This window comes from Pseudomonas sp. LAMO17WK12:I10 (assembly GCF_900215185.1).
GTDB lineage: Bacteria > Pseudomonadota > Gammaproteobacteria > Pseudomonadales > Pseudomonadaceae > Aquipseudomonas > Aquipseudomonas chlororaphis.
Genome location: NZ_OBDX01000002.1, coordinates 113,250 through 340,625, shown reverse-complemented (window position 1 = coordinate 340,625; position 227,376 = coordinate 113,250). Strand labels below are relative to the sequence as shown.

The following is a 227,376-nucleotide window of genomic DNA, read 5'->3' as shown; positions in this document are numbered from 1 at the left end:
CCATCGGCCTGCGGGTGCCAAGCCATCCGATCGCCCTGGCGCTGCTGGCCGAACTCGGCGAGCCGCTGATGAGTGTCAGCCTGATCATGCCCGGCGAAACCGAGCCGATGAACGATCCTTATGAAATGCGCCAACTGCTCGAGCATCAGGTCGACCTGATCATCGACGGCGGTTTTGGCGGCATCATGGCCTCCACCGTGATCAACCTGGCCGATGGCGAGCCGGAAGTGATCCGTATCGGCTGCGGCGACCCGGCTCCCTTCATGGTCGAGGCCTGAATGTCCGCAGTGGAACACGTCGACGACCAGGCCGGAGCGCAGCAGGAGCTGCCCTTTGCGATGGTCTACGGCCAGGCGGTCATGGAAATGCCGCAGGACCTGTACATCCCGCCGGACGCCCTGGAAGTCTTTCTCGAAGCCTTCGAAGGCCCGCTCGACCTGCTGCTGTATCTGATCCGCAAACAGAACATCGACATCCTCGACATCCCGGTGGCGGAAATCACCCGCCAGTACATGGGCTATGTCGAATTGATGCAGTCGGTGCGCCTGGAGCTGGCCGCCGAATACCTGGTGATGGCGGCCATGCTGGCCGAGATCAAGTCGCGCATGTTGTTGCCGCGCTCGGCCGAGGTGGAAGAGGAGGAGGAAGACCCGCGCGCCGAACTGATCCGTCGCCTGCAGGAGTACGAGCGCTTCAAGGCCGCCGCCGAAGGCATCGATGGCCTGAGCCGGGTCGGCCGCGACGTCATAGTGCCCAAGCTCGACGCCCCGGAAGCCCGGGCGCGCAAGCTGTTGCCGGATGTCGCCCTGGAAGAGGTGCTGATGTCCATGGCCGAGGTGCTGCGCCGTGGCGACATGTTCGAAAGCCATCAGGTCAGCCGCGAGGCGCTGTCCACCCGCGAGCGCATGAGCGAGGTGCTGGAGCGGCTCAAGGGCGGTGGTTTTGTGCCCTTTGTCGAGCTGTTCACCGCAGAAGAAGGACGCCTGGGGGTGGTGGTGACCTTCATGGCGATCCTCGAACTGGTCAAGGAATCCCTGGTCGAGCTGGTACAGAATGAGCCCTTCACGGCTATCCATGTGCGGGCGCGAGCCGAATAACGAGCTGAAACAATGAATCTGAATGAACCCCGCGAGCTGGCGTCGCTGCTTGAAGCCTTTCTGTTGGCCTCGGGAAAACCGCAATCCATGGAGCGCCTGTTCGAACTTTTCGAGGAAGGCGAGCGTCCGGACCCCGCGGTCTTCAAGAAGGCCCTGACCATTCTGGGCAAGTCCTGCGAGGGGCGGGCCTTCGAACTCAAGGAAGTGGCCTCCGGTTATCGCCTGCAGGTGCGGGAAAAATTCGCGCCCTGGGTCGGCCGGCTGTGGGAAGAACGGCCCCAGCGCTACTCCCGGGCGATGCTGGAGACCCTGGCGCTGATCGCCTACCGCCAGCCGATCACCCGGGGCGAGATCGAGGACGTGCGGGGCGTGGCGGTCAACAGCCAGATCGTCAAGACCTTGCTGGAGCGCGAGTGGATTCGAGTGGTCGGCTACCGTGACGTGCCGGGCAAGCCGGCGATGTTCGCCACCACCAAGGCGTTTCTCGATCACTTCAACCTGAAGAACCTCGACGACCTGCCGCCGCTGGCCGAGCTGCGCGAGATCGAGACCGAGCCGGTCCTCGACTTCGACGACGTGCCGGTGCCCGCTAGCCTGCAAGCCCTGGCCGACGCCAGCGCCGAACCGGAAGAGCCGAAGGAAGAGACCAGTTTCCACACCTTGCTGCTGGAGCTGGACTCGATGGAGGAGGGGATCAAGACCGACTTCGACGATCTGCATCGCGATGGCGCGGTCGAGCCGTCCGGGGACGATGTGATTGCCGGCGCCGAGGTGGATGCCGAGATCAGCGCCGAAGCGCACACTCGTATCGAAGCCGAAGCCGAAGCCGAAGCCGAAGCCGAAGCCGAAGCCGAAGCGCCGGCCGAATACGAGGCCGAGCTCGAAGCGGATGTCGACGATGAACAGGAGCGCGAGGTCGACGACGATGTGCTCGGCGTCGCCGAAGCCCGCGCCAAGCTGCTGGCCGCCGTGGCAGCGCTGGAACCGCCGGCTCCGGAGTTGAGCGACGAAGAGGCCGAAGCCCTGGCGCTGGCCGAGGCCATCGAGAACGAAAGACGCCTGCTCGAAGACGATTGAGACGCCTCGTCGCCTGCGCTGCCACCGGCCAGCGGAAAAACCGGCAGGCCACCATTTATCGGCTAGTCTCTGATGCGCAATCGGCGCCATGAGCGTATGATTCGCGACCCTTTGGCGATCCCTTCGCCACAAGACCTGTTTTTACTACCGTTCAGGCCGCTCAAGCCTGAATCGACACACCGGGAGGTGCCCAGATGAGTGAAGATCAGCAAGACCACCAGGAAATCGGCCCAGCAGGCGAAAAACTGCAGAAAGTCCTCGCCCGTATCGGCGTCGGCTCGCGCCGTGACGTGGAATCCTGGATCAGCCAGGGCCGGATCAAGGTCAATGGCAAAGAGGCCACCCTTGGCCTGCGCGTCGACCTGCACGACGCCATCTCCATCGATGGCAAGGTGATCAAGCGCGAAGAGGCGTCCGAATCGGTCCGCCGCGTGATCATGTACAACAAGCCCGATGGCGAAATCTGCACCCGTGACGACCCGGAAGGCCGTCCGACCGTGTTCGACAAGCTGCCGCGTCCACGGGAAGGCCGCTGGATCAATATCGGTCGCCTCGACATCAACACCACCGGCCTGCTGATGTTCACCACCGACGGTGAGCTGGCCAACCGCCTGATGCACCCGTCCTATGAAATGGACCGTGAGTACGCGGTACGTGTGCGTGGCGAAGTCGACGACGAGATGATCGAGCGCCTGAAAGCCGGCGTGATGCTCGAAGACGGCCCGGCCAAGTTCACCGACATCCAGCAGGCGCCCGGTGGTGAAGGTTTCAACCATTGGTACCACTGCGTGGTGATGGAAGGCCGCAACCGTGAAGTGCGTCGCCTGTGGGAATCCCAGGGCCTGGTGGTCAGCCGCCTGAAGCGCGTGCGTTTCGGTCCGGTGTTCCTCAACTCCGACCTGCCGATGGGCCGCTGGCGCGAAATGAGCCAGTACGAAGTGGACGTCCTCAGTGCCGAGGTTGGCCTGACGCCGGTGGCGATGCCGCAGCTCAACGCCAAGAGCAAGGACAAGCTGGAACGCATGCAGCGCAAATCCTCGCGCCCGGTGGGCAAGAGCGAGCGCGTGCGGACCCTGCGTCCGGCCCATGGCGCGCCTGCCGCCGGTGCCCCGCGCCCGTCGCGCGAGCCGCAGATCGAAGGCGAGCGTCCGGGCCGCAAGCCCGCGCCACGCCAGGATGGCGAGCGCGCTCCACGGGCGCCGCGTCCGGCTGCCGGTCGGGGTGAGTCGGGCCGCGGTACGCCAGTGGCGGATCGTCCGAGCGACACCAAGCGCCCGGCCAAGCCAGCGCCGAAGTCCAAGCGTCCGGGCATTGTCCTGGTCGACAAGGACGCACCGTCGGGCAAGCGCCGTGGCGCTCCGGCCGGTTCCGGCCAGCGTCCGGGTTTCGGTCGCCGCAAGCCTGAGTGAGGCAGCCTGAGCCGCAAGCTGTAAGCAACAAGAAAAAACGCCAACCTCAGGGTTGGCGTTTTTTTTGCCTTTATCTCTATGTAGCCGCAGGCTCAGAACACAAACCTGCCATCGAACACCGGCTGGTCGTCCAGCGCCAGCACCCCGCTGGCAAAGATCAGGTCCAGGTGATGGCTGCCCTTGGCCCCGCCGCCCAGCCCCAGGTGCAGGCCGCAATGGCGCTCCTCGAAACCCGAATTGCGCGCGTAGAGGTCTTTCACCCCTTCGTTGGTGCCGATGCCCAGCTCCTCGATGCGCCGGTTGGACGGGTTGGCATCCAGGTATTTGTTGAAGTCCTCCGCCAGCCCCGGCACGTCGGTGGCGATGCGGCTGATGGTGGAATTCTCGATCCACAGTTCCAGTGGCGATTGCAGCACGCCGTACTTGCGCGCGAAGGGGATGGTGCCGAGGAAGGTGCCGACGAATTTCACCCGGCCATTGATGGCCTCGCTGTGGCTGGCGATTTCTCCGGGCGCCAGGTCGTAGTTGCCCACGCCGTTGATATTGGTCCACTTCTTGATGCTGTCCAGCGGCGCTTCGAAGTACGAGCCGTGGTCGTCGCGAAAGCTCAGGGTGGTGGCCTCGGACATGTGGCGGATCAGGGTCGCGTTGAGCTCGGCGATGCGTTGCGGCTCGACGCTGAAGGTGTCGTAGAAGTAGTCGCCGTAGTCCTTGAACAGCAGCGACTTCTTCCAGTTCTCGGCCATCACGCCCTGCAGCGCCTGGATAAACTCCGGGCCTTGCGGGCGGGGCGGCGAGAGGGTGGAGGAGTCGTAGAAGAAGATATACAGATCGCAGTCGGCGATGGCTTGGGCCAGCGCCGAGGTGGGTTCGAGGTCGAGACGCAGGGCTGTGAAACTGAAGGGCTCACCAGCCTGCTCGATGATGGCGGCGCTGGTGGCGGTGTATTCGGCGGTGTGGCCGATCAGGACCCTGGCGTTCTGGCGCTCGGCCAGGGCCGGGTGGTGTTCGAGGTAGTAAAGGAAATGCCGGATGGCAGCGGTGTTGTCCATGGATCCTCCCTGACAGACAGCGGATGGAGGCAGGGGCGACCGCCGGGCCGCTCCTGCCTGAAGGCCCTTTTTACAAAGGCCACATCGCCGTGCCGAACGGTACTACCGCGTCGGCCTGCATCATTTCCACCGCGGCCTCGTGGGTCGCTGCTTCAAACCAATCGTCCAGTTGCAGTTCAGTGTCCAAGTCTTTTTCCAGTGCTTGCATCGTGAATCTCCTAGATGACTTTTTCGGATAAAAGCAGTTTCGGATAAAAGCAGTCGATGAGACGGCTCGGGCGTTCTACGGGGAGTGCTTGAAAGCCCCAACTGCTCAATATGGCCGCTCGGCTTGCCGGGGTGTGGTCCGGCAAGTGGCTGGAAACCTAGTCCAGGGTTTTTTGAAATGCAAAAAAATAATTGAATTATTTTTAATGAACTTTTTGTTCTGTTTTTGCGCTGGGAAATTATCAAGAAAAAACAAAAAGCTGAGCGAGCAGACAGATAAAAAAGCGCTGGCCGTCAATTTGCAGTCGCCGATGTCACTGATCTGAGGTGGAAAAAATACGTTCCGCCTTGTAAAGAAATACTTACGAAAAGTCCGCTATCGATTCATCGAATCGACCCTTGTTCGGCGCTGTAAGAAAAACCTTCCGTTGTTGCCTCGATACAGCTCGCCGCCGGGCTCCAAGCCGCTTGTTCCGCGGCCTCAAGGCAGGTGTGATGCAGCCCATGCCTGTGTGCAGGTGCATAACAAGAAGGAGGCGCAATGAACGCCGTGGCTCACCTCAACCTATTCCCTCCGAAGGGCGATTGCTGTCGTACCTTCGTCGACGACCCCGACGGGTCTGTCCCGAACCTTGCCGCCGATGCCGAGCATCGAGCAGGCCCCGTGCGATTCCGGCACCCGACGCGCTGATAAGCCGCGTCTGGCGGCAGGGAGTCAGGGGTGTACAATGCGCGGCGTTTTAACTGTGACTCAACTGCGTATCCGCGCATTTTGCGCCCCAACGACTGGTTTCGACGCGTGACGAGCCCTGGCTCGAATGCTCGAGACACGCTCCCAAGGCCAATAATCTCAAGGCTATCCGCCTTGTTCACTCCGCCGCGTCACAAGCGTGGTGGGTTCGATTTCGTCACAGATAAAAACAAACAGGTGACGCATGACCGTTAAACAAACGCTGAACTCCTGGTGCCTGCGCTGGGGTTTGATCCGCGCTGCTTAAGCCTGCTGTCGGCTGCAACGTCTATCGAACATCATCAAACCTTGCGTGAGACCCTTTTCATGAGTGGACAAAACTCGCATTCAGGCGAGCTGAAGCGCGGCCTGAAAAATCGCCATATTCAACTGATCGCCCTGGGCGGCGCGATCGGTACCGGATTGTTCCTGGGCTCCGCCGGCGTGCTCAAGTCGGCCGGGCCGTCGATGATCCTCGGCTATGCCATCTGCGGTTTCATCGCCTTCATGATCATGCGCCAGCTCGGCGAGATGATCGTCGAAGAGCCGGTAGCCGGTTCCTTCAGCCATTTCGCGCACAAGTACTGGGGCGGTTTCGCCGGTTTCCTGTCGGGCTGGAACTGCTGGATTCTGTACATCCTGGTGGGTATGTCGGAGCTGACCGCGGTCGGCAAGTACGTGCACTACTGGTGGCCGGACGTGCCGACCTGGGCTTCGGCCGCGGCGTTCTTCGTGCTGATCAACCTGATCAACCTGGCCAACGTCAAAGTCTTCGGTGAAGCCGAGTTCTGGTTCGCGATCATCAAGGTGGTGGCCATCGTCGGCATGATCGCCCTGGGCAGCTACCTGCTGGTCAGCGGTCACGGCGGCCCGCAGGCTTCGGTGAGCAACCTGTGGGAACACGGCGGGTTCTTCCCCAATGGCGTCAGCGGCCTGGTGATGGCCATGGCGATCATCATGTTCTCCTTCGGCGGCCTGGAGATGCTCGGGTTTACCGCGGCCGAGGCCGACAAGCCGAAGACCGTGATTCCCAAGGCCATCAACCAGGTGATCTACCGCATCCTGATTTTCTACATCGGTGCCCTGGTCGTGCTGTTGTCCCTGACCCCATGGAACAGCCTGCTGGAGACCCTGAATGCCTCCGGCGATGCCTACAGCGGCAGCCCGTTCGTCCAGGTGTTCTCGATGCTGGGCAGCGATACCGCGGCGCATATCCTCAACTTCGTGGTCCTGACCGCGGCCTTGTCGGTGTACAACAGCGGCACCTACTGCAACAGCCGCATGCTGCTGGGCATGGCCGAACAGGGCGACGCGCCGAAAGTCCTGGCGAAGATCGACAAGCGCGGCGTGCCGGTGATGTCGATCCTGGCCTCGGCGGTGGTGACCTTCGTCGCCGTGGTGCTCAACTACCTGATCCCACAGCACGCCCTGGAGCTGCTGATGTCGCTGGTGGTCGCGACCCTGGTGATCAACTGGGCGATGATCAGTTACTCGCACTTCAAGTTCCGCCAGCACATGAACCGCACGAAACAATCGCCGCTGTTCAAGGCGCTGTGGTATCCCTACGGCAACTACGTCTGCCTGGCGTTCGTGGTGTTCATCCTCGGTATCATGCTGATGATTCCGGGCATCCAGATCTCGGTGTACGCGATTCCGGTGTGGGTCGCCTTCATGTGGGTCTGCTACGGCATCAAGAACAAGCGCAGCGCGCAGCACAGCCTGCAGGCGGCCAACGCTTCGCTGAAGTGAGGCTCGCGCAGTAACGGAAAACCCGGCTTCGGCCGGGTTTTTTGTGGGCGCTGCAAATCCGCAGGCGCGGTATCCTGAACGCCCTGAAAGCGGATGTCTTTTCCATGCTGGTGATTTCCAACAACGTGCATCTGCCGGATGCCGAGATCGAGTTGACCGCCATTCGCGCGCAAGGCGCGGGTGGGCAGAACGTCAACAAGGTTTCCAGCGCGGTGCACCTGCGCTTCGACATTCCGGCCTCGTCGCTGCCGCCGTTCTACAAGGAGCGGCTGCTGGCGCTGCGCGACAGTCGCATCACCAGCGACGGGGTGATCGTCATCAAGGCCCAGCAATACCGCACCCAGGAACAGAACCGCGCCGATGCCCTGGAGCGTCTGGTGGAGCTGATCCTCGGCGCCATCAAGGTGGAGAAGAAGCGCCGGCCGACCAAGCCGACCCTGGGTTCGAAGACCCGGCGCCTGGAGTCCAAGAGCAAGCGCGGCAACATCAAGGCCGGCCGCGGCAAGGTCGACTACTAACGCTCGCCGCGCTCCTCGCGATACTTCGGTGCCTGGCGGTACAGGTAGAGGCTCAGCAGCAAACCGCTGCAGGCGGCGAGGGCGGCGAACAGGAAGATCGAGGCAAAGCCGAAACCGGCGGCGATCGCCCCGGCCAGCGGTCCGGTGATCCCCAGCGACAGGTCGATGAACAGCGAATAGGCACCCACCGCCGCGCCACGGCTGGAGGCGGGAACCAGGTTGACCGCTTCCACCCCCAGCGCCGGGAACACCAGGGAGAAGCCGAAGCCGCTCAGCGCCGTGCCGGCCAGGGCCCAATGGGCATCCGGCGCCAGCCACAACAGCAGCAGGCCGAGGGTTTCCACCGACAGGCAGGCGATCGCCACGCGAAAGCCGCCGAGGCGGTTGATCAGGTTGCCGAACAGCAGGCGCGCGCCGATAAAGCTGGCGCCGAACAGGCTCAGGCACAGCACCGCGTTGGACCAGTTCTGGGTGGCGTAATACAGGGTGATGAAGGTGGCGATGGTGCCAAAGCCGATCGAGCCCAGGGCCAGGCCGCAGCCGTGGGGGAATACCCGGCCCAGGACATGGATAAATGGCAGGCGCTCACCGGCGACGATCGGCGCCGCCCGTTTCGGCCAGGCCAGCGCCAGGCCGAGGAGCGCCAGGAGGATGATGCTCACGCCCATGCTCCACAGTCCCAGGCGATCCACCAGCAGCACCCCCAGCGGCGCGCCGACGGCCAGCGCGCCATAGCTGGCGATGCCGTTCCAGGAAATCACCTTGGCGGTGTTCTGTGCGCCGACGCGGCCGATGCCCCAGCCGATGGAGCCCGAGCCCACCAGGCTCTCGGCGCTGCCCAGCACTAGGCGCCCGACCAGCAGGCTGGCCAGGCTCAGCACCGGCAGGCTGTGCAGCCATGCCGACAACAGCATGAACACACCGCTCAGGCCGCAGCCGGCCAGGCCGTACATCACCGCGCGCTTGCTGCCGAGGTTGTCGATGATCTTCCCGGCATAGGGGCGGCTGAGCAGGGTGGCCAGGTATTGCACGCTGATCACCAGCCCGGCGATCACCGCGCCGAAGCCCAGCTCGCTGTGCACGTAGCCCGGCAGCACGGCCAGGGGGATGCCAATGTTCAGGTAGCCGATAAAGGTGAAAAGGACGATGGAGACGACTTGCAGCGTGACCGCCAAGGGGCGCTGGGTATCTGGCATGGGAAAGGTCCACGGGCGCGGCAGAGATAGATAGGCTGCTTATGATACCGAGGCTTGAAACGATTCAGGTGGAGAAATCGATGTTCTGGCGCAAGTTTTTGCGCGTCGCGGGGTCAGGCTTGGGCTGGGGCCAGCAATTGCGTGGTGACCAGGGCGGCCAGGGCGTTTTCCTGGGTGCCGAAGCGCGCCAGCAGGGCGGCCTGTTTTTCCGGCGTCAGGCGGTTCCAGATCTCGATCATCTTTTCGGCGGTGCCGATCAAAACACTGGCTTGGGTTTCGCTGAAGGCGTCGGTCATGGAGGCGGTTCTCGAAAGCGGGTTTCAGGCGGTGTGGAAAGCGCATCAAAGAGCGCTTTCCACACGGTCTGGGTGTTGCGGTCAGTCTTCGCTGTCGGCCTTGTGACCGGGTGCGGCTTCTTTCGGCTCGGGCTGTTGGGCGCCGGCTTGTTGCGGGGTTGTCTGCTCAGTTTCGTGCAGGCTTGGGAAGGGGAGATTAGGAATCTCGTGCATGTTCGTTGCTCCTCGCAAGGTCTGTTTTTTAAATCGCTGGGTAGATCCGCGCTTTTAAAAAGCCTGGGCAGGATACAGCACCGGAAATGACAAAAAGATTTTTATCACGGCTTTTAGGATGAAAGGAGTTTCATCGGGCGGGGGATCGTTGAAGAGCATCGCGAGCAAGCTCGCTCCTACAAAAGCACCTGCTTGTAAGAGCGAGCTTGCTCGCGATCAGGGTGTCACTTGCAGACTGCGGCGATGGCTTCGGCCAACAGGTCCAGGCGGGTGGCGTCGATGCCAGCGACGTTGGCCCGCCCGGAGCTGACCATGTACACGCTGTGCTGATCGCGCAGTTTGCCGACCTGTTCCGGCGTCAGGCCGGTGTAGGAGAACATCCCGCGTTGCACGCCAATGTGGGCGAAGCGCTCGGCCAGGCCGAAGGGTTGCAGCGCCTCCACCAGGCCTGAACGCAACTGCGCGATGCGCAGGCGCATGGCTTCCACTTCGTCGGCCCAGAGGCTTTTCAGCTCCGGGTCGCCGAGGATGGTGGCGACCACCGCGGCGCCGTGATCCGGTGGGGTGGACCACAGGTTGCGGGCGATGTGGGCCAGTTGGCTGCGTACGTCCAGCAGCTTTTCCGCGTCCCGGGTGCAGACGATCAGCGCGCCGGTGCGGTCGCGGTACAGGCCGAAGTTCTTCGAGCAGGAACTGGTGATCAGCAGCTCGGGCAGTTCGGCCGCGAACAGCCGTACCGCCCAGGCATCCTGCTCCAGGCCGTCGCCGAAGCCCTGGTAGGCGAAGTCGATCAGCGGCAGCAGGTGGCGGCTGCGCACCACGTCCAGCACCCGATGCCAGTCATCGTGGCTCAGGTCGAAACCGGTGGGGTTGTGGCAGCAAGCGTGCAACAGCACCACGTCGCCCTTGGGCACCTGGTTCAGGGTCGCCAGCATGGCCTCGACGTCGAGGCGGTTGTCGCTGCCGACGTAAGGGTAGTGGCTGACCGGGATGCCGGCGGCGGCAAAGATGGTTTCGTGTATCGGCCAGGTCGGGTTGCTCAACCACACGCCACGGCCCGGCAGGCAGTGGGCGATGAAGTCGGCGCTCAGGCGCAGCGCGCCGGTGCCGCCTGGGGTCTGGGTGGCGCCGGCGCGGCGTTCGGCGATCAGCTGCGAATCGGCGCCCAGCACCAGTTCATTGATCACCTTGCCAAAGGCCGCGTCGCCGTGGCCGCCGATGTAGATCTTGGTGGTCTGCCGGTCGACCAGGCGCTGCTCGGCCAGCTTGACCGACCGGGGGATCGGCGTCAGGCCCTGGGAATCCTTGTAGACACCGACGCCGAGGTCGAACTTGCGTGGGTTGCAGTCCGACGCATAGGCCTCCATCAGGCCAAGAATCGGGTCGCCGGGTACTCGGCCTATGGCGTCGAAATGCATTACTTGCGTCCTTCTGCGGTCTTGGCCACTTCGTCGGTGCGGGCGGCCATGATGAAGTCGTTGCGGTGCAGGCCCTTGATGGAGTGGCTCCACCAGGTCACGGTGACCTTGCCCCATTCGGTGAGCAGGCCAGGATGATGACCTTCTGCCTCGGAAATTTCACCTATTGCGTTGGTAAAGGCCAGGGCGAACTTGAAGTTTTTGAACAGGAAGACTTTTTCCAGTTGCATGACGCCATCGCGCACTTCGATGTTCCAGTCGGGGATCTGCTTGATCAGTACCGGCAGTTCTTCGTCGCTGACTTGTGGAGCATCGGCGCGGCAGGCTTCGCAATGGGCTTGGTTGAGAGCGGTCATGGTGGGTTCCTGAAGTCGGTTCTTGTTGGAAATTACGGGTTTTATGAGCGCCGCGCGAGGGCAGGGTGCTCAGGCCGCCTTGGGTTTGGGCGGAAACTTGGGTGCGTGCAGGCCCATCTGCATGCCCTGGTGCACCAGGGCCATGATGTCTTCATGGGCCAGGTCGAACAGGCGCTTGAGGTTGGGCAGCACAAAGTAGATGGGTTGCAGGATATCGATGCGGTACGGGGTGCGCATCGCTTCCAGCGGGTCGAAGGCCTGGTGCTCGGGCACGTCCGACAGGCAGTAGACGGTTTCCTTCGGCGAGGAGAGGATGCCGCCGCCGTAGATGCGCTGGCCTTGCGGGGTGTCCAGCAGGCCGAATTCGATGGTCATCCAGTACAGGCGCGCCAGGTACACCCGTTCTTCCTTGGTGGCCTGCAGGCCGAGCTTGCCGTAGGTATGGGTGAATTCGGCGAACCAGGGGTTGGTCAGCAGCGGGCAGTGGCCAAAGATCTCGTGGAAGATGTCCGGCTCTTGCAGGTAGTCCAGTTCTTCGCGGGTACGAATAAAGGTCGCGACCGGAAACTGTTTGCTGGCGAGCAATTCGAAGAAGGTCTGGAAGGGGATCAGCGCTGGCACCCGGGCTACCTGCCAGCCGGTGGTTGCGCTCAGCACCTTGTTGATTTCGCCCAGCTGCGGGATGCGGTCGTGGGGCAGGCCGAGTTTCTCGATGCCGTCCAGGTATTCCTGGCACGCGCGACCCTCGATCACTTTCAGCTGACGGGTGATCAGGGTGTTCCACACCGCGTGTTCTTCATCGGGGTAGTGGATAAAACCTTGCGCGTCGGGCTCGCGGGCCACGTACTGCGTCTGCTTCATGCTGCTCTCCTGTCAGGGGCTGCTTCTTGTTATCAGTTGACGCTAGAGATAACCCAAGGTTGCAGCCCATGCAGCAGGTTGACGTGAACGTAATGGGCGGATCAGGGCTGATTTCGTAAAGTTTTCGTTACGAAAGCATCGCGGGACCGCTAATACTGAGAATAGTCGATTTGAAAAGGCCGGCGACTGTCACATAATCTTGACGATTATCTGCGTCACACCGCAGAAAGTTCCTGTCGGACGGTGCCAAAAACGCCGCTTTCTGGCATTCACGCCCTCCATTACCTGTCTCGGGCCTTCCTTCTATGCGTATCAAAGTCCACTGCCAGAATCGCATCGGCATCCTGCGCGACATTCTCAACCTGCTGGTGGAATACGGCATCAACGTGGCCCGGGGGGAGGTGGGCGGCGAACATGGCAATGCCATCTACCTGCATTGCCCGAACCTGATCAATCTGCAGTTCCAGGCATTGCGACCGAAGTTCGAGTCGATCGCCGGGGTGTTCGGGGTCAAGCGCGTTGGGCTGATGCCCAGCGAGCGGCGGCACATGGAACTCAATGCCTTGCTCGGGGCCCTGGAGTTTCCGGTGTTGTCCATCGACATGGGCGGCTCCATCGTCGCCGCCAACCGCGCGGCGGCGCAGCTGTTGGGCGTGCGGGTGGACGAGGTGCCGGGGATTCCGCTGTCGCGCTATGCCGAGGATTTCGACCTGCCGGAACTGGTGCGGGCCAACAAGTCGCGGATCAACGGCCTGCGGGTCAAGGTCAAGGGTGACGTGTTTCTGGCGGACATCGCACCGCTGCAATCGGAGCACGACGACAGCGAGGCCATGGCCGGCGCGGTGCTGACGCTGCACCGCGCGGACCGGGTCGGCGAGCGCATCTACAACGTGCGCAAGCAGGAACTGCGCGGCTTCGACAGCATCTTCCAGAGTTCGAAAGTCATGGCCGCGGTGGTCCGCGAAGCGCGGCGCATGGCACCGTTGGACGCGCCGCTGCTGATCGAGGGCGAGACCGGCACCGGCAAGGAACTGCTGGCGCGTGCCTGCCACCTGGCCAGCCCGCGCGGGCAATCTCCGCTGATGGCGCTCAACTGCGCCGGCCTGCCGGAATCCATGGCCGAGACTGAGCTGTTCGGCTACGGGCCGGGGGCCTTCGAAGGCGCGCGGGCCGAAGGCAAGCTCGGGCTGCTGGAACTGACCGCCGGCGGCACGCTGTTTCTCGATGGGGTGGGGGAGATGAGCCCGCGCTTGCAGGTCAAGCTCCTGCGCTTTCTGCAGGACGGCTGCTTCCGTCGGGTTGGCAGCGACGAAGAGGTGTACCTGGACGTGCGGGTGATCTGTGCGACCCAGGTCGACCTGTCCGAGCTGTGCGCCCGCGGCGAGTTCCGCCAGGACCTGTATCACCGCCTCAACGTCCTGTCGTTGCACATCCCGCCGCTGCGCGAGTGCCTCGACGGCCTGACACCGCTGGTGGAGCACTTCCTCGACCAGGCCAGCCGGCAGATCGGCTGCGCCTTGCCCAGGCTGGCGCCGGCGGCCATGGAGCGCCTCAGTCATTACCACTGGCCGGGCAACGTGCGGCAGCTGGAAAACGTGCTGTTCCAGGCGGTGTCCCTGTGCGACGGCGGCACGGTCAAGGCCGAGCACATTCGCCTGCCGGACTATGGCGTGCGCCAACCCCTTGGTGACTTCTCCCTGGAAGGCGGGCTCGACGACATCGTCGGGCGCTTCGAAAAGGCGGTGCTCGAACGCCTGTATTCCGAGCACCCCAGCAGCCGTCAGCTCGGCAAGCGCCTGGGCGTGTCGCACACCACCATCGCCAACAAACTGCGCGAATACGAAGTCGGCAAGAACGCCGACGAAAGCTGAATCCTGTAGCCGCTGCCGCAGGCTGCGATCGGCTGCGTAGCAGGCGCCAGACCTTAAGTCTGCGATCGGGTCGAGGTCATGCGTTGCCAGTCTTGCGAGTCCTGCGGCCTCGATCGCAGCCTGCGGCAGCGGCTACAGGAGCAGTGGCGAGGCTCAGGAGTGCCCTGGAGGCCGAGGCTTGCCGTAAGCGGCATATCTGCGCCGGTTTTTCGTCTTTGACACAATCCCCCGATTCCCTTCGAACGCCCTCAAGCTCCCGGATTTCCTGCCTTCGACCGCCTGCAAAACAAGTTGGTGCGCTTATTGCTTATGGCTCAGCAGTACAGCGGTGGACGGCAAACGTCCGACATGCAGAGGAAAGACTGTGGACAAGTACCTTTATGTGGCCATGACCGGTGCCAGCCAGAATGCGCTGGCGCAAAAGGCGCATGCCAACAACCTGGCGAACATCTCCACCAACGGTTTCCAGCGCGACCTGGAGCAGGCGCGTTCGATGCCGGTGTTTGGTGACAGCTTTCCGGCGCGGGCCTTTGCCATGTCCGAACGGCCGGCTACCGATTTCACCCCGGGCTCGCTGGTGGAAACCGGTCGCGACCTCGACGTGGCGGTCAGCGGCAATGGCTGGATCGCCGTGCAGACCCCGGAGGGCGGTGAAAGCTACGTGCGCACCGGCAGCCTGAACATCGACGCCCTGGGCGTGCTGCGCGCCGGCAACGGCATGCCGGTGATCGGCAACGGCGGCCCGATCGCCGTGCCGCCGGAGCAGCAGGTGGAAGTCGGCCAGGACGGCACCATCAGCATCCGCGCCATGGGTGAAGGCCCACGGGTGATGGCCGAGGTCGACCGCATCAAGCTGGTCAACCCGGACCTGAAGAACATGACCAAGGGTCTGGACGGTTCGATCCATACCAAGGACGGCAAGCCGGCAGCGGCTGACGCCAATGTGCAACTGGTCTCGGGATTCCTCGAGTCGAGCAACGTCAATGCGGTCGAGGAAATGACCTCGGTGCTGGCGCTCTCCAAGCAGTTCGAACTGCACATCAAGATGATGAACACCGCCAAAGAAGACGACCAGGCCATGGCTCGGGTCTTGCAGATCAGCTAATTACCAGTACGTCGCGCCGTAAAACAGGCGCACGAGGAGAATCGAATGCTTCCGGCTCTGTGGGTTGCCAAAACAGGTCTGTCCGCCCAGGACACTAACCTGACCACCATTTCCAACAACCTGGCGAACGTTTCGACCACGGGTTTCAAACGTGATCGCGCCGAGTTCCAGGACCTGCTGTATCAGATCAAGCGTCAGCCTGGCGCCCAGTCGACCCAGGACAGCGAGCTGCCGTCGGGCCTGCAATTGGGTACAGGTGTGCGCATCGTCGGCACCCAGAAGAACTTCACCGCCGGCAGCCTGCAGACCACCGAGCAGCCGCTGGACATGGCCATCAACGGCCGCGGTTTCTTCCAGGTCCTGCAACCGGACGGCACCACGTCCTATACCCGTGACGGCACCTTCCACCTGGATTCCAACGGCCAGATCGTCACCGCCAACGGCTTCGCGCTGGAGCCGGCGATCGTCGTGCCGAACGACGCCCAGACCTTCACCGTGGGCCAGGACGGCACCGTCTCGATCACCACCGCCGGCAACCCGGCCTCGCAAGTGATCGGCAACCTGCAGACCGCCGACTTCATCAACCCGGCCGGCCTGCAAGCGACGGGCAACAACCTGTTCCTGGAAACCGCCGCCAGCGGCGCGCCGCAAGTCGGTACCCCGGGCCTCAACGGCTTTGGCACCACCCTGCAGAACACCCTGGAGACCTCCAACGTCAGCACCGTTGAGGAGATGGTCAACATGATCACCACCCAGCGCGCCTACGAGATGAACTCCAAGGTGATCTCCACCGCCGACCAGATGCTCTCGTTCGTCACGCAGAATCTGTAATCAAGTCCTAGGGGCGGCCCTGGGGCCGCCAGCAACACCATGAGGTAGGGTCATGAATCGCTTTGTATCTGTTCTCGCATTGAGTGGGTTCGTTGTGCTCGGAGGCTGCGTGGCCCCGACGCCGAAGCCCAATGACCCGTATTACGCTCCGGTGTTGCCACGTACTCCGTTGCCGGCTGCGGCCAACAACGGCTCGATCTACCAGGCCGGCTTCGAGCAGAACCTGTACAGCGATCGCAAGGCGTTCCGCGTGGGCGACATCATCACCATCACCCTCAACGAGCGGACCCAGGCGAGCAAGAACGCCAACTCGCAGGTCGACAAAAACAGCAAGACTGGCATCGGCCTGACCTCGTTTTTCGGTGGCGGCCTGAGCACCAATAACCCGGTGGGCGGCGGCGACTTGAGCCTGGACGTCGGCTACAGCGGCGACCGGGCCACCAAGGGCGACAGCAAGTCCGGCCAGAGCAACAGCCTGACCGGTTCGATCACCGTGACGGTGGCCGACGTACTGCCCAACGGCATCATCGCCGTGCGCGGCGAGAAGTGGCTGACCCTCAACACCGGCGACGAGCTGGTGCGGATTGCCGGCCTGGTGCGCGCCGACGATATCGCCACCGACAACACGGTGTCCTCGACCCGCGTCGCCGACGCCCGCATCACCTATTCGGGCACCGGTGCCTTTGCCGATGCGAGCCAGCCGGGCTGGTTCGACCGTTTCTTCCTCAGCCCGCTGTTCCCTTTCTAGGTGGCTACGTTGAATTTCAAACGCCTCATGCTGGCCGCGCTGTTGCTTTCGGCGGCCTGCCACGCTCAAGCCGAACGGCTGAAGGACATCGCCAGCATTTCCGGCGTGCGTTCCAACCAGTTGATCGGCTACGGCCTGGTGGTCGGGCTTAACGGCACCGGCGACCAGACGACCCAGACACCCTTCACCCTGCAGACCTTCAACAACATGCTGTCGCAGTTCGGCATCAAGGTGCCGCCGGGTTCCGGCAACGTGCAGTTGAAGAACGTCGCGGCGGTATCGGTGAGCGCCGATCTGCCGGCGTTCGCCAAGCCGGGGCAGCAGGTGGATATCACCGTGTCCTCCATCGGCAACTCCAAGAGCCTGCGCGGCGGCACCTTGCTGCTGACGCCACTCAAGGGGATCGACGGCAACGTCTACGCCATCGCCCAGGGCAACCTGGTGGTGGGCGGTTTCGACGCCGAGGGTCGTGACGGTTCGAAGATCACGGTCAACGTTCCGTCGGCCGGTCGCATCCCGGGCGGTGCCTCGGTGGAGCGCGCGGTACCGAGCGGTTTCAACCAGGGCAACAGCCTGACCCTGAACCTCAACCGTTCCGACTTCACCACCGCCAAGCGCATCGTCGACAAGATCAACGACATGCTCGGCCCGGGCGTGGCCCAGGCCATCGACGGCGGTTCTATCCGCGTTACCGCGCCACTCGATCCGAGCCAGCGCGTTGACTATCTGTCGATCCTCGAGAACCTGGAAATCGATCCGGGGCAGGCGGTGGCCAAGGTCATCATCAACTCGCGTACCGGCACCATCGTCATCGGCCAGAACGTCAAGGTCTCGCCAGCCGCCGTGACCCACGGCAGCCTCACCGTGACCATCACCGAAGACCCGATCGTCAGCCAGCCGGGCCCGCTGTCCAACGGCCAGACCGCGGTCGTGCCACGCTCGCGGGTCAACGCCGAGCAGGAAGCCAAGCCGATGTTCAAGTTCGGCCCGGGCACCACCCTCGACGAGATCGTGCGTGCGGTGAACCAGGTCGGCGCGGCACCGGGCGACCTGATGGCGATCCTCGAAGCCTTGAAACAGGCCGGCGCGCTGCAAGCCGACCTGATCGTGATTTGAGGTAGGGGCCATGGATATTCGCAAGAGCGGCCTGGTCAGCAGCGGCGATTCGGGTTCCTACTCGGACCTCAACCGGCTTAACCAGCTCAAGGTCGGCGACAAGAACAGCGACGCCAACATGCGCAAGGTGGCGCAGGAGTTCGAGTCGCTGTTCCTCAACGAAATGCTCAAGTCCATGCGTTCGGCCACCGAAGCGCTGGGCAAGGACAACCCGCTCAACACCCCGGCGGCCAAGCAATATCAGGAAATGTACGACCAGCAACTGGCGGTTTCCATGTCCCGCGAGGGTGGCGGCATCGGCCTGGCCGATGTGCTGATGCGCCAGATGTCGAAGAACAAATCCACTAATCCTGCCGCGGCGGCGACCTTGCCTGGCGCCCAGGCTGAAAAGGTCGCGACGCCAACCGCCATCGCTGCCGGCACCACCGCTTTGGGCGGGCCGTTGTCGCGGGTCAATGGCCAGCGTCCGTTGTGGGCGTCTCGTGCGCTGGAACCGCAGCGCGCCGCCGACAGCGGTACCCATAACGATATGGCGCTGCTCAACCAGCGGCGTATTTCCCTGCCGAGCAAGCTGACCGATCGCCTGCTGGCGGGCATCGTGCCGTCGGCCGACAGCGCCGCCGTCAACAGGACGGCCTTGCCGGAACGCACCACGGCCGCTACTGACGCGCTGGTCAAGAACAGCTCGCGCAGCTTTGCCGCGGTGCCCCACGGACGCATGCAGATCTACGGTCGCGCCGTGGCCCAGCCACCGTTGGCGCCGGCGAAGAAAGCCTTCAGCTCGGCGGACGAATTCGTCGCCACCATGCTGCCGATGGCGCAGCAGGCCGCCGACCGCATCGGTGTCGATCCGCGCTACCTGGTGGCCCAGGCCGCGCTGGAAACCGGCTGGGGCAAATCGGTGATGCGCCAGCAGGACGGCAGCAGCAGCCACAACCTGTTCGGCATCAAGGCCGGCAGCAGTTGGAAGGGCGACCAGGCGCGGGCGATCACCAGCGAATTCAGAAATGGCCAGATGGTCAAGGAGACGGCCGAGTTCCGTTCCTATGCCTCGTATCAGGACAGCTTCCACGACCTGGTGACCTTGTTGCAGAGCAATAATCGCTATCAAGAAGTGCTGAAGTCGGCCGATAACCCAGAACAGTTTGTACGCGAGTTGCAAAAGGCCGGGTATGCAACCGACCCGGACTACGCAAGCAAGATTTCGCAGATTGCCAAGCAGATGAAGAGCTACGAGAACTACGCTGCGGCGGGCGCTTCCACGAATTTATAAGGTCTGAATCATGAGTTTGCTCAATATCGGGATGTCGGGGCTGTCAGCCAGCCAAACGTCGTTGATGACCACGGGTAACAACATCGCCAACGCCGATACCGCCGGTTATTCGCGCCAGCAGACCGTGCAGGGCAGCAAGGCTTCGAACCAGTACGGCAATGTCTTCATCGGCAGCGGTACCACCCTGGCCGACGTGCGCCGGGTGTACAACAGCTACCTGGACGCCCAGCTGCAGACCACCACCTCGCTGAACAGCGATGCCGCCGCTTACCTGGGGCAGATCACCCCGGTGGACAAGTTGCTGTCGGACAGCGGCACCGGCATCACCGGCGCGCTGACCAAATTCTTTGCCTCGATGCAGAACGTCAACGCCAAGCCGGCCGACGATGCTTCGCGCCAATTGCTGCTCAGCGATGCGCAAGCCCTGAGCAACCGCTTCAACTCGGTTTCCAGCCAGTTGAACGAGCAGAACGCCAACATCAACGGCAACCTGAGCAGCATGGCTGACCAGGTCAACAAGCTGGCGGCCACTGTCGCCCAGCTGAACCAGAAGATTTCCGAAGTCTCCAGCGGCGGCGGCATGCCCAACGACCTGCTCGACGCGCGCAACGAGACGCTGCGCCAGCTGTCGACCTTCGTCAAAGTGGATGTCTCGGAGCGCGGCTCGAGCGTCGACCTGTACCTGGGCAGCGGCCAGCCGCTGGTCGTGGGCAACACCTCCAGCAAGCTGGAAGTGGTTGCCGGCAAGACCGACCCGACCCGTTCCTCGCTGCAGCTCAATCGCGGTTCGAGCACTATCGATGTGACCTCGGTGGTCACCGGTGGCGAGATCGGCGGCCTGCTGCGCTATCGCAACGAGGTGCTGGACCCGGCGATGAACGAACTGGGGCGCGTGGCCCTGGTGATCGCCGACCAGGTCAACAGCCAGCTCGGACAAGGCATCGACAAGAACGGCGAGTTCGGCGCGGCGCTGTTCAACAACATCAACAGTGCGGCCCTGATCAGCCAGCGCAGCATTGCCAACGGCAACAACAGCGCAGGCTCGGGCAACCTCGACGTGACTATCAAGGACACCGGCAAGCTGACCATCAGCGACTACCAGGTGACCTTCACCAGTGCTACCGACTACACGGTCAAGCGCTCCGACGGCACCAGCCTGGGCGCGTTCAGCACCACCACCACGCCGCCACCGGTGATCGACGGTTTTACCCTGAGCCTCAACGGCGGGGCGATGAGCGCCGGCGACAGTTTCAAGATCACCCCGACCCGTAACGCGGCGACCACGATCAAGACCGAGCTGACCGACGCCAAGCGCCTGGCCATCGCCGCGCCGCTGAATGCCGAGGTACTGCCGGGGGCCACCGGTTCGCTGAGCATTCCGGGTCTGCCGACAGTCAAGCCGGCGCTGGACATCTACAACTCGGCCGCCAATGCCGAGATGCAGACCGCGATCAAGAACTCGGTGCCGGTCAAGCTGGTCTTCGACGCCCCCGCGGGCGGTAGCCAGGGCTACAAGTACTACGATGCCAAGGGCACGTTGATGGGCACCGGTTCGATCGTCCCGGGGCAGAACAACACCCTGAACCTGCAGATCAAGATGGTCGATGCCAGCGGCAACCCGATCACCGACGGCGGCACACCGCCGGTACAGAAAACCTTCACCGTGGAAATGAGCGTCGCCGGTTCGCCGAAGGAAGGCGAAGGGCTGAACGTCAAGTTCAACGGCGCCGGTTCCACCGACAACCGCAACGGCACCGCCCTGGCGGGCCTGCAGAGCAAGCAGACCGTCGATACCGGTTCGGCCAGCAAGGGCATCACCCTGGTCGACGCCTACGGCAAGCTGGTGGAGAACGTCGGTGCCAAGGCCAGCCAGGGCAAGCTCGACAGCGCGGCCACCGAGACGATCCTGGCCAACGCCAAGGGCGCGCGGGATTCGTTGTCCGGGGTCGACCTGGATCAAGAGACCGGCAACCTGGTCAAGTACCAGCAGTACTACACCGCGTCCTCGCAGATCATCAAGGCGGCGCAGGAAACCTTCGCCACCCTGATCAACAGCCTTTAAGGAGTCGTAGTCCATGCGTATTTCCACCGCCCAGTTTTACGAGTCCTCGGCTGCCAACTACCAGAAGAACTTCGCCAATGCGGTCAAGAGCAGCGAAGAGGCCAGCAGCCTGGTTCGCGTCAACACCGCGGCCGATGATCCGGTAGGCGCCTCGCGCCTGCTGCAACTGGGCCAGCAGGCTTCGCTGTTGAGCCAGTACTCGGCCAACACCACCTCGATCAAGGCGTCCCTGGGCCAGGCCGAATCGGTCCTGACCAGCATCACCAACGTTCTGGCGCGTGCCCAGGAACTGGCGACCGGCGCGGGCAGCGCCGGTTACACCGACGCCGACCGCAAGGCCAACGCCGCCGAGCTGGCGCAGATCGAAGAGCAGCTGTTGAGCCTGATGAATACCCAGGATGAAAACGGCAAGTACATCTTTGCCGGTTCCCAGGGCGACACCGTACCGTTCACCCGCAACTCCGACGGCACCTACAGCTACAACGGCGACCAGACCACGCTGAACCTGCCGGTGGGCGACACCATGTCCATGGCCACCAATACCACCGGCTGGGCCGCCTTCCAGCAAGCCATCAACACCAGCCGCAGCCAGGTCAGCATGACCGCCCCGGCGGTGGATGATGGCCGGGTGACGCTGTCCAACGGCCAGGTGTCTTCGAATCCGAAGTACAACAGCGAGTTCCGCAGCGGCGAGCCGTATACCATCAGCTTCCTCAGCAGCACTCAGTTCAAGATCACCGACAGCGCCGGCAACGACGTGACGTCCGAGGCCAGCCAGAATGGCTCCTTCAGCTCCAGCAAGGGCGCCGAGGCACAGACCGTCAGTTTCCGTGGCGTCGATCTGCGCCTGAGCATCAACCTGAAACCCGGCGATGCCACCCCCCCGAACACGGAGATCGCCGGCCACAGCTTCACCCTGGCGGCCAAGCCTGACTCCTTCAACGTCTCGCGCAGCCCGGGCAACCCGTCGACCGCGGTGGTGACCGGTGCCAGCGTCAGCAACAGCAACGCCTACAACGCCAGCTTCCCGAGCGGCGGTGCGATCCTCAAGTTCACCAGCGCCACCGACTACGAGCTGTATGCGTCGCCGTTGACCGCCGACAGCAAGCCGGTCTCCACCGGCACCATGGCCGGCTCCACTGCCACGGCGTCTGGCGTGGGCTTCACCTTCAGCGGTACGCCGGCGGCGGGCGACCAGTATGTGGTGGCGGTCAACAACCACCAGACCCAGAACGTCCTCGACACCATCAGCCAGCTGCGTTCGGTGCTGGATACACCGACCAACGGTGATCCGATCGCCATCCAGAAACTCAACGCAGGGTTGCAGGCGGGGATGGCCAACCTGGCCAGCGGTGCCAACCAGGTGGCGAGCGCGGTCAGCGATATCGGTGGTCGTGGGTCGGCGCTGGATATCCAGAACGAGACCAACCTGAGCCTGAGCGCCGCCAACACCCAGACCCAGTCGGCAATCCGCGATTCCGACCCGGCCGAGGTGATGACCCGCCTGACCCTGCAACAGACCATGCTGCAAGCCTCGCAGCTGGCCTTCAGCAAGATTTCCCAGCTGGGCCTGTTCAACAAGGTCTGAGCCTGAGCCCGGTCGCGCTCCTGTGAGCGCGGCCGCACCGCCGAGCCGCCAACCGTCTTCATTAAGCGGTTCCGCGGCCCGCCTGACCAGGCCGGGCCCGCCGCTCGAGAGTTTCCCGTCGTGAATCAACGTCCGCTAGTCAGCATCGTCATCCCTGCCTTCAATCCGCGCTTCTTCAGCCAGGCGTTCGAGAGTGCGCTGGCCCAGACCTGGGAGCGGATCGAAATCGTCATCTGCGACGACTCGGCTGGCGATGAGATCCGTGAGGCGGTCGAGGCCATCGCCGAGCCGCCCCATCCGGTGCGTTATCTGCGCAACCCGCAGTGCCTGGGCATGCAGAAAAACCTGCTGCGCTGTGTCGAAGAGGCGCGGGGCGAACTGATCAAGATCCTCTGCGACGATGACCGTCTGTTCGCTCCCTGCATTGCCATGCAGGCGCAGGTGTTGGCCGATCACCCCGAGATCAATCTGGTCTGCGGTTTGCGGGTGTTGAGCGACGCTGGCAATTTCATTCTGCCGCCGCGGGTCGAGAATGCCCGGCTGTCGCCGAACGACGCGATGCTTAAGGGCGACGACATGCTGGCGATCCTCGAGAGCACGCCGCGTCACTTCCTCGGTAATTTCAGCTCGACCCTGATGCGCCGTGTCGACGTGCTGGAGCTGTTGCCAGCCCTGACGCAAGAGGGCGCGGGTTTCCTCGCGCTGTTGGATCTGGCGCTGTTCGTGTGCCTGATGCGGCGTGGCAACCTGGCGCTGCTCAATACCGTGCTGAGCACCGAGCGCCTGTACCCGGAGCGCCTGAGCAAGCAGCCGCACGTGCAGCGCGTGGCGAAACTTGAATGGGACTGGCTGGCGCAGATGCTCGCTGCGCGCAGCGGCGAGTCGGCCCCGGCCGAGGGCTGGGTACGCTATGTGGACCTGGAGAACATGGCGCAGCCCGGCTGGCAGTGGGACGAGCTGTGCGTGACCCGGGTACTGGGCAACCGCAGTACGGTGGTCAATGGCCGGGTCGGCGGCGAGAGTGAAAGTTACGCCGAGTTCTACAAGGAGTGGCTGGCGATCCGGCGTTTTACCGACACCGAGAAACGCCACCTGCCACAGCGCATCGCCAGCTGGCCGACACGGCCGCAGATCGTGCCCGTCGTGATCGACGTGGACGCCGATAGCGTGGCCCTGGAGTCGACCCTGCAGAGCCTGGCGCGGCAGCTGTATGCGCCGCAGGCGATCCTGGTCCTGTCCGATGCCGAGTGCGCGGAGCACGAACGCGTGCTGCAACTGCCGCTGGAGGCGCAGTGGCCACAGCAGCTCAATGCGCTGGTGCCGCAGCTGGAAGGTTGCCACTGGTTTTACTTGCTGCGCGCGGGTGACACCTTGAAGGAGTCGGCGCTGCTGATCCTTGCCGAACGCATTGCCGCGAGCCCGGGCGCGCTGTGCGTCTACAGCGACGAAGGCGCGCTGGTCAAAGGCGAGTCCAGCGACCCGGTGTTCAAGCCTGATTTCAACCTAGACCTGATGCGCGGTTACCCCTACGTCGGCCGGACGCTGGCATTCGAGCGCCAGCGCTTTCTGACCCTGGGCGGTTTCGACCCGGCCTTTGGCGAGCTGGCTCCTCATGACCTGCTGTGGCGCCTGGTGGAAGAGGCGGGGCCGCAGACCATCGAACATATTGCAGAAATCCAGGTCGAGAGTCCGTTCAATTTCGCCGACTGGCTGTCGCTGCCCGCAGTGATCGAGGGCAACGCCGGCCTGGTCGGCGCGCATCTGGACAGAATCGGCGTCGAGCACCGCATCCGCCACGACGAATTGCCGCTGCTCAACCACATCGACTACCTGTTCCCGCAGCGGCCGCTGGTGTCGATCATCATCCAGGCTGGCGATTCACTGGCGGCTTTGCAGCGCTGCACCGAAAGCCTGATCGAAAAGACCGCCTACAGCCATTACGAGATCCTGATCGTCGACAGCGGCAGCCGCGACCCGGCCATGGCCGCGTGGCTGGAGGCCATGGCGCAGCTCGGTGCCGACATGTTGCGGGTGTTGCCGTTCGCCGGCCGCGGCACTGCGGCGGCGGTCCGTAATTACGCGGCGCAACAGGCGCGCGGCGAATACCTGCTGTTGCTCGATGCCAATGCCTTGATCTGCTCCGGCGACTGGCTGGACGAACTGCTCAACCACGCCCGGCGCCCGGAGGTGGGGGTGGTGGGCGCGCGAATACTCGGGCCGGACGGCTCGATCGTGCACGCCGGGTTGATCCTCGGCCTGGCTGGAGCCGCCAGTTCGCCGTTCCATGGCGAGGCCGCCAGCGCCCGCGGTTACATGCAGCGCTTGCAAGTGCCGCAGAGCTGGAGCGCGGTCAGCGGCGACTGCCTGCTGGTGCGCAAGGAGGTATTCGACAGTGTCGGCGGGCTGGATGAGGTCAACTATTCCCAGGGCCTGAGTGATGTCGACCTGTGCCTGCGGATCAATCGCGACGGTTACCTGGTGGTCTGGACGCCTCATGCCAGCCTGGTGTTGATGCCGGCCGAGACGGCGCCAGCGGAGCCCGAAGCGCTGGAGGCGCAGGAAGACACGTTCTACCGCAACTGGATGCCTCAGGTCGCCCGTGACCCGGCCTACAACCCGGCCCTGAGCCTGGGTTATTCCAGCTTCAGCCTGGAAGTGGGGTTGCGCGATAACTGGAATCCGTTCTCGACCCGGGCCTTGCCGCTGGTGCTCGGCTTGCCGGTGAACAACATGGCGGTGGGTCATTACCGGGTGATCGCGCCGCTGACGGCGCTGGAGGAAGAGGGACGGCTGATCGGTCGAGTGGCCCATGAGTCCCCGGCGAACGTGGAAATCGAGCGCTTGTCCCCCGATTCGATCATCTTGCAGTGCCGCTACAGCGACGGCGCGGTGAGCGATATCCAGCGCATGAAAAAGTACTCCAGTGCCCTGCGGGTCTTCGAGCTGGACGACTACGTGGTCAGTGCGCCGAAGAAAAACAGCCACGCGCGCAACATACCGCTCAACACCGAAGCCCTGCTGCGCCAGGGCATCGCCCTGTGCGACCGGGTGGTGGTCACCACGCAGCCGCTGGCCGATGCGCTGTCGGGCATGCACAGCGACATCCGGATCGTGCCGAACATGCTGCCGGTCGACCCCTGGGGCAGCCTGACCAGCCGCCGTGGTACCTCAAGCAAGCCGCGGGTGGGCTGGGGAGGGGGGACCAGTCACACCGGCGACCTGGAAGTCATCGCCGAGGTGGTGCGCGAACTGGCCAATGAAGTCGAATGGGTGTTCTTCGGCATGTGCCCGGACGAACTGCGGCCGTATGTCCACGAGTTCCACGCCTTGATCAGCCTGCAGGCTTACCCGTACAGGCTGGCCAGCCTCAATCTCGACCTGGCCCTGGCGCCGCTGGAGTTCCACATCTTCAACGACTGCAAGAGCAACCTGCGGCTCCTGGAATACGGTGCTTGCGGTTATCCGGTGATCTGCACCGACACCGCGGCCTATCGCGGCTACCTGCCGTGTACCAAGGTCGTCAGCAACAGCACCCGGGAATGGATCGAAGCGATCCGCATGCACCTGGCCGATCCCGCTGCCAGCTACCGCATGGGCGATGCGCTGCGCGAGCACGTGCTGCGCGATTACATGTTGCGGGGCAATAACCTGAATCTGTGGATGAAGGGCTGGTTGCCGGACTGACAGGGGCGGGGAAGCGCAGGGGGGAGGCGCCGGGCATATTGTGCTTGGCGTTGTGGGGTGGCCCGTTCATGCCCCTGCGTACGGCCCTCGCTTCGGTGTCCATCACTTCGACCTCTTTTCGATGCGTCCGGCTTCGCCGTCCGGCGCTGCGCGCGATCCCCTTGAAGAACATCGGTAAGCGTCTGTGCAATACATGAAACTGGCCTTAACTGGGTTGAAAGCGCAATCGCAACGTCGGGTTGCTGGAAGCGATCCCTTAAGCGCACATGGACGTGAGCGTGGCGAGCAGTGAAGCCGACTTCTGAGCGATGACGGTAAGACAGGTGTGCCCATGTCAGCCGCGAACGTGTCCGTTGTTCTAAAAGCCTCGGGGGACTGAACATGCCATGTTCGTCGTGACTGCTGTCATCGCATAGGCGGTTCTTGAGGGTCAATAACCTGGGACGACCTTGAGTCCAACCTTTATGCGGCAGTGTCACCTGATTACTCGGTAAGCTAGGCCTATAGCTTGCTGAAAAGCCTCTCGTAACCACACCTGATGATTAATATGCTCGACTGGGATAGCCTCCGTTTTTTCTTTGCCTTTATTCATGAGGGCTCCTTAGCCGCTGCGGCACGTTCGCTGGGGGTGGAGCACGCGACTGTGGTTCGCCGAATAGCTGCCCTCGAAGCCTCTTTGAACATGAAGCTTGTAGATCGTAGGGGCCGTGTTTACCAGCTGACCGAGGATGGTGTGAGGGTAGGTGAATATGCAGCGCAGATGGAGTCTGCGTCACTTGCACTCAGGCGATTCGCTGACGGGGAAGAAAGTTGCATTGAGGGTGAGGTAATCTTGTCCGCACCTCCTGCGTACCTCGGAACTTTGATAGCTCGGCGGCTCGGAGTATTGCGCGAGCGGTATCCCCGGTTACAGCTCAGGCTCGTTGGAGCTAAGTCCGCCGCTTCGTTGGCAAGGAAAGAAACCGATATTGCCATTACCTTCAGCAGACCGGAAGAACAGAGCGTCGTCGCAAAAAGCCTCGGCTCCTTGCGTTTTTACCCTCATGCTAGCAAGGACTACATCAATCAACGTGAACCTGAACAGTTCGAGTTCATAGGCTACGACCGTAGCATGGACGATTCGATACAGCAGCGATGGCTCCTGGATCGGCTGGGTGGACGGCCGCTCTCCGTCACCAGCAATGACCTGCGCATCCAGGCATTAGCTGCCGTAGGTAATGCTGGCATCGTTTTCCTGCCGGATTTTTTAGGCATGGAGTATGGGTTGACGAGGGTTATCGTTGATGTGGATCACACACCGCTGGAACTGCCCATCTGGCTCGCGTTTCATGAAGATCTCCGCAGCTCTCTAAAAATCCGAGCAGTCTTGGATTTCCTTATGGAGGGGCTAACGCTGGCGCGGGAGCCGTGAATTTTTTCACATCCCGTTTGTGGTTTTAGCGAATAGGCCGTCACCCTGGCATATCTCTACCCTAGTCAGAATTTGAATTTCTGGCTGAAGATAGAGGCTATTCACCAATGAGCAGTACCCACCCCAAACAAAGCTCAATGGCTGTGTACCGCACAGCGTGGATCGTGACCGCGATCTTTATACTGTCGAATGCTGCTACGCCGCTCTACAGCTCTTGGCAGCAATCCCTCGGCTTCACATCCGGGGTGCTGACCGTGATATTTGCCTGCTACATCATCGGCCTCCTTCTTACTCTCACCGTCGCGGGGCAGTTGTCCGACCACTACGGGCGCAAAGCACTCCTCCTGCCCTGTGTGGGGCTTGCTATCGTCGCAGCGATTCTTTTCGACCAGGCCAGCAGCGTTGGCGTCTTGATGCTCGCACGCTTTCTCACAGGCGTTTCGGTTGGCCTCGTTGTATCTGGGGGGATGGCGAATGTTGTTGAGCACGCTCAGCCGCATCGTAAGCACTTTGCTTCTCTAATGGCGTCTGTCGCAATGGTGGCCGGAGCAGGCACCGGGCCGTTATTGGCGGGGGTCGTGGCGCAATATTTTCCAAACCCGATCCACACAGTCTTCCGAATTGAGATTGTGATTTTGTGCGTGGCGCTCGTGGCGCTGTTTAATCAGAAGAACCTGAAGCTTGGGGTCGGTTCGTTTAAACCGCGCTTGCCCACCGTTGCTAAGCAAAGTTTCGGCATCGTGCTGTTAGGGATAGCGTTCTTCGGCCCTGGAATCACATCGACTTCATTCATCCTGTCGCTCGGCCCCAAGCTGATAGCCACATTTCTGGGCGTGAACAGCCCCCTTGTAACAGGTTGTATGGCCTTTTCAATGTTCCTCGTGGCCGTAGCCGTACAGTTCGCGGCCAAGAAATTCAGCAGCCGTACCGTATTTTCGCTAAGCGGGATCGCTACTATTTCATCAATGGTCTTCGTATGGATCGCGCTAGAAACCGGCTCCGCACCATGGCTGATCACTTCTGCGCTACTGGCAGGCGCCGGTCAAGGCTTGGGCCAGTTAGGTGGACTGACCCTTATTGCTGACAATGTGCCAGCGCAACGCAGAGCCGAAGCCAACGCCGTATTCAACATGGGGGGATATGTGCCCGCCGGTGCGATTCCGGTGTTAACTGGTTACTTGATCGACTTCTGGGGGTTGAGCATTGGAATCAGTTCACTTGCGCTCAGTATCGCAAGTCTTGCTTCTTTGGCGCTTATGCAGCTTTGGAGGCGCGTCCCGAATCAAAGTCAAGCTCGTACAGATGGCAAGGCTTAAATAGCCCACTTATGTGGCAACAGATCGATAATCTGACTAGCGCGCTGCGTCGGCAAACGAGTCAGAACGTCCTTCAGATACGCGTACGGATCGTGCCCGTTCATGCGCGCTGACTGGATCAAACTCATGATTGCTGCCGCCCTTTTTCCGCTGCGTAGCGACCCCGCAAACAACCAGTTCGAGCGTCCAAATGCCCACGGCCGTATCTGGTTCTCGACCTGGTTGTTGTCGATGGGCACAGCCCCATTATCGAGGTAGCGCGTCAGCGCTACCCAGCGTTTAAGGCTGTAATCCAGGGATTTGGCAGTTGCCGATCCGTTAGGCGCCAGATCTCGCTGGGCCAATATCCAGTCATGCAGCGTTTTGATTATCGGTGCTGCCTTTTCTTGTTCGCCAGCGATCCTCATCACTCATGTCTCGCGCTTGGCGTTCAACTTCGTACAGGCCGCCAATTGAGTACAGTGTCTGTTCGGCCAACTGGTTTTTATTCGCCACGCGCAGATCAAAAAACTTGCGGCGGGCATCTTGGCGCCCTCGAGGGCGTCCTCGACATTGTCCTCGAGGGTGTCTCGATCAGGTCTTCGTAACGTGGGTACAGCGCCCCCAGGCTGGTGCGCATGCGCATTTTGGCGGCGGCAATCGCCCCGCGCTGGCACCCGACCATTGGGTCTGGCGCTTGGTGTTGACGTAATCGACGATGGTCTGCCGTTGTTCGGGGCTGGTTTCATCGCTCGGTTTGGCAAAGCGCGGATCGGCCTTGGCGGCGCCAAGCAACGAGTCGCCGGTGACGGTGTACAGCGTCTCGATGTAAGAGCCAAATACGTACTTCTTCTGGTTGCTTTTGGCCTCGCTCCAGTCGCTGATCCAACTGGCGGTTTTTTTGGCGCTGCAGTACTGCAATTCGTGCTTCCGAGGCCATTTATCATGGGTTTTGAGCTGGCGCGTTTCCTGCAAGCCCCCCTCGATATCGCCATAAAACGAGCGTTTCCGCTGAAAGGAAGGCGCCGCCAACGGCACAAGGTTTTATCCAGAAGGCCTGCAAGAAGCTCGCTGCAGCTTGGCAGGGCCCTGTGAGGAACAAGAGGGGAGACGATGAAGGCAGTTATTTTGGCGGGTGGCCTGGGCACGCGCATCAGCGAAGAGTCCCATCTCAAGCCCAAGCCGATGATCGAGATTGGCGGCAAGCCAATTCTCTGGCACATCATGAAGCAGTACTCCGCCCACGGTATTCACGACTTCGTGATCTGCCTGGGCTACAAGGGGTACGCGATCAAGGACTTCTTCGCCAACTACTTCCTGCACACCTCCGACGTCACCTTCGACATGCGGGAAAACCGCATGGACGTTCACCAGAACTACAGCGAGCCCTGGCGCGTGACCCTGATCGACACCGGTGAGGAAACCATGACCGGCGGCCGTCTGCGCCGGGCCGGGCGCTACCTGGAGAACGAAGAAGCCTTCTGCTTTACCTACGGCGACGGCGTTTCCGACCTGAATATCGGCGCCCTGGTGGACTTCCACCTGGCCCATGGCAAGCACGCGACCGTCACGGCGGTGCAGCCGCCCGGTCGTTACGGCGCCCTGGAGCGCGACGGCGACAGCGTCCTGGGCTTTACCGAAAAGCCTCGCGGTGACGGTGGCTGGATCAATGGCGGTTTCTTTGTCTTGTCGCCCAAGGTGTTGCCGCTGCTGACGGCCGACGACACGGTGTGGGAAGCCGGCCCGCTGGCCACCCTGGCCCGGCAAGGCCAGTTGCATGCCTTCCAGCACGACGGCTTCTGGCATCCGATGGACACCCTGCGTGACAAGAACCACCTGGAGCAACTCTGGCAGAGCGGGGAGGCCCCATGGAAGCAATGGGCCTGAGCGCGCAATTCTGGCGTGGCAAGCGGGTTTTGCTGACCGGCCACACCGGTTTCAAGGGCAGCTGGCTGACCCTGTGGCTGCACAGCCTGGGGGCCGAAGTCAGTGGCTTCTCCCTGGACCCTGCGACCGAGCCGAGCCTGTTCGAGCTGGCGCGGATCGCCGAGGGCATCAACGACCAGCGTGGCGACCTGCGCGATCTTGGCGCCTTGCTGGAGCTGATCGCCGAGACGCAGCCGGAAATCGTCCTGCACCTGGCGGCGCAGCCGCTGGTGCGCGAAGGCTATCGCGACCCGCTGGGTACTTACTCCAGCAACGTGATGGGCACCCTCAACCTGCTGGAAGCGATCCGTCAGGTCGGCGGCGTGCGCGCCTGCGTGCTGGTGACCACCGACAAGGTCTACGCCAACCAGGAATGGCTGTGGCCGTACCGTGAAAACGAAGCCCTGGGCGGGCATGACCCCTACAGCAGCAGCAAGGCGTGCTGCGAGTTGCTGGCGCAGTCCTATGCCGCTTCATTCTTCCCGGCCGAGCGTCATGCCGAGCATGGCCTGGCCCTGGCCACGGCGCGCGCCGGCAACGTGTTGGGCGGTGGCGACTTTGCTCCTGAACGGTTGATCCCCGATGTGCTCAAGGCCTGGTCGGCCGACGAGCCGGTAACCCTGCGCTATCCGCAGGCGGTGCGTCCATGGCAGCACGCCCTGGAGCCACTGGCCGGCTACCTGCAACTGGCCGCCGGCCTCTACGAACAAGGGCCGCGGTTCGCCGGGGCCTGGAACTTCGGGCCAAGCGAAGCGGACATGTGCAGCGTCGGTGAAGTGGTCGAGTTGCTGGCCGCGCGCTGGCCGGCCGCCCCCGGGCTGCGGATCGAGCCGAGCGAGCTGCACGAAGCCGGCCTGTTGCGCCTGGACAGCAGCCGCGCACGCCAGCTGCTGGCCTGGCAGCCGCGCTGGTCGCTGCAGCAATGCCTGGCGCAGACCCTGGACTGGCATCTGGCCTGGCAGCGTGGCGACGACATGCGCGCCGTCACCCTGGACCAGTTGAACCTCTATCGGGGGGCGCTGTGAGCGAATTCCTGCTGCACGCCTTGCCGCTGGACGGCCTGTTCAGTGTCCAGCACAAGCGCCATGAGGATCAGCGCGGGCAGTTCTCCCGCCTGTTCTGCGAAGGCAGCCTGAGCGCCTTCGGCCAGCCGTTCCATATCCGCCAGATCAACCATTCCTGCACCCGTTTACGCGGCAGCGTACGCGGCCTGCATTACCAGACCGCGGCGCGCCCGGAAGCCAAGCTGATCACCTGCCTGCGCGGCGAAGTCTGGGATGTGGCGGTGGACCTGCGCCAGGGCTCGCCGACCTTCCTGCAGTGGCACGCCGAGCACCTGCGCGCCGGCGACGGCTGCAGCCTGCTGCTGCCGGCCGGGTTCGCCCACGGTTTCCAGGCCCTGAGCGACGACGCCGAGTTGCTGTACCTGCACAGCGCCGATTACGCCCCTGAGCATGAGGCCGGGCTCTCGGTGCTCGACCCGCGCCTGACGATAAGCTGGCCGCTGCCTGTCAATAATCTGTCGGCCAGGGATGAGCGTCATCCCTGGCTCGATGCCGAGTTCGCTGGAGTGCGTTTATGAACTGCCGCGGTTGTGGCACCCCGCTGCGCCTGCCTCTGATCGACCTGGGCACCTCGCCGCCGTCCAACGCCTACCTGCGGGCCGAACAGCTCGAGCAGGCCGAGCAGTGGGTGCCGCTGAAAGTCCAGGTGTGCCAGGCCTGCTGGCTGGTGCAGACCGAGGACTACACCCGCGCCGATAGCCTGTTCGATGCCGACTACGCGTATTTCAGTTCCTTCTCCAGCACCTGGCTCAAGCATGCCGAGCGCTACGTGGCCGAGATGGTCGAGCGTTTCGCGTTGGGGGCCGACAGCCGGGTGGTGGAAGTCGCGGCCAACGATGGCTACTTGCTGCAATACGTGGCCAAGCGTGGCATCGCCTGCCTGGGGGTCGAGCCGACCCGCAGCACCGCGCAAGCCGCGCGGGAAAAAGGCCTGGAGATTCGTGAGCTGTTCTTCGGTCGCGACACCGCCGCGCAGTTGAAAAACCAAGGCTGGGCCGCCGACCTGATGGCCGCCAACAATGTGCTGGCCCATGTGCCGGACATCAACGATTTCCTTGGCGGTTTCGCGACGCTGCTCAAGCCGACCGGCGTGGCCACCTTCGAATTCCCGCAACTGCTGACGCTGATGGCCGGCGCGCAGTTCGACACGCTCTATCACGAACACTATTCCTATCTGTCGCTGACCGCGGTGCAGGCACTGTGCGAGCGCAACGGCCTGGAAGTCTTCGACGTCTGCCAGCTGCCGACCCATGGCGGTTCGCTGCGGGTTTTCGTCCAGCGCAAGGACGGCGAACGCCGCGCCGTGCAACCGGCGGTGCAGCAGCAGTTGCAAACCGAGTTCGACGCGGGCGTGAAGACCCCCGAGTACTACGCAACCCTGGCGCCGGCCGCCGAGCGGATCAAGCATGAGCTGCTGCGCTTCCTGCTCCAGGCCAAGGCCGAAGGCAAGTGCGTGGTGGGTTACGGCGCCGCGGCCAAGGGCAACACTTTGCTCAATTTCGCCGGGATCAAGCCGGACCTGCTGGCCTGGGTCGCCGACGCCAGCCCGCACAAGCAGGGCAAGTTCCTGCCCGGCAGCCGAATTCCGGTAGTCGCGCCCGAGCGTATCGACAGCGAGCGCCCGGACTATGTGCTGGTGCTGCCGTGGAACCTGCTGTCGGAAGTCAGCGAGCAACTGGCCCACGTTCGCCAATGGGGCGGGCGTTTCGTGATCGCCGTGCCCGAGTTGAAGCTGCTGTGAGTGGCCTGAAGGTACTGGTCACCGGGGCCAGCGGGTTTGTCGGCCGGCATCTGGTCGCCGCCTTGCTGGCCCGCGGCTGCCAGGTGCGGGCGCTGGCCCGTGACCCACAAAAGCTGGCCGCCATGCCCTGGGCTGGAGCGGTGGAGCGGGTGGCCGCGGACGTGCATGCCGCCGACACCGATATCGCCGCCCTGGTCGAGGGCGTCGATGCCCTGGCGCACCTGGCCTGGCCGGGGCTGCCGAATTACAAGGCGCTGTTCCACTTCGAGCACAACCTGATGGCCGACTACCGGTTCATCAAGGCCGCGGTCGAGGCGGGCGTGCCCCAGGTCATGATCACCGGCACCTGTTTCGAATACGGTATGCAGAGCGGTCCGCTCGACGAGCAGACGCCGGCGCAGCCGAGCAATCCCTATGGGTTGGCCAAGCACAGCCTGCGGCTGTTCCTGGAAAACCTGCAGCAGCAACTGCCGTTCACCCTGCAATGGGCGCGGCTGTTCTACCTGCATGGCGCCGGGCAGAACCCCAACAGCCTGCTGGCCGCCCTGGACCGGGCGATCGACGCCGGCGATGCGGTGTTCGACATGTCCGCCGGCGAACAGCTGCGCGATTACCTGGCCATCGAAGACGCCGCCGCCAGCCTGGCGGCGTTGCTGCAACGGCGGGAATTTTCTGGGGTGGTCAACTGTTCCAGCGGCCAGCCGATATCGGTTCGTGCGCTGGTCGAGCGACGGGTGCGCGAGCGTGGCTCGATGATCCGCCTGAATCTTGGGCATTACCCCTATCCCGCCCACGAACCCATGGCGTTCTGGGGGGCGAACCAGCGCCTGCAACAACTATTGGGAGCCGAACATGGGGCATGAGTTGTATCGGGTCATGGACCTGCCGGTGCTGCAGAATCGCACCTTCGCCGACGCGCAGAGCGCCAGGGCGTCGGCCTGTGCCGACATGGTGCTGGTGCAGGACGAGGAGAGCGGCCTGATCTTCAACCAGGCTTTCGACCCCGACAAGTTGAGCTACGACAGCGACTACCAGAACGAGCAGGCCCACTCGGCGCAGTTCCAGCGTCACCTGCTGGATGTCGAGGGCATCATCGCTCGGCATTTCAAGGGCCGCGAGCTGATCGAGGTCGGTTGCGGCAAGGGCTATTTCCTTGAGCTGCTGCGTGAGCGGGGCTACCGCATCACCGGCATCGACCCGGCCTACGAAGGCGATAACGCCGATGTGATCAAGGCGCCCTTTACCTCTGGCCTGGGCCTGTCGGCCGATGCCGTGGTGTTGCGCCATGTGCTGGAGCATATCGCCGACCCGCGGGCGTTCCTGGCACAGATGGCCGAGGCCAACCGGGGCGGGCAGATCTACATCGAAGTGCCGTGCTTCGACTGGATCGTCGAGCATCGCGCCTGGTTCGACGTGTTCTACGAGCACGTCAACTACTTCCGCCTGGACGACCTGCGCCGGATGTTCGGCAGCGTGCACGAAGCCGGCCACCTGTTCGGCGGCCAGTACCTGTACGTGGTGGCCGACCTCGGCACCTTGCGCGAGCCCGGCGAGACGCCGGTCGAGCGCCTGGAGATGCCGCTGGATTTCACCGCCAGCCTCGAGCGTGCCAAGCAGATCATCCAGGCCCAACCCGAGGCGGGCTCGGCGATCTGGGGCGCGTCTTCCAAGGGTGTGATCTATTCGCTGTTCCTGCAGCGCGCGGGCGTTTCGGTGGACCAGGTGGTGGATATCAATCCGGCCAAGCAGGGCCGTTACCTGCCCCTGAGCGGCGCCCGTGTGTCGTCCCCCGAAGAGGCCATGGCGACCTTGCCCGAGGGCGCCCAGCTGTTTGTGATGAATTCCAACTATCTCGACGAAATCAAGCGCATGACCGATGGGCGTTATGTCTATCACGCGGTCGACAGCGCTTGGTTCAAATGACGTTTATTGAGACCCGACCATGACCGACAACAGCATCATTCAAGCCTTCGAAGCCGAGTGTCAGGAGCAGATCCGCGCCCAGGGCGAAGACCAGAAACTCAAGGGCCTGGCGCGCGACTTCTTCAACGAGTCCGCCGGCCACAAGTACAGCTATCACTTCTCCTGGATGGGCCGCCCGATCATCCAGCTGCCCCAGGACATGATGGCCATGCAGGAGATCATCTGGCGGGTCAAGCCGGACCTGGTGATCGAATGCGGCATCGCCCACGGCGGCTCGATCATCTACTACGCCTCGCTGCTCGAACTGCAGGGCCACGGCGAAGTGCTGGGCATCGACCTGGATATCCGCGCGCATAACCGCGAAGCCATCGAAAGCCATCCGATGAGCAAGCGCATCCAGATGATCGAGGGCTCGAGCATCGATCCGGCGATTGCCGAGCAGGTGCGCGCGGCGGCCGCGGGCAAGAAAGTCATCCTGGTCCTGGACTCCAACCACACCCACGAGCACGTGCTCGAGGAGCTGCGTTTGTACGCGCCGCTGGTGTCGGTGGACAGCTACTGCGTGGTGATGGACACCGTGGTCGAGGACATGCCGGCGGACTTCTTCCCGGACCGCCCATGGGGCCCGGGCGACAACCCGAAAACCGCGGTCTGGGCCTATCTGGAAGAGAACCGCGACTTCGAGATCGACTACCAGATGCAGAACAAGCTGCTGATCACCGTGGCGCCGGATGGCTATCTGCGTCGCGTTCGTTGAATTCAATGGTTTGCAGGTAACAGCACTTTGCCGGTTGTGGGGAAACACTGATGCAGGTTCAAGACAAGGCTCAAAACACTAGCGCACCGTTGAGCGAGCGTTTCACGCTGGTGGTGATGTCCCACAATCGCAAGGCGTTCTTGCGCCGCACCTTGCAGTACTACAGCACCTACCCCTGCAAGATCCTGGTGCTGGACTCTTCGCAGCACGCCGACGAAAGCCTGGCCGGGCAGTTCCCCAAGGTCGACTACCGGCATCTGCCGCAGTACACCTACAAGGGCCTGCAGGACAAGCTCACCTACGGTGTCGGGCAGGTGACCACGCCGTACATGGTATTTGCCGCCGACGACGACTTCCTGCTGCATGGCGCGCTGACCGAGTCGGTGGAGTTTCTCGAAGCCAACCCCGACTACGGCCTGTGCCATGGCTACGGGATGATGTACCTGGCCCGCGCCGCCGAGGTGAACTACTACCGGCGCGATTGCCGGGTGATCGAGGACTACGCCTCGGAAGATGCCGGCGAGCGGGTCATGGCGTTCATGAGCCATTTCCTGCCGCCGTTCTACGCGGTGACCCGCACCGACCTGCTGCAACAGTGGTACAGCCTGCTGCCGCCGGGGACCAGTTTCGAATGGCAGGAAATCGGCCACACCTTCTTCCTGCTGGCCTCGGCCAAGGCGCGGATCCTGCCGATCCCGTTCGCCGTGCGCGAAGTCAACTACAACGCCTCGGAGCACAACACCGATGTGTTGACGGTGCTGACCTACGGCGACGCCAAGTCGGTGGCCCAGCGCGAGGCATTCGCCGGCTTCCTGGCGTCGTTGCCCACCGGCTTGAGCGGCCTGGACCCACAGCGGGCCAAACAGATTGCCCTGGACAGCTTCACGGCCATGGCCGAGTGCCTGCTCAGCGGGCGCTCGCTCAACGGCAAGATGATTTTTCGTTCGGCCTGGCTCGAGCCGGGGGCCGAGCCGGTGCGTTCGTTCGGCCCGGAACAGTTCGTCGAGATGCCGTTCTACAACAAGCCGATGTTCGACCTGTTGACCGAATTCGAATTCCTCATGCATGGGATGCCGGCCGGCCGCCTGCAACTGCAGGAGCTCGAAGGCGTGCTGCTCAAGCAGCGGGAGTTGATGCAGGTACAACCCAACGACACCGAGCGTACTCTGCGCAGCCGCCTGTGGGAGGCACTGTCGTGCAACCTGTTCAACCTTGAGGTGGTCCAGCGTCTGGCGGCCTCGCTGCAGGCTTGCGAGGGGCAGGACCCTCAGGAGCAGAGCGATGCCCGCAAATTGCAGGCCTGGGCCGAGCGCCTGGCGTCGCTGCCTTTTCAGGACAGCCCGGGGCTGCTGGAGAACATGCCTTCGGGGTGCCTGCTGAAGTGGCTGGAGGCGCGCAACCCCGAGGCGCAGCAGCTCAAGGCGATCAACGAGCACCTGGCCCGGCACAATGGTGGCCCGAGCTTCGGCATCCTGCTGCTCGACCTCGACGCGGACATGGTCAAGCTGCAGGCGACCTTCGACAGCCTGGTCAATGGCCATTGCCGGTCTTTCCAGGTGGTGGTCTTCACCACGGGCGACCTGCCGGCGACCACTACCGCCCAGGACACCGTGCATTTCGTCAAGGTCAGCACCAGCAACTATGTGGAGCGTATCAACCAGGTCGCGGCGCAATCCTCCCGTGACTGGTTGCTCCTGGCCCGTGCCGGCGAGCGTTTTACCGCCAGCGGCCTGCTGCGCGCCAGCCTGGAACTGCTCGGCGCGCAAGGGTGCCGCGCGGTGGCCATGGACGAAATCCACTACGGCGCCGATGGCGCGCTGAAGGATGTGTTCCGCCCGGGCGTCAACCTCGACCTGCTGCAAAGCGTGCCGGACCTGATGGCCGGCCACTGGCTGATTCGCCGGGATGTGCTGGCGGCTGCCGGTGGTTATTCGACGGCCTTTCCACAGGCCATGGAATACGACCTGCTGCTGCGCCTGATCGAAGACGGCGGGCTGGCCGGCCTGGCCCATCTGGCCGAGCCGCTGTTGATCGGCCAGGCCGCGGAGGTGGAGGAGAACACCCAACAAAGCCAGGCGTTGACCCGTCATCTGGGCAACCGTGGCTACCGGGCCCAGGTCAGCGCGGCGCAGCCTGGGGTCTACCAGATCAACTACGGCCATGCCGAGCGTCCGCTGGCCTCGATCATCCTGCGCAGCGAGGACAACCTGGAGCAGCTGCAGCGTTGCCTGGTCAGCGTGCTGCAACGCACGCGCTACCAGCGCTACGAAGTGGTCATCGCCGACAACCATAGCCAGTCCGAAGAGTTGGCCAACTGGCTCGCCAGCCTGGAACAGAAGGGCGATCGTATCCGCGTGCTGCGCAGCCCGCGGCGCCTGAGCGCCTCGGCGCTGTACAACGCGGCGAGCCAGGAGGCCCACGGCGAGTACCTGGTGCTGCTGGCGGCCGACGGCGAAGTGGTCAATGCCGACTGGATGGAGAGCCTGCTCAATCAGGCGCAGCGTCCGGAAGTGGGGATCGTCGGCGCGCGCCTGGTCGACGCCAAGGGCGCGACCACCTCGGCTGGCCTGGTTCTCGGGTTGAACGGGTATCTGGGGGCGGCGTTCGCCGGTGAGCCGAAAGGCGCCAGCGGTTACCTGAGCGGCTTGCTCGCCGAGCAGGACTATTCGGCGGTCTCCGGCGCCTGCCTGATGATTCGCAAGGACGTCTACAACGCCGTCGGTGGCCTGGACGAAGAACACTTCGCCGAGGCATTCGCTGATGTCGACCTGTGCCTGAAAGTGGCCGATGCCGGGCTGTTGACGGTCTGGACCCCGCAGGTGCAGATCCTCCATCCGGGCATCCTGGCGGACGATACCCAGGTCGCGGCGGCGCTGCGTGACAAATGGCAGGCGCGCTTCGAACACGATGCAACTTACAACCAGAACCTGAGCCGGACCGGCAAGGGCTTCACTCCTGGCGCTCCTGCCAGTGTCGACTGGGCGCAACTGCTCGCATAAGCCTGGCTGACAGGAAAAAGGACTCAAGACATGTTCAACGGCAAATCGATTTTCATTTCTGGCGGCACCGGCTCGTTCGGACGCAATTTCATCCGACGCCTGCTGGAGCAATACCAGCCCAAGCGGGTGGTGGTGTTCTCCCGCGATGAACTGAAACAGTACGAAATGCAGCAGACCTTCAATGCGCCCTGCATGCGTTATTTCCTCGGCGACGTGCGTGACGCCGAGCGTCTGCGCCAGGCCATGCGCGGGATCGACTATGTGGTGCACGCTGCGGCCCTGAAGCAGGTGCCGGCGGCGGAATACAACCCCACCGAGTGCATCCGCACCAACGTCAACGGCGCGGAAAACATCATCGCCGCGGCCATCGACAACGGCGTGAAGAAAGTCATCGCCCTGTCCACCGACAAGGCGGCGAGCCCGGTCAACCTGTACGGCGCGACCAAGCTGCTGTCGGACAAGCTGTTCGTCGCGGCGAACAATATCGCCGGCGACCAGCCGACCCGTTTTGCCGTGGTGCGCTACGGCAACGTGGCCGGCTCCCGGGGTTCGGTGGTGCCGTTTTTCAGCCAGCTGATTGCCGAAGGCGCCCGCGAGTTGCCGATCACCGACGCGCGCATGACCCGTTTCTGGATCACCCTGGATCACGGGGTGCAGTTCGTGCTCGACAGCTTCTCGCGCATGCATGGCGGAGAGGTCTTCGTGCCGAAGATTCCGTCGATCCGGATCGTCGACCTGGCGCGCGGCATGGCGCAAAACCTGCCGCACAAGCAGGTGGGCATTCGTCCGGGGGAAAAACTCCACGAGCTGATGGTGCCGCTGGATGACGCGCGCATGACCCTGGAGTTCACCGATCACTACACCATCCAGCCGTCGATCCGCTTTACCAACGTCAATGTCGACTTTGCCGTGGACGGCCTGGGCGAACAGGGGCGGCCGGTGGGCGAGGCGTTCGAATACCGCTCCGACACCAATCCGCATTTCCTCTCGGTGGGCCAGATCGCCGAGCTGCATGCCAGGTTGCCGGCATGATTCCCTACGGGCGCCAGAGTCTCGACCAGGCGGACATCGATGCGGTGGTCGCGGTGCTGCGGTCCGACTGGCTGACCCAGGGGCCGACCATCGAACGCTTCGAGCAGGCCATGGCCGCTCGCTGCGAGGCCGGCCATGGCGTGGCGGTGTGCAATGCCACGGCGGCCTTGCACATCGCCTGCCTGGCCGCCGGGCTGGGGCCGGGAGATCGGCTGTGGACCACGCCCAATACCTTCCTCGCCTCGGCCAACTGCGGACGTTATTGCGGCGCCGAGGTGGACTTCGTCGATATCGACCCGCACACCTGGAACATGGATGCCCGGGCGTTGGCGCACAAGCTGGAGGCCGCCGAGCGCACGGGCAGCCTGCCCAAGGTGGTGGTGGCGGTGGCGTTTTCCGGGCAAAGCTGCGACATGCGCACCATGGCGCAACTGGCGCAGCGTTATGGCTTCGTGCTGATCGAGGATGCCTCCCACGCGGTGGGCGCGTCCTATGCCGGGCGGCCGGTGGGCTGTGGCGAATTTGCGGCGATGACGGTGTTCAGCTTTCATCCGGTGAAGATCATCACCAGCGCCGAGGGCGGCATGGTCCTGACCAACAGCCCGCAACTGGCGGACCATCTGCGCCGCTTGCGCAGCCACGGCATGACCCGCGACCCGGCGCAGATGACCGAGCCCAGCCACGGCCCCTGGTACTACCAGCAGACCGAGCTGGGTTTCAATTACCGCATCACCGATCTGCAGGCAGCCCTGGGCTTGTCCCAGCTGGACAAGCTCGACGCTTTCATTGCCCGGCGCCGGCAACTGGCGGCCTGTTATGACCGCCTGCTGGCCGATCTGCCGCTGACCCTGCCGCAGGCTCAGGAGCAGGCGCAGTCGGCCTGGCATCTGTACGTGGTGCGCCTGCAGCCCGAGCGCATCCGCCGCACCCATCGCGAGGTGTTCGAGGCATTGCGCGAGGCCGGGGTCGGGGTCAATCTGCATTACATCCCGGTGCATCTGCAGCCGTATTACCGCGATCTGGGATTCGCCGCGGGGGATTTCCCCGAGGCCGAGCGCTACTACGGCGAAGCCATCAGCCTGCCGCTGTTTCCGGCGCTGGACGATGAGCAGCAGACGTATGTGGCCGAGCAATTGCGCCAGCTTATCCAGGAGCCCGCCCAGCCTTGAGTGCCATCGCGATCATTCCCGCCCGTGGCGGCAGCAAACGCATAGCGCGCAAGAACCTCAAGCCGTTCGACGGCGTGCCGATGATTGCCCGCTCGATTGCCACGGCGCTGCGCTGCGGGTTGTTCGATCAGGTGCTGGTCAGCACCGACGACCCGGAGATCGCCGAGCTGGCCAGGGCCAGCGGCGCCACGGTGCCATTCATGCGTCCGGCCGAGCTGGCGGACGATTTCACCGGCACCGGGCCGGTGATCGTGCATGCCTTGAATGCGTTGCGCGAGCGTGGCGAGACCTTCGATTACACCTGCTGCATTTACGCCACCGCGCCCTTGTTGCAACTGCGCTACCTGCGCCAGGGCTTGGCGGCGCTGGACGCTCAGCCTGAAAAATCCTTCGCCTTTTCCGTGTGTAGCTTCGCTTTTCCGGTGCAGCGCGCCCTGACCCTGGACGAGCAGGGCGCGTTGACTTCGCTTTATCCGGAGTTTCGCAACACACGCTCCCAGGACTTGCCGCCGGCCTATCAGGATGCCGGGCAGTTCTATTGGGGGCGCAGCGAGGCCTGGTTGCGCGGCGACCTGGTGTTTTCCCCGCTCAGCTTGCCGGTGATCCTGCCGCGCCATCTGGTCCAGGACATCGACACCGAGGAGGACTGGCTACGCGCGGAGTATCTGTACGCGGCGCTGAAAGCCGGTGGAGAGCTGGAGTGAGAGTGCTGATTCGGGCCGACGCCTCGCCGACCATTGGCAGCGGCCATATCGCCCGCTGCCTGACCCTGGCCAGGGCCTTGCGCGAGCAGGGCGCCACAGTGGCTTTCGCTTGCCGAAGCTTGCCCGGGCAGCCATTGGACCGCCTGGCCGGACTGGGTTTCCAGACGTTCGCCCTGCCGGCGAGTTATCCGGGTGAATGCGCGCAGGACATCGAGGCGCCCTTGCCCTGGCAGGCGGATATCGTCGCCTTGCGGGCAGCGTTGCAGGATCAGCCGCGATTCGATTGGGTGCTGGTCGATCACTATGGCCTCGACCGGCAGTGGCAGCAGGCGGCGCGGCAATGGGCGCCACGGATTGCCGCCATCGATGACCTGGCCAACCGACGGCACGAGGTCGACCTGTTGCTCGACCAGAACTTCAGCGGCACGCCCCAGGCCTATGCCGGCCTGATCGATGCCGAGTGCCGGGCGTTGCTGGGGCCGCACTTCGCCTTGCTGCGCGAGGAGTTCCGTTGTCCGCCGATCGCCATTCGTGAGCGAGCGAGTCGGGTGTTGGTGAATTTCGGCGGTTTCGATGCGGCCAGCCAGACCCACAAGGCGATGCTGGCCTTGAGTGCGTTCGACGACCTGCAGGTGGATTTTGTCGCCGGGGCCGGTAACCCGGCCTGGGCGCAGATGCAGGAACTGGCGGCTGGTCGTGGGCATTGGCGTTTGCACGCCTATGTCAGCGACTTTTCCCGCTTGATGGCCGAGGCCGACCTGTTTATCGGTGCCGGCGGCGGTACCAGCTGGGAGCGCGCCGCCTTGGGCCTGCCGACCCTGTGCATCAGCGTGGCCGGCAATCAAGAGGCCAATGCCCGGCTGCTGGCCGAGGCGGGCATGCATGTCTATCTAGGGGCCAGCGAGCAGGTGAGTATCGAACAGATCCGCCAGGCGGTCGCGGCGCTCGTTGGCGATTACCCGTTGCGCCAGAGCCTGGCGCAGCGCTCCCGGCAGCTGGTGGACGGGCAGGGTGCATCGCGGGTGGCGGCGGCCCTGTTCGAGATGACCGGCAATCCATTGCGCCGTGCCGGAGATGATCTGGGCACTGATGAATTTACGCGTGAATCGAAGGAAAACCCCAATGACTAGTTTCAAGATCGGCTCGCGCTCGATCGGCGCCGGCTCACCGCCATTCATCATTGCCGAGATGAGCGGCAACCATAACCAGTCGCTGGACGTTGCCCTGCAGATCGTCGAGGCCGCGGCCAAGGCCGGCGCCCATGCCCTGAAGTTGCAGACCTATACCGCCGACACCATGACCCTGGACCTGGAGCATGGCGAGTTCTTCATCAAGGATCCGGCCAGTCTCTGGGCCGGCTCTTCGCTGTATGCCCTGTATGAAAAGGCCCACACCCCCTGGCAGTGGCATGCGCCGATCTTCGCCCGCGCCAGGGAACTGGGGATGCTGGCGTTCTCCACGCCGTTCGATGAGAGCGCCGTGGACTTCCTCGAAAGCCTCGATGTGCCGGCCTACAAGATCGCCAGTTTCGAAAACACCGACCTGCCGCTGATCCGTCGGGTGGCGGCCACCGGCAAGCCGCTGATCATTTCCACCGGCATGGCCAGCATCGCCGAGCTGGACGAAAGCGTGCGCGCCGCCCGGGAGGCCGGCTGCAAGGATCTGGTGCTGCTCAAGTGCACCAGCACCTACCCGGCTTCGCCGGAAAACAGCAACATCCTGACCATTCCCCATCTGCGCGAGCTGTTCGGCTGCGAGGTCGGTTTGTCCGACCACTCCATGGGCGTCGGGGTTTCCGTGGCCGCCGTGACGCTGGGCGCCACTGTGGTGGAGAAACACTTCACCCTCGACCGCGCCGCCGGCGGGGTGGATGCGAGTTTTTCCCTGGAACCGGCGGAGCTGCATAGCCTGGTGGTGGAAACCGAACGTGCCTGGCAGGCCCTGGGCCAGGTGCGTTACGGCGCGACCGAGGCCGAGCGGCAGTCGGTGTTGTACCGCCGTTCCCTCTATGTCACCCGCGATATGGCGGCGGGGGAGGTGTTCAGCCGCGATAACGTCAGGGCCATTCGTCCGGGCCTGGGGCTGGCCCCCAAGCACATCGACGCGGTCCTCGGGCGTTGCGCGCGCCAGGCCCTCAAGCGCGGGACCGCACTGGATTGGGCATTTGTCGAATAGCCGTTTGTATGGCTGATTCGGCAAAATAGCGTGACCTGCGAGTCATAACGCGCATCTTCACTGTATTGTATTGACCGGGGAGATGGCGCCTGGCCGGTAAACGGCGCAGTGATAGCCTTTTATTCTTCCCGCTGTCGCCCGTCAGGGGCGCCAGGATGTCTGTTTGTCGGCAGCCCCGGTCCGGTGGTCGGGGTATTCAGCTGTTTATTATTGGGAAGCCGTAATGATTGGCATAAAGAGCATTGCGAGCTACGTGCCTGTAGCCGGCGTAGACAATTACGCACAAGGTGCAAAATTCGAAAAGGATGAAGAGTTCATCCTGGGCAAGATCGGTTCGGCCTTCCTGCCGCGCAAAGACGCCACGCAGGAAACCTCGGACCTGTGTGTCGAAGCAGTCAATGCGCTGTTCGCCAACAACCCGCAACTGTCGCGCGAGTCGATCGACGCGCTGATCGTCGTCACCCAGAACGGCGACGAAGAAGGCTTGCCGCACACCGCCGCCATCGTCCAGGACAAGCTGGGCCTGCCGACCCACGTCGCGGCCTTCGATATTTCCCTGGGCTGCTCCGGTTATGTCTATGGCATCTACGCGCTCAAGGGCTTCATGGAAGCCGCGGGCCTGAAGAACGGCCTGCTGGTCACCGCCGACCCTTACTCGAAGATCGTCGACCCGCAAGACCGCAACACCACCATGCTGTTCGGCGATGCGGCGACTGCTACCTGGATGGGCGAAGACGCTCCCTGGCAGCTGGGCAAGGCCAAATTCGGCACCGACGGTTCCGGCGCTCCGCACTTGAAAGTCACCGATGGCGTGTTTTTCATGAATGGCCGCCAGGTGTTCAACTTTGCCCTGCTGAAAGTCCCGGCGCATTTGAATGAGCTGCTGGATGAGTCCGGCCTGAAGGCGGAGCAGATCGATGCGTTCTGTATCCACCAGGGCAGTGCGGCGATCGTCGATGCCGTGGCGCGCCGTTTCGAAGGCGAGCCGGAGAAGTTCATCAAGGACATGGTCGAGACCGGTAACACCGTATCGTCGAGCATTCCGCTGCTGCTGGAAAAGCACGTGCTCGAGTCGAAGTGGCAACGTGTGGCCCTGAGTGGCTTCGGTGTAGGGCTGTCCTGGGGCTCGGCGATTATCTATCGCCCATGAGTTGATCCCGCGGCATCCAAAAATAGCGCCCAGGGTGTACCCTGAGCGCTATTTTTTTTGCATGAAGATAGGCGAGACAGCATGAGCGAAAGCTTCGAGGGCAATGCCCAGGCAATACAGGCTCGCTGGCCGCGACTGCTCGAGCGGTTGCTGGCGGAGGACAGTGCTGGGTTGCAGGCGGATCTGGTCGAAGGCCTGGGTTCGACCTTGAGTATTTCCGGCATTCAGCTCACCAGCCGCCACGATCGCACGGCGGAAGCACGAACCCAGGCGGCGAGCTTGCCAGCCGACAGCCCGGTGATCCATCTGTACGGCACCGGCTTGGGCGACTTGCAGCAGATACTGCTGGAAAACCCAGCGCTGCAACGCTTGCAGGTGCACATCCTGAACGGCGCGGTGTTTGCGCTGGTGCTGCAATTGCTCGATCAGCAGGCCTGGTTGAACGATCCTCGAGTGGAACTGAGTTATGCCGGCGATCTGACGGAAATCCAGCTGCCATTCTTCGCCTTGCCCTCCGAGCTGGTGCTGGCGGATGACTACAACGCCAAGATCCGCGATCGCCTGGTCAGTGAGGTGCATCTGGCCTTCAATAACCGCGACTTCGTGGCCGACTCCCCAGAGGTCGCCCAACGCCTGCAAGCGAGTGCCGAGCTGGTGGCCAGCGACAGTGACGTGGCGCAGCTGTTCGGTAGCCAGCCGGGGCGCGAGATTTTTGTGATTGCCACCGGGCCGAGCCTGGAGCGGCATTTCGAACGCTTGCGCGAGATTCGCGCCCAGGCCCGGCGGCCTCTGTTTATCTGTGTCGATACCGCCTACCGGCCGTTGCTCAAACAGGGGATCGAGCCGGATATCGTGATCAGCATCGATCACCGGATTTCCAGCTTGCACCTGCCGCCAGAAAAATCGGCAGCCATCACCCTGGTCTATCTGCCGATGGTCGATCCGCAGATTCTGGCGCTCTGGCAGGGACCGCGTTACGTGGGGTATTCCGCCAGCCCGATTTACACGCGGATGCGCGGGCAATTGCCCAAGGCGCAGCTGTATGTCGGCGGCAGCGTGATCCATCCCGCAGTGGACCTGGCGGTAAAAATGGGCGCCGAACAGGTCACCTTGTTCGGTGCCGACTTTGCCTTCCCGATGAACAAGACGCATGCCGGCTGGCTGGACGGTGAGCTGGGGCCGCAGCTGGGCGCGGCCCGGCACTGGGTGCTGGACGGGCATGGCCAGCGGGTCAGGACCCAACTCAATTTCCGCAGTTACCTGTGCGAGCTGGAGCGTTTTATCGCCGGTCATCCGCGGGTGCGCTTCTATAACAGCAGTCGGGACGGGGCGATGATTGCCGGGACGACCTACCATCCGGAGTTCAGCCAATGAGCGCGATCGAGGGGCTGATCGCCCGCTTGCAGCAATGCGCCGAGGACTTTCGCCTGGGGCACGATGTCGAGACGGCCGTGACCATGGTCCAGTTGATGGGGGCGATCCAGCCGCTGATCGAGACTGCGCCGCCAGAGCAGCGCCAGGATTGGGAGACTTTGCTTGGCCTGATGTTCGAATGTCAGCAAGGGCAAAACTGGCTGGCCCTGGCCGACTACCTGCAATACGAATGCGTTGAAGTGCTGCGTTCCCTCTCTGCTGGCTGAAACATTCCCTGCCTGCCCGGGCGATCTCCGCGCTCGGGTCTTCTCCGGCATTTTCCTGGCGCCATTTTTCCACGGTTGGAAAACGCCGAGCCCTTGATTTACGAGGGGTGGCACGCTGATGGCAAATTTTTTTGAAAATCCCCTAAAGCAACTTGCATTGCCGACGATAACTATTACGAAGGTTCTCTAGGCCATACCCGGCGGTTGCCAGGGCCGGAAGCCGCAGTACCCAACCAACGAGGAATTCGTCATGGCTTTAACAGTAAACACTAACGTCACATCGTTGAACGTTCAGAAGAACCTGAACCGCGCTTCCGACGCTCTGTCGACTTCGATGACTCGCCTGTCTTCCGGCCTGAAAATCAACAGTGCAAAAGACGACGCCGCCGGCCTGCAAATCGCTACCCGTATGACTTCGCAGATCCGCGGTCAGACCATGGCGATCAAAAACGCCAACGACGGTATCTCCATCGCTCAGACCGCTGAAGGCGCTCTGCAGGAATCCACCAACATCCTGCAACGTATGCGTGAACTGGCTGTTCAAGCACGAAACGACTCGAACGGCACCGCTGACCGTGTCGCACTGAACAAAGAATTCGCTTCGATGTCGGACGAGCTGACTCGTATCGCCCAGTCGACCAACCTGAACGGCAAGAACCTGATCGACGGTTCCGCTGGCACCATGACCTTCCAGGTCGGTTCCAACACTGGTGCTACCAACCAGATCACCATCGCCCTGGCCACCGGCTTCGACGCTACTACCCTGGCTGTCAACTCCGGCGCCATCGCCATTACCGGTAACAGCAGCGCCACCGCTGAAGCCAGCTCCAAGGCTTCGATCGATGCAATCGACAAGGCTCTGTCGACCATCAACGCCAGCCGTGCTGACCTGGGTGCTGCACAAAACCGTCTGACCAGCACCATCTCCAACCTGCAGAACATCAACGAAAACGCCAGTGCTGCACTGGGTCGCGTACAAGATACCGACTTCGCTGCTGAAACTGCGCAGATGACCAAGCAGCAAACTCTGCAACAAGCTTCCACCGCAGTTCTGGCCCAGGCCAACCAACTGCCGTCCGCTGTACTGAAACTGCTTCAGTAATAGCTGGCTAAGCTTTGGCGGGGGAGTGCGCTGGTCGTGCTCTCTCGCTTTTTACTTTAAGAGGTGATGGACATGGATATGAGCGTGAAGCTGAACTTGTCTTATCCAGCGGCCAAGCCGGCAGCATCTGTTGCTGACAAGCCTGTGGAGAAGCCTCAAGCGGACGTTGTGGCGCTGCCGACTGTCAAGGAAGAGAGTAAGGGCGGGCAAACCGAGCGGGACAAACTGAAAATGGCCATTCAGGAAATTGAAAAGTTTGTGCAATCGGTCAAGCGTAACCTGGAATTCTCGATCGACGAGCCTTCTGGCAAGGTCGTCGTCAAGGTCATTGCCAGTGACTCCGGTGAGGTGATCCGTCAGATCCCCAACGAAGAAGTCCTGAAGTTGGCCAATAGTTTGAATGATGCGAGCAGCCTGTTGTTCAGCGCTAAAGTCTGACAGCTGGCATGAAATTTGTTGCTATGTTCTTTTGGGCGTTGTAATGGTCAAAAGACCGGCGACACACTGAAGGGAGATCTCCATGGCAAGTCCAATTCTACCGGGTACCGGTCTAGGCTCCGGCCTCGATACCGGTGCTATCGTCAAAGCCTTGGTGAATGCTGATAAAGCACCCAAGCAAGGTCAGATCGACCGGGGAACTGCGAACAACACCGCAAGCATCTCCGGCATCGGCACCTTGAAGTCCTTGTTGTCGACCTTTCGGACCACCATTACCGAGCTCAGTAGCAAGACCAATCCGCAATTTCCCGGCTATGCCGCCACTACTTCCGAAAGCAAGTATGTAACGGCGGTCGCTGGCAATACCGCGGTCAATGGCAGCTATGTTGTCGATGTGCAGAATCTTGCGACTTCCTCGAAAGTCACCAGTGCTGCCTTTGCTGGCGGTACTACAAGTGCTATTCCGACTGGTACCTTGAAAATCAGTCAAAATGGCACTGACTACAACCTCGATATAAAAGCCGGTGCTACCTTGCAGTCGGTGCGTGACTCGATCAACGCCGACGCATCGCTCAAGAGCGCGGGTATCAGCGCGAACATCGTGACCGACTCCTTTGGATCGCGTCTGGTGGTGGGTTCGACCACGACCGGTGCGGGCTCCGATATTTCTCTTAGTGGTATTGCCGGTCTGGAAATCGATGGCAGCAATGTCGTTGGCGCTTCCGGCTCGCCAATGACCGCCACTTCTGCTGGTTCCATTGGTGCGCTGGCGGTGGATGCCAAGTTCACCGTCGATGGCATGGCGCTGACCAGCAAGAGCAACTCGGTGGACAAGGCGGTTTCCGGGATGACCTTCAACCTGGTCGCCAAGGGCACCTCGACCATTACCGTCGCGGCTAACACCGATGGCTTGAAGGCTTCGATCCAGAAGTTCGTTGACGCCTACAATGCGGTGGCCAACAGCGTTAGCGCGCTGACCAAGCCGTCTCTGGATGATGATGGCAAGCCGACCATTCCGGCCCAGTTGACGGGTGACTCGTTGCCGCGCTCGATCCTGGCGGCCATGCGTGCGCCGCTGTCTGAAGTGGGATCTGGCGACAAGCTGACCGTCCTGGCGCAGTTGGGGATTACCACCAACCAGAAGACCGGTGCCCTGGACTTCGACACCACCAAGTTCACCGCGGCGATGAACGACAAAAAGCTCGGTGGCGAGGTGCAGGCCCTGTTCACCGGCGAAAAGGGCCTGTTGGAGCGTATGGACAATGCCATCAAGCCTTTTGCCCAGACCGGCGGTGTTCTCGATCAGCGTACGACTGAGCTGAACAAGACCAAGGCCAAGCTGACCTTGGATCAGGAGGCCCTGGACCGCCGTATCGAAACCCTGACGGCAGTGCTGACCAAGAAGTACAACGACATGGATACCCTGGTGGGCAAGTTGAAAGCCACCGCCAGCAACATTACCTCGATGTTCGAGGCGTTGACTGCGCAACAGAAAGGCTGATTGATACCAGGCGCCAAAAGCCCGGCAACGTTTGTAGCGTTCCGGGCTTTTGGCTTTTGATCTAAAGTTTTTTGACGCCAGGTCGATACGCTGGTTATACGAACCCTTGAGTTTTGATGAGGTAGAACATGAATCCGATGTTAGCCCTTCGGCAATACCAGAAGATTGGTGCCCAGGCGCAGACTTCCGAGGCCAGCCCCCATCGTCTGGTGCAGATGCTGATGGAAGGCGGCCTGGATCGTATCGCCCAGGCCAAGGGGGCGATGGAGCGCAAGGATATTCCCAACAAGGGTGTGTTCATCAGCAAGGCCATCGGCATTATCGGCGGCTTGCGTGAAGGGCTCGATCTGGAAAATTCACCCGACACCCTGGGCGATCTGGATGGCTTGTACACCTACATGATGACGCGCCTCACCGAGGCGAACATCAAGACCGATCCAAAGATTCTCGACGAGGTCGCCGATCTGCTGCGCACCGTCAAGGAAGGCTGGGACGCCATCGCTGCGCCGGGTCCGCAGTTCTAAGGAGATCACCATGAGTCTTGTATTGCAGCGCATCGAAGAAACCCGTGAAGCACTGGTCGCCGCCCTGGCCGAGCGTAACTGGGAAGCGATCGGTCAGTTGGATCTGGCCTGCCGTTCCTGCATGGAAGACATCTTGAGTGAAGCTCCGGAAGATGAAGCCGCGTTGCGCGAGAATTTGCAGGAGCTGTTGGGGGTTTATCGGCAGCTTCTTGAAGTGACGACAGGGGAGCGTCAGGCGATAGTCGACGAGATGTCGCAGATCCATCAAGCACAGAACGCGGCAAAGGTTTACCATCTGTTCGGTTAATTAACCCCTAAGTTAATCCGAATCCAGTGCGCCATAAATTTGACTGTGCACGCTTTTTTGACTTAACTAGTGGCTGTTTTCAGATTTCAGACGTCTATCAGGCTCAAAATGCCTACAAGCGTCTAGCTTGCCCTGATTCCGGGCATTGAGTTGACTAGGGAAGTTGCTATTGCATGTGGCGTGAAACCAAAATTCTGCTGATTGATGACGATAGCGTCCGCCGCCGCGACCTGGCGGTGATTTTAAATTTTCTTGGCGAAGAAAATTTACCCTGCGGTAGCCATGACTGGCAGCAGGCTGTCGGCTCATTGTCATCCAGTCGTGAAGTAATCTGTGTCCTCATCGGGACTGTAAATGCTCCTGGTGCACTTTTGGGCCTGTTAAAGACACTCTCAACCTGGGATGAGTTCCTTCCAGTTTTGTTAATGGGCGATAATTCTTCCATTGACTTGCCGGAAGACCAGCGTCGTCGAGTGCTTTCCACCCTGGAAATGCCACCCAGCTACAGCAAGTTGCTCGATTCCCTGCACCGCGCCCAGGTCTATCGTGAGATGTACGATCAGGCCCGTGAGCGCGGTCGCCATCGCGAACCCAACCTCTTTCGCAGTCTGGTTGGCACCAGCCGGGCGATCCAGCATGTCCGGCAGATGATGCAGCAAGTGGCCGATACCGACGCCAGCGTGCTGATCCTCGGCGAGTCCGGGACTGGCAAGGAAGTGGTGGCGCGTAACCTGCACTATCACTCCAAGCGTCGCGAAGCGCCGTTTGTGCCCGTCAACTGTGGTGCGATTCCGGCCGAGTTGCTGGAGAGCGAATTGTTCGGCCATGAGAAGGGCGCCTTTACCGGGGCCATCACCAGCCGTGCCGGGCGTTTCGAGCTGGCCAACGGCGGTACCCTGTTCCTCGATGAAATCGGCGATATGCCGTTGCCGATGCAGGTCAAACTGTTGCGCGTGTTGCAGGAACGTACCTTCGAGCGCGTGGGCAGCAACAAGACCCAGAGTGTCGACGTGCGGATCATCGCCGCGACTCACAAGAACCTCGAGAGCATGATCGAGGTCGGCAGTTTCCGCGAAGACCTGTACTACCGCCTGAACGTGTTCCCGATCGAAATGGCGCCGCTGCGTGAGCGGGTGGAAGACATTCCGCTGCTGATGAACGAGCTGATCTCGCGCATGGAGCATGAGAAGCGCGGTTCGATCCGCTTCAACTCCGCGGCGATCATGTCGCTCTGCCGCCATGGCTGGCCGGGCAACGTCCGCGAGCTGGCTAACCTGGTGGAGCGCATGGCGATCATGCATCCCTACGGTGTGATCGGTGTGGTCGAGTTGCCGAAGAAATTCCGCTATGTCGACGACGAAGACGAGCAGTTGGTGGACAGTCTGCGCAGTGATCTGGAAGAGCGGGTGGCGATCAATGGCCATACGCCGGACTTCGCCGCCACCGCCATGCTGCCGCCGGAAGGCCTGGACCTGAAGGACTACCTCGGTGGTCTGGAGCAGGGCCTGATCCAGCAGGCGCTCGACGACGCCAATGGCATTGTCGCGCGGGCTGCGGAGCGCCTGCGTATCCGCCGCACCACGCTGGTGGAAAAAATGCGCAAGTACGGCATGAGCCGTCGCGAGGGTGATGAACAGGCGGATGATTGACGCCTGTTTTTTAACCTGTTGAAAACCGGGCAGTTTTTTTCCGGCACGGGTATTGCTAAGTCTCTCTCAACGTTCCGTTTAACTGACGGTCAGCCACGCGAGAGAGCACGATGCCCCAAGCCGCCCAGATGTCTCCTGTTCCTGAAAGCCAGGGGCAAACGTCGTCCGTAGAGCAGGCAAGCCGGCTTGGCCTTGAGCAGGCGTTCGCCTTGTTCAACCAGATGTCGAGCCAGCTTACCGACTCCTACAGCCTGCTTGAGGCTCGGGTGACCGAGCTCAAGGGCGAACTGGCCGTGGTCAGCGCCCAGCGCATGCAGGAGTTGGCGGAAAAAGAGCGTCTGGCCAACCGTCTGCAAAACCTCCTCGATCTGTTGCCTGGCGGCGTCATCGTCATCGACGCCCAGGGCATTGTCCGCGAAGCCAACCCTGCCGCCTGCGACCTGCTGGGCCTGCCTCTTGAGGGCGAGCTCTGGCGGCATGTCATCGCCCGTTGTTTTGCGCCACGGGAAGACGACGGCCATGAGATTTCGTTGAAGGATGGGCGGCGGCTGTCGATCTCCACCCGTTCACTGGATGCCGAACCGGGCCAATTGGTGCTGCTCAACGACCTGACTGAAACCCGTCACCTGCAAGATCAACTGGCCCGCCATGAGCGCCTGTCGTCCCTGGGGCGCATGGTGGCGTCCCTGGCGCATCAGATTCGTACGCCATTGTCCGCCGCGCTGCTGTATGCCAGTCACCTGACCGAGCAGGAACTGCCTGTCGCCACCCAGCAGCGCTTTGCCGGGCGGCTGAAGGAGCGCTTGCATGAGCTGGAGCATCAGGTCCGCGACATGCTGGTGTTTGCCCGGGGCGAGTTGCCGCTGACCGATCGCGTGACGCCCAAGGCGTTATTGCAGTCGCTGCAGGCGGCGGCCCTGACCCATGTGCAGGACGTGTCCGTGCGCTGGCAGTGCGACAGCCATACCGGCGAGTTGCTGTGCAGTCGCGACACGCTGGTGGGGGCGGTGCTCAACCTGATCGAGAACGCCATCCAGGCCAGTGCCGGCCAGGTGCGCCTGAAAGTTCATCTTTATACCCGTGGCAACAGCTTGCGGTTATGCGTCAGCGATAGCGGCAGCGGTATCGACGCCGCGGTACTGGCGCGTTTGGGTGAGCCGTTTTTCACCACCAAGACCACGGGAACCGGCCTGGGGCTGACAGTCGTCAAGGCGGTGGCGCGTGCCCACCAGGGAGAATTGCTGCTGCGCTCGCGTCCTGGGCGCGGTACATGTGCGCTGGTGGTTCTGCCACTGTTCTGCGGCGCTCAAGGAGTGGAGTGAAGGTAATGGCAATCAAGGTTCTACTGGTTGAAGACGATCGCGCCCTGCGCGAAGCCCTGGCGGATACGCTGCTGTTGGCCGGTCATGACTACAAGGCGGTCGGCAGTGCGGAGGAAGCGCTGCAGGCGGTGTCTGGCGAGTCGTTCAGCCTGGTGGTCAGCGACGTCAACATGCCAGGCATGGACGGTCATCAGTTGCTGGGCCTGCTGCGTGCGCGCCAGCCGCAATTGCCGGTATTGCTGATGACCGCCCATGGCGCGGTCGAGCGTGCGGTCGAGGCTATGCGTCAAGGCGCCGCCGACTACCTGGTCAAGCCCTTCGAGCCCAAGGCTCTGCTGGATCTGGTGGCGCGACATGCCCTGGGTTGCCTTGGGGCTGCCGAGGGCGAAGGGCCGGTGGCATTCGAGCCGGCCAGCGCTCAACTGCTCGAGCTGGCGGCGCGGGTCGCTCGCAGCGATTCCACCGTGTTGATCTCAGGCGAGTCCGGCACTGGCAAAGAGGTGTTGGCGCGTTACATTCACCAGCAGTCCCATCGCTCCAGTCAGCCCTTTATCGCTATCAACTGCGCGGCGATTCCGGACAACATGCTCGAAGCCACGCTGTTCGGTCACGAGAAGGGTGCCTTTACCGGCGCCATCGCCGCCCAGCCCGGCAAGTTCGAACAGGCCGATGGCGGCACCCTGCTGCTGGACGAGATTTCCGAAATGCCCCTGGCCCTGCAGGCCAAGCTGCTGCGGGTGCTGCAGGAGCGCGAAGTCGAGCGGGTCGGGGCGCGCAAGCCCATCGCCCTGGATATCCGGGTGGTGGCGACCACCAACCGCGACCTGGCCGGCGAAGTGGCCGCGGGGCGGTTCCGGGAAGACCTTTACTATCGGCTGTCGGTATTCCCGCTGGCGTGGCGCCCGCTGCGCGAGCGTACCGCCGATATCCTGCCGCTGGCCGAGCGCCTGCTGGCCAAGCACGTCAATAAAATGAAACACGCTGCCGCGCGGCTGTCGGCCGAAGCGCAGGCGTGCCTGCTCGGCTATCCATGGCCGGGCAACGTGCGCGAACTGGACAACGCCATCCAGCGCGCACTGATCCTGCAGCAGGGTGGCCTGATCCAGCCGGAAGATTTCTGCCTGGGTGGACCGCTGGCCTGTGCGCCGCTGCCGGTCATGGCACCCGCCGCGGCGACGACGGTGCGCGGTGCGCCGGTGGAGGCCGAGGTGCCGCCAGCCGAGTCGGCGGGGGCCTTGGGCGACGATCTGCGGCGTCGGGAGTTCCAGATGATCATCGACACCTTGCGCACCGAGCGCGGCCGACGCAAGGAGGCGGCCGAGCGCCTGGGTATCAGCCCGCGAACCTTGCGCTACAAGTTGGCGCAAATGCGCGATGCCGGAATGGATGTCGAGGCGTATCTGTTTGCAACATGAGTCGTTTAAGGCATGCAGCCATGCAGGCTTTTGTTCGGTGTCTGCGCGGAGCTGGCACCCTTGTTGCTAACACCTCACTAACCGCTGCGTGAGTGTCAAAAAATTGCGGGTCGTCGGAGAGAGTAGACCATGAGCCAAGGTATTGAATTTAATCGGTTGATGTTGGACATGCGAGCCATGCAAATGGACGCCATGGCCCAGCCAAAATCGGCCGCGGTGCCGCAGGTGAGCGGCAGCAGTTTTTCCGACATGCTTGGGCAGGCGGTGAACAAGGTCAACGACACTCAGCAGGCGTCCAGCCAGCTGGCCAGTGCCTTCGAGATCGGCAAGAGCGGTGTCGACCTGACCGACGTGATGATTTCCTCGCAGAAGGCCAGTGTGTCCTTCCAGGCGTTGACCCAGGTGCGCAACAAGCTGGTTCAGGCGTACCAAGACATCATGCAGATGCCGGTTTAAGGACGAGATTGAGTCATGGCAGAAGCAGTCGCCGATAACGTACCGGCCAAGGCCACTCCGACAGAAGGCAAGCCGCCGCTGTTCGGGTTGTCCTTTCTGGAAAACCTCTCCGAGATGACCATGTTGCGTCAGGTTGGCCTCATGGTCGGTCTGGCTGCCAGCGTGGCGATTGGTTTTGCCGTGGTGTTGTGGTCCCAGCAACCCGATTACCGTCCGTTGTACGGCAGCCTTGCCGGCATGGACGCCAAGCAGGTCATGGACACCCTGGCCTCCGCCGACATTCCCTACACCGTCGAGCCCAACTCCGGTGCCTTGCTGGTCAAGGCCGACGACCTGTCGCGTGCGCGCCTCAAGCTGGCGGCTGCCGGCGTGGCTCCGGGCGACGGCAATATCGGTTTCGAGATTCTCGATAAAGAGCAGGGCCTGGGCACCAGCCAGTTCATGGAGGCGACCCGTTACCGTCGCGGCCTGGAAGGCGAGCTGGCGCGGACCATTTCCAGCCTGAACAACGTCAAGGGCGCGCGCGTGCACCTGGCGATTCCGAAAAGCTCGGTGTTCGTGCGCGACGAGCGCAAGCCCAGCGCTTCGGTACTGGTCGAGCTGTATTCCGGTCGTTCGCTGGAGCCGGGCCAGGTGGTGGCCATCGTCAATCTGGTGGCGACCAGCGTTCCCGAATTGAGCAAGTCGCAGATCACCGTGGTCGACCAGAAGGGCAATCTGCTCTCCGACCAGGCGGAAAACTCCGAACTGACCATGGCCGGCAAGCAATTCGACTACAGCCGCCGCATGGAAAGCATGCTGACCCAGCGGGTGCACAACATCCTGCAGCCGATCCTCGGCAACGACCGCTACAAGGCTGAAGTGTCCGCCGATGTGGACTTCAGCGCCGTCGAGTCGACCTCCGAACAGTTCAACCCGGACCAGCCGGCCTTGCGCAGCGAGCAGTCGGTCAACGAACAACGCTCCAGCAGCCTGGGCCCGCAAGGCGTTCCTGGCGCCCTGAGCAACCAGCCGCCATCGCCGGCCAGCGCACCGCAGACCACCGGTGGCGCCACTGCTGCCGCCGGCATGGTGCAGCCAGGCCAACCGCTGCTGGACGCCAACGGCCAGCAGATCATGGACCCGGCCACCGGCCAGCCGATGCTGGCGCCGTACCCGAACGACAAGCGTCAACAATCCACCAAGAACTTCGAGCTGGATCGCTCCATCAGCCACACCAAACAACAGCAGGGTCGTCTGAACCGGCTGTCGGTGGCGGTGGTGGTGGACGATCAGGTCAAGGTCAATCCGGCCAACGGCGAAACCAGCCGTGCACCGTGGAGCGCCGACGAATTGGCGCGCTTCACCCGCCTGGTGCAGGACGCGGTGGGCTTCGACGCCAGCCGTGGCGACAGTGTCAGCGTGATCAACGTGCCGTTCTCGGCCGATCGCGGCGAGGTGATCGCCGACATTCCGTTCTACTCGCAGCCCTGGTTCTGGGACATCGTGAAGCAGGTCCTGGGTGTGCTGTTTATCCTGGTCCTGGTGTTCGGCGTGCTGCGCCCGGTGCTCAACAACATCACCGGTGGCGGCAAGGGCAAGCAACTGGCGGGGTTGGGCAGCGATGTCGAACTCGGCGGCATGGGCGGCCTGGATGGCGAGCTGGCCAACGATCGCGTCAGCCTCGGCGGCCCGCAAAGCATCCTGCTGCCTAGCCCGAGCGAAGGCTATGACGCACAGTTGAACGCAATCAAGAGTCTGGTGGCAGAAGACCCGGGTCGAGTGGCCCAGGTCGTGAAAGAGTGGATTAACGCAGATGAGTGATAACCGAGCCGCTACCGCCAAACTGACCCGGGTCGACAAGGCCGCGATCCTGCTGCTGTCCCTGGGTTCCACCGACGCCGCGCAGGTGCTGCGCCACATGGGCCCCAAAGAGGTCCAGCGCGTGGGCGTGGCCATGGCGCAGATGGGCAACGTGCATCGCGAGCAGGTCGAGCAGGTGATGAGCGAGTTCGTCGACATCGTCGGCGACCAGACCAGCCTGGGCGTGGGCTCCGACGACTATGTGCGCAAGATGCTCACCCAGGCCCTGGGCGAGGACAAGGCCAACGGCCTGATCGACCGCATCCTGCTGGGCGGCAACACCAGCGGCCTGGACAGCCTGAAGTGGATGGAACCGCGCGCCGTGGCGGACGTGATCCGTTACGAGCACCCGCAGATCCAGGCGATCGTGGTGGCCTACCTCGATCCAGACCAGGCGGGCGAAGTGCTTGGCAACTTCGACCACAAGGCGCGCCTGGACATCATCCTGCGGGTTTCCTCGCTCAATACCGTGCAGCCGGCCGCCCTGAAAGAACTCAACCAGATTCTCGAGAAGCAGTTCGCCGGCAACTCCAACGCCTCGCGTACCACCCTGGGTGGTATCAAGCGCGCCGCCGACATCATGAACTTCCTCGACAGCTCGATCGAAGGCCAGCTGATGGACTCGATCCGCGAAGTCGACGAAGACCTGTCCGGCCAGATCGAAGACCTCATGTTCGTGTTCAACAACCTGGCCGATGTCGACGACCGCGGCATCCAGGCGTTGCTGCGCGAAGTGTCTTCCGACGTGCTGGTCCTGGCCCTCAAGGGGTCGGACGAAGGCGTCAAGGAAAAGATCTTCAAGAACATGTCCAAGCGGGCTGCCGAACTGCTGCGCGACGACCTCGAGGCCAAGGGCCCGGTGCGCGTCAGCGATGTGGAAACCGCGCAGAAGGAAATCCTCACCATTGCCCGCCGTATGGCCGAAGCCGGAGAAATCGTTCTCGGCGGGAAGGGCGGCGAAGAAATGATCTAAGGTCGCGTTATGTCGTCCAGCAGTGATGAATCCCACAGCGACCTGATTCGCGCTCGGGACGTCGGTGGTTTCGACGTCTGGGCGCTGCCCAGTTTCGACCCCCATGTCCCCGAGCCCGAGCCGGAACCGGTGGAAGAGCCGCCGGCGCAGATCGAGGAAGTGCCGCTGGAAGAAGTCCAGCCACTGACCCTCGAAGAACTCGAGAGCATTCGCCAGGAAGCCTATAACGAAGGCTTCGCCACGGGCGAAAAGGAAGGTTTCCACAGCGCCACGCTGAAGGTCCGCCAGGAAGCCGAGGTGGCCCTGAGCGCCAAGCTGGAGGCGCTGGAAACGCTGATGGGCAATCTGTTCGAGCCCATCGCCGAGCAGGACACACAGATTGAAAAAGTCCTGGTCAACCTGGTGCAGCACATGACGCGCCAGGTGATCCAGCGCGAGCTGGCCATCGACTCCAGCCAGATCGAGCATGTCATGCGCGAAGCCCTCAAGTTGCTGCCGCTGGGCGTGGGCAATGTGCGCCTGTACATCAATCCGCAGGACTTCGCCCAGGTCAAAAGCCTGCGCGAGCGCCATGAGGAAAGCTGGCGCATCGTCGAGGACGAAGCCATGTTGCCGGGCGGCTGCCGGGTCGAGACCGAGCACAGCCGGATCGACGCGACCATGGAAACCCGGATCGCCAAGATCATGGACAAGCTGTCCGACCAGCTTCATGAGCAGGCTTTGCATCCCGCCGAACCGGATCTGAGCGTCGAGCTGGGGGCCGCCACCGGCAAGCCCGCCGCGGATGTCGACCCTGTCGACCCCGCGCAGGACCCCGCCGATGCGCCTTGACCGCACCAGCTTCGGCAAGCGCCTGAGCAGCTACGCCGAAGCCACCGAACTGCCGAACCAGCCGATTCTCGAAGGCCGCCTGCTGCGCATGGTCGGCCTGACCCTGGAGGCCGAAGGCCTGCGGGCGGCCATGGGCACGCGCTGCATGGTGATCAACGACGACAGCTATCACCCGGTGCAGGTCGAGGCCGAGGTGATGGGCTTCTCCGGCAGCAAGGTATTCCTGATGCCGGTCGGCAGCGTCGCCGGCATCGCGCCCGGCGCCCGGGTCGTGCCGCTGGCCGATACTGGCCGCCTGCCGATGGGCATGAGCATGCTCGGGCGGGTCCTCGACGGTGCTGGCCGTGCGCTGGACGGCAAGGGCGGGATGAAGGCCGAGGACTGGGTGCCGATGGACGGTCCGACCATCAACCCGCTCAAGCGCGACCCCATCAGCCGGCCGCTGGACGTGGGCATTCGCTGCATCAACGGATTATTGACGGTGGGCCGCGGCCAGCGTCTCGGCCTGTTCGCCGGTACCGGCGTGGGCAAGAGTGTGCTGCTGGGCATGATGACCCGCTTTACCGAGGCCGACATCATCGTGGTCGGGCTGATCGGTGAGCGCGGTCGTGAGGTCAAGGAGTTCATCGAGCATATCCTCGGTGAGGAGGGGCTCAAGCGCTCCGTGGTGGTGGCGTCGCCGGCGGACGATGCGCCGCTGATGCGCCTGCGCGCGGCCATGTACTGCACGCGTATCGCCGAATATTTTCGCGACAAGGGCAAGAACGTCCTGTTGCTGATGGATTCCCTGACCCGTTTCGCCCAGGCCCAGCGGGAAATCGCCCTGGCCATCGGCGAGCCGCCCGCGACCAAGGGCTATCCGCCGTCGGTCTTCGCCAAGCTGCCGAAGCTGGTGGAGCGCGCGGGCAACGCCGAGGCCGGTGGCGGCTCGATCACCGCGTTCTATACCGTGTTGTCCGAAGGCGACGACCAGCAGGACCCGATCGCCGACTCGGCCCGTGGTGTGCTCGACGGGCACATCGTGCTGTCGCGGCGCCTGGCGGAGGAGGGGCATTACCCGGCGATCGATATCGAGGCGTCCATCAGCCGGGTCATGCCGGCGGTGGTGACCCCGGATCACATGACTCGCGCCCAGTATTTCAAGCAGCTGTGGTCGCGTTACCAACAGGCGCGCGACCTGATCAGCGTCGGCGCTTACGTACCGGGCGGCGATCGCGAAACCGACGCCGCCATCTCGCTGCAGCCGTCGATGGTCGCTTACCTGCGCCAGGGGCTCAACGACAGCATCAGCCTGGGTGAAAGCGAAGCCCATCTGGAGATGGTGTTCGCTCCGGCGCCGGGCGGTTAATCCGTCATGGCCAACAGCCGTGCCGCGCGTCTGGCGCCGGTGGTCGACATGGCCGAAAGCGCCGAGCGCACTGCTGCCCAGCGCCTGGGGCATTTCCAGGGCCAGGTGCGCCTGGCGGAAAGCAAGCTGGGGGACCTGGAACGCTTTCGTGCCGAATACCAGCAACAGTGGATCGAGCGGGGCAGTGCCGGGGTTTCCGGCCAGTGGCTGATGAACTACCAGCACTTCCTCAATCAGCTGGAAACCGCCGTGGGCCAGCAGCGGCAAAGCCTGGCCTGGCACCAGAACAACCTCAACCGCGCCCGGGAAACCTGGCAGCAGGCCTATGCCCGGGTCGAGGGCTTGCGCAAGCTGGTGCAACGCTACATCGATGAAGCCCGCCAACTGGAAGACAAGCGCGAGCAGAAGCTGCTCGACGAGCTGTCCCAGCGCCTGCCGCGCCAGGATCCGTACTGAGCGCCACCCCATTCGTCGCCGCCAGGCGCTCGTCAGCGACGCTTCGGCGGTTCGGGTTGCCCAGGCTTGTACGGGGTGCTAAACCTTGTACAGATTGCCAATCACAAGGAAGCGAATCATGTCAGTCGTTACTGAAGTTTCACCGGACGGGCACAAACTGACGATTTCGATCAAGGGGCGTTTCGATTTCGGCCGTCATCAAGAGTTTCGCGAGTCCTACGAGCACCTCAACACAAGGCCCGATTCCATAGTGGTCGACCTGAAAGACGCCACCTACCTCGACAGTTCCGCCCTGGGCATGCTCCTGTTGCTGCGCGATCACGCCGGCGGCGACGATTCCGACGTGCGAGTGATCAACAGCAACTCGGACGTGCGCAAGATTCTCGCCATTTCCAATTTCGACAAGCTGTTCGACATCAGTTGATCGACATGCAGTCGAGTGAGGCACCTCTGTGCGTGCTGATCGCCGAGGACGGCACCAGCGACCGTATGTTGCTGTCGAGCATCGTCCGGCGCCAGGGGCACAAAGTGCTGACGGCGAGTAATGGCGCCGAGGCAGTGGAGCTGTTCATCCAGCAGCGCCCGCACCTGGTGTTGATGGACGCGATGATGCCGGTGATGGACGGTTTCGAGGCGGCCCGGCAGATCAAGCATCTGGCTGGCGAAGCGCTGGTGCCGATCATTTTCCTGACCTCGCTCACCCAGAGCGAGGCGTTGGCGCGCTGCCTGGAAGCCGGTGGCGACGATTTTCTGGCAAAACCCTACAGCCCGGTGATCCTGGCCGCCAAGATCAAGGCCATGGATCGCTTGCGGCGCCTGCAGGAAACCGTGCTGCAGCAGCGCGACCAGATCACCCAGCACCATGACTACCTGCTCAACGAGCAGCGGGTGGCCAAGGCGGTGTTCGACAAGGTGGCGCATTCCGGCTGCCTGAACGCGCCGAATATCCGCTACCTGCAGTCGCCGTATGCGCTGTTCAACGGCGATTTGCTGCTGGCTGCCTTTACCCCGACAGGCGACATGCATGTGCTGTTGGGGGATTTCACTGGCCACGGCTTGCCGGCGGCGGTGGGCGCGATGCCCCTGGCCGAGGTGTTTTACGGCATGACGGCCAAGGGGTACGGGCTGCCCGAAACCCTGCGCGAGATGAATGCCAAGCTCAAGCGCATCCTGCCGGTCGGCATGTTCTGTTGTGCGACGCTGCTGTGCCTGAGTTTCCAGCGGCGGGCGGTGGAGGTGTGGAACGGCGGCATGCCGGATGGCTACCTGCATCGCCTGGCAAGCGGGGAGCGGGTGCCGCTGGTGGCGCACCATCTGCCGCTGGGGGTACTGGGCGCCGAGGCATTCGACGACCGCACCGAAGTCTTTCCCATGGCCCTGGGCGACCGGGTTTTCCTGCTGTCCGATGGGGTGATCGACACCTGCGACGCCAACGAGCAGTTGTTCGGTGTCGAGCGCCTGCAGCGGGTGTTTGCCGCCAACCACGAGCCGGACCTGTTGTTCGAGGAGATCCAGCGGGCCCTGAGCGAGTTTGGCGGGGATGCGCGGGACGATGTGAGCATGGTCGAGGTCAGCCTGCTCGAGGCGCGGAAGCTGACGCCGCCGGCGTTGGTGTACTCCGACAGCGGTCAGTCCTGCCCGCTGGACTGGTCGGCGAGTTTCGAGTATCGCGCCGCGACCCTCAAACGTTTCAACCCTTTGCCTTACCTGTTGCAACTGCTGCTGGAAGTCCATGGCCTGCGGGCGCAGAGCGGGGCGCTCTACAGTGTGCTGGCCGAGTTGTATTCCAATGCCCTGGAGCATGGCGTATTGGGCCTGGACTCGAGCCTCAAGCGCGATGCCCAGGGGTTTTCCCGCTATTACCGGGAGCGCGCGGTACGCCTCGAAGCCTTGCAGGAGGGTTTTGTGCGGGTGCACCTGCAAGTGGAGCCTCAAGGGGCTGGCGGTCGTTTGCTGATCCGGGTCGAGGACAGTGGCAGCGGTTTCGATGTCGGGCGGGTGATGGCGCGGCCCATCGATGGCGACCGCCTTTCCGGGCGCGGCGTCAGCCTGATCCGTCAGCTCAGCCGGCGTGCCAGCTGGTCTGACGATGGTCGTAGTGCCTGCGTGGAGTTTTCTTGGGAGCCTCTGGCATAATTCGCCGATTCTTGATCAAGGAGTGAGCAAGTGTCTGAGATTCATCTGGATCACGAGGTGCTGAACGCATTGCAGGAAGTCATGGAGGATGAGTATCCGTTGTTGCTCGACACCTTCCTCTGTGACTCCGAAGAGCGTTTGCGCCAATTGCACAAAGTCGACGACCCCCGTCAACTTGTCGCCACTGCCCACAGCTTCAAGGGCAGCAGCAGCAATATGGGGGCGATTCGCCTGGCCGAGCTCTGTCATCAGTTGGAGCAACGTGCCCAGGGCTCGTCGTTGCGCGGTATCGAGCAGCTGGTCGGCGAGATCGATGGCGAATTCGCCATTGTCCGCCAGCTGTGCGAGCAGGAACGCCAGCGTTTTCACTGCTGAAAAACCGCTGCAATCCAGGCTTTTCCCCGCGAGCCAGCAAAGCTGGCTCGACCTTTGCAATCAAGTCTCCCAACTGTACCTACGATCCCAGTGCAGCGGAGACCGTTTTCATGCCCCTTACCCCGAACATGCTTCTTCAGGCCGCCTCCCAGGCCAAGACTCAAGCGGTTTCCGCCACCCCCCAGGCCAGCGCCGCCGAGCCCGGGGACAAAGGCGCAAGCTTTGCCCGGGTGTTCGCCAAGGAGGCACTCGGCAAGCCGGTAGCGGCTGCCGACGGCCCGATCAAGCCGGCTCGCGACAAGGGAGGCGAAGCCGCTGCCAAGGTGGATCCGGGCAAGGGCAAGGCTGCCGCCGCTGAGCCTGCGGTTGCCGATAGCGGCAAAACCTTGCCTGCCGACAAGGCTGTTGCCAGTGACGAAAAAGTCGCCGATGACCAGGCCGCGAGCAGCGATCAGCCGCTGGCCGAGAGCACGCCGGTCGACCCGACCCTCGATCCGGCGCTGATGCAGGCGACCCAGCCGGTGCCGTTGCCGGCGCCCGAGCCGGAAGTGGCGGCCGCGCCGGTTCCAGCACAGCCGCCAGTGCAGTCGCAAACGCAGCCGGTTATACCGGTGGTGGCCAGCACCGCGATGCCAGTGCCGGTCGATCCGGAATTCGACCCTGAAGCCGATCCGCTGGATGCGCTGCCGGTGGTACGCCTGGCCATGGAGCAGAGCGGCCATGTCTCGGCTTCCAGCCAGGCGCAGAGCAAGGCGGCGCCGACCGTGGTGGCCGATGATGGGCCGACTTCGGCGCAGACCTTCGCCAGCGGCATGGCCACTATGCTGGACCTGCAGGTGGACAAGGACAGCACCGAGCAGGGCGGCGAAAAGGCCTTCAGCGGCCTGCTCGATGACGGTCTCAAGGACCTCAAGAGCGCTGCCAGCGACACCCGCGTCGACGATTTCGCCAACCGCCTGGCGGCCCTGACCCAGGCGGCCACGCCCAAGACCGCCAATGCCGTCCCGGTGAACCAGCCGCTGGCCATGCATCAGAGCGGCTGGACCGAAGAAGTGGTCAACCGGGTCATGTACCTGTCCAGCGTCAATCTGAAATCGGCCGAGATCCAGTTGCAGCCGGCCGAGCTGGGGCGCCTGGACATTCGCGTGAACATGGTGCCGGACCAGCAGACCCAGGTGACCTTCATGAGTGCCCATGTCGGCGTGCGCGAGGCCCTCGAAGGGCAGATGCATCGCCTGCGCGACATGTTCCACCAGCAAGGCATGGGGCAGGTGGACGTCAACGTCTCCGACCAGTCGCGCAACTGGCAGGGTGGCCAGGAGCAGGCCCAGCAGGGGCAGCATCGCAGCAACGGAGCCAGCGCCAGCGGTGGGCGCCTGGATGGCGTGGATGAAGAGTTGCCGCCGAGCGTCGCCGAAGTCGCCGCCAACACCAGCACGGTCATCGGCACCAGCGCCGTCGACTATTACGCCTGACCCGCTTCGGGCGTCATTGAACAGAAGATCGCCAGCCGTGTGACTCCTCGGCTGGCGATCTTTTGCTTTGCGCTTCCCCTATCCCTTCAGTTCACCCCGATTCAGACAAATCTGGCATAACACTTGCTCTTGCCTTGCCGTGCGACTGTGAAAACCCGATTAGTGACGGATTATTGGCATGGCGAAGAGCGAAGCAGCAGAGAAAACCCCCGCCGGGAAAGGCAAACTCAAGCTTATCCTCTTGATTGTTCTGGCCTTGTTGTTGGCGATCGGTTTGTCCGTCGGGGCGACCTGGTACTTCATGCACAGCAGTGCCCAGAGCAAGCCTGCCGAGACGGCCGAGACCACCAGCAGCGTCAAGCCGGCGGCCATCTATGAGCCCATGGCGCCAGCCTTCGTGGCCAACTACACGCAGAACGGCCGCCAGCGCTACATGCAGGTGAGCATCACCCTGCTGGCGCGCAACCAGTCCGATCTGGACGCGCTGAAAGTGCATATGCCGGTGATCCGCAACAACCTGGTCATGCTCTTCTCCGGCCAGAGCTTCGACACCCTGGCGACTCCGGTCGGTCAGGAAATGCTGCGTCAGAAGGCCACCGCCAGCGTGCAGGAAGTGGCCCAGAAAGAGGTCGGCAAAGTGGTGGTCGAGCAGTTGCTCTTTACTAACTTCGTACTGCAGTAGGAACACGACATGGCCGTGCAGGACCTGCTGTCCCAGGATGAGATCGACGCGCTGCTGCATGGCGTCGATGACGGTCTGGTACAGACCGAACACGCCGCCGAGCCCGGCAGCGTCAAAAGCTACGACCTGACCAGCCAGGATCGCATCGTCCGCGGACGCATGCCGACCCTGGAGATGATCAACGAGCGTTTTGCCCGCTACACCCGTATCAGCATGTTCAACATGCTGCGCCGTTCGGCGGACGTGGCGGTGGGCGGCGTGCAGGTGATGAAGTTCGGCGAATACGTGCACTCGCTGTACGTGCCGACCAGCCTCAACCTGGTGAAGATCAAGCCGCTGCGCGGTACCGCGCTGTTCATCCTCGACGCCAAGCTGGTGTTCAAGCTGGTGGACAACTTCTTCGGCGGCGACGGTCGTCACGCCAAGATCGAAGGCCGTGAATTCACCCCGACCGAATTGCGCGTGGTGCGCATGGTGCTGGAGCAGGCTTTCGTCGACCTGAAGGAAGCCTGGCAGGCGATCATGGAAGTCAACTTCGAGTACATCAACTCCGAAGTGAACCCGGCCATGGCCAACATCGTCGGCCCGAGCGAAGCGATCGTGGTCTCGACCTTCCACATCGAGCTCGATGGCGGTGGTGGCGACCTGCACGTGACCATGCCGTACTCGATGATCGAGCCGGTGCGGGAAATGCTCGACGCCGGCTTCCAGTCGGACCTGGACGACCAGGACGAGCGCTGGAGCAAGGCCCTGCGCGAAGACGTGCTGGATGTGGATGTGCCTTTGAGCGCCACGGTGGCCCGCCGGCAGTTGCGCCTGCGCGACATCCTGCACATGCAGCCAGGGGATGTGATCCCGGTGGAGCTGCCTGAAGACATGATCATGCGCGCCAACGGCGTACCGGCGTTCAAGGTCAAGCTCGGTTCGCACAAGGGCAACCTGGCCCTGCAAGTGATCGAGCCGATCGAGCGCCGTTGAGCGGCGTTGTTATGAATTCGCTTTGTTAATGATTTTTTGCCCGCCGAGGACAACATGGCTGACGAACACGAAATGACTTCCGCAGAAGACCAGGCCCTGGCTGATGAGTGGGCGGCTGCCCTGCAGGAAACCGGCGACGCCGGGCAAGACGATATCGATGCCTTGCTGGCGGCCGATGCGGCCAGCGCGCCGGCGTCCAATCGCCTGCCGATGGAAGAGTTCGGCAGCGTGCCGAAGAACAACGAGCCGGTGACCCTCGACGGTCCGAACCTGGACGTGATCCTGGATATCCCGGTATCGATCTCCATGGAGGTCGGCAGTACCGACATCAACATCCGCAACCTGCTGCAGCTCAACCAGGGGTCGGTGATCGAGCTCGATCGCCTGGCCGGCGAGCCGCTGGACGTGCTGGTCAACGGCACGCTGATCGCCCATGGCGAAGTGGTGGTGGTCAACGAGAAGTTCGGCATCCGCCTGACCGACGTGATCAGCCCGAGCGAACGCATCAAGAAGCTGCGCTAAGTGAGAAAGGCACTCGCGCTGTTCCTGGCCTGGCCGCTCTGGGCCCTGGCCGCCGAGCCGGTGGCCGGTACCGCCGCACCAGCGGTTGGCAGCAGCGGCGTGGCCGGGCAGCTGACCCAGCTGGTGCTGGGCCTGCTGCTGGTGGTGGGGCTGATCTTCTTCCTCGCCTGGCTGTTGCGCCGGGTGCAGCAGGCCGGACCGGCCGGCAAGGGCCAGGTCATCGAGCTGATCGGTTCGCGGGCGCTTGGCCCGCGGGACCGGCTGGTGCTGGTGCAGGTCGGCAACGAACAGATTCTGCTCGGCCTGACGCCGGGCACCATCACTGCGTTGCATGTGCTCAAGGAGCCGGTGCAGGTGCCGAGCACCGAGCAGGCGACTCCGGAGTTTGCCCAGCGCCTGATGGAGCTGCTGGGCAAGGATCAGAAGGATAAGAAGTAATGCCGTTGCGCCTCCTCTTGATGTTGGCCCTGATGCTGGCGGCGCCGCTGGCGCTGGCGGCCGACCCGTTGTCGATCCCGGCGATCACCCTCGGCACCAATGCCGACGGCCAGCAGGAATACTCGGTCAGCCTGCAGATCCTGTTGATCATGACCGCGCTGAGCTTCATTCCGGCGTTCGTCATGCTGATGACCAGCTTTACCCGGATCATCATCGTGTTCTCGATCCTGCGTCAGGCCCTGGGCCTGCAGCAGACGCCGTCGAACCAGATCCTCACCGGCATGGCGCTGTTCCTGACGATGTTCATCATGGCCCCGGTGTTCGACCGGGTGAACCAGGATGCCTTGCAGCCATACCTGGCGGAGAAGCTCAGCGCCCAGGACGCGGTGGCCAAGGCCCAGGTGCCGATCAAGGATTTCATGCTGGCCCAGACCCGCAGCAGCGACCTGGAGCTGTTCATGCGCCTGTCCAAGCGCACTGATATCGCGACGCCGGACCAGGCGCCGCTGACGATCCTGGTGCCGGCCTTCGTCACCTCGGAGCTGAAGACCGCGTTCCAGATCGGTTTCATGATCTTCATTCCGTTCCTGATCATCGACCTGGTGGTCGCCAGTGTGCTGATGGCCATGGGCATGATGATGCTGTCGCCGCTGATCATTTCCCTGCCGTTCAAGATCATGCTGTTCGTGCTGGTGGATGGCTGGGCCCTGATCATCGGCACCCTGGCGGGCAGTTTCGGTGGTGTTTAGAACCTTGTTGGCGGGTGACGCGTTATGACGCCTGAAGTCGCGGTAGACCTGTTTCGCGAAGCGCTCTGGCTGACCACCATGATGGTCGCCATCCTGGTGATCCCCAGCCTGCTGGTGGGCCTGCTGGTGGCGATGTTCCAGGCCGCCACCCAGATCAACGAACAGACCCTGAGCTTCCTGCCGCGCCTGCTGGTGATGCTGGTGACGCTGATCGTCGCCGGTCCCTGGCTGGTGCAGACCTTCATGGAATACATCCTGCAGTTGTACGGCAGTATTCCGCAGTTGATCGGCTGAATCATGTCTCTGCTGGCACTTACCGATACGCAGATCAGCACCTGGGTCGCCAGCTTCATGCTGCCGCTGTTTCGTATCGGCGCCGTGCTGATGACCATGCCGGTCTTCGGCACGACCCTGGTGCCGACCCGTATCCGCCTGTATTTCACCCTGGCCATCACGGTCGTGGTGGTGCCGGGCCTGCCGCCCATGCCAGCGGTCAATGCACTGGACCTCGGCGGGCTATTGCTGATTGCCGAGCAGATCATCATCGGTGCCTTGTTCGGTTTCTCCCTGCAGTTGTTCTTCCAGGCTTTCGTGATCGCCGGGCAGATCATTTCGACGCAGATGGGCATGGGCTTCGCCTCCATGGTCGACCCCACCAACGGTGTTTCGGCGGCGGTGATCGGGCAGTTCCTGACCATGCTGGTGACCTTGCTGTTCCTCGGCATGAACGGGCATCTGGTGGTCTTCGAGGTGCTGACCGAGAGCTTCACCACCTTGCCGGTGGGCAGCGCGCTGCTGGTCAACCATTTCTGGGAAATCGCCGGCAAGCTGGGTTGGGTGCTGGGCGCCGCGCTGTTGCTGGTATTGCCGGCGATCACCGCGCTGCTGGTGGTGAACATCGCCTTTGGCGTGATGACCCGCGCGGCGCCGCAGTTGAACATTTTCTCCATCGGCTTTCCGCTGACCCTGGTGCTGGGCCTGGTGATTTTCTGGGTCAGCCTGGGCGACATTCTCAACCAGTACCAACCGCTGGCCGTCGAGGCCCTGCAGTTGCTGCGCAACCTGGCACAGGCGCGTTGAACCATGGCTGAGAGCGAGAGCGGTCAGGACAAGACAGAAGACCCCACGGAGAAACGCAAGAAGGACTCCCGGGAAAAGGGCGAGATTGCCCGCTCCAAAGAGCTCAATACCCTGGCGATCACCATGATCGGCGCCGCCGGCCTGCTGATCTACGGCGCGGGAGTGGCCCAGGACCTGCTGGAAATCATGCGCCTGAATTTCTCCCTGCCGCGCGAGGTGCTGCTCAGCCCCGGCGCTATGGGCCTGTACCTGCTGCATTCGGGAAAAATCGCGATTATCGCCGCGATGCCGATCCTGCTGCCCCTGGTGCTGGCGGCGCTGATCGGTCCTATCTCCTTGGGCGGCTGGCTGTTTTCCACCAAGAGCCTGGCGCCCAAGTTCAGCCGCATGAACCCGCTCAGCGGTATGAAGCGCATGGTGTCCCCGACCTCGCTGATCGAGTTGCTCAAGGCCTTCGCCAAGTTCGTGGTGATCCTGATCGTCGCCTTGTCGGTGCTGTCTTCGGATATCGACGACCTGCTGCGGATCGCCCATGAGCCGCTGGAGCAGGCGATTATCCACAGTGTGCAAGTGGTGGCCTGGAGCACCTTGTGGATGGCCTGCGGGCTGATCCTGATCGCCGCGGTGGACGTGCCGGTGCAGCTGTACCAGAGCTACAAGAAGCTGCTGATGACAAAGCAGGAAGTGCGTGACGAGCACAAGGACCAGGAAGGGCGTCCGGAGGTCAAGCAGCGGATTCGCCAGGTCCAGCGCGAGATGTCGCAGCGGCGGATGATGGCGGCGATTCCCGAGGCGGATGTGGTCATCACTAACCCGACCCACTACGCCGTGGCGCTCAAGTACGACGCCGAAAAGGGCGGGGCGCCGGTGTTGCTGGCCAAGGGCAGCGATTTCCTGGCGCTGAAGATCCGCGAGATCGCCGTGGCCAACGAGGTGTTGTTGCTGGAGTCGCCGGCGCTGGCGCGTTCGATCTACTACTCCACCGAACTGGAGCAGGAAATCCCCGCCGGGCTTTATCTGGCGGTGGCCCAGGTGCTGGCGTATGTCTATCAGATTCGCCAGCACCGGGCCGGCAAGGGCAAGCGCCCTGATCCGCTCAAGGACCTGCCGATTCCGCCGGATTTGCGTCGCGATTCCTGAGGTCGGCGTTGGCTGTGCCGACGTTATCGCGAGCAGGCTCGCTCCTGCAGAGTCCACGCCCGGCCTGTAGGCGAGCTTGCTCGCAATGGCGCGAAAGCGCCTTGTGTGACGACTGATGGCGCAACGCCATAAATCAGTTTGTGTTCCAGGCCAAAGTTGGAAGGCTTCTTGCAATACCCGCCCTGCGCCGCCTCCAGGCGTCAAAAGTTTGCTTCAAGGGAACGGGGAATACCGGTGGATCGCTCTCAGTTAATCAGTACGGCTCGCACTAACCTGGCCGACCTCAGTCGGGGGAACCTGGGGGTGCCGCTGTTGCTGCTGGTCATGCTGGCCATGATGATGCTGCCGGTGCCGCCGTTCCTGCTGGATGTGTTCTTCACCTTCAACATCGCCCTGTCGATCGTCGTGCTACTGGTCTGTGTGTATGCCCTGCGGCCGCTGGATTTTGCGGTATTCCCGACCATCCTGCTGGTGGCGACCCTGTTGCGCCTGGCACTGAACGTGGCCTCCACGCGGGTGGTGATGCTCCACGGCCAGGACGGTCACGCCGCCGCCGGTAAAGTGATCCAGGCCTTCGGCGAGGTGGTGATCGGCGGTAACTACGTGGTCGGTATCGTGGTGTTCGCGATCCTGATGATCATCAACTTCGTGGTGGTGACCAAGGGTGCCGGGCGGATTTCCGAGGTGAGCGCGCGTTTCACCCTCGATGCGATGCCGGGCAAGCAGATGGCCATCGACGCCGACCTCAACGCCGGCCTGATCGACCAGGCCCAGGCCAAGGCCCGCCGCTCGGAAGTGGCCCAGGAGGCCGAGTTCTACGGTTCCATGGACGGTGCCAGCAAGTTCGTCCGCGGTGACGCCATCGCCGGCCTGCTGATCCTGTTCATCAACCTGATCGGCGGCATGGCGGTCGGTATCTTCCAGCACCACATGTCCTTCGGCGATGCCGGCCGGGTCTACGCCTTGCTGACCATCGGTGACGGTTTGGTGGCGCAATTGCCATCGCTGCTGCTGTCCACCGCGGCCGCGATCATGGTGACCCGTGCTTCCGGTTCCGAAGACATGGGCAAACAGATCAACCGGCAGATGTTCGCCTCGCCCCGGGCCCTGGCTGTCGCCGCTGGCCTGATGGCGGTGATGGGCCTGGTGCCGGGCATGCCGCACTTTTCCTTCCTGAGCATGGCGGCCCTGGCGGCCGGCGGCGCGTACCTGTTCTGGAAGCGCCAGAACGTGGTCAAGGTCAAGGCGCTGGAAGAGGTCAAGCGCCAGCAGGAACTGCTGCCATCGCCGGCCCGCGCCCAGGAAACCAAGGAGCTGGGCTGGGACGATGTGACCCAGATCGACATGATCGGCCTGGAAGTCGGCTACCGCCTGATTCCCCTGGTGGACCGCAACCAGGGTGGGCAATTGCTGGCGCGGATCAAGGGCGTGCGCAAGAAGCTGTCCCAGGACCTGGGCTTCCTCATGCCCACCGTGCATATTCGCGACAACCTCGACCTGGCGCCCAGCGCTTACCGGCTGACGCTGATGGGGGTGATCCTGGCCGAGGCCGAGATTTACCCGGATCGCGAGCTGGCGATCAACCCGGGGCAGGTCTATGGCACGCTCAACGGCATCAACGCCAAAGATCCGGCCTTCGGCCTGGAGGCGGTGTGGATCGAGATCAGCCAGCGCGCCCAGGCGCAGTCGCTGGGCTACACCGTGGTCGACGCCAGCACCGTGGTCGCCACCCACCTCAACCAGATTCTGTACAAGCACTCCAGCGAGCTGATCGGCCACGAAGAAGTCCAGCAGCTCCTGCAATTGCTGGCCAAGGGCTCGCCGAAGCTGGCGGAAGAGCTGGTGCCGGGCGTGCTTTCGTTGTCCCAGCTGCTCAAGGTGCTGCAGGCGCTGCTGGCCGAACAGGTGCCGGTGCGCGATATCCGCAGCATTGCCGAGGCCATCGCGAACAATGCCGCCAAGAGTCAAGATACTGCCGCTTTGGTGGCCGCGGTGCGTGTCGGATTGTCGCGTGCCATCGTGCAAAGCATTGTAGGCACTGAGTCCGAGCTGCCTGTGATCACCTTGGAACCCAGGTTGGAACAGATTTTGCTCAATAGTCTGCAGAAGGCAGGACAAGGCTCGGAAGAGGGTGTCCTGTTGGAGCCAAGCATGGCTGAGAAGCTGCAGCGTTCGTTGATCGAAGCCGCGCAGCGCCAGGAAATGCAAGGTCAACCGGTGATTCTGCTGGTAGCCGGTCCGGTCCGCGCGATGCTCTCGCGGTTCGGGCGCCTGGCGGTCCCGGGCTTGCACGTGTTGGCGTACCAGGAAATCCCTGACAACAAGCAAGTGACCATCGTTGCGACAGTAGGGCCCAACGGCTGAGGTAGTGGGTTATGCAAGTTAAGCGTTTTTTCGCCGCCGATATGCGTCAGGCCATGAAGCTGGTTCGTGATGAGCTGGGCGCCGACGCCGCCATCATTGGCAATCGCCGCATCGCCGGCGGTGTCGAGCTGACGGCTGCCCTGGATTACAAGCTGTCGGCGCTGGCGCCACGGGTGCCGAACATGGAGCTCGAGGACGAACTGCGCAAGACTCAGTCGCGCATTGTCACCGCCCAGGCCGAACTGAGCCTGCGTGGCGACGGCGATGCCAGCACCAATCGCCAGCTGTTCGCCGGCCTGCCGCTGACCGCCGCCGAGCCGCTGATCGAACCTACGTTCAACGAGCCCCAGCGCCCGGCCCCGGTGGTCGCTGCGCCGGCTGTCGATCAGCGGGCACTGGACTCGATGCGTTTTGAACTCAACGGCCTGCGCGAGCTGCTGGAAGTCCAGCTCGGCTCCCTGGCCTGGAGCCAGCTGCAAGGCAGCCGGCCCGAACAGGCCAACCTGTGGCGGCGCCTGCAGCGTATCGGCTTGTCCGGTCCGCTGGCCCGCGACCTGCTGGCGCTGATCACTGAAATCGACGAACCCCGCCAGGCCTGGCGCATGCTCCTGGCCCACCTGGCGCGGATGATCGCGACCCCGGAAGTCGAGCCACTGGAGGAGGGCGGTGTGATCGCCATGGTCGGCCCCGCTGGCATGGGCAAGACCACCACCCTGGCCAAGCTGGCCGCCCGTTACGTACTCAAGTACGGCGCGCAGAACATCGCGCTGGTGAGCATGGACAGCTACCGCATCGGCGCCCAGGAGCAGCTCAAGACCCTGGGCCGGATCCTCAACGTCTCGGTGACCCATGTCGACCCGGGCCAGTCCCTGGCGCAAGCCCTCGATCCGCTGCTGCGCAAGCGCGTGGTGCTGATCGACACCGCCGGCCTACAAGCCAGCGACCCGGCCCTGCGTATGCAGCTGGAAAGCCTGGCCGGACGTGGCATCCGGGCAAAAAATTATCTGGTCTTGGCAACCACCAGCCAGAAACAGGTTCTAACCGCCGCATACCACAGCTACAAGCGTTGCGGGCTGGCCGGCTGCATCCTGACTAAACTGGATGAAACCGCCAGCCTTGGTGAAGTGTTGAGCCTGGCGATCAGTCACGAACTCCCCGTTGCCTATCTGACCGATGGCCCGCGGATTCCGGACGATCTGCACTTGCCGCGCCGTCACCAGCTGGTCAGTCGTGCGGTGAGCGTGCAGATGCAGGAAGAACCCAGCGAAGAAGCCATGGCTGACATGTTCGCTGACCTCTACCACAACCCGACCAAGCGGGTTGGCTGAGGGAATCATGAAAAGATTGCAATGTACCTACATCGATGGTCTGCCAGGCATTGTTCCGTTGGTGAACGCGCAGCCAGTTATGTGGCCCCGTCTAAGTAAGACAAGGTAAAGAAAGAACATGGGCAGCATGCATCCCGTACAGGTGATCGCGGTGACCGGCGGCAAAGGTGGCGTCGGCAAGACTAACGTGTCAGTGAACTTGTCCCTGGCCCTAGCGGAGCTCGGCCGGCGCGTCATGCTGCTGGACGCCGACCTGGGCCTGGCCAACGTCGACGTGCTATTGGGGCTGACCCCCAAACGGACCCTCGCCGACGTGATCGAAGGCCGCTGCGAGCTGCGCGATGTGCTGCTCCAGGGGCCGGGTGGAATCCGTATCGTGCCGGCGGCGTCCGGCACCCAGAGCATGGTTCATCTGAGCCCGGCGCAGCATGCCGGCCTGATCCAGGCCTTCAGCGACATCGGCGACAACCTCGATGTGCTGGTGATCGACACCGCCGCCGGCATCGGCGACTCGGTGGTCAGCTTCGTCCGCGCGGCCCAGGAAGTGTTGCTGGTGGTCTGCGACGAGCCGACCTCGATCACCGACGCCTACGCGCTGATCAAGCTGCTCAACCGCGACTACGGCATGAACCGCTTCCGCGTGCTCGCCAACATGGCGCAGAGCCCGCAGGAAGGGCGCAACCTGTTCGCCAAGTTGACCAAGGTCACGGATCGCTTCCTGGACGTGGCCCTACAATATGTCGGCGCCGTGCCTTACGACGAATGCGTGCGCAAGGCCGTGCAAAAGCAGCGTGCGGTCTATGAGGCGTTTCCGCGTTCGAAATGCGCGCTGGCGTTCAAGGCCATCGCGCAGAAGGTCGATACCTGGCCGTTGCCGGCCAACCCACGCGGACATCTGGAATTTTTCGTCGAGCGGCTCGTGCATCAGACAGCGGGACCGGTGCTATGAGCGCCAGCGGCTACAACCTTTACAAAAAGTCGGCACGTGACAGCCAGTACGAATTGATCGAGCGCTATGCGCCTCTGGTCAAGCGTATTGCCTATCACTTGCTGGCGCGCCTGCCGGCCAGTGTCCAGGTCGAAGACCTGATCCAGGCCGGGATGATCGGTCTGCTCGAAGTGTCGACCAAGTACGACGCGAGCAAGGGCGCGAGTTTCGAGACCTACGCGGGTATCCGTATCCGCGGTGCGATGCTCGATGAGGTCCGTAAAGGTGACTGGGCGCCGCGTTCGGTACATCGCAATACCCGGATGGTGAGCGATGCCATTCGCGCAATTGAAGCTAAAACCGGTCGTGACGCTAAAGATCATGAAGTTGCGGCCGAACTTCAATTGAGTCTCGACGATTATTACGGGATTTTGAACGACACCTTGGGCAGTCGCCTGTTCAGCTTCGACGACCTGTTGCAGGACGGCGAGCATGAAGGGCTGCATGAGGATGGCGCGAGTGCTCATCTCGAGCCGTCGCGCGACCTGGAGGACGAACGTTTCCAGGCTGCGCTGGCGGACGCGATTGCCAATTTGCCGGAGCGTGAGCGACTGGTCTTGGCGCTGTACTACGACGAAGAGCTGAACCTCAAGGAAATCGGTGAGGTCCTGGGGGTCAGCGAATCGCGGGTCAGCCAGTTACACAGCCAGTGCGCGGCCCGTTTGCGGGGGCGTTTGGGAGAGTGGCGAGCGCGCTGACAGGCAGTGTGGGGGACACTGCGGACGAGACTGGCACGACGTGGCCGGGCTTGCGGTGTGTATTCCATGCAGTCGTTGAGTGCTCTGCCTGATTGATTGAATGGCGCGTTCAGGTGCTGGACGCGTTTAAGACTGCTTGGAGGTCGAATTGGACAAGAACATGAAAATCCTCATCGTTGATGACTTCTCAACGATGCGGCGGATCATAAAAAACCTGTTGCGTGACCTGGGGTTCACCAACACGGTCGAGGCTGACGATGGCACCACCGCCATTCCGGTCCTCAACAGTGGGAGCATCGACTTTCTGGTAACGGACTGGAACATGCCCGGCATGACCGGTATCGATCTGCTGCGCCATGTGCGCGCCGATGAAAAACTCAAGCACCTGCCGGTACTCATGGTGACCGCTGAAGCCAAGCGCGAACAGATCATCGAAGCGGCCCAGGCCGGCGTAAACGGTTATGTGGTCAAGCCCTTCACGGCCCAGGCGTTGAAAGAGAAGATCGAGAAGATCTTCGAACGCATCGGTTGAGAGTGGAATCATTCCGCCACGGGGGAGCTATGGAGCACAACGAATCTTCATTGGGCGATTTCGAATCGACCCTGAAAAAACACGCACTCGAACTGGTCGACAGCCTTGAAAAAGGCAAGTTCGGCGAAGCCGTGCAACTGATCCATGAGCTCAACCAGACCCGTGACCGCGGCCTGTACCAGGAGGTCGGCAAGCTCACCCGCGAGCTGCATAGCGCCATCGTCAATTTCCAGATTGACCCGCATATGCCGCAAGCCGAGGAAGTTTCACAGATCACGGATGCCACCGAGCGCCTGTCCTATGTGGTCAGGCTGACCGAGGCCGCGGCCAACCGCACCATGGATCTGGTCGAGAGCGCCACCCCGCTGGTCAATGGCCTGAGCAGCGAAGCCCAGGCCCTGAGCGCCGATTGGGGGCGTTTCATGCGCCGCGAACTGGGCGCCGAGGAATTCCGCGACCTGGCCCGCCGGGTGGACGGTTTCCTGACCCGCAGCGAGCAAGAGACGCGCGCGGTATCGAGCAACCTCAACGACATTCTGCTGGCGCAGGACTACCAGGACCTGACCGGTCAGGTGATCAAGCGCGTGACCCAGTTGGTCACCGAAGTCGAGAGCAACCTGCTCAAACTGGTCCTGATGGCCAGCCAGGTCGATCGTTTTGCCGGCATCGAACATGACCGTGAATCGATCCTCGCTGAAAAAGATCCGCAAAAACATCTGGCCAAGGGTGAAGGTCCGCAGATTCATGCCGATAAACGTGAAGACGTTGTATCCGGTCAGGACGATGTCGACGATTTGCTTTCCAGCCTTGGATTTTAGGCTCAGACCTAGTAGGAGCACCCATTAATGAGCTTCGGCGCCGATGAAGAAATCCTTCAGGATTTTCTGGTTGAGGCCGGCGAGATTCTAGAGCAACTGTCCGAACAACTGGTCGAGCTGGAAAGCCGGCCGGACGATGCGGATCTGCTCAACGCAATTTTTCGCGGTTTTCACACTGTAAAAGGGGGCGCCGGCTTCCTCCAGCTCAACGAGCTGGTGGAGTGCTGCCACATCGCCGAGAACGTGTTCGACATCCTGCGCAAGGGTGAGCGCCGCGTCGACGCGGAACTGATGGACGTCGTGCTCGAGGCGCTGGACGCGGTGAACGGCATGTTCGGCCAGGTGCGCGAGCGTACCGAGATCACCGCCGCCACCCCGGAGCTGCTGGCTGCCCTGGCCCGCCTGGCCGAGCCTGCGGGGGCCGAGGAGGTCGCCGCGCCGGTGGCCGAGGTTGAGACAGTTGTTGAAGCCGTTGCCGAGCCGGTCGCCGAATCGACCGAAAGCGAGTCCGGCGATATTACCGACAGCGAGTTCGAGCAGCTGCTCGATTCGCTCAATGCCGTCAAGGCCGAGGCCGAAGCTCCGGCTGCTGTTGCCCCTGCGGCACCCGTTGCCGGCAGCGAAGCGGCCAGCGACGAAATCACCGATGCCGAGTTCGAGTCGCTGCTCGATCAATTGCATGGCAAGGGCCAGTTCGCACCGGATGCGGTGGCCCCTTCGGCCACGGCGCCGGCTGCGGAAAAAGCCGCGGCCAGCGACGAAATCACCGATGACGAATTCGAAGCCCTGCTGGACCAGCTGCATGGCAAAGGCAACTTTGCGGTCGATGCGCTGGACTCCGCGGTGGCGGCGGCGGTACCGCCGGCTGCGCCAAGCGCGGCCGCCGCCGGTAGCGACCTGATCACCGACCAGGAATTCGAATCCCTGCTCGACGAGCTGCATGGCAAGGGCAAGTTCTCTGAAGTGCCCGCTGCCGCGGCGACCGTGGGTAGCGCAACGGCCGTCACGGCTCCGGCGCCTGCCGCCGTCGCCAAGCCCGCGGTGAAGAAGCCTGAAGCCAAGGCCGAAATGCCAAAACCGGCTCCAGCCGCTGCTGCGGCGCCCGCTCGTGCTCCGGCTGCCGCCCCGGCGGAAAAACCGGTCAGCGAAGCCGAAACCACCGTGCGGGTCGATACCGCGCGGCTGGACGAAATCATGAACATGGTCGGCGAGCTGGTGCTGGTGCGTAACCGCTTGGTGCGCCTGGGGCTCAACAGCGGCGACGAAGCCATGTCCAAGGCCGTGTCGAACCTCGACGTGGTCACGGCCGACTTGCAGACCGCGGTGATGAAGACCCGGATGCAGCCGATCAAGAAGGTCTTCGGGCGCTTCCCGCGCCTGGTTCGCGACCTGGCCCGCCAGCTCAAGAAAGAGATCAACCTGGAGCTGGTCGGCGAAGAGACCGACCTCGACAAGAACCTCGTCGAGGCCCTGGCCGATCCGCTGGTGCACTTGGTGCGCAACGCCGTCGACCACGGTATCGAGTCGCCGCAAGAGCGCGAGGAGGCGGGCAAGTCCCGTGGCGGCAAGGTGGTGCTGGCGGCCGAGCAGGAAGGCGACCATATCCTGCTGTCGATCTCCGACGACGGCAAAGGCATGGACCCGAATGTCCTGCGCGCCATTGCGGTCAAACGTGGGGTGATGGACAAGGATGCCGCCGATCGCCTGAGCGACACCGAGTGCTACAACCTCATCTTCGCCCCGGGCTTCTCGACCAAGACCGAGATCTCCGACGTGTCCGGCCGGGGCGTGGGCATGGACGTGGTGAAGACCAAGATTTCCCAGCTCAACGGTTCGATCAACATCTACTCGACCAAGGGCCAGGGTTCGAAGATCGTCATCAAGGTGCCGTTGACCCTGGCGATCATGCCGACCCTGATGGTGATGCTGGGCAACCAGGCGTTCGCCTTCCCGCTGGTCAACGTCAACGAAATCTTCCACCTGGACCTGTCGCGCACCAACGTGGTCGACGGCCAGGAGGTGGTGATCGTCCGCGACAAGGCGCTGCCACTGTTCTACCTCAAGCGCTGGCTGGTCAGCTCCGCCGCTCACGAAGAGCAGCGCGAAGGCCATGTGGTGATCCTTTCGGTCGGCACCCAGCGGATCGGCTTCGTCGTCGATCAACTGGTCGGCCAGGAAGAAGTCGTCATCAAGCCATTGGGCAAGATGCTCCAGGGAACCCCGGGCATGTCGGGCGCCACCATTACCGGTGACGGCCGCATCGCACTGATTCTCGATGTTCCGAGCATGCTCAAGCGTTACGCCGCACGGCGTATTTGAATACCGGAGGGGCGGGGCCATTTGCCTTGCCCCGCCTAACGGAGTGTTTATGGCAGTCAAGGTCCTGGTGGTGGATGATTCGGGTTTTTTCCGCCGCCGCGTCTCGGAAATTCTTTCAGCGGATATCAATATCCAGGTCGTCGGTACCGCGACCAACGGCAAAGAGGCGATCGATCAGGCACTGGCACTCAAGCCGGACGTGATCACCATGGACTACGAGATGCCGATGATGGATGGCATCACGGCCGTGCGGCACATCATGCAGCGCTGCCCGACGCCGGTATTGATGTTCTCCTCGCTGACCCATGAAGGCGCCCGGGTAACCCTGGATGCGCTGGATGCCGGCGCGGTGGATTTCCTGCCGAAGAACTTCGAAGACATCTCGCGCAATCCCGAGAAGGTCAAGCAACTGCTGTGCGAGAAGGTCCATAGCATCTCGCGCAGTAACCGTCGTTTCAGCAGCTACAGTGCGCCGGCGCCACAACCGGCGGCGGCACCGAAGCCTGCGCCAACGAGCACCAGCAGCTTCGGCGGCACGGCCCCGGCGCGCCCGGCTCCGGCGCCGATTCCCGCCCGCACGCCGGCCGCTGGCGCGTCGTCGCCGGCGCCCAAGCGCAAGGCCTACAAACTGGTGGCCATCGGTACCTCTACCGGTGGTCCAGTGGCGCTGCAGCGGGTGCTGACCCAGTTGCCGGCCAACTTCCCGGCGCCGATCGTGCTGATCCAGCACATGCCGGCGGCCTTCACCAAGGCGTTCGCCGAGCGCCTGGACAAGCTTTGCCGGATCAGCGTCAAGGAAGCCGAGGATGGCGACATCCTGCGTCCGGGCCTGGCGCTGCTGGCACCGGGCGGCAAGCAGATGATGGTCGACGGCCGTGGCGCGGTGAAAATCCTCCCGGGCGACGAGCGCCTGAACTACAAGCCGTGCGTGGACATCACCTTCGGTTCGGCGGCCAAGTCCTACGGCGACAAAGTTCTGGCGGTGGTCCTCACCGGCATGGGCGCCGACGGCCGCGAAGGCGCGCGCCTGCTCAAGCAGGGCGGTAGCGCGGTCTGGGCCCAGGATGAGGCGAGCTGTGTGATCTACGGGATGCCGATGGCGATCGTCAAGGCGGAGCTGGCGGATGCGGTGTACGGCCTGGACGACATTGGCAAGCATCTGGTCGAGGCCTGTCTCTGATGGATGTTCTAAGCCTCATCGGGATCATCATGGCGTTCGTCGCCATCATCGGTGGCAACTACCTCGAAGGCGGTCATCTGTCGGCCCTGGCCAATGGTCCGGCGGCGCTGATCGTGCTGGGCGGGACCATCGGCGCGGCGTTGCTGCAATCGCCGCTGAGCGCCTTCAAGCGCGCCATGCAGATCCTCGGCTGGATCCTGTTTCCGCCGCGGGTCGACCTGCCGGGGGGCATCGATCGTGTCGTCAACTGGAGCCTGACCGCCCGCAAGGAAGGCCTGCTGGGCCTGGAAGGCGTGGCCGATGCCGAGCCCGACACCTATTCGCGCAAGGGCCTGCAGCTGCTGGTGGACGGTGCCGAGCCGGAGTCCATCCGCAGCATCCTGGAAGTGGATTTCTACACCCAGGAAAGCCGCGACATCGAAGCGGCAAAAGTCTTTGAAAGCATGGGCGGCTACGCGCCGACCATCGGCATCATCGGTGCGGTCATGGGCCTGATCCATGTGATGGGCAACCTGGCCGACCCTTCGCAACTGGGCAGCGGTATCGCCGTGGCCTTCGTCGCCACCATCTACGGCGTGGCCAGCGCCAACCTGGTGTTGCTGCCGATCGCCGCCAAGCTCAAGTCCATAGCCTTGCGCCAGTCGCGTTATCGCGAAATGTTGCTTGAAGGAATCCTGTCGATTGCCGAAGGTGAAAACCCTCGTTCCATTGAGTTGAAGCTGCAAGGCTTCATGGATTGATGGGGGTAATGGACTATGTCCCGTCGTCGCCGGCATGAAGAACACGTCAACCATGAGCGTTGGCTGGTGTCCTACGCGGACTTCATCACCTTGCTGTTCGCCTTTTTCGTGGTCATGTACTCGATCTCCTCGATCAACGAGGGCAAGTACAAGGTCATTTCCGAAGCGCTGATCGGCGTGTTCACCGATTCGGACCGCGCCCTCAAACCGATTCCCATCGGTGAGGAGCGGCCCCAGACCGTGACCCCGGCCAAGCCGCTGGTCAAGGACAGCGAGCAGACCGATGCCGGTATCGCCGGTGCCAGCGATCCGCTGAAAAGCATCGCCGACGATATCAGCGCGGCTTTTGGCGACCTGATCAGTTCCAACCAGATGACCGTGCGCGGCAACGAGCTGTGGGTCGAGATCGAACTCAACTCCAGCCTGTTGTTCGGCAGCGGCGATGCCATGCCCAGCGACCTGGCGTTCAACATCATCGACAAGGTGGCGGCGATCCTCAAACCTTTCGACAACCCGATTCACGTCGAAGGCTTTACCGACAACCAGCCGATCCAGACCGCGCAGTACCCGACCAACTGGGAGCTGTCGTCGGCCCGCTCGGCGAGCATCGTGCGGATGCTGGCGATGCAGGGGGTCAATCCGCAGCGCCTGGCGTCGGTCGGCTACGGCGAGTTCCAGCCGGTAGCCAATAACGCGACGGCCGATGGCCGTGCCCGCAACCGTCGGGTGGTGCTGGTGGTGTCGCGCAATCTCGACGTACGCCGCAGCCTGACGGGCACCGGCACCGCCCATGCGACACCGGATGCGGCATTGAAGCGTGCTGGCACACAAACTGCACCTACGTCAGTCAAGACGCCGGGACGCGAGAGTGCCGTCAATTCTCCGTCACCGGCTTTATAACTGGGTGCTATTTCTCGGCTGGCCCGTGCCTGCCGGGAGGAACAATCTGAATGAGAGTCTGGGCAGTTGCCAATCAAAAGGGTGGCGTCGGTAAGACCACCAGTTCCATCGCTTTAGCCGGGTTGCTGGCCGAGGCGGGCAAGCGCGTGGTCGTGGTCGATCTCGACCCCCACGGCTCCATGACCAGCTACTTCGGCTATGACCCCGACAGCCTGGAACACAGTAACTACGACCTGTTCCTGCACAAGGGCAGTGTCCCCGAGGGCTTGCCCGGGCAGTTGCTGCTGTCGACCAGCGACGAACGTATTTCCCTGCTGCCCTCGAGTACCGCGCTGGCTACCCTGGAGCGCCAGTCGCCGGGGCAGAGCGGCCTGGGCCTGGTGATCGCCAAGAGCCTGGCGCAGTTGTGGCAGGATTTCGACTATGCGGTGATCGACAGCCCGCCGTTGCTTGGCGTGCTGATGGTCAATGCCTTGGCGGCGAGCCAGCAACTGGTGATCCCGGTGCAGACCGAGCACCTGGCGGTCAAGGGCCTGGAGCGCATGGTCAATACCTTGGCGATGATCAACCGCTCGCGCAAACAGGCGCTGCCGTTCAGCATCGTGCCGACCCTGTTCGACCGCCGCACCCAGGCGTCCCTGGGCACCTTGCGGGTGCTGCGCGACAAGTTCCCGGATGAGATCTGGCAAGGCTACATCCCGGTCGACACGCGCCTGCGCGATGCCAGCCGGGCCGGGCTGACGCCTTCGCAGTTCGACGGCAAGAGCCGCGGCGTGCTGGCCTATCGCGCCTTGCTCAAGCACTTGCTGGCCCAGCAACTTGTCCCGCAGGTGGCCTGACGTGGCGGAGCATTCAAGTCTGCTGCCGGTCTGGCCGATAAACCCTACAGGTCATTGTGCTGGGTTTTATCCGTGGGCATCCTTATGAACCGTCCTGTCGACGTCACGTCCCGACCGCAGCTGGCGCTGCAGTCCTACCTGGACGCGTTGCTGCAGGACGCCACCGAAGAAGAGTTCGCGGTTCCCGAGGCGCTGCCGCAGGTTCAGGCAGCGGTAGAAGAGGTGGCGGTGTCGAGCGAGGTCCTGGATGAGTTCCAGGCCGCGGTGCTCGAAGAACAGGCTCGCGATGCCCAGGTCCAGCGTGCGCCGGCTGCGGTTGTCGCGCCGGTAGTACGGGTCGAGGAACCGATGGTCGCCCCCGTGCTGGAGGCGCCCGCGCCATTGCCGGCCACCTTGTCGACCGTTGCGCCCTTGCTGCAAGGCCTGGTCGAACCGGTGGTCGAGGTGCATCGGCCGCCCAGCAGCACGCCACCCCCGGTGGCGGGTGACGACCGGCCGAGTTGGGCGGTGGAACCATTCGAGTGCCTGCTGTTCGATGTCGCCGGGTTGACCCTGGCGGTGCCGCTCGTTTGCCTGGGGTCGATCTATTCCCTGGCGGGGCATGAACTGACACCGCTGTTCGGCCAGCCGGAGTGGTTCCTCGGGATCCTGCCGAGCCAGGCCGGCAACCTGAAGGTGCTGGATACCGCGCGCTGGGTGATGCCCGATCGCTACCGCGACGACTTCCGCCAGGGCCTGCAATACGTGATCTCGGTCCAGGGCTACGAGTGGGGGCTGGCGGTGCATCAGGTCAGCCGCTCGTTGCGCCTGGACCCGAACGAAATCAAATGGCGCAGCCACCGTGGCCAGCGGCCATGGCTGGCGGGCACGGTCATCGAGCATATGTGCGCGCTGCTGGACGTTTCCGAGCTGGCCGAGCTGATCGCCAGCGGCGGCGCGAAACACTTGGCTATCAGCAAACCGGCGCCGAAGCCGATATAGACCAACAACAGGCTGCGCCGACGGTGCGGCCACACAGAACACACACCGTTTCCAACGGTTTTTTGAGGGGTCAGGGGTATGAATAAGTCGTCGTCTGCACAGAGTTCCGAAGATCCGATCCTGCAATGGGTAACCTTCAAACTGGATAACGAGTCCTACGGCATCAACGTGATGCGCGTGCAGGAAGTCCTGCGCTACACCGAGATCGCGCCGGTACCGGGTGCCCCGAGCTACGTGCTGGGCATCATCAACCTGCGTGGCAATGTGGTGACCGTGATCGACACCCGCCAGCGTTTCGGCCTGGTGCCCACCGAGGTCAATGACAATACCCGCATCGTGATCATCGAAGCCGACAAGCAAGTGGTCGGGATCATGGTCGACAGCGTGGCGGAAGTGGTTTACCTGCGTCAGTCGGAAGTCGAGACCGCGCCGAACGTCGGTAACGAAGAGTCGGCCAAGTTCATCCAGGGCGTGTGCAACAAGAACGGCGAGCTGCTGATTCTGGTTGAGCTGGACAAGATGATGAGCGAAGAAGAGTGGTCGGAACTGGAGAGTATCTGATTGATTCTCGAGGTTGCGGTTATTGTCCTGTTCCTCTTTTGGGCAGGCACACTGGCGATGTTCCTGGCCTATATTCGTGCTCAGCGGCAGATCGCCGCTCAGCAGGCCCAGGGCGATGCGCTGCGCGATCAGCGCATCAAGGACCTGGCCAAGCGCGTCGACGATTACCAGAACGGTACGGTGCGCATGGGCGAAGACCTGCATGAGCTGCGCGCGGTGGTCGGTCCGTTGCCGGACAAGCTGGCCCAGCTGGAACAGCGCGATCCGTCGAGCCTGTCCTTCGCCCAGGCCGCGCGCCTGGTGGGCATGGGCGCCAGCGTCGACGAACTGACTCAGTCCTGCGGCTTGACCCAGGCCGAGGCCGAGTTGATGAGCAAGCTGCACAAGAGCTGAAATCCCTCTGTAGCCGCTGCCGCAGGCTGCGCCAAGGCCGAAGGCCTTCAGCGATCCTGAGATCCCTGCGGCCGTACCGGCCGATCGCAGCCTGCGGCAACGGCTACGGATCAGTAATCCTCCCCGCTTTGCGTCACATCCTTCTCCAGCGCCGCTTCCTGCGGCTCATGCCCGGCCGGGAACTTGCCCTTGAGGTTCCAGGCGAAGGCAATGATTTCGGCGATGGTCCGGTACAACTCCTCGGGAATGCTGTCGCCCAGTTCCATGCGCGCCAGCAGTTTCACCAGTTCGGCGTTCTCATAGATCGGCACATCACAGTCGCGGGCGATTTTCAGGATGGCTTCGGCCAGTTCGTCGTCGCCCTTGGCGGTCAGCGTGGGCGCGTGCTGGCCGTCGTACTTGAGGGCGATGGCCTGGCGTGGCGGGTTTGAATTATTCATGCGGTTTCATCGACCCAGCGTTGTTCCAGTCGGGTTTTCGGGCCCTGCGGCGGCGTGCCGAGATGGCAGTCCAGATCGCCGACATCCAGGCCGGACGCGAGCAGCCGTTCACGCAGGCTGCCCAGATGGCTTTCTATCAGGCTCGCGGTAAATGGCCGCTGCGCCCAGAGCTGGCTGGACAGGCGGCCCTTGAGCAGTTGCGCCTGCACCTGCAGCGGGCCCAGGGGTTCGAGGTCGAACGCCAGTTCGACGCGCCACAGCTGCTGTTTCGGTTCGCGTTCCTGGCGTTTTTCCTCGGGCGGTTTTTCCGCCGGGTCTTCGCGCTGGAACTTGACCTGCAAGGGCACGACGTCCTGCATCGTGCGCATCGGGATCTCCAGTTGCCAGGTGGTCAGCAGCCGCCCGTCATCGGTCAGGCCGCTCTGTTCCAGGCTCGCCAACTGATGGCTCTGCAAGCGCGAAACAGCGGCCGCGGCCAGGCGCAGCAGGTGTTCCAGGTCGCCTTCCTCCTCAAGGCTTTGCAGCAGCCGCGAGGGCAGGGGGAAGCCACCCGGCTGGGGCCTGGCGCTGACCTGGCCGAGGGTGCCCAGGGCGCTGCGCACAAAGCTCGGCAGCATCTGGGCCAGGGTATTGGCGGCAATGATCGCGTTGAAATTGGTGCTGGCCGGCAGGCCTGGCGTCATCTGGGCGATCAGGCGCAGCAGGTTGCCTTTCAGGTCAGCCGCCAGGGCCGGATTGTCGCCGGCCAGCAGCCGCGACTCGAGGAAGGCACCGCTGTTGCCCAGGGCCTGGGCCAGCGCCTTGGGATTGCTCAGTTGCTGCAGGTCGGGCAGGCCGGCGAGCAGCTTGTCCACCGCAGCGCGCAGCTCGCTGGAGGTGTCGTCGGAGGGCGGCAGGTTCTGCAACGCATTGATCAGGCCTGTCAGCGAGGCTTGGCGGCTTTGCTGGGCGGCCAGTTGCTGGGCGATCGCCAGTTGCTCCTGGCGCCCGCTCAGCGGCACGAAGCTCAAGCTCTGCGAGCCTTGCACCAGGGCGCTCAGCAGGCTGCCGATGCGCAAGGGTTGCGGGCTGTCGATGCTCAGGGTGCTGCCGCTCAGAGCGGTGTTGAGCAGGCTCACCAGCGAGCGGTAGACCGCCGGTTGTCCGGCTGCCTGGGGTTGTAGCTGGGTGGTCAGCACCTTGCCTTGCAGCAGGGTGCCCACGGGAAGCTGTGCGGTGTCCAGGCGGGTCAGGGTGGCGACGCTGGCGGCAATCGCCTGCTGCACGGTGATGGCCAGGTTGCCCGCCGAGGGCTGGGTCACCGCCAGGCTGGTGCCCAGGGGCAGTGGCTGGTTGCTGGTGGCCTGGACGGTGGTCTGCCGGCCGCTGTCGAGGGTCAGCTTGAGCAACAGTTGGAACGTCTGGTCCGCCTGCTTGAGCGACAGTACTTCGGCCTTGGCCGATTGGCCGGCGGCGATCAGGCCTTCCAGGGGCTGCAGCAACTTGAGCAATTCACCACTGATCGGCAGCGCGCGCACGGTTCCCGGCGTCAGTTGGGGCAGCGGAGGAAGGGTGATTTCGCCTGTCATCTGGACACAACCTGTGGAGAAATAAGCCCTCTTGAGAGTAGGGCATCGCATGTATAATGCCGCCCGTCTTCGGGGAGCGTGGCGAAAACATCGCAAAAGTTTGACGCAGCTCTCTGGAACAGGCCGCCGATGCGTTTATTCTGCATCTCTTTAACGGCTGCTCCACCGCCGACTTGAACCGTAAAGGCCCGCGATCATTTGACCAGTCCTCTTCTAGAAGCCGTAGCGCTTGCCTGTGAGCGCGACCTGCGGCTGCTCTTCGAAAAGCTCGAACTGCGTCTGGCCAGCGGCGACATGTTGCAGATCAGCGGTCCCAACGGCAGCGGCAAGACCAGCCTGTTGCGCCTGCTGGCAGGGCTGATGCAGCCGACCAGCGGCCAGGTGCTACTCAACGGCCAGCCGCTCAACGCCCAGCGCGCGGAACTGGCGCGCAACCTGTTGTGGATCGGCCATGCGGCGGGGATCAAGGACCTGTTGAGCCCCGAGGAAAACCTCAGCTGGCTCTGCGCCCTGCATCAGCCCGCCGATCGCGAGGCGATCTGGCAGGCCCTGGCGGCGGTCGGCCTGCGCGGTTTCGAGGATGTGCCCTGTCACACCCTGTCCGCCGGCCAGCAGCGCCGGGTGGCGCTGGCCCGGCTGTACCTGGACAGCCCGCCGCTGTGGATTCTCGACGAACCCTTCACCGCCCTGGACAAACAGGGCGTGGCGCAACTGGAAGAGCATCTGGCCGGCCACTGCGAACGCGGCGGCATGGTGATCCTCACCACCCACCACGCACTGAGCCGCCTGCCGGCCGGCTATCGCGACATCGATCTGGGGCATTGGGCCGTATGAGTGTTTTCGGACTGCTGGTTGCCCGCGAATCCCGGCTGCTGTTCCGCCGTCCCGCCGAACTGGCCAACCCGCTGGTGTTTTTCGCCATCGTTGTCGCACTGTTCCCGTTGGCGGTGGGACCTGAGACACAATTGTTGCAAACCTTGTCTCCAGGGCTAGTCTGGGTAGCGGCCCTGTTATCGGTTTTGCTCTCGCTGGACGGGCTTTTTCGCAGTGATTTCGAGGACGGATCCCTGGAGCAGTGGGTCCTTTCGCCGCACCCCCTGCCTCTTCTGGTTCTGGCCAAGGTGCTGGCACACTGGGCCTTTTCCGGCCTGGCACTGGTATTGCTTGCGCCCCTGTTGGCACTGATGCTCGGCCTGCCCACAGCCTGTCTGCCGGTGCTGTTGCTGTCCCTGTTGCTGGGCACTCCGGTGCTCAGCCTGCTGGGCGCGGTGGGCGCGGCGTTGACGGTAGGGCTCAAGCGTGGCGGCCTGTTACTGGCGCTGCTGATCCTGCCCCTGTACATCCCGGTATTGATTCTCGGCAGCGGCGCCTTGCAGGCGGCCTTGCAGGACATGCCGGCGACCGGTTACCTGCTGTGGCTTGGGAGCCTGACCGCCCTGGCAGTAACGCTGACACCTTTTGCAATAGCGGCTGGCCTGAAGATCAGCGTCGGCGAATAATGAGGTCTGATCAAATTTTGATCAGTAAAGACCCTGGCTGTGCGTGACAACGCGCGGCACCCGTGATGGAAACAGTATGAACTGGACCTGGTTTCATAAGCTCGGCTCGCCCAAGTGGTTTTACGGCATCAGCAGCAAGCTGTTGCCCTGGCTGAGCATCGCAGCCTTGCTGCTGATCACCGTCGGCGTCGTTTGGGGCCTGGCCTTCGCGCCGCCGGACTATCAGCAAGGCAACAGCTTTCGCATCATCTACATCCACGTTCCCGCGGCCATGCTGGCCCAGTCCATCTACGTGATGCTGGCGGTGTGCGGGGTGGTGGGCCTGGTGTGGAAGATGAAACTGGCCGATGTCGCCCTGCAATGCGCGGCGCCCATCGGGGCCTGGATGACCGCCGTGGCGCTGGTCACCGGGGCCATCTGGGGCAAGCCGACCTGGGGCTCGTGGTGGGTCTGGGACGCGCGCCTGACCTCCATGCTGATCCTGCTGTTCCTGTACTTCGGCCTGATCGCCCTGGGCAACGCCATCAGCAATCGCGACAGCGCGGCCAAGGCCTGCGCGGTGCTGGCCATCGTAGGGGTGATCAACATCCCGATCATCAAATACTCGGTGGAGTGGTGGAACACCCTGCACCAGGGCGCGACCTTCACCCTCACCGAAAAGCCGGCGATGCCCGTCGAGATGTGGCTGCCGCTGTTGCTGACGGTGCTGGGCTTCTATTGTTTCTTCGGCGCCGTGCTGTTGCTGCGCATGCGTCTCGAAGTGCTCAAGCGCGAAGCCCGCGCCAGCTGGGTCAGGGCCGAAGTGCAGAACAGCCTGGAGGCGGCATCATGAGTTTTTCTTCCTTCGCCGACTTTCTCGCCATGGGCCATCATGGCCTGTATGTCTGGTCAGCCTACGGCATCTGCCTGGTGGTGCTGATCCTCAACGTGGCGGTGCCGTTGCTGGCCCGCAAGCGTTACCTGCAACAAGAGGCGCGTCGTCTGCGCCGGGAGAACAATCAGTGAATCCGCTGCGTAAAAAGCGTCTGTTGATCATCCTCGGCGTGCTGGGCGGCGTGGGCGTTGCCGTCGGCCTGGCGCTGAGCGCCCTGCAACAGAACATCAATCTGTTCTACACCCCGACCCAGATCGCCAACGGCGAAGCCCCCCATGACACGCGGATCCGCGCTGGCGGCATGGTGCAGATGGGCTCGCTGCAACGCTCGGCGGATTCGCTGGACGTGCGCTTCGTGGTCACCGACTTCAACAAGGCCGTGACCATCACCTACCGCGGCATTCTTCCGGACCTGTTCCGCGAAGGGCAGGGCATTGTCGCCCTGGGCAAGCTCAACGCCGATGGCGTGGTGGTGGCCGATGAAGTACTGGCCAAGCACGACGAGAAGTACATGCCGCCGGAAGTGACCAAGGCCCTTAAAGACAGTGGGCAAATGGCGCCGGCTCCGGCCAAGGAGGGCTGAGCGATGACATCTGCAATCTTCATTCCCGAGCTTGGCCATCTGGCGATGATCCTGGCCCTGTGTTTTGCCCTGGTCCAGGCCGTGGTGCCACTGCTCGGCGCCTGGCGCGGCGACCGCCTGTGGATGGGCCTGGCGCAGCCCGCGGCCTGGGGGCAGTTCGCCTTTCTGACCTTCGCCTTCGGCTGCCTGACCTATGCCTTCATGGTCGACGATTTCTCGGTGGCCTATGTCGCCAGCAACTCCAACAGCGCCTTGCCCTGGTACTACAAGTTCAGCGCGGTGTGGGGCGCCCACGAGGGCTCGCTGCTGCTCTGGGCGCTGATCCTCGGGGGCTGGACCTTCGCCGTGTCGGTGTTCTCCCGGCAGTTGCCGCAAGTGATGCTGGCGCGGGTGCTGGCGGTGATGGGCATGATCAGCACCGGCTTCCTGCTGTTCCTGATCGTCACTTCCAACCCCTTCGCGCGGATTCTGCCGCAGGTGCCCGGCGACGGCCGCGACCTCAACCCGCTGCTGCAGGACATCGGCCTGATCGTGCACCCGCCGATGCTCTACATGGGCTATGTCGGTTTCTCCGTGGCCTTCGCCTTCGCCATCGCCGCCTTGCTCGGCGGGCGCCTGGACGCGGCCTGGGCGCGCTGGTCGCGGCCCTGGACCATAGTCGCCTGGGCATTCCTCGGCATCGGTATCACCCTCGGCTCCTGGTGGGCCTACTACGAACTCGGCTGGGGTGGCTGGTGGTTCTGGGACCCGGTGGAAAACGCCTCGTTCATGCCCTGGCTGGTGGGCACCGCGTTGATCCACTCGCTGGCGGTCACCGAAAAGCGCGGCGTGTTCAAGAGCTGGACCGTGTTGCTGGCCATCGCCGCGTTCTCCCTGAGCCTGCTGGGGACCTTCCTGGTGCGTTCCGGGGTGCTGACCTCGGTCCACGCCTTCGCCTCGGACCCCGAGCGCGGCGTGTTCATCCTGATCTTCCTGCTGTTCGTGGTCGGCGGCTCGCTGACCCTGTTCGCCTTGCGCGCGCCGGTGGTCAAGAGCCAGGTCGGCTTCAACCTGTGGTCGCGGGAAACCCTGCTGCTGGGCAACAACCTGGTGCTGGTGGTGGCGGCCTCGATGATCCTGCTGGGCACCCTGTACCCGCTGGTGCTGGATGCCCTGACCGGGGCCAAGCTGTCGGTCGGCCCGCCGTACTTCAATGCGCTGTTCATCCCGCTGATGGCGCTGCTGATGGTGGTGATGGCGATCGGTGTGGTGGTGCGCTGGAAAGACACCCCGGTGAAATGGCTGGTGAGCATGCTGACTCCGGTGCTGCTGGGCAGCGCCGCGCTGGCGGTGGTAGCCGGTATCGTCTACGGCGACTTCAACTGGGCAGTGCTGGCGACCTGCATGCTGGCGGCCTGGGTGTTGCTCGCCGGGGTCCGCGACATCGTCGACAAGACCCGCCACAAAGGCCTGGTCAAGGGCCTGCCGGGCCTGACCCGCAGCTACTGGGGCATGCAACTGGCGCACCTGGGCATCGCGGTCTGCGCCCTGGGCGTGGTGCTGTCGAGCCAGAACAGCGCCGAGCGCGACCTGCGCCTGGATCCGGGCGAGTCCATGGACCTGGCCGGTTATCACTTCGTCTTCGAGGGCGCCAAGCACTTCGAAGGCCCCAACTTCACCTCCGACAAGGGCACGGTGCGGGTGGTCCGCGACGGCAAGGAAGTTGCCGTGCTGCACCCGGAAAAACGCCTCTACACAGTACAGAACTCGGTGATGACCGAGGCCGGCATCGACGCCGGTTTCACCCGTGACCTCTACGTCGCCCTCGGCGAGCCGCTGGGCGATGGCGCCTGGGCCGTGCGGGTGCACGTCAAGCCGTTCGTGCGCTGGATCTGGTTCGGCGGCCTGCTCACCGGTTTCGGTGGCCTGCTGGCGGCCCTCGACCGGCGTTACCGGGTCAAAGTGAAAACCCGGGTGCGCGAAGCCCTGGGCATGACAGGAGCCACTGCATGAGACGCTGGATAATGTTGTTGCCGCTGGCGCTGTTCCTGCTGGTGGCGGTGTTCCTGTACCGCGGGTTGTACCTGGACCCGGCCGAGCTGCCATCGGCGATGATCGGCAAGCCGTTCCCGGAGTTCTCCCTGCCGTCGGTGCAGGGCGACAAGACCCTGACCCGTGCCGACCTGCTGGGCAAGCCGGCGCTGGTCAACGTCTGGGGCACCTGGTGCATTTCCTGCCGGGTCGAGCACCCGGTGCTGAACAAGCTGGCGCAGCAGGGCGTGACCATCTACGGCGTCAACTACAAGGACGTCAACGCCGACGCCCTGAAGTGGCTGGTCGAATTCCACAACCCCTATCAGCTGGATATTCGCGACGAGGAGGGCACCCTGGGCCTGAACCTCGGGGTGTACGGCGCGCCGGAAACCTTCTTCATCGACGCCAAGGGCATCATCCGCGACAAGTACGTTGGGGTGATCGACGAAACGGTGTGGCGCGAGAAGCTGGCCGCCAAGTATCAGGCCCTGGCCGATGAGGCCAAGCCATGAAGCGTTGGCTGGCCGCGGCCGTCCTGGGCCTGAGTATCGCTGGCGTGGCCCACGCCGCGATCGATACCTACGAATTCGCCAACGACGCCGAGCGCGAGCGCTTTCGCGAGTTGACCAAAGAGCTGCGGTGCCCCAAGTGCCAGAACCAGGACATCGCCGACTCCAATGCGCCGATCGCTGCGGACTTGCGCAAGGAAATCTTCCGCATGCTCGGCGAAGGCAAGGACAACCAGCAGATCATCGACTTCATGGTCGATCGCTATGGCGACTTCGTGCGCTACAAGCCGGCCCTGACCGGCAAGACCGCCTTGCTCTGGTTCGGCCCCGCCGGCCTGCTGCTGGGGGGCGTGGTGATCATCGCCGTGATCGTCCGGCGTCGGCGCGTGCAGCGCAGCGACAGCCCGAGCACACTTTCTGCCGAGGAGCGTCAGCGCCTCGACCAACTGTTGGATAAAGACCACGAATGATTGATTTCTGGCTCGCCGCAGGCCTGCTGCTCCTGGTAGCCCTGAGTTTTCTGCTGATCCCGGTTCTACGCGGCCGTCGCGCCCAGCGTGAAGAGGATCGTACCGCGCTGAACGTGGCGCTTTATCAAGAACGCGTGGCCGAGCTGCAAGGCCAGCAGGCCGAAGGCGTGCTCAGCGCCGAGCAGATGGACAGCGGCCGCGCCGAAGCCGCGCGCGAACTGCTGGCCGACACCGAGGGCGCGGAACCGGCTGGGGTATCGCGCCTGGGCAAGCCGCTGCCATTGCTGGCGGCGCTGCTGGTGCCGCTATTGGGCTTGGGCCTGTACCTGCATTTCGGCGCCAGCGACAAGGTCGAGCTGACCCGTGAATTCGCCCAGGCCCCGCAATCGATGGAAGAGATGACCCGCCGCCTCGAGCGCGCGGTCGCCGCCCAGCCGGATTCCGCCGAGGGCCTGTACTTCCTCGGCCGTACCTACATGGCCCAGGACCGTCCGGCGGACGCGGCGAAGATCTTCGAGCGCACCGTGGCCCTGGCCGGGCGCCAGCCGGAACTGCTCGGCCAGTGGGCGCAGGCGCAGTATTTCGCCGACGGCAAGCGGTGGTCGGACAAGGTCCAGGCCCTGACCGACGAAGCGCTGAAGGCCGATCCGAAGGAAGTCACGAGCCTCGGCCTGCTGGGCATCGCCGCCTTCGAAGGCGAGCGTTATCAAGAGGCTATCGATTACTGGAACCGCCTGCTGGCGCAATTGCCGGCGGACGACAACTCGCGCGCCGCGCTGCAGGGCGGTATCGACCGGGCCACCGAGAAGCTGCTGGCCAGCGGCGGCAAAGTGGCCCAGGCGCCTGCGCCCAAGGCTGCTGCGCTGCTCAAGGTACGTGTCGACCTGGCCGCCGAGCTGAAAGCCAAGGTGCAGCCGGGCGACAGCGTGTTCATCTTTGCCCGCGCGACTTCCGGGCCGCCGGCGCCGCTGGCGGCCAAGCGCCTGACCGTGGCCGACCTGCCGGTGACGGTGGAGCTGGGGGACGCCGACGCGATGATGCCGCAGTTGAAACTGTCGAACTTCCCGGAAGTCCAACTGGTTGCACGCATTTCCCGCGCCGGCCAACCGACTGCCGGCGAGTGGGTCGGTCGCAGCAAGCCCCTGGCCAGCAGCACCACCGCGCCGCAACAACTGACCATCGACAGCCCGGATAACTAAGAGAAGCCGCCATGACCGCCATTGCCCGCATCACCCTGTTAACACTGGTCCTGGGGTTGAGCGCCTGTGCGGTCCAGCAGCCGACGCCGCCCGAGACGCTGCCACCGATTCCGCCCGCGCAGCCCAGCACCAAGCCGGCGCCGCCCAGTACCCCGAGTAAACCCGCCACGCCAATCAAGCCGGCCAAGCCGCTGCCGCGCACTTCCGCGAGCTTCGCGCCGCCGCCGGGTGGCAACAGCCACTGGGATCCGCGCCTGGGCGTCTATGTGCTGGATAACCAGACCAACACTTTCTACCGCCAGCGCACCTACTACCGCTGGAACAACGGCTGGAGCCGTTCCATCAGCCCCGACGGGCCATGGGAAGAGACCGATATCCACGGTGTGCCGTCGGGCCTGGGGCGCCAGTTCCAGTAAGCGGCTCCCAGTAAGCGGCGACCACTGAGCGGACCGCGGGCGAGTCCGGTTCAAGCGGTCGGTTGGATGGCCGATACCCCGGGGTGTTCCTGAGTATCGCCATCCGAGCGCCCGATGAAGAAAAGCCTGAACAAACCCTATTTCGCGCCCATGGCCTTCTGGCTCTGTGTTGTCGCTGTGTTGCTCGCCCTGCATGGCTTCACCGATGTCGAAGTGCCGCAGCTGATCTACTTCTCCCTGGCACCGGTGTATTTGCTGGTGCTGTTTATCTTCCTCTACTACTTCTTCTGCTGGAGCTTCATCTCGGTCTTTCCCCTGGGCGAGATCGGCTGGAAGCGCGTGGACTACGGCTGGCTGTTGCTGGCGTCGCTGGCGCTGATCGGCGAGACCCAGAGCGTCAGGACCGAATGGTTCCAGAGCGACTATCGGCTGGCCGAATTCCATGAAGCCTCGACCCAGAGGCGCCTCAAGGCCGAGATCGACGATCTGTTGGGCCCGGAGCATTGCCGTGCCGCCGCGACTCTCTATAGCGCCGCCGATGCCGCGCAGGTGAGCGAGCTCTGTCAGCGTTTTGCCACGTTAGAGAGAACGGCGCAGGGGCGGCTGGCGGCGCTCTCGATGGGGACGGTGGTCCAGGCGCTGGATGAGCTTCGCGCCCGGTATTCGGCGCCGCCTGTATTGGCGTGGCTCGGCCGCCTCGATGAAACCCTGGGCGACCAGCGCAAGGCCCGGGGCGAGGTTTCCAGGCTGTATGAGCTGACCCGCGTCACCAACGCCGAGACCGTTTATCGCTACTTCGTTCCGGTATTGCTGGTGTTCGCCCTGGCCCTGCGCGCCTCGAAGGTCACCGGTGAGGTGCTGCTCAAGGCCCCGCGCAAACGCAAGGTATGGATGATCATCAACCGGCGCATGGTGATCGATGGCCTGGGGTTTGTCCGCGGCGCCCGCAGCCGCTTCGACGAAGCGCTGCGCAACTGGCGCGTGGCGAAGTGGGACGTGGTGCACCTGGCCTGTCCGTTCCTGCCTGAAGTCAGTGCCGTCGATGCCCAGGTCGCCGTGGTGCCCGGCTTTTACGAAAACGAGTTCCAGCTGGCGGCTATCGACACCTTCGAGCAGTGCGGGTTTGTCGAGTGGGCGGCTGCCCAATCGATCGAAACCTTGTATCTGGTGGGCGAAACCGACTCTGCGCTGATCGAACGGGTCCAACGCTGGGGCGAGGCGGCCAAGGTCGAAGTGCTGGTACGTGGGCGAATCTGACGTCACTCAACCTTGAGTGGCATCCGTGCGGGCCAGCAGCTGCTGGACAAACTCGACGAAGGCCCGGGCCTTGGCGCTGGTCAGCCGCCCGGTAGGGAACACCGCCCATAGCTCCTGGCGGGGCAGCGTCCAGTCCGACATCACTTCGCGCACCGCGCCACTGGCCAGCTCGGAGGCGAACATCCATTGCGAGGCCATAGTCAGCCCCTGGTGGGCCAGCACCGACTCGCGCAGCCCCTCCGCGGCGCTGACGCGAATCCGCCCGCGGACCGTCACCGATTGCTGTTCGTCGCCCCGTTCGAAGCGCCAGTGGGCACCACCGCCGAGGCTGTAGACGATCGCCTGGTGCTTGCTCAGGTCGGCGGGGCAGGCGGGTTCGCCGTGGCGGGCGAAGTAGTCCGGGGTGGCCAATACCACGCGCCGGCATTCGCCGATCCGCCGTGCGGTCAGCCCGGAGTCGCTCAAGGGGCCCATGCGCAGGGCGACGTCGATGCCGGCCTCCACCAGATTGATATTGCGGTCATCCAGCACCACGTCGATGTCGAGCTCGGGGTGGCGTTCGAGAAAGCTCCCCAGGTGCGGCACGATGTGCAGGCGGGCGAAGGTCACCGCGGCGCAGACTCGCAGCGTACCGCGCAGCCCCGTACTGGCACCGCGCGCCGCGAGATCGGCTTCGTCGGCCTCTTCGAGGGCCCGCCTGGCGCGCTCGAAAAACGCCATGCCGGCCTCGGTGGGCGTCAGGCCGCGGGTCGACCGCAGCAACAGCCGCACCGCCAGCCGCGCCTCCAGCTGGGCGATGGTTTTCGACACGGCCGGCTGGCCGATATCCAGAAGCCGGGCGGCGGCGGAAAAGGACCCGCTTTCCACCACATGAACGAAGGTTTGCATGGCTGCCAGCCGGTCCATTGGGACTCCTTGTGTGTGAGCGATCGAGCAGGGTCTGGAGCGTTGCCTTGTCCTCCGGTTTTGCGACTGGGGGAATGCATCAGGCCGTGATAGGCAGCGCCTTCTGCGAGGTGCCCAGGAAACGCAGCAGGGCCAGCAGCGGCAAGGCGCTGCCGACGCCGACTATGCCCAGCCAGCCGGCGTGTTCGTACACCGCGCTGGCAATCGACGAGCCGACCGCGCCGCCGATGAAGATGCTGGTCATGTACAGCGCGTTCAGGCGGCCGCGGCTATGGGCATCCAGCGCGTAGACCGCGCGCTGGCCGAGGACCATGTTCATCTGCACGCAGAAATCCAGGACCACGCCGGTCACCGCCAGGCCGATGACGCTGTAGGCCGGGTGGACAAAGGCCGGCAGGAAGCTCAAGGCGGCGAACAGCATGGCCAGCAAGGAGGCGACGCGGGTGTGGCCGGCATCCGCCAGGCGTCCGCTGATGGGCGCGGCGATGGCGCCGATGGCTCCGACCAGGGCGAACAGGGCGATCTGGCTTTGCGACAGGCCGTGGTTGCGCGCCAGCTCCAGCGGCGCCGCGGTCCAGAACAGGCTGAAGGTGGCGAACATACAGGCCTGGTAAAACGCTCGCTGGCGCAGCACCGGTTGCTGGCGCAGCAGGGTGCCCAACGAACCCAGCAACTGGCCGTAGGTGGCGCTGTGGGCAGGCTGGCGCTTGGGCACGGTCAGCAGCAGGACCAGGCTGATGGCGGCCATCAGCACGGCGGCGGCGATAAACATCGCGCGCCAGCCGAACAGGTCGGCCACCACGCTGGACACCGGGCGTGCCAGCAGGATGCCCAACAGCAGGCCGCCCATGATGCCGCCGACCACCCGGCCACGGGATTCCTCCGGCGTCAGGTGGGCGGCCAGGGGAATCAGGATCTGTACCGACACCGAGCTGAAGCCGATCAGCAGCGAGACCAGCAGAAAGGCGTTGGGCTGCTCGGTGAACCCGGCGCACAGCAGGCTGGCGATGGCCACCAGGCTGGTGAGGATCATCAGCCGGCGGTTTTCCAGCAGGTCGCCCAGGGGCACCAGGAAGAACAGGCCCAGGGCGTAGCCGATCTGGGTCAGGGACACGATCAGGCTGGCCATGGTGCTGCTCAGGCCGATGTCCGGGGCGATCAGCTCGATGATCGGCTGGGCATAGTAGATGTTGGCGACTATGGCGCCGCAGCAGAAGGCGAACAGCAGCACCATGCCGCGGGTCATGGTCGTGGTGGCGGCGGGCAGACCCTGGGTCGTGGAAGTCATGGCGATTCTCGTTGCAGCGAAAAGGATGCGGGCGAGGCTAAGGGGCTGGCCCGTGACGCGGTAGAAGCTGACGAGCGATAGCATTCATGCCCGGGAGGAATAAATGCCTGGCGGGGCCGGCCGAGAGCGGCAGACGACGACCGGGATCGCGTTGCGATGATACATTTACTTACATTCAGTTCCATAACTCGCTCATTGTTCCGTGGACGCTGGAGGGCTTTCGTTTAGACCTCTGTGCCACCTTTCATCACAGGAAGCCCGTCCCATGAATCTGTGTCTTCGCCGCCTGCTCGGCGGCGCCCAAGCGATCACCCTCGGCGCACTGCTGCTGGCCGGCCCGGCCCAGGCCCAGGACGCGCCGGGCATGCGCATCGGCGTGCGCGGGGAAATCACCAGCATCGCCGGCGACGCGGTGCGGGTGCACGTCAACAGCGGCGAGAACGTCACCATCAACCTCACGCCGCAGACCCAGGTCCGCGCCGTGACCCTGGCCAATATCGAGGACATCAAGCCCGGCAGCTACATAGGTTCGGCCGCCGTGCCGCAGGCCGATGGCAGCCTCAAGGCGCTGGAGGTCCATGTGTTTCCACCGCAGATGGCCGGCACCGGCGACGGCCATCGGCCTTTCGATCTGGTCAAGGGCAGCAGCATGACCAATGGCCGCGTCGGCGACCTGGTGGTGAGCAACGGCCGGACCCTGACCGTCAACTACAAGGGCGGCCAGCAGACGATCCTGGTGCCGGACGACGTGCCCATCGTCAACCTGGTGCCGGGCGACCGCAGCCTGCTCAAGGCCGGGGTCAAGGTGGTGATGTTCGTCTCGCAGAGCGCGGACGGCACGCTCACCGCGCAATCGATCTCCGCCGGCAAGGATGGGGTGACGCCGCCGATGTAGCTGGCTGGCGGTTACGTTGCCAGGTGTTTCAACGACCTGGTTTCGGATGGCCTTGTGCAGGGGCTTGGTTTAGGGTTTGCGGTCGTCTATCGCAGCGGAGGTCCCATGCACGCATCAGTCTACAATCCGCCCAGTGTCTTCAATTCCCTGCAGTACGGTTTCAGCCAGGCCGTGGAGGTGCGCGGTGGGCGGCGCCTGCTGCTGTCCGGCCAGGTGGGTGTCGACGCGCGCGAGGTCTGCGTCGGCCCGGGGCTGCGCGAGCAGACCGAGCAGAGCTTCGACAATATCGCTCGGGTCCTGGCGGCGGCGGGTGGCGACCTGAGCCACGTGGTCATGCTGCGGATCTACATCGCCGAAGCAGCCCGCGACCAGCAGGAACAGATCAGCCAGGTGCTGTTGCAGCGTTTCCCCCAGCAGCCGCCGGCGTCTTCGTGGATCATCGTCAGCGGCCTGTCCTTGCCCGAGTGGCTGATCGAGATCGAGATCGAGGCCGAGGCGATGTTGCCTGAGCTGCATCAGGCGGGGAAGGCGGTGCTGTTCGAAGCTGCCGCCGGGCTTTAGATTCCTGACCCGCAAAATACTGTAGCCGCTGTCGAAGGCTGCGATCGCACACAGCGTGTGCGCAAGATCTGACGATCGCTGAAGGCCTTCGGCCTTATCGCAGCCTGCGGCAGCGGCTACAGGTGTTGTTACTTACCGCCGTAGATCTGGTCGAAGACCCCGCCATCGTTGAAGTGGGTCTTCTGCACGGTACGCCAGTCGCCGAAGGTTTTTTCCACCGACAGGAAGTCGACTTTCGGGAAACGGTCGGTGTACTTGGCCAGGACTTTCGGGTCCCGTGGGCGCAGGTAGTTGTTGGCGGCGATTTCCTGGCCTTCCGGCGACCACAGGTACTTCAGGTATTCCTCGGCCGCGGCGCGCGAGCCTTTCTTGTCGACCACCTTGTCCACCACCGACACCGGCGGCTCGGCTTCGGCGGAGACGCTCGGGTAGATGACTTCGAACTGATCGCGGCCGAATTCGCGGGCGATCATTTCCGCTTCGTTCTCGAAGGTCACCAGCACGTCGCCGATCTGGTTGGTCATGAAGGTGGTGGTGGCGGCGCGACCGCCGGTGTCGAGCACCGGTGCCTGCTTGAACAGCTTGCCGACGAAATCCTTGGCCTTGTTCTCGTCGCCGCCGTTCTTCAGCACATAACCCCAGGCCGACAGGTAGGTGTAGCGGCCATTACCCGAGGTCTTCGGGTTCGGCACTATCACCTGTACGCCATCCTTGAGCAGGTCCGGCCAGTCTTTCAGGGCCTTGGGGTTGCCCTTGCGCACGATGAACACGGTGGCCGAGGTGAAGGGTGCGCTGTTGTTCGGCAGGCGGGTCACCCAGTTGTCCGGCACCAGCTTGCCGTTGTCCGCCAGGGCGTTGATGTCGGTGGCCATGTTCATGGTGATGACGTCGGCCGGTAGGCCGTCGATCACCGAGCGCGCCTGTTTGCTGGAGCCGCCGAAGGACATCTGCAGGGTGATGTTCTCGTTGTACTCGGCCTGCCAGTGCTTCTGGAAGGCGGTGTTGTAGTCCTTGTAGAAGTCTCGCATCACGTCGTAGGAAACGTTGAGCAGGGTCGGGGCGGCCTGGGCGACGCTGCCCAGTGCCAGGCCGGCGGCCAGGAGAGAGGCGCTAACGAGTTTTTTCACTGCACATTCCTTTTTGTTGAGAGTGAATTCGAGAGTGAAGGCATTTTGCCGCCGACTATAGCCGGGGCGGTATATCTCTTTAAAGATTAAAAGCTGCTTTGCTTATTCAGTTTTTCTGAACCACTTTCGGGAACAGCGCGTTGCCACACCGCGAGCAGAACGCGGCGCCGTGTTCATGGTTGTTTTTACTGCACACCGGGCAGTCGTGCTTGAGCTGTTCGCCGCGCATGGCATTGGCCAGTTCCGCGGTGAAGATCCCGGTGGGCACGGCGATGATCGAGTAACCGGTGATCATCACCATCGATGAAATCACCTGACCCAGCGGCGTCTTCGGCACGATGTCGCCAAAACCCACGGTGGTCAGGGTGACGATGGCCCAGTAGATGCCCTTGGGAATACTGGTGAACCCGTGCTCGGGTCCCTCGACCACATACATCAGGGTGCCGAACACCGTGACCAGGGTCGACACGCTGAGCAGGAACACGATGATTTTCTGCTTGCTGCCGCGCAGCGCCGACATCAGGTAGTTGGCCTGCTTGAGATACGGGCTGAGCTTGAGCACGCGGAAGATGCGCAGCATGCGGATCACCCGGATGATCAGCAGGTACTGGGCGTCGCTGTAATACAGGGCGAGGATCCCCGGCACGATGGCCAGCAGGTCCACCAGCCCGTAGAAACTGAAGGCGTAGCGCAACGGCTTGGGCGAGCAATACAGGCGCAGGCCGTATTCGATGGCGAAGATCAGGGTAAAACCCCATTCGATATAGGCCAGCACATTGGCGTAGTTCTGATGCACCTCGTCGATGCTGTCGAGGATCACGATCACCAGGCTGGCGAGGATGATCAGCAACAGGGTGCTGTCGAAGCGTCGACCGGCCACGGTGTCGGTCTGGAAAATCATGACGTAGAGACGCTCGCGCCAATGCCGGTTGTTGTCCGTGTTGCTGTCCATGTTGTTCGCCTGAATCGAAGGTCAGCGAAGCCTAGGGGGATTGGCCCCGGTAGCGCAAGGCGTGCTGTCCATGGCGGCCTGGCGCAGCACCCGCAGCGCGGCGCGGACCAGCCAGCAGGCGAGGATAAAGGGCGCGGTGAGAACGGGCAGGCCCAGCGCGGCGAAGCCCGGGGCGAGCAGCAGCGCCAGCAGCATGCCCGGCAGGGCCAGCCAGGATCGGCGGCGGTCCTGGCTCAGGGCCAGGGCGACCAGGGCACAGTTGTAGCCGCCAAGGCCCGACAGGGCATCGGCATGGTCCTGTTGCAGCAGGGCGAAGCCCAGGCCCGCCGCCGAACCGAACAGCGCCCAGGCGGCCGCCCGGCGATCAGCCAGCAGCAACCCCAGGGCGATCAACACCCCGGCCAGCGGATGCTCGAGGAACATCACCTGGCCGAGCCCCTGGATCAGTGCCTGCAGCAGCGCCAGCGCATCGGGCTCGACCCAGGGCGCGGCGGCACCCGCAGGCAGTGGCGCGGCCAGGCCCAGCAGCAACCAGCCGAGGCCGACGAAGGGCGCGGTGTAGGCCGGTAGGCAGTATGGGTCGCGGGCGCGTTTGAGCCATTGCCGGGTGAGGATCGCACTGAGGCCGCCGCAGGCGATGATCAGCGGTGGCAGCAGCACCGACCAGTCGAAGCGCAGGCTCAGGAGCAGGCCGAGCAAGACCCCGTTGTAGCTGAACAGCCCGGCTTGCCGGTCGGCCTTGGCATAGCCCCGGCGCTGCGCGGTGAGCAGCCCGGCCACGCCGCCCAGCAGCGCGCCACCGAGCAACGCGGGAGCGCTCAGGAGGATGGCCAGCATGCACAGCAGGCCGCACAGCGGATGGCGCTGGAGGAAGATCTGGCTGAAGCCGTTGAGCAGGGCGGTGGCCCAGTCGGGGCAGTGCGCGTTGAAGTGTTCTGAAGGCATGAAGATGGGCTCTTGTAGCCGCTGCCGAGCACAGCGAGGCTGCGATCGGGCGCGTAGCGGCCATCAATCAGGCAATGCCGTGTTCCACAGGCAAGTCCAGTGCTCGGGCCTGGCGAAGACTGCGTTTTCGAGCGCAGCCTCGCAGGCTCGGCAGCGGCTACAGGCTCAGATCAGGGTTTCGATGCGCAGCGAGTTGGTCGAGCCCGGCTGGCCGAACGGCACGCCGGCGGTGATCAACAGCGTGTCGCCACGTTGGGCCATGCCTTGCGCCTGGGCGATTTCCAGGGCGGTGGAGCAGACCTCGTCGACCTGGCGCAGGCGGTCGTTGACCACCGAGTGCACGCCCCAGGCCACTGTCAGGCGGCGCGCGGTGGACAGGTTCGGCGTCAGGTTGAGGATCGGCACCGCCGGCCGCTCCCGGGCCGCGCGCAGGCTGGAGCTGCCGGACTCGCTGTAGTTCACCAGCACCGCCACCGGCAGGATGCTGCTGATACGGCGGATCGCGCAGCTGATGGCATCGGACACCGTGGCTTCGGCCTGGGGTCGGCTGACGTCGAGCTGGGCCTGGTAGTCGGGGCCGCTTTCCACCTGGCGGATGATCTTGCTCATCATCTGCACCGCTTCCAGCGGGTATTCGCCGGAGGCGGTTTCCGCCGAGAGCATCACCGCGTCGGCGCCTTCGGCCACCGCGTTGGCCACGTCCGTGACCTCGGCCCGGGTCGGGGCAGGGGAGAAGCGCATGGATTCGAGCATCTGCGTGGCCACCACCACCGGTTTACCCAGCTGGCGGCAGGTGCCGATGATGTTCTTCTGGATCTGCGGCACGCTTTCGGCCGGCACTTCGACGCCCAGGTCGCCACGGGCCACCATGATCGCGTCGCTCAGTTCGGCGATCTCGCGCAGTTGGGTGACCGCCGAGGGTTTCTCGATCTTGGCCATCAGGAACGCCTTGTCGCCGATCAGCGCGCGGGCTTCGCGAATGTCCTCGGGGCGCTGCACGAACGACAGGGCGACCCAGTCCACCCCCAGCTCCAGGCCGAACTCCAGGTCGCGGCGATCCTTGGCGGTCAGCGGGCTGAGGTCGAGCACCGCCTGCGGGACGTTGACGCCTTTGCGGTCCGACAGCTCGCCGCCGTTGAGCACCGTGGTGTCGATGGCGTCGGCGTGTTTGGCGATGACCCGCAGGCGCAGCTTGCCATCGTCCAGCAGCAGGTCCATGCCCGGCTCCAGGGCTTTGAGGATTTCCGGGTGGGGCAGGTTGACCCGGCGCTGGTCGCCCGGGGTGCTATCCAGGTCCAGGCGCAGGGCCTGGCCACGGTGCAGCTGGACCTTGCCTTCGGCGAACGTGCCGACCCGCAGTTTCGGGCCTTGCAGGTCCATGAGGATGCCCAGCGGGTAGTTCAGCTGCTTTTCGACTTCGCGGATCCACTGGTAACGCTGGGCGTGATCGGCGTGGTCACCGTGGCTGAAATTGAGGCGAAAGATATTCACCCCGGCCTGCACCAGCTCGCGGATATCGTCGATGCCGTCGATGGCCGGGCCGAGGGTGGCGAGGATTTTGACCTTTTTGTCAGGCGTCATGTTGGGGGCTCTCGAGGATCAGGATAGCGCGGAAGTCGTTGACGTTGGTGCGGGTTGGTTCGGTGACGATCAACCCGTCCAGGGCCGCGAAGTAGCCATAGCCGTTGTTGTTGTCCAGCTCGTCGCTGGCACTCAGGCCCAGGGCGGCGGCGCGGGCATGGCTGTCCGGGGCCATGATGGCGCCGGCGTTGTCTTCGGAGCCGTCGATGCCGTCGGTGTCGCCGGCCAGGGCGTAGACGCCGGGCAGGCCCTTGAGGCTGTCGGTGAGGCTCAGGAGGAACTCGGCATTGCGCCCGCCGCGGCCATTGCCGCGCACGGTGACCGTGGTTTCACCGCCGGAGAGGATCACGCAAGGCGCCGCCAGCGGCTGGCCATGCAGCACCACCTGGCGGGCGATGCCGGCGTGGACCTTGGCCACCTCGCGGGCCTCGCCTTCCAGGTCGCCGAGGATCAGCGGGCTGAAACCGGCCTGGCGGGCTTTCACCGCGGCGGCCTCCAGCGACTGCTGCGGCCGGGCGATCAGCTGGAAGTGACTGCGGGCCAGGTTCGGGTCGCCGGGCTTGACGGTTTCCGACTCCGGGCTTTGCAGCCAGGTGCGCACCGCCGCCGGTACTTCGATGGCATACCGCTTGAGGATCGCCAGGGCCTCGGCCGAGGTGCTGGGGTCGGCCACGGTGGGGCCGGAAGCGATGACCGTGGCCAGGTCGCCCGGTACATCGGAAATCGCGTAGGTGTAGACGGTGGCCGGCCAGCAGGCCTTGGCCAGGCGGCCGCCCTTGATCGCCGAGAGGTGTTTGCGCACGCAGTTCATCTCGCCGATGGTGGCGCCGGACTTGAGCAGGGCCTTGTTGATCGACTGCTTGTCCGCCAGGCTGATGCCCGCGGCGGGCAGGGCCAGCAGCGCGGAACCGCCGCCGGACAGGAGGAAGATCACCCGGTCCTGTTCCGACAGGTCGCTGACCAGCTCCAGCACGCGCTTGGCCACGGCCAGGCCGGCGGCATCGGGCACCGGATGGGCGGCTTCGACCACTTCGATTTTTTCGCAGGGGGCGCCGTGGCCGTAGCGGGTGACGACCAGCCCGCTGACTTCACCCAACCAGCAGCGTTCGACCACCTGGGCCATGGCCGCGGCGGCCTTGCCGGCACCGATGACGATCACCCGGCCGCTGCGGTCGCTGGGCAAATGGGCTTCGAGGACGTGCTGCGGGTGGGCGGCGTCGATGGCTGTGGCGAACAGCTCACGGAGGAATTGTTGCGGATCGACCGACATGGCGGGCTCCCGGATTTCTTGTTATTCGAGGTGTGGCTGTAACGCAACCTGTAGCCGCTGCCGCAGGCTGCGATAAGGTTCGAAGAACCTTCCTGCGATGTGCAAGTGCACGCCTGCTGCGCAGGCGAGCGCAGCCTTCGGCAGCGGCTACAGGGGATTTCCTGGCGTTCTCTTACTGGTCGCGGATCGAGAAGTTGGCCATGTGTTCCAGGCCCTTGATCAGCGCCGAGTGGTCCCAGTTGCTGCCGCCGATGGCCGCGCAGGTGCTGAACACTTGCTGGGCGTTGGCGGTGTTGGGCAGGTTGATGTTCAGCTCCTTGGCGCCTTGCAGGGCCAGGTTCAGGTCCTTCTGGTGCAGGCTGATACGGAAGCCCGGGTCGAAGGTGCCCTTGATCATGCGCTCGCCGTGCACCTCGAGGATCTTCGAGGAAGCGAAGCCGCCCATCAGCGCCTCGCGCACCTTGGCCGGATCGGCGCCGTTTTTCGCGGCGAACAGCAGGGCCTCGGCCACCGCCTGGATATTTAGGGCGACGATGATCTGGTTCGCCACCTTGGCGGTCTGGCCGTCGCCCTTGCCGCCGACCAGGGTGATGTTCTTGCCCATGGCCTGGAACAGCGGCAGGGCGCGCTCGAAGGCCTGGCTGTCGCCGCCGACCATGATGCTCAGGGTCGCCGCCTTGGCGCCGACTTCACCGCCGGACACCGGGGCGTCCAGGTACTGCGCGCCTTTCTCGTTGATCCTGGCGGCGAAGGCCTTGGTCGCGGTCGGCGAGATCGAACTCATGTCGATCACCACCTTGCCCGGGCCGACGCCCGCCGCCACGCCGTCGGCGCGAAACAGCACGTCGTCGACCTGCGGGGTATCCGGGACCATGACGATGATGAATTCGGCTTCCTGGGCCACTTCCCTGGGGCTGGCCAGGGCGACCGCGCCGGCGGCGACCAGGTCGGCCGGGGCCGCGTCGTGGTGCTGGGACAGGAACAGACTGTGACCGGCTTTCTGCAGGTTGGAGGCCATTGGGTGGCCCATGATGCCGGTGCCGATGAATCCGATTTTAGCCATGAGAAAATCCTCTCTTGTTATTGCTCTATAAGGTGCGGGGTACCAAGACCTCCGTCTCGCGGGCAAGCCTCGCTCCTACAGGAATGCAGGCTCTTGTAGGCGCGAGCGGGCGGCGATCCGGCTTGCCCGCGATAAACGATGACGCGCTGCTCGATCAGATTGCGTTGTGGCTCTTGAGCCAGCCCAGGCCCGCTTCGGTGGTGGTCAGCGGCTTGTATTCGCAGCCGACCCAGCCCTGGTAGCCGATCTTGTCCAGGTGCCCGAACAGGAAGCGGTAGTTGATCTCGCCGGTCCCCGGTTCGTGACGCCCCGGGTTGTCCGCCAGCTGGACATGGTTGATCGCGTCCAGGTGGCCGGACAGGGTTCGGGCCAGATCGCCCTCCATGATTTGCATGTGGTAGATGTCGTATTGCAGGTACAGGTTGCTGCTGCCGACCTGCTCGCGAATCGACAGGGCCTGGGCCGTGTTGTTCAGGTAGAAGCCCGGGATGTCGCGGGTGTTGATCGCTTCCATCACCAGCTTGATGCCCGCGGCCTGGAGTTTTTCGGCGGCGTACTTGAGGTTGGCGACGAAGGTCTTTTCCACCGTGGCATCGTCGAAACCTTGCGGACGAATGCCGGCCAGGCAGTTGATCTGGGTGTTGCCCAGCACCTGGGCGTAGGCGATGGCCAGGTCGACCCCGGCGCGGAACTCTTCGACCCGGTCCGGCAGGCAGGCGATACCGCGCTCGCCTTTCCCCCAATCGCCCGCAGGCAGGTTGAACAGCACTTGGGTCAGGCCGTGGGCGTCGAGTTGCGCCTTGATCTCGGCGGAGCTGAATTCGTAGGGGAACAGGTATTCGACACCACTGAAGCCAGCCTCGGCGGCGGCCTTGAAGCGGGCGAGGAAGTCCTGTTCGGTGAACAGCATGGACAGGTTGGCGGCAAAACGCGGCATGGTGGTCTCCTGTGAAAAGGGGGCTCTGTAGCCGCTGCCGCAGGCTGCGACAAGGCCGAAGGCCTTCGACGATCCTGAGATCTTGCGCATCCCGCGGATGCGATCGCAGCCTGCGGCAGCGGCTACAGAGGGGGTCAGTCGAGCAGGGAAATCGCGGTCGGGGCGTCGTTGCCGACCAGCGCCAGGTCTTCGAATTCGTTGACCGCGTTGATCTCGGTGCCCATGGAGATGTTGGTGACACGCTCCAGGATGATCTCGACGATCACCGGCACCTTGAACTGCTGGAGCATTTCCTGGGCCTGGCGCAGGGCCGGCTGGATGCCCGACGGCTCGAATACCCGCAGCGCCTTGCAGCCCAGGCCCTCGGCGACCGCGACGTGGTCCACACCGTAGCCGTTGAGTTCCGGGGCGTTGAGGTTGTCGAAGGACAGCTGCACGCAGTAGTCCATGTCGAAACCGCGCTGTGCCTGGCGGATCAGGCCCAGGTAGGAGTTGTTCACCACCACGTGGATGTACGGCAGCTTGAACTGCGCGCCCACGGCCAGCTCTTCGATCATGAACTGGAAGTCGTAGTCGCCGGACAGCGCCACTACTTTGCGCGATGGATCGGCCTTGACCACCCCCAGCGCCGCCGGAATGGTCCAGCCCAGCGGGCCGGCCTGGCCGCAGTTGATCCAGTGGCGTGGCTTGTACACGTGCAGGAACTGTGCGCCGGCAATCTGCGACAGGCCGATGGTGCTGACGTAGCAGGTGTCCTTGCCGAACACCTGGTTCATCTCTTCATACACGCGCTGCGGCTTGACCGGCACGTTGTCGAAGTGGGTCTTGCGTTGCAGGCTCGACTTGCGTTGTTGGCAATCCTGCAGCCAGGCATTGCGGTTCTTCAGCTTGCCGGCGGCCTGCCATTCGCGAGCGACTTCGATGAACACGGTCAGCGCCGAACTGGCGTCGGAGACGATACCCAGGTCCGGGGTGAACACCCGGCCGATCTGGGTCGGCTCGATGTCCACGTGGATGAATTTGCGGCCCTCGGTGTAGACGTCCACCGAACCGGTGTGGCGGTTGGCCCAGCGGTTGCCGATACCCAGGACCAGGTCCGACTTGAGCAGGGTGGCGTTGCCGTAGCGGTGGGAGGTCTGCAGGCCGACCATGCCGACCATCTGCGGGTGATCGTCGGGAATGCTGCCCCAGCCCATCAGGGTCGGGATGACCGGGATGCCGGTCAGTTCGGCGAACTCCACCAGCAGTTCGCTGGCATCGGCATTGATGATGCCGCCGCCGGCGACCAGCAACGGACGCTCGGCCTGATCCAGCAGGGCCAGGGCCTTTTCGACCTGGACCCGGGTCGCCGACGGCAAGGCCAGTGGCAGCGGCTGGTAGGCGTCGATGTCGAATTCGATCTCGGCCATCTGCACGTCGAACGGCAGGTCGATCAGCACCGGGCCGGGGCGGCCGGAGCGCATTTCATAAAAGGCTTTCTGGAAGGCGTAGGGCACCTGGCCCGGTTCCAGGACGGTGGTCGCCCATTTGGTCACCGGCTTGACGATGCTGGTGATGTCGACGGCCTGGAAGTCTTCCTTGTGCAGGCGGGCACGCGGGGCCTGGCCGGTGATGCAGAGAATCGGGATCGAGTCGGCCGAGGCGCTGTACAGGCCAGTGACCATGTCGGTGCCGGCAGGGCCGGAAGTACCGATACACACGCCGATGTTGCCGGCCTTGGTGCGGGTGTAACCCTCGGCCATGTGCGAGGCGCCTTCGACGTGGCGAGCGAGGACGTGATCGATGCCGCCGACCTTTTGCAGGGCGGAGTACAGCGGGTTGATGGCTGCACCCGGGATGCCAAAAGCGGTATCGACCCCTTCACGGCGCATCACCAGAACGGCGGCTTCGATTGCTCTCATTTTGCTCATGGTTTTGTGCCTCTTACGTTTTGTAATTGTATACAAGTGGCTTTGCGCAGAGTGTATTCACGGCGAGCGTCGCAGGTCAATCCATTTTCTCTAGCGCTGGGGTGCGTTCGTCCGGTGCCGGTAAACAGGCAGCTTTTCGTCGGAAGCAGGGATTTGCGAAGATTATTGTATACAAAAACAAAGTTTGTTGTGTTCTATTTGTTGTATCGATCTTCTTATCGGAACACCCAGATTTTTCCCAATAACAAAATAAGGACGGCACCCATGAGCGCTTTAACCTTGAACGTTGCAGTCAGCCTGGCCGGCAAGGCCCTGGCCTTCGGCCGCGAGATCAGCGCGGCACCCTTGACCATCGCGGTACTCGACGCCGGCGGGCATCTGGTGACCTTGCAGCGCGAAGACGGGGCTAGCCTGCTGCGGCCACAGATCGCTATCGGCAAGGCCTGGGGCGCGATCGCCCTGGGCAAGGGCTCGCGCCTGCTGGCGCTGGATGCGCAGCAGCGGCCGGCGTTCATTGCCGCGCTCAACAGCCTGGGGCAGGGCAGCGTGGTGCCGGCACCGGGTGGGGTGTTGATTCGTGATCAGCAGGGGGTGGTGGTGGGGGCGATCGGCATCAGCGGCGACACCTCGGACATTGACGAGCAATGCGCGATCAGCGCCATCGAGGCGCAGGGCTTACTGGCGGATGCGGGCGTGAGCGCATGATCTGTAGCCGTGTAGCCGTGTAGCCGCTGCCGCAGGCTGCGATAAGGCCGAAGGCCTTCAGCGATCTTCAGATCTTGCGCACACGTTGTGTGCGATCGCAGCCTGCGGCAGCGGCTACAGGAGCTGGCTTACTTGTCTGCTTCGCAGCCCTTGAGCACCAGGCGGATGATGGTCTGGGCGGCGGCTTCGTAATCGGACTCGTCCAGCTTGGCCTTGCCGGTCACCACCGAGATCTGCCAGTCGAAGTCGGCATAGGTCTGGGTCGCGGCCCAGATGCTGAACATCAGGTGGTGCGGGTCGATGGGGGCGATCTGGCCACGATCGATCCAGGTCTGGATGCAATCGATATTGTGCTTGGCCTGGGCGTTGAGCTGCTCGACCTGGTCCGGGCTCAGGTGCGGAGCGCCGTGCATGATCTCGCTGGCGAATACTTTGGAGGCGAAGGGCAGGTCGCGGGAGATGCGGATCTTCGAGCGGATGTAGCCGCTCAGCACTTCACTGGGCACGCCGTCGGCGTTGAACGGGGTCGAAGCCTGGAGGATCGGCTCGATGATGCTTTCCAGGACCTCGCGGTAGAGGTTTTCCTTGGATTTGAAGTAGTAGTAGACGTTGGGTTTGGGCAATCCTGCCTTGGCCGCGATATCGCTGGTTTTGGTCGCAGCGAAGCCTTTGTCGGCAAACTCTTCACTGGCGGCACGCAGGATCAGTTCTTTGTTGCGCTCGCGGATGGTGCTCATAAACCAGGTGATTCCTTGCCTGTTCGGGCGGTTGCGCATGGTAGCACCGGCCTTGCGCGAGGCTCAAGAATGCCCCGCCAGACCCCGTGGCGCGCTATGCTTCGCAACATTTATGACCTCAAGGAACCCTGATCCATGGCCGGAAGCAGTTTGCTGGTGCTGATCGACGATATTGCCGCGGTACTCGATGACGTGGCGCTGATGACCAAGATGGCGGCGAAGAAGACCGCCGGGGTGCTGGGGGACGACCTCGCGCTCAATGCCCAGCAGGTCTCCGGGGTACGCGCCGAGCGCGAATTGCCGGTGGTCTGGGCGGTGGCCAAGGGCTCGTTCCTGAACAAGCTGATCCTGGTGCCCGCGGCGCTGGCCATCAGCGCGTTCGCACCCTGGCTGGTGACGCCGTTGCTGATGCTCGGCGGCGCCTACCTGTGCTTCGAGGGCTTTGAAAAGCTCGCCCACACATTTCTCCACAGCAAGGCCGAGGATCAGGCCGAGCACCAGCAACTGATCGAGGCCGTGGCGGACCCGGCCACCGATCTGGTGGCCTTCGAGAAGACCAAGATCAAGGGCGCGATCCGCACCGACTTCATTCTCTCGGCCGAGATCATCGCCATTACCCTGGGCACCGTCGCCGACGCGCCGTTGATGCAGCAGGTGGTGGTGCTTTCGGGCATCGCCATCGTCATGACTGTCGGTGTGTATGGCCTGGTGGGCGGCATCGTCAAGCTCGACGACCTTGGCCTGTGGCTGACGCAGAAGCCGGGCCAGGTGGCGAAAAACATCGGTGGCGCGATCCTGCGCGCGGCGCCCTACATGATGAAAAGCCTCTCGGTGATCGGCACCGCGGCCATGTTCATGGTCGGCGGCGGCATCCTGACCCATGGCGTGCCGGCGGTGCATCACTGGATCGAGACTGTCACCGCGCACACGGCCGAGGCGGTTGGCGGGTTTTCGCTGATCATGCCGACGCTGCTCAATGCCGTGGCCGGCATCATCGCCGGTGCTGCGGTACTGGTCGTGGTGTCGCTGGGCGGCAAGCTGTGGCGCGCGGCCAGGGCCTGATCCGCTGATGCCCCTCGCCACGGCGGCGAGGGGCAGGCGCGAGGGGTGTCAGGCGGGGAGCAGTTGCGCGACCGCCAGGCCGATCTTGATGATCGCCTGTTCGATCTTGCGGTTGGGCGTACCGGCAAAGTTCAGCCTGAGGCAATTGCGGTACTTGCCGGCCGCGGAAAAGATATTGCCGTTGGCGATCTGGATGTCCTCGGCTTCCAGCAGCCGGTTCAGGGTGTAGGTGTCGAACTCGTCCGGCAGCTCCACCCACAAGGTGAAGCCGCCCTGGGGTTTGCTGACCCGGGTGCCTTCCGGCAGATAGCGGCTGACCCACTCGGTCATCAGGTCGCGATGGCGCTGGTACTGTTTGCGCATCCGCCGCAGGTGCGGCAGGTAGTGACCCTTGGCAATGAACTCGGCCACCGCCAGCTGCGGCTGGGTCGCGGTGGTGCCGGAGCCGACGTATTTCATGTGCAGCACTTGCGGCAGGTAACGCCCCGGGGCGATCCAGCCGATCCTCAGTCCTGGCGCCAGGGTTTTCGAGAACGAACTGCACAGCAGCACGCGCCCGTCGTCATCGAATGACTTCAGGGTGCGCGGCCGCGGGTAGCGGAACGCCAGGTCGCCATAGATATCGTCTTCGATGATCGGCACGTCGTAGCGCTGGGCCAGGCGGATCATCGCGCGCTTGCGGTCGTCCGGCATGATGTAGCCCAGCGGGTTGTTGCAATTGGGCGTGAGCTGGATGGCCTTGATCGGCCATTGTTCCAGGGCCATTTCCATGGCCTCCAGGCTGATGCCGGTGACCGGGTCGGTGGGAATCTCCAGGGCCTTGAGGCCGGCGGCCTTGAGCAGCTGGATGATGCCGTGGAAGCAGGGGGAGGCGATGGCCACGATGTCGCCGGGTTCGCACAGGGCGCGGATGGCGATGGACAGGGCTTCCTGGCAGCCGCTGGTGACGACGATTTCCGCGGGCGTCAGGCGGCAACCGGAGTCGACGCCGAGGCGGGCAATCTGCTCGCGCAGGCTCAGTACACCTTGCAGGTGGTTGTATTGCAGGCTAGGGCTGTCGCTGCGCCGGCTGATCCGCGCCAGGGCGGTCAGCAGCGGCTTGAGGGTCGGCGCAGTGGTGTCGGGCATGCCGCAACCCAGTTGAATGGCATTGGCGTTCTGCTCCTGGCGCATCAGTTCCTGCACCAGGTCCCACTGGGAAATATCCACAGGCCGCAACGACGGCCGTCCCATCTTCGGCAGCTCCGGCAAGCGCCGGCCGGCCGGGACGAAATAGCCCGACTTGGGCTTGGGGATAGCCAGTCCCGAGCTTTCCAGAACCCGATAGGCCTGTTGCACGGTGGTGAGGCTGACGCCGTGCTCGAGGCTCAGGGCTCGCACCGAAGGCAGACGCTCCCCCGGCCCGTATAACCCCTGCTCAATGCGGCTGCTGATGTATTCGGCGAGATTCAGGTATCGAGTCATGCGGGGGACTGTAGCGACTCATCTGTCGTATAAAAAGTTACAGATTTCACTTTTTTTGAAAATTTTTCAGGGCGAAAAGGCAATCTGTACTGAGAAAAATCATCCGTCGTGTACCTATAAGACAGTGGTTGCCTTTGGGAAGATGGCCCGCATCGCGCTGTACTGGTTGTTCTTAAATACAGTTGCGGCGCAATTCAGAGTCCCCCCGGGCAACGTGTAACGGGCTTCCCCCTCAGGCTACTTTAGACGATGACTTCTCAAGGAAGAGCAGGGTAATGACGGCAAGGATCAAACTGACTCCGCAGATGGCTGAGTACGAGCAGAAATTCACCGACGGTGGTGAGGTTCGCTGGCTTCCTTATTTGATGTATTTCCATCCTACCGACCACCGTTCGGAGGTGGTCAATACAGATGCCTCGGGCTTCCGCTATTCGGAGTTGCTGGGCATACAGTATTCGGTGGCCAACAGCCGCCACGCCAAGAGCGTGCGGGTGCTGGCCGGTAGCTCGACCGTGTTTGGCATCGGTGCCAGCTCGGATGCCTGGACGCTGCCTTCGCGCCTGGCCGAGAACGATCCGGACAGCAAACCCTGGATCAACTTCGGCGGACGCAGCTTCAACTCGACCCAGGAACTGACGCTTTTCACCCTTTATCGTCATTTGCTGCCCAAGGTCGACGAGATCGTGCTGTTTTCCGGGTTCAACAACCTGGGGCTGGCCCGCCAGCCACGCAGCAGCCGTGGCGAACACGGTGCTTTCTTCAACTGCAATCAGTTCTTCGACGCCATGCGTCCGGAGACTCAGGCCCCCAAGCGCGGCATGTTCCGCGCCTTGCTCGGCAAGGAACAGGAAGAGCCGGCGCCCGAGCCGCCACCGACCATGGAAGAGCAGATCGACTACGCCGCCGACCTGACCCTGCGTCACCTGGATACCTGGCGCGCACTGGCGGCCGACATGGGCGCCAAGCTGACCTTCATTCTGCAGCCGCTGGCCGGCTGGGTCCGGGAAAAGGGTTGCGACGAGGAAGAACAGCTGTTCGCCGAGCTGGATCGCGCCGGCAGTTTCAGCGAGGTCTATGGCGACATCCTGCAACCCAGCGTCTGCGAGGCCTATGCCGCCCGCCTGCGCGAGGGCGCACAGAAGATGGGCGTGCGTTTCGTGAACATTACACCGCTGCTGTCCGAGGCCCTGCGGCCTGAACAGTGGTTGTTCGTCGACCGTATTCATTTCACCGACCAGGGGAACGATTTCGTCTCGAAAATCATCCTCGATGTTCTTTAAAGGAGTCTGCCATGAGTTACATCAAGAGCTTGTTCCAACGCCTGTTCGGCAAGAAGAAAAAGAAGAAGCCGGATTCGTCGATCTACCCGATGTTCTGATCTCGACACCCGACGTCATTGCTTGCCGATGACTGAGGGCCGGCAATGGATTGCCTCGGTCTCCAACCTGGAAGGGAAGTAAACAGTATGTGGCGCCAGTTTTATCGATCAGTCAGCAATCCCGAGAGCTTTCTGGGGGATGTCAGTATTCGGCGCCTGATGGGCCTGGCCGCACCGTGTGAAGCCGGTGCGGGTGGCCTGGCCGGGTTGCGGGTACAGATCGAGCACTGGCGTGACGAGCAGGCCCGGGCTTACCGCGAACTGGCCAGCCAGGCCGCGGAGCTGGGCAACCAACGGGAATTCGCCGAGGCGCTGCTGGCGCACTCGGCGCCACTGGCCTCGGTATTGGGCTGCTGGTTGCAAGGCATGAGCGCCCCCGGGGTCTTCGAGGACAGCGCGCAGCTCAAGCTCATGGAGTTGCTGGCCCACGACGTGGGCGTCGGGCGGCCCCTGGCATCGCGCGCCGATCACTTCAAGTCGCTGTTGGTACAGTCGGGGCTGACCGCCTATGCGGTTTCGCCGTTCGAACTTTCCACGCTTCCCGACCTGCCTGACGAACTGTTCGAATTACCCGCATTGCTGCAAGCGGTCAGCCGCCGCAGCGATGCTTTTGGCGACACCCTGTGCGGCATCGATTATGCCTGGCGTGCCCTGGGGCTGAGCCCATGGTGGTCCGTGCTGGACGTCCGCCGGCTCGACCTGAACCAGCTGGATGAAAGCGCGGGCGACAGTTCGGCGCTGGAAATCTCCCAGTGGGTCTGCGAGCAGGTCGCCAGCCAGGGCAGCCTGCGCCGCCTGCAACTGGAGGCGGGCGCCCAATGGTTGTTCGCGGCCCTGAAAACCTTCAACGAACGATTGCTGGCGCACTGTCGGGCCGCGGTATCGCCCGAGCGCCTGATGGGCAAGATGATCCAGCGCATGGCCCGGGCCGGCGCGGTCTATCACCAGGATTACAAGATGGAAGGCCGCAGCCTGGCGCAGTGGCTGCGTGAGGCCCAGGTCGACCCCGTGCCGCTGCTGGAAATGCTTTCGCGCAGCCGCCTGATCGTGCCGGGCAATGCCGAGAAGAGCCTGCTGGTCAATACACTGGTCGCGCCGAACGGGCGCATGTTCCGGATTTTCAGCGAGGCCGACCTGAGCGTCATCCGCAAGTGGATCGATGGCCTGTCCGGCCCGATCCAGCGCGCGGAAGTTGCCGAAGCACCAGCGCCAACCCCTTGCAATGCGGTGGTTCGGCAGGTGCTGGGCGAGGATATTCAAGAGCAGGGCCAGTGGCCCAAGAGCTTGCGCGAGGCCTATTTCGTCTTGCAGGGCAGGGCGCTGGCGCCGCGCACCCAGGCTTTTGCCCAGGCTTATGTGACCCGTTGGCTGGAACAGTCGCGGCGCTCGCTGCAAAGCTCCGAACGCACTTTGCCTGAAGCCTGGAATGTTGGCGTCTTGCGCGAATGGTTGCTGGACAAGCACGACCGCCACGGCCAGGAGTTCGAAGAAAGCGACCCGGCGGCCATGCCGTCGCGCGAAGAAATCGTCGACTCCACCCTGCAACTGGCACCGCTGACCCTGATCGACGGCGCCTGGCTCCAGGGTTTCACCGACCTGACGCTGGCCTCGTCCCATGTCGGTTACGCGCTGTTCCAGACCTATTGGGATGAGCTGGGTAACGGCTCCTATGCGTTGAACCATCCGAAAATCTACCGCGACGGCCTGCGCCAGATGGGCCTGGAGCTGGCGCCCACCGGTGCCCGCGAGTTCGCCGAGGATGAGCGGCTGCGCGAGGCGTCGTTCCGCTTGCCGGTCTACTGGCTGTGCCTGGGCAAGTTGCCGGTGACCTTCATGCCGGAAATCCTCGGCATGAACCTGGCGATGGAGCTGTCGGGGGTGGGCGGCAGCTATCGCTCGGCCCGGCGCTTCCTCAGGCACTACGGCTTCAGCACCGCGTTCGTCGACCTGCACAACACCATCGATAACGTCTCCACCGGGCATTCGGCCTGGGCGGTGGACGCCATCGACGCCTACATGCGCCAGGTCGCCGCCTCGAAACCGGCGGAACTGGCAGAACACTGGCAGCGGGTCCGCGTCGGCTACGAGTCCCTGGCACCGCAGCCGGACCGCCTGACGTCCTGGTTGCGGCGCCTGGGTATCGGCTCCGCGGGCGCGGTGCTGCCCCGGAGCAAGACGCGGGGCGAGGACCAGGCGCTGTTCCATCACGAACCTATTGTCCCTGCCGCGCCGCTGGGCGTAACGGCCTGAACATCAAGGAGTATCCATGTCTCTGGTCAATGTGCACAACGAGTGGGATCCGCTGGAAGAAATGATCGTCGGCGTCGCCCAGGGCGCACAGGTGCCGCGACCTGATCGCGGGCTGTTCGCCCTGGACTACAGCGAGCAGCACGATTACATCGAGGAGATTCCATCCGGCCCCTATCCGCAGCAGGTCATCGAGGAGGCCAGCGAGGACCTGGACGCCTTTGCCGCCTTCCTGCGTTCCCACGGGGTCATAGTGCGGCGCCCGGACATCACTGATCATCGAGCGGTATTCGGCACCCCAGCCTGGAAAACCGACGGCGAATATAACTATTGCCCGCGGGATGTGCTGCTGCCCATCGGCCAGACCATCATCGAGGCGCCGATGGCGTTGCGCAGCCGTTACCTGGAGCCGTTCGCCTATCGTCGCCACCTGGCCGAATACTTTGCCAGCGGCTCCAACTGGATCTCTGCGCCCAAGCCGCAACTGCTGGACAGCACCTACCGGATCAACCCCAAGGACGGCTCGATCATTGCCAATGACGAGCCGATCTTCGACGCCGCCAACGTGATCCGCATCGGCGAGGACATCCTCTATCTGGTTTCCCGCAGCGGCAACGAACTAGGCTGCCAGTGGTTGCAGCGGGTGCTGGGCGAGCGTTACCGGGTGCACCCGGTGAGCGGCGTGTACGACGGCACGCACCTGGATACCACCATCACCGTGGTCCGCCCGGGGCTGGTGGTGCTGTGTCCGGAGCGGATCCGCAAGGACCAGGTGCCGGCGCTGTTCAAGAACTGGGACATCATCTGGGCGCCGGAAATGGTCGACACCGGCTATTGCTGGTCCTACCCGCGCGCATCGATCTGGCAGGGCATGAACTTCATCATGGTCAACCCGGCGCTGGCGGTGATCAACGACCAGCAGGTGCCGCTGATTCGCGCCCTGGAAAAGCACGGTATCGATGTGGCGCCGCTGAAAATGCGCCATGCCCGCAGCCTCAGTGGCGGCTTCCATTGCGTGTCGGTCGACATTCGTCGCCGCGGCACCCTTGAAGACTATCGTTGAGCGGAGCCTGGGGCATGCAGAATCTGGACTACTACGCCGTCATCCTGTTCGCGATTTCCACCTGCGTGACGCCGGGGCCGAACAACGTGATGCTGATGTCCTCCGGGGTCAACTTCGGCATCAGCCGCACCCTGCGCCACGTCGCGGGCATCAACATCGGCTTTCCACTGATGCTGATCGCGGTGGGGCTCGGCGCCGGCGCGGTATTCCATCGTTATCCCAGCCTGCACGACATCCTGCAGGTGGTCGGTGCCCTGTACATGCTGTACCTGGCCTATCGGATCGCCACCGCGCCCACGGTCGATCTCGACGACCAGGGCGGGCGCCCGCTGGGCTTTACCGGCGCGGCGCTGTTCCAGTGGGTCAACCCCAAGGCCTGGATCATGGCGGTGGGCGCGGTCCTGGCCTACACCACGCCGGTCGGTTCCTACAGTGCGCAGATCCTGCTGATCGCGTTGATCTTCTTTCTCTTCGGCTCGCCCTGTTCGATGGTCTGGGTGTTGTTCGGACGTTATTTGCGGCGCTTTCTCAGCGAGCCGAACCGGCTGCGGCTGTTCAATATTTCAATGAGTGTGTTGTTGGTGGTGTCGTTGATTCCGGCATTAAAAAGCCTGCCGGTCTCAAGTTGGTTGCACGGATGACGGACTGTGCACAGACACAGGGAATTTCCATGGATTGGCATGAAGCTATGAGGATGAGCGTTTAAATGGCTACTTACGTATTAGGGATTTCGGCGTTCTATCACGACAGCGCAGCAGCGCTGGTGAAGGACGGGGTGCCGGTGGCGGCGGCCCAGGAAGAGCGCTTCACGCGGGTGCGGCACGACGCGGCGTTTCCGGCCAATGCCATCAAGTACTGCCTGGACGCCGAGGGTATCGGCCTCGATGAGCTGACCGCGGTGGTCTACTACGAAGACCCGCAGGAAAAGTTCTCGCGGATGATTTCCTCCTTCGCCAGTGGCGGCATCAGCGGCGCGCGCACCTTCATCAGCACCATGCCGGAATGGATCCGCTGGAAGCTCAATGTGCTCAAGTTCATCGACGAGAAACTCGAGGAACTGGGACGTGGTACCGGCCCGCTCACCATCGCCTCGCAGCACCACCGTTCCCATGCCGCGGCGGCGTTTTTCCCGTCGCCGTTCGAGCAGGCGGCGGTGCTGTGCATCGACGGCATCGGCGAATGGCATTCGACCACGATCTGGAAGGGCGACGGTTCCAAGCTCGACCTGATGAACTCGATTTCCTATCCGCACTCGGTCGGCCTGTTCTACTCGGCGTTCACCTACTACTGCGGCTTCAAGGTCGACTCCGGCGAGTACAAGCTCATGGGCCTGGCACCCTACGGCCGTCCGATCTATGCCGACAAGATCCGTAAGGAACTGATCAACATCCGCGCCGACGGCTCCTTCACCCTGAACATGAAGTACTTCGAGTACCTGCGTGGCGAGCGCATGGTCGGCGAGGCGTTCGAGGATTTGTTCGGCGGTCCGGTGCGCAAGCCGGAGAGCCCGATCACCCAGCGCGAATGCGACCTGGCGGCCTCGGTACAGCAGGTGACCGAGGAAGTGGTGCTGGGGCTGGCCACCGCGGCCGTGCGGCAGACCGGTTACCGCAACCTGTGCCTGGCCGGTGGCGTGGCGCTCAACTGCGTGGCCAACGGTGTGCTCAGCCGTTCCGGACGTTTCGACGCGATCTGGATTCAACCCGCGGCCGGTGACGCCGGTTGTGCCCTGGGGGCGGCCATGGACTATTCGGTCAAGCGCACCGGGCGCCCGCACCTGGGCAGCAAGAAGCTCGACGCCATGAGCGGCAGCCTGTTGGGGCCGGGCTTTGGCGATGAAGAGATCCAGGCGTTTCTCGACGCCAACCAGTATCCGTACCGGCGCTTCGAGGGTGCCGAGCTGTATGACGAAACCGCGCGGCACCTGGCCGACGGCGCCGTGGTCGGCTGGTTCCAGGGGCGCATGGAGTTCGGCCCGCGAGCCCTGGGCGCGCGCTCGATCCTCGGCGATCCACGCAATCCCGAGATGCAGCGCACCATGAACCTGAAGATCAAGTACCGCGAATCCTTCCGGCCCTTTGCCCCGGCGGTGCTGGACGAGGACGCCCAGGTCTACTTCGACATCTGCGAGAAGAGCCCGTACATGTTGATGGTTTCGCAGGTCACCGACTCGATCAAGACCGAGGAATCGCGCAAGCCGGGTGGCCCCGAACGTGGCCTGGGCAGCATCAATTCGATCCGTTCGCAGTTGCCGGCGGTGACCCACGTCGACCTGTCGGCACGGGTGCAGACGGTGACCGAAGAAAACAACGCGCCATTCACTCATCTGCTGCGCAGCTTCAAGAAGCGCACCGGCTGCTCGGTGCTGGTCAACACCTCGTTCAACGTGCGCGGCGAGCCGATCGTGTGCAAGCCGGAAGAAGCCTACGCCTGCTTCATGCGCACCGAGATGGATGTGCTGGTACTGGGCAACTTCATTCTCGAGCGCACGACCCAGCCGGAGTTCGTCGAAGAGGTCGACTGGCGCAACGAGATTCCGCTGGACTGATCGCTCACTCACTTTTTATTCAGGAGACAAGGCCATGCTCAGGTTGCTTTCGTTGTTGATGTTCGCTGTGGTGTTGCTACCGATCGGCTGGGCGCGCCGGATTTTCAATTCGTCGCGCTTCAGCCAGCGTTTCCATCAAGGCTCGACGGCGTGGGACCACCCGGAAAACACCCGTTAGGCCGCATAACTGCAAGGGCTCGGATCCATGTCAACGGTCATCTACAAGAACTTGAATGCCTCACCGATTCTCGCCGTCAATGGCGCTGGGGTCTGGCTTGAGGATGCCTCGGGCAAACGCTACCTCGACACGTGCGGCGGGGTGGCCGTTTCCAGCCTGGGACATGGACACCCACGGATCGCCGCGGCCATCGAGCAGCAGGCGAAAAAGCTCAGTTGGGCCCATGCCGGCAGCTTCACCACGGCTGCCGCCGAGGAGTTGGCGGACCTGCTGGTGGGGGCCTCCGGCGGGTTGGCCAAGGCGCAGTTTCTCTCCGGCGGCTCCGAGGTCATGGAGCTGGCGATGAAAATTGCCTACCAGTATCAGTGCGAGCGCGGGCTGCCGGGCAAATCGATCTTTATCTCGCGGCAGCAGAGCTACCACGGCAGCACCCTGGGGACCTTGTCGATATCCGGCAACCTGCAGCGTCGCGGAGTATTCGAGCCGTTGCTGGGGGCCGCCGAATTCGTCTCGCCCTGTTATGCCTATCGCCATCAGGGCGCCGATGAAAGCGACGAGCAGTACGGGACGCGCCTGGCGCTGGAGCTGGACGAAAAAATCCGGGCGCTGGGCAGCGACAGGGTCGCGGCGTTTTTCGCCGAGACCGTGGTCGGCTCCACCAACGGCGCGGTGCCGCCGGTGCCGGGTTACTTCCGCAAGATCAAGGCGGTGTGCGAGCGCCACGACGTGCTGCTGATCCTCGACGAGGTGATGGCCGGCATGGGCCGTACCGGCAGGTTCTTCGCCTACGAAGACGACGGCATCGTGCCGGACATGGTCGCGGTCGGCAAAGGCCTGGCGGCCGGTTACCAGCCGATCTCGGCGTTGCTGGTCAGCAGCCAGGTGCACGAGGCCATGGCGGGCAACTCCGGGGTGCTGGGCAACGGCCAGACCCACGTCAACCATCCGCTGGCCTGCGCCGTTGCGCTGGAGGTGCAGCGGGTCATCGAGGACGAGAACCTGCTGCAGGCCGTGCGCCTGCGCGGCGAGCAACTGCGCCACGGCCTGCGCGAGTGCCTGGCGCGCTTCGAGCATGTCGGCGATGTGCGCGGGCGCGGGCTGTTCGTCGGCGTGGAGTTCGTTCAGGACCGGAATACCCGCGAGCCCTATCGCGGTGGTGGCCGTTACGCCGCGAGTCTCAAGACGCAGGCGCTGGAACAGGGGCTGCTGATTTATCCGGGCAGCGGAACCGCCGACGGTGTTCACGGTAACCACGTGCTGTTCGCGCCGCCGTTCATCTCCAGCGAGGCGGAAATCGCCGAAATGGTCGAGCGCTTCACGGCGGTGGTCGAGGCCTGCCAGCGGGGTTAGCGGGAGGGCGGACCGGGGGTGTTTTCAAAATGTACCAACAGCCAATAGTGGAAAAGACTATGCAGACCATCGAACCATGCAAGGACAAAGTTCTATTGTCGGTGTGCACCATGGACTGGTGCGATCACGGCGTTGAATTCGCCAAAACGGTTTTTTCCAACCTGGAAGTGTTCTGTTGGGACCCGGGCGACCCCTATCCGTATCACCTGGAAGACTGGGAAGGCGACTGGATCATTTCCTATCGTGGCGACTTCATCTTTCCGCCGAGCATCTATCAGAGGGCCCGTAAGGGCGCGATCAACCTGCACCCGGCGCCGCCCAAGTACCGCGGCCTGGGCAGCCAGCATTACGCGATCTACTACCAGGACGAAACCTACGGCTCGACCTGCCATCACCTGGCGCCCTCGGTGGACAGCGGCGACATCATCCATGTCGCGCGTTTCAACATCGCCCCGGCGGAAACCGCGTCTTCGCTGCGCCTGCATGTCGGCGCCTATTGCCTGCAGCAGTTCATCCACCTGTTGACCGACTACATCCTGCAAGGTCGTCCGCTGCCGGTTTCGCCCGAGCGCTGGGGCGAGCGGCTGTACAAGCAATCCGAACTCAAACCCTGGATGGAAAAGATCCGGGCCGAAGAACCCGATCATCGCTGCTTCAAGTAGCGAGGAGGGATGCCGGCCCGCGCGGGGCGGCATCCCGGTTGGTAAACCCTGCTCCCGCGACTTCTACGAGAGACCGTCAAATGTTTGATTTATCGAGCTTTGGTGCTGCTATGGCCGTTTATGTCATCGGAACCGCCAGCCCTGGCCCGGGTAACCTGGCGATTGCCAACACCTCGCTCAGCTACGGGCGTACCCCGGGGCTGGCGCTGGCGGCCGGGGTCATTTCCGGTTCGTTGTGCTGGGGCGCGATGACGGCCGCGGGCGTCTCGGCCTTGCTGATGTCCAACACCCAGGTCCTGGTCTGGCTGAAGATCCTCGGCGCCTGCTATCTGTTGTGGCTGGCCTACAAATCCATCCGCGGGGCCCTGAGCTCGAGTGCGGTCAACCTGAATCGCGCCCGGGCCAAACAGAGCCGCACGCTGGGGTTCTACCTGCAAGGGCTGGGCATCCACCTGACCAACCCCAAGGCGGCCCTGACCTGGTTCACCGTGACCACCGTCGGCCTCAGCGCCACGGCGCCATCCTGGGCCAGCTTCGTGCTGGTGGGCAGCTGTGCGGTCGCCGGTTTCGTGATTTTCTGCGCCTATGCCCTGGCCTTTTCCGCGCGTTCGGCGGAGCCGTTTTTCGTCCGCACGCGCAAGGCTTTCGGCTTGGTCTGCGGCGCGTTCTACGCGATGGTCGCCGCGGGCTTCATCGGGTCCTTGCTGTAAGCGTGGATAAGCCTCGCCCGTGGGTATCGCCGGGGCGAAAACAATGACTCAGGGCTCTGTTCGGAGCATGTACTTCTCAGGATGACTGTATGCCGTTGTCGATCGACTTGTTGTTGGCTTTCGCCTTGTTTGCCTTTGTCACCTCGGTAACCCCCGGACCGAACAACACCATGCTGCTGGCCTCGGGCGTGAATTTCGGATTCCGCCGCACGGTGCCGCATATCCTCGGGATCAGTTCGGGGTTCCTGGTGCTGGTGCTGGCCGTCGGCCTGGGCCTGGGCGCGGTGTTCGAGGCCTACCCGGTGCTGTACAAGGTGCTGCGCTACGTCGGTGCGGCCTATCTGCTGTACCTGGCCTGGAATATCGCCCGTTCCGGGCCGGTGTCCCAGGAAGTCGACGGCAAGGGCCGGCCGCTGGGGTTCTGGGGCGCCGCGGCGTTCCAGTGGGTCAACCCCAAGGCCTGGGTCATGGCGCTGGGGGCCATCAGCACCTACACGCCGTTGCAGGGCTACTTTTTCAACGTGGTGGTGATCGCCAGCCTGTTTGCCTTGATCAACGCGCCGAGCGTCGGGGTCTGGGCCGGGTTCGGCAGCGTCCTGCGCAATGTCCTGCGCGACCCGCGCTGGCTGCGCCTGTTCAACTACGGCATGGCGTTGCTGCTGGTGATTTCGCTATTCCCGCTGCTGCAAGCCTGAGGGGCTTTCGCAGGGCGTTATACCGCCACCCGCCGCCACCGGCGCGTGGCGTTTTTTTTTGCCTGCTTATTGCCCCGGGGTAACCGCCGCGACACCGGGTTCATGGCGAGTCAGGCGGCACCATTTGTGCCAGGTGAATTGCAGTTGCAGCAGCGCCGCCCTGGCCATTTCCAGATCCTGTTCCGGCAGTTGCGGCGCCTGTTCCAGGGCCTTGAGCAGGGCGACGGTCGGAACGTCCAGTCGATCGCTGCGGCGTGGTGTCGGTCCGCCTGACTTGAGCTGCGTGGCGATGCTCAGCAGGTAGTGCCCGCGTTCCATGGCCAGGGCGCCGGTCGCCGCGCCCAGGCTGGCGCGCAGTTGCAGCAGTTCGTCGCCCAGGTCGAGCCCGAGCAGGCCGTTGTCCCAGTGCTGGCGGCGTTCCTGGGGCAGGCTTTCGGAATAGCGCGCCAGGCGGATCAAGCGATCGGCCATGCGTCCGCCGAACCAGCTCTCGGCTTGCTCCAGCGGGCGCGAGGTGAGTTGCGCCAGGTCGAACAGCGAGGCGCGGAACATCCGCCGATAGTGATGTTCGCCGGGGTTGAGGCTGACCAGGCGGAACACCAGGACCGCGATGCCGACGCCAACCAGGGTGGCCATGGCCTTGTTGAGGAAGTTGGCCAGGTCGTAGGTCATCAGGTTGCCGGGGCCGACGTTGTTGATGAAAAAGATGCAGAACGCCGAGGCGATCGGCGCCATCCGCGGCTTGCTCATGCACGGCGAGGCGCAAAACAGCGGCACCCCCAGGCCCATGCACAGCAGCGGGAAACCGTCCCAGCCAGGCAGCAATCCCAGGCCGACGAAGCCGGCGACCGGCACCGACAGGGCGATGCCCTTGAGAAAGTTGAGGCTGGAGGCGCAAGGGTTTTCCCGGCCGGCGAACAGGCTCAGCACCACCCCGCAGATCGATACCGCGCCCAGGCCGGAAGGCCAGGCCGAGATTACCCAGAAGCCGGCCACGGCGAGAAACGCCAGGGCGCTGCGCACGCCGCCGAGAATGCCTTGCTCGATATCACGGTGCCAGGACAGGGCGCCAGGCGCGCCATGGGGCACTCGGGCTTGCTCGACGGCCTGCAGGGTTTGGGCACTGCGTTCGAGCAGCACCGGCACTTGTGCCAGTTGCATCAGGCACAGATGCGCGTCCTGAGGCAAACTGCGGTCCTGCAGCGCCTCTTGAAGGCTTGCCGAGACTTGGGCGATGTCTTGCTCGTGGCTGTGCTCCAGGGCCGTGGCCAGCTGTTCGATCAGGGGAGCCACGCTGGCATTCGCCGCGCTGTCGAGCATCAGCCGCTGGCGGGCCACGCCACGGGCGGCGCGCAGCAGGCTCAGCAAGTCGCGACTGAGCACCCGCAGGGCCTGTGAACGCCGCCGTCCCTGGGGGCCTTCGAACCAGGCGTGATCGCGCTGGGCATCGACCGCCACCAGCTTGCCGAGGGCTTCCAGCAGACCCTTGCGCTGGTCCTGGCCGATCAGTTCGGAGGCCGCGGCGCGTATGCCGGCTTGCCACGCGAGCTTGCCCTGGGTAGCCAACGCCTGTTCGACCCGGCGCGGCCAGAGCACGGTGCTGGCGATCGCCGCGCAGATGATCCCCAGGCTGATTTCCGAACAGCGGGCCACGGCCTGGTCGAACACCAGCAGTGGATGTGCGGTGGCGGGCAGGGCGACGATCGCCGCGGTGTAGCCGGCCAGTACGAAGCCGTAGGAGGCGTGATTGCGCAGCAGCGAGGCACCGGTAGTGCAGAAGGCCAGCCACAGCGCCATCGCCAGCAGAAACAGCAGGGGCGCCTGGCCGAACAGGCCGATCAGCACGATCGAGGCCACGGCCCCGCTAAAGGTGCCGAGCAGGCGGAAGGCACCTTTGGCCAGGACCATGCCGCTGCTGGGCTGGCTGACGATGAATACCGTGGTCAGGGCCCATTGCGGCTGCTCAAGGTTGAAGCGAAAGGCCAGGTACAAGGCAATGACCCCGGCGATCATGTTCCTGATGGCGAACAGCAGGTCATTGCGGCTGGGAGCCAGGACGGCCAACCAGAAATCGGGGATTCGCAGGGCGAGGCTTTTCATTGGCAAGGCACATAGATAGCTAGCTAATGATTAGCATCGTATCTACTTGCCTGGGAAATTCCAATGAGGATTTTTCCGGGGCCGGAGAAGGTACAGGTGGTGAGAGGAGGGGCGAAGAAAAGGGCCCTGCGCGGATGGCAGGGCCCTGGAGGAATCACTCGGCGATTTGCAGCTTGCGCGATTCGGTGTAGACGTAGCGGACTTTCTCGTATTCGAACGGCGAGTCCAGCTGGCCGTAGCGGAAGCCGGTTTGATAGCGCTTGTCGATAGCGCGCAGGACCCAGAGTTCCGGGTGATTCGAGCTGACCTCGGACACGTTGAGGAAGTTGATCGCTGATTCGGTGGTGTAATCCACGGCCAATCCGGCGGTATCGCGAAGGTTCGAGGGCCCGAGTATCGGCAGGACGAAATAGGCGCCGCCCGGCACGCCGTAGAAGCCCAGGGTCTGGCCGAAGTCTTCGCTCTGGCGTGGCAGGCCCATGCGGGTGGCGGGGTCCCAGAGACCGCCGATACCGAGGGTGGTGTTGACCAGCAGGCGGGCGGTGGTATTCAGCGAGCGCTGGCCCTTGAATTGCAGCAGGCTGTTGACCAGGTTCGGCACGTCGCCCAGGTTGTTGAAGAAGTTGCTCACACCGGTGCGCAGGAAGCTCGGGGTGATGTAGCGATAACCGTCGACCACCGGCAGGAACACCCACTGATCGAAGCGGTAGTTGAAGTGGTACACCCGACGGTTCCACGATTCCAGCGGGTCGTAGACGTTCAACGCATTGAGGCTTGAGCGCTCGAACTCGCGTTGGTCCAGGCCTGGGTTGAACTTGAGCCGCTTGAGCGGTTGGGTGAAGCCGTCCCCGTCCGCGACCACGGGTGTCGCGGTCTGGCCGTCGTCGGCATTGGCATAGCCTGCGCAGAACAACGCAGCGATGAGCAGGAGATGTTTAGCCACGGAAGAACTCCAGCATGGCGTCGCTGTTGACGCGGTAGTTGAGGTTGCCGCAATGGCCGCCATGGGGGTAGACCGTCAGCCGGTCGCCAAAGGTCTTGCGCAGGAACCCCAGGTCGCCCGGGCCGAGGATCACGTCGTCGGCGTTGTGCATCACGGCGATTTTCGGACTGTCCTGCAGGTAATCCTTGAGTGCGTACAGGCTCACCTGGTCGATCAGTTGCAGCACGCTGCCGCCGTCGGTGCGGGCGCGCCACATCGGAATCACCTGCTCGGTGAGGTAGCAGTCGAAGTCGCATTGCAGGGCGCGCTTGAGGAACGGCGTGAGGTTGGTGCCTTCGCTGATCGGGTACTTGGGCGGGGTGATCAGGCCGCGGCGATTGATCAGGTCCGAGGTGAACGCGATGTCGGCGGCGGAGAAGCGGAACGAGGTGCCGATCAGCATCGCCATCTGCTCGTTGCTCAGGTGCTGCTTGGACTGCTGGAAGTCGTAGAGCAGGGCATCGTTGAGGTCGATGTAGCCCTTCTGCTGGAAGTAGCGGGTCAACTTGTTCAGTACCAGCTCGTAGAAGGTGGTGGTGTTATTGATGCCCTTGACCTCGGTCTGCACCAGCTTGTCGAGGTTGGTGATGGAGGTATAGAGGTTGACCGGCGGGTTGAGCAGCAGGACTTTCTTGAAGTTGAAGCTGCGTCGGGTTTCGTCCAGCTTGCTGACGAAGGCCGCATTCAGGGCACCGAGGCTGTAGCCGGTGAGGTAGAAGTCGGTGACCGGCAGTTTCGGGTTCTGCGCGCGCACCGCCTGCATCACGCGGTATAGGTCTTCGGCATCTTCCTTGGTCACGCCGGGGGTGGCGAACCGCGAGGCGGCGCTGATGAAGTCGAAGCTGGTGGGCGAGGACAGCTGCACCACATGGTAGCCGGCCTGGTAATAGAGCTTCTTCAGGTACTCGTTGAGGCTGCTGTCATAGCGCGCGCCGGTGCCGGCGATGAGGAAGATCAGCGGCGCGGCATGGTCCTGCTCGGCGATGCGGTAGGTGAGCTTCTTCACGGCCCAGAAGTTGTCCGGCAGGATGAACTCGCGCTCGGGGCGCAAGGTCAGGCTGCGGTCCGCCTGATTGATGTCGTCGTTACTCGGCAGCTTCGGACGCAGGTCCGGTGGAGTGGTGGCAATGGTCGCCTCGAATGGATTGGTCAAGGGGTAGCCATAGCTGGCGGCATCGATGTCGACCGCGAGCGCGGACGCACTCGAAATAAGGCCGCCAAACAGGGCAGCGAAGCGCAAGGAACGGAGCATGACTAAATCCCTGTAGAGGAAGGTGCCGGGTGAAGTTCGCAGGCTATGACCACCGGGTTGCTGCCGAAGTGCCATGGCTCGGCACAAAAAACGATCAAGGCAGGGCAAGGCCGGATCGGCGGTAATAGTCGCCAGACGATACACTTTGCCGCTGTTTGCTGAACAGCTATCTATGTAACAAGCTTGCTTACCGGCCTCGGGCGATTATGCTGGGCGCCGTTTTCGTTTATCGGAGTGCTTCATGTCCCGCCGTCTTCCCCTGATTCTGCTGCTTGTTGTTCTGCCGTTGTGGCTGGCCGCCAGTTATGGCGTGCGCTACGGCTTCATGGAGGACGCTCGATGGGTCGGCGTCTGTGTCGACGAGGCCAGCCGCTGGGAGTGCCAGGCGCGTTCCAGCCTGGGGTTGCTGATCCACTTCAAGGTCATGGGCTGGGCGGCGCTGGCGGCGTCCCTGATCGCCTTCGTGGTGCCGGGCCGTTCTGGCTGGGGCCTGGCGGTGCTGGCGCTGCTGTTCGGCTTTCCGGCGCTGGCGCTCTACAACACCAGCCTGGCGGTGTTTGCCATCGTCATCGGCGCCTTGCGACTGGTAAGGGCGCCTCGCGCGGTGGCGTGAGGCGAATCGCCGGTAATAAAAAAGGGATGACCATGGTCATCCCTTTTTTCTGTCAGGCTTTGCGAGCCCGCAAGCTGCGCCACAGGGCGGCGACCATCAGCACGCTGACCAAGGCCCAGCCCCAGGCCTGTTGGTTTTCCAGGCCTTCGCGATACAGCTGGGGGGCGATGCCGGCGCCGACGATAAAGGTCAGCAGGGCGATTTCGCGACGCGGCACCCGCACCGGGCGGCACAGGTAGACCAGGGCCGGCAGGAGCAGGGCGGCGCTGGGGAAGCTGCGATAACGCGGCTCGAACACCAGCTCCAGCATCATCACCGCGGCGGCGAAACCGGCGGCGGCGAGCAGCCAGCCGGCACGTTTTTCCAGGCCGTTGAAAGCGTGCTGGCGCCAGCCGGCGCGGGTGCTCAGGCTCAGTGCCGCGTGGGCCAGTACCAGCAGGTTCAGGGCCAGTAGCAGGCCCGCCCAGAACCATTCCCCGGCAAAGCGGCTGGTGACCCGCGCCAGCTCGCCCCAGGCGCCGATGGAGCAGGCGGCCAGGGCGCCAAGCAGGGGCAGGACCAGAGCCGCACGAGTGCCGCGGACCCGGCCACCGAGAATCAGCGTGGCAACGAAGATCACCCCGCCCACGCCCAGCCACAATGGCCAGTAAGGCAGGTTCGACACCGGCCCGGCGAGTACGCCCTTGTCCTGGCGATCGGCATCGAACAGCCCCCAGTAACCGCCGACCGCACCTTCGCTGGCGCGCTTCCACGGCTGGTCGAAGGCTTCGATCAGGTTGTAATGCCAGCCATTCTGTTCGGCCATGACCACAAAACCACGGATGAACTTGGCCTCGTTGACCCGGCTCGGCAGGGCGGTTTCACGCTGGCGGCCTTCGCTGGGCCAGCCGGTCTCGCCAATCATCACGTCCTTGGGCGCGAACTTGTTGCCGAACACCTGGCGCACCTGCGCCACATGGTTCAGCGCGGCATCGATGTTGGACGGATCGTCTTCCCAGTAGGGCAGCAGGTGGATGGTCAGGAAGTCCACCGCCGGCGCGATTTCCGGGTGCTTGAGCCAGAACTCCCAGACGTCCGCGTAAGTGACCGGCTGCTTGACGTGAGCCTTGACCTTGTTAATCAGCCTGGCCAGTTGCGGGCCGGTGACTTCCTTGCGCAGCAGGGCTTCGTTGCCGACGATCACCGAGCTCACCACGTCCGGGTTGGCATTGGCCGAGGCGATCAGCAGGTCGACCTCTTTTTCGGTATCCACCGGGTTGCTGTTGACCCAGGCGCCGATCATTAGCTTCAGGCCGTGCTTGCGCGCCAGGTCCGGCAGGGCTTCGAGGCCGGTCATGGAGTAGGTGCGGATGCACTCGAAGCGGGTCGCCAGCAGCGCCAGGTCGGCGTCCATGCGCTCCGGGCGCAACTTGAACGGCTGGTCGAAGGGCGACTGGTCCTTGTCGAACGGGGTGTAGGACGCGCATTGCAGCTTATGGCTGGCGCTGGCGACATCCGGCAGCACCACCGGCTGGCCGAGGCCGTACCAGAAACCGCAGAGCGCGAAGACTCCCAGCAGGCAGGCGAATAGATAGGGCAGGAGCGGGAAACGGGCAATCGAGGGCATGGTCAGGCCGTCAGGAAACAAAGCCGGGCATCTTACCCGGATTTACCGCTGCTCAGGTGGCCTGCATGATTTTGACATGCAAAGTTCGGGCGGGATTGGGCGGCTGTTTTGGGCATGCCCTGATTACTGGCGAACTGGTGTCGCTGCTGAATGTCTTGAGGTCGCAGTCAGAGCAGGTCGCCTTTGGCGTCAGGTTGATGATCGACGCGTCAGGGCTCTCATAGGGCAATCGCGCTGATGTTCGAGCAAGTTGGTGGGGCGTGATGAGGGCGCTGTGCACCATAACAACAGGTTGACGCGGCTCGGCATCCGTCGGGCGCAGCACTTTCGGGGAAGTAACGATGAAGATGCGACGACTCTTGGGCGCAGGTGCCGGTCTGGTACTTGCGATCAGCTCTACCCTGGCCAGCGCCGACAGCAAAACCCTGAGCATCGGCTATGTCGACGGTTGGTCGGACAGTGTGGCGACCACCTATGTAGCGTCTGAGGTGATCAAGCAGAAACTCGGTTATGACGTGAAGTTGCAGGCGGTGGCGACCGGGATCATGTGGCAGGGCGTGGCCACCGGCAAGCTGGACGCCATGCTGTCGGCCTGGCTGCCGGTGACCCACGGCGAATACTGGACCAAGAACAAGGACAAGGTGGTCGACTACGGCCCCAACTTCAAGGACGCGAAAATCGGCCTGATCGTGCCGGAGTACGTCAAGGCCAAGAGCATTGCCGATCTGAAGGGTGATACCACCTTCAAGAACAAGATTGTCGGTATCGATGCCGGCTCGGGCGTGATGCTCAAGACCGACCAGGCCATCAAGGACTACGGTCTGGACTACAAACTGCAAGCCAGCTCGGGCGCGGCAATGATTGCCGAGTTGACCCGCGCCGAAGAGAAGAACGAATCCATCGCGGTCACCGGCTGGGTGCCGCACTGGATGTTCGCCAAGTGGAAGCTGCGCTTCCTCGACGATCCGAAAGGTGTTTACGGTGCCGCTGAAACCGTCAACAGCATCGGCAGCAAAGGTCTGGAGAAGAAAGCGCCGGAGGTTGCGGCCTTCCTGAAGAAGTTCCAGTGGGCTTCCAAGGATGAAATCGGTGAGGTGATGCTGGCAATTCAAGAGGGCGCCAAGCCGGAAGCAGCGGCCAAGGACTGGGTGGCCAAGCACCCTGAGCGCGTTGCCGAATGGACCGCTAACTGACCGGGAAGCGTCTACGTCGCAGGTCTCGAGGCCGCCGGGTGTTCGCACCCGGCGGCCTTTTGTTTTGCCCGGCGCAAAAGCCCGTGTCAGGGGTACTGTCGTTCTAATACTAAGGTCGTCTGGAATCGGCTCCAGAGCTGCATAGAGTGGACTACGTTCCAACTAAAATCTGTGCTGCGAGGATAAAAACAATGAACGACAGCATTTACCTCTCGATCCAAAACAGCTCGCGTTTCAAGGAGCTGGTCAGCAAGCGCGAACGATTCGCCTGGATACTGTCGGCGATCATGCTCGGGCTTTATTCGGGCTTCATCCTGCTGATTGCCTACGGACCCCATGTGCTGGGGGCAAAACTCAGTCCTGAATCATCCATCACCTGGGGCATTCCCATTGGTGTCGGGTTGATTGTCGCGGCCTTTGTCCTGACCGGTATCTACGTGCGACGCGCCAACGGCGAATTCGACGACCTGAACAATGCGATTCTCAAGGAGGCTCAGCAATGATCCGGCGTCTATTGGCTTTTTTTAGCGTCGCGGCCTTTGCTCCAAGTCTCTGGGCGGCCGATGCCCTGACCGGCGAAGTGCATAAACAACCCCTCAATGTCTCTGCGATCATCATGTTCGTGCTGTTCGTCGGGGCCACCCTGTGCATCACCTACTGGGCCTCCAAGCGCAACAAGTCGGCGGCCGACTACTATGCCGCGGGCGGCAAGATCACCGGTTTCCAGAACGGCCTGGCGATTGCCGGCGACTACATGTCGGCAGCGTCCTTCCTGGGGATTTCCGCCCTGGTGTTCACCTCCGGCTACGATGGCTTGATCTATTCGATCGGCTTCCTGGTGGGCTGGCCGATCATTCTGTTCCTGATCGCCGAGCGCCTGCGCAACCTGGGCAAGTACACCTTCGCCGACGTGGCGTCCTATCGCCTCGGACAGACCCAGATCCGCTCGCTGTCGGCCTGCGGCTCGCTGGTGGTGGTGGCGTTCTACCTGATCGCGCAAATGGTCGGTGCCGGCAAGCTGATCCAGCTGCTGTTCGGCCTCGATTACCATGTGGCGGTGATCCTGGTGGGTATCCTGATGGTGCTGTACGTGCTGTTCGGCGGCATGCTGGCGACCACCTGGGTACAGATCATCAAGGCGGTCCTGCTGCTGTCCGGTGCCTCGTTCATGGCGTTGATGGTCATGAAGCATGTCAACTTCGACTTCAACATGCTGTTCTCCGAAGCCATCAAGGTTCACCCCAAAGGTGAAGCGATCATGAGCCCGGGCGGCCTGGTGAAGGATCCGATCTCGGCGTTCTCCCTGGGCCTGGCGCTGATGTTCGGTACCGCCGGCCTGCCGCACATCCTGATGCGCTTCTTCACCGTGAGCGACGCCAAGGAAGCGCGCAAGAGCGTGCTGTATGCCACCGGCTTCATCGGCTACTTCTACATCCTGACCTTCATCATCGGTTTTGGCGCGATCCTTTTGGTCAGCACCAACCCGGCGTTCAAGGACGCGGCGGGCGCTCTGCTCGGCGGCAACAACATGGCGGCGGTGCACCTGGCCAATGCCGTGGGCGGCAGCGTGTTCCTCGGCTTCATCTCGGCGGTGGCCTTCGCCACTATCCTGGCGGTGGTGGCTGGCCTGACCCTGGCCGGTGCCTCGGCGGTTTCCCACGACCTGTACGCCAGCGTGATCAAGAAGGGCAAGGCCAACGAGAAGGATGAGATCCGCGTCTCGAAGATCACCACCGTGTGCCTGGGTATGCTGGCGATTGCCCTGGGCATCCTGTTCGAGAGCCAGAACATCGCGTTCATGGTCGGCCTGGCGTTCTCCATCGCGGCGAGCTGCAACTTCCCGGTACTGCTGCTTTCCATGTACTGGAAGAAGCTCACCACCCGCGGCGCCATGATTGGCGGCTGGCTGGGCCTGGTCAGTGCCGTGGGCCTGATGGTCCTCGGCCCGACCATCTGGGTGCAGATCATGGGGCATGAAAAAGCCATCTTCCCTTACGAGTACCCGGCGCTGTTCTCGATGATCATTGCCTTTATCGGGATCTGGTTCTTCTCCATCACCGACAAGTCCACTGCGGCTGACAATGAGCGGGCGCTGTTCTTCCCGCAATTCGTGCGTTCGCAGACTGGCTTGGGAGCCAGCGGGGCGGTATCGCACTAAGGCTTCTATATATAAGCTGCGTTAAACCCCAATGCCCCTCTCGAAAGACAGGGGCATTTTTATTGGCGTCGCCCTTTGTAGCCGCTGGCGCAGCCTGCGATCGAGTGCGTAGCACTCGCAAGCTCGTTCAGCGTGAGAGTGATGTGGCGTTGGCATTCCACATCCGCTGTGCGGCCGAATGCAGGCAGCTACAGGGTAATGGCGGGGGAGGGGAGTACAAACAAATACGGCCTCTATAAAGAGGCCGTATCCGCTGCAGTCAAGACGTTAGCGCAAGGCAACAGGTCTTACTTGCGATCTTCCAGCTTGGTGATGTCGCGCGACTCGTAGCCGGTGTATAGCTGGCGAGGACGGCCGATCTTGTAAGGGCTGGAGAGCATTTCTTTCCAGTGCGAGATCCAGCCGACGGTACGCGCCAGGGCGAAGATCACGGTGAACATGCTGGTCGGAATGCCGATGGCCTTGAGGATGATCCCCGAGTAGAAGTCGACGTTCGGGTACAGCGAGCGCTCGATGAAGTACGGGTCGGTCAGGGCGATCTCTTCCAGGCGCATGGCCAGTTCGAGCTGCGGATCGTTGGTGATGCCCAGTTCCTTCAACACTTCGTCGCAGGTCTGCTTCATGACGGTGGCGCGCGGGTCGCGGTTCTTGTAGACGCGGTGACCGAAGCCCATCAGCTTGAACGGATCGTTCTTGTCCTTGGCCTTGGCGATGAACTTGTCGATGTTCGAGACATCGCCAATTTCGTCGAGCATGGTCAGTACTGCTTCGTTGGCGCCGCCGTGAGCCGGGCCCCAGAGTGCAGCGATACCGGCAGCGATACAGGCGAACGGGTTGGCGCCCGAGGAGCCCGCCAGGCGTACGGTGGAGGTCGATGCGTTCTGCTCGTGGTCGGCATGGAGGATGAAGATCCGGTCCATTGCCTTGGCCAGCACCGGGCTGATCGGTTTGATCTCGCACGGGGTGTTGAACATCATGTGCAGGAAGTTTTCCGCGTACGACAGGTCGTTGCGCGGGTACATCATGGGTTGGCCCATGGAGTACTTGTAAACCATCGCGGCCAGGGTCGGCATCTTGGCAACCAGGCGGATCGCGGAGATTTCGCGATGCTGCGGGTTATTGATGTCCAGGGAGTCGTGGTAGAAGGCAGAGAGGGCGCCGACTACGCCGCACATGACCGCCATCGGGTGGGCGTCGCGACGGAAGCCGTTGAAGAAGGTCTTCAACTGCTCGTGAACCATGGTGTGGTTCTTCACGTTGCCGACGAACTGGGCCTTCTGTTCTGCGGTCGGCAATTCGCCGTTGAGCAGCAGGTAGCAGGTTTCCAGGTAGTCCGACTTTTCAGCCAACTGTTCGATCGGGTAGCCGCGGTGCAACAGAATGCCGTTGTCGCCGTCGATATAGGTGATTTTCGACTCGCAGGAGGCGGTCGACATGAAACCCGGGTCAAAGGTGAAGCGGCCCGTGGCCGTCAAGCCCCGAACATCGATTACATCGGGACCAACGGTGCCGGTTAAAATGGGCAGCTCGACGGGGGCTGCGCCCTCGATGATCAACTGCGCTTTTTTGTCAGCCATGTGGCCTCCTATTTATGCTTGAAATCATCAGACAGACCCCCCACGCAGGGCCCGCACCACTATAGTGAGATAAATCCGAATGTCAATTTGCCTAAAGTCTTGCCCCAGAAGGCTTTAACCGGACTTTTTCCTCGAAATTCCCCGCCATTTACGCCTTTTATCCGCCTAACGCAATGAGCTATTAGGGGAAGGTGATTGCGTTGTCATTAGTAGCCTAACTGTCTATACTCGGCCACCGACCGCCATGGGCTTTCGGGCCCGGTTTGATGGGGGTCGTCACTCCCTGGGTGGTGGGTACCTGACCAGTGCACTCCCCAACAACTTTGCCCTGATTGTTAGGGGCTCTTCAGTGTGAAAAAAGCCGTGAATAGCCAACGACCTGTAAACCTAGACCTAAGGACCATCAAACTCCCAGTCACTGCTTACACGTCCATCCTTCACCGTATTTCCGGTGTCATCCTCTTTGTGAGCCTTGCCATCATGCTTTATGCATTGGACAAGTCGCTCAGCTCCGAGGAAGGCTTCGGCGAGGTGAAAGCGTGTCTGACCAGTCCGCTAGCCAAGCTAGTGATTTGGGGCATCCTGTCCGCCTTGCTGTATCACTTGGTTGCCGGTGTGCGCCATTTGATCATGGACATGGGCATCGGTGAGACGCTGGAAGGCGGCAAGCTGGGCTCTAAAATCGTTATCGCCGTATCCGTGGTGGTAATCGTTCTGGCAGGAGTTTGGATATGGTAACTAACGTCACGAACCTGTCGCGTTCGGGCCTCTATGACTGGATGGCACAACGTGTGTCTGCGGTCGTTCTCGCGGCTTATTTCATCTTCCTGATCGGATACCTCGTTGCGAACCCGGGCCTTGGCTACGAGCAATGGCACGCACTGTTCTCCAACAACTGGATGCGTATCTTCAGCCTGCTGGCCATGGTTGCTCTGGGCGCTCACGCCTGGGTCGGCATGTGGACCATTTCGACCGACTACCTGACGCCGATAGCGCTGGGCAAGTCGGCGACTGCAGTACGTTTCCTTTTCCAGGCAGTATGCGGCGTTGCAATGTTCGCCTACTTCGTCTGGGGTGTGCAGATTCTCTGGGGTATCTGATTCATGGCTAACATTCCAACGATTTCTTTCGACGCCATCATCATTGGTGGCGGCGGTGCCGGCATGCGTGCCGCATTGCAGCTGGCCCAGGGCGGCCACAAGACTGCAGTGATCACCAAGGTGTTCCCGACCCGCTCGCATACTGTGTCGGCCCAGGGCGGCATCACCTGCGCCATCGCGTCGGCCGACCCGAACGATGACTGGCGCTGGCACATGTACGATACCGTCAAGGGTTCCGACTATATCGGTGACCAGGACGCTATCGAATACATGTGTCAGGAAGGCCCGGCCGCGGTTTTCGAGCTGGACCACATGGGGCTGCCGTTCTCCCGCACCGAAACCGGTCGTATCTACCAGCGTCCTTTCGGCGGTCAGTCCAAGGATTACGGTAAAGGCGGCCAGGCTGCCCGTACCTGCGCAGCTTCCGACCGTACCGGTCACGCGCTGCTGCACACCCTTTATCAGGGCAACCTGAAAGCCGGCACCACCTTCCTGAACGAGTACTACGCCGTTGACCTGGTGAAGAACCAGGACGGCGCGTTCGTCGGTGTGATCGCGATCTGCATCGAAACCGGCGAAACCACCTACATCCGCGCGAAAGCCACCGTATTGGCGACCGGCGGTGCAGGGCGTATCTATGCATCCACCACCAACGCCCTGATCAACACCGGTGACGGTGTCGGCATGGCGCTGCGTGCCGGCGTGCCGGTACAAGACATCGAAATGTGGCAGTTCCACCCGACCGGCATCGCCGGCGCCGGTGTACTGGTTACCGAAGGTTGCCGTGGTGAAGGCGGCTACCTGATCAACAAGCACGGCGAGCGTTTCATGGAGCGTTATGCTCCGAACGCCAAGGACCTTGCCGGTCGTGACGTTGTTGCCCGTTCGATGGTTAAGGAAATCATCGCCGGCAACGGTTGCGGCCCGAATGGCGACCACGTGATGCTCAAGCTCGACCACCTAGGCGAGGAAGTGTTGCACAGCCGTCTGCCAGGTATCTGCGAACTGTCCAAGACTTTCGCTCACGTTGACCCGGTGGTTGCTCCGGTTCCGGTTGTTCCGACTTGCCACTATATGATGGGCGGCGTTGCCACCAACATTCATGGTCAGGCGATCACCCAGAACGCCGAAGGCAACGACGAAATCATCCCTGGCCTGTTCGCAGTGGGTGAAGTGGCTTGCGTATCGGTTCACGGTGCCAATCGTCTGGGCGGCAACTCGCTGCTCGACCTGGTGGTATTCGGCCGCGCTGCCGGCCTGCACCTGGAAAAAGCGCTGACCGACGGTATCGAATACGACGACGCCACCGACGCCGACATCAATGCGGCCCTGGCACGTCTGTCCGCCCTCAACGAGCGTACCGACGGCGAAGACGTGGCTACCCTGCGTCGCGAGCTGCAAAGCTGCATGCAGAACTACTTCGGCGTATTCCGCACCGGCGAATACATGCAGAAGGGCATCGCCCAGCTGGCCGAGCTGCGTACTCGCATCGCCAACGTCAAGATCAACGACAAGTCGCAGGCGTTCAACACCGCACGTATCGAAGCACTGGAACTGCAGAACCTGCTGGAAGTGGCCGAAGCCACTGCCATCGCTGCCGAAGTGCGTAAAGAGTCCCGCGGCGCCCACGCCCGTGAAGACTTCGAAGACCGCGACGACGAAAACTGGCTGTGCCACACCCTGTACTTCCCGGGTGAGAAGCGCGTTGCCAAGCGTGCCGTTAACTTCTCGCCGAAGACTGTTCCGACTTTTGAACCAAAAGTCCGGACTTACTAAAGGGTGATCGATATGTTGCAAGTCGAAGTTTATCGTTACAACCCTGACACCGACTCCGCGCCGAAAACCCAGGTTTTCCAGGTCGACACCGGTGGCAAGGATCTGATGGTGCTGGACGTACTGGCGCTGATCAAAGAGCAGGACGAAGGTTTCTCCTATCGTCGCTCCTGCCGTGAAGGCGTTTGCGGTTCCGATGGCATGAACATCAACGGCAAGAACGGCCTGGCGTGCATCACGCCGCTGTCTGCCGTGGTGAAGAACAACAAGCTGGTTGTTCGTCCGCTGCCAGGTTTGCCGGTTATCCGTGACCTGGTCGTCGATATGAGCATCTTCTACAAGCAATACGAGAAGGTGAAGCCATTCCTGCAGAACGACACGCCGGCTCCGGCCATCGAACGTCTGCAGTCCCCTGAAGAGCGCGAAAAGCTCGATGGTCTGTACGAGTGCATCCTGTGTGCTTGCTGCTCGACTTCCTGCCCGTCCTTCTGGTGGAACCCGGACAAGTTCCTGGGTCCAGCTGCCCTGCTGCAAGCCTATCGCTTCCTGGCAGACAGCCGCGACACCAAGACGTCCGAGCGCCTGGCTTCGCTGGATGATCCGTTCAGCGTATTCCGCTGCCGCGGCATCATGAACTGCGTCAACGTTTGTCCGAAAGGCCTGAACCCGACTAAGGCCATCGGTCACATACGTAACATGCTGCTCTCGAGCGGCGTGTGATTCAGCTGCTGTAACCCAGTTGTTGTAAAGGCAGGACCGCTGTACCCGTAGAGGCTACGGCGCAGGCTTCAACCGGCGCCGTAGTTTTAAGCTGAGCAGCAGCTCACAAAGTTGCCGCTCGTATTTTGAAGAAATGAGACAAGCAGGGGCATCCGGGCTGGTACCCGGACTATCAGCGTGATCCTAAGTGGCTTGTTTTGGTCGCTGCACTCGGACTTTTGCAAGTTTGCTCGGTGTCTTCGCCGGTGGTGTTCCCCTAACCGAGGGTGACCAAGCATGCAAGAAAGCGTGATGCAGCGCATGTGGAACAGCGCCTACCTATCCGGTAGTAACGCTGCCTATGTGGAAGAGCTCTACGAGCTCTACCTGCACGACCCTAACGCTGTGCCAGAAGAGTGGCGCACTTACTTCCAGAAGTTGCCTACCGACGGCAGCACTGCCATTGATGTTTCGCACTCGACAATCCGCGATCATTTCGTGTTGCTGGCAAAGAACCAGCGCCGCGCCCAGCCGGTATCCGCCGGTAGCGTGAGCAGCGAGCACGAGAAGAAGCAAGTTGAAGTGCTGCGATTGATCCAGGCCTACCGTATGCGTGGCCACCAGGCAGCCCAGCTTGACCCGCTGGGGCTGTGGCAGCGTCCTGCACCTGCAGACCTGTCAATCAATCATTACGGCTTGACCAATGCCGATCTTGATACGACCTTCCGTGCCGGCGACCTGTTCATCGGCAAAGAGGAAGCGAGCCTACGCGAAATTCACGAAGCGTTGCAGCAGACATATTGCCGCACCATCGGCGCTGAATTTACGCATATCACCGATTCCGAGCAGCGCCAGTGGTTCCAGCAGCGTCTGGAAAGCGTACGCGGCCGTCCGACCTACTCCACGGATATCAAGGGTCATCTGCTCGAGCGCGTCACCGCAGCTGAAGGCCTCGAAAAATACCTGGGCACCAAGTACCCGGGCACCAAGCGTTTCGGCCTGGAAGGTGGCGAGAGCCTGATCCCGATGCTCGACGAGCTGATCCAGCGTTCCGGTTCCTACGGGACCAAGGAAGTTGTGATCGGCATGGCCCACCGTGGTCGCCTCAACGTCTTGGTCAACACCTTCGGCAAGAACCCGCGCGAGCTGTTCGACGAGTTCGAAGGCAAGAAGAAGGTCGAGCTGGGCTCCGGTGACGTGAAATACCACCAGGGCTTCTCGTCCAACGTGATGACCACCGGCGGTGAAGTTCACCTGGCCATGGCCTTCAACCCGTCCCACCTGGAGATCGTTTCGCCAGTGGTCGAGGGTTCGGTGCGCGCCCGTCAGGATCGCCGCAACGACCAGACCGGTGACAAGGTTCTGCCAATCTCCATCCACGGTGACGCTGCATTCGCAGGTCAGGGCGTGGTGATGGAAACCTTCCAGATGTCGCAGACCCGCGGTTTCAAGACCGGCGGTACCGTGCACATCGTGATCAACAACCAGGTCGGTTTCACCATCAGCAACCCGCTGGACTCGCGTTCCACCGAGTACGCCACCGACGTCGCGAAAATGATCCAGGCGCCGATCCTCCATGTGAATGGTGATGATCCGGAAGCCGTATTGTTCGTGACCCAGCTGGCCATTGACTACCGCATGCAGTACAAGCGCGATGTGGTGATCGACCTGGTCTGCTACCGTCGTCGCGGCCACAACGAAGCGGACGAGCCAAGCGGCACCCAGCCTCTGATGTACCAGCAGATCGCCAAGCAGCGCACCACCCGTGAGCTGTATGCCGATCGTCTGGTCCAGGCCAACGTGCTCGACGCCGAGCGTGTTCAGGCGAAAGTCGATGAATACCGCAACGCGCTGGACAACGGCCTGCACGTCGTGAAGAGCCTGGTCAAAGAGCCGAACAAAGAGCTGTTCGTGGACTGGCGTCCATATCTGGGCCACGCCTGGACTGCGCGTCATGACACCACCTTCGATCTGAAGACCCTGCAGGAACTGTCCGCCAAGCTGCTGGAGCTGCCGGAAGGCTTCGTGGTTCAGCGCCAGGTCGCGAAGATCTACGAAGACCGTCAGAAGATGCAAGCCGGCGGCCTGCCGATCAACTGGGGTTATGCCGAAACCATGGCATACGCGACCCTGGCGTTCGAAGGTCACCCGATCCGCATGACCGGCCAAGATATTGGTCGCGGTACGTTCTCGCACCGTCATGCGGTCCTGCACAACCAGAAAGACGCCAGCACCTACATTCCGCTGCAGCACCTGTACGACGGCCAGCCACGTTTCGATCTGTACGATTCGTTCCTGTCCGAAGAAGCCGTGCTGGCGTTCGAATACGGTTACTCGACCACCACGCCAAACGCGCTGGTGATCTGGGAAGCCCAGTTCGGCGACTTCGCCAACGGTGCCCAGGTGGTGATCGACCAGTTCATCACCAGTGGCGAGCACAAGTGGGGTCGTCTCTGCGGCCTGACCATGCTGCTGCCGCACGGTTATGAAGGTCAGGGTCCGGAGCACTCTTCGGCTCGTCTGGAGCGTTACCTGCAGCTGTGCGCCGAGCACAACATCCAGGTCTGCATGCCGACCACCCCGGCCCAGATCTACCACCTGCTGCGTCGTCAGGTGATTCGCCCGCTGCGCAAGCCGCTGGTGGTCCTGACTCCGAAGTCGCTGCTGCGTCACAAACTGGCCATCTCGACCCTGGAAGATCTGGCGGAAGGTTCGTTCCAGACCGTTATTCCGGAAATCGATGCCCAGGATCCAAAAGACGTGAATCGTCTGATTCTGTGCAGCGGCAAGGTCTACTACGACCTGCTGGAAAAACGCCGTGCCGAAGGCCGCGACGACATCGCCGTCGTGCGTATCGAGCAGCTGTACCCATTCCCTGAGGACGACTTGAACGAAGTCCTGGCTCCGTACACCAACCTCAAGCATGTCGTTTGGTGTCAGGAAGAGCCGATGAACCAGGGTGCCTGGTACTGCAGCCAGCACCACATGCGCCGCATCGTTGGCAATCACGACAAGTCGCTCGTACTCGAGTACGCGGGCCGTGAAGCCTCTGCTGCACCGGCATGCGGTTACGCGTCGATGCACGCCGAGCAGCAGGAAAAACTGCTGCAAGATGCTTTCACTGTTTAACGCCTTCGCGCACCTGAAACCGAATTTAAGGAACCACAGATAATGGCTATCGAGATCAAAGCCCCCACTTTCCCGGAATCGGTTGCCGATGGCACCGTTGCCACCTGGCATAAAAAGCCGGGCGACGCCGTCAAGCGCGACGAGCTGATCGTCGACATCGAAACCGACAAGGTCGTGCTGGAAGTTCTGGCCACCGCTGACGGCGTGCTGGGCGCTATCGTCAAGAACGAAGGCGACACCGTTCTGTCCGACGAAGTCCTGGGCTCCATCGCTGAAGGCGCTGCCGCCGCTGCTGCTCCAGCCGCTGCTCCAGCCGCTGCCGCACCGGCTGCCGCCCAGGCCGCAGCGCCTGCCGCCGAAGGCGAAGACGATCCAATCGCTGCTCCTGCCGCGCGCAAGCTGGCTGAAGAGAACGGCATCAACATCGCTTCCGTTGCCGGTACCGGCAAGGGCGGCCGCGTGACCAAGGAAGACGTGGTTGCCGCCGTTGCTGCCAAGAAAGCCGCTCCGGCTGCCGCGCCTGCCAAGGCCGCAGCTCCTGCCGCCGCTGCTCCGGTATTCGCTGCTGGCGACCGCGTCGAGAAGCGCGTTCCGATGACCCGCCTGCGTGCCAAGGTTGCCGAGCGTCTGGTCGAAGCCCAGTCGAACATGGCGATGCTGACCACGTTCAACGAAGTCGACATGACCGAAGTCATGGCCCTGCGTTCGAAGTACAAGGATCTGTTCGAGAAGTCCCACAACGGCGTACGCCTGGGCTTCATGTCGTTCTTCGTCAAGGCTGCTACCGAAGCGCTGAAGCGCTTCCCTGCGGTCAACGCCTCGATCGACGGCTCCGACATCGTTTACCACGGCTACGCCGACATCGGTGTTGCCGTGTCCAGCGACCGCGGCCTGGTGGTTCCGGTTCTGCGTAACGCCGAACTGATGAGCCTGGCTGAAATCGAAGGCGGCATCGCCACCTTCGGCAAGAAAGCCCGTGACGGCAAACTGTCGATGGAAGAGATGACCGGCGGTACTTTCACCATCACCAACGGTGGTACTTTCGGTTCGATGATGTCGACTCCGATCGTCAACCCGCCACAAGCGGCGATCCTGGGCATGCACAACATTCTGCAGCGCCCTATGGCGATCAACGGTCAGGTGGTTATCCGTCCGATGATGTACCTGGCTCTGTCCTACGATCACCGTTTGATCGACGGCAAAGAAGCAGTGACCTTCCTGGTTACCATCAAGAACCTGCTGGAAGACCCGGCTCGTCTGCTGCTGGATATCTGATTTCGTAGCATGGGCCGATCAGCGATGATCGGCCTTTCGCCGAAACGAACAGCTTCGTCCCACGACGGCCTCCACAAGAGGCCGTCCGGTTTGATTCGAGAAGGAATGACACATGACTCAGAAATTCGACGTGGTAGTGATTGGCGCAGGCCCTGGCGGCTATGTAGCTGCCATTAAAGCTGCGCAACTCGGCCTCACGACTGCCTGCATCGAGAAATATACCGACAAGGAGGGCAAGCTGGCCCTCGGCGGTACTTGCCTGAACGTCGGCTGCATCCCTTCCAAGGCGCTGCTGGACAGCTCCTGGAAATTCCACGAAGCCCAAGACGGTTTCGCGATCCACGGTATCAGCCACGCTGGCGTGTCCATGGACGTGCCTGCGATGGTCGGCCGCAAGGCCAACATCGTGAAAAACCTGACCAGCGGTGTTGCCACCCTGTTCAAGGCCAACGGCGTGACCTCCATCCAGGGCCACGGCAAACTGCTGGCCGGCAAGAAAGTCGAAGTCACCAAGCCAGACGGCTCGGTGGAAGTGATCGAAGCCGAGAACGTCATCCTGGCGCCAGGCTCCCGTCCAATCGACATTCCACCGGCTCCGGTCGATCAGAAAGTGATCGTCGACTCCACCGGCGCCCTGGAATTCCAATCCGTACCAAAACGCCTGGGCGTGATCGGCGCTGGCGTGATCGGTCTGGAACTGGGTTCGGTATGGTCCCGTCTGGGCGCTGAAGTGACTGTCCTGGAAGCCCTGGACACCTTCCTGATGGCTGCCGACACCGCCGTCTCCAAGGAAGCGCTGAAAACCCTGACCAAACAGGGCCTGGACATCAAGCTGGGCGCTCGCGTCACCGGCTCCAAGGTCAACGGCGAAGAAGTGGTCGTGACCTACACCGATGCCAACGGCGAACAGAACATCACTTTCGACAAGCTGATCGTAGCCGTTGGTCGCCGTCCAGTGACCACTGATCTGTTGGCTGCCGATTGCGGCGTGACCCTCGACGAGCGTGGTTTCGTGCACGTCGACGATCACTGCGCCACCACCGTACCGGGCGTTTACGCGATCGGCGACGTGGTTCGCGGCATGATGCTGGCTCACAAAGCCTCGGAAGAAGGCATCATGGTCGTCGAGCGCATCAAGGGCCACAAGGCTCAGATGAACTATGACCTGATCCCTTCGGTTATTTATACTCACCCGGAAATCGCGTGGGTCGGCAAGACCGAGCAGGCCTTGAAAGCTGAAGGCGTTGAAGTTAACGTCGGCACCTTCCCGTTCGCAGCCAGCGGCCGTGCCATGGCAGCCAACGACACCGGCGGTTTCGTAAAAGTCATCGCTGATGCCAAGACTGACCGTGTACTGGGCGTTCACGTGATCGGCCCAAGCGCGGCAGAATTGGTTCAGCAAGGTGCGATCGGCATGGAATTCGGCACCAGCGCCGAAGACCTGGGCATGATGGTTTTCTCCCATCCGACCCTGTCCGAAGCCCTGCACGAAGCAGCACTGGCAGTGAATGGCGGCGCCATCCACATCGCCAACCGCAAAAAGCGTTAAGACAATAAGAAACCACGGCGGATTGCCCGTCGTGAGCCTTGCGAGCAAGACTCACCGCGGAACGTCCGCTGGACTCGACCTCACGGGAATCTTCATGCGCTGTGCCGCAGCCCAGGCTGCGGATGCGGGGCAGGGGAGTCCGGTGAGGAGCGGTCACAGGTGGCGCGGCACTCATCAAGAGCGCAGCGCCGAATGCGCAGTACCTAACGAAGACGGTAAAAAGCATGAATCTTCACGAGTATCAGGGTAAGCAGCTGTTCGCTGAATACGGCCTGCCAGTATCCAAAGGCTACGCGGTAGACACCCCGGAAGAAGCAGCAGAAGCTTGCGACAAGATCGGCGGCTCCGAGTGGGTTGTCAAAGCCCAGGTTCACGCCGGTGGTCGCGGTAAAGCGGGCGGCGTAAAGCTGGTTCGCAGCAAAGAAGACGCTAAAGCATTCGCTCAACAGTGGTTGGGCAAGCGTCTGGTGACTTACCAGACTGACGCCAATGGCCAGCCAGTCACCAAGATCCTGGTTGAATCGTGCACTGATATCGCTAAAGAGCTGTACCTGGGCGCTGTCGTCGACCGTTCGAGCCGTCGCATCGTGTTCATGGCTTCCACCGAAGGTGGCGTGGACATCGAGAAAATCGCTCACGACACCCCTGAGAAAATCCTCAAGGCCACTATCGATCCACTGGTTGGCGCTCAGCCATTCCAGGGTCGCGAGCTGGCTTTCCAGCTGGGCCTGGAAGGCAAGCAAGTCACTCAGTTCGCCAAGATCTTCGTCGGCCTGGCCAAACTGTTCCAGGACCACGATCTGGCACTGCTGGAAGTGAACCCGCTGGTGATCAAGGCTGATGGCGATCTGCACTGCCTGGACGCGAAGATCAACATCGACGCCAACGCCATGTACCGTCAGCCTAAGCTGAAGACTTTCCACGATTCGTCCCAGGACGATCCGCGCGAAGCGCACGCTGCCAAGTTCGAACTGAACTACGTAGCGCTGGAAGGCAACATCGGCTGCATGGTCAACGGTGCCGGCCTGGCCATGGGTACCATGGACATCGTCAACCTGCACGGCGGCAAGCCAGCCAACTTCCTCGACGTAGGTGGTGGTGCTACCAAAGAGCGCGTGACCGAAGCCTTCAAGATCATCCTGTCCGACACCAACGTCGCTGCAGTACTGGTCAACATCTTCGGCGGCATCGTTCGTTGCGACATGATTGCCGAAGGCATCATCGGTGCAGTGAAAGAAGTCGGCGTGAAAATCCCGGTTGTTGTTCGCCTTGAAGGCAACAACGCTGAACTGGGCGCTAAAGTACTGGCAGAAAGCGGCTTGAACATCATCGCTGCTACCAGCCTGACCGACGCTGCTCAACAAGTTGTCAAAGCTGCGGAGGGCAAATAATGAGCGTCCTGATCAATAAAGACACCAAAGTTATCTGCCAGGGTATTACCGGTTCGCAAGGTAGTTTCCACACCCAGCAAGCCATCGAATACGGCACCAAGATGGTTGGCGGCGTAACTCCGGGCAAAGGCGGCACCGAGCACCTGGGCCTGCCTGTCTTCAACACCGTGAAAGACGCTGTAGCTGCCACTGGCGCCACCGCCAGCGTGATCTACGTTCCGGCTCCTTTCTGCAAGGACTCCATCCTGGAAGCGGCATTCGGCGGCATCAAGCTGATCGTCTGCATCACCGAAGGCATTCCTACCCTGGACATGCTGGACGCTAAAGTTAAGTGCGACGAGCTGGGTGTTACCCTGATCGGCCCTAACTGCCCAGGCGTGATCACTCCAGGCGAATGCAAGATCGGCATCATGCCAGGTCACATTCACTTGCCAGGCAAGGTCGGTATCGTTTCCCGTTCCGGCACCCTGACTTACGAAGCCGTGAAGCAGACCACTGACGCCGGTTTCGGTCAGTCCACCTGCGTCGGCATCGGTGGTGACCCGATCCCAGGCTCCAACTTCATCGACATCCTGAAGCTGTTCCAGGAAGACCCGAAGACCGAAGCGATCGTGATGATCGGTGAGATCGGCGGTTCGGCTGAAGAAGAAGCGGCTGCCTACATCAAGGCCAACGTGACCAAGCCGGTTGTTTCCTACATCGCTGGTGTGACTGCTCCTCCGGGCAAGCGCATGGGCCATGCTGGCGCAATCATCTCTGGCGGCAAAGGCACTGCAGACGAGAAATTCGCTGCTCTGCAAGACGCAGGCGTGAAAACCGTGCGTTCGCTGGCAGACATCGGCAAGGCCCTGGCCGAGCTGACTGGCTGGGCTGTCAAGTAAGCCTCGCGCTTAGCTGACGCTCCACCAACAAAGGCCACCTTCGGGTGGCCTTTGTGCTTTCTGGCTATCGGAAAGGGCTCGCGATCATGGCAAACGGCTATTTATCTATATAAACGCGACACACAAATGTCGCTGATCGGACAGTTCGCCCTCTAACAGTGCGTTTGTCTTACAAATTCGGTAGTCTAGCCGCCTCTTTTGCGTCTGCGTCCCACAAGGAAGCCGCGCGCTAAACGGGTCAGTCCTATACGGACCGACAGCATTTCCCTCACCCATAAGGGAAATCCCTCTCTAAATTCCGATTCAGTAGTGTGGTATTTCCTTAATGAAAGTGTTGAAAGGCCAGGACATTCTGGCACTGGGTTTTATGACCTTTGCCCTGTTCGTTGGGGCCGGCAATATCATCTTCCCGCCTATCGTCGGCTTGCAGTCCGGACCTAACGTCTGGATCGCGGCGCTGGGCTTTCTGATCACCGCCGTGGGCCTTCCAGTGGTGACCGTCGTTGCGCTGGCCAAGGTCGGCGGGGCGATGGACGCGCTGAGCAGTCCGATCGGCAAGATCGCCGGCGGCCTGCTGGCGGCGGTCTGCTACCTGGCGGTCGGCCCGTTGTTCGCGACGCCGCGTACCGCGACCGTGTCCTTCGAAGTAGGCCTGGCGCCCCTGACCGGCGAAAGCCCGCTGGCGCTGTTCCTCTATAGCTCGGTGTATTTCCTGCTGGTGTTTTTCATCTCCCTTTACCCAGGACGCCTGCTGGACACCGTTGGGCGTTTCCTCGCGCCGCTGAAGATCATCGCCCTGGCCGTACTGGGCATCGCCGCGTTTGCCTTGCCGGCCGGTGATATCGGTACCGCGACGCCCGAATACGTTGCGGCGCCGTTCTCCCAGGGCTTCATCAATGGTTACCTGACCATGGATACCCTGGGCGCGCTGGTGTTCGGTATCGTCATCGTCAACGCCATCCGTTCCCGCGGTGTCGAGTCGCCACGCCTGATCACCCGTTACGCGATCATCGCCGGGCTGATTGCCGGTGTCGGCCTGGCGCTGGTGTATGTCAGCCTGTTCCGCCTGGGCTCGGGCAGTCACGAAGTCGCGGCCGGTGCCACCAATGGCGCGGCGGTGCTGCACGCTTATGTGCAACACACCTTCGGTTCCCTGGGCAGCGGCTTCCTCGCCGTGCTGATTTCCCTGGCCTGCCTGGTGACCGCGGTCGGTTTGACCTGCGCTTGCGCCGAGTACTTCAGCCGCGTACTGCCGCTGTCGTACAAGACCCTGGTGATCATCCTGGCGGCGTTCTCGCTGCTGGTGTCCAACCTGGGCCTGACCAAGCTGATTGCCTTCTCCATCCCGGTGCTGACCGCCATCTACCCACCGTGCATCGCCCTGGTGGCCCTGAGCTTCTGCAAGGACTTCTGGCATGAGCAAGGCCGCATCGTCGGTCCGGTGATGCTGGTGTCCTTCCTGTTCGGCCTGATCGACGCCCTCAAGGGCGCCGGCCTGGCGGACTGGATGCCAACCCAGTTGATGCACCTGCCGCTGAGCGAGCAGGGCCTGGCGTGGCTGGTGCCTTCGGTCATGACCCTGGTGGTCGCGGTCGCCTGCGACCGCCTGCTGGGCAAGCGCAGCGAAGCGCTGGCCTAAACCGCTATCTGCCGGGGCCCGTCACAAGCGGGCACCGAGTAGCCATGAAAATGCCCCGTATCCAGCGATACGGGGCATTTTTTATGGGCGGCCGATGGTGTCTTTTTTCCTCGATCAACGTCGAAGCAGTGCCAGTTGTATCCGCACTCTGCCAACGCCTACCCGGGAACCTGCATGTCGTTCGTCGAAGCCAACCTGATCCATCTCATCGCCGCCCTCTGGTTTGTCATCTGCTGGGGCGGCTACACCCGCTACGCCACGTGGAAGGGCCGCGACACCGCGTGCCTGGCCAGCGTGCTGCACCTGTACCGGGAAGACTGGATGCGCCGCATGCTGCTGCGCGATAACCGTATCGCCGACGCCAGCGTGATCGGTAACCTGGAGCGCAACGCCTCGTTCTTTGCCTCCAGCACTCTGATTATCCTCGCCGGTATCCTCACCGTGCTTGGCGCTTCCGAGCGTGCGGTGTCGCTGCTGGCCGACATTCCCATGGTGCAGCAGGCCTCCCAGGGTATGTCGGAGATCAAGCTGCTGTGCCTGGCCCTGGTGTTCGTCTACGCCTTCTTCACCTTCAGCTGGTGCATGCGCCAGTACAACTTCGCGGCCATTCTCGTGGGCTCGGCACCGATGATCGGTGAGCGGCATGTTTCCGAACAGGAGCGGAAAGCCTTTGCAATGCGGGCCGCGCGGGTGATTTCCATGGCCGCCAACCAGTTCAACTTCGGCCTGCGTTCCTATTACTTCGGCATGAGCATGCTGGCCTGGTTCGTCAGCCCCTGGCTGTTCATGCTGATGAGCGCGGGCGTGGTGTTGGTGCTGTACCGCCGGGAGTTTCATTCCGACGTGTTGGACGTGATGGTCTATACCCCTACAGAGGCGCCATTGCCCGAGGCGAACAAGGAGATAGCCTGATGAGTATTGCGTTCTGGTGTGTGTTTATCAGCGCGCTGTTGATTTACGTGGCGCGCATACCGGTAGCCAGGGCGATGAAAGAGCAGGGCGGCTACGACAATCACCTGCCACGCCAGCAACAGACACAACTCACGGGGTTCGGCGCCCGGGCAGTGGCGGCGCACCAGAACAGTTTCGAAGCCTTCATGTTATTCGCGGTCGGGGTGCTGATGGCCCATACCACCCAGACTCAGGGCTGGTTGATCGACGGCCTGGCGATTGTCTTCGTCATCACGCGGGTTATCTATCTGCTGTGCTATTGGGCGGATCTTGCCTGGCAGCGCAGTCTGGTCTGGTTTATCGGTCTGCTCTGCTCATTGCTGCTGATGCTTAGTCCGACTTTTCGCAGCCTGTTGGCTTAGCGTTATTGCAGACAAAGTAAAGCCCGCACTAGGCGGGCTTTCTTTTTGCTGCACTAAAACCGGATTAGTTGGTTTTAGGAGCGGCTTCCTTGGCAGCTTCTTCAGCCGCTGCTTTGTTCGATTCAACCTGATCTTTGGCTGCTTCGGCGTTTTCTTTTGCAGCTTCGTTCACTTTATCCTGAGCTTCATTCATTTTCTGTTGAGCTTGCTCAGCATGTTGGTTGGCATCTTGAGCTTTGTCCTCGGATTTTTTATCGCAGGCAGCGAGACCGAGGGAAGCGGTCAGCATCAGGGCAATAGCTAAAGTCTTACGCATGGGGTGTTTCTCCTTATTGAAGATATCTTCTGGCCTTTCGAGCATGGCCCTACAGGTTAAGTTCCTTGAAAGTTAAAGATATATAAAGTGCCGGCAATATGGAACTTTTACCTGCCGCGTTAACCGAGCGGTTTTGACACCAACTAGAGAATTTCCTTATGGAGCAAAACCCTGTTTTTGAGCGTGCGACGCGGTTTTTGTCGGCGCTGCGCCATTGCCAGGTATTGGCCATGAGCGTGCACAGCGCCTCAAAAGACGGCATCACCCTGATGTTGCCTTACAGCCCGCAGATAGTCGGCAACCCAGAGACCGGAGTGATCCACGGTGGCGCGCTGACCTCGTTGATGGACACCGCCTGTGGCATGGCCACGTTGTGCGTCCTGCCGGAGTTCGAGGTCTGCCCGACCCTGGACCTGCGCATCGATTACATGCACCCGGCGCAGCCGGGCAAGAGCGTGTATGGCTTTGCCCAGTGCTACCGGGTGACCACCGATGTGATTTTCACCCGCGGTTTTGCCTATCAGGACGACCCCGAGCACCCTGTTGCCCATGTGGTGGGCACCTTCATGCGCATGGGCAAGGGCATCAAGGGCGGCAAAGGTTTTGCCGGCGCCATCAAGGGTGAGCAGCCATGAGCGACGATTTCCAGAAGCAAGTGCAGCATGCCCACCAGCAAGGCGATTACGCCGCGCTGCTGCAATTGATTCCCTACGCCAGGCTGATTGGCATCGAGTGTTCGCGGCAGGGCGATGAGTTGCTGTTTCGCCTGCCCGCCAACCGCGACAACATCGGCAACCCATTGCTGCCGGCTCTGCACGGTGGGGTGATCGCCGGTTTCATGGAGCTGGCCGCGGCCCTGCATCTGTTGATTGGCACCGGCTCGCCGGGCGTGCCGAAAATCATCGACTTTTCCCTCGATTACCTGCGTGCCGGGCAATTTCGCGATACCTATGCCCGATGCCAGGTCTGCCGCCAGGGACGGCGGGTGGCGAACGTGGCCATCACCGCCTGGCAGAGCTCCGCAGAGGAACCGATTGCCACCGCCCGCGCACATTTCAAACTCGAAGAAAGTCCAGGGCCTTGAAATCTCAGGTATAGCCCCCAACTCTGTGGACATCCCGCCGTAAGCCCTCCGGGCGCGGCTTATGCCATCTGATTGGAGTTTGATGACCATGAGTGTGGAAACTCAAAAGGAAACCCTGGGCTTCCAGACCGAGGTAAAGCAACTGCTGCACCTCATGATCCATTCGCTGTATTCCAACAAGGAAATCTTCCTTCGCGAACTGATCTCGAACGCCTCTGACGCTGTCGACAAATTGCGCTTCGAAGCCCTGTCCAAGCCTGAGTTGCTGGAAGGTGGCGCGGAGCTGAAAATCCGTGTGAGCTTCGACAAGGACGCCAAGACCGTCACCCTCGAAGACAACGGCATCGGCATGAGCCGGGACGATGTGATCACCCACCTGGGGACCATCGCCAAGTCCGGCACCGCCGATTTCATGAAAAACCTCACCGGCGACCAGAAGAAGGATTCGCACCTGATCGGTCAGTTCGGCGTGGGCTTCTATTCCGCCTTCATCGTTGCCGACAAGGTCGATGTCTTCAGCCGCCGCGCCGGCCTTGACGCCAGCGAAGGCGTGCACTGGTCCTCCAAGGGCGAAGGCGAGTTCGAAGTCGCGACCATCGACAAGGCCGACCGCGGTACCCGCATCGTCCTGCACCTGAAGTCCGGCGAAGACGAGTTCGCCGACGGCTGGCGCCTGCGCAACATCATCAAGAAGTATTCCGACCATATCGCCCTGCCGATCGAGCTGCCGAAAGAGGCCGCTGCCGCTGAGGGCGAGGAGAAGCCTGCGCAGGAATGGGAAACCGTCAACCGCGCCAGTGCCCTGTGGACCCGTCCGCGTACCGAAATCAAGGACGAGGAATACCAGGAGTTCTACAAGCACATCGCCCACGACTTCGAGAACCCGCTGAGCTGGAGCCACAACAAGGTCGAAGGCAAGCTGGAATACAGTTCGCTGCTGTACGTGCCGGCCCGTGCGCCATTCGACCTGTACCAGCGTGAAGCGCCGAAAGGCCTGAAGTTGTACGTGCAGCGCGTGTTCGTGATGGACCAGGCGGAATCCTTCCTGCCGCTGTACCTGCGCTTCATCAAGGGCGTGGTCGACTCCAACGACCTGTCGCTGAACGTGTCGCGGGAAATCCTGCAGAAAGACCCGATCATCGACTCCATGAAGTCGGCGCTGACCAAGCGCGTGCTGGACATGCTGGAAAAACTGGCGAAGAACGAGCCTGAGCAATACAAGGGCTTCTGGAAAAACTTCGGCCAGGTGATGAAGGAAGGCCCGGCCGAAGACTTCGCCAACAAGGAAAAGATCGCCGGCCTGCTGCGCTTCGCCTCCACTCAGGGCGACGACGGCGAGCAGAATGTTTCCCTGGCCGAGTACCTGGCACGCGCCAAGGAAGGCCAGGACAAGATCTACTACCTCACCGGCGAAACCTACGCGCAGGTCAAGAACAGCCCGCACCTGGAAGTCTTCCGCAAGAAAGGCATCGAAGTACTGCTGCTGACCGACCGCATCGACGAGTGGCTGATGAGCTACCTGAGCGACTTCGACGGCAAGGGTTTTGTCGACGTGGCGCGGGGTGACCTGGACCTGGGCAACCTGGACTCGGAAGAGGACAAGAAGGCCGCACAAGAAGTCGCCAAGAGCAAGGAAGGCCTGGTGGAGCGGATCAAGACCGCCCTGGGCGATACCGTCAGCGAAGTGCGGGTTTCCCACCGCCTGACCGACTCCCCGGCGATCCTGGCGATCGGCGAGCAGGACCTGGGCCTGCAGATGCGCCAGATCCTCGAGGCCAGCGGGCAGAAGGTGCCGGATTCCAAGCCGATCTTCGAATTCAACCCGGCTCACCCGTTGATCGAGAAACTCGATGGCGAGCAGAGCGACGAGCGCTTCGGCGACCTGTCGCACATCCTCTTCGATCAGGCGGCCCTGGCTGCCGGCGACAGCTTGAAAGACCCGGCCGCCTATGTGCGCCGCCTGAACAAGCTGCTGGTTGAACTGTCGGTTTAACTGCGTTGTATAAAAACCCGCTTCGGCGGGTTTTTTCATTCCGGTGTTTTTGAATCAGGAGTCTGAAATGAGCCAAGTCACTGTTCGTTCCCTGGTCTACCAGATTGATGGTCAATCCTATGAAAGCCGCCTGGCGTTCGATGCCAGCCAGCAGGGCCCGCGTCCGGGGCTGTTGATGGCGCCGAACTGGATGGGCGTCGGCGCCGGTGCCGAGAAGATCGCCGAGGCGGTCGCCGCCAAGGGGTATGTGGTGCTGATCGCCGACCTGTACGGGCAACAGGTCCGCCCGAGCAACGGCGACGAGGCGGGTGCCGCCATGATGCCGCTGAAGAATGACCGGGCCTTGCTGCGCAAGCGCATGCAGGCGGCCTTCGAGGCGCTGCAGAGCCAGCAGGAAGCGGCGGTGGACAAGGCCCGGCTGGCCACCTTCGGCTTCTGCTTTGGCGGTTGCTGCTCCCTGGAGTTGGCGCGCAGTGGTGCGCCGCTGCAAGCCGCGGTGTCGTTCCACGGCACCCTGGATACCCCGAACCCGGCCGACGCACGGAACATCAAGGGTTCGGTGCTGGTGCTGCATGGCGCCTCCGACCCGCTGGTGCCGAAAGAGCAGTTGCCGGCCTTCGAAGCGGAAATGAACGCCGCGGGCGTGGATTGGCAACTGCTGAGCTACGGCGGCGCGGTGCATTCTTTCACCGATCCGCACGCCAATGTGCCGGGAACGATGATGTACGACGCCAAGACCGCAGGCCGTGCCTTCACCTCGATGCACAACCTGCTGGATGAGGTGTTCAAGGGCTGAGCCCCGGGAACCACAAGCCCGCTTGGCGATGCAATGCGGCTCTCAGTGAGCCGCCTTGTACGCCAAACGGGCTTTTTTGTGCCTGTTACTGATTCAAATACGCGTCAGTGCCTGGGCCAGGTCGGCGCGCAGGTCCTCGACATCCTCGACCCCCACGGACAAACGCACCAGCCCATCGCCGATGCCGAGCTGCGCCCGGGTGTCCGCGGGAATGCTGGCGTGGGTCATGATCGCCGGGTGCTCGATCAGGCTTTCCACCCCGCCCAGGCTCTCGGCCAGGGCGAAGATCCGCACGCTCTCGAGAAAACGCCTGGCGCCGGCCAGGTCGCAGTCCAGGTCGAGGGAAATCATCCCGCCGAAACCGTGCATCTGCCGCCGTGCCAGTGCGTGCTGCGGGTGGGACGGCAGGCCCGGGTAGTAGACCCGCGCCACCTGTGGCTGGCGCTCCAGCCATTGCGCCAGCTCCAGGGCGTTGCTGCAGTGGCGTTCCATGCGCAGCGCCAGGGTCTTCACCCCGCGCAGGGTGAGGAAGGCGTCGAACGGCCCGGCGATCGCTCCCACGGCGTTCTGCAGGAAGCCCAGACGCTCGGCCAGGTCGGGGTTCTGCCCGACCACCGCGATGCCGCCGATCACGTCGGAATGACCGTTGAGGTACTTGGTCGTCGAGTGCAGCACGATATCGAAGCCCAGCTCCAGCGGGCGCTGGATCCACGGGCTGGCAAAGGTGTTGTCGGCGACGCAGATGATGCCCCGCGCCCGGCAGATGCGCGCGATGGCGGCGAGATCGGTGAGGCGCAGCAGGGGATTGCTCGGGGTCTCGACCATCACCATCCGCGTGTCGTCCTGCAGCGCCGCTTCGAAAGCCGACAGATCGGTCAGGTCGACGAAGCTGAAGCGATGGCCGGCGCTGCGTTGGCGCACCTTGTCGAAGAGACGGAACGTCCCGCCGTACAAGTCATTGCCGGAAACGATATGCGCGCCCGCGTCGAGCAGTTCGAGCACGGTGGAAATCGTTGCCAGCCCGGAGGCGAAGGCGAAGGCCTGGGTGCCGCCCTCGAGGTCCGCCACGCAGCGTTCCAGGGCCCAGCGCGTGGGGTTGTGCGAGCGCCCGTAGTCGAGCCCCTTGTGCACTCCGGGGCTTTGCTGGGCATAGGTGGAGTTGGCGTAGATCGGCGGCATCAGCGCCCCGGTGGAAGGGTCCGGCGTTTGCCCCGCATGGATTACCCGGGTGGCGAAGGCGCGTGGCGCGCCGGTTTCATCCTGTTGGCTCATGGCAGTGATCTCCGTAAGTGGTTGAGCATGTCGACCCGGGTAATCAAGCCGTGGAAGCCCGAAGCGTCGGCGATGATCGCCACGAAGCCACGGTCGAGTTCCGCCTCCAGTTCGGCCAGGCTGGCGCCGGGAGGCAGGGTTTCCAGCTGATCGGTCATGGCGCTGGCCACGGTCTTGCGAAAGTGTGAAGCATCTTCGTGCACGCCCAGCAGGATGTCCGACTCGTCGATCACCCCGACCAGCCGCTGCCCGTCCACCAGCACCGGCAGTTGCGAGACGTCGGCCAGGCGCATGCGCTGGAAGGCGGTGAGCAGGGTATCGTCCGGCCCCACGCTGATCACCCGGCCGTCCTCGAAGCGCCGCGCGATCAGGTCGCGCAGGTCGCCGTAGCCTTTGCGTTGCAGCAGGCCCTGGTCGTTCATCCATTGGTCGTTGTAGATCTTCGACAGGTAGCGGGTGCCGGTGTCGCAGACGAAGCTGACCACCCGCTTCGGCTCAGTCTGCTCGCGGCAGTAGCGCAGAGCCGCGGCCAGCAGGGTACCGGTCGAAGAGCCACCAAGAATACCCTCGGCGCGCAGCAACTGGCGGGCGTGCTCGAAACTTTCCTCGTCGCTGATGGAATAGGCCTTGCGCACGCTGGAAAGGTCGGCGATGGACGGAATGAAGTCTTCGCCGATGCCTTCCACCGCCCAGGAACCGGGCGTGCCGAGGGCGCCGCTGCGGCTGTATTCGGCCATCACCGAGCCGACCGGATCGGCCAGGACCATGGCCAGGTCCGGCTGCACCCGGCGGAAGAACCGGGTCAGGCCGGTCAGGGTGCCGGCGGAGCCGACGCCGACCACGATGGCGTCCACGTCATGCTGGGTCTGGGCCCAGATTTCCGGCGCGGTGCTGCATTCGTGGGCCAGCGGGTTGGCCGGGTTGTTGAACTGATCGGCGAAGAACGCGTCGGGAATCTCCTTGGTCAGGCGCGCGGCCATATCCTGGTAATAGTCAGGGTGGCCCTTGCCGACATCGGAGCGGGTGATGTGTACTTCGGCGCCCATCGCCTTGAGGTGCAGGACTTTCTCGGTGGACATCTTGTCCGGCACCACCAGGACCACTCGATAACCCTTGGCGCGGCCGACCAGGGCCAGGCCGAGGCCGGTGTTGCCGGCGGTGGCCTCGACTATGGTGCCACCGGGTCGCAGGCGGCCATCGCGCTCGGCGGCGTCGATCATCGCCAGGCCGATGCGGTCCTTGATCGAGCCACCGGGGTTTTGCGATTCAAGCTTGAGAAACAGCGTACAGGGGCCGGTATCGAAACGGCTGACACGCACCAGCGGCGTGTTGCCGATCAGTTCGAGCACGGCGGGACGGGAGTCGTTCGGCATGTCGTCACCTCGCTGCGCAAAGCTGCGCTGGATGGGCGACCCACGGCGAATCATCGCGCGCCGGTCGCAGGCAATGCATCGCTTGGACCATAGGCCGGGATCCGGCTACCCGCAACCGCTCGCGCCGGCCGGTACCTGGTTGCGCAACCAGGCGGCGGGGAAGCCTGGCCCGGCGCCTGACCTGTCCGGATCACCGAGCGCCCGGCGCTACAGGGGTGACGGCGAGCCTTTGCCCTTGGGCAGTTCGATTCTTTCGCTTTCCCCCGGCACTGTCGGCCAGTCGCCGGCGGCCCAGCGTTGGCGGGCTTCATCGATACGCGCCGGGTCGCTGGAGACGAAGTTCCAGTTGATCCGCCGCGGACCGTCCAGCGGCGCGCCGCCGAACAGCACGGCATGGCAATCGCTGTCGGCGAACAGGGTGGGGGTGGTTCCGGTGGGCAGGATCACCAGCGCATGCGGCTCGACGGGCTCGCCATCCAGCTGGGTGTCGCCTTCGAGCACGTACAGGGCGCGCTCCTCGTGTTCGGCGGGGATCAGCAGGGTGGTCGCGGTCTGCAACTGTATTTCGGCATACAGGGTCGGGGAGAGCACCGGGACCGGCGATTCCAGGCAGAAACCGCTGCCGGCGATCATGCGGATCTTGACCCCGAGGTTGTCGCTGACCGGCAAGGTCGCGGCCGGGTGATGGCTGTAATGCCCCGGGCCTTGTTCATGGGCCTTGGGCGAAGCCAGCCAGACCTGCAGGCCGTGCATGCTGAAGTCGCTGTCGATCAGCGCCTGCGGGGTGCGCTCGACATGGGCGATGGCGCTGCCGGCGGTCATCCAGCTGACATCCCCCTGGTTCACCACTTGGTCGGAACCGAGGCTGTCCTTGTGCTGGATCTGCCCCTGGAACAGGTAGGTCAGGGTCGACAGGCCGATATGCGGATGCTGGCGGATATTCATGCCCTTGCCCGCGGGGTAGCGGGTTTGCAGCATGTGATCGAAAAACACGAAGGGCCCGACGCTGCGGCATTGGGCCGAGGGCAGCGGACGCAGTATGGGTTGGCCTTCGACGTCCTCGGCGCGAGGGCGAATCACGAGTGGTGTGTTCATGGTGCATTCCAGGCTGATCGGGTTATGCCCGGGAGCATAACCCGCTTGTGCGAGCCGTGGCGCTATTGGCTGAAGGCGCCTTCGGACAGGTGGGTCTCGATGCTCACCTCGGCGGTGGTCATCAGCTTGTGCACCGGGCAGCGGTCGGCGACGCGATGCAGTTCTTCACGCTGGGCGTCGGTGAGCACGCCCTTGAGGGTCAGCTTGACGTGCAGCGCGTATTTGCCTTTCTGCTCCTGGCTGTTGTCGTGCTTGACCTCGACCGTGACGCCGGTGAGCGGAATCTCTTTTTTCTGCGCATACAGCTTGAGGGTCAGGGCCTTGCAGGCGCCCAGGGCGGCATCGAAGAAGTCGTGGGGTTCCGGCGCGGAACCTTCGCCGCCCAGGGTCTTGGGCAGGTCGGCGAACAATTGGTGGTCATCGATCTGGATGCTGTGGCGGAAACCTTCGCTGGATTCGGTGTTGACGGTGATAGTCATGACGGACCTCGGGCAGTGGTGGGCAGTCGGAACAGACGTTGAAAGGTGGTGCAGTTATAGAGCATTACGCTTGCCGTGCGTTCCCCTTTTTCTGAACCGTCACCTGCGGGGCAGGGTCTACCCAGCGTCAACCGACGGGAGCCCGCCCATGCACTGGATCTACCTGAGCGCCTTGCTGTTGCTGCTGCCGAGCGCCTGGGCCCAGGCCCGCGACTACGCCTACAGCGATGCTCACCTGCATTACGTCGACTTCTTCCAGGAGTCGGCGGGCATGGACAAGCTGCTCAAGGCCATGGCCGACAATCGCATCGAACATGTGATGATTTCCGGTATCCCGGTGGCCAAGAAATGGCATGAAGACGAACCCAAGCGGCCGCGTTACTACGCCGGCGACGACGCCGATGCCTACTGGTACAGCGCCACCGATGTGATTGTCGCTGCCGCGGTGAACCGTCTGACGCCCGAGCAGCGTCGGCATTTTCATCCGTTCCTCTCCGGCTTCAACCCCAACGACAAGAACTCCGACGCCCATATCCAGCGCATGCTCGACCTCAACCCGGGGCTATGGCAGGGCATCGGCGAGGTGTTCACCCGCCACGACGACCTGACCGCGCTGACCTCCGGCGATACGCCGCGGGCCAATAACGAGGCGATGACGCGGATCTATCACCTGGCGGCGGAAAATGACTTGCCGGTGATGCTGCATTCCAGCATCACCTCCAAGCGCGAGAAGAACCCGCTGTACCTGGCGGAAATCGAAGAGCCGCTGCGCAATCATCCCCATACGCGCTTTATCTGGGCCCACGCGGGCACCAGCATGGAGATCCATCGGCATCAGGTGCAGCTGGATTTTCTCCTGCCGACCCTGGCGCGGATGCTCGAGTCTTATCCCAACCTGTACATCGACCTGTCCTGGAGCGTCCTCAGGCCGTACCTGCTGGATGAGCAGGGCGTGCCCCGGACAGAGTGGGTAAAGCTGGTGGAGCGCTTTCCCGAGCGGTTCATGCTGGGTTCGGACGTTGTCGGGCGATTCAATAAGCTGGGGCGGGAAATGCGCAGCTTCGATCCCTTCCTCGATGCCTTGCCGGAGGACGTGGCGCGCAAGGTGGCCCGGGACAACTTCCTCGCCGTGCTGCCGCGCGCTCGTTGATCCTAGGTGGCTCCAGTTTGCGGGTGCTGGCGATGCAGGTTTGTCATCAGCCTGTCATGCCTGCGTCATAGGCTCGCGCCATCTCAATCAAGGAGCGCGATATGCACCTCACCCGTTTAAGCGCATTGGCGGCGCTGATGATGCTCAGTGGCCTGGGCATTTCCGAAGTTCATGCTGAAGTCCGTGTCGAAGGACCGGTGGAATATGGTGTGTTCGAAGGGCCGAAGGCCGCATTGCAGTCGGGTGAGCGGGTGCTGCGGCGCAGCAACGAAAACATCGAGCAGACTGAGATCGTGCCTGCGCGGCTGGGCACCAAGTTCGGCCTGCGTTATCAGTTGGCCGGCAAGGTGGCCGAGGATGTGCCGCTGACCCTGTTGTATTTCACGCCAGGCATCCGCACCCCGGATGGCCAGCGTCACGACAAGCTCGAAGTGACCCAGAAACTGGTGCCGGGCGCGCCGCAGGACGTCATGGCCTATGAGTTCACCGAGAGTCATGAGGTGATCCCCGGCGAGTGGCGTTTCATGGTGTTCCAGGGCGACCGTTTGTTGGTCCAGCAGCGTTTTACCGTACGCTGAATCGGTTACGCCCAGGCATCGGAGTGCTTGGGCGTTTTGATATCACGTTTTCGTCTTAAGCAAATTTTCCGCGACCCGATACCTTCAAGAGCAGCCCGCTGTATGGCGAATGCAGCGCTTTTGGAAGGAACCGGAGAATGAGCATCAGGAGCCTCAACATTGCACCGCGCGCGGGCCTGGGCTTCGGCCTGCTGGCGTTGATGGTGTTCGGCCTGGGGGCGTTCGCCCTGCTGCAGATGTCGAATATGCGCGCGCAGTCCGACGAGGTCGACAACAACTGGCTACCCAGTGTGATGTCGGTGGGCGAAATGAATCAGGACCTGCTGCGGGTCCGTGCGCTGACCCTGCGCTTGCTGATCAACCGCAGCCCCCAGGCCCTGGCGCAGAACGAAAGCAAACTCAATGAGATCAAGCGCGGCATGACGGTGGCCCAGGAGCGCTATAACGCGTTGATTGTCCTGCCGGAAGAGCGTGTGCTGTTCGATCGCTACAAGGCCGCCGAGAAGCGCTACCTCGAGCATCAGAACCAGGTAATGGCACTGTCGCAACAGGGGCGGGTCGAGGATGCGGTCGCGGTAGTCAATGGCGAGATGAGCCAACTGGCCGATGAGCTGGCGGGCACTCTCAACGAGCTGGTGGCCCTCAACCGGCACAACGCCAACCTGGCCACCGAGCTGGCCAGGGCGGTGTTCAGCAACGCCAAGGTCTGGGTGGTCGTAATGGTCGTGGTGGCTGGCCTGATGACCATTGTCCTGGCCCTGTTGCTTACCCGCAGCATCGTGCTGCCGCTCGCGCAATCGCTGAACGTGGCCGAGGTGGTGGCCGGCGGCGACCTGACCGAGGACATTCGTATCAGCGGCAAGGATGAACCGGCGCGCCTGCTGCAGGCGCTCAAGGCCATGCAGCACAGCCTGCGGGAGACTATCCGACGCATTTCCGACTCTTCCAGCCAGCTGGCTTCCGCTTCGGAGGAGCTCAGTTGCGTGACCGAGGACGCCACCCGCGGCCTGCACCAGCAGAGCCAGGAAATCGAACAGGCGGCGACCGCGGTGAACCAGATGACCGCCGCAGTGGAGGAGGTGGCCAGCAATGCCGTGGCAACGTCCGAAGCCTCCCGCCAGTCCGACCTGATTGCCCAGCATGGGCGTGAGCAGGTGCGCCAGACGGTACAGTCCATCGAGTCCCTGGCCGACGACGTGACTGCCAGCGCCTCCCAGGTCGAAGAGCTGGCACAGAAGGTGTATGGCATCAGCAAGGTGCTGGATGTGATTCGTTCGGTGGCCGAACAGACCAATCTGCTGGCCCTGAATGCCGCCATCGAGGCGGCGCGGGCCGGGGATGCCGGTCGCGGGTTCGCGGTGGTGGCGGACGAGGTGCGGGCGCTGGCGCATCGCACCCAGCAATCGACCCAGGAGATCGAGCAGATGATCGGCGGCATTCAGCTGGGCACCGAGCAGGCCGTCAGCTCCATGCAGCAGAGCAACAGTCGGGCCCGCTCGACCCTGGAGCTGGCCAAGGCGGCGGGGGCGGCGCTGGAGGAAATCGCCGGGGCGATCACCCTGATCAACGAGCGCAACACGGTGATCGCCAGCGCCTCGGAGGAGCAGGCGGCGGTGGCCAGGGAGGTGGATCGCAACCTGATGAACATCCGCGACCTGGCCATGCAGACCTCGGCCGGGGCCAACCAGACCAGCGCCGCGAGCCAGGAGCTGTCACGGCTGGCGGTAGACCTGAACACCCTGGTGGCGCGTTTCTCGGTGTAAGTGCTTTTGCGCGGGGGAAAACAGCCGCCCAATAAAAAACGCCCCGAACCAGTCGGGGCGTTTTTCATGGGGTGAAGCGGCGGGGCTTACTTGCCCTGCCAGCGCTTCAGGACCAGGGTGGCGTTGGTGCCGCCGAAGCCGAAGCTGTTGCTCATCACGGTGTTGATGGTGGCGTCTTCGCGAGTCTTGGTCAGGATCGGCATGTCGGCCACTTCCGGGTCCAGCTCGTCGATGTTGGCCGAACCTGCCATGAAGTTGCCTTCCATCATCAGCAGGCAGTAGATCGCTTCGTGAACGCCGGCGGCGCCCAGGGAGTGACCCGACAGGCTCTTGGTGGAGCTGATGGCTGGAGCCTTGTCGCCGAACACTTCACGCACGCCTTTCATTTCCGCGACGTCGCCGACCGGAGTCGAGGTGCCGTGGGTGTTCAGGTAGTCGATCGGTGCGTCGACAGTGGACATGGCCATCTGCATGCAACGGATTGCACCTTCGCCGCTTGGCGCCACCATGTCGTAGCCGTCGGACGTCGCGCCGTAGCCAACGATTTCGGCGTAGATCTTCGCGCCACGGGCCAGGGCATGTTCCAGCTCCTCGACCACCACCATGCCGCCACCGCCGGCGATGACGAAGCCGTCACGGTCGGCATCGTAGGCGCGGGAGGCTTGTTCCGGGGTGTCATTGCGCTTGCTGGACAGGGCGCCCATGGCGTCGAACAGGAACGACTGGCTCCAATGTTCTTCTTCACCGCCACCGGCGAACACGATGTCCTGCTTGCCCATCTGGATCTGTTCCATGGCGGTACCGATGCAGTGAGCACTGGTGGCGCAGGCGGAAGCGATGGAGTAGTTCAGGCCCTTGATCTTGAACGGCGTGGCCAGGCACGCGGAAACGGTGCTGCTCATGGTCCGCGTCACGCGGTATGGGCCGACGCGCTTGACGCCTTTCTCGCGCAGGATGTCCAGCGCTTCCATCTGGTTCAGGGTAGAGGCGCCGCCAGAGCCGGCGATCAGGCCAGTACGCGGGTTGGAAACCTGCTCTTCGGTCAGGCCGGAGTCGGCGATGGCGTCTTTCATGGCCAGGTAGGCGTAAGCCGCCGCGTGGCCGACAAAGCGATAGATCTTGCGATCGATCAGCTCTTCGAGATTGAGGTCAATGGAGCCGGAAACCTGGCTACGCAGACCCATTTCGGCATATTCCGGGTTGAAGCGGATGCCAGGGCGACTTGCACGCAGGTTAGCGGAGACGGTCTCTTTGTCATTGCCCAGGCACGAAACGATGCCCAGACCAGTGATAACGACGCGGCGCATGCGGATAACCCTTAGAAGTTGTCAGTGGAGGTGAAAACGCCGACCCGGAGGCCTTCGGCGGTGTAGATTTCGCGGCCGTCGACGCTGACCGAGCCATCGGCGATGGCCATGTTCAGCTTGCCCTTGAGGACGCGCTTGATATGAATGTTATAGGTGACTTTTTTAGCGGTCGGCAGCACCTGGCCAAAGAACTTCACTTCGCCCGAGCCCAGGGCGCGACCGCGGCCCGGCAGGCCTTGCCAGCCCAGGAAGAAGCCGACCAGTTGCCACATGGCGTCGAGGCCCAGGCAGCCCGGCATCACCGGATCGCCTTCGAAGTGGCAGGCGAAGAACCACAGGTCAGGGGTGATATCCAGCTCGGCGACCAATTCACCTTTGCCGTACTTGCCACCCTCTTGGCTGATATGAGTGATGCGATCCACCATCAGCATGTTCGGGGCGGGCAGTTGCGCGTTACCTGGGCCGAACAGCTCACCGCGACTGCAGCGCAGCAGATCTTCCCGAGTAAAGGCGTTTTGTTTGGTCATGCGAGCTCCTCAATAGTCCCATGCGGCAGGGTGGGGCAAATCTTCCCGGCCGATCGAAGCGTTCATGCCTCGAGCCGGCAGCCTACTCATAGACTATTGCGTTGTGGTGAAAGTCACAGCACAAGGGACATGAATGTACACTTGTGCACTGAAATTATTATACAGGCCCTGTGAGGGGCCTGTTCGGGTGCCTAAGACTGCCGCACTTTCGCCCTTCACGCCAGTCGCAGATGGTCGATAAGTGGTCGCTACTGCACCCAGCGTTGGAGAATTTGCTGCAGATCCGTGCGTTTGAACGGCTTGGCCAGGTAATCGTTCATTCCCGCCGACAAACACGCTTCGCGGTCGCCCTGCAAGGCGTTGGCGGTCAAGGCGATGATCGGCAGGTCGGCGCATCCGGGCAGTTGGCGGATCTGCCGGGTGGCCTCGTAACCGTCGATCAGCGGCAGCCGGCAATCCATCAGGATCGCCTCGAAGATCAGGCTTTCGGCGCTGCGAACGGCCTGGGCGCCATCGGTGGCGATACTGACCGTGAAGCCCAGGCTGCGCAGCATGGCCTGGATCACGGTCTGGTTGACCGGGTTGTCTTCCACCAGCAGCACGTTGCGTCCTTCGCCATGGGCATGCCCGCTGTGCACCCGCGGCGCCAGCACCGGCAGGCTTTGCTGGTACAGCGCCAGCGGGATCTCCAGGGTGAACACCGAGCCGCGGCCTTCCTCGCTCTGGGCGCGCAGGGTGCCGCCCATGCGTTCGGCCAGGGTGCGGGCGATCGGCAGCCCCAGGCCAGTGCCGCCATAACGCCGGGAAATCGAACTGTCGGCCTGCTGGAAGGCGTTGAACATCAGTTCCAGGCTTTCGGTGCTGATGCCAATCCCGCTGTCGCGCACGCTGCAGGTGAACCACAGCAGCTCATGGTCCAGGGCCTGCCATTGCGGCTCGACGGTGACGCTGCCTTGCTCGGTGAACTTCAACGCGTTGCCGATCAGGTTCACCAGGATCTGCCGGATGCGCGTCGGGTCGCCTTTGACCTGCAGCGACTCCATGCCGGGCGGCAGTCGCAGTTGCAGGTCCAGCCCGCGTTGCGCGGCGCTGTGCTGGAAGGCCTGGGCCGAACTGCTGATCAGTTCGGCGAGGTTGAACGGGATATGCTCCAGCTCCAGGGCCGAGCGCTCGATGCGCGAGAAGTCGAGGATGTCGTTGATCACCTTGAGCAGGTGTTCGGTGGACTCGGAGGCCAGCGCCGCGTATTCGTGCTGTTCATCGGTCATTTCGGTGGTTTCGAGCAGTTGCAGCATGCCCAGCACGCCGTTCATGGGCGTGCGCAGTTCATGGCTCATCATCGCCAGGAAGTCCGACTTGGCATTGTTGGCCCGCTCCGCTTCTTCGCGGGTCTGGATCAACTGGGCCATGGCCTGGTGCTGCTCGCGGCTGGCCTGTTCGAGGCCAGCGGCGAGGTTGTTGATATGCCGCGAAAGATCGCCCAGCTCGGCATCGTCGACGATCGGCAGCGGGGTCTTGAAGTCACCCTGTTGAATGGCCTTGACCGCGGTGCCCATGGCGCTGATCGGCTGCGACAGGCTGGCCGCCAGGCGGCGGGCCAGGAGGAAGGTGAACAGCAGGGCGAACAGCGCGAGGATGCCGGCCTTGAACAGGATCTCCTGCTGGCGCTGGCTGAAGGCGTCGTTGGACATGCCGACGATCACCCGCCCCAGGTAGTCCTCGCTGGGGCTCACGCTGGCGCTCGGGTCGTCCTGGAAAAAGTCGTTGCTGAGCTGGATGCGTTGCAGGCGCACCGGGGCCTGGAACACTTCGACCTGCTGTGAGCGGTGGTGGGTCTCCGAAGGCTGTTCGACGTACACCAGGATCTTGTTGCGGCTGTCCTGGACTTCGAGAAAACGCACATGGGGCGTGGCCAGGGTGGCCTTGAGCAGGCTCTCGAGGCCTTCGCTGTTGCCCGAGATCACCCCGTACTCGGTGGCCGGCGCCAACTGGTTGGCGATCAACTGACCGGTGTGGTTCAGCTCCTGGCGCAGATCCTGGATCCGCACGAAGGTAAAGAAGCTGATCAGCAGCAGGGTCAGCAGCAGCGCCGGGCCGAGGCAGATGATCTGGGTGCGGGTACTGATGTCCCAACGGCGACGGAAGGTCATGGGCGTTTTTCTCCTTCGGCCAGCTGGGTCGCCACCGATTGCTCGTCAATCGGTTCGACACCCAGGGAGCGTGCCACCTGCGGGTTGCTCAACACCTTGAACGGTTGCGGATACAGGGTACGTGGCCAGTGGGTCGTGGGTCGGTCCAGCAAGTCGTCGAGCACCTGCAGCCAGTCGTCCTGGTCGCTGTAGGTGCTGGCCAGGCTGCCGGCCTTGACGAAGCCGGCATTGGGGCCGATCAGCGCCAGTTGCCGGGCATAGCTGCTCAATAACAGGTTCTTCGCGGTTTTTGGGTTGTACAGCTGCGGGTCGTCCAGCCCCAGCAGGACGTCGCTGCTTTTCAGCAGGCTTTGCAGCGGGCGGCTGTCATTGGTGTCGTCCCAGCGCTCGGCGACGATTTCCAGCCCCAGGGGATGGGCGGCCTGATGCAGCTCCTTGAGCAGGAATTCGCTGTCGGCGCCGTAGAGCACGCCGATCCGCCGGGCCTGGGGCAGGATCTTGCGGATCAGCCGCAATTGCCGAGCCAGTGGCGGGTCGCTCCATAACAGGCTCAGCCGGGGTGAGGGCGCGGCCCCCAGGCGCTGCTGAGCCTGGATCCGGCCGATGCGCAACACCAGCGTGGCCGGGCCCTGGGCCTCCTGCTGGCGCCATTCGAGGCTGGCCGGGTCGAGCAGGATCAGCCGGGTGCCCGCTGGCAATTGACCGGGGGCAGGCAGGTTGGCCAGGAGCTCGAAGCGCACGTCGTCCTGTGGCCGCTGTTGCGCCAGTGCCTGGGCAAAGGCCTGCACGCCGGCGCTGTCTTCGGCGCCGGTCAGCAACACCTGGGCCGCCCATGCGGGGAATGCACCCCAGAGGCAACAGAACAGCAGCAGGCGAACCCGGAAACGGTTCAAGGCAGGCGTCATCCCTGACTGACGGTGGCTCATGCTAGAACGTCAACTCCGCACTGAAGTAGAGGACGTGGTGCGAGTCATAGTTGTTGTCGACAAAGGTGGTGGGCTCGTCGTCGAGCCGTTGCTGGAGCACGCCGGCCAGCTCCAGGCTGCCCTCGCCCAGGGGGATACGCTTGGCGACGCGGGTATCGACCCGTTCGAAGCGATAACCGTTGAGTGCGCTGGAACCATAGTAGAAGAGCGCGCCGGACCAGCCCTGGCCCCAGTCGCGCAACCAGCCCGCCGAGCCGCTGTGGCGCGCGGTCAATTGCTCGTCCAACGGGTTGCTGGCCTCGGCGTCGACATAGGCGTATGTCAGGCGCAGCCGGTCCGCCGGGTTCAGGCGCCAGTCCAGCTGGGTTTCGCTGCCGGCAAAACGTGAGGCGTTGCTGTTGCTGGCGATGTACTGGTTGTTGCGCAGCGGCTCGCTGATCATCCCGCTGATTTCGTCGTAGAACAGCTTCACATCGAGGTTCAGCCCGAGATCGACGAAAAAGCCGTTGTAGCCCAGCTCCCGGGAGCGCATGCGTTCCTGGTCGAGGTTGCCCGGGCCACGGGTCTTGACGAAGTACTGGGCGCTGGGCTGGCCGTAGGCGGTCGGGCTCAGCTTGGTGACCCGATAGCTCCAGTTGACGTTGTTCTCGAACATGTCCGGCGAGCGGATCGCTTCCGAATACACCGCCCGCAGGCCGTGGCGCGGGTTGATCAGGTAGTTGACCGCCACCCGTGGGGTCAGCGAGCTGCCGCTCAGCTGCGAGTCCTCGAACATGGCGCCGCCCTGCAACAGCCAGTGTTCGGTGGCGCGCCATTCCAGTTGGCCGAAGGCGCGCCAGGTGCTGTCGTCGAGGGTGCCGTTGAAATAGGTTTGCGAGTCGGCGCGGTCGTAGCGATAGTTCAGGCCGCTGACCAGGCGCACGCCATCGGACAGGCTCAGGGTGTCCTGCAGTTCGAGGTCGTAGCGCGATTCGCGGGCGCTCTGGTCGATATCGCCGCAGACCGTGCGCTTGGCGCCGTCCTTCCATTGCGTCAGCACTTGGTTCGCCAGGGCCTGTTCGGTCGCGGTGCCGGGAGGGGCGCCGGAGCCGGTGAAATTGTCCATGTGCCGGGCCAGCAGTTCGGCGTAGTTCGGGTTGAGCTGCCAGAGGCGGGTCAGTTCCGGGCTGAACGACACTTCGGCGTCACAGGCGCGCCAGTTCTGCTGGCGGTCCCAGTGCTGGGCCGAGCCTTGTATATAAAGGCTGTGCTCCGGGTTGATGTCCAGGTTCCAGCGCAGCGAGCCGGCATAGTCCTTGGCGATCACGTCGGAGTTGTAGCCGGCCGAAGTGATGCCGGAGAACACCGGTCGGTAGGTATAGGGGCGCTGGTTGCTGCCTTCCTTGGCGCTGAGTTGCCAGTCGATGCTCTGCCGCTCGTCGAGCATCTGGCTGACCGACAGGCTGAAGCGGTTCAAGCGTCGGCTGTCGCGGTAGTCGGCGCCGTTGCGGTCGCTGTCGAAGCCGTCGTCCTCCTGCCCGGACAGCGACAGGCGCAGGTCGCCGGTGTCCCAGCCGGTGCCCTGGCTGGCGTACCAGTCGCTGATGCCGCGCTGGCCGCGGGTGACCTTGATCCGCGTGCCATGGCTGTTGGCGGGCGAGCGGGTGATGATGTTGATCACCGCCATCAGCGCGTTGGCGCCGTAACTGACGGTATTGGGGCCGCGGAACACCTCGATGCGCTCGATGTCCTCCATGGCCACCGGAATGTCGCTCCAGTCCACGGTGGCCAGGCCCGCCCGGTACACCGAGCGCCCATCGATCAGCACCTGCATGCGGCGCGCTTCGCTGGCATTGGTGCCGTGATAGTTCACCGCGGCCTGGTTGCCGCTGATATTGCCGACCATCATCCCCGGTACCAGGCGCAGCAGCTCGCTGATATCGCGGGCGCCGCTGGCGTTGATCAGTTCGCTGTCGAGCACGGTCATGCTGCCGGGCACGGCCGCGGGGGACTGTTTCAGACGGGTGGCGGTGAGGATTTCCGGCAGCGGCTGGCTGTCCAGGAACAGATCGTCGGCCAGCACCGGGGTGCTGCAAAGCAGCGCCAGCAACAGGGATGGGCGGGAGAGGGGAGGGCCAGGATACACGGCACAGCCTTGATAACGAGTAATTGCCGCGCATGTTAACCGAGATGACCGGGTTTTCCAGTCGATAACCCCGACATTCCCCGTCCTAATCGGTGTTTTCCCGGCATTTGTGCCTAATTGTTCACAGGGCTGGCCGCCGCAGGGCCGCCCCGTATAATGCCGCCATCGCCACTGTATGGATTGACGGATTGCATATGACTGAACAGCGCCCTATCGCGGTCCTGGGAGGCGGAAGCTTTGGTACCGCCGTGGCCAATCTGCTGGCCGAGAACGGTCATCGGGTGCGGCAGTGGATGCGTGACCCGGAGCAGGCGGAGGCCATTCGCATTCATCGCGAAAATCCGCGTTACCTCAAAGGCATCAAGATTCATCCGGCGGTGGAGCCGGTGACCGATCTGTTGGCCACCCTGAACGACTGTGACCTGTGTTTTGTCGCCTTGCCCTCCAGCGCCCTGCGCTCGGTGCTGGCGCCCCATGCGCAGTTGCTCGCCGGCAAGCTGCTGGTCAGCCTGACCAAGGGCATCGAGGCGCAGACCTTCAAGCTGATGAGTGAAATTCTCGAAGAGATCGCCCCGCAAGCGCGGATCGGCGTGCTGTCCGGGCCGAACCTGGCCCGCGAAGTGGCTGAACACGCCTTGACCGCCACCGTGGTCGCCAGCGAAGACGAAGAACTCTGCCAGCGTGTGCAGGCGGCCCTGCATGGCCGGACCTTCCGCGTCTATGCCAGCGCCGACCGCTTTGGCGTCGAGCTGGGCGGGGCGTTGAAGAACGTCTATGCGATCATCGCCGGCATGGCCGTGGCGCTGGGCATGGGGGAAAACACCAAGAGCATGCTGATTACCCGGGCGCTGGCGGAAATGACCCGTTTCGCGGTCAGCCAGGGCGCCAACCCGATGACCTTCCTCGGCCTGGCGGGGGTTGGCGATTTGATCGTCACCTGCTCGTCGCCCAAGAGCCGCAACTATCAGGTCGGGTTCGCCCTGGGCGAAGGCCTGAGCCTGGAAGAGGCGGTGGACCGGCTCGGCGAGGTGGCCGAAGGCGTGAACACCCTCAAGGTGCTCAAGGTCAAGGCGCAGGAAGTGGGCGTATATATGCCGCTGGTGGCCGGATTACATGCCATCCTGTTTGAGGGGCGCACGCTGAACCAGGTCATCGAGCTGCTGATGCGTGGCGAGCCGAAAACCGATGTCGACTTTATCTCCCCCAGTGGTTTCAACTGAGCAGGACAGGAGCGAGACATGAACGATACGAATTCCGAAGCCAAGTACGAATCCATCCTGCTGCGTGTGCTGTGGATGCTGGTGTTCGTGCTGGTCTGGCAAGTGGCGCAATTCATCCTCGGCGCGCTGGTGCTGGTGCAGTTGATCTACCGGCTGATCTACGGCTCGCCGAGTGCCAGCCTGATGAACTTCGGCGACAGCCTGAGCCAGTTCCTGGCGCAGATCGGTCGTTTCGGCAGTTTCCACACCGACCAGAAGCCTTGGCCGTTCGCCGACTGGCCGGCCCCGCGCGCGCCTGAAGGCGAAGCGCCGCATGTGGTGCCACCGGCGCCCCATCCGGTGCGGGACGAGGAGCCCAAGCTGTGAAGCTCTGGGTGCTGCGTCACGGTGAAGCTGAGCCTCACGCGCGCAGCGATGCCGAGCGCAACCTGACCGAGCATGGCCGCGAGGAAGCGCTGCGCAGCGCCGCGCATCTGATCGGCCAGCCGCTCAGCGCGATCATCGCCAGCCCTTATGCGCGGGCGCAGCAGACGGCGAAGCTGGTGCGCGAAGCCCTGGGCTTCGAAGCGGAAATCCGCACCGTGTCCTGGCTGACGCCGGACAATAACCCACTGTCGGTGGTCGCCCAGCTCGACTCGGCGGACAACGTGCTGCTGGTCAGCCATCAGCCGCTGGTGGGCAACCTGATCGGCCTCCTGCAGCACGGCCATCTGCGCAATCCCCAGCCGATGCACACCGCGGGCCTGGCGGAACTCGAAGGCGACTGGCCGCTGGCCGGCCTGATGACCCTCAACAGCATCAAGAATCCCTGAGCCTGAATCCCCGAGCCCTTGCCCGCGGAAGGAAGCGGCGCGGACTGTCCGAAGCAGCGCGTCCGCCTTCATCGCGGGCAAGCCTCGCTCCTGCGACGATCTGTGCTTTTCGCTACATTTCTTAACTTGCGGCGTTTCTTTGTGCGTGGAATAGTCGCCCGAGCAAGTGCTTGGTTGGCTAGCCTCACGATCAGAACAAAAACAAAGGAGCGAGTCGCATGTCTGCTGCTTTTCGTTTGCCGCTGGAAGTGTTCTACGAGCGCGAAGCTCGTCATCCCCGCCAACGTTTCCTGGTCCAGCCCCTGGGCGGTGGCCGGGTCGAGGAGCTGACCTGGGCCGACGTCGGCCACCAGGCCCGCTGCGCCGCCCACTGGCTGCGTGCCCGCGAGCTGCCGCCGGGCAGTCATGTCGCGATCATTTCCAAGAACTGCGCCCACTGGATCATCGCCGACCTGGCGATCTGGATGGCCGGTCACGTTTCTGTGCCGCTGTATCCCAACCTGACCGCCGATTCGGTGGCCCAGGTGCTGGAACATTCCGAGTCGGCCCTGGTGTTCATCGGCAAGCTCGACGACTGGCCGGCGATGGCCCCCGGCGTGAAGCCCGGGCTGCCGACCATCAGCCTGCCGATCTGCCCCGAAGGCCGCTTCGACTTCACCTGGGACGAGTTGCAGCAGTGCTCGCCGATCCAGGACGACCCCAACCCCGCCGCCGAGCGACTGGCGACCATCATCTACACCTCGGGCACCACCGGCCTGCCCAAGGGCGTGATGCACAGCTTCGGCACCTTGGGTTTCGCGGCTTCACGCGGCACCCAGCTATTCGGCCTCGGGCCGACGGACCGGCTGCTGTCCTACCTGCCGCTGTGCCATGTGGCCGAGCGCATGTTCGTCGAGCTGGCGGCGATCTATACCGGGCAGACGGTGTTCTTCGCCGAGAGCCTGGAGACCTTTCTCACCGACTTGCAGCGAGCGCGGCCCACGGCGTTGTTCGGCGTGCCGCGGATCTGGACCAAGTTCCAGATGGGCGTGTACAGCAAGGTCCCGGCCAAGCGCCTGGACTTCCTGCTGGGCCTGCCCTTCATCGGCAAGCGGGTCGGGCACAAGGTGCTGGCCGGGCTAGGGCTGGACGCCCTGCGGGTCGCCTTGTCCGGCGCCGCGCCGGTGCCGCAGACCCTGCTGGACTGGTACCAGCGCCTGGGCCTCGACGTGCTGGAGGTGTACGGCATGACCGAAAGTTGCGGTTATTCCCATATCGGCCGCAGCGGCCAGCATGTACCCGGCTGGATCGGCCGGCCCTGCCCGGACGTCGAGGTACGGATCGACGAGTCCGGAGAGGTCCAGGTGCGCAGCGGGGCGACCATGCTCGGCTATTTCAAGGACCCGCAGAAGACCGCGGAAACCGTCACCGCGGATGGTTTCCTGCGCACCGGCGACAAGGGCGAGCAGGACGCCGACGGCAATCTGCGCCTGACCGGGCGGCTCAAGGAGATCTTCAAGACCAGCAAGGGCAAGTACGTGGCCCCGGCGCCGATCGAGAACCGCCTGGCGGTGCATTCGCGGATCGAGCAGGTGTGTGTGGTCGGCGATGGCCTGAGCGCGCCGCTGGGCTTGTGCGTGTTGTCCGCGGCCGGTTTGCAGGACGCCGCAGGCAACGCCCGTGGTGGCCTGCATGCGAGCCTGGAAAGCCTGCTCGATGAGGTCAATGGCGCGCTCGACAAACATGAACGCTTGCACCGCCTGGTGGTGGTGAAGGACAGTTGGGCGGTGGAAAACGGCTTTCTGACCCCGACCCTGAAGATCAAGCGCAATGTCATCGAAGCCACCTACGGCGAGCGCTTCAAAGAGTGGAGCGAGCGCTCCGAAGCGGTGCTGTGGCAGGATTGAGCGCGGATAACCACCCAAAAGGATGCAGTGATGAGCCTATGGCGTACCACCCCGAACATCGAGCAACTGAACGCGATCCAGAAAAACACCATCGGTGAGGTGCTGGACATCCGCTTCGAGTCCTTCGACGACGAATCCCTGATCGCGAGCATGGTGATCGACCATCGCACCCACCAACCCTATGGCCTGCTGCATGGCGGCGCCTCGGTGGTGCTGGCGGAGACGGTCGGCTCCATGGCCAGCTACCTGTGCATCGACGCCAGCAAGTTCTACTGCGTGGGCCTGGAGATCAACGCCAACCATCTGCGCGGCCTGCGTTCCGGCCGGGTGACAGCGGTGGCCAGGGCGATTCATATCGGGCGTACCACCCATGTCTGGGATATCCGCCTCTGCAGCGACGAAGGCAAGGCCAGCTGCGTATCGCGCCTGACCATGGCCGTAGTGCCGCTGGGGCAGACGCCGCCGGCACGTTGAGGGGTACCCATAGGCTGAAGCGGAGTGTCATCATTCTTGACCGTTACTGTCATTGCCGCCGGGTAATGGCATGCGGACAATCAGCCATCGTTTTTTGTTCATGAGTTAGCCGGTATGTCGCAACAGGTGTTTTTCACTCACGCCAACGGATTTCCCTCGGGTACCTATGGCAAGTTGTTCGCCGCCCTGGCCCCCGAATATCAGGTGGCGCATTTGCAGCAGCACGCCCATGACCCGCGCTTTCCGGCGGACGACAACTGGCTGAACCTGGTGGACGAACTGATCCACCATCTGCAACAGCAGGCCGAGCCGGTGTGGGGGGTCGGCCATTCCTTCGGCGGCGTCCTGCATCTGCATGCGGCGCTGCGCTGCCCGGAGCTGTATCGCGGGGTGGTGATGCTCGATTCGCCGGTGCTGACCCGCGCCGATCAATGGGTGATTCGCGCCGCCAAGCGGTTCGGTTTCATCGATCGCCTGACCCCCGCCGGCCGGACCCTGGGCCGACGCGAGGAGTTCAACGACCTGGAGTCGGCGCGCAAGTATTTTGCCGGCAAGACCCTGTTCCGCGGCTTCGACCCCGAGTGTTTCGACGCCTACCTGCAACATGGCCTGCATCAGGTCGACGGCCGTTTGCGGCTGCGTTTCGACCCGGCCACCGAGATCAGCATCTATCGCGGCGTGCCGCACACCAGCCCGGGCCGCCCCCGCCAGTTGAAGGTGCCGCTGGCGGTGGTGCGCGGGCGGCAGAGCCGGGTGGTGATGAAGCACCACGCCAGCAGTGTCGGGCGCATGCCCCATGGCGAATCCTTGAGCATGCCGGGCGGGCATATGTTCCCGCTGGAGCGCCCGCAGGACACCGCGGCCCTGCTGAAAAAACTCTTCAGCCGCTGGGAAGCCCGCGCTGAACGGAGCTGCGCATGAGCGCCGCGGTGGAAGAGGTCCGCCTTAGCCTGCCGCATATCGAGCTGGCGGCGCACCTGTTCGGCCCCGAGGACGGCTTGCCGGTCATTGCCTTGCACGGCTGGCTGGACAACGCCAACAGCTTCGCGCGGCTGGCGCCCAGGTTGCGCGGCTTGCGCATCGTCGCCCTGGACATGGCCGGGCATGGCCATTCCGGACACCGCCCCCTGGGCGCCAGCTATGCGCTCTGGGATTACGTATATGACGTGTTGCAGGTCGCCGAGCAGCTGGGCTGGAAACGCTTTGGCCTGCTCGGGCATTCCCTGGGGGCGATCGTCTCGTTGGTGCTGGCCGGCTCGTTGCCCGAGCGGGTGAGCCACCTGGCGCTGATCGATGGGGTGATTCCGCCGACCGCCAGTGGGGAAAACGCCGCCGAGCGCATGGGCATGGCCCTGCAGGCTCAGCTGGACCTGCGGGACAAGCGCAAGCCGGTCTACGCCACCCTGGACCGCGCCATCGAGGCGCGGATGAAGGGCATGGTCGCGGTCAGCCGCGAAGCCGCCGAACTGCTCGCGCAACGCGGCCTGATGCCGGTCCCGGGGGGCTACACCTGGCGCAGCGACAGCCGCCTGACCCTGGCTTCGCCGCTGCGCCTGACCCAGGAGCAGGCCCTGACGTTCGTCCTGCGCCTGGCCTGTCCGGCCCATCTGGTGGTGGCGGCCGACGGCATGCTGGCCAAGCACCCGGAGTTGCTGGAGCGGCTACCCTTCAGCCGGGAACAGCTGCCCGGTGGCCATCACCTGCACTTGAACGACGAAGACGGCGCGATCCTTGTTGCAGACTGTTTCAATAGGTTTTTCGCCGTTTCTTGACTTGCAGCGGGCAACTGTCGAGGCTGGGCGGGTTGAAATGGGAGACAACCATGATAGATCTCTATACCGCTGCGACCCCGAATGGCCACAAGGTCTCTATCGTGCTCGAGGAACTCGGCCTGCCCTATACGGTGCATGCCCTGAGTTTCGACAAGAAGGAACAAAAGGCTCCAGGCTTTCTCAAGATCAATCCCAATGGCCGGATTCCGGCGATTGTCGACCGCGCCAACGGCGATTTTGCCGTGTTCGAGTCCGGCGCGATTCTCATCTATCTGGCTGAACTCAGCGGGCAACTGCTGCCCAGCGATCCCCAGGGCCGTTCCCGGGTGATCCAGTGGCTGATGTTCCAGATGGGCGGCATCGGTCCTATGCAGGGCCAGGCCAACGTGTTCTTCCGTTATTTTCCGGAAAAGCTCCAGGGCGCCATCGATCGTTACCAGCATGAAACCCGGCGCCTGTACGAGGTGCTCGACACCCGCTTGCAGGAGGTCGAGTTCCTTGCCGGCGACTACAGCATTGCCGATATCGCCACCTTTCCCTGGGTGCGCGGCCATGAATGGTCCGGGGTTTCGGTGGACGGCCTGGCGGCCCTGCAACGCTGGATGGCGACCCTCGAGGCGCGGCCGGCGGTGCAGCGCGGGCTGCTGGTCCCGCAACGCACGGATGACGCCAGTGTCATCAAGGGCGCCCAGGCCATGCTGATCCGATGAGAGCACCCATGCGTTTATCCAGTGTCCTGCTGTTGTCCGCTGTCAGCCCCTTGCTGTTCGCCGCCGATTTGCCCGGCAGCCATGACTTGCCGATCGTACCGCGCATGCCTGACGCGCAGATTGTCGACTATCGTCCGGCGGCCGAGATGGAGCGGATCTACCCCATGGGCTCGATCCGCAAGATCAGCGGCCAGCTGCGTTTCGATGGCCAGGTCGGCGCTCGTGGCACCACGACGTCGGTGACCTACGAGTTGCCGCCGGAACATTCCTCGACCGCGGCCTTTACCGCCGCCCGCGAAGCCTTGCAGGGGCAGGGCGCCGAACTGTTGTTCTGGTGCCAGGCCCGCGATTGCGGGGAAAGCAGCCTGTGGGCCAACGAGGTGTTCGGCAACGCCAAGCTGTATGGCGCCGATGCCCAGCAGGCGTACCTGCTGTTGCGCCTGGCCGCGCCCAACGACAATTCGCTGGTGGCCCTGTACAGCATTACCCGCGGCAACCGCCGGGCGTACCTGCATGTCGAGCAATTCGACGCCAGCACCCCCCTGGGCGAGTTGTTGCCGACCTCGGCCACCCTGTTGCGCCAGCTCAAGGACACCGGCGAGCTGGACCTGCCCAAGCTCGGCGGCGAGCCCCAGCCGACCTGGCTGACCTTGCTGTCGCGCGGGTTGAACCTCGATACCACCTTGCGGGTCAGTGTTTCCGGGCCGAATGCCGAGGCCTGGCGCCAGGCCCTGATCGGCCAGGGCGTGCGGGCGGCACGCATGGAAAGCGGCAGCCGCGAGGCCCCTGGCCTGCGTCTTGAGCTGCTGCGCTGAACCGCTGCATTGAACGGGCTTGGACGAACGGGTATCCACCGTTCGCCTACGCTTGGTGAGTTGACCTTTCTCGAGATGCCAAATGCTCAATAATGATCGCCTGTTGGTGCAGATCCTGCTTCTGGTGCTGTTCGGCGCCAGCTTCTGGGTCATGGCGCCGTTCTGGTCCGCGTTGTTCTGGGGGGCGGTCCTGGCGTTTGCCAGCTGGCCGCTGATGCGCCTGCTGACCCGCTGGCTCAATGGCCGCGAGTCCCTGGCCGCGGCCGTGCTGACCCTGGGCTGGATGCTGCTGGTGGCGGCGCCGCTGGTCTGGCTCGGCTTCAACCTGGCCGACCATGTGCGTGACGCCACCGCCTTTATCAAGGATGTGCAGGTCGATGGCCTGCCCGCAGCGCCGAGCTGGCTGGCCGGCGTGCCCTTCGTCGGTGAACGGCTGGTGGGGCTGTGGAACAGCATCGACCAGCAGGGCGCGGCGATGATGCTGGCGATCAAGCCCTACCTGGGGCAGGTCGGCAACTGGCTACTGGCCCGTAGCGCGCAGATCGGTGGCGGGATCCTCGAGCTGACCCTGAGCATCGTCTTCGTGTTTTTCTTCTATCGCGACGGGCCGCGCCTGGCGGTGTTCGTCCACGGGCTACTGGAGCGCCTGATCGGCGACCGCGCCGGCTACTACATCGAGCTGGTGGCCGGTACGGTGCAGCGGGTGGTCAACGGTGTGATCGGCACCGCCGCGGCCCAGGCAGTCCTGGCCCTGATCGGGTTCCTGATCGCCGGCGTGCCGGGTGCGCTGGTGCTGGGGATCGTCACTTTCCTGCTCAGCCTGATTCCCATGGGGCCGCCGCTGGTGTGGATTCCGGCCACCGCCTGGCTGGCCTGGAAGGGCGAATACGGGATGGCGGTGTTCCTCGGGATCTGGGGCACCTTCATCATCAGTGGCGTCGACAACGTGCTCAAACCCTACCTGATCAGCCGCGGCGGCAACCTGCCGCTGGTGATCGTGCTGCTCGGGGTCTTCGGCGGGCTGATCGCGTTCGGTTTCATCGGCCTGTTCATCGGCCCGACCCTGTTGGCCGTGGCCTACAGCCTGTTGACCGACTGGAGCACGAGCCAGGCGCGGGTCGAAGACAAGCGCCTGTAGCCGCTGCTTGGCAGCAGTGGCCGACGTGAACGCCGCCGGGGGCAAGGTTCGTGGACGGGAGCCGGGCACCACCCGGAACACGGGCGACTCAGGCGCGGGGCAGGCGCACCACGGTGGTCAGGCCGCCACCGGGGGTTTCTTCCAGGTGCAGTTGCCCACCCAGGCGTTCGGCGGCCTCGCGGGCGATGGTCATGCCCAGGCCGACGCCGCCGGAATTGCGGTTGCGCGAGCCTTCCAGCCGGTAGAAGGGTTCGAACACGGCTTCGCGCTGGTCTTCGGCGATGCCCGGGCCATGGTCGATGACCTGGATTCGCACCTGCTCGCGGCTGTCCTGCAGGCTGATACGGGCATGCCCGGCATAGCGCAGGGCGTTGTCCAGCAGGTTGTTCAGGCAGGAACGCAACGCCATCGGCTGCACTTGCAGGGGCGCGCAATGGCCATTGGTCCGCACGTCGGCGCCCTGGTCCTGGGCGTTTTCGCAGAGCGACTCCACCAGCGCCTGCACATCCATCCACTGCAGGGCCTCGCTGGTGCGCTGTTCATGCAGGTAGCTCAGGGTCGCGTCGAGCATGCTGATCATGTCGTCGAGGTCCTGGCGCATCTGGCCCTGCAGCTTGTTGTCCTCGATCTGTTCCAGGCGCAGCTTGAGGCGCGACAGCGGCGTGCGCAGGTCATGGGAAACCGCGCCAAGCATGCGCCCGCGTTGCTTGACCTGTTCCTGGATGCGCCGCTGCATCAGGTTGAAGGTGTGGGCCGCCTGCCGCGCTTCCCGTGGGCCGGACTCGTCCAGCGGCGGGCTGTCGAGGTTTTCGCTGAGGCGCTCGGCGGCATCGCTCAGGCGCTGGATCGGCCGGGTCAGCAGCTTGGCGCCGTACCAGGCGGCGATGATCAGCGAGATGAACTGGAACGTCAGCGGCACGATCGGGCCGCCGAACCAGGGACGTGGTGGCCGTGGCTCGAAACGCCCACTGCCGGGCTGTGGCTGGCCGCTGAATTCGCTGGCCGGCGGGCGTGGAGGTGGGCCGTAGAGACGGAACCAGAAAAAGGCGAGCAGGTGGGCGAGCACGATCGCGATCAGCAGCACCCCGAACAGGCGGCCGAACAGCGTATCGAAGCGCCCACGCATCAGCCGATGTCTCGGGCGTCGAACAGATAGCCTTCACCACGCACGGTCTTGATCAGCTGCGGCGATTTCGGGTCGTCGCCGAGCTTCTGCCGCAGGCGCGAGACCAGCAGGTCGATGCTGCGATCGAAGGCTTCGATGGAGCGGCCACGGGCGGCGTCCAGCAACTGTTCGCGGCTCAGGACCCGGCGCGGGCGTTCGATGAACACCCAGAGCAGGCGGAACTCGGCGTTGGACAGCGGCACGACAAGACCGTCGGCGGAGATCAGCTGGCGCAGCACGCTGTTCAGGCGCCAGTTGTCGAAGCGGATATTGGCCCGCTGCTCGGTGCGGTCGTCGCGGACCCGGCGCAGGATGGTCTGGATCCGCGCCACCAGTTCCCGGGGCTCGAAGGGCTTGGCCATGTAGTCGTCGGCCCCCAGCTCCAGGCCGATGATCCGGTCGGTGGGCTCGCAACGGGCCGTCAGCATCAGGATCGGGATGTCCGATTCGTTACGCAGCCAGCGGCACAGGGACAGGCCATCCTCGCCGGGCAGCATCAGGTCGAGCACCACCACGTCGAAGTGTTCCGCCTGCAAGGCCTGGCGCATCGCCGCGCCGTCGGTCACGCCGGTGGCGTGGATATTGAAGCGGGCCAGGTAGTCGATCAGCAGTTCGCGGATCGGTACATCGTCGTCGACGATCAGCGCCCGGGTGTTCCAGCGCTTGTCGTCACCCGTGCCAGGTGCTTTCTGATCGTCATTGAGGGGAGCTGGAGTGTTGTGCATGCGTGCGATCGTCTGCCAGGTAGGCTGCCAGCCACAAAGAGGGGCGGCGAGGTGGTGGCTTCAGCATAGGCGTCCGGCCCTGGGGCTGGAAGTGCTGTTCGGGAGTGTTGCGGCTGGCGAGGGTAGCCGGGCGGGGTGTTGCCGGCGTGTCGGGAGTGTATCGGGCTCGACACAATTGCCGCCAGGGTCGGGCATTTGCACGGTTTTATCGGTACGGGAGCTGCCGTTGGCGATGAATTACCGATCATCGGGTCCCGGAGCGTCGTCGCTTGCGCTACAATCCGCGCCGATTTCGACTTGCCTGAGAGCCCCTTCATGTCCGCTTGCCAGACTCCTATCATCGTCGCCCTGGACTTTCCCACCCGTGACGCCGCACTGAAACTGGCTGATCAGCTGGACCCCAAGCTGTGCCGGGTCAAAGTCGGCAAGGAACTGTTCACCAGTTGCGCTTCGGAAATCGTCGGCACCCTGCGCGACAAGGGTTTTGAAGTCTTCCTCGACCTGAAATTCCATGACATCCCCAACACCACCGCGATGGCCGTCAAGGCCGCCGCGGAGATGGGCGTGTGGATGGTCAATGTGCACTGCTCCGGCGGCTTGCGCATGATGGCGGCCTGCCGCGAAGTGCTCGACCAGCGCAGCGGCCCGAAACCGCTGCTGATCGGCGTGACCGTGCTGACCAGCATGGAGCGTGAAGACCTGGCCGGCATCGGCCTGGATATCGAGCCGCAGGAGCAGGTGCTGCGCCTGGCCGCCCTGGCGGAAAAGGCCGGCATGGACGGCCTGGTCTGTTCGGCCCTGGAAGCTCAGGCGCTGAAGGCGGCGCACCCGTCGCTGCAACTGGTGACCCCGGGGATCCGTCCGGCGGGCAGCGCCCAGGACGACCAGCGGCGCATCCTCACCCCGCGCCAGGCGCTGGATGCCGGTTCCGATTACCTGGTGATCGGCCGTCCGATCAGCCAGGCGGCGGATCCGGCCAAGGCCCTGGCGGCCGTGGTGGCCGAGCTGGCATAAGCCGCAAAGACAATCGCGGGCAAGCCGCGCTCCTGATCGTCTGTAGGAGCGCAGCTTGCCGCGATGCGTTTCAGCCCTCGATGATCAACTGACCTTCAATACCAGCTTGCCGAAGTTCTCGCCGCTGAACAGCTTCATCAGCGTTTCCGGGAAAGTCTCCAGCCCCTCGACGATATCCTCCTTGCTCTTGAGCTGCCCCTTGGCCATCCAGCCGGCCATTTCCTGCCCGGCGGCGGCGAACTGGGCCGCATAGTCCATCACCACAAAACCTTCCATGCGCGCGCGATTGACCAGCAACGACAGGTAGTTGGCCGGGCCTTTGACCGCCTCCTTGTTGTTGTACTGGCTGATGGCGCCGCAGATCACCACACGGGCCTTGAAGTTCAGGCGGCTGAGCACGGCATCGAGAATGTCGCCGCCGACGTTGTCGAAATACACATCGACGCCTTTCGGGCATTCGCGCTTGAGGCCGGCATGGACGTCTTCGCTCTTGTAGTCGATGGCTCCGTCGAAGCCCAGTTCGTCGATCAGGAACTTGCATTTGTCCTGGCCGCCGGCGATGCCGACCACCCGGCAGCCTTTGATCTTGGCGATCTGCCCGGCAATGCTGCCCACCGCGCCGGCCGCGCCCGACAGCACCACGGTTTCACCGGCTTTCGGCGCACCGACGTCCAGCAGGGCGAAATAGGCGGTCATGCCGGTCATGCCCAGGGCCGACAGGTAGCGCGGCAGCGGTGCCAGCTTCGGATCGACCTTATAGAAGCCACGCGGCTCGCCGAGGAAATAGTCCTGCACGCCCAGGGCGCCATTGACGTAGTCGCCGACGGCGAAGCCGGGGTTGTTCGAGGCAATCACCTGGCCCACGCCCAGGGCGCGCATCACTTCACCGATGCCCACCGGCGGGATGTAGGACTTGCCTTCGTTCATCCAGCCGCGCATGGCCGGGTCGAGGGACAGGTACTCATTCTTCACCAGGATCTGCCCCGCCGCGGGTTCGCCGACGGGAACCTGCTGGTAGGTGAAGGTTTCGCGGGTCGCCGCGCCCACCGGGCGTTTGGCGAGCAGAAACTGGCGATTGGTCAGGGTGGTCATGGCAGGCACTCAAGGATCGATGGAACCCTAGTTGATAGACCTTCAGCCCTGATGCCGCAAGGTTTGCCGCTGTAGCGAATAGGGGGCGATCCAGAAGCGTGATGGTCGTATGGCGGCTTTCATCACCACCGCGGATAAGTCGGCAACCGGCCCTCTGATAGTGCTGCCGCGTGCCCGTTGCCTGTGCCTAGACTGGGCGAATCCGATCCATGTATTCCATCGAGGGCATCACCATGAGCATGACGTTTTCCGGCCAGGTCGTTTTGGTCACCGGCGCAGCGGCGGGTATTGGCCGGGCCACGGCCCTGGCGTTCGCCACGCAGGGGCTGAAAGTAGTGGCGGCCGACCTCGACGTCGCCGGTGGTGAGGGCACGGTGCAATTGATTCGCGCCGCCGGTGGCGAGGCACTGTTCGTGCGCTGCGACGTTACCGATGAGGCGGATGTGCAGAACCTGATGGCCCAGGTGGTAAGCAGCTATGGCCGACTCGACTATGCCTTCAACAATGCCGGGATCGAAATCGAGAAGGGCAAGCTGGCGGACGGCACCCTGGATGAGTTCGACGCGATCATGGGAGTCAACGTCAAGGGCGTCTGGCTGTGCATGAAACACCAGTTGCCGCTGATGCTCGCCCAGGGCGGCGGGGCCATCGTCAACACCGCATCGGTGGCCGGTCTGGGCGCGGCGCCGAAGATGAGCATCTATGCCGCCTCCAAGCATGCGGTGATCGGCCTGACCAAGTCGGCGGCCATTGAGTATGCAAAGAAGAAAATCCGGGTTAACGCGGTGTGTCCGGCGGTGATTGACACCGATATGTTTCGCCGTGCCTACGAGGCCGATCCGAAGAAAGCCGAATTCGCCGCGGCTATGCACCCGGTCGGGCGGATCGGCAAGGTCGAGGAAATCGCCAGCGCGGTGCTGTATCTGTGCAGCGATGGCGCGGCCTTCACCACCGGCCAGGCGCTGGCGGTCGACGGTGGCGCCACCGCCATCTGACGCTCGCCTGCCTTAGGGGCGGCCCAGGTGACCAAGCGTTGCCTGGGCTGTACCGGATCGACCTCGACCATTCTGAAAACGACCTGAACGTAGCTTTTTGCCATTATTCCGACGCCAGAGACTTGTGCTCCAGTGCAGCCCGTTGCGAACCTGCAAAACTGGACAATGGCCCTGTTGCCATTGGGGACTGGAAGGGGACTGAGCGCAATGAATTCGGCCACGAACGGACGTTTTGCCAACCTCGGCATGGCGAAAAAACTGGGTGTCGGCTTCACCCTGGTGCTGCTGCTGACGGCGCTGGTAGCCGCCATCGGCGTCTGGTCCCTGCAGACCATCAGCCAGCGTTTCGATGGCCTCAAGCAGATGTCGTCGCTCAACAGCGGCCTGCTCAAGGTGCGCCTGCTCGAACAGAACTATGCCTTGCACGGCGACGCCAAAACCGCGGACGCCTTGCACGAGGGCGTCGACGCCTTGCTGGCCCTGGCGGCGCAGCTCAAGGAGCGTTCGGCGGCGAATGTACCGGTGATGACCGATGTCGAGCAGGCGTTGGGGGCTTACCGCAAGGCCTTCGACGAATTCGTCGAGCTGACCCAGGCCAAGGACCTGGCGCTGGAAATGGCCAGTTGGTCAGTGTCCAGCGTGGCCAATAACCTTGACGTGCTGCAGGCCGGCCTGGCCGACGACGGTACCTATAGCCTCAAGGAGTCCGCCGGCAAGGAGGGCAGCGAGTTCGTCGAGCAGGCCAATCAGGTCAGCCAGGTTTCGCGCCTGATGCTGCAAGCCATGAACGAAGCCCGGGTGCGCCTGGACCAGAGCCGCAAGGGCGAGGAAGAGGTCGAGCAGGGCAAGATCGAACAGGCCGACCAGGCCCTGGCCCAGGCCGAGCAGCTCAAGACCCTGGTCAAGGACGCCGGTTATCAGACGGTGCTCAACGAAGTGGTCGGGCATATCGGTGGTTTCAGCGAGAAGCTCGCCGAATACACCGGCTTGCTGGCGCAGGAGAAAAAGGTCTATCAGCAGCTGCACGAGCGCGCCGCGCAGGTGATGGAGCGGGTCGACCAGGCCTACGGCGCGCAGGATCAGTCGATGCAGGCGGAGCTGAAAAAGAATTCGCTGCTGATCATCGCGTCCTCGGCCCTGGCGTTGCTGGTGGGCGTGTTGGCGGCCTGGATCATTACCCGCTTGATCGTCACTCCGCTGCGCAGCGTGATGCACGTAGCGCAGCAGATCGCCGCCGGTGACCTGAGCGCGACGGTGGAGGTGACGCGCCGGGACGAAATCGGCCAGCTGATGCTGGCGATGCAACAGATGGGTAGCGGCCTGAGCGGTATTGTCAGCGGCCTGCAGGCAGGCATCGAACAGTTGGCCAGCTCGGCCCAGTCGCTGTCGGCGGTGACCGAACAGACCAATCTGGAAGTCAGCAGCCAGAAGGAAGAAACCGAGCAGGTGGCCACGGCGATGAACCAGATGACCGCCACCGTGCACGACGTCGCGCGCAACGCCGAAGAAGCCGCGCAGGCGGCGCAGACCGCCGACGACAAGGTCGAAAGTGGCCAGCAGGTGGTGCGCCAGAGCATGCAGCGCATCGAACAGCTGGCGGATTCGGCCACCAGCGCCAGCTCCAGCATCGAAAGCCTCAGCGCCGAGATCCAGAACATCGGCACCGTGCTCAGCGTGATCAAGAGTGTCGCCGAGCAGACCAACCTGCTGGCGCTGAACGCGGCCATCGAAGCGGCGCGTGCCGGCGAGCAGGGCAGGGGCTTCGCGGTGGTGGCCGACGAAGTGCGGGCCCTGGCCAAGCGTACCCAGCAATCCACCGAAGAGATCGAACGTCTGGTCAGTGCCTTGCGTTCGGCGGCGCAGTCCTCGGTGCAGCAGATCCAGAGCAGCGGCGAACTGGTCAAGCTGGCGGTCAGCGATGCGCTGCAGACCGAAAGCGCGCTGGGTAGCATCGCCACGGCGGTGTCGCTGATTCAGCAGATGAACCAGCAGATCGCCGCGGCCGCCGAGCAACAAAGCTCGGTCGCCGAAGAGATCAACCGCAGCGTCACCAGCATCCGCGCCAGCGCCGATCAGTCGTCACTGGCCATGCAGGGCAATGCAGCGTCGAGCATCGAGCTGGCGCAGTTGGGGGCGGAGTTGAAGGGGATGGTCGGGCATTTCCGGTTGTAATGCCGCGGGTGCTTGCTACAGGCTGCGCCGCCAGGGGCGCAGCCTTATGGATCGTGCCGCGCGAATGGCTCGCACGGCCGTTGCCGGTCAGTCGTAAATGGCTTTCTTCTTCCAGTCGGCGTCGGCTTCGACGACCTTCAGGCCTTCGGTCAATTGGTTGACCTCGCCTTCGACCGGCTGGGTATTGGTCAGCACCATCGCGTTGGAGCGGGCCAGGAGTTTTTCCAGGTACTCCAGCTGTTCCCGATAGACCGCCGGATCCGGCTGCTTGCGCAGGTACTGCACACCGCGCTCGAACGCCAGGCGCGCCTGGCCAGGTTGTTCCTGCTGCAGGGCGTACTGGCCGAGGTTGTTGAAGAACTCGATATGCAGCAGCACCAGGATATGGCGGATTTCCCTGATCCAGTGCTTGGCTTCATTGGTCGGCAGGAAACCGTCCTGGGCGGCGCGCGTCACCTGGCCATGCAGGGCTTCCAGGAGAAAGCGCACGTCCTTGGCCTTGGCTTCGGTCTGGATCGGGCAGGGCGGGTTGTTGACCGGAATCGATTCGCCCTGGCCGACCAGCGCGTTCAACTCGGCGATACGCGCCTTGAGCGTGGCATCGGACTTGTTCAGGTTCAACAGACGCTGAACGACGTTGAGCTCCAGGCGGGTCATCAGCAACTTGAGCCCTGGCGACATGAACTGGCCGGGGAAGGTCTCGGTGATTTCGCCACAGCGGCGCAGGCGGTCATTGAGTTCGACCTTGGTACGGGCCTTTTCCAGTTTGTTGTTTTCCACCACATGGTTCATGTAGCCAATGGCGATCAATATTACGATCCCGGCTACTACTAGCAGGGTGATCATGAGTGGTGTCACCGTGTAAGACCTCTTTCTGGGGTTCGCGTACGAGTGGCGAGTGTAGTGACTTAGCCTTGGGGCGCCTAGCGCAGGTCGACGAGCAGAAACAGGCCGATTCTCTGCTTATATAGGAAATGTCTGGCTGGTTTCATATTGCCATCACCTAAGGATGTGGACTATAGCGTCTTGTCGAGTGTCAGAATATAGGCGTCAAGGCACAGGCTGCACAAATGCCCGAAAGGGCTCGCAAACCACCCCGAAGTCATTGATTTAAATAAATTTATATCAGGGGGTTGACGACCCTCCAATCCATCCATAGAATGCGCGCCACTTGCAGCGTAAAGCACACAGCGAAACGCGGCAGGGAGTGAATGTTGTAGCGTGTCCCCTTCGTCTAGTGGCCTAGGACACCGCCCTTTCACGGCGGTAACAGGGGTTCGAGTCCCCTAGGGGACGCCAATGCGGGAATAGCTCAGTTGGTAGAGCACGACCTTGCCAAGGTCGGGGTCGCGAGTTCGAGTCTCGTTTCCCGCTCCAATTTTAAACGGCACTGCTTTCGGGCGGGGCTGAGTGAAACCAGAACCAAGTCTTCGGAGGCGGATCTGGACACCGAAACACACACCATGTGTTCCGGGTAGCGTGTCCCCTTCGTCTAGTGGCCTAGGACACCGCCCTTTCACGGCGGTAACAGGGGTTCGAGTCCCCTAGGGGACGCCATTTGCGGGAATAGCTCAGTTGGTAGAGCACGACCTTGCCAAGGTCGGGGTCGCGAGTTCGAGTCTCGTTTCCCGCTCCAAACATGGAGCTACAGATTTTCAACAGTCTGTAACTCATCGAAAAAGGGTCCCATTCGGGACCCTTTTTTCGTTTCCGTCGGCAGTGGCCGAGTTTCGGTCCATTGCTCCTCTGTAGTGCCGGATGACGCTGCTTTCCCCTTGTCCTGTACGCTGGCGCAGATCCTGTTCGGCGCCTGCATGTTCCTGACCGTGCGCCCTGCCTTTGTGAGTGGGTGTTTGGCACAGGGTTTGCGAAGGTCCGGGCCGGATTGACCATCGATAGAGTGGTGCACCTTTAAATGAGTATCTGCGTGGCGACAACTAAGGGTAATTGGCGGGCGGTCATCGCACTGGCGTTGGCGGCCTTTGTGTTCAACACCACGGAGTTCGTCCCCGTCGGGCTATTGAGCTCGATCGGCAGCAGCTTCGACCTGTCGACGGCCCGGGTCGGTCTGATGCTCACTCTTTATGCCTGGATAGTGTCCCTGACTTCGCTGCCGGTCATGCTGCTGACGCGCAACGTCGAGCGGCGCAAGCTGTTGCTCGTGCTGTTCGGGATGTTTATTGCCAGTCATATCCTGTCGGGGCTGGCCACGAGTTTCGGCATGCTGTTGCTGAGCCGGGTCGGTGTGGCCTTGTCCCATGCGCTGTTCTGGTCCATTACCGCGTCCCTGGCGGTGCGTCTGGCGCCACCGGGAAAACAGGTCCAGGCCCTGGGCCTGCTGGCTACCGGTACTTCCTTGGCGATGGTGCTGGGTATTCCCCTCGGCAGGTTGCTGGGCGAGGCCATGGGCTGGCGGACCACCTTTATCGTAATTGCTGGCCTGGCTACCGCGCTGGTGTTCTGGCTGGCCAGGAGCCTGCCGTTGTTGCCCAGCCAGAATTCGGGGTCTCTCAGAAGCCTGCCGGTGCTGTTCAAGCGGCCTGCGCTGATGGCGCTCTATGTGCTGACGGCCCTGGTGGTCACCGCGCAATTCACGGCCTATAGCTACATCGAGCCTTTCATCAAGGTGGTGGCCGGCTTGAGTGGCGATGTGGTGACCCTCATCCTGCTGCTGTTCGGTGGCGCCGGTATCTTCGGCTCGCTGTTGTTCAGCAGGTTTCACCGCTACAGCCCGCAGCGCTTTCTGCTGGTGACGGTGGCGTTGCTCATTCTGTGCCTGGCATTGCTGTTGCCGTTGAGCGGGAAGGTCTCGTATATGGGCGGGCTCAGCCTGATCTGGGGGATGGCGATCATGGGCTTCGGGCTGGCGCTGCAGTCCAGGGTCCTGGTGCTCGCTGCGGACGCTACCGATGTGGCAATGGCGCTGTTTTCGGGGATCTACAATATCGGCATCGGCGGCGGCGCGCTGCTTGGCAGTTGGGTAGGGGGCCAACTCGGGTTCGCCTATATCGGCTTGGCCGGCGGCTTGCTGGCGAGCTTGGCGCTGCTGCTCTACTGCGCATCCATCTACCGCCTGACCCGGTCCAGCGCTTCGGGCGCCGACGGTGCTGAGGTCGTGACAGAGAAGTAGGGCCCTGGAGTAGGGCGCCGAGAGACGCCAGGTAAAAAGAGGGGGCAATGATTCGGCTGAATCATTGCCCCCTTTTTTCACTCAGACAACAAGCCCTGCCTCCCTATGACGGGGGGCAGAGCTTCAGCTCTCAGAACTGCAGGCCAACCTGCGGCACCTTGGTCGCTTCACCAAAGACGCTGTTGCTGGATTGCTGGTCCGAATTGAAGTCGATGCCGACCAGGCCACCGTAGAGCTGTCCGGAGGCATGCGAACCATCGATCTTGCCGCCTGCCGATGACAGGCGCAGCGTACCGAAGTTCATCCCCGCCAGCCCGCCCAGACGCGCGCCGTAACCGCCGCTGACGTTACTGGTGGTTTTGGAGTTGCTGATCTCCCCTTCATTCATTCCGGCCAAGCCGCCCACACTGCTATAGCGACCGCCGTTGACCGAACCTTTGGCGGAGGAGTTGGTGACCTTGCCCTGCTGTCTGCCAACCAGGCCGCCGACCTGGCTATCGTCACCGCCGTTCACCGTGGCGGATGCCGAGGCGTTGGTGATATCGCTGTTTTGGTTGTAACCGACCAGGCCGCCGACCTGGCTATTGTTGCCGCTGCTCACCGTGCCGGATGCCGAGACGTGGGCGATACGACTATCCTGGTTGTGGCCCACCAGACCACCGGCCAGGCTATTGTCGCCGCTGGTCACCAGGACGGCTGCCGAGGCGTTGGTGATATCGGTATTTTTGCTGTAGCCGACCAGGCCACCGCTCTGGCTACCGTTGCCGGCGGTCACCGTGGCAGATACCGATGAGTTGGTGATACTGCTAGCCAGGCTATAGCCGACGAGGCCGCCGATAAGGGCGTCATTGCCGCCGGTAACGGACAGGGAAGTGGAGGACGCATTGACGATGGAGGAATTTTCGTTATAGCCGATCAGCCCGCCGATATTGGCCTTGCTATCGCCTTTCACCGTGCCGGCCATCGTTACATTATCGATACGGCTGTTCTGGTTGTAGCCAATCAGGCCCCCCACATTGCTACCGTACAGACCGGACACATTGCCTTTGGTCGAGCTGTTGCTGATCAAGCCATAATGGTTCGTGCCGATCAGGCCGCCGATATTGGCATTCCTGCCGCCTTTCACCGTGCCGGAGAACAAGCTGTTATCGACTTGGCCGCCCTGGTTATGGCCAACCAGGCCGCCCACATTTTTGCTGTACAGGTCGGACACGCTGCTGCGGGCAGAGCTGTTGGTAATCGAGCCACCCTGATTCTTGCCAACCAGGCCGCCGATCGCTTCCGTGCCATTGCCGGTTACGTCGCCGCTGGCGTGAGAGTTGGCCAGTGAGCCCTGGTTGAGGCCGACCAGGCCTCCGACCCGACCAGCCTTGCTGCCCGAAACATTGGTGCTGGAGCGGGAATTGCTGATGCTGCCATTGCCCGTATTCTCACCGACCAGGCCGCCGATGTTCAGGTTGGCGCCGGCGAGGTCGATCGTGCCAGTGCTGGAGGCGTTGTCGATGACTCCGCGGTTCGAACCCACCAATCCACCTGCGCCTTTGGAGCCAGCATTCATCTGCCCCCTGAGGGCGATATCGGCATGACTATTGGTGATTTTCGCCACGCCATCGGGGTTGGTGATGTTTTCCCCCACCAAGCCACCCATTGCAAAGGTGTACTGGTTGCCGATCACCTGGCCGCTGGCCGAGGAGTTGGCGATGTCGCCGGCCAGGTTGAGCGCTACCAGGCCACCCAGCGAGTTGAGGTGAGAGGCTCCGGTCACCCGTACATCCTTGGCCTTGACGTTGCGGATGCTACCCATGTTCACCGCGGCCAGGGTGCCGACCTGGGTGTTGTAGTAGGTGGAAGAGGCGCCGCTGGCTGAAATGCGTTCGAGGTTCAGGTTGCTGATCTGCCCCGCGTTGGTGCCGAACAGCCCGACAAAGGCGGTGCTGCTATAGAGCGACAGGTCACTGATGGTATTGCCCAGGCCATCGAGCTTGCCGGTGAAGGAGCGATCTTCGCCAAGCGTCCTGAAGCTGCCTTGGCCGGTGATCTGGTTACCCAGTACATAGCGGCCATTCATGTTTTTTTCGATATCGCGCAACTGCTTCAGGTTCTGCACCACCTGGTAGGACTCGCCGTTGGCGCTGAAGCGGGCATCCGCACCGGAGAGGGTGACGCTCTTGTCATCCTGGAGGCTGTGGCCGTTTTTGGAGTTCAGTTCCAGGCTCGCTCCCGTTCCGGTCAGCGCGACATCGTCATTCAGGCGGATGCCACCCTGCGCGGCATTCAGGGCCAGGGCCGCGCCGTCGCCGGTGGCGCTCAATGCCGCGTTCACCTGGATGTCGCCGCGCTCGGCGGTCAGGCCGAGTTTGTTACCGCTGTTCCAGGACACCACCTTGTTGACCGACAGGTTGCCCTTGCTGCTCAGTTCGACGTTGGTCCGGGCCAGGTTCTGGGCCAGGGTATCGGCGTGCAGGGTAGGGCCGGCATTGCCGCTACGCGTGCCGTTCTCTGCCTTGGAAACGCTCACCTCGTCCGCGCTGATCTTCCAGGTGCCGGTCATGCCCTGGTCGGCGTGCGTATCTACTTGCGCGGCCAGTTGGACCTCGACCCGGGCGCCGCGGTTTTCCACCACGCCACCGTTGCCCTGGCCACCCAGGGCGCTGGCGTCCTGGCGCCCAGCCACCTGGACGATACCGTTGTCGCCACCATCCAGGACAATCTTGCCGGCCTTGTTCTGCAAGGTCCTGGCCTCGATCACGCCCTGGTTGCTCACCACGTTTTTCAGCAGGCTGCTGGCGCTGCTGGCGGTCATCAACACCTGGCCGCCGTCGGCCTTGAGCAGGCCGCCGTTCTGTACCAGGGCATCCACCGCGGCACCGTTCACCTGCAGGTTGAGCAGGCCGTTGCCGTCGAAGTTGACGCTGAAATCCTTGCCCGCGCCCAGCGCGACACTGCCCATCTGCGCCTGGATTACCCCGCTGTTGCTGACCTGGGCACCGAGCAACGCGACGCTGCCGCCCTCGCTGGCAGTGATCTGGCCGGCGTTGCTCACGGCAGAGCTGGAATTCCCGGTAAAGCGATAGGTGCCGTCGAGGAAGTCCTTGTCGCTGATGTTCTGGGTGGAGGCCACCAGGCCGCCGACGTTGACCTGGGCGGACTTGCCGAAGACCACGCCATTGGGGTTGATCAGGAACACCTTGCCGTTGGCATCGATGCGGCCCTGGATATCGCTGCCATTGGTGCCCAGTACCCGGTTGAGGGCGATCGATTGGCTACCGGGCTGGTGGAAGCTGACGCTTTCGTCGCCAGCGACGCTGAAGTCGTTCCAGTTGGTGATCAGTTTGTTGCTCTTCTGGTCGACGGTCATATGTTTGCCGTCGACCGTGGTATGGATGCCAGCGTCGCCCGCGACTATCGCGGCTCCACCCGGCAGGGCGAAGGCCGGAGCCTGGGCCAGCAGGCCCAGCAGCGAGAAGCCGGCGGCGATCACGACCTTGAGGCGGCTGGATTTACCCCGGCGCCGGGTTCCTTCGCTGGCGACGTTCCAGCAACCAGTGGCCTGGTTCCAGATCAGTGCATAGCTTTTGTTCATGATGCTTCCTCTATATGAAGACTCTGCTGATCCCCCCAGCAGAACGGGTACAACGAATGCGGGGCAGGCGCCGAGGCGGTCACGCAAAGCCGGGGCGCCTTCCCTCCATGCGGGAGGGAAGTTGTTTGTCTCAATCCATGCTTGATTTCATGGGCCTCCAAGCAAGGGAGGCTCATGGGGTTTTGTCAGATAAGACCTGCTACATAACGTCTATAAAATGGCTGCTGAGTGTTTCGAGTGACTATCCGAATTCCCCAGCGAATTGATTGCAAGCCTGTATGCGCCAGCGTTGAGGCTGGAGTTATTTGCATGTAAATGCCTGGTTGCTCAGAGGGGTGTATTAATTAACAAAAGGAAATAAAATAAAAAACCAGAACTTTCTTAACTGGTCTACGGCGCTTTCCTAGTTGAAGTAAGACAGCTAGCTATTGCGCTCGTCATATTGAAGTCTTGCAGCCTGGCGCGCGATGGCCTGTCAGAATCAGAAGCGCGATTCCCTGGGAAAACCACCACTATCTCCGCTTTAGGAGGCATCGCAAAAACAGCGGGCCAGGGCCTTGGGCCTGCCTGACAGGCCTTCTCGATCGTCGAGCCTGGGCGGTTTCGGGCTGCGGTGCTTTTGTCCTGTGAGAGGGTTGTCTAAGTTAAAGCCTGGATGTAAGCCGACAGGGTCGATACTTCATGCATATCGGGAAATATCAGACCCATGCCGGCATGATATTTCGAATGCCAGGAAGTAATAGAAACACCCTCGGTCTGGAGTTTCTGGATTGAAAATACTTGTTTCTAGAAAGTGCTGATGCGCAGGCAGATATCTAGCGATATGGACTCTGAGGGAGATTGCTTATTCTGTTCGCTCTTTTCTGCTTTCGTATATGAATGAGCATGCGCTTCCTTTTAGGAATCGTCCTACTGATTACGACGCCGATCTACTGTAGTTTTCCTGCCTCCTGACTTTCTCGAACGTCACGAATACCCGCACGGTTCGCCTCGTCGAGTCCATCGCTGTTTTTGCATGGCGCGTAACAACGGGGTTCTGTCCTTCGACACATATCGAGGTAGAGAATTACCGTGAAGACTCCAGCCATCGCCGGATTGATTCTGGCCAGCTTCGCCCTGTTTTTTCCTGCTTGCTCCCAGGCCGGCATCAACCTGGAAAACACCCGTGTGGTGCTTGCGGCTCCGAGCAAGGAAGCGTCCCTGGTGATCAAGAACAGCGCGGCCGAGGACCTGATGTTCCAGGCCTGGGCCGAGTCGGCCGACAAGAGCGAGGATGTGCCCTTCGCCATCACCCCGGTGCTCAAGCGCCTGGCTGGCGAACAGCAGCAGGTGTTGCGCATTCTCTACAGCGGTAAGGGCCTGCCGACCGACAAGGAGTCGGTATACTGGCTGAACGTGCGGGAGGTTCCGCAAAAGTCCCGGGAGGAAAATACCCTGCAGATCGCCGTGCAGCAGCGCCTCAAGCTGTTCTACCGGCCGGCCGGGCTACCGGGCAAGGTCACGCAGGCCCCGCAACAGCTGAAGTGGCGCCTGCTTGCCAAAGACGGCAAACCCTATCTGGAAGTGGCCAACCCGTCGGCGTTCTACCTGTCTTTTGCCGATATCACGTTGCGGATGGGAAGCAAGCGTTTCACCGCGCCGATCGATATGGTCGCGCCGGCCGCGACTTCCCGGGTCGAGATCGCGGACCTGCCGAACGGCGTCCAGGCCAACAGCCTCAAGGTTGAGTTCGAAGTCATCGGCGACTACGGCGGAATCCTCAAATACGACGGCGCCATTTCCGGCTAAGGCCTGGCGTCTTCTGGTAGGGACGAGAACTTTCTCGCCACCACTCTTTGCTCATCATCGATTTGTACCCAGGCCCTTAATGGGGCGTGGGAAGAGCCCTTTATATATGCGTAAACTGATCTTCATCTTGATATTTTTATCCAGTCTGTTTGCTCGGGAAGCGTTTGCAATTTGCACGCTTCCGAATGTTCCGCAAACACTGGACATTGTTTTACCCGCTCAGGCCACCATTAAGGCTGCTCCTATTGGAGGGGAGCTTGCCAGGCGTGAGGTGAAACTCTGGAATGCTTCTTCTAAGTGTGAGAACGGGGATAGTCTCACTGCCAGAATCAAGACTGCACTGAAGCCATCGGTGGTGCCTAATGTGTATGAAACAGGTGTCAAGGGCCTCGGCGTTCAATTCTGTGTGACCTGGTTTGCTAGTTTGGTGTGTCCTTTTTATTCACAGGGGATTCATGGCATGGGGGAGTGGCCCCTCCCTAGCTCTCTAGTGATGAGGATCATTCGCACCGATCGCAATGTAGGGTCAGGAAAAAGTGTACCGATGGCGTTCACCATAGATTGGCTAATCGGAGGCGCTGCTTTCCAGGTCAGAGGACAAGGCACTACCGAACTGGTCAATGATGTGTTTTTCGCCGGATGCGAATCGGTGGGAGCGGCGGTCAATGTCCAGATGGGTAAACAGACCATCGAAAATATTACCAAGGGTAGCGTCAGGGAGGTGCCATTCAACTTCGATGTCCGCTGCGAAGGCTTGAAACCTGACACGAAAGTTCCGGTAAAAGTCTACTTTGAAGGAAACTCCCAGGCCGACGGCCTGCTCAAGCTTTCCTACCTGGGCCAAGCGGGTGTCGCGTCGGAGGTGGGTATTTCCCTGGTCAACGACAAAGGCGTCAAGTTGCCGTTCGATATTGCCAGGTCCGTCGCCCTCGATTGGAATAGAGAGGTGGCGGAGGGCTCCATTTACCGGTTCTCCGGCAGTGCCAAATACGCTCCGACAGGAGGCGAGATAAAGCCGGGCAAGGGCGATGCGACCATGAGCTTCGTTCTCAACTACAACTGATCGTCATCGGTGGCGGGCACATATTCTTCTGCTCGCCGGCCCGTTTCCTGCCCTGGTCGGATGGCTATCGCGAGCCCGTTGCTGTCCAGCCTTCCCGAGCCCATCAGAGCACAAGGGCGCGCATCGTCGAGAAAGGCTCTCGCCGCTCGATGTCACAACCGCCGGCGCCCGGCTAGAATACCGACGGATCACTCTTGATCCATCCCCCATTGCCACAGATCAAAGCGGCACTCTCCATAAGAGGGTGACGCTGTTGCTCATGGGACAACGGCCCATTTGCGCAGGTTGCCGGGGTTCGATTTCCAGGAAGGTATTCCATGATTCCAGCGTGTTGTCGGATGGTCGCTCTCTGCCTGTTACTTGCTCTATCACCCGCCCTGGTCGCACAGGAGCCTGACATCTCCCTCGTCGCAAGGGTGGCAGTGACCAGCCGGCCATGGCTGAGTGAAGTGGATCGACAGTGGCTGGCAAGCAGAGGCCCACTCACGATCGGGGTGGCATTGCCCGACTATCCGCCGCTGGGCATGCTCGACGTCAATCGTTTTCAGGGCGTTACCGCGGATTACCTCGCCTTGCTGTTCGAGATCGCCCCCAGAGTCCGTCAGTTCCCTTCCCGGCAGGCGGCATTGATCGCGCTGCACAAGGGTGAGATTGACCTGGTCGGCGGTGGCTCCGCGATGGATGCCGAGGATAACGGTCTGCTTCTTACCCAGGCCTATGAACCGAACCAACCGGTGCTGGTAACCGCCGAAGGCCGTCCTTTCGACCCACAAGCAACCGGCACTCGGCTGGGGGTGTTTGCCGGCTACCGTGTCGAGGAAAAGGTCTCCGCAGTTTATCCGAACAGCCAGATCCTGCCATTCGCCTCGCCGCTGCGCGCGCTCGAGGCGTTGAGCCTGGGAGAGGTCGATGGGGTGATCGATGATGCGGTGTCCGCTCACTATCTGATCAACATCAACTACCTGCTGGACCTGCACATCGAAAACTTCGCTCCGGTGGAAAGCCGTGCTTTCGGCTTCCTGGTGCGCGCCTCCGATACTCGCCTGCATGCCGTGATCGAACGAGCCCTTCCGACCATTCGCTCACGCCATAGCGAAAGTATTCTGCGCAATTGGAGTGCGGGGAGCAGCCTGCGCCTGACTCAGCAGCGCGTGACGCTGACGCCCGCCGAGAACCGTTGGCTGGACGCCCATCCGGAAATCCCGGTGACTGTCCATGACTCTCTCGGCGCCTTGGGGCAATTGGACAACGGTGGGCAGGTGCGGGGTATCGGCCCCGACTATCTCAAGTTGCTCAGCCAGCGCAGCGGCCTGACGTTCCGCCCTGTCCGTGCGCAGAACTATGCCGAGATGAACGCGCAGGTAACCGAGGGCAAGACCCTGATGACCTCGGTTACGTCTGCCGACACCGACACCGAGGCCTATATGGATATCCTTCTTCCTTATCTGAGGAGCTCGGTGGTACTGATGGCCGGACCCAAGGCGGCCCGTACCCAGGGCAGTCCTTTCCATAGCCTGAATGACCTGCAAGGCAAGCGCCTGGCCAGCGTCCCGGGTTATTTCGTCAATCAGATCATCCAGCAGAACTATCCGGATATCCGCTTACAGATCTATCCCAACTTTCTGGAGGCCATGCGCAGTGTCGACGACGGGCGTAGCGACGCGTTCATCGGCAGTGACTACACCGGTCGGTTCCTGTCCGCCCAGCGTTTCAACAACCGCTTGCGCGTAATCGGCATTCTCGACGAGTTCTCCCGACCGGTCAGCCTTGGGGTGCTGAAGGGGCAGGAAGAACTGCGCAGCATCCTGGAGAAGGCCCAGGTGGCGATCACCCCGGAGGAAGTGGCGGATATCGTGGAGCAGTGGGAGCCGCGTATTTCTACCTTGGGCAGCCATTTCTGGCGGGATCATCGCAGCAATATCCTCCGGCTTGGCGGTGTCTTCGGCTTGCTGGTCCTGTTGTCGCTGATCTGGGGGTTCTACCTGACCCGGCAGGTGCGCAAGACCCGCCAGGCCGAAGGCGAGCTGGCGCTGGCGCGGGAGAAGGCCGAAGCGGCCAACGAGGCCAAGAGCATCTTTTTGTCCACCATGAGCCATGAGATCCGTACCCCGCTGAACGCCATTATCGGTCTGCAGGAAGTGGTGCAGCAGAAGGCCGAACGGGGCGAGCTGGACCTGGCGTCGCTGGTCGTCGCGCAGGAGGCGGCACAGGGGTTGCTACTGTTGCTCGGTAATGTGCTCGACCTGAACCGGATCGAGTCGGGGATGATCGACTCGGCGCCCGAGGCGGTGCAGCTCAAGGCCCAGATCGAAGCGATCGCGCCCCTGGTGGTCGGCATGGCGCGACAGAAGCAGCTGGCGTTCGAGATGCGGTTCACCGGCGACATGGAGCAATGGGTGCTGATCGACCCGCTGCATTTGAAACAGGTGCTGTTCAACCTGCTGAGCAATGCCATCAAGTTCACCGAGCGCGGCCGGGTGACGCTGCATGCCTCGGGCAGTCGGGAGGCAGAACATCTGCACCTGTTGCTGGAGGTCATCGACAGCGGTATCGGCATCTCGGAGCAGGACCAGGCCAGATTGTTCCAGCCATTCTCCCAGGTCAGTTCGGCTCAGGCCGGGCAAACCTTTGGCAGTGGGCTGGGGCTGAATATCACCCGTCGGCTGGTCGAGCTCATGGGCGGCACTATCGTCCTGAGCAGTGAACCGGATATAGGCTCCTGCTTCAGCGTGACCCTGCAACTGCCTCTGGCCGAGGCGCCTGCCGAAGCGGCGGCAGAAGTAGCGCAGGCGAGCACGGAGCCGCTTTCGCTGAATATCCTCGTTGCTGAGGACAATGCGTTCAGCCGGCTGACGCTGGAAGAGCAATTGCTGGTTCTGGGGCATCGCGTGACGCTGGTCGAGGATGGGCAGACGGCGTGGGAAGCCTGGCTGGCCGCCGAGTACGATGTGTTGATCACCGACAGCCAGATGTCACGCCTGGGTGGCTATGATTTGACCGTGCGTATCCGCCAGATGGAGCGCGAGGAGGGCCGCCGGCGCTGCTGGATCCTGGGGGCGACCGCCAGTGCCGAGGACGCGGAAATCCAGCGCTGCCTGGCCGCCGGGATGGATGAGGTGGTGTTCAAGCCTCTGACCCAGCAGGTGCTGAGGCAGGCCCTGGAGAATACTCAACGAGCCCCTGCGCGGGCTTGAGCGCGACGAACCAGCTACCAGGACAGTATTCCGAGCATCCCATCCCGGACGATGGCGGCGCTGACTGAGCGGGCCGGACGCACTCAGCGCCAGCTTTTGCACTCGTCGCCAGGGGGGCTAGAAAAGCACCGATGCTGCTCCAGATAGCGTGATGCGTCCTTCATACACCGTCATACCTGCCTTGAAGCCTGCTGCCTCCAGCATCGCGCTGGCCTGCATAGCCCCCGTCTGAATATCTTCGCGCTTCACTTTGATATGCCATTGCGCCGTTCGCCCAGGGCGGCCATGGCAGGATAAATCTTAGAGAAAATTAAGATTCGGCTGATTTACGTCTGACCTGGGCTCCACTCATTCTTTAGCGCATTCGAGCCGCGTTCCGCACACCACCCTGCCTACAGTCCCCAACCACGCGTAGCACTCCTCTCACAGAGAGCAGCCGTGGACAGCGAAGCCGCTCTCCTGAAACCTGCCGGATGACGGACACGTCCGCACGAACCGCAGGCCGCTGACCAAGCCCTTTTAAACATTCCTTCCATCGGAGATGACCATGACCATTCTCTATCGCGACATGAATCAAGCCCAGCTCGACGCGGCGTATAACAACACCGAGGCAGTGCCGGATTTCCCCGGTATCTACGCAGCCCTGCAGGCGCGTAGCGCCAGTTTCTATGCCTCTGTGGCCGGCCGGCTCGATCTGCCTTACGGCACCGGTTCCAGGCAGCGTTATGACTGGTTGCCCTGTGGCAAAGCCGACGCCCCGACGTTCATCTTCATCCATGGCGGGTATTGGCAGAATTGCAGCAAGGAAGATTTCGCCTTCATCGCCGCCGGTCCCCTGGCTGCGGGGTTCAACGTCGTCCTGGCCGAATATACGCTCGCGCCGCAAGCCTCGATGACACAGATCGTCAGCGAGATTGGCAGCCTGCTCGAGCATCTCCAGGCCGACGTTGATCACCTGGGTATTGCGGGGCACAAGGTGGTCCTGAGCGGGCACTCGGCTGGAGGCCACCTGGCGATCCAGTTCCGTTCGCACCCATGGGTGACCGATGTCCTGGCGATCAGCGCACTGGTCGACCTGGAGCCCATAAGCCTGTCGTGGCTCAACCAGAAACTGAGTCTCTCGGAAGCGGAGATCAACACCTATAGCCCGCTGCACCATATCGACAAGGGCGCCCATACATGGGTGGCGGTAGGTGCCGACGAACTGTCGGAACTGGTCCGCCAGTCTGATGAATACGCTAAGCAAGCGTTGGCCCGAGGAGAGTCTGTGCAGCTGATTCACGTGCCGGGCTGCACGCATTTTTCAGTACTGGACGAAATGGCAAAACCGCAGGGAGTCTTGCTTCAGGCTTTGTCATCCGCCAGCTGATCGTGGATCGGAACTGAGCAAGCCTGTGTCGAGCCGCCAGTTGCTGGCGGCTCGCTTGAGCAGGACGTTGGGGTGCGACTTACATCGACAGGATCAGGCGCCCGGCGAACAGAATCAGAATCACTCCCATGGTTCGCTCGAACCAGTGGCCCATGCGCATGAACAGCAAGCGCACCCTCGGGCTGGAAAAGAACAGCGCGACGATCACGAACCACAGCGCGTTCACACAACACATCCATACACCGTAGAGCGCCTGCACCTTGAGGGGCGTGGTGGCGCTGATCACCGTGGTGAAAATCGCCAGGAAGAACAGCGTGGCCTTGGGGTTGGTGGCGTTGGTCAGGAAACCGGTCATGAAGGCCTTGGGCAAGGTCTGCCGCTGCACCTGATCGTTGTTCGTGTCGCTGCCCTCGATCGATGTCTTGGGTTTGCTGCGCAACAGGCTAACGCCGAGATAGAGAATGTAGGCACCGCCCACCACCTTGGCCACGTTCAGCAGCCATGGCGTGGTGTGCATCAGCGCTCCGACCCCCAGCAGGGTGTACAGCACATGCACGGAAATCCCCGCGCCGATACCGATGGCCGTGCACAGCCCGACCACCCGGCCAAAGCGCACGCTCTGGCGGATGGTCACGGCAAAGTCAGGCCCGGGAGCCACCACGGCGAGAAAGTGGATGGTCGCCAGGGCCAGGAATTCGCCTAGATAGTTGGAAAGCATTTCAACTCCAGAAGGTCAGGGGGGACGAGCTGCCGCGATAGCCGACAAAAAAGGAAAGGCTCAGGCGCGGGTTGGTCACCCCCGGGGTGACTGCGTGCATGCGCCTTGAGTTGAACATGATGAAATCCCCGGGCTCCGGACGGATCTCCAGCGAGGGTGTGCCGAGCAGGGCGGGATCGATGCCGTAGCTGTCGCCGCGCATGTCGTCGAACTGGTCCGGGGAAATATCGTGATTCCACATCTGCAGGGCGCCACCCGCATCGGGCATGTTCAGGTAGAGGTTGCAGGCGAACTGTGCCTCCAGACTGTGGGCCTGGAAGCTGTCGGGGGCGTCCTTGGCGAAAATGTCGTGATGGGCAAGGAAGCACACCCCGGGTTTCACCACCCGCGACAGGCCAACGTACATCTTGCGCCCGTACAGGTTTTCCAGGTGGGCGCCGGCCGGCCAGGACTCGTCGAGCATGCAACGCAGGGTGTCGACGGGAGACGCATAGGGCGCGCAACGCGTGCGCAGTTCGGCGATGTTGGCGGTGGCGCGTTCGAAATAGTCTTCGATCAACAGCGGCTGGTTTTCCGCCTCATAAAACGCCATACCGATCCGCCCGATGCTGGGGGCGTTGATGTAGCCCTCGAAGCCGGGAGCGAGAATCTTGTCACCCAGCTGGATCGCCTGGGTGTGCGGCAGGAAATTCTTGATGCGCAGGGCGAGCACTTGTTCCTGGGCCAGTTTCTTTATGCACGTCTCATCGAGACGCTCGACGTCAAGCATCATCTGCAGATCCCTCTATCCGATAATCGTCGAACCCGCGCACGCGGGTTTCCCCTGTGTCAGGCGATGCGTCGCGTGATGTGCAAGGCGACACCGCCGATGAATCAGTCCACGTGGTAGTGAACCGAAAGCATTCCTTTTTTCTGCGAGAGGGAGGCGATAGTGACGTTGCCCAATTCCTTCAGGCGCTTCACGTGGGTCCCTCCGCAGCCATAGGCGGGAAGCTCGCCGAAACCGATTTCCCGCGAGCCTTTACGTAGCGAGACCAGGCGCGGCAGGTCGGCGGCAATCCAGTGATCGATGCCACTCTGCAGGCTGTCGACGTCGAGTTCCTGCGGGCTGTCCCCGGGCTTGAAGGACACGCGGCCCTCGCCAGGCCAGTGATGGGCCTTGACCGGGACCCAGCCGCGGGTTTCGCCGAAATGACCGATCAGGTGCCCGGCCGAGTGCATGCGGGTATTGAACTGGCGGCGCTGTTCATCGACCTGGACCTGGACCATGCCCGGCTGCACCGGCTGGCTGACGTAATGAATGATTCGCTCGGGTTCCTGGACCACGCGCAACACCTGGCTTTCGCCGATCCAGCCGGTGTCGCAGGGTTGGCCGCCGCCTTGGGGATGAAAGATCGTGGCACGCAGGATCACCGCGAATTCGTTGTCCTGCGGGGTGCATTCGAGCACTTCAACGTTGGCCTTGAGTTCATCATTATGAAAAAAGAGGCGAAGCGTCATATTCCGTGCCCTTATTAAAATACCTTTTTTAATTATATGGCGCGGCGGAATTGCGTGATAATCCGTTCAAACCTCAAAGGACTGTTGTGCTGTGAGCATAAATCTTCCCCTTCCGCTGCTGGGCGAAATGGCGATTTTCGTCAAGGTCGTCGAGGTCGGCAGCTTCTCCGAAGCCGCTCGCCAGCTGGGCTCGTCACCGTCGGCGGTGAGCCGCAGCATTTCCCGACTGGAGAAAGCGCTGGCGACTCGCTTGCTGCAGCGCACCACGCGCAAGTTGCGCTTGAGCGAAGGGGGCGAGGAGGTGTTCAAGCGCTGCAGCGAGATGGTCAGCGCCGCCAAGTCGGTGATGGAAATCAGCGGTCAGTTCACCCACGAGGCCGAAGGGCTGGTGCGGGTCAGCGTGCCCAAGGCCGTGGGGCGTTTTGTCGTGCATCCGTACATGCCCGAGTTTCTGCGGCGTTACCCCAAGGTCGATGTCGAGCTGTTATTGGAAGATCGCAACATCGACCTGATCGACGACAATGTGGACCTGGCCATCCGCATCACCGATCGGCCGCCGGCGGGGCTGGTTGGCCGCCAGTTGCTGACCATCGATCACATGTTGTGCGCCACGCCGCAGTACTTGGCCGAGCACGGGACGCCCAGCCATCCCCACGATCTGCTCAACCATAGTTGCATTTACCTGGGTGAAACCCCCAGCGATGCGCGCTGGAAGTTCAAGAAGGGCAGCAAGTCGGTGACGGTTGGCGTGCGCGGGCGTTATGCGGCCAATCACACCGGGGTACGGCTGGGGGCGGTGCTGGAGCATATCGGCATCGGCAGCTTGCCGTACTTCACGGCGCGGCATGCCCTGGAGCAGGGCTTGCTGGTGCAGGTTCTACCGGACTGGACGTTTCTCGCTTCCTACCATGGCGGTGCCTGGCTGTTGCATTCGCCAACCCGCTACCTGCCGCCGAAGCTGCGGGTATTCATCGATTATCTGGTGGAGTGCCTGGCCAAGGAGCCGACCTTGAGCCGGCAGGGCAAGCAGGAGGCGAAAGGCTACGAACAACCCGAAGGCGATGGAGCGGGTTGAGCCAGCCGCTCATGGGTAGAAAAAAGGCCCGCCGGTTCAACCGTGCGGGCCTTTGTAGTGTCCGGGCCGGACTCAGTGCTTGCTGTCCTGGGCGGAGAGCGCCAGCAGCTGCTTTTCCTGGTTCCAGTCGAACGGTTCATCATTCTGCTCGGCCTCGTAGCGACGCTCTTCGAGCGCCTGGTACAGGTCGATTTCCTCGTCGGGCATGTAGTGCAGGCAATCCCCAGCGAAGAACCACAGCAGGTCGCGCGGCACCAGATGGGCGACCTGTGGATAACGCTGCATCACCTGGCACAGCAGATCCTGGCCCAGGTACTGGCTTTCGATCGGGTCGATCGGCAGCGAGGCGCGCAGTTCGTCGAAGCGTTCCAGGAACAAGGCATGGCTTTCTTCGGGAACCTGCTCGGCTTCACCCACCGCGACCAGGATACTGCGCAAATGGTCGAGCAGGACGAGATGATCGGCGACGACGTTGGACATGACATGAGTCCTCAACAGCAAAACGGGCGCGGGAGTATATAGCTCCCGCGCCCGGTTTCATAATCCGCCTGACGGTCCTGCGCCTTAGCGGGTTTTCCCTTCGCTCAGGGTCAGCTCTTCCTTGGCGAAGTCATCGACATCGATGACTTTGCGGCGGGCGGCTTCAGCCTCGCGCAGGGTCTGGGCTTCCACCGGCTGCAACACGCCGGCCTCCAGCGCGGCGTCGATGGCATGTTCGCCGGCCGCCGGTTTGATCTGGCCACTTTTCAGCGCCTCGTGCAGTTTTTTCTGCAGCGGGTGACTGGCGCTCAACAAGTCGAAGGCGTGTTGCAGGGCGCCGACCGGGTCTTGCGCCGATTGTGGGCGGTAGCAGCCGGCCAGCAGCTCTTCCAGGGTCGGGTCGCCCTTGGCCCGGCCGATGATCGCGGCGACCTCGGCGTCCAGCTCATCGGATGGACCTTTGTGACGGCGGCCGAACGGGAATACCACCACCCTCAGCAGGCAGCCCAGCACCCGGTTCGGGAAGTTCTCGAGCAGTTCGTCCAGCGCCCGTTCCGACTGGCCGAGGCTTTCTTCCATGGCCCAGGTGAACAGTGGCTGCAGATGCTCTGGCGAATCCAGGTCGTGGTAGCGCTTGAGGGCGGCGGAGGCCAGGTACATATGGCTGAGCACATCGCCGAGGCGTGCTGACAGGCGTTCGCGACGTTTCAGCTCGCCGCCCAGCAGCATCATGCTCAGGTCGGCCAGCATAGCGAAGGCCGCGGCCTGGCGATTGAGGGCGCGGAAATAACCCTGGCTGAGCTTGTCCCCCGGCGCCTGTTCGAAGTGCCCCAGGCCGAGGTTCAGCACCAGGGTGCTGGCCGCGTTGCCCACGGCAAAACCGATGTGCTTGAGCAGCAGGCCGTCGAATTCGAACAGCGCCTGATCGTGGTCTTCGCGACCGGCCAGGGCCATTTCCTTGAGCACGAACGGATGGCAGCGAATGGCGCCCTGGCCGAAGATCATCAGGTTGCGCGAGAGGATATTCGCGCCTTCCACGGTGATGAAGATCGGCGCGCCTTGCCAGCTGCGGCCCAGGTAGTTGTTCGGGCCCATGATGATGGCCTTGCCGCCGTGCACATCCATGGCGTGGCCGATGCATTCGCGGCCGCGCTCGGTCAGGTGGTACTTGAGAATCGCCGACAGCACCGAAGGCTTTTCCCCCAGGTCGACCGCATTGGCCGTGAGCATGCGCGCGCTGTCCATCAGCCAGGCGTTGCCGCCGATGCGGGCCAGGGCTTCCTGGATGCCTTCGAAGGCATTGAGCGGGACGTTGAACTGCTCACGTACCTGGGCATATTGGCCGGTCACCAGGCTGGTGAACTTGGCCGCGCCAGTGCCGACGGCCGGCAGGGAAATGGAGCGGCCGACCGACAGGCAGTTCATCAGCATCATCCAGCCTTTGCCGAGCATTTCCTGGCCGCCGATAAGGAAGTCCAGGGGAATGAACACGTCCTTGCCGGAGTTCGGACCGTTCATGAAGGCAGCGCCGAGCGGCAGGTGGCGACGGCCGATTTCCACGCCGGGGGTGTCGGTCGGAATCAGCGCCAGGCTGATCCCCAGGTCTTCATCGTCACCCAGCAGATGGTCCGGGTCGTAGGCCTTGAAGGCCAGGCCGAGGAGGGTGGCGACCGGGCCCAGGGTGATGTAGCGCTTTTCCCAGTTCAGGCGCAGGCCGAGGGTTTCCTCGCCTTGCCACTGGCCTTTGCAGATCACCCCGGTATCGGGCATGGCGCCGGCGTCGGAACCGGCCAGCGGGCCGGTGAGGGCGAAACAGGGGATATCGTCGCCACGGGCCAGCCGCGGCAGGTAGTGGTTACGCTGTTCGTCGGTGCCGTAATGCAGCAGCAGCTCGGCCGGGCCGAGGGAGTTGGGGACCATCACGGTGGACGCCAGGTCGCCGCTGCGGGTCGCCAGTTTCATCGCCACCTGGGAGTGAGCGTAGGCGGAGAAGCCCTTGCCACCGAACTCCTTGGGGATGATCAGGGCAAAGAAGCCGTGTTGCTTGATGTGCTCCCAGGCGGCGGGCGGCAGGTCCATGGACTGGCCGATCTGCCAGTCGCTGACCATGGCGCACAGCTCTTCGGTGGGGCCGTCGATGAAGGCCTGTTCCTCTTCGCTCAGTTGCGCTTTCGGGTAGGCCAACAGCTTGTCCCAGTCCGGACGGCCGCTGAACAGTTCGCCGTCCCACCAGACCGTGCCGGCATCGATGGCGTCGCGTTCGGTTTGCGACATCGGCGGCAGGACTTTCTGGAACCAGCTGAACAGCGGGGCGCTGAAGTACTTGCGGCGCAGGTCGGGCAGTAGCAAGGGCGCCGCCACTGCGGCCAGCACTACCCAGAAGATCAGCAGCAGCCAGCCCGGTGCACGGCTGAAGGCGCCCATGGCCAGCAGGTAGACGGCCACCACGCCCAGGGCGGGCAGGGGCGCAATGCGGCGGTGGGCCAGGTAGGCAATACCGACCAGCAGAACCAGTATCCACAACAACAGCATATTTAATCCTCCGTGAAACCAGGGGCAAAATCACCCACAGAGCTTAGTCGGCATCCGACAAAAGGGGTGACAGGGCAGTGCGCTTGCGGCGGTAAGAAGAAGCGGACGCAGACGTCAGGCATCGGGTCAGCAGTGTGTCGATCTTGTCAGGCTCGAAGCGGCAGCCTCTGATATTTGGCCGAAACGTCGTTATCGCTGGGATGAGGCCGTCGCTAGACTCGGGACTTCACTCGGAGATCATCCCCATGCACGAGTACCTGAGTCCCAGCCGCTTCATCGATAGTGACCATCCCGCGGTGGTGGAGTTCGCGGAAACTCATCGTGGCACCAGCAGCGATCCGCTGGAGCAGGCGGTAAGCCTCTATTACGCGGTGCGCGAGGCCGTGCGCTACAACCCCTACACCTTCAGTCGCGACCCCGAGACCCTGCGGGGCAGCCATGCCCTGGCCGCGGGCGAAAGTTACTGCGTGCCCAAGGCCACCCTGCTTGCCGGCTGCGCGCGGCATTGCGGGATCGCCGCGCGGATCGGCCTGGCGGACGTGCGCAATCACTTGTCGACCCCGCGTTTGCTGGAGTTGCTGCGCAGTGATGTGTTTGCCATGCACGGCTATACCGAGCTGTACCTGCAAGGACGCTGGGTCAAGGCCACGCCGGCGTTCAACCGGAAACTCTGCGAGATGTACGATGTAGCGCCACTGGAGTTCGATGGCCGTCATGACAGCGTATTCCACCCGTTCAACCGCCAGGGCGAGCAGATGATGGAGTACGTGCTGGACCACGGACAATTCGCCGACGTCCCCGAGACCTTCTTCTTCAAACACCTGGAAAAGTGTTATCCGCATCTGTTCGCCGAGCAGATGCCGTTGCTGCTGGGCGACATGCAGAGTGATTTGAGTCAGGTCTGATCCGGCGTAGACTGCCTCGGCATTCATCACTGAGGAGCGGTCATGCTGAAGATCTGGGGTCGGAAAAACTCGTCGAATGTCAGGAAAGCATTGTGGTGCGCCGAAGAGCTCGGCCTGACCTACGAGGCGGTGGATGCCGGTGGTGCCTTCGGTGTGGTGGATACCCCGGAATATCGGGCGATGAATCCCAATGGGCGGATTCCGCTGATCGAGGACGATGGTTTCGTGTTGTGGGAGTCCAACACCATCGTGCGTTATCTCGCCGCGCGCCATGCCGCCGGTACGGCCTGGTACCCGAGCGATGTACAGGCGCGGGCCTCGGCCGAGAAGTGGATGGACTGGACCACTTCGACCTTCGCCGAACCCTTCCGGCACCTGTTCTGGGGTGTGCTGCGCACGCCGGCACAGCAGCAGGACTGGGACAAGATCAATGCCGCGCTGAACAGCTGCGGCGAACTGCTGGCCGTGGTCGACCAGGCCCTGGCCGAACATCCCTACCTGTCCGGCGAGGAAATCGGCATCGGCGATATCCCTCTGGGCAGCTTCATTTATGCCTGGTTCGAAATGCCCATCGAGCGCCCGCAATTGTCTAATCTGCAAGCCTGGTACGCCCGCCTGCAACAGCGTCCGGCCTACCGCAAGGCGGTGATGACCGCGTTGACTTAATACTGACTATCAATACGGGTGACTGTACTTGTGCGGCGTCGGCAAGCACCATTGGGTGTATCCGGCGCCGTTGCAATGCAGGCGGTCCGCCCTTACTTATAATGTTCTCCCTTCTTGGTGCGTAAATCCGATATGAGTTCCGCTCTGTCCATCCGGCAGCTAACCAAAACCTACGGCAACGGTTTCCAGGCCCTGAGTGGTATCGATCTGGATGTCGCCGAAGGTGACTTCTTCGCCTTGCTCGGCCCTAACGGTGCCGGCAAATCCACCACCATCGGCATCCTCTCGACCCTGGTCAACAAGACCAGCGGCACGGTGAATGTCTTCGGCCATGACCTGGACCGCGAGCCCGCCGCGCTCAAGCGCTGCATCGGCGTGGTGCCACAGGAATTCAACTTCAACCAGTTCGAGAAGACCTTCGACATCGTGGTGACCCAGGCCGGTTACTACGGTATCCCGACCAAGGTCGCCAAGGAGCGGGCCGAGCAGTATCTGACCCAGCTCGGCTTGTGGGACAAGCGCGATGTGCCGTCGCGCTCGCTGTCCGGCGGCATGAAGCGCCGCCTGATGATTGCCCGCGCCCTGGTGCACGAGCCGCGCCTGTTGATCCTCGACGAACCGACTGCCGGCGTGGACATCGAGCTGCGCCGTTCGATGTGGACCTTCCTCACCGAGCTGAACCAGAAGGGTATCACCATCATCCTCACCACCCATTACCTGGAGGAGGCTGAGCAGCTGTGCCGCAATATCGGCATCATCGACCACGGCACCATTGTCGAGAACACCAGCATGCGTCAGCTGCTCAGCCAGCTGCATGTGGAAACCTTCCTGCTCGACCTGAAGACCGACCTGAAGGTGGCGCCGCAACTGATCGGTTATCCAAGCAAGCTGCTGGACAGCCATACCCTGGAAGTCCAGGTCGACAAAGCCGTGGGCATCACCGCACTGTTCAGCCAGTTGGCCCAGCAGAACATCGAAGTGCTGAGCCTGCGTAACAAAACCAATCGCCTTGAGGAGCTGTTCGTGTCCCTGGTGGAGAAAAACCTGTCGAAGGTGGCGGTATGAGTTCCGAGCTACGGCCCAACCTTGTCGCGCTGAATACCATCGTCTATCGCGAAGTCCGGCGTTTTACCCGGATCTGGCCGCAGACCCTGCTGCCGCCGGCGATCACCATGGTTCTGTACTTCGTGATCTTCGGCAACCTCATCGGCCGGCAGATCGGCGACATGGGTGGCTTCACCTACATGGAGTACATCGTGCCGGGCCTGATCATGATGTCGGTGATCACCAACTCCTACGGCAACGTGGTCTCGAGTTTCTTCGGCAGCAAGTTCCAGCGCTCCATCGAGGAATTGATGGTGTCGCCGGTGTCGCCGCACACCATCCTCATCGGCTACACCCTGGGCGGTGTCCTGAGGGGGTTGGCGGTGGGGGTGATCGTGACGCTGCTGTCGCTGTTCTTCACCCACCTGCAGGTGCATCACCTGGGCATCACCTTGCTGGTGGTGGTCCTGACCGCGACGATCTTTTCGCTGTTGGGCTTTATCAACGCGGTGTTTGCACGCAACTTCGACGATATCTCGATCATCCCGACCTTCGTGCTGACCCCGCTGACCTACCTGGGCGGGGTGTTCTACTCCATCACCCTGCTGCCGCCGTTCTGGCAGACGGTGTCGCTGGCCAACCCGGTGCTGCATATGGTCAACGCCTTCCGTTTCGGCATCCTCGGGGTTTCCGACATCCAGATCAGCGTGGCCATTACCTTCATGCTGGTGGCGACCGTGGTCCTGTACTTCGGTTGTGCCCGCCTGCTGGTCAGCGGTCGCGGCATGCGCCAGTAAGCCCGCGCAGAAACGCCAACGGCCTCCCTCGGGAGGCCGTTTGCGTTTCTACAGCCGGCTCTGCTTGCGACGGCGCCATTGCCGGCTGACCCACCAGCGCCAGTACAGCATGATCAGGCAATAGGCGAGGGCGCCCAGCACCAGGCCGGCCACCAGCGAGCCCAGCAGGAAAGGTTGCCAGAGGGTCGAGAGTTCGCCGCTGATCCATTCCCAGGTCAGCTCGTCGGGCAGGGTCCTGGCCGGCACGTTCATCAACCAGGCACCGATCTGGTAGGTGCAGAAGAACACCGGCGGCATGGTGATCGGGTTGGTCAGCCAGACCAGGCTCACGGCAATTGGCATGTTGCCGCGCACGGAAATGGCCAGCACGGCTGCCAGCAGCATTTGCGCCGGGATCGGCATAAAGGCCGCGAACAGGCCGACCGCCATGGCGCGCGCCACGGAGTGCCGGTTGAGGTGCCAGAGGTTGGGGTCATGCAGCAACGTGCCAAGAAAGCGTAAGGACTTGTGTTCCCTGATGCTGGTCGGATCTGGCATGTAACGTTTGAATAGGCGCCGGGGCATAAGGCTTCTCGGTCAGTTCAAGCGGCAAGTATGCCCGGATTCTAGAAGGCGCCCATTCAGACTTTGTGACAAATGATAAAGCCGGCCCCCGGTCCGCTGAGCTAAGCCAGAGAGTGGCAACACTCAAAAACTGCTCAAGGACGGGCTTATGCGCACAGGGATGTTGGCGTTGGCGGCGGGGCTTTTATGCCTGCGCTTTTTGCCGGCGCTACCAGCGATCGGATGGCTGGCAGTGCTGCCGGTAGTGGCCTTGATGCTGCTACCGTTTCGCACCTATCCATTGGCCCTTTTTCTGTTGGGCCTGGCGTGGGCCTGCATCAGCGCGCAATGGGCGCTGGATGATCGTTTGGCGGAACCACTCGACGGGCAGACTCGCTGGCTCGAAGGTCGAGTGGTGGGGCTGCCGCAGCAGGCCGAGGGCCTGGTGCGTTTCGAGCTGGAAGACGGGCGGGCGCGGCGCGGGCGAATCCCGCAACGCCTGCGCCTGGCCTGGTATGGCGGGCCGCCGGTGCACAGCGGCGAACGCTGGCGCCTGGCGGTGAAGCTCAAGCGACCTGCCGGCCTGGTCAATCTGCAGGCCTTCGATCACGAGGCCTGGTTGCTGGCCCAGCGCATCGGCGCCACGGGCACGGTCAAGGATGGGCAACTGCTGGCCGCCACCCGGGAGAATTGGCGTGCGCGCATTCGCCAGCGCTTGCTGCAAGTCGATGCCCACGAGCGCGCCGGCGGCCTGGCGGCCCTGGTGCTGGGCGACGGTTCGGGCTTGAGCCAGGAAGACTGGCGTGTCTTGCAAGACACCGGGACCGTGCACCTGATGGTGATTTCCGGGCAGCACATCAGCTTGCTGGCCGCAGTGATGTACGCCCTGGTGGCGGGGCTGGCCCGCTACGGCCTGTGGCCCGGGCGCTGGCCCTGGCTGCCCTGGGCCTGCGGGCTGGCATTCGCCTCGGCCCTGGGGTACGGGTTGCTGGCGGGGTTCGATGTGCCGGTGCGCCGTGCCTGTGTGATGGTGGCCCTGGTGCTGATCTGGCGCCTGCGCTTTCGCCACCTGGGTGCCTGGTGGCCGTTCCTGCTGGCATTGAATGCAGTGCTGTTGTTCGAGCCGCTGGCCAGCCTGCAGCCAGGCTTCTGGCTGTCCTTTACCGCGGTGGCGGTGTTGATCCTGATCTTCGGCGGGCGCCTGGGAGGCTGGCGCTGGTGGCAGTCCTGGACCCGTATTCAATGGTTGATCGCCATCGGCCTGTGCCCGGTGCTGCTGGCGCTGGGGTTGCCCATCAGTCTCAGCGGGCCGCTGGCCAATCTGCTGGCGGAACCCTGGATCAGCCTGCTGGTGCTGCCGCCGGCGTTGCTCGGCACCTTGTTGCTGGCGGTGCCTTACCTGGGCGAAGGCTTGCTCTGGCTGGCCGGTGGCTTGCTGGACCTGCTGTTCCGCGGCCTGACCCTGCTGGCTGCCCAGTGGCCGGCGTGGGTAGCGCCGGCCATACCGCTCTGGGCCTGGAGCATCAGCGCGCTGGGAGCCTTGCTGCTGTTGCTGCCCGCGGGCGTGCCGCTGCGTCCCTTGGGCTGGCCGATGCTGCTGTTGGTGGTGTTCCCGCCGAAAAACATGCTGCCATATGGCGAGGCGGAAGTCTGGCAACTGGATGTCGGGCAGGGCCTGGCGGTGCTGGTACGGACTCGCGAGCACGCGATGCTGTATGACGCCGGTCCGCGTTTTGGCGATTCCGACCTGGGCGCGCGGGTAGTGCTGCCGTCCTTGCGCAAGCTGAGCGTCGCGCGCCTCGACCTGATGCTGCTCAGCCACGCCGATGCCGATCATGCCGGTGGCGCCGACGCCATCCAGCGCGGCCTGCCGGTGGCCAGGCTGGTCAGCGGCGATCCCGAGGGTTTGCCGGCCTATTTACCGGCAGAGCCTTGCGCTAGCGGTGAGCAGTGGCAATGGGACGGGGTGCGTTTTTCCCTGTGGCAATGGGCTGGTGCGCAGAACGGTAACCAGAAGTCCTGTGTGATGCAGGTCGAGGCCCAGGGCGAGCGTTTGCTGCTGACGGGGGATATCGACGCCCTGGCCGAGCGCGCCTTGCTGGATACCCCGCTGGCCGTCGAGACCCACTGGTTGCAGGCGCCGCACCATGGCAGCCGCAGTTCGTCGTCCGCGGCCCTGCTCAAGGCCCTTGCGCCTTCGGCGGTGCTGATCTCCCGTGGGCACGGCAATGGGTTTGGGCATCCGCACCCGCAGGTCGTCGAACGTTATCGTCAGCAAGGGACCGCCATTTACGACAGTGCGGAGCAGGGAGCGCTGCGGCTGATGCTGGGCACTTACACCGAACCGACGAGCCTGCGGGCGCAGCGGCGCTTTTGGCGCAAATGGCCACTATCTCCTTAAATAACCGAGAGTTATTAAAGCCTGAAGGCATGCGACATCAGGTTCTTCGGTGCATTCGGCCCCTATGTTAGAGTGGCGCACTTTTTCGAGGGGACTGTCACTGTGTGGGAATTGGTCAAATCCGGCGGCTGGATGATGTTGCCGATCATTCTGAGTTCCATTGTCGCGGTCGGCATCATTGCCGAGCGTCTGTGGACCCTGCGGGCCAGCCGCGTCACCCCGCCTCACCTGCTGGGCCAGGTGTGGCGCTGGATCAAGGACAAACAGCTGAACAAGGACAAGCTCAAGGAACTGCGCGCCCATTCGCCCCTGGGCGAGATCCTGGCCGCCGGCCTCGCCAACTCCAAGCATGGCCGCGAGGTCATGAAAGAGTGCATCGAGGAAGCCGCCGCCCGGGTCATCCACGAACTGGAGCGCTACCTCAATGCCCTCGGCACCATCGCCGCCATGGCCCCGCTGCTGGGCCTGCTGGGTACAGTGCTGGGCATGATCGATATTTTCAGCTCGTTCATGGGCTCTGGGATGACCAGCAACGCCGCGGTGCTGGCCGGCGGTATCTCCAAGGCGCTGATCACCACCGCGTCCGGCCTGATGGTCGGTATCCCGGCAGTGTTCTTCCACCGTTTCCTGCAACGCCGGGTCGATGAGCTGGTGGTTGGCATGGAGCAGGAAGCCATCAAGCTGGTCGAAGTGGTGCAGGGCGACCGCGACGTCGATCTGGCCGAGGGCAAAGCGTGAAATTCCGCCGCAAGCCACGGGAAACTATCGATATCAACCTCGCGTCGTTGATCGACGTGGTGTTTATCCTGCTGCTGTTTTTCGTCGTGACCACCACCTTTACCCGGGAAACCCAGTTGCGCGTCGAGTTGCCGGAGGCCGTCAGCGGCTCGCCGGCCGAAGACCAGCAGACCAAGCAACTGGATATCGCCATCAGCGCCGATGGGGTGTTTTCAGTGAACAACCAGGTGCTGCCCAAGAGCGACCTGGCCAGCCTGATCGAAGCCTTGCAGAAGGAGTCGGCGGGCGACACCAACCTGCCGCTGTCCATCAGTGCCGACGGCAAGACCCAGCACCAGGCTGTCATTACCGCGATGGACGCCGCCGGCAAGCTCGGTTTCAGCCATCTGCGCATGACCACCGTCGAGGCGGCGCCAGCACCCTGATGGCCATGTCCGATCGTTTGCTCGCTGCCTGGTACAACGGCCATCCCGCGCTGAAACTGCTGCAGCCCCTTGAGTGGCTCTATCGCCGGGTGGTGGTGCGCAAGCGCGAACGCTTCCTGGCCGGTGAGAGCCATGTTTACCAGCCGTCGGTGCCGCTGGTGGTGGTCGGCAATATCACCGTGGGCGGTACCGGCAAGACGCCGTTGATCCTGTGGCTGATCGAGCATTGCCAGCGCAGCGGGCTGCGGGTCGGCGTGGTCAGCCGTGGTTACGGCGCCAAGCCGCCGCAGTGGCCATGGCGGGTCACCGCCGAGCAGAGCGCCGCTGTCGCCGGCGACGAGCCTTTGCTGATCGTCCAGCGCAGCGGCGTGCCGCTGATGATCGACCCCGATCGCAGTCGCGCCGTGCGGGCCTTGCTGGCCGCCGAGCCGCTGGACCTCATTCTCTCCGACGACGGCATGCAGCATTACCGCATGGCCCGCGATCTCGAGCTGGTGCTGATCGACGCCGCGCGCGGGCTGGGCAACCGGCGTTGCCTGCCGGCCGGGCCGCTGCGCGAGCCGGTCGAGCGCCTGCAAAGCGTTGACGCCGTGCTCTACAACGGCGCCAGCGACGATCGCGAGGAAGGCTTCGCCTTTCGCCTGGTGCCCACCGCCCTGGTCAATCTGCAAAGCGGCGAACGTCGCGGGCTTGAGCACTTCGCGCCGGGGCAGGCATTGCACGCAGTGGCCGGTATCGGCAATCCGCAACGTTTCTTCACTACCCTTGAAACGCTACACTGGCAGCCTGTCCCGCATGCTTTCGCCGACCACGCCGAATACAGCGCGCAGGCGCTGAGTTTCACCCCGGCGTTGCCGCTGGTCATGACCGAAAAGGATGCGGTGAAGTGCCGTGCCTTCGCGGCTCCCGACTGGTGGTACCTGGCGGTGGATGCTGTGCCATCCCCGGCCTTCGTGGCCTGGTTCGATACGCAGCTGATGCGCCTGTTGCCCGCTCGTCTTCTGCCTTAACGCTTCTATCCAGGGAATTCTCATGGACACCAAATTGCTCGATATCCTCGCTTGCCCGATCTGCAAGGGACCGCTCAAGCTCAGCGCCGACAAGACCGAGCTGATCAGCAAGGGCGCCGGCCTGGCCTATCCGATTCGCGATGGCATCCCGGTCATGCTGGAAAGCGAAGCCCGCACCCTCAGCACCGACGAGCGCCTGGATAAATGACCACAGCCTTTACCGTTGTCATTCCAGCCCGCTTCGCCTCCACCCGCCTGCCGGGTAAACCGCTGCAGTTGATCGCCGGCAAGCCGATGATCCAGCACGTCTGGGAACAGGCCTGCAAGAGCGCCGCCCAGCGTGTGGTGGTAGCGACTGACGACGCGCGAATCGTCGAGGCCTGCCAGGGCTTCGGCGCCGAAGCGGTGTTGACCCGCGAGGACCACAACTCCGGGACCGATCGCCTGGCGGAAGTCGCCAGTCAATTGGGCCTGGCCGCGGATGCCATCGTGGTCAATGTCCAGGGCGACGAGCCGTTGATCCCGCCGGCGGTGATCGACCAGGTGGCCGCCAACCTGGCCGCCCACACCGAAGCGAGCATGGCCACCCTGGCCGAGCCGATCGAAGACGTCGAGACCCTGTTCAACCCGAACGTGGTCAAGGTGGTCAGCGACATCAATGGTCTGGCGCTGACCTTCAGCCGCGCCACCTTGCCGTGGGCGCGCGACGCTTTTGCGAAGAACCGCGACCTGCTGCCGGAAGGCGTGCCGTATCGCCGCCATATCGGCATCTATGCCTACCGCGCCGGTTTCCTGCATGACTTCGTCAGCTGGGGCCCGTGCTGGCTGGAGAACACCGAGTCGCTGGAGCAGTTGCGGGCCTTGTGGCACGGCGTGCGTATCCATGTCGCCGATGCCCTGGAAGCGCCGCCTGGTGGTGTCGATACCGCCGAAGACCTTGAGCGCGTTCGTCGCCTGCTGGAGGCCTGATGCGGGTTTTGTTTGTCTGCCTGGGCAACATCTGCCGTTCACCGACGGCGGAGGGCGTGCTGCGCCACAAGTTACGTGAAGCGGGGCTGGCCGACCGGGTCGAAGTCGCGTCCGCAGGGACTGGCGAATGGCACATCGGCAAGGCGCCGGACAAGCGCAGCCAGCGCGCGGCGCTGTTGCGTGGCTACGACCTGTCGGCCCAGCGCGCGCAGCAAGTCAGCAGCGCGGATTTTGCTCGCTACGACCTGATCCTGGCCATGGACGAGAGCAACCTGCGCAATCTCAAGGCGCTGCAGCCGGCCCAGGGCAAGGCCGAGCTGGACCTGTTCCTGCGCCGCTACGAGGCGGCGGTGGACGAGGTGCCGGATCCTTACTACGACGGTGAGCAAGGTTTCGAGCAGGTGCTGGACCTGATCGAGTACGCCAGCGATCGGCTGGTGATCGAGCTGAAGGGGCGTCTATGAGCTTGCATCTGCAGTCCCGGGTTTCCCTCAAGCCCTTCAACACCTTCGGCGTCGATGTGCGCGCGCAGCTGTTCGCCGAGGCCCACAGCGACGCCGACGTGCGTGAGGCGCTGGCCTATTCGGAGCAGTACCAACTGCCGCTGCTGGTGATTGGCGGCGGCAGCAACTTGCTGCTGACCGCGGATATTCCAGCGCTGGTCTTGCGCATGAGTACCCGTGGCATTCGTCTGCTGAGCGACGATGGCCAGCAGGTAGTAGTCGAAGCCGAAGCGGGTGAAACCTGGCATCCCTTCGTGCAGTGGACCTTGCAACAGGGCTTGTCCGGCCTGGAAAACCTCAGCCTGATTCCGGGGACTGTGGGCGCCGCACCGATGCAGAATATCGGTGCCTACGGGGTCGAGATCAAGGATGTGTTCGCCGGCCTGACCGCACTGGATCGGCAGAGCGGTGAGTTGCGCGATTTCAGTTTGGAAGAATGTCAGTTCGCCTACCGCGACAGCCTGTTCAAGCAAGAGGCCGGCCGCTGGCTGATTCTGCGGGTGCGTTTTGCCCTGGCCCGCAGCGAGCATCTGCACCTGGAATATGGCCCGGTGCGCCAGCGATTGAGCGAGCAGGGCATCGAGCAGCCGACGGCCAGCGATGTCAGTCGCGCCATTTGCAGCATCCGCAGTGAAAAACTGCCGGACCCGGCGGTACTGGGCAATGCCGGCAGTTTCTTCAAGAACCCGGTGGTGTCCGCTGCGCTGGCGGCCGAGATCAGGCAGCGGCATGCGGGGCTGGTGGGTTATCCACAGGCGGACGGGCAGGTGAAGCTGGCTGCTGGCTGGTTGATCGAACAGGCGGGCTGGAAGGGCTTTCGCGATGGCGATGCCGGGGTGCATCGTTTGCAGTCGCTGGTGCTGGTCAACTATGGCGGTGCCACGGGCTTGCAGCTGTTAAGCCTGGCACGAAGGATCCAGCAGGATATTGCCGAGCGCTTCCATGTTCAGCTGGAGATGGAGCCCAATCTCTATTGAGCCCGTTGAGCTAAGCTCAAAGCTCGCCAGCAAAGCCTTGCACGGGTTCACACCCTGCGAGGCTTTTTTGTTAATTGCGGCTTAACTTAGCCTGCTAACAATGCAACTATTTGTATCCCCAAAGGCCCGGTGAAGACTCCCCGTCTTCATAAGAGAGCCCATTAGCCTGAGTCGATCTGCTCCTGCAAGTCGTTGTACTCAACGGCAGATTGCTCGACCCCATAAACGGAAAATATGCGGGCGTGCCCATGATTACCCTGAAACTCAACGGTCAAGATCACCCACTGGATGTCACCGAGGACATGCCGCTGCTCTGGGCTATCCGCGACGTGGCGGGCTACAACGGTACCAAGTTCGGTTGCGGCATGGGCCTGTGCGGCGCGTGCACCATCCATATCGACGGCGCCCCGGCGCGCAGTTGCATCACGCCGATCGGCTCGGTGGTCGGGCAGAACGTAAGCACCATCGACAATCTGCATAGCGACCCGGTCGGCAAAGTCGTGCAGCAGGCCTGGCTGGACAGCGCGGTGGCCCAGTGCGGCTACTGCCAGGGCGGGCAGATCATGTCGGCCACTGCCTTGCTCAAGGTCAACCCCAACCCCAGCGACGAACAGATCGAAGCCGCCATGGTCGGCAACATCTGCCGCTGCGGCACCTACAACCGGATCAAGACGGCGATTCGCCAGGCCTCCACCCACCTGAAGGAGGCCAAGGCATGAGCCAGCTGCCGAATGATTTTGCCTTGAGCAACCTCAGCCGCCGCGGTTTTCTCAAAGGCGTCGGAGCCACCGGCGCACTGGTGCTGGCGGCCAGTTGGGGCTGGCAGGACGCTTTCGCCGAAGAGAAGAAGTTCGGTGCCGACGGCATGCCCAACGGCTGGGTCGATGACCCCAAGGTGTACGTGAGCATCGCCGCCGACGGCAGCGTGACCGTGCTCTGCAACCGTTCGGAAATGGGCCAGGGCGTGCGTACCAGCCTGAGCATGGTGGTCGCTGACGAACTGGAGGCCGATTGGGCGCTGGTGAAGGTCAAGCAGGCGCCGGGCGACGAGGCGCTGTTCGGTAACCAGGACACCGACGGTTCGCGCAGCATGCGCCATTGGTACGAGCCGATGCGACGCTGCGGTGCGGCGGCGCGGACCATGCTCGAGCAGGCAGCGGCCGAACAATGGAAAGTCCCGCTGGCCGAGTGCCGGGCGCAGTTGCATAAAGTGGTCCACCAGCCGAGCGGCCGTGAACTGGGCTACGGCGCCCTGGCCGCCGCGGCGAGCGCCCTGGCGGTGCCGGCCCGCGACAGCCTGCGTCTGAAGCAACCCAGCGAATTCCGTTACATCGGCAAGGAAGGTACCCGCGCCATCGACGGTGCGGACATCGTCAATGGCCAGGCGGTCTACGGCGCCGACGTGCATTTCGACGGCATGCTCTTCGCGACGGTTGCGCGCCCACGGGTCTATGGCGGCAAAGTCAAATCCTTCGATGGCAGCGCGGCACTGAAGGTGCCGGGCGTGATCAAGGTGGTGCAGATCGAAAGCCGCCCGCTACCTTCCGAGTTTCAGCCGCTGGGTGGTGTGGCGGTGATCGCCAGCAATACCTGGGCGGCGATCAAGGGCCGCGATGCGTTGAAGATCGAGTGGGACGATGGCGTCAACGCTGGCTACGACTCGATTGCCTACCGCAAGGAGCTGGAAGCCGCGGCGCTCAAGCCCGGCAAGGTAGTGCGCAGCACTGGCAATATCGACGACGCCATGGGCAGCGCCGACAGCAGCCTGGAGGCTTCCTATTACCTGCCGCACCTGGCGCAGGCGCCGATGGAACCGATGGTCGCCGTGGCGCGCTTCCAGGACGGCCAGTGCGAAGCCTGGGCTCCGAGCCAGGCGCCACAGGTGACCCGCGAACGTATTGCCGAGCGCCTGGGCATTCCCTTCGACAAGGTGACGGTCAACATCACCTTGCTCGGCGGTGGTTTCGGGCGTAAATCCAAGCCTGACTTCATCCTCGAGGCGGCGATTCTCGCCAAGAAAATGCCGGGCAAGGCCGTGCGGGTGCAATGGACGCGCGAAGACGACATTCACAACTCCTACTTCCATACCGTGTCGGCGGAATACCTCAAGGCCAGCCTGAACAAGGACGGCATGCCGTCCGGCTGGCTGCACCGCACCGTGGCGCCGAGCATCACCGCGCTGTTCGCCCCGGGCATGAACCATGAGGCGGCCTTCGAGCTGGGCATGGGTTTTACCAACCTGGCCTATGCGATTCCCAACGTGCGCCTGGAAAACCCCGAGGCCGCCGCGCATACCCGGGTTGGCTGGTATCGCTCGGTGTCGAACATCCCCCACGGTTTCGCCATCCAGAGCTTTGTCGACGAACTGGCGCACAAGGCGGGTCAGGACCCGTTGAAGTACCAGCTCAAGCTGCTGGGGCCGGATCGTCAGATCGACCCACGGACCTTGAGCGAAGAATGGAACTACGGCGAGTCGCCGGAGCGTTACCCGATCGACACCGCGCGCATGCGCGGCGTGCTGGAGACCGCGGCCAAAGCGGCGGGCTGGGGACGCAGCCTGCCCAAGGGCCGCGGCCTGGGGCTGGCGGTGCACTACAGCTTCGTCACCTATGTGGCGGCGGTGATCGAGGTCGAGGTCAAGGATGATGGCACCCTGATCGTGCACAAGGCCGATATCGCCGTGGACTGCGGTCCGCAGATCAATCCCGAGCGTATCCGCTCGCAGTTCGAGGGCGCCTGTGTGATGGGCCTGGGCAATGCGGTGGTGGGCGAGATCAGCTTCAAGGACGGCAAGGTCCAGCAGGACAACTTCCATATGTATGAAGTGGCGCGCATGTCCCTGGCGCCGAAGGAAGTGGCCGTACACCTGGTGACGCCACCAGGCGATGTGCCGTTGGGCGGTGTCGGTGAGCCGGGTGTGCCGCCGATCGCGCCGGCCCTGTGTAACGCGATCTTTGCCGCCACCGGCAAACGCATCCGCAACCTGCCAGTGCGTTACCAACTGCAGGGCTGGCAACAGGCGGGCAAGGCCTGATGGACAGCGTCGACCTGAATGTCCTGCGCAGCGTGCTGGAATGGCGCCGCGCGGGGCAGCGCGTGACCTTGTACAGCGTGGTCCAGACCTGGGGCAGCGCGCCGCGGCCACCGGGCGCGATGCTGGCCTTGCGTGAAGACGGCATGGTGATTGGCTCGGTCTCGGGTGGTTGTATCGAGGACGACCTGATCGCCCGTTTGCACGATGGCCGCCTGCCTCTGGACGGGCCGCCGGTGCAACTGGTGACCTATGGCGTGACCCGCGAGGAGGCCGCGCGTTTTGGCCTGCCGTGCGGCGGCACCTTGCGCCTGACCGAGGAGCGGGTTGGCGATCCGGGCTGGGTCGCGGAACTGCTGGCTCGTTGCGAGGCGCATGAAATCGTCGCCCGGGAGTTGAACCTGAGCAGCGGTGAAGTGCTGCTAAAACCGGCCAGCAAAACCGATGTGCTGAGCTTCGATGACACCACCCTGCGGGCGATCTATGGCCCGCGCTGGCGGCTGTTGCTGATCGGCGCCGGGCAGTTGTCGCGGTATGTGGCGGAAATGGCGCGGCTGCTGGACTTCGAAGTACTGATCTGCGATCCGCGCAAGGAGTTTGTCTACGGTTGGGAAGAGCAGCACGGGCGTTTTGTGCCGGGAATGCCGGACGATGCGGTGCTGAATATCGAGACCGACGAGCGTACGGCCATTGTCGCGCTGACCCATGACCCCAGGCTGGATGACATGGCGCTGTTGACCGCGCTCAATTCCCGGGCGTTTTACGTCGGGGCGCTGGGCTCTCGGGTCAACAGTCAGAAGCGTCGGGAGAATCTGGCCCAGCTGGGGCTGGAGCCGCAGGCCATCGAACGCTTGCACGGACCCATCGGCCTGCATATCGGCAGCCATACACCGGCGGAGATTGCCCTGTCGGTGATGTCGGAGATCGTTGCCATCAAGAACGGCATCGACCTGTTGCAGAAAAAGCCGCCCCAAGTGGCTGCGTAGGTGAGTGCGTGAGCGAGTCGCTGTGCGTGGTCATCCTGGCCGCGGGGCAGGGCAGTCGTTTCCGACAGGCGGCGGGGGGCGGGCAAGACAAGTTGCTGGCTCCATGCCTGGGACGAGACGCGGTGATCAGGCCGGTAGTCGAGCAGGTCCTGAGGAGCTTGCCCGCACTGCTGGCCTGTAGAATCCTGGTGACAACGCCGGACCGTACCGAGGTGATTGCCTTGGCCGAAGCCTATGGCTGCCAGGTGATGCTTCTGGATTCGCCGGGCATGGGCGACAGCCTCGCGGCCGCCGTCGCAGCCTGCGCCGATGCCAGTGGCTGGCTGGTGGTGCTGGGGGATATGCCCTTTATCCTGCCGTCGAGTATCGAGAGCGTGGTGCGGGAACTGGGCGAGCAAATGATCCGGGTGCCTGTTTATAAGGGGGCCTATGGTCACCCGGTGGCTTTTGGCGCGGCCTTTGGTCAGGCGTTGCAGGGCCTGACCGGGGATCGAGGAGCCAGGCCGCTGTTTGCCGTGGGGCAGGTCGTCGAGGTGGAACTGGCGGATGCAGGCGTGTTGTGGGATGTGGATACGCCGCAGGCGTTGGTTTTTAGCGGTTGAGATTGCTGGGCTCGCTTTCGCGGCGAAGATGTTGATCGAAGAATTGCAGGCATAAAAAAGCCCCGCCTGGGTGACCAGGCGGGGCTTTTTATCGGGCTAGGAATCAGACGAGGGGTTTAGGCTCGTGCTCTTCTTCCTGGGCCTTGGGCTTGTGCTCTACCACTTCTTCGACGGAGCGTGGGGCTTCGTCGGCGGCAGGGGCAGGTTGCTCGATGACCGGTTCGGCAGCAGGAGCTGCCTCGACCACCTCGGCAACCACCGGCGCAGGCTCGGCGGCCACTACGGCTTCTGCCGGAGCTTCAGCGGCGGCAGCGGCAGCCAGCTCGGCTTCCTTCTGCAGACGCTCGGCTTCGCGCTTGCGACGACGCACTTCACGCGGGTCGTTTGGCGCGCGACCGGTGCTGGTCAGGGCGCTGGCCGGAGCGGCCTCGACAACCGGTGCAGCCACTTCGGCGGCAGGTGCCTCAACCGGCGCTGCCGGTGCGGCAGCCACAGGCTCGGCAACTACAGGTTCAGCAGCCACGACTGCTTCAGCCACAACTTCTGCGACTGGCGCAGGCGCTTCGGCAACGATCGCCTCGGCGGCACGCTCGAAGGCACTAGGCGCTTCCTGGGTTGGTTCTGCCGCTGGTGCTTCGGCGACTGGCGCTTCGACCACTGGCTCGGCAACGACTGCAGGTTGTTCTGCAACAATTGCAGGTTGCGCAGCCTGTTCTTCGTGCTGTTCTTCACGAACCTGGGCGACTTCAACAGCAGGTGCTGCTGGAATCTCTACCGCAGTGGTGGCCTCGACGACCGGTGCTTCGACGGTCGGTGCGGCTTCCTGGACGGCAGCGGTGGCACGTTCGGCCTGCTCGTGAGCCTGGGCTTCGGCCGGGGCGCTGATCACGGTGCTGGCAACGGCAGCAGTTACCGCCAGGCCTGCGGCCAGATCGGCGCTGCTTGGCTCTTCGCTGTTTTCTTCCGAACCTTCGATCACATTGCCGTTGGCGTCACGCTGACGCTCACGACGGTTGCTGCGACGACGCTGGCCACGGGAGCGGCGGCGTGGGCGATCGCCCTCGGCGTTCTCCTGACCGTCTTCCTGCAGTTGCTCTTCGTTCGGCAGCAGCTCTTCTTCAGCTACGGCAGCGGCCTGTTCGGCGCGAGGTTGACGCTCTTCACGCGGTGGACGCGGTTGACGCTCTTCGCGCGGCTGACGAGCCGGGCGTTCTTCGGCGGCAGCGACAGCGGCAGGAGCAGCGTCCAGCGGTTCGCGCAGTTCACGCACGCGTTCTTCACGCTCGCCGCGTGGCTTGCGGTCTTCACGTGGTGGGCGTGGTTGACGCTCTTCACGTGGCGGACGTGGCGCGCGCTCTTCGCGAGCGGTGGCCTGGACTTCCTCGCGAGCCTCGCGAACTTCACGTGGCTGACGCTCTTCGCGGGCTTCGCGCGGTGCGCGCTCTTCACGAGGGGCGCGTTCTTCGCGTGGCTTGCGCTCTTCGTCGCGGCGACCGTTGCGATTGCGGCTCTGCTGACGACCGTTGCGGCGTTCTTCGTTGCGTGCAGGACGCTCGGTGGCCGGTTTTTCAACCACGACCGGAGCGGCTGGCTCTTCCTTGGTGGCGAACAGGCTGACCAGGGACTTCACCAGGCCCTTGAACAGGCTTGGCTCGGCAACGGCGGCCGGAGCGGCAACCGGGGCGGCGACCACTTCGGTTGGAACCGGTGCATTGGCACGGGCTGGAGCGGTCTTGACGGCGGCTTCCTGGCGAACCAGGGTGCGGGTCGCGGCGGCTGGCTGGACTTCTTCGGCTTCGGCAGCGGCAGCGGCGATTTCGTAGCTGGACTGGTTGATGCCGGCTTCCGGGCTGTCATCACGCAGACGCTGGACTTCGAAGTGCGGCGTTTCGAGATGGTCGTTCGGCAGAATGACGATACGAGCACGGGTGCGCAGTTCGATCTTGGTGATCGAATTGCGTTTTTCGTTGAGCAGGAAGGCAGCAACCGGAATCGGCACTTGGGCGCGAACTTCGGCGGTGCGATCTTTCAGGGCTTCTTCTTCGATCAGGCGCAGGATCGCCAGCGACAGCGATTCGACGTCGCGGATGATGCCGGTGCCGTTGCAGCGTGGGCAGACGATGCCGCTGCTTTCGCCGAGGGATGGACGCAGGCGCTGGCGGGACATTTCCAGCAGGCCGAAGCGCGAGATGCGACCGACCTGGACGCGAGCGCGGTCGGCTTCCAGGCATTCGCGGACTTTCTCTTCCACGGCGCGCTGGTTCTTGGCCGGGGTCATGTCGATGAAGTCGATGACGATCAGGCCGCCGATGTCACGCAGGCGCAGCTGGCGAGCGATTTCTTCCGCTGCTTCCAGGTTGGTCTGCAGGGCGGTTTCCTCGATGTCGCTGCCTTTGGTGGCGCGCGCCGAGTTGATGTCGATGGACACCAGGGCTTCGGTCGGATCGATAACGATGGAGCCGCCGGAAGGCAGTTCGACGACGCGCTGGAAGGCGGTTTCGATCTGGCTTTCGATCTGGAAACGATTGAACAGCGGAACGCTGTCTTCATACAGCTTGATCTTGCTGGCGTACTGCGGCATCACCTGGCGGATGAAGGTCAGGGCTTCGTCCTGGGCTTCCACGCTGTCGATCAGCACTTCGCCGATGTCCTGGCGCAGGTAGTCGCGGATGGCACGGATGATCACGTTGCTTTCCTGGTAGATCAGGAAAGGCGCCGCGCGGTCCAGCGAGGCTTCTTTGATGGCGGTCCAGAGTTGCAGCAGGTAGTCGAGGTCCCACTGCATTTCTTCGCTGCTACGGCCCAGGCCGGCAGTGCGGACGATCAGGCCCATGTCGGCAGGGGCGACCAGGCCGTTCAAGGCTTCGCGCAGTTCGTTGCGCTCTTCGCCTTCGATGCGACGGGAGATGCCGCCGGCACGCGGGTTGTTCGGCATCAGCACCAGGTAACGACCGGCCAGGCTGATGAAGGTGGTCAGGGCAGCGCCCTTGTTGCCACGTTCTTCTTTTTCGACCTGAACGATGACTTCCTGGCCTTCGCTCAGGACGTCCTTGATATTGACGCGGCCTTCGGGAGCTTTCTTGAAGTATTCGCGGGAGATTTCTTTGAGGGGCAGGAAGCCGTGGCGCTCAGAGCCGAAATCGACAAAGGCAGCCTCGAGGCTTGGTTCGATGCGAGTGATGCGGCCTTTATAGATGTTGGCCTTCTTCTGCTCGCGTGCACCGGATTCGATGTCCAGGTCGTAGAGGCGTTGGCCATCTACCAGTGCAACACGCAACTCTTCGGGTTGAGTTGCGTTAATCAGCATTCTTTTCATGTAGTACCGTCGGTTTCCGGGCTGCCGGAAACGGCGTTCGGCACACACGACTTCTCACGGTCGGTGTCAGGTGCGTCAGGAGCGGTTGGCCGCTCCAGTGTCTAGCGAAATCCGGCCAGTTGGGGCGAACTCGCGACTCACGCGTCCTGCTTGCTGGGGTGACAAAAGGCACCTCTTAAGCAAAAGCTCAATCAGGAGGAGGAATCAACCGGCGACTGTGGACGAGATGAAGCGTCTTGATAAAGCCTAATGCTACACAGTCCGACGGTTGTGCATCTCCACCCTACACGTATCCCTGATAATTCGGGTGCTGCCGCGCGCAGAATCCGCAGCGGGTTGGCATTTACCGTGAGCTCCGGAAGGGGAACTCACGCATCATGGCTAATTTAGGCGGTGTTTCCGAAGCGCTCGCTCGGGTTCGTTCGTAGCTGACTGCACTTTGTGAACTGGCCGTGAATATTTGCTCGAAAGGCGAGTGGAAACTCTGCTTTTCGGCGTGCTTCAGGCCTCATGTCACCTGCGCTTGTTACAACTGCAAAACTCCACCGTTCGTAGCGAAAGCCCCGTAGGACGGCCTCGCATCCTGGTGAATTGCGTTGGTCAGGGCCGGCTGTTGGCCGTTGGTCCGCTGTCCAGGCCGCTTTTGGCGGCGTTCGCGACTATAGCAGTAATCATTAAGTGCTTCAATTCCATAAAAAATTGTTATCATTTGCGCCATGACGACTACTGCCCCCTCGACCCCAGGCGTTCAACTGCTTGAGGTCTCGCCGGAATATGCCGGCCAACGAATCGACAATTTCCTCCTCGCTCGGCTCAAAGGCGTGCCCAAGACCTTGATTTACCGCATTTTGCGCAAAGGCGAAGTGCGGGTGAACAAGGGCCGGATCAAGCCTGAATACAAGCTGCAGGCGGGCGATATCGTGCGCGTGCCGCCGGTGCGCGTGCCGGAGCGTGACGAACCCGTGCCCGTGGCGCAGGGTTTGTTGCAGCGCCTGGAAGCTTCGATTGTCTATGAAGACAAAGCCCTGATCGTGATCAACAAGCCCGCCGGCATCGCTGTGCATGGCGGCAGCGGTCTGAATTTCGGGGTGATCGAAGCCTTTCGTCAGTTGCGCCCGGACGCCAAGGAGCTGGAGTTGGTCCATCGCCTCGACCGCGATACTTCCGGCCTGCTGATGATCGCCAAGAAACGCAGCATGCTGCGTCATTTGCATGAAGCCTTGCGCGGCGATGGTGTCGACAAGCGCTACATGGCGCTGGTGCGCGGCAACTGGGCGACCTCGATCAAGCAGGTCCGTGCGCCGCTGCTCAAGAGCAACCTGCGTTCCGGCGAGCGCATGGTCGAAGTGAACGAAGAGGGCAAGGAGGCCTTGACCGTGTTCAAGGTGCTGCGCCGCTTCGGTGACTTCGCCACCATGGTCGAAGCCAAGCCGGTGACCGGTCGTACTCACCAGATCCGTGTGCATACCCTGCATGCCGGGCATTGCATTGCCGGCGACAGCAAGTATGGCGATGACGATTTCACCAAGGAAATCCGCGACCTGGGCGGTAAGCGCCTGTTTCTGCATGCCTACATGCTGACCGTGCCGTTGCCCGATGGCGGCGAGCTGAAATTGCAGGCACCGGTGGATGACATGTGGGCCAAGACTGTGGAGCGCCTGAGTGCACCCTGATTACAAACTGCTGATCTTTGATTGGGACGGTACCCTGGCAGACTCCATTGGTCGGATAGTCGAGGCCATGCATGTGGCCTCCGATCGCTCGGGGTTTGCCCGGTGCGACGATTTTGCGGTCAAGGGCATTATCGGCCTGGGATTGCCGGAGGCGATCCGCACGCTGTATCCGCACATCAGCGATGCCGAGCTGGTAGATTTTCGCCAGCACTATGCCGATCACTACATCGCTCTCGAGGCCGAGCCTTCTCCATTGTTTGCCGGGGTGGTGCAGTCTCTCGAAGCCTTTCGGCGCGAGGGATATCATCTGGCGGTAGCG

The 227,376-nt window shown here is 62.9% G+C and carries 209 protein-coding genes, 4 tRNA genes and 2 pseudogenes (2 of these 215 running past the window's edge); 163 read left to right on the top strand and 52 right to left on the bottom strand.

The window, feature by feature from the left end; all coding sequences use genetic code 11:
* The 4 genes from CRO75_RS03810 to rluB form a co-directional block, all read left to right on the top strand.
* A protein-coding gene (locus tag CRO75_RS03810; RefSeq protein WP_009042694.1) for an L-threonylcarbamoyladenylate synthase crosses the window boundary here: on the top strand, positions 1-278 show its end. Its footprint begins 352 nt before the window's first position; the window shows 278 of its 630 coding nt (coding positions 353-630); the start codon falls outside the window, past its left edge; it ends in the stop codon at positions 276-278.
* 120 nt (positions 279-398) lie between these two features.
* Positions 399-1,097, top strand: coding sequence for a ScpA family protein (locus CRO75_RS03805; protein ID WP_172962981.1), 699 nt, complete (start codon positions 399-401; stop codon positions 1,095-1,097).
* 12 nt (positions 1,098-1,109) lie between these two features.
* The gene (gene scpB / locus CRO75_RS03800; RefSeq protein WP_097134476.1) at positions 1,110-2,174 is read left to right on the top strand and encodes an SMC-Scp complex subunit ScpB; all 1,065 of its coding nucleotides are present in this window, start codon (positions 1,110-1,112) and stop codon (positions 2,172-2,174) included.
* Positions 2,175-2,368: 194 nt separating this feature from the next.
* Positions 2,369-3,583, top strand: coding sequence for a 23S rRNA pseudouridine(2605) synthase RluB (gene rluB, locus CRO75_RS03795; protein ID WP_097134475.1), 1,215 nt, complete (start codon positions 2,369-2,371; stop codon positions 3,581-3,583).
* Between the two features lie 92 nt (positions 3,584-3,675).
* Here rluB and CRO75_RS03790 read toward each other — a convergent pair whose 3' ends face one another.
* Both CRO75_RS03790 and CRO75_RS32960 read right to left on the bottom strand, forming a co-directional pair.
* Complete coding sequence (locus CRO75_RS03790; RefSeq protein ID WP_097134474.1) at positions 3,676-4,635, bottom strand: leucyl aminopeptidase; 960 nt, start codon at positions 4,633-4,635, stop codon at positions 3,676-3,678.
* A 70-nt stretch (positions 4,636-4,705) separates the two neighbouring features.
* Positions 4,706-4,843 carry a hypothetical protein gene (locus tag CRO75_RS32960; protein ID WP_007930088.1) on the bottom strand — a complete coding sequence of 46 codons (138 nt, stop codon included), beginning with the start codon at positions 4,841-4,843 and terminating at the stop codon, positions 4,706-4,708.
* A gap of 88 nt (positions 4,844-4,931) precedes the next feature.
* Between CRO75_RS32960 and CRO75_RS32495 the strand changes: the two genes are divergently transcribed.
* From CRO75_RS32495 to arfB, 3 genes are all read left to right on the top strand, one after another.
* The gene (locus CRO75_RS32495; protein WP_143503883.1) at positions 4,932-5,168 is read left to right on the top strand and encodes a hypothetical protein; all 237 of its coding nucleotides are present in this window, start codon (positions 4,932-4,934) and stop codon (positions 5,166-5,168) included.
* 731 nt (positions 5,169-5,899) lie between these two features.
* On the top strand, positions 5,900-7,321 hold the full coding sequence (locus CRO75_RS03785) for an amino acid permease (protein WP_007930090.1): 1,422 nt from the start codon (positions 5,900-5,902) through the stop codon (positions 7,319-7,321).
* 104 nt (positions 7,322-7,425) lie between these two features.
* Positions 7,426-7,839 (top strand): alternative ribosome rescue aminoacyl-tRNA hydrolase ArfB, encoded by a 414-nt coding sequence (arfB, locus tag CRO75_RS03780; protein WP_007930091.1) that lies wholly within the window; start codon positions 7,426-7,428, stop codon positions 7,837-7,839.
* Here arfB and CRO75_RS03775 read toward each other — a convergent pair.
* From CRO75_RS03775 to phhA, 6 genes are all read right to left on the bottom strand, one after another.
* Positions 7,836-9,035, bottom strand: coding sequence for an MFS transporter (locus tag CRO75_RS03775; protein WP_097134473.1), 1,200 nt, complete (start codon positions 9,033-9,035; stop codon positions 7,836-7,838). The genes arfB and CRO75_RS03775 overlap by 4 nt on opposite strands.
* Positions 9,036-9,148: 113 nt before the next feature.
* Positions 9,149-9,331 carry a hypothetical protein gene (locus CRO75_RS03770; RefSeq protein WP_053277930.1) on the bottom strand — a complete coding sequence of 61 codons (183 nt, stop codon included), beginning with the start codon at positions 9,329-9,331 and terminating at the stop codon, positions 9,149-9,151.
* A gap of 81 nt (positions 9,332-9,412) precedes the next feature.
* A complete protein-coding gene (locus CRO75_RS33505; RefSeq protein WP_007930094.1) occupies positions 9,413-9,544 on the bottom strand; it encodes a hypothetical protein in 132 nt (43 codons plus the stop codon).
* A 224-nt stretch (positions 9,545-9,768) separates the two neighbouring features.
* Positions 9,769-10,962, bottom strand: a complete 1,194-nt coding sequence (locus CRO75_RS03765; RefSeq protein ID WP_097134472.1) for an amino acid aminotransferase — start codon at positions 10,960-10,962, stop codon at positions 9,769-9,771.
* Entirely contained in the window at positions 10,962-11,318 is a 357-nt protein-coding gene (locus CRO75_RS03760) for a 4a-hydroxytetrahydrobiopterin dehydratase (RefSeq protein ID WP_009042703.1), read from the bottom strand. The genes CRO75_RS03765 and CRO75_RS03760 overlap by 1 nt, the downstream gene beginning before the upstream one ends.
* Before the next feature lie 69 nt (positions 11,319-11,387).
* A complete protein-coding gene (gene phhA / locus CRO75_RS03755) occupies positions 11,388-12,179 on the bottom strand; it encodes a phenylalanine 4-monooxygenase (protein ID WP_009042704.1) in 792 nt (263 codons plus the stop codon).
* Between the two features lie 305 nt (positions 12,180-12,484).
* Between phhA and CRO75_RS03750 the strand changes: the two genes are divergently transcribed.
* The 11 genes from CRO75_RS03750 (at position 12,485) to CRO75_RS03700 (ending at position 29,184) form a co-directional block, all read left to right on the top strand.
* Positions 12,485-14,050: a sigma-54-dependent phenylalanine hydroxylase transcriptional regulator PhhR gene (locus tag CRO75_RS03750; RefSeq protein ID WP_009042705.1), complete on the top strand. Its 1,566-nt coding sequence runs from the start codon at positions 12,485-12,487 to the stop codon at positions 14,048-14,050.
* 364 nt (positions 14,051-14,414) lie between these two features.
* Positions 14,415-15,155, top strand: coding sequence for a flagellar basal body rod protein FlgF (locus CRO75_RS03745; RefSeq protein ID WP_009042706.1), 741 nt, complete (start codon positions 14,415-14,417; stop codon positions 15,153-15,155).
* Between the two features lie 45 nt (positions 15,156-15,200).
* Positions 15,201-15,986 carry a flagellar basal-body rod protein FlgG gene (gene flgG / locus CRO75_RS03740; protein ID WP_009042707.1) on the top strand — a complete coding sequence of 262 codons (786 nt, stop codon included), beginning with the start codon at positions 15,201-15,203 and terminating at the stop codon, positions 15,984-15,986.
* 52 nt (positions 15,987-16,038) lie between these two features.
* Complete coding sequence (gene flgH / locus CRO75_RS03735; protein WP_007922701.1) at positions 16,039-16,734, top strand: flagellar basal body L-ring protein FlgH; 696 nt, start codon at positions 16,039-16,041, stop codon at positions 16,732-16,734.
* A gap of 27 nt (positions 16,735-16,761) precedes the next feature.
* Positions 16,762-17,850: a flagellar basal body P-ring protein FlgI gene (locus CRO75_RS03730; RefSeq protein ID WP_080748366.1), complete on the top strand. Its 1,089-nt coding sequence runs from the start codon at positions 16,762-16,764 to the stop codon at positions 17,848-17,850.
* 10 nt (positions 17,851-17,860) lie between these two features.
* A complete protein-coding gene (gene flgJ / locus CRO75_RS03725) occupies positions 17,861-19,123 on the top strand; it encodes a flagellar assembly peptidoglycan hydrolase FlgJ (RefSeq protein WP_097134471.1) in 1,263 nt (420 codons plus the stop codon).
* Between the two features lie 10 nt (positions 19,124-19,133).
* Entirely contained in the window at positions 19,134-21,185 is a 2,052-nt protein-coding gene (gene flgK / locus CRO75_RS03720) for a flagellar hook-associated protein FlgK (protein WP_009042710.1), read from the top strand.
* A 13-nt stretch (positions 21,186-21,198) separates the two neighbouring features.
* Positions 21,199-22,773 (top strand): flagellar hook-associated protein 3, encoded by a 1,575-nt coding sequence (locus CRO75_RS03715; protein WP_097134470.1) that lies wholly within the window; start codon positions 21,199-21,201, stop codon positions 22,771-22,773.
* A gap of 120 nt (positions 22,774-22,893) precedes the next feature.
* Complete coding sequence (locus CRO75_RS03710) at positions 22,894-26,457, top strand: glycosyltransferase (protein ID WP_097134469.1); 3,564 nt, start codon at positions 22,894-22,896, stop codon at positions 26,455-26,457.
* A 547-nt stretch (positions 26,458-27,004) separates the two neighbouring features.
* Entirely contained in the window at positions 27,005-27,868 is an 864-nt protein-coding gene (locus tag CRO75_RS03705) for a LysR family transcriptional regulator (RefSeq protein ID WP_177409718.1), read from the top strand.
* Positions 27,869-27,975: 107 nt separating this feature from the next.
* Positions 27,976-29,184: an MFS transporter gene (locus tag CRO75_RS03700; protein ID WP_097134467.1), complete on the top strand. Its 1,209-nt coding sequence runs from the start codon at positions 27,976-27,978 to the stop codon at positions 29,182-29,184.
* Here CRO75_RS03700 and CRO75_RS03695 read toward each other — a convergent pair.
* Positions 29,181-29,706: pseudogene (locus CRO75_RS03695) on the bottom strand (transposase); the annotation flags it as partial. The gene CRO75_RS03700 and the pseudogene CRO75_RS03695 overlap by 4 nt on opposite strands.
* A gap of 51 nt (positions 29,707-29,757) precedes the next feature.
* Positions 29,758-30,201 carry a hypothetical protein gene (locus CRO75_RS03690; RefSeq protein ID WP_239990554.1) on the bottom strand — a complete coding sequence of 148 codons (444 nt, stop codon included), beginning with the start codon at positions 30,199-30,201 and terminating at the stop codon, positions 29,758-29,760.
* Between the two features lie 75 nt (positions 30,202-30,276).
* On the opposite strand from CRO75_RS03690, the gene rfbF reads away from it, so the two are divergent.
* The 56 genes and pseudogenes from rfbF (at position 30,277) to CRO75_RS03410 (ending at position 85,823) form a co-directional block, all read left to right on the top strand.
* On the top strand, positions 30,277-31,050 hold the full coding sequence (rfbF, locus tag CRO75_RS03685; RefSeq protein ID WP_009042713.1) for a glucose-1-phosphate cytidylyltransferase: 774 nt from the start codon (positions 30,277-30,279) through the stop codon (positions 31,048-31,050).
* On the top strand, positions 31,032-32,114 hold the full coding sequence (gene rfbG, locus CRO75_RS03680) for a CDP-glucose 4,6-dehydratase (RefSeq protein ID WP_097134466.1): 1,083 nt from the start codon (positions 31,032-31,034) through the stop codon (positions 32,112-32,114). The genes rfbF and rfbG overlap by 19 nt, the downstream gene beginning before the upstream one ends.
* Positions 32,111-32,671 carry a dTDP-4-dehydrorhamnose 3,5-epimerase gene (gene rfbC / locus CRO75_RS03675; protein WP_097134465.1) on the top strand — a complete coding sequence of 187 codons (561 nt, stop codon included), beginning with the start codon at positions 32,111-32,113 and terminating at the stop codon, positions 32,669-32,671. Before rfbG ends, rfbC begins: the two co-directional genes overlap by 4 nt.
* Positions 32,668-33,894, top strand: a complete 1,227-nt coding sequence (locus CRO75_RS03670) for a class I SAM-dependent methyltransferase (RefSeq protein ID WP_097134464.1) — start codon at positions 32,668-32,670, stop codon at positions 33,892-33,894. Before rfbC ends, CRO75_RS03670 begins: the two co-directional genes overlap by 4 nt.
* A 5-nt stretch (positions 33,895-33,899) precedes the next feature.
* Positions 33,900-34,757 carry an NAD(P)-dependent oxidoreductase gene (locus CRO75_RS03665; RefSeq protein ID WP_177409720.1) on the top strand — a complete coding sequence of 286 codons (858 nt, stop codon included), beginning with the start codon at positions 33,900-33,902 and terminating at the stop codon, positions 34,755-34,757.
* Positions 34,747-35,817 (top strand): class I SAM-dependent methyltransferase, encoded by a 1,071-nt coding sequence (locus tag CRO75_RS03660; protein WP_009042718.1) that lies wholly within the window; start codon positions 34,747-34,749, stop codon positions 35,815-35,817. The genes CRO75_RS03665 and CRO75_RS03660 overlap by 11 nt, the downstream gene beginning before the upstream one ends.
* A 19-nt stretch (positions 35,818-35,836) precedes the next feature.
* Positions 35,837-36,574, top strand: coding sequence for a cephalosporin hydroxylase family protein (locus tag CRO75_RS03655; RefSeq protein ID WP_062823260.1), 738 nt, complete (start codon positions 35,837-35,839; stop codon positions 36,572-36,574).
* Between the two features lie 50 nt (positions 36,575-36,624).
* Positions 36,625-39,573, top strand: a complete 2,949-nt coding sequence (locus CRO75_RS03650; RefSeq protein WP_097134462.1) for a TIGR00180 family glycosyltransferase — start codon at positions 36,625-36,627, stop codon at positions 39,571-39,573.
* A 30-nt stretch (positions 39,574-39,603) separates the two neighbouring features.
* Positions 39,604-40,605 (top strand): UDP-N-acetylglucosamine 4,6-dehydratase (inverting), encoded by a 1,002-nt coding sequence (gene pseB, locus CRO75_RS03645; RefSeq protein WP_009042721.1) that lies wholly within the window; start codon positions 39,604-39,606, stop codon positions 40,603-40,605.
* Entirely contained in the window at positions 40,602-41,774 is a 1,173-nt protein-coding gene (pseC, locus tag CRO75_RS03640) for a UDP-4-amino-4,6-dideoxy-N-acetyl-beta-L-altrosamine transaminase (RefSeq protein ID WP_097134461.1), read from the top strand. The genes pseB and pseC overlap by 4 nt, the downstream gene beginning before the upstream one ends.
* Positions 41,771-42,478 (top strand): pseudaminic acid cytidylyltransferase, encoded by a 708-nt coding sequence (gene pseF, locus CRO75_RS03635; protein ID WP_097134460.1) that lies wholly within the window; start codon positions 41,771-41,773, stop codon positions 42,476-42,478. The genes pseC and pseF overlap by 4 nt, the downstream gene beginning before the upstream one ends.
* Positions 42,475-43,515, top strand: a pseudogene (pseG, locus tag CRO75_RS03630) (UDP-2,4-diacetamido-2,4,6-trideoxy-beta-L-altropyranose hydrolase); the annotation flags it as partial. The gene pseF and the pseudogene pseG, both read left to right, overlap by 4 nt.
* Positions 43,516-43,600: 85 nt before the next feature.
* The gene (pseI, locus tag CRO75_RS03625) at positions 43,601-44,653 is read left to right on the top strand and encodes a pseudaminic acid synthase (RefSeq protein ID WP_097134458.1); all 1,053 of its coding nucleotides are present in this window, start codon (positions 43,601-43,603) and stop codon (positions 44,651-44,653) included.
* A 223-nt stretch (positions 44,654-44,876) separates the two neighbouring features.
* A complete protein-coding gene (locus CRO75_RS03620; protein WP_009042726.1) occupies positions 44,877-45,803 on the top strand; it encodes a ketoacyl-ACP synthase III in 927 nt (308 codons plus the stop codon).
* Positions 45,804-45,884: 81 nt separating this feature from the next.
* Positions 45,885-47,177, top strand: a complete 1,293-nt coding sequence (locus tag CRO75_RS03615; protein ID WP_097134457.1) for a 6-hydroxymethylpterin diphosphokinase MptE-like protein — start codon at positions 45,885-45,887, stop codon at positions 47,175-47,177.
* The gene (locus CRO75_RS03610; protein ID WP_097134456.1) at positions 47,174-47,443 is read left to right on the top strand and encodes a hypothetical protein; all 270 of its coding nucleotides are present in this window, start codon (positions 47,174-47,176) and stop codon (positions 47,441-47,443) included. Before CRO75_RS03615 ends, CRO75_RS03610 begins: the two co-directional genes overlap by 4 nt.
* Before the next feature lie 250 nt (positions 47,444-47,693).
* Positions 47,694-48,545: a flagellin domain-containing protein gene (locus CRO75_RS03605; protein ID WP_009042729.1), complete on the top strand. Its 852-nt coding sequence runs from the start codon at positions 47,694-47,696 to the stop codon at positions 48,543-48,545.
* Between the two features lie 72 nt (positions 48,546-48,617).
* Complete coding sequence (locus CRO75_RS03600) at positions 48,618-48,983, top strand: flagellar protein FlaG (RefSeq protein WP_009042730.1); 366 nt, start codon at positions 48,618-48,620, stop codon at positions 48,981-48,983.
* 82 nt (positions 48,984-49,065) lie between these two features.
* Positions 49,066-50,484: a flagellar filament capping protein FliD gene (gene fliD / locus CRO75_RS03595; protein ID WP_097134455.1), complete on the top strand. Its 1,419-nt coding sequence runs from the start codon at positions 49,066-49,068 to the stop codon at positions 50,482-50,484.
* A 128-nt stretch (positions 50,485-50,612) separates the two neighbouring features.
* The gene (gene fliS, locus CRO75_RS03590) at positions 50,613-51,008 is read left to right on the top strand and encodes a flagellar export chaperone FliS (protein WP_023968307.1); all 396 of its coding nucleotides are present in this window, start codon (positions 50,613-50,615) and stop codon (positions 51,006-51,008) included.
* 10 nt (positions 51,009-51,018) lie between these two features.
* Entirely contained in the window at positions 51,019-51,315 is a 297-nt protein-coding gene (gene fliT / locus CRO75_RS03585; RefSeq protein WP_007922640.1) for a flagellar protein FliT, read from the top strand.
* A 173-nt stretch (positions 51,316-51,488) separates the two neighbouring features.
* Entirely contained in the window at positions 51,489-52,964 is a 1,476-nt protein-coding gene (locus CRO75_RS03580) for a sigma-54 dependent transcriptional regulator (protein ID WP_007922638.1), read from the top strand.
* Positions 52,965-53,092: 128 nt separating this feature from the next.
* Positions 53,093-54,286, top strand: a complete 1,194-nt coding sequence (locus tag CRO75_RS03575) for an ATP-binding protein (protein WP_177409719.1) — start codon at positions 53,093-53,095, stop codon at positions 54,284-54,286.
* 5 nt (positions 54,287-54,291) lie between these two features.
* The gene (fleR, locus tag CRO75_RS03570) at positions 54,292-55,701 is read left to right on the top strand and encodes a sigma-54-dependent response regulator transcription factor FleR (protein WP_097134453.1); all 1,410 of its coding nucleotides are present in this window, start codon (positions 54,292-54,294) and stop codon (positions 55,699-55,701) included.
* Positions 55,702-55,830: 129 nt separating this feature from the next.
* Entirely contained in the window at positions 55,831-56,157 is a 327-nt protein-coding gene (gene fliE / locus CRO75_RS03565; RefSeq protein WP_007922633.1) for a flagellar hook-basal body complex protein FliE, read from the top strand.
* Positions 56,158-56,172: 15 nt separating this feature from the next.
* Positions 56,173-57,960 carry a flagellar basal-body MS-ring/collar protein FliF gene (gene fliF / locus CRO75_RS03560; RefSeq protein ID WP_007922632.1) on the top strand — a complete coding sequence of 596 codons (1,788 nt, stop codon included), beginning with the start codon at positions 56,173-56,175 and terminating at the stop codon, positions 57,958-57,960.
* Positions 57,953-58,972: a flagellar motor switch protein FliG gene (fliG, locus tag CRO75_RS03555; protein ID WP_007922630.1), complete on the top strand. Its 1,020-nt coding sequence runs from the start codon at positions 57,953-57,955 to the stop codon at positions 58,970-58,972. Before fliF ends, fliG begins: the two co-directional genes overlap by 8 nt.
* A 9-nt stretch (positions 58,973-58,981) precedes the next feature.
* A complete protein-coding gene (gene fliH, locus CRO75_RS03550; RefSeq protein WP_097134452.1) occupies positions 58,982-59,803 on the top strand; it encodes a flagellar assembly protein FliH in 822 nt (273 codons plus the stop codon).
* Positions 59,793-61,151 carry a flagellar protein export ATPase FliI gene (gene fliI, locus CRO75_RS03545; RefSeq protein ID WP_009042736.1) on the top strand — a complete coding sequence of 453 codons (1,359 nt, stop codon included), beginning with the start codon at positions 59,793-59,795 and terminating at the stop codon, positions 61,149-61,151. Before fliH ends, fliI begins: the two co-directional genes overlap by 11 nt.
* 6 nt (positions 61,152-61,157) lie before the next feature.
* Complete coding sequence (gene fliJ, locus CRO75_RS03540) at positions 61,158-61,607, top strand: flagellar export protein FliJ (protein ID WP_007922624.1); 450 nt, start codon at positions 61,158-61,160, stop codon at positions 61,605-61,607.
* 118 nt (positions 61,608-61,725) lie between these two features.
* Positions 61,726-62,031: an STAS domain-containing protein gene (locus CRO75_RS03535; RefSeq protein WP_009042737.1), complete on the top strand. Its 306-nt coding sequence runs from the start codon at positions 61,726-61,728 to the stop codon at positions 62,029-62,031.
* Positions 62,032-62,036: 5 nt separating this feature from the next.
* A complete protein-coding gene (locus tag CRO75_RS03530) occupies positions 62,037-63,743 on the top strand; it encodes a fused response regulator/phosphatase (RefSeq protein WP_097134551.1) in 1,707 nt (568 codons plus the stop codon).
* 30 nt (positions 63,744-63,773) lie between these two features.
* Complete coding sequence (locus tag CRO75_RS03525) at positions 63,774-64,118, top strand: Hpt domain-containing protein (protein WP_007922619.1); 345 nt, start codon at positions 63,774-63,776, stop codon at positions 64,116-64,118.
* Positions 64,119-64,228: 110 nt separating this feature from the next.
* Positions 64,229-65,593 carry a flagellar hook-length control protein FliK gene (locus CRO75_RS03520; protein ID WP_097134451.1) on the top strand — a complete coding sequence of 455 codons (1,365 nt, stop codon included), beginning with the start codon at positions 64,229-64,231 and terminating at the stop codon, positions 65,591-65,593.
* A gap of 178 nt (positions 65,594-65,771) precedes the next feature.
* On the top strand, positions 65,772-66,275 hold the full coding sequence (gene fliL / locus CRO75_RS03515; protein WP_097134450.1) for a flagellar basal body-associated protein FliL: 504 nt from the start codon (positions 65,772-65,774) through the stop codon (positions 66,273-66,275).
* A gap of 9 nt (positions 66,276-66,284) precedes the next feature.
* The gene (fliM, locus tag CRO75_RS03510; RefSeq protein ID WP_009042741.1) at positions 66,285-67,253 is read left to right on the top strand and encodes a flagellar motor switch protein FliM; all 969 of its coding nucleotides are present in this window, start codon (positions 66,285-66,287) and stop codon (positions 67,251-67,253) included.
* A gap of 54 nt (positions 67,254-67,307) precedes the next feature.
* Positions 67,308-67,775: a flagellar motor switch protein FliN gene (gene fliN / locus CRO75_RS03505; protein WP_009042742.1), complete on the top strand. Its 468-nt coding sequence runs from the start codon at positions 67,308-67,310 to the stop codon at positions 67,773-67,775.
* On the top strand, positions 67,776-68,213 hold the full coding sequence (fliO, locus tag CRO75_RS03500) for a flagellar biosynthetic protein FliO (protein WP_087088873.1): 438 nt from the start codon (positions 67,776-67,778) through the stop codon (positions 68,211-68,213). It begins immediately after the preceding gene.
* The gene (fliP, locus tag CRO75_RS03495; RefSeq protein ID WP_007922525.1) at positions 68,213-68,962 is read left to right on the top strand and encodes a flagellar type III secretion system pore protein FliP; all 750 of its coding nucleotides are present in this window, start codon (positions 68,213-68,215) and stop codon (positions 68,960-68,962) included. Before fliO ends, fliP begins: the two co-directional genes overlap by 1 nt.
* A gap of 24 nt (positions 68,963-68,986) precedes the next feature.
* A complete protein-coding gene (fliQ, locus tag CRO75_RS03490; protein ID WP_003184009.1) occupies positions 68,987-69,256 on the top strand; it encodes a flagellar biosynthesis protein FliQ in 270 nt (89 codons plus the stop codon).
* Between the two features lie 3 nt (positions 69,257-69,259).
* Entirely contained in the window at positions 69,260-70,042 is a 783-nt protein-coding gene (fliR, locus tag CRO75_RS03485) for a flagellar biosynthetic protein FliR (RefSeq protein ID WP_085530161.1), read from the top strand.
* Positions 70,043-70,045: 3 nt separating this feature from the next.
* A complete protein-coding gene (gene flhB, locus CRO75_RS03480) occupies positions 70,046-71,182 on the top strand; it encodes a flagellar biosynthesis protein FlhB (protein ID WP_009042746.1) in 1,137 nt (378 codons plus the stop codon).
* 234 nt (positions 71,183-71,416) lie between these two features.
* On the top strand, positions 71,417-73,546 hold the full coding sequence (flhA, locus tag CRO75_RS03475; protein ID WP_009042747.1) for a flagellar biosynthesis protein FlhA: 2,130 nt from the start codon (positions 71,417-71,419) through the stop codon (positions 73,544-73,546).
* Between the two features lie 11 nt (positions 73,547-73,557).
* Complete coding sequence (flhF, locus tag CRO75_RS03470; RefSeq protein WP_009042748.1) at positions 73,558-74,874, top strand: flagellar biosynthesis protein FlhF; 1,317 nt, start codon at positions 73,558-73,560, stop codon at positions 74,872-74,874.
* A 118-nt stretch (positions 74,875-74,992) separates the two neighbouring features.
* Complete coding sequence (gene fleN, locus CRO75_RS03465) at positions 74,993-75,823, top strand: flagellar synthesis regulator FleN (RefSeq protein WP_007922506.1); 831 nt, start codon at positions 74,993-74,995, stop codon at positions 75,821-75,823.
* Positions 75,820-76,560, top strand: coding sequence for an RNA polymerase sigma factor FliA (fliA, locus tag CRO75_RS03460; protein WP_007922505.1), 741 nt, complete (start codon positions 75,820-75,822; stop codon positions 76,558-76,560). Before fleN ends, fliA begins: the two co-directional genes overlap by 4 nt.
* A 160-nt stretch (positions 76,561-76,720) precedes the next feature.
* Complete coding sequence (locus CRO75_RS03455; protein ID WP_003183998.1) at positions 76,721-77,092, top strand: chemotaxis response regulator CheY; 372 nt, start codon at positions 76,721-76,723, stop codon at positions 77,090-77,092.
* Between the two features lie 29 nt (positions 77,093-77,121).
* Positions 77,122-77,910, top strand: coding sequence for a protein phosphatase CheZ (locus tag CRO75_RS03450; protein ID WP_009042749.1), 789 nt, complete (start codon positions 77,122-77,124; stop codon positions 77,908-77,910).
* A 27-nt stretch (positions 77,911-77,937) separates the two neighbouring features.
* A complete protein-coding gene (locus CRO75_RS03445; RefSeq protein WP_097134449.1) occupies positions 77,938-80,229 on the top strand; it encodes a chemotaxis protein CheA in 2,292 nt (763 codons plus the stop codon).
* A gap of 49 nt (positions 80,230-80,278) precedes the next feature.
* Entirely contained in the window at positions 80,279-81,409 is a 1,131-nt protein-coding gene (locus CRO75_RS03440; protein WP_092418067.1) for a chemotaxis response regulator protein-glutamate methylesterase, read from the top strand.
* Positions 81,409-82,149, top strand: coding sequence for a flagellar motor protein (locus CRO75_RS03435; protein ID WP_007922500.1), 741 nt, complete (start codon positions 81,409-81,411; stop codon positions 82,147-82,149). The genes CRO75_RS03440 and CRO75_RS03435 overlap by 1 nt, the downstream gene beginning before the upstream one ends.
* A gap of 15 nt (positions 82,150-82,164) precedes the next feature.
* A complete protein-coding gene (gene motD, locus CRO75_RS03430) occupies positions 82,165-83,049 on the top strand; it encodes a flagellar motor protein MotD (RefSeq protein ID WP_007922499.1) in 885 nt (294 codons plus the stop codon).
* 50 nt (positions 83,050-83,099) lie between these two features.
* A complete protein-coding gene (locus tag CRO75_RS03425; protein ID WP_007922498.1) occupies positions 83,100-83,888 on the top strand; it encodes a ParA family protein in 789 nt (262 codons plus the stop codon).
* Positions 83,889-83,972: 84 nt separating this feature from the next.
* Positions 83,973-84,869 carry a CheW domain-containing protein gene (locus CRO75_RS03420; RefSeq protein ID WP_097134448.1) on the top strand — a complete coding sequence of 299 codons (897 nt, stop codon included), beginning with the start codon at positions 83,973-83,975 and terminating at the stop codon, positions 84,867-84,869.
* A gap of 78 nt (positions 84,870-84,947) precedes the next feature.
* Positions 84,948-85,430 (top strand): chemotaxis protein CheW, encoded by a 483-nt coding sequence (locus tag CRO75_RS03415; RefSeq protein WP_007922496.1) that lies wholly within the window; start codon positions 84,948-84,950, stop codon positions 85,428-85,430.
* Positions 85,431-85,823 carry a DUF2802 domain-containing protein gene (locus CRO75_RS03410; protein WP_037033950.1) on the top strand — a complete coding sequence of 131 codons (393 nt, stop codon included), beginning with the start codon at positions 85,431-85,433 and terminating at the stop codon, positions 85,821-85,823. It begins immediately after the preceding gene.
* Positions 85,824-85,933: 110 nt separating this feature from the next.
* Here CRO75_RS03410 and CRO75_RS03405 read toward each other — a convergent pair whose 3' ends face one another.
* The gene (locus CRO75_RS03405; RefSeq protein WP_097134447.1) at positions 85,934-86,263 is read right to left on the bottom strand and encodes an EscU/YscU/HrcU family type III secretion system export apparatus switch protein; all 330 of its coding nucleotides are present in this window, start codon (positions 86,261-86,263) and stop codon (positions 85,934-85,936) included.
* Positions 86,260-87,831, bottom strand: coding sequence for a flagellar hook-length control protein FliK (locus tag CRO75_RS03400; RefSeq protein ID WP_097134446.1), 1,572 nt, complete (start codon positions 87,829-87,831; stop codon positions 86,260-86,262). Before CRO75_RS03400 ends, CRO75_RS03405 begins: the two co-directional genes overlap by 4 nt.
* 198 nt (positions 87,832-88,029) lie before the next feature.
* Between CRO75_RS03400 and ccmA the strand changes: the two genes are divergently transcribed.
* From ccmA to CRO75_RS03345, 11 genes are all read left to right on the top strand, one after another.
* The gene (gene ccmA, locus CRO75_RS03395; protein ID WP_097134445.1) at positions 88,030-88,665 is read left to right on the top strand and encodes a cytochrome c biogenesis heme-transporting ATPase CcmA; all 636 of its coding nucleotides are present in this window, start codon (positions 88,030-88,032) and stop codon (positions 88,663-88,665) included.
* Positions 88,662-89,330 (top strand): heme exporter protein CcmB, encoded by a 669-nt coding sequence (ccmB, locus tag CRO75_RS03390; protein ID WP_097134444.1) that lies wholly within the window; start codon positions 88,662-88,664, stop codon positions 89,328-89,330. The genes ccmA and ccmB overlap by 4 nt, the downstream gene beginning before the upstream one ends.
* A 76-nt stretch (positions 89,331-89,406) precedes the next feature.
* Positions 89,407-90,162, top strand: a complete 756-nt coding sequence (locus CRO75_RS03385) for a heme ABC transporter permease (RefSeq protein ID WP_007922035.1) — start codon at positions 89,407-89,409, stop codon at positions 90,160-90,162.
* The gene (gene ccmD, locus CRO75_RS03380; RefSeq protein WP_007922041.1) at positions 90,159-90,335 is read left to right on the top strand and encodes a heme exporter protein CcmD; all 177 of its coding nucleotides are present in this window, start codon (positions 90,159-90,161) and stop codon (positions 90,333-90,335) included. Before CRO75_RS03385 ends, ccmD begins: the two co-directional genes overlap by 4 nt.
* Positions 90,332-90,787: a cytochrome c maturation protein CcmE gene (ccmE, locus tag CRO75_RS03375; RefSeq protein ID WP_009047728.1), complete on the top strand. Its 456-nt coding sequence runs from the start codon at positions 90,332-90,334 to the stop codon at positions 90,785-90,787. Before ccmD ends, ccmE begins: the two co-directional genes overlap by 4 nt.
* A 3-nt stretch (positions 90,788-90,790) precedes the next feature.
* Positions 90,791-92,779: a heme lyase CcmF/NrfE family subunit gene (locus CRO75_RS03370; RefSeq protein WP_097134443.1), complete on the top strand. Its 1,989-nt coding sequence runs from the start codon at positions 90,791-90,793 to the stop codon at positions 92,777-92,779.
* The gene (locus tag CRO75_RS03365) at positions 92,776-93,312 is read left to right on the top strand and encodes a DsbE family thiol:disulfide interchange protein (protein WP_007922047.1); all 537 of its coding nucleotides are present in this window, start codon (positions 92,776-92,778) and stop codon (positions 93,310-93,312) included. The genes CRO75_RS03370 and CRO75_RS03365 overlap by 4 nt, the downstream gene beginning before the upstream one ends.
* Positions 93,309-93,779 carry a cytochrome c-type biogenesis protein gene (locus CRO75_RS03360; RefSeq protein WP_097134442.1) on the top strand — a complete coding sequence of 157 codons (471 nt, stop codon included), beginning with the start codon at positions 93,309-93,311 and terminating at the stop codon, positions 93,777-93,779. Before CRO75_RS03365 ends, CRO75_RS03360 begins: the two co-directional genes overlap by 4 nt.
* A complete protein-coding gene (ccmI, locus tag CRO75_RS03355; RefSeq protein WP_097134441.1) occupies positions 93,776-94,978 on the top strand; it encodes a c-type cytochrome biogenesis protein CcmI in 1,203 nt (400 codons plus the stop codon). The genes CRO75_RS03360 and ccmI overlap by 4 nt, the downstream gene beginning before the upstream one ends.
* Before the next feature lie 11 nt (positions 94,979-94,989).
* Complete coding sequence (locus CRO75_RS03350; RefSeq protein ID WP_085530170.1) at positions 94,990-95,394, top strand: hypothetical protein; 405 nt, start codon at positions 94,990-94,992, stop codon at positions 95,392-95,394.
* A gap of 114 nt (positions 95,395-95,508) precedes the next feature.
* On the top strand, positions 95,509-96,651 hold the full coding sequence (locus CRO75_RS03345; RefSeq protein WP_097134440.1) for a hypothetical protein: 1,143 nt from the start codon (positions 95,509-95,511) through the stop codon (positions 96,649-96,651).
* Positions 96,652-96,657: 6 nt separating this feature from the next.
* Here the strand turns inward: CRO75_RS03345 and CRO75_RS03340 are convergent, their stop codons facing one another.
* Both CRO75_RS03340 and CRO75_RS03335 read right to left on the bottom strand, forming a co-directional pair.
* Entirely contained in the window at positions 96,658-97,557 is a 900-nt protein-coding gene (locus tag CRO75_RS03340) for a LysR family transcriptional regulator (RefSeq protein WP_097134439.1), read from the bottom strand.
* Between the two features lie 79 nt (positions 97,558-97,636).
* Entirely contained in the window at positions 97,637-98,845 is a 1,209-nt protein-coding gene (locus CRO75_RS03335; RefSeq protein ID WP_097134438.1) for an MFS transporter, read from the bottom strand.
* Between the two features lie 265 nt (positions 98,846-99,110).
* On the opposite strand from CRO75_RS03335, the gene CRO75_RS03330 reads away from it, so the two are divergent.
* Both CRO75_RS03330 and CRO75_RS03325 read left to right on the top strand, forming a co-directional pair.
* Positions 99,111-99,740: a DUF5666 domain-containing protein gene (locus CRO75_RS03330; protein ID WP_023968338.1), complete on the top strand. Its 630-nt coding sequence runs from the start codon at positions 99,111-99,113 to the stop codon at positions 99,738-99,740.
* 105 nt (positions 99,741-99,845) lie between these two features.
* Positions 99,846-100,301, top strand: coding sequence for a Rid family hydrolase (locus CRO75_RS03325; RefSeq protein ID WP_097134437.1), 456 nt, complete (start codon positions 99,846-99,848; stop codon positions 100,299-100,301).
* Positions 100,302-100,429: 128 nt separating this feature from the next.
* On the opposite strand, the gene CRO75_RS03320 is transcribed toward CRO75_RS03325, so the two are convergent.
* The 8 genes from CRO75_RS03320 to gcl all read right to left on the bottom strand — a co-directional run bounded on the left by CRO75_RS03320 (position 100,430) and on the right by gcl (position 110,086).
* Positions 100,430-101,428 carry a sulfate ABC transporter substrate-binding protein gene (locus CRO75_RS03320; protein ID WP_097134436.1) on the bottom strand — a complete coding sequence of 333 codons (999 nt, stop codon included), beginning with the start codon at positions 101,426-101,428 and terminating at the stop codon, positions 100,430-100,432.
* A gap of 106 nt (positions 101,429-101,534) precedes the next feature.
* Positions 101,535-102,380 (bottom strand): ion transporter, encoded by an 846-nt coding sequence (locus tag CRO75_RS03315; RefSeq protein WP_097134435.1) that lies wholly within the window; start codon positions 102,378-102,380, stop codon positions 101,535-101,537.
* Between the two features lie 21 nt (positions 102,381-102,401).
* Positions 102,402-103,325, bottom strand: coding sequence for an urea transporter (locus CRO75_RS03310; protein WP_097134434.1), 924 nt, complete (start codon positions 103,323-103,325; stop codon positions 102,402-102,404).
* A 165-nt stretch (positions 103,326-103,490) separates the two neighbouring features.
* Positions 103,491-104,906, bottom strand: coding sequence for a pyruvate kinase (gene pyk, locus CRO75_RS03305; RefSeq protein WP_097134433.1), 1,416 nt, complete (start codon positions 104,904-104,906; stop codon positions 103,491-103,493).
* Positions 104,896-106,176 carry a glycerate kinase gene (locus CRO75_RS03300; protein WP_097134432.1) on the bottom strand — a complete coding sequence of 427 codons (1,281 nt, stop codon included), beginning with the start codon at positions 106,174-106,176 and terminating at the stop codon, positions 104,896-104,898. The genes pyk and CRO75_RS03300 overlap by 11 nt, the downstream gene beginning before the upstream one ends.
* Before the next feature lie 172 nt (positions 106,177-106,348).
* Positions 106,349-107,239 (bottom strand): 2-hydroxy-3-oxopropionate reductase, encoded by an 891-nt coding sequence (locus tag CRO75_RS03295; protein WP_097134431.1) that lies wholly within the window; start codon positions 107,237-107,239, stop codon positions 106,349-106,351.
* Between the two features lie 154 nt (positions 107,240-107,393).
* The gene (gene hyi, locus CRO75_RS03290; RefSeq protein WP_097134430.1) at positions 107,394-108,176 is read right to left on the bottom strand and encodes a hydroxypyruvate isomerase; all 783 of its coding nucleotides are present in this window, start codon (positions 108,174-108,176) and stop codon (positions 107,394-107,396) included.
* A gap of 134 nt (positions 108,177-108,310) precedes the next feature.
* Positions 108,311-110,086, bottom strand: coding sequence for a glyoxylate carboligase (gene gcl / locus CRO75_RS03285; protein ID WP_085530183.1), 1,776 nt, complete (start codon positions 110,084-110,086; stop codon positions 108,311-108,313).
* Between the two features lie 264 nt (positions 110,087-110,350).
* Here gcl and CRO75_RS03280 point away from each other — a divergent pair, with 264 nt between their 5' ends.
* Entirely contained in the window at positions 110,351-110,791 is a 441-nt protein-coding gene (locus tag CRO75_RS03280; RefSeq protein ID WP_097134429.1) for a heme-binding protein, read from the top strand.
* 128 nt (positions 110,792-110,919) lie between these two features.
* Here the strand turns inward: CRO75_RS03280 and CRO75_RS03275 are convergent, their stop codons facing one another.
* Positions 110,920-111,528: a TetR/AcrR family transcriptional regulator gene (locus CRO75_RS03275; RefSeq protein ID WP_009042776.1), complete on the bottom strand. Its 609-nt coding sequence runs from the start codon at positions 111,526-111,528 to the stop codon at positions 110,920-110,922.
* 135 nt (positions 111,529-111,663) lie between these two features.
* Between CRO75_RS03275 and CRO75_RS03270 the strand changes: the two genes are divergently transcribed.
* Positions 111,664-112,590, top strand: a complete 927-nt coding sequence (locus CRO75_RS03270; RefSeq protein WP_097134428.1) for a DUF808 domain-containing protein — start codon at positions 111,664-111,666, stop codon at positions 112,588-112,590.
* A gap of 48 nt (positions 112,591-112,638) precedes the next feature.
* Here the strand turns inward: CRO75_RS03270 and CRO75_RS03265 are convergent, their stop codons facing one another.
* Complete coding sequence (locus CRO75_RS03265; RefSeq protein WP_097134427.1) at positions 112,639-114,054, bottom strand: PLP-dependent aminotransferase family protein; 1,416 nt, start codon at positions 114,052-114,054, stop codon at positions 112,639-112,641.
* A 275-nt stretch (positions 114,055-114,329) separates the two neighbouring features.
* On the opposite strand from CRO75_RS03265, the gene CRO75_RS03255 reads away from it, so the two are divergent.
* The 10 genes from CRO75_RS03255 to CRO75_RS03215 all read left to right on the top strand — a co-directional run bounded on the left by CRO75_RS03255 (position 114,330) and on the right by CRO75_RS03215 (position 124,885).
* Positions 114,330-115,334, top strand: coding sequence for an inducer of phenazine A (locus CRO75_RS03255; RefSeq protein WP_097134425.1), 1,005 nt, complete (start codon positions 114,330-114,332; stop codon positions 115,332-115,334).
* A gap of 185 nt (positions 115,335-115,519) precedes the next feature.
* Positions 115,520-117,682: an iron-containing redox enzyme family protein gene (locus tag CRO75_RS03250; RefSeq protein ID WP_097134424.1), complete on the top strand. Its 2,163-nt coding sequence runs from the start codon at positions 115,520-115,522 to the stop codon at positions 117,680-117,682.
* 16 nt (positions 117,683-117,698) lie between these two features.
* Positions 117,699-118,742, top strand: a complete 1,044-nt coding sequence (locus CRO75_RS03245; RefSeq protein WP_097134423.1) for an inosamine-phosphate amidinotransferase 1 — start codon at positions 117,699-117,701, stop codon at positions 118,740-118,742.
* A gap of 14 nt (positions 118,743-118,756) precedes the next feature.
* Complete coding sequence (locus tag CRO75_RS03240; protein ID WP_007931461.1) at positions 118,757-119,383, top strand: LysE family translocator; 627 nt, start codon at positions 118,757-118,759, stop codon at positions 119,381-119,383.
* Positions 119,384-119,448: 65 nt separating this feature from the next.
* Positions 119,449-121,290, top strand: coding sequence for a carbamoyltransferase (locus CRO75_RS03235; RefSeq protein WP_097134422.1), 1,842 nt, complete (start codon positions 119,449-119,451; stop codon positions 121,288-121,290).
* A 34-nt stretch (positions 121,291-121,324) separates the two neighbouring features.
* Positions 121,325-121,468 (top strand): hypothetical protein, encoded by a 144-nt coding sequence (locus CRO75_RS32955; protein ID WP_007931463.1) that lies wholly within the window; start codon positions 121,325-121,327, stop codon positions 121,466-121,468.
* A 27-nt stretch (positions 121,469-121,495) separates the two neighbouring features.
* Positions 121,496-122,818 carry an aspartate aminotransferase family protein gene (locus CRO75_RS03230; RefSeq protein ID WP_097134421.1) on the top strand — a complete coding sequence of 441 codons (1,323 nt, stop codon included), beginning with the start codon at positions 121,496-121,498 and terminating at the stop codon, positions 122,816-122,818.
* A gap of 59 nt (positions 122,819-122,877) precedes the next feature.
* A complete protein-coding gene (locus CRO75_RS03225; protein ID WP_007931465.1) occupies positions 122,878-123,480 on the top strand; it encodes a formyltransferase family protein in 603 nt (200 codons plus the stop codon).
* An 80-nt stretch (positions 123,481-123,560) separates the two neighbouring features.
* Positions 123,561-124,190, top strand: coding sequence for a LysE family translocator (locus CRO75_RS03220; protein WP_007931466.1), 630 nt, complete (start codon positions 123,561-123,563; stop codon positions 124,188-124,190).
* A gap of 89 nt (positions 124,191-124,279) precedes the next feature.
* Positions 124,280-124,885 carry a LysE family translocator gene (locus tag CRO75_RS03215; protein ID WP_009042782.1) on the top strand — a complete coding sequence of 202 codons (606 nt, stop codon included), beginning with the start codon at positions 124,280-124,282 and terminating at the stop codon, positions 124,883-124,885.
* Between the two features lie 66 nt (positions 124,886-124,951).
* On the opposite strand, the gene CRO75_RS03210 is transcribed toward CRO75_RS03215, so the two are convergent.
* From CRO75_RS03210 to CRO75_RS03200, 3 genes are all read right to left on the bottom strand, one after another.
* The gene (locus tag CRO75_RS03210) at positions 124,952-126,985 is read right to left on the bottom strand and encodes an FUSC family protein (protein ID WP_097134420.1); all 2,034 of its coding nucleotides are present in this window, start codon (positions 126,983-126,985) and stop codon (positions 124,952-124,954) included.
* Positions 126,986-127,139: 154 nt separating this feature from the next.
* Positions 127,140-127,928, bottom strand: coding sequence for a VacJ family lipoprotein (locus CRO75_RS03205; protein ID WP_062823221.1), 789 nt, complete (start codon positions 127,926-127,928; stop codon positions 127,140-127,142).
* A complete protein-coding gene (locus CRO75_RS03200) occupies positions 127,921-129,219 on the bottom strand; it encodes a serine/threonine protein kinase (protein ID WP_062823220.1) in 1,299 nt (432 codons plus the stop codon). The genes CRO75_RS03205 and CRO75_RS03200 overlap by 8 nt, the downstream gene beginning before the upstream one ends.
* A gap of 241 nt (positions 129,220-129,460) precedes the next feature.
* Here CRO75_RS03200 and CRO75_RS03195 point away from each other — a divergent pair, with 241 nt between their 5' ends.
* Positions 129,461-129,832, top strand: coding sequence for a hypothetical protein (locus CRO75_RS03195; protein WP_009042785.1), 372 nt, complete (start codon positions 129,461-129,463; stop codon positions 129,830-129,832).
* A gap of 52 nt (positions 129,833-129,884) precedes the next feature.
* Here CRO75_RS03195 and CRO75_RS03190 read toward each other — a convergent pair whose 3' ends face one another.
* Complete coding sequence (locus CRO75_RS03190; protein WP_097134550.1) at positions 129,885-131,438, bottom strand: beta (1-6) glucans synthase; 1,554 nt, start codon at positions 131,436-131,438, stop codon at positions 129,885-129,887.
* 341 nt (positions 131,439-131,779) lie between these two features.
* Here CRO75_RS03190 and CRO75_RS03185 point away from each other — a divergent pair, with 341 nt between their 5' ends.
* The 3 genes from CRO75_RS03185 (at position 131,780) to CRO75_RS03175 (ending at position 134,789) form a co-directional block, all read left to right on the top strand.
* The gene (locus tag CRO75_RS03185) at positions 131,780-132,631 is read left to right on the top strand and encodes a glycine betaine ABC transporter substrate-binding protein (protein ID WP_007931479.1); all 852 of its coding nucleotides are present in this window, start codon (positions 131,780-131,782) and stop codon (positions 132,629-132,631) included.
* 191 nt (positions 132,632-132,822) lie between these two features.
* The gene (locus CRO75_RS03180) at positions 132,823-133,134 is read left to right on the top strand and encodes a DUF485 domain-containing protein (protein ID WP_009042787.1); all 312 of its coding nucleotides are present in this window, start codon (positions 132,823-132,825) and stop codon (positions 133,132-133,134) included.
* Positions 133,131-134,789 carry a cation acetate symporter gene (locus CRO75_RS03175; RefSeq protein WP_097134419.1) on the top strand — a complete coding sequence of 553 codons (1,659 nt, stop codon included), beginning with the start codon at positions 133,131-133,133 and terminating at the stop codon, positions 134,787-134,789. The genes CRO75_RS03180 and CRO75_RS03175 overlap by 4 nt, the downstream gene beginning before the upstream one ends.
* A 287-nt stretch (positions 134,790-135,076) precedes the next feature.
* Here CRO75_RS03175 and gltA read toward each other — a convergent pair whose 3' ends face one another.
* Complete coding sequence (gltA, locus tag CRO75_RS03170) at positions 135,077-136,366, bottom strand: citrate synthase (protein ID WP_007931493.1); 1,290 nt, start codon at positions 136,364-136,366, stop codon at positions 135,077-135,079.
* 351 nt (positions 136,367-136,717) lie between these two features.
* Here gltA and sdhC point away from each other — a divergent pair, with 351 nt between their 5' ends.
* From sdhC to CRO75_RS03110, 12 genes are all read left to right on the top strand, one after another.
* Entirely contained in the window at positions 136,718-137,104 is a 387-nt protein-coding gene (gene sdhC, locus CRO75_RS03165; protein ID WP_169915034.1) for a succinate dehydrogenase, cytochrome b556 subunit, read from the top strand.
* Entirely contained in the window at positions 137,098-137,466 is a 369-nt protein-coding gene (gene sdhD, locus CRO75_RS03160; RefSeq protein WP_097134418.1) for a succinate dehydrogenase, hydrophobic membrane anchor protein, read from the top strand. The genes sdhC and sdhD overlap by 7 nt, the downstream gene beginning before the upstream one ends.
* A gap of 3 nt (positions 137,467-137,469) precedes the next feature.
* Positions 137,470-139,242: a succinate dehydrogenase flavoprotein subunit gene (sdhA, locus tag CRO75_RS03155; protein ID WP_007931499.1), complete on the top strand. Its 1,773-nt coding sequence runs from the start codon at positions 137,470-137,472 to the stop codon at positions 139,240-139,242.
* Between the two features lie 12 nt (positions 139,243-139,254).
* Entirely contained in the window at positions 139,255-139,959 is a 705-nt protein-coding gene (locus CRO75_RS03150) for a succinate dehydrogenase iron-sulfur subunit (protein ID WP_007931501.1), read from the top strand.
* Between the two features lie 276 nt (positions 139,960-140,235).
* Complete coding sequence (locus CRO75_RS03145; RefSeq protein WP_097134417.1) at positions 140,236-143,067, top strand: 2-oxoglutarate dehydrogenase E1 component; 2,832 nt, start codon at positions 140,236-140,238, stop codon at positions 143,065-143,067.
* Between the two features lie 42 nt (positions 143,068-143,109).
* Positions 143,110-144,342 (top strand): 2-oxoglutarate dehydrogenase complex dihydrolipoyllysine-residue succinyltransferase, encoded by a 1,233-nt coding sequence (odhB, locus tag CRO75_RS03140; RefSeq protein ID WP_097134416.1) that lies wholly within the window; start codon positions 143,110-143,112, stop codon positions 144,340-144,342.
* Between the two features lie 112 nt (positions 144,343-144,454).
* Positions 144,455-145,891, top strand: a complete 1,437-nt coding sequence (gene lpdA, locus CRO75_RS03135) for a dihydrolipoyl dehydrogenase (RefSeq protein ID WP_007931507.1) — start codon at positions 144,455-144,457, stop codon at positions 145,889-145,891.
* A 224-nt stretch (positions 145,892-146,115) separates the two neighbouring features.
* Positions 146,116-147,282, top strand: coding sequence for an ADP-forming succinate--CoA ligase subunit beta (gene sucC, locus CRO75_RS03130; RefSeq protein WP_097134415.1), 1,167 nt, complete (start codon positions 146,116-146,118; stop codon positions 147,280-147,282).
* On the top strand, positions 147,282-148,163 hold the full coding sequence (sucD, locus tag CRO75_RS03125) for a succinate--CoA ligase subunit alpha (protein WP_007931513.1): 882 nt from the start codon (positions 147,282-147,284) through the stop codon (positions 148,161-148,163). The genes sucC and sucD overlap by 1 nt, the downstream gene beginning before the upstream one ends.
* 325 nt (positions 148,164-148,488) lie before the next feature.
* The gene (gene brnQ / locus CRO75_RS03120) at positions 148,489-149,802 is read left to right on the top strand and encodes a branched-chain amino acid transport system II carrier protein (protein WP_085530192.1); all 1,314 of its coding nucleotides are present in this window, start codon (positions 148,489-148,491) and stop codon (positions 149,800-149,802) included.
* A 174-nt stretch (positions 149,803-149,976) separates the two neighbouring features.
* Positions 149,977-150,714 carry a DUF599 family protein gene (locus CRO75_RS03115; RefSeq protein WP_007931525.1) on the top strand — a complete coding sequence of 246 codons (738 nt, stop codon included), beginning with the start codon at positions 149,977-149,979 and terminating at the stop codon, positions 150,712-150,714.
* A complete protein-coding gene (locus tag CRO75_RS03110) occupies positions 150,714-151,115 on the top strand; it encodes an MAPEG family protein (RefSeq protein ID WP_009042792.1) in 402 nt (133 codons plus the stop codon). Before CRO75_RS03115 ends, CRO75_RS03110 begins: the two co-directional genes overlap by 1 nt.
* Positions 151,116-151,179: 64 nt before the next feature.
* On the opposite strand, the gene CRO75_RS03105 is transcribed toward CRO75_RS03110, so the two are convergent.
* On the bottom strand, positions 151,180-151,431 hold the full coding sequence (locus CRO75_RS03105; protein WP_009042793.1) for a hypothetical protein: 252 nt from the start codon (positions 151,429-151,431) through the stop codon (positions 151,180-151,182).
* A 158-nt stretch (positions 151,432-151,589) separates the two neighbouring features.
* Here CRO75_RS03105 and CRO75_RS03100 point away from each other — a divergent pair, with 158 nt between their 5' ends.
* The 4 genes from CRO75_RS03100 (at position 151,590) to CRO75_RS03085 (ending at position 155,304) form a co-directional block, all read left to right on the top strand.
* A complete protein-coding gene (locus CRO75_RS03100; RefSeq protein ID WP_097134414.1) occupies positions 151,590-152,066 on the top strand; it encodes a PaaI family thioesterase in 477 nt (158 codons plus the stop codon).
* Positions 152,063-152,515 carry a PaaI family thioesterase gene (locus CRO75_RS03095; protein ID WP_009042795.1) on the top strand — a complete coding sequence of 151 codons (453 nt, stop codon included), beginning with the start codon at positions 152,063-152,065 and terminating at the stop codon, positions 152,513-152,515. The genes CRO75_RS03100 and CRO75_RS03095 overlap by 4 nt, the downstream gene beginning before the upstream one ends.
* An 88-nt stretch (positions 152,516-152,603) precedes the next feature.
* Complete coding sequence (htpG, locus tag CRO75_RS03090; protein WP_097134549.1) at positions 152,604-154,508, top strand: molecular chaperone HtpG; 1,905 nt, start codon at positions 152,604-152,606, stop codon at positions 154,506-154,508.
* Positions 154,509-154,575: 67 nt separating this feature from the next.
* A complete protein-coding gene (locus CRO75_RS03085) occupies positions 154,576-155,304 on the top strand; it encodes a dienelactone hydrolase family protein (RefSeq protein ID WP_097134413.1) in 729 nt (242 codons plus the stop codon).
* A gap of 93 nt (positions 155,305-155,397) precedes the next feature.
* Here the strand turns inward: CRO75_RS03085 and CRO75_RS03080 are convergent, their stop codons facing one another.
* The 4 genes from CRO75_RS03080 to CRO75_RS03065 all read right to left on the bottom strand — a co-directional run bounded on the left by CRO75_RS03080 (position 155,398) and on the right by CRO75_RS03065 (position 159,523).
* The gene (locus CRO75_RS03080) at positions 155,398-156,576 is read right to left on the bottom strand and encodes a PLP-dependent aspartate aminotransferase family protein (RefSeq protein WP_009042798.1); all 1,179 of its coding nucleotides are present in this window, start codon (positions 156,574-156,576) and stop codon (positions 155,398-155,400) included.
* Positions 156,573-157,949 (bottom strand): pyridoxal-phosphate dependent enzyme, encoded by a 1,377-nt coding sequence (locus tag CRO75_RS03075; RefSeq protein ID WP_085530195.1) that lies wholly within the window; start codon positions 157,947-157,949, stop codon positions 156,573-156,575. Before CRO75_RS03075 ends, CRO75_RS03080 begins: the two co-directional genes overlap by 4 nt.
* A gap of 207 nt (positions 157,950-158,156) precedes the next feature.
* A complete protein-coding gene (locus CRO75_RS03070) occupies positions 158,157-159,044 on the bottom strand; it encodes a pirin family protein (protein ID WP_097134412.1) in 888 nt (295 codons plus the stop codon).
* A gap of 62 nt (positions 159,045-159,106) precedes the next feature.
* A complete protein-coding gene (locus CRO75_RS03065; RefSeq protein WP_007931549.1) occupies positions 159,107-159,523 on the bottom strand; it encodes an OsmC family protein in 417 nt (138 codons plus the stop codon).
* A gap of 148 nt (positions 159,524-159,671) precedes the next feature.
* Between CRO75_RS03065 and CRO75_RS03060 the strand changes: the two genes are divergently transcribed.
* The 3 genes from CRO75_RS03060 to CRO75_RS03050 all read left to right on the top strand — a co-directional run bounded on the left by CRO75_RS03060 (position 159,672) and on the right by CRO75_RS03050 (position 163,014).
* Positions 159,672-160,673, top strand: coding sequence for an amidohydrolase family protein (locus tag CRO75_RS03060; RefSeq protein ID WP_097134411.1), 1,002 nt, complete (start codon positions 159,672-159,674; stop codon positions 160,671-160,673).
* A 101-nt stretch (positions 160,674-160,774) separates the two neighbouring features.
* Entirely contained in the window at positions 160,775-161,251 is a 477-nt protein-coding gene (locus CRO75_RS03055) for a DUF3859 domain-containing protein (RefSeq protein WP_097134410.1), read from the top strand.
* A 137-nt stretch (positions 161,252-161,388) separates the two neighbouring features.
* Positions 161,389-163,014 carry a methyl-accepting chemotaxis protein gene (locus tag CRO75_RS03050; protein WP_097134409.1) on the top strand — a complete coding sequence of 542 codons (1,626 nt, stop codon included), beginning with the start codon at positions 161,389-161,391 and terminating at the stop codon, positions 163,012-163,014.
* 86 nt (positions 163,015-163,100) lie between these two features.
* On the opposite strand, the gene fabB is transcribed toward CRO75_RS03050, so the two are convergent.
* The 5 genes from fabB to CRO75_RS03025 all read right to left on the bottom strand — a co-directional run bounded on the left by fabB (position 163,101) and on the right by CRO75_RS03025 (position 170,049).
* Positions 163,101-164,321, bottom strand: a complete 1,221-nt coding sequence (fabB, locus tag CRO75_RS03045; RefSeq protein ID WP_007931556.1) for a beta-ketoacyl-ACP synthase I — start codon at positions 164,319-164,321, stop codon at positions 163,101-163,103.
* Between the two features lie 11 nt (positions 164,322-164,332).
* Entirely contained in the window at positions 164,333-164,848 is a 516-nt protein-coding gene (gene fabA / locus CRO75_RS03040) for a 3-hydroxyacyl-[acyl-carrier-protein] dehydratase FabA (RefSeq protein ID WP_007931558.1), read from the bottom strand.
* A gap of 248 nt (positions 164,849-165,096) precedes the next feature.
* Complete coding sequence (locus tag CRO75_RS03035) at positions 165,097-166,998, bottom strand: ATP-binding protein (RefSeq protein WP_097134408.1); 1,902 nt, start codon at positions 166,996-166,998, stop codon at positions 165,097-165,099.
* Positions 166,995-167,924: an ABC transporter substrate-binding protein gene (locus CRO75_RS03030; RefSeq protein WP_177409717.1), complete on the bottom strand. Its 930-nt coding sequence runs from the start codon at positions 167,922-167,924 to the stop codon at positions 166,995-166,997. The genes CRO75_RS03035 and CRO75_RS03030 overlap by 4 nt, the downstream gene beginning before the upstream one ends.
* Position 167,925: 1 nt before the next feature.
* Positions 167,926-170,049, bottom strand: a complete 2,124-nt coding sequence (locus CRO75_RS03025; RefSeq protein ID WP_097134407.1) for a TonB-dependent receptor — start codon at positions 170,047-170,049, stop codon at positions 167,926-167,928.
* A gap of 194 nt (positions 170,050-170,243) precedes the next feature.
* Between CRO75_RS03025 and CRO75_RS03020 the strand changes: the two genes are divergently transcribed.
* The 10 genes from CRO75_RS03020 to CRO75_RS02975 all read left to right on the top strand — a co-directional run bounded on the left by CRO75_RS03020 (position 170,244) and on the right by CRO75_RS02975 (position 178,876).
* Complete coding sequence (locus CRO75_RS03020) at positions 170,244-171,269, top strand: NAD(P)H-dependent glycerol-3-phosphate dehydrogenase (RefSeq protein ID WP_097134406.1); 1,026 nt, start codon at positions 170,244-170,246, stop codon at positions 171,267-171,269.
* An 18-nt stretch (positions 171,270-171,287) separates the two neighbouring features.
* Complete coding sequence (locus CRO75_RS03015) at positions 171,288-171,635, top strand: DUF4389 domain-containing protein (RefSeq protein ID WP_007931570.1); 348 nt, start codon at positions 171,288-171,290, stop codon at positions 171,633-171,635.
* Positions 171,632-172,081 (top strand): phosphohistidine phosphatase SixA, encoded by a 450-nt coding sequence (gene sixA, locus CRO75_RS03010; RefSeq protein WP_097134405.1) that lies wholly within the window; start codon positions 171,632-171,634, stop codon positions 172,079-172,081. The genes CRO75_RS03015 and sixA overlap by 4 nt, the downstream gene beginning before the upstream one ends.
* Before the next feature lie 218 nt (positions 172,082-172,299).
* On the top strand, positions 172,300-173,967 hold the full coding sequence (locus CRO75_RS03005; RefSeq protein WP_097134404.1) for an AMP-binding protein: 1,668 nt from the start codon (positions 172,300-172,302) through the stop codon (positions 173,965-173,967).
* Between the two features lie 30 nt (positions 173,968-173,997).
* Complete coding sequence (locus tag CRO75_RS03000; RefSeq protein ID WP_097134403.1) at positions 173,998-174,441, top strand: hotdog fold thioesterase; 444 nt, start codon at positions 173,998-174,000, stop codon at positions 174,439-174,441.
* Positions 174,442-174,555: 114 nt separating this feature from the next.
* Entirely contained in the window at positions 174,556-175,362 is an 807-nt protein-coding gene (locus CRO75_RS02995; RefSeq protein ID WP_097134402.1) for an alpha/beta hydrolase, read from the top strand.
* Positions 175,359-176,213, top strand: coding sequence for an alpha/beta fold hydrolase (locus CRO75_RS02990; RefSeq protein ID WP_097134401.1), 855 nt, complete (start codon positions 175,359-175,361; stop codon positions 176,211-176,213). The genes CRO75_RS02995 and CRO75_RS02990 overlap by 4 nt, the downstream gene beginning before the upstream one ends.
* Before the next feature lie 50 nt (positions 176,214-176,263).
* Positions 176,264-176,923, top strand: a complete 660-nt coding sequence (locus CRO75_RS02985) for a glutathione S-transferase N-terminal domain-containing protein (RefSeq protein ID WP_097134400.1) — start codon at positions 176,264-176,266, stop codon at positions 176,921-176,923.
* 8 nt (positions 176,924-176,931) lie between these two features.
* Positions 176,932-177,738, top strand: coding sequence for a DUF4892 domain-containing protein (locus CRO75_RS02980; RefSeq protein ID WP_037004558.1), 807 nt, complete (start codon positions 176,932-176,934; stop codon positions 177,736-177,738).
* Positions 177,739-177,820: 82 nt separating this feature from the next.
* Positions 177,821-178,876 carry an AI-2E family transporter gene (locus CRO75_RS02975; protein ID WP_097134399.1) on the top strand — a complete coding sequence of 352 codons (1,056 nt, stop codon included), beginning with the start codon at positions 177,821-177,823 and terminating at the stop codon, positions 178,874-178,876.
* Positions 178,877-178,964: 88 nt separating this feature from the next.
* On the opposite strand, the gene CRO75_RS02970 is transcribed toward CRO75_RS02975, so the two are convergent.
* Positions 178,965-180,002 (bottom strand): ATP-binding protein, encoded by a 1,038-nt coding sequence (locus CRO75_RS02970; RefSeq protein ID WP_097134398.1) that lies wholly within the window; start codon positions 180,000-180,002, stop codon positions 178,965-178,967.
* On the bottom strand, positions 180,002-180,766 hold the full coding sequence (locus CRO75_RS02965; RefSeq protein ID WP_097134397.1) for a response regulator: 765 nt from the start codon (positions 180,764-180,766) through the stop codon (positions 180,002-180,004). Before CRO75_RS02965 ends, CRO75_RS02970 begins: the two co-directional genes overlap by 1 nt.
* A gap of 315 nt (positions 180,767-181,081) precedes the next feature.
* Here CRO75_RS02965 and pyrF point away from each other — a divergent pair, with 315 nt between their 5' ends.
* Positions 181,082-181,780, top strand: a complete 699-nt coding sequence (pyrF, locus tag CRO75_RS02960; protein WP_007931610.1) for an orotidine-5'-phosphate decarboxylase — start codon at positions 181,082-181,084, stop codon at positions 181,778-181,780.
* Positions 181,781-181,864: 84 nt separating this feature from the next.
* Here the strand turns inward: pyrF and CRO75_RS02955 are convergent, their stop codons facing one another.
* On the bottom strand, positions 181,865-182,872 hold the full coding sequence (locus CRO75_RS02955; RefSeq protein ID WP_097134396.1) for an NADP-dependent oxidoreductase: 1,008 nt from the start codon (positions 182,870-182,872) through the stop codon (positions 181,865-181,867).
* Between the two features lie 233 nt (positions 182,873-183,105).
* Here CRO75_RS02955 and CRO75_RS02950 point away from each other — a divergent pair, with 233 nt between their 5' ends.
* Positions 183,106-183,867 carry an SDR family oxidoreductase gene (locus CRO75_RS02950; protein WP_097134547.1) on the top strand — a complete coding sequence of 254 codons (762 nt, stop codon included), beginning with the start codon at positions 183,106-183,108 and terminating at the stop codon, positions 183,865-183,867.
* Positions 183,868-184,074: 207 nt separating this feature from the next.
* Positions 184,075-186,039 carry a methyl-accepting chemotaxis protein gene (locus CRO75_RS02945; RefSeq protein WP_097134395.1) on the top strand — a complete coding sequence of 655 codons (1,965 nt, stop codon included), beginning with the start codon at positions 184,075-184,077 and terminating at the stop codon, positions 186,037-186,039.
* Between the two features lie 87 nt (positions 186,040-186,126).
* Here CRO75_RS02945 and CRO75_RS02940 read toward each other — a convergent pair whose 3' ends face one another.
* Positions 186,127-186,897: a hypothetical protein gene (locus CRO75_RS02940; protein WP_085530208.1), complete on the bottom strand. Its 771-nt coding sequence runs from the start codon at positions 186,895-186,897 to the stop codon at positions 186,127-186,129.
* Between the two features lie 365 nt (positions 186,898-187,262).
* Between CRO75_RS02940 and CRO75_RS02935 the strand changes: the two genes are divergently transcribed.
* The 5 genes from CRO75_RS02935 (at position 187,263) to CRO75_RS02915 (ending at position 189,169) form a co-directional block, all read left to right on the top strand.
* Positions 187,263-187,338: transfer RNA gene (locus CRO75_RS02935), tRNA-Glu, on the top strand.
* Between the two features lie 2 nt (positions 187,339-187,340).
* Positions 187,341-187,416, top strand: a tRNA-Gly gene (locus CRO75_RS02930).
* A 104-nt stretch (positions 187,417-187,520) separates the two neighbouring features.
* Positions 187,521-187,596: transfer RNA gene (locus CRO75_RS02925), tRNA-Glu, on the top strand.
* A gap of 3 nt (positions 187,597-187,599) precedes the next feature.
* A tRNA-Gly gene (locus CRO75_RS02920) sits at positions 187,600-187,675 on the top strand.
* 279 nt (positions 187,676-187,954) lie between these two features.
* A complete protein-coding gene (locus tag CRO75_RS02915) occupies positions 187,955-189,169 on the top strand; it encodes a sugar transporter (RefSeq protein ID WP_097134394.1) in 1,215 nt (404 codons plus the stop codon).
* Between the two features lie 130 nt (positions 189,170-189,299).
* Here CRO75_RS02915 and CRO75_RS02910 read toward each other — a convergent pair whose 3' ends face one another.
* Positions 189,300-192,752 carry a GLUG motif-containing protein gene (locus CRO75_RS02910; protein ID WP_097134393.1) on the bottom strand — a complete coding sequence of 1,151 codons (3,453 nt, stop codon included), beginning with the start codon at positions 192,750-192,752 and terminating at the stop codon, positions 189,300-189,302.
* A gap of 1,071 nt (positions 192,753-193,823) precedes the next feature.
* On the opposite strand from CRO75_RS02910, the gene CRO75_RS02905 reads away from it, so the two are divergent.
* From CRO75_RS02905 to CRO75_RS02895, 3 genes are all read left to right on the top strand, one after another.
* Positions 193,824-194,540, top strand: coding sequence for a molecular chaperone (locus tag CRO75_RS02905; RefSeq protein WP_097134392.1), 717 nt, complete (start codon positions 193,824-193,826; stop codon positions 194,538-194,540).
* Between the two features lie 106 nt (positions 194,541-194,646).
* On the top strand, positions 194,647-195,603 hold the full coding sequence (locus CRO75_RS02900; RefSeq protein WP_097134391.1) for a fimbrial protein: 957 nt from the start codon (positions 194,647-194,649) through the stop codon (positions 195,601-195,603).
* A 494-nt stretch (positions 195,604-196,097) separates the two neighbouring features.
* Entirely contained in the window at positions 196,098-198,797 is a 2,700-nt protein-coding gene (locus CRO75_RS02895; protein ID WP_239990553.1) for a transporter substrate-binding domain-containing protein, read from the top strand.
* Between the two features lie 117 nt (positions 198,798-198,914).
* On the opposite strand, the gene CRO75_RS33500 is transcribed toward CRO75_RS02895, so the two are convergent.
* Positions 198,915-199,046 (bottom strand): hypothetical protein, encoded by a 132-nt coding sequence (locus tag CRO75_RS33500; protein ID WP_256596191.1) that lies wholly within the window; start codon positions 199,044-199,046, stop codon positions 198,915-198,917.
* 298 nt (positions 199,047-199,344) lie between these two features.
* Here CRO75_RS33500 and CRO75_RS02890 point away from each other — a divergent pair, with 298 nt between their 5' ends.
* Positions 199,345-200,166 carry an alpha/beta hydrolase gene (locus tag CRO75_RS02890; protein ID WP_097134389.1) on the top strand — a complete coding sequence of 274 codons (822 nt, stop codon included), beginning with the start codon at positions 199,345-199,347 and terminating at the stop codon, positions 200,164-200,166.
* A 79-nt stretch (positions 200,167-200,245) separates the two neighbouring features.
* Here the strand turns inward: CRO75_RS02890 and CRO75_RS02885 are convergent, their stop codons facing one another.
* The 3 genes from CRO75_RS02885 to CRO75_RS02875 all read right to left on the bottom strand — a co-directional run bounded on the left by CRO75_RS02885 (position 200,246) and on the right by CRO75_RS02875 (position 202,384).
* Positions 200,246-200,884 carry a LysE family transporter gene (locus CRO75_RS02885; RefSeq protein ID WP_009042830.1) on the bottom strand — a complete coding sequence of 213 codons (639 nt, stop codon included), beginning with the start codon at positions 200,882-200,884 and terminating at the stop codon, positions 200,246-200,248.
* 1 nt (position 200,885) lies between these two features.
* Complete coding sequence (locus tag CRO75_RS02880) at positions 200,886-201,656, bottom strand: 2OG-Fe(II) oxygenase (protein ID WP_009042831.1); 771 nt, start codon at positions 201,654-201,656, stop codon at positions 200,886-200,888.
* 101 nt (positions 201,657-201,757) lie between these two features.
* A complete protein-coding gene (locus tag CRO75_RS02875) occupies positions 201,758-202,384 on the bottom strand; it encodes a hypothetical protein (protein WP_097134388.1) in 627 nt (208 codons plus the stop codon).
* A gap of 91 nt (positions 202,385-202,475) precedes the next feature.
* Between CRO75_RS02875 and CRO75_RS02870 the strand changes: the two genes are divergently transcribed.
* Entirely contained in the window at positions 202,476-203,459 is a 984-nt protein-coding gene (locus tag CRO75_RS02870; protein ID WP_009042832.1) for a LysR family transcriptional regulator, read from the top strand.
* A gap of 72 nt (positions 203,460-203,531) precedes the next feature.
* Here the strand turns inward: CRO75_RS02870 and CRO75_RS02865 are convergent, their stop codons facing one another.
* Positions 203,532-203,939 carry a PA2817 family protein gene (locus CRO75_RS02865; RefSeq protein ID WP_007931642.1) on the bottom strand — a complete coding sequence of 136 codons (408 nt, stop codon included), beginning with the start codon at positions 203,937-203,939 and terminating at the stop codon, positions 203,532-203,534.
* A gap of 84 nt (positions 203,940-204,023) precedes the next feature.
* The gene (locus CRO75_RS02860) at positions 204,024-206,471 is read right to left on the bottom strand and encodes an acyl-CoA dehydrogenase (RefSeq protein ID WP_097134387.1); all 2,448 of its coding nucleotides are present in this window, start codon (positions 206,469-206,471) and stop codon (positions 204,024-204,026) included.
* A gap of 245 nt (positions 206,472-206,716) precedes the next feature.
* On the opposite strand from CRO75_RS02860, the gene CRO75_RS02855 reads away from it, so the two are divergent.
* From CRO75_RS02855 to CRO75_RS02840, 4 genes are all read left to right on the top strand, one after another.
* Positions 206,717-207,376 carry a transglutaminase family protein gene (locus tag CRO75_RS02855; RefSeq protein ID WP_097134386.1) on the top strand — a complete coding sequence of 220 codons (660 nt, stop codon included), beginning with the start codon at positions 206,717-206,719 and terminating at the stop codon, positions 207,374-207,376.
* 42 nt (positions 207,377-207,418) lie between these two features.
* Positions 207,419-208,042 carry a glutathione S-transferase gene (locus CRO75_RS02850; RefSeq protein WP_009042835.1) on the top strand — a complete coding sequence of 208 codons (624 nt, stop codon included), beginning with the start codon at positions 207,419-207,421 and terminating at the stop codon, positions 208,040-208,042.
* A 132-nt stretch (positions 208,043-208,174) separates the two neighbouring features.
* On the top strand, positions 208,175-209,107 hold the full coding sequence (locus CRO75_RS02845) for an ABC transporter ATP-binding protein (protein ID WP_007931649.1): 933 nt from the start codon (positions 208,175-208,177) through the stop codon (positions 209,105-209,107).
* Positions 209,104-209,883 carry an ABC transporter permease gene (locus CRO75_RS02840; protein WP_007931651.1) on the top strand — a complete coding sequence of 260 codons (780 nt, stop codon included), beginning with the start codon at positions 209,104-209,106 and terminating at the stop codon, positions 209,881-209,883. Before CRO75_RS02845 ends, CRO75_RS02840 begins: the two co-directional genes overlap by 4 nt.
* A gap of 48 nt (positions 209,884-209,931) precedes the next feature.
* On the opposite strand, the gene CRO75_RS02835 is transcribed toward CRO75_RS02840, so the two are convergent.
* Complete coding sequence (locus CRO75_RS02835) at positions 209,932-210,447, bottom strand: DUF2062 domain-containing protein (RefSeq protein WP_097134385.1); 516 nt, start codon at positions 210,445-210,447, stop codon at positions 209,932-209,934.
* A gap of 148 nt (positions 210,448-210,595) precedes the next feature.
* On the opposite strand from CRO75_RS02835, the gene CRO75_RS02830 reads away from it, so the two are divergent.
* The 12 genes from CRO75_RS02830 (at position 210,596) to CRO75_RS02775 (ending at position 222,068) form a co-directional block, all read left to right on the top strand.
* Positions 210,596-212,827: a DNA internalization-related competence protein ComEC/Rec2 gene (locus tag CRO75_RS02830; protein ID WP_097134384.1), complete on the top strand. Its 2,232-nt coding sequence runs from the start codon at positions 210,596-210,598 to the stop codon at positions 212,825-212,827.
* Between the two features lie 102 nt (positions 212,828-212,929).
* Complete coding sequence (locus tag CRO75_RS02825; protein ID WP_007931657.1) at positions 212,930-213,565, top strand: MotA/TolQ/ExbB proton channel family protein; 636 nt, start codon at positions 212,930-212,932, stop codon at positions 213,563-213,565.
* A complete protein-coding gene (locus CRO75_RS02820; protein WP_009047818.1) occupies positions 213,562-213,990 on the top strand; it encodes a biopolymer transporter ExbD in 429 nt (142 codons plus the stop codon). Before CRO75_RS02825 ends, CRO75_RS02820 begins: the two co-directional genes overlap by 4 nt.
* Positions 213,990-215,000, top strand: a complete 1,011-nt coding sequence (gene lpxK, locus CRO75_RS02815; RefSeq protein WP_097134383.1) for a tetraacyldisaccharide 4'-kinase — start codon at positions 213,990-213,992, stop codon at positions 214,998-215,000. The genes CRO75_RS02820 and lpxK overlap by 1 nt, the downstream gene beginning before the upstream one ends.
* Before the next feature lie 22 nt (positions 215,001-215,022).
* Positions 215,023-215,208, top strand: a complete 186-nt coding sequence (locus tag CRO75_RS02810; protein ID WP_007931663.1) for a Trm112 family protein — start codon at positions 215,023-215,025, stop codon at positions 215,206-215,208.
* The gene (gene kdsB / locus CRO75_RS02805) at positions 215,205-215,969 is read left to right on the top strand and encodes a 3-deoxy-manno-octulosonate cytidylyltransferase (protein ID WP_097134382.1); all 765 of its coding nucleotides are present in this window, start codon (positions 215,205-215,207) and stop codon (positions 215,967-215,969) included. The genes CRO75_RS02810 and kdsB overlap by 4 nt, the downstream gene beginning before the upstream one ends.
* Complete coding sequence (locus tag CRO75_RS02800) at positions 215,969-216,433, top strand: low molecular weight protein-tyrosine-phosphatase (RefSeq protein ID WP_007931667.1); 465 nt, start codon at positions 215,969-215,971, stop codon at positions 216,431-216,433. The genes kdsB and CRO75_RS02800 overlap by 1 nt, the downstream gene beginning before the upstream one ends.
* Positions 216,430-217,449, top strand: a complete 1,020-nt coding sequence (gene murB / locus CRO75_RS02795; RefSeq protein ID WP_097134381.1) for a UDP-N-acetylmuramate dehydrogenase — start codon at positions 216,430-216,432, stop codon at positions 217,447-217,449. Before CRO75_RS02800 ends, murB begins: the two co-directional genes overlap by 4 nt.
* A 248-nt stretch (positions 217,450-217,697) precedes the next feature.
* Positions 217,698-218,168 carry a (2Fe-2S)-binding protein gene (locus CRO75_RS02790; RefSeq protein WP_053260197.1) on the top strand — a complete coding sequence of 157 codons (471 nt, stop codon included), beginning with the start codon at positions 217,698-217,700 and terminating at the stop codon, positions 218,166-218,168.
* Entirely contained in the window at positions 218,165-220,483 is a 2,319-nt protein-coding gene (locus tag CRO75_RS02785) for a xanthine dehydrogenase family protein molybdopterin-binding subunit (protein WP_097134380.1), read from the top strand. Before CRO75_RS02790 ends, CRO75_RS02785 begins: the two co-directional genes overlap by 4 nt.
* Positions 220,483-221,466: an XdhC family protein gene (locus CRO75_RS02780; protein WP_097134379.1), complete on the top strand. Its 984-nt coding sequence runs from the start codon at positions 220,483-220,485 to the stop codon at positions 221,464-221,466. Before CRO75_RS02785 ends, CRO75_RS02780 begins: the two co-directional genes overlap by 1 nt.
* Positions 221,467-221,474: 8 nt before the next feature.
* Positions 221,475-222,068, top strand: a complete 594-nt coding sequence (locus tag CRO75_RS02775; protein WP_097134378.1) for a nucleotidyltransferase family protein — start codon at positions 221,475-221,477, stop codon at positions 222,066-222,068.
* Positions 222,069-222,171: 103 nt separating this feature from the next.
* Here the strand turns inward: CRO75_RS02775 and rne are convergent, their stop codons facing one another.
* A complete protein-coding gene (rne, locus tag CRO75_RS02770; protein WP_097134377.1) occupies positions 222,172-225,384 on the bottom strand; it encodes a ribonuclease E in 3,213 nt (1,070 codons plus the stop codon).
* Between the two features lie 716 nt (positions 225,385-226,100).
* On the opposite strand from rne, the gene rluC reads away from it, so the two are divergent.
* A complete protein-coding gene (rluC, locus tag CRO75_RS02765) occupies positions 226,101-227,057 on the top strand; it encodes a 23S rRNA pseudouridine(955/2504/2580) synthase RluC (RefSeq protein ID WP_097134376.1) in 957 nt (318 codons plus the stop codon).
* A protein-coding gene (locus CRO75_RS02760) for an HAD-IA family hydrolase (protein ID WP_009042846.1) crosses the window boundary here: on the top strand, positions 227,047-227,376 show its 5' portion. Its footprint extends 333 nt past the window's final position; only the first 330 of its 663 coding nucleotides appear in the window; the start codon lies at positions 227,047-227,049; its stop codon lies beyond the right edge, outside the window. The genes rluC and CRO75_RS02760 overlap by 11 nt, the downstream gene beginning before the upstream one ends.

What these genes read in the sequence shown, in the direction of transcription:
- scpB (WP_097134476.1), top strand. Translation starts at nt 1,110, where the DNA reads ATGAATCTGAATGAACCCCGCGAGCTGGCGTCGCTGCTTGAAGCCTTT.
- rluB (WP_097134475.1), top strand. Translation starts at nt 2,369, where the DNA reads ATGAGTGAAGATCAGCAAGACCACCAGGAAATCGGCCCAGCAGGCGAA.
- CRO75_RS03790 (WP_097134474.1), bottom strand. Translation starts at nt 4,635, where the DNA reads ATGGACAACACCGCTGCCATCCGGCATTTCCTTTACTACCTCGAACAC.
- CRO75_RS32960 (WP_007930088.1), bottom strand. Translation starts at nt 4,843, where the DNA reads ATGCAAGCACTGGAAAAAGACTTGGACACTGAACTGCAACTGGACGAT.
- CRO75_RS03785 (WP_007930090.1), top strand. Translation starts at nt 5,900, where the DNA reads ATGAGTGGACAAAACTCGCATTCAGGCGAGCTGAAGCGCGGCCTGAAA.
- arfB (WP_007930091.1), top strand. Translation starts at nt 7,426, where the DNA reads ATGCTGGTGATTTCCAACAACGTGCATCTGCCGGATGCCGAGATCGAG.
- CRO75_RS03775 (WP_097134473.1), bottom strand. Translation starts at nt 9,035, where the DNA reads ATGCCAGATACCCAGCGCCCCTTGGCGGTCACGCTGCAAGTCGTCTCC.
- CRO75_RS03770 (WP_053277930.1), bottom strand. Translation starts at nt 9,331, where the DNA reads ATGACCGACGCCTTCAGCGAAACCCAAGCCAGTGTTTTGATCGGCACC.
- CRO75_RS33505 (WP_007930094.1), bottom strand. Translation starts at nt 9,544, where the DNA reads ATGCACGAGATTCCTAATCTCCCCTTCCCAAGCCTGCACGAAACTGAG.
- CRO75_RS03765 (WP_097134472.1), bottom strand. Translation starts at nt 10,962, where the DNA reads ATGCATTTCGACGCCATAGGCCGAGTACCCGGCGACCCGATTCTTGGC.
- CRO75_RS03760 (WP_009042703.1), bottom strand. Translation starts at nt 11,318, where the DNA reads ATGACCGCTCTCAACCAAGCCCATTGCGAAGCCTGCCGCGCCGATGCT.
- phhA (WP_009042704.1), bottom strand. Translation starts at nt 12,179, where the DNA reads ATGAAGCAGACGCAGTACGTGGCCCGCGAGCCCGACGCGCAAGGTTTT.
- CRO75_RS03750 (WP_009042705.1), top strand. Translation starts at nt 12,485, where the DNA reads ATGCGTATCAAAGTCCACTGCCAGAATCGCATCGGCATCCTGCGCGAC.
- flgG (WP_009042707.1), top strand. Translation starts at nt 15,201, where the DNA reads ATGCTTCCGGCTCTGTGGGTTGCCAAAACAGGTCTGTCCGCCCAGGAC.
- flgH (WP_007922701.1), top strand. Translation starts at nt 16,039, where the DNA reads ATGAATCGCTTTGTATCTGTTCTCGCATTGAGTGGGTTCGTTGTGCTC.
- CRO75_RS03730 (WP_080748366.1), top strand. Translation starts at nt 16,762, where the DNA reads ATGCTGGCCGCGCTGTTGCTTTCGGCGGCCTGCCACGCTCAAGCCGAA.
- flgJ (WP_097134471.1), top strand. Translation starts at nt 17,861, where the DNA reads ATGGATATTCGCAAGAGCGGCCTGGTCAGCAGCGGCGATTCGGGTTCC.
- flgK (WP_009042710.1), top strand. Translation starts at nt 19,134, where the DNA reads ATGAGTTTGCTCAATATCGGGATGTCGGGGCTGTCAGCCAGCCAAACG.
- CRO75_RS03715 (WP_097134470.1), top strand. Translation starts at nt 21,199, where the DNA reads ATGCGTATTTCCACCGCCCAGTTTTACGAGTCCTCGGCTGCCAACTAC.
- CRO75_RS03705 (WP_177409718.1), top strand. Translation starts at nt 27,005, where the DNA reads ATGCTCGACTGGGATAGCCTCCGTTTTTTCTTTGCCTTTATTCATGAG.
- CRO75_RS03700 (WP_097134467.1), top strand. Translation starts at nt 27,976, where the DNA reads ATGAGCAGTACCCACCCCAAACAAAGCTCAATGGCTGTGTACCGCACA.
- rfbF (WP_009042713.1), top strand. Translation starts at nt 30,277, where the DNA reads ATGAAGGCAGTTATTTTGGCGGGTGGCCTGGGCACGCGCATCAGCGAA.
- rfbG (WP_097134466.1), top strand. Translation starts at nt 31,032, where the DNA reads ATGGAAGCAATGGGCCTGAGCGCGCAATTCTGGCGTGGCAAGCGGGTT.
- CRO75_RS03670 (WP_097134464.1), top strand. Translation starts at nt 32,668, where the DNA reads ATGAACTGCCGCGGTTGTGGCACCCCGCTGCGCCTGCCTCTGATCGAC.
- CRO75_RS03660 (WP_009042718.1), top strand. Translation starts at nt 34,747, where the DNA reads ATGGGGCATGAGTTGTATCGGGTCATGGACCTGCCGGTGCTGCAGAAT.
- CRO75_RS03655 (WP_062823260.1), top strand. Translation starts at nt 35,837, where the DNA reads ATGACCGACAACAGCATCATTCAAGCCTTCGAAGCCGAGTGTCAGGAG.
- CRO75_RS03650 (WP_097134462.1), top strand. Translation starts at nt 36,625, where the DNA reads ATGCAGGTTCAAGACAAGGCTCAAAACACTAGCGCACCGTTGAGCGAG.
- pseB (WP_009042721.1), top strand. Translation starts at nt 39,604, where the DNA reads ATGTTCAACGGCAAATCGATTTTCATTTCTGGCGGCACCGGCTCGTTC.
- pseC (WP_097134461.1), top strand. Translation starts at nt 40,602, where the DNA reads ATGATTCCCTACGGGCGCCAGAGTCTCGACCAGGCGGACATCGATGCG.
- pseI (WP_097134458.1), top strand. Translation starts at nt 43,601, where the DNA reads ATGACTAGTTTCAAGATCGGCTCGCGCTCGATCGGCGCCGGCTCACCG.
- CRO75_RS03620 (WP_009042726.1), top strand. Translation starts at nt 44,877, where the DNA reads ATGATTGGCATAAAGAGCATTGCGAGCTACGTGCCTGTAGCCGGCGTA.
- CRO75_RS03615 (WP_097134457.1), top strand. Translation starts at nt 45,885, where the DNA reads ATGAGCGAAAGCTTCGAGGGCAATGCCCAGGCAATACAGGCTCGCTGG.
- CRO75_RS03610 (WP_097134456.1), top strand. Translation starts at nt 47,174, where the DNA reads ATGAGCGCGATCGAGGGGCTGATCGCCCGCTTGCAGCAATGCGCCGAG.
- CRO75_RS03605 (WP_009042729.1), top strand. Translation starts at nt 47,694, where the DNA reads ATGGCTTTAACAGTAAACACTAACGTCACATCGTTGAACGTTCAGAAG.
- CRO75_RS03600 (WP_009042730.1), top strand. Translation starts at nt 48,618, where the DNA reads ATGGATATGAGCGTGAAGCTGAACTTGTCTTATCCAGCGGCCAAGCCG.
- fliD (WP_097134455.1), top strand. Translation starts at nt 49,066, where the DNA reads ATGGCAAGTCCAATTCTACCGGGTACCGGTCTAGGCTCCGGCCTCGAT.
- fliS (WP_023968307.1), top strand. Translation starts at nt 50,613, where the DNA reads ATGAATCCGATGTTAGCCCTTCGGCAATACCAGAAGATTGGTGCCCAG.
- fliT (WP_007922640.1), top strand. Translation starts at nt 51,019, where the DNA reads ATGAGTCTTGTATTGCAGCGCATCGAAGAAACCCGTGAAGCACTGGTC.
- CRO75_RS03580 (WP_007922638.1), top strand. Translation starts at nt 51,489, where the DNA reads ATGTGGCGTGAAACCAAAATTCTGCTGATTGATGACGATAGCGTCCGC.
- CRO75_RS03575 (WP_177409719.1), top strand. Translation starts at nt 53,093, where the DNA reads ATGTCTCCTGTTCCTGAAAGCCAGGGGCAAACGTCGTCCGTAGAGCAG.
- fleR (WP_097134453.1), top strand. Translation starts at nt 54,292, where the DNA reads ATGGCAATCAAGGTTCTACTGGTTGAAGACGATCGCGCCCTGCGCGAA.
- fliE (WP_007922633.1), top strand. Translation starts at nt 55,831, where the DNA reads ATGAGCCAAGGTATTGAATTTAATCGGTTGATGTTGGACATGCGAGCC.
- fliF (WP_007922632.1), top strand. Translation starts at nt 56,173, where the DNA reads ATGGCAGAAGCAGTCGCCGATAACGTACCGGCCAAGGCCACTCCGACA.
- fliG (WP_007922630.1), top strand. Translation starts at nt 57,953, where the DNA reads ATGAGTGATAACCGAGCCGCTACCGCCAAACTGACCCGGGTCGACAAG.
- fliH (WP_097134452.1), top strand. Translation starts at nt 58,982, where the DNA reads ATGTCGTCCAGCAGTGATGAATCCCACAGCGACCTGATTCGCGCTCGG.
- fliI (WP_009042736.1), top strand. Translation starts at nt 59,793, where the DNA reads ATGCGCCTTGACCGCACCAGCTTCGGCAAGCGCCTGAGCAGCTACGCC.
- fliJ (WP_007922624.1), top strand. Translation starts at nt 61,158, where the DNA reads ATGGCCAACAGCCGTGCCGCGCGTCTGGCGCCGGTGGTCGACATGGCC.
- CRO75_RS03535 (WP_009042737.1), top strand. Translation starts at nt 61,726, where the DNA reads ATGTCAGTCGTTACTGAAGTTTCACCGGACGGGCACAAACTGACGATT.
- CRO75_RS03530 (WP_097134551.1), top strand. Translation starts at nt 62,037, where the DNA reads ATGCAGTCGAGTGAGGCACCTCTGTGCGTGCTGATCGCCGAGGACGGC.
- CRO75_RS03520 (WP_097134451.1), top strand. Translation starts at nt 64,229, where the DNA reads ATGCCCCTTACCCCGAACATGCTTCTTCAGGCCGCCTCCCAGGCCAAG.
- fliL (WP_097134450.1), top strand. Translation starts at nt 65,772, where the DNA reads ATGGCGAAGAGCGAAGCAGCAGAGAAAACCCCCGCCGGGAAAGGCAAA.
- fliM (WP_009042741.1), top strand. Translation starts at nt 66,285, where the DNA reads ATGGCCGTGCAGGACCTGCTGTCCCAGGATGAGATCGACGCGCTGCTG.
- fliN (WP_009042742.1), top strand. Translation starts at nt 67,308, where the DNA reads ATGGCTGACGAACACGAAATGACTTCCGCAGAAGACCAGGCCCTGGCT.
- fliP (WP_007922525.1), top strand. Translation starts at nt 68,213, where the DNA reads ATGCCGTTGCGCCTCCTCTTGATGTTGGCCCTGATGCTGGCGGCGCCG.
- fliQ (WP_003184009.1), top strand. Translation starts at nt 68,987, where the DNA reads ATGACGCCTGAAGTCGCGGTAGACCTGTTTCGCGAAGCGCTCTGGCTG.
- fliR (WP_085530161.1), top strand. Translation starts at nt 69,260, where the DNA reads ATGTCTCTGCTGGCACTTACCGATACGCAGATCAGCACCTGGGTCGCC.
- flhB (WP_009042746.1), top strand. Translation starts at nt 70,046, where the DNA reads ATGGCTGAGAGCGAGAGCGGTCAGGACAAGACAGAAGACCCCACGGAG.
- flhF (WP_009042748.1), top strand. Translation starts at nt 73,558, where the DNA reads ATGCAAGTTAAGCGTTTTTTCGCCGCCGATATGCGTCAGGCCATGAAG.
- fleN (WP_007922506.1), top strand. Translation starts at nt 74,993, where the DNA reads ATGGGCAGCATGCATCCCGTACAGGTGATCGCGGTGACCGGCGGCAAA.
- fliA (WP_007922505.1), top strand. Translation starts at nt 75,820, where the DNA reads ATGAGCGCCAGCGGCTACAACCTTTACAAAAAGTCGGCACGTGACAGC.
- CRO75_RS03455 (WP_003183998.1), top strand. Translation starts at nt 76,721, where the DNA reads ATGAAAATCCTCATCGTTGATGACTTCTCAACGATGCGGCGGATCATA.
- CRO75_RS03450 (WP_009042749.1), top strand. Translation starts at nt 77,122, where the DNA reads ATGGAGCACAACGAATCTTCATTGGGCGATTTCGAATCGACCCTGAAA.
- CRO75_RS03445 (WP_097134449.1), top strand. Translation starts at nt 77,938, where the DNA reads ATGAGCTTCGGCGCCGATGAAGAAATCCTTCAGGATTTTCTGGTTGAG.
- CRO75_RS03440 (WP_092418067.1), top strand. Translation starts at nt 80,279, where the DNA reads ATGGCAGTCAAGGTCCTGGTGGTGGATGATTCGGGTTTTTTCCGCCGC.
- CRO75_RS03435 (WP_007922500.1), top strand. Translation starts at nt 81,409, where the DNA reads ATGGATGTTCTAAGCCTCATCGGGATCATCATGGCGTTCGTCGCCATC.
- motD (WP_007922499.1), top strand. Translation starts at nt 82,165, where the DNA reads ATGTCCCGTCGTCGCCGGCATGAAGAACACGTCAACCATGAGCGTTGG.
- CRO75_RS03425 (WP_007922498.1), top strand. Translation starts at nt 83,100, where the DNA reads ATGAGAGTCTGGGCAGTTGCCAATCAAAAGGGTGGCGTCGGTAAGACC.
- CRO75_RS03420 (WP_097134448.1), top strand. Translation starts at nt 83,973, where the DNA reads ATGAACCGTCCTGTCGACGTCACGTCCCGACCGCAGCTGGCGCTGCAG.
- CRO75_RS03415 (WP_007922496.1), top strand. Translation starts at nt 84,948, where the DNA reads ATGAATAAGTCGTCGTCTGCACAGAGTTCCGAAGATCCGATCCTGCAA.
- CRO75_RS03405 (WP_097134447.1), bottom strand. Translation starts at nt 86,263, where the DNA reads ATGAATAATTCAAACCCGCCACGCCAGGCCATCGCCCTCAAGTACGAC.
- CRO75_RS03400 (WP_097134446.1), bottom strand. Translation starts at nt 87,831, where the DNA reads ATGACAGGCGAAATCACCCTTCCTCCGCTGCCCCAACTGACGCCGGGA.
- ccmB (WP_097134444.1), top strand. Translation starts at nt 88,662, where the DNA reads ATGAGTGTTTTCGGACTGCTGGTTGCCCGCGAATCCCGGCTGCTGTTC.
- CRO75_RS03385 (WP_007922035.1), top strand. Translation starts at nt 89,407, where the DNA reads ATGAACTGGACCTGGTTTCATAAGCTCGGCTCGCCCAAGTGGTTTTAC.
- ccmD (WP_007922041.1), top strand. Translation starts at nt 90,159, where the DNA reads ATGAGTTTTTCTTCCTTCGCCGACTTTCTCGCCATGGGCCATCATGGC.
- CRO75_RS03370 (WP_097134443.1), top strand. Translation starts at nt 90,791, where the DNA reads ATGACATCTGCAATCTTCATTCCCGAGCTTGGCCATCTGGCGATGATC.
- CRO75_RS03365 (WP_007922047.1), top strand. Translation starts at nt 92,776, where the DNA reads ATGAGACGCTGGATAATGTTGTTGCCGCTGGCGCTGTTCCTGCTGGTG.
- CRO75_RS03360 (WP_097134442.1), top strand. Translation starts at nt 93,309, where the DNA reads ATGAAGCGTTGGCTGGCCGCGGCCGTCCTGGGCCTGAGTATCGCTGGC.
- ccmI (WP_097134441.1), top strand. Translation starts at nt 93,776, where the DNA reads ATGATTGATTTCTGGCTCGCCGCAGGCCTGCTGCTCCTGGTAGCCCTG.
- CRO75_RS03350 (WP_085530170.1), top strand. Translation starts at nt 94,990, where the DNA reads ATGACCGCCATTGCCCGCATCACCCTGTTAACACTGGTCCTGGGGTTG.
- CRO75_RS03345 (WP_097134440.1), top strand. Translation starts at nt 95,509, where the DNA reads ATGAAGAAAAGCCTGAACAAACCCTATTTCGCGCCCATGGCCTTCTGG.
- CRO75_RS03340 (WP_097134439.1), bottom strand. Translation starts at nt 97,557, where the DNA reads ATGGACCGGCTGGCAGCCATGCAAACCTTCGTTCATGTGGTGGAAAGC.
- CRO75_RS03335 (WP_097134438.1), bottom strand. Translation starts at nt 98,845, where the DNA reads ATGACTTCCACGACCCAGGGTCTGCCCGCCGCCACCACGACCATGACC.
- CRO75_RS03330 (WP_023968338.1), top strand. Translation starts at nt 99,111, where the DNA reads ATGAATCTGTGTCTTCGCCGCCTGCTCGGCGGCGCCCAAGCGATCACC.
- CRO75_RS03325 (WP_097134437.1), top strand. Translation starts at nt 99,846, where the DNA reads ATGCACGCATCAGTCTACAATCCGCCCAGTGTCTTCAATTCCCTGCAG.
- CRO75_RS03315 (WP_097134435.1), bottom strand. Translation starts at nt 102,380, where the DNA reads ATGGACAGCAACACGGACAACAACCGGCATTGGCGCGAGCGTCTCTAC.
- CRO75_RS03310 (WP_097134434.1), bottom strand. Translation starts at nt 103,325, where the DNA reads ATGCCTTCAGAACACTTCAACGCGCACTGCCCCGACTGGGCCACCGCC.
- pyk (WP_097134433.1), bottom strand. Translation starts at nt 104,906, where the DNA reads ATGACGCCTGACAAAAAGGTCAAAATCCTCGCCACCCTCGGCCCGGCC.
- CRO75_RS03300 (WP_097134432.1), bottom strand. Translation starts at nt 106,176, where the DNA reads ATGTCGGTCGATCCGCAACAATTCCTCCGTGAGCTGTTCGCCACAGCC.
- CRO75_RS03295 (WP_097134431.1), bottom strand. Translation starts at nt 107,239, where the DNA reads ATGGCTAAAATCGGATTCATCGGCACCGGCATCATGGGCCACCCAATG.
- hyi (WP_097134430.1), bottom strand. Translation starts at nt 108,176, where the DNA reads ATGCCGCGTTTTGCCGCCAACCTGTCCATGCTGTTCACCGAACAGGAC.
- gcl (WP_085530183.1), bottom strand. Translation starts at nt 110,086, where the DNA reads ATGAGCAAAATGAGAGCAATCGAAGCCGCCGTTCTGGTGATGCGCCGT.
- CRO75_RS03280 (WP_097134429.1), top strand. Translation starts at nt 110,351, where the DNA reads ATGAGCGCTTTAACCTTGAACGTTGCAGTCAGCCTGGCCGGCAAGGCC.
- CRO75_RS03275 (WP_009042776.1), bottom strand. Translation starts at nt 111,528, where the DNA reads ATGAGCACCATCCGCGAGCGCAACAAAGAACTGATCCTGCGTGCCGCC.
- CRO75_RS03270 (WP_097134428.1), top strand. Translation starts at nt 111,664, where the DNA reads ATGGCCGGAAGCAGTTTGCTGGTGCTGATCGACGATATTGCCGCGGTA.
- CRO75_RS03265 (WP_097134427.1), bottom strand. Translation starts at nt 114,054, where the DNA reads ATGACTCGATACCTGAATCTCGCCGAATACATCAGCAGCCGCATTGAG.
- CRO75_RS03255 (WP_097134425.1), top strand. Translation starts at nt 114,330, where the DNA reads ATGACGGCAAGGATCAAACTGACTCCGCAGATGGCTGAGTACGAGCAG.
- CRO75_RS03250 (WP_097134424.1), top strand. Translation starts at nt 115,520, where the DNA reads ATGTGGCGCCAGTTTTATCGATCAGTCAGCAATCCCGAGAGCTTTCTG.
- CRO75_RS03245 (WP_097134423.1), top strand. Translation starts at nt 117,699, where the DNA reads ATGTCTCTGGTCAATGTGCACAACGAGTGGGATCCGCTGGAAGAAATG.
- CRO75_RS03240 (WP_007931461.1), top strand. Translation starts at nt 118,757, where the DNA reads ATGCAGAATCTGGACTACTACGCCGTCATCCTGTTCGCGATTTCCACC.
- CRO75_RS03235 (WP_097134422.1), top strand. Translation starts at nt 119,449, where the DNA reads ATGGCTACTTACGTATTAGGGATTTCGGCGTTCTATCACGACAGCGCA.
- CRO75_RS32955 (WP_007931463.1), top strand. Translation starts at nt 121,325, where the DNA reads ATGCTCAGGTTGCTTTCGTTGTTGATGTTCGCTGTGGTGTTGCTACCG.
- CRO75_RS03230 (WP_097134421.1), top strand. Translation starts at nt 121,496, where the DNA reads ATGTCAACGGTCATCTACAAGAACTTGAATGCCTCACCGATTCTCGCC.
- CRO75_RS03225 (WP_007931465.1), top strand. Translation starts at nt 122,878, where the DNA reads ATGCAGACCATCGAACCATGCAAGGACAAAGTTCTATTGTCGGTGTGC.
- CRO75_RS03220 (WP_007931466.1), top strand. Translation starts at nt 123,561, where the DNA reads ATGTTTGATTTATCGAGCTTTGGTGCTGCTATGGCCGTTTATGTCATC.
- CRO75_RS03215 (WP_009042782.1), top strand. Translation starts at nt 124,280, where the DNA reads ATGCCGTTGTCGATCGACTTGTTGTTGGCTTTCGCCTTGTTTGCCTTT.
- CRO75_RS03210 (WP_097134420.1), bottom strand. Translation starts at nt 126,985, where the DNA reads ATGAAAAGCCTCGCCCTGCGAATCCCCGATTTCTGGTTGGCCGTCCTG.
- CRO75_RS03200 (WP_062823220.1), bottom strand. Translation starts at nt 129,219, where the DNA reads ATGCTCCGTTCCTTGCGCTTCGCTGCCCTGTTTGGCGGCCTTATTTCG.
- CRO75_RS03195 (WP_009042785.1), top strand. Translation starts at nt 129,461, where the DNA reads ATGTCCCGCCGTCTTCCCCTGATTCTGCTGCTTGTTGTTCTGCCGTTG.
- CRO75_RS03190 (WP_097134550.1), bottom strand. Translation starts at nt 131,438, where the DNA reads ATGCCCTCGATTGCCCGTTTCCCGCTCCTGCCCTATCTATTCGCCTGC.
- CRO75_RS03185 (WP_007931479.1), top strand. Translation starts at nt 131,780, where the DNA reads ATGAAGATGCGACGACTCTTGGGCGCAGGTGCCGGTCTGGTACTTGCG.
- CRO75_RS03180 (WP_009042787.1), top strand. Translation starts at nt 132,823, where the DNA reads ATGAACGACAGCATTTACCTCTCGATCCAAAACAGCTCGCGTTTCAAG.
- CRO75_RS03175 (WP_097134419.1), top strand. Translation starts at nt 133,131, where the DNA reads ATGATCCGGCGTCTATTGGCTTTTTTTAGCGTCGCGGCCTTTGCTCCA.
- gltA (WP_007931493.1), bottom strand. Translation starts at nt 136,366, where the DNA reads ATGGCTGACAAAAAAGCGCAGTTGATCATCGAGGGCGCAGCCCCCGTC.
- sdhD (WP_097134418.1), top strand. Translation starts at nt 137,098, where the DNA reads ATGGTAACTAACGTCACGAACCTGTCGCGTTCGGGCCTCTATGACTGG.
- sdhA (WP_007931499.1), top strand. Translation starts at nt 137,470, where the DNA reads ATGGCTAACATTCCAACGATTTCTTTCGACGCCATCATCATTGGTGGC.
- CRO75_RS03150 (WP_007931501.1), top strand. Translation starts at nt 139,255, where the DNA reads ATGTTGCAAGTCGAAGTTTATCGTTACAACCCTGACACCGACTCCGCG.
- CRO75_RS03145 (WP_097134417.1), top strand. Translation starts at nt 140,236, where the DNA reads ATGCAAGAAAGCGTGATGCAGCGCATGTGGAACAGCGCCTACCTATCC.
- odhB (WP_097134416.1), top strand. Translation starts at nt 143,110, where the DNA reads ATGGCTATCGAGATCAAAGCCCCCACTTTCCCGGAATCGGTTGCCGAT.
- lpdA (WP_007931507.1), top strand. Translation starts at nt 144,455, where the DNA reads ATGACTCAGAAATTCGACGTGGTAGTGATTGGCGCAGGCCCTGGCGGC.
- sucC (WP_097134415.1), top strand. Translation starts at nt 146,116, where the DNA reads ATGAATCTTCACGAGTATCAGGGTAAGCAGCTGTTCGCTGAATACGGC.
- sucD (WP_007931513.1), top strand. Translation starts at nt 147,282, where the DNA reads ATGAGCGTCCTGATCAATAAAGACACCAAAGTTATCTGCCAGGGTATT.
- brnQ (WP_085530192.1), top strand. Translation starts at nt 148,489, where the DNA reads ATGAAAGTGTTGAAAGGCCAGGACATTCTGGCACTGGGTTTTATGACC.
- CRO75_RS03115 (WP_007931525.1), top strand. Translation starts at nt 149,977, where the DNA reads ATGTCGTTCGTCGAAGCCAACCTGATCCATCTCATCGCCGCCCTCTGG.
- CRO75_RS03110 (WP_009042792.1), top strand. Translation starts at nt 150,714, where the DNA reads ATGAGTATTGCGTTCTGGTGTGTGTTTATCAGCGCGCTGTTGATTTAC.
- CRO75_RS03105 (WP_009042793.1), bottom strand. Translation starts at nt 151,431, where the DNA reads ATGCGTAAGACTTTAGCTATTGCCCTGATGCTGACCGCTTCCCTCGGT.
- CRO75_RS03100 (WP_097134414.1), top strand. Translation starts at nt 151,590, where the DNA reads ATGGAGCAAAACCCTGTTTTTGAGCGTGCGACGCGGTTTTTGTCGGCG.
- CRO75_RS03095 (WP_009042795.1), top strand. Translation starts at nt 152,063, where the DNA reads ATGAGCGACGATTTCCAGAAGCAAGTGCAGCATGCCCACCAGCAAGGC.
- htpG (WP_097134549.1), top strand. Translation starts at nt 152,604, where the DNA reads ATGAGTGTGGAAACTCAAAAGGAAACCCTGGGCTTCCAGACCGAGGTA.
- CRO75_RS03085 (WP_097134413.1), top strand. Translation starts at nt 154,576, where the DNA reads ATGAGCCAAGTCACTGTTCGTTCCCTGGTCTACCAGATTGATGGTCAA.
- CRO75_RS03080 (WP_009042798.1), bottom strand. Translation starts at nt 156,576, where the DNA reads ATGAGCCAACAGGATGAAACCGGCGCGCCACGCGCCTTCGCCACCCGG.
- CRO75_RS03075 (WP_085530195.1), bottom strand. Translation starts at nt 157,949, where the DNA reads ATGCCGAACGACTCCCGTCCCGCCGTGCTCGAACTGATCGGCAACACG.
- CRO75_RS03070 (WP_097134412.1), bottom strand. Translation starts at nt 159,044, where the DNA reads ATGAACACACCACTCGTGATTCGCCCTCGCGCCGAGGACGTCGAAGGC.
- CRO75_RS03065 (WP_007931549.1), bottom strand. Translation starts at nt 159,523, where the DNA reads ATGACTATCACCGTCAACACCGAATCCAGCGAAGGTTTCCGCCACAGC.
- CRO75_RS03060 (WP_097134411.1), top strand. Translation starts at nt 159,672, where the DNA reads ATGCACTGGATCTACCTGAGCGCCTTGCTGTTGCTGCTGCCGAGCGCC.
- CRO75_RS03055 (WP_097134410.1), top strand. Translation starts at nt 160,775, where the DNA reads ATGCACCTCACCCGTTTAAGCGCATTGGCGGCGCTGATGATGCTCAGT.
- CRO75_RS03050 (WP_097134409.1), top strand. Translation starts at nt 161,389, where the DNA reads ATGAGCATCAGGAGCCTCAACATTGCACCGCGCGCGGGCCTGGGCTTC.
- fabB (WP_007931556.1), bottom strand. Translation starts at nt 164,321, where the DNA reads ATGCGCCGCGTCGTTATCACTGGTCTGGGCATCGTTTCGTGCCTGGGC.
- fabA (WP_007931558.1), bottom strand. Translation starts at nt 164,848, where the DNA reads ATGACCAAACAAAACGCCTTTACTCGGGAAGATCTGCTGCGCTGCAGT.
- CRO75_RS03035 (WP_097134408.1), bottom strand. Translation starts at nt 166,998, where the DNA reads ATGACCTTCCGTCGCCGTTGGGACATCAGTACCCGCACCCAGATCATC.
- CRO75_RS03030 (WP_177409717.1), bottom strand. Translation starts at nt 167,924, where the DNA reads ATGAGCCACCGTCAGTCAGGGATGACGCCTGCCTTGAACCGTTTCCGG.
- CRO75_RS03020 (WP_097134406.1), top strand. Translation starts at nt 170,244, where the DNA reads ATGACTGAACAGCGCCCTATCGCGGTCCTGGGAGGCGGAAGCTTTGGT.
- CRO75_RS03015 (WP_007931570.1), top strand. Translation starts at nt 171,288, where the DNA reads ATGAACGATACGAATTCCGAAGCCAAGTACGAATCCATCCTGCTGCGT.
- CRO75_RS03005 (WP_097134404.1), top strand. Translation starts at nt 172,300, where the DNA reads ATGTCTGCTGCTTTTCGTTTGCCGCTGGAAGTGTTCTACGAGCGCGAA.
- CRO75_RS03000 (WP_097134403.1), top strand. Translation starts at nt 173,998, where the DNA reads ATGAGCCTATGGCGTACCACCCCGAACATCGAGCAACTGAACGCGATC.
- CRO75_RS02995 (WP_097134402.1), top strand. Translation starts at nt 174,556, where the DNA reads ATGTCGCAACAGGTGTTTTTCACTCACGCCAACGGATTTCCCTCGGGT.
- CRO75_RS02990 (WP_097134401.1), top strand. Translation starts at nt 175,359, where the DNA reads ATGAGCGCCGCGGTGGAAGAGGTCCGCCTTAGCCTGCCGCATATCGAG.
- CRO75_RS02985 (WP_097134400.1), top strand. Translation starts at nt 176,264, where the DNA reads ATGATAGATCTCTATACCGCTGCGACCCCGAATGGCCACAAGGTCTCT.
- CRO75_RS02980 (WP_037004558.1), top strand. Translation starts at nt 176,932, where the DNA reads ATGCGTTTATCCAGTGTCCTGCTGTTGTCCGCTGTCAGCCCCTTGCTG.
- CRO75_RS02975 (WP_097134399.1), top strand. Translation starts at nt 177,821, where the DNA reads ATGCTCAATAATGATCGCCTGTTGGTGCAGATCCTGCTTCTGGTGCTG.
- CRO75_RS02970 (WP_097134398.1), bottom strand. Translation starts at nt 180,002, where the DNA reads ATGCGTGGGCGCTTCGATACGCTGTTCGGCCGCCTGTTCGGGGTGCTG.
- CRO75_RS02965 (WP_097134397.1), bottom strand. Translation starts at nt 180,766, where the DNA reads ATGCACAACACTCCAGCTCCCCTCAATGACGATCAGAAAGCACCTGGC.
- pyrF (WP_007931610.1), top strand. Translation starts at nt 181,082, where the DNA reads ATGTCCGCTTGCCAGACTCCTATCATCGTCGCCCTGGACTTTCCCACC.
- CRO75_RS02955 (WP_097134396.1), bottom strand. Translation starts at nt 182,872, where the DNA reads ATGACCACCCTGACCAATCGCCAGTTTCTGCTCGCCAAACGCCCGGTG.
- CRO75_RS02950 (WP_097134547.1), top strand. Translation starts at nt 183,106, where the DNA reads ATGAGCATGACGTTTTCCGGCCAGGTCGTTTTGGTCACCGGCGCAGCG.
- CRO75_RS02945 (WP_097134395.1), top strand. Translation starts at nt 184,075, where the DNA reads ATGAATTCGGCCACGAACGGACGTTTTGCCAACCTCGGCATGGCGAAA.
- CRO75_RS02915 (WP_097134394.1), top strand. Translation starts at nt 187,955, where the DNA reads ATGAGTATCTGCGTGGCGACAACTAAGGGTAATTGGCGGGCGGTCATC.
- CRO75_RS02910 (WP_097134393.1), bottom strand. Translation starts at nt 192,752, where the DNA reads ATGAACAAAAGCTATGCACTGATCTGGAACCAGGCCACTGGTTGCTGG.
- CRO75_RS02900 (WP_097134391.1), top strand. Translation starts at nt 194,647, where the DNA reads ATGCGTAAACTGATCTTCATCTTGATATTTTTATCCAGTCTGTTTGCT.
- CRO75_RS02890 (WP_097134389.1), top strand. Translation starts at nt 199,345, where the DNA reads ATGACCATTCTCTATCGCGACATGAATCAAGCCCAGCTCGACGCGGCG.
- CRO75_RS02885 (WP_009042830.1), bottom strand. Translation starts at nt 200,884, where the DNA reads ATGCTTTCCAACTATCTAGGCGAATTCCTGGCCCTGGCGACCATCCAC.
- CRO75_RS02880 (WP_009042831.1), bottom strand. Translation starts at nt 201,656, where the DNA reads ATGATGCTTGACGTCGAGCGTCTCGATGAGACGTGCATAAAGAAACTG.
- CRO75_RS02875 (WP_097134388.1), bottom strand. Translation starts at nt 202,384, where the DNA reads ATGACGCTTCGCCTCTTTTTTCATAATGATGAACTCAAGGCCAACGTT.
- CRO75_RS02865 (WP_007931642.1), bottom strand. Translation starts at nt 203,939, where the DNA reads ATGTCCAACGTCGTCGCCGATCATCTCGTCCTGCTCGACCATTTGCGC.
- CRO75_RS02860 (WP_097134387.1), bottom strand. Translation starts at nt 206,471, where the DNA reads ATGCTGTTGTTGTGGATACTGGTTCTGCTGGTCGGTATTGCCTACCTG.
- CRO75_RS02855 (WP_097134386.1), top strand. Translation starts at nt 206,717, where the DNA reads ATGCACGAGTACCTGAGTCCCAGCCGCTTCATCGATAGTGACCATCCC.
- CRO75_RS02850 (WP_009042835.1), top strand. Translation starts at nt 207,419, where the DNA reads ATGCTGAAGATCTGGGGTCGGAAAAACTCGTCGAATGTCAGGAAAGCA.
- CRO75_RS02845 (WP_007931649.1), top strand. Translation starts at nt 208,175, where the DNA reads ATGAGTTCCGCTCTGTCCATCCGGCAGCTAACCAAAACCTACGGCAAC.
- CRO75_RS02840 (WP_007931651.1), top strand. Translation starts at nt 209,104, where the DNA reads ATGAGTTCCGAGCTACGGCCCAACCTTGTCGCGCTGAATACCATCGTC.
- CRO75_RS02835 (WP_097134385.1), bottom strand. Translation starts at nt 210,447, where the DNA reads ATGCCCCGGCGCCTATTCAAACGTTACATGCCAGATCCGACCAGCATC.
- CRO75_RS02830 (WP_097134384.1), top strand. Translation starts at nt 210,596, where the DNA reads ATGCGCACAGGGATGTTGGCGTTGGCGGCGGGGCTTTTATGCCTGCGC.
- lpxK (WP_097134383.1), top strand. Translation starts at nt 213,990, where the DNA reads ATGGCCATGTCCGATCGTTTGCTCGCTGCCTGGTACAACGGCCATCCC.
- CRO75_RS02810 (WP_007931663.1), top strand. Translation starts at nt 215,023, where the DNA reads ATGGACACCAAATTGCTCGATATCCTCGCTTGCCCGATCTGCAAGGGA.
- kdsB (WP_097134382.1), top strand. Translation starts at nt 215,205, where the DNA reads ATGACCACAGCCTTTACCGTTGTCATTCCAGCCCGCTTCGCCTCCACC.
- CRO75_RS02800 (WP_007931667.1), top strand. Translation starts at nt 215,969, where the DNA reads ATGCGGGTTTTGTTTGTCTGCCTGGGCAACATCTGCCGTTCACCGACG.
- murB (WP_097134381.1), top strand. Translation starts at nt 216,430, where the DNA reads ATGAGCTTGCATCTGCAGTCCCGGGTTTCCCTCAAGCCCTTCAACACC.
- CRO75_RS02790 (WP_053260197.1), top strand. Translation starts at nt 217,698, where the DNA reads ATGATTACCCTGAAACTCAACGGTCAAGATCACCCACTGGATGTCACC.
- CRO75_RS02785 (WP_097134380.1), top strand. Translation starts at nt 218,165, where the DNA reads ATGAGCCAGCTGCCGAATGATTTTGCCTTGAGCAACCTCAGCCGCCGC.
- CRO75_RS02780 (WP_097134379.1), top strand. Translation starts at nt 220,483, where the DNA reads ATGGACAGCGTCGACCTGAATGTCCTGCGCAGCGTGCTGGAATGGCGC.
- rne (WP_097134377.1), bottom strand. Translation starts at nt 225,384, where the DNA reads ATGAAAAGAATGCTGATTAACGCAACTCAACCCGAAGAGTTGCGTGTT.
- rluC (WP_097134376.1), top strand. Translation starts at nt 226,101, where the DNA reads ATGACGACTACTGCCCCCTCGACCCCAGGCGTTCAACTGCTTGAGGTC.